This is a genomic window from Dokdonia sp. Asnod1-B02, assembly GCF_045063955.1.
Classification (GTDB): Bacteria; Bacteroidota; Bacteroidia; order Flavobacteriales; family Flavobacteriaceae; genus Dokdonia.
On the sequence record NZ_JBEFNW010000002.1, the window covers coordinates 1,090,515 to 1,321,200 of the forward strand.

The window sequence follows — 230,686 nt, forward strand, 5'->3', positions numbered from 1 at the left end:
GCCTAAAATCATTGCGTCAAGTTGCCCGCCTTTTATGACACTCTCTATAAGTATGCCGCATATTTTGTCGTTATCTGTCAATATGTCGTTAGGCCATTTAACACGAACATTTTTTATGAGAAGTTTAGATAAAACATCTTTAACGGCGAGAGAAGCTGCCATAAGAGCATAAAATTGCTCGTTGATGGTAATTCGCTTTACTTTTCTAAAAACGCTGAATGTTAGGTTTTTACCGCTTTCAGTTTGCCACTGAGTACCCATCTGTCCACGTCCGGCAGTTTGTTCTAGAGCCCAAACTACGATGTCTTCCTCTGCGTTTTCTTCTTTTGAAATACGTTTGAGGTAATCGTTTGTTGAGTCAATGGTATGAAGTTTGTCTATGCGCATATGTAAAACACCCAGTCTAAACTTGTGTTAAGACCGCAGAGTAATGTAAATTTGTAATAACTTTGTGTAAATTAAAGAATTTAATGGTAAATAAGGAAAAGAATACAGATCAATTAATTGCTAAGATTGTCGAGGGAATTGAAGATGTGAAGGGACAGAATATTGATATACTGGATCTTAGAGATATAGAAAATACGGTTTGTGATTATTTTATCATATGTGATGGAACATCAAACACTCAAGTGGGAGCTATCGTAAGTTCTATCCAAAAGACTGCTAGTAAAGCTCTGCAAGAAAAAGCATGGCATATCGAGGGTATGGAAAATCAAGAATGGGTACTTATGGACTACGTAAATGTAGTGGTGCACGTTTTTCAAAAGCACATACGTGAATTCTATGATATAGAAAGTCTTTGGGGTGATGCAAAGATTACTACGATCCCATCAGATTATTAAAAAAAAAGATTAAATGGCTAAAGAAGAAAAGAATGCAGGCGGTACTCCGCCTAATAAACCTAAGTTTAGTTCTTACTGGATATACGGTTTAATTGTTATAATATTTATTGCAATCAGTATGCTTACTGGTAGTTCTGGGTTAGGTGAAGCACAGAAAACTTCTCTTTACCAATTTGAAGAATACCTAGAGGCTGGTGATGTTGCTCGTGTAGAGATCGTAAATAAAAACTCTGTAAAGGTTTATCTTACTAAAGAAGCCGAAGCAAAAGAAGTCCACAATAAAGGACGAGCTACAGGTTTTTTAAAACCATCTGCCGGTGCTCCAGATTATCGTTTTGAGATAGGAGATTTACAGAATTTTGAAAATGATATCAACACAACGATTGATGAAAACAACCTAGACACTAGAGTTTCTTATGAGACGGAAGGTGATATGTGGGGGCTTGTTGCTAGTTTTCTTCCTTTCATACTTATCATAGGACTTTGGATTTTTATCATGAGACGTATGTCTTCTGGTGGAGGAGGAGGTCCTGGAGGTCAGATTTTTAACATAGGTAAGTCAAAGGCTAAATTATTTGACGAGAAAACCGATGTTAAGACTACATTTAAAGACGTAGCAGGACTTGAAGGAGCAAAAGAAGAAATACAAGAGATTGTAGATTTCTTGAAGAACCCAGAGAAGTATACAAGTTTAGGAGGTAAGATTCCTAAAGGAGCGTTACTAGTAGGGCAACCAGGTACTGGTAAAACATTACTAGCAAAGGCAGTTGCTGGGGAAGCAAAGGTTCCTTTCTTCTCATTATCAGGATCAGACTTTGTGGAGATGTTTGTAGGTGTGGGTGCCTCACGTGTACGTGATTTGTTCAAACAAGCAAAAGAAAAATCTCCAGCTATAATATTTATAGATGAGATTGATGCAATAGGTCGTGCTCGTGGAAAAAATAACTTTTCTGGAGGTAATGATGAGCGTGAGAATACACTTAACCAACTTCTAACAGAGATGGATGGTTTTGGCACTAATACAAACGTAATTGTGCTTGCTGCTACAAACAGAGCAGACGTTCTTGATAAGGCTTTAATGCGTGCTGGTCGTTTTGATCGCCAGATTTATGTGGATCTTCCAGATGTACGTGAGCGTAAAGAGATTTTTGAAGTTCACCTTCGTCCTTTAAAAAAGGTAGATGATGAGCTTGATGTGGATTTCCTTGCAAAGCAAACTCCAGGTTTCTCTGGAGCAGATATTGCAAACATGTGTAACGAAGCTGCACTTATTGCTGCTCGTAAAGGAAGTAAAGCAGTAGGTAAACAAGATTTCTTAGATGCGGTAGATCGTATTGTAGGAGGACTTGAGAAGAAAAATAAAATTATCACACCAGATGAGAAGCGTGCAATTGCTTTTCATGAAGCTGGACACGCTACAGTGAGCTGGATGCTTGAGCATGCTGCGCCACTTGTAAAAGTGACTATTGTTCCTCGTGGGCAATCTTTAGGAGCTGCATGGTATTTACCAGAAGAGAGGCTCATCGTACGTCCGGAACAAATGCTAGACGAAATGTGTGCTGCCTTAGGAGGTAGAGCAGCAGAAAAGGTAATCTTTAACAAGATATCTACTGGGGCTTTAAGTGATCTTGAGAAAGTAACTAAGCAGGCTAGAATGATGGTCACTGTTTATGGATTAAATGATAAAGTAGGTAACCTTACTTATTATGATTCTACAGGCCAATCAGATAGTAGCTTTACAAAGCCTTATAGTGAGCAGACAGCAGAAATAATTGATAAAGAAATCTCTAATATTATAGAGGGGCAATATCAAAGAGCTATCGATTTACTTACTAAAGAGAAAGAAAAGCTTACCCAACTAGCAGAATATCTTCTTGATAAAGAAGTGATTTTTAAAGATAACCTAGAGGAAATCTTTGGGAAACGTGCTTTTGGAAATGTCGAAATCGAAGAAGCTTCTGAAGATTCTGAAACAAAGCCACTAGTCTAGTTTTAGACTAAGCTATTAAGGGATAGACCCTCAAAAAATCTTGATTGTACCTAAGGTTCAGTCAAGATTTTTTATATTTGAAAAATACACCAAGCGTTGAGCAAATCTATTGATGAGTCTTTTTAGAAAAATCTTTGGAAATACATCTAAGTCAGATAGCCCCCATAGCGATAAAGAAGGTGAAGTGCGCAGTAAATACATGCCGGATATTAATACTCCAGCAGACGAGCGTTTCACAAAAAACTTTATCATAAATGGAGGGCGATTTTTGTATGCTCTTAATCAAGATGAGATTCATGAGAATTTTGATAACATCTTATTAGAAAACGATTGGTACGAAGAGCATGTGTTTTGTACAGATGATAACCTCAAAGAGATCTTTAAAGGTTATAATCTTACATTTGGAACAAATGGAGAAGCTCCTTTCTTTTTGACTACCTGTGAGAGCCTCGTAGCAAATGATGGATCTTTATTAGTGTGTTCTAAGCAACTAAAAGAATTAAAGCTAAACGATTTGCCTGAGAATATTATTGTTTTTGGGACTACAAGTCAAATAGTAAACACAATAGGAGAGGGATTAAGACTCATAAAAAATAGAAATTCTGGAAGTATACCCACTAACATTACTACTATTAAGAATTTTGAGTCAAAAGAAGATGATAAGGATTTTATGACCTATGGAAGTAGTACCAAGAATCTTTACCTGTTATTGCTAGAAGACCTTTAATATGCGTGAAATAATAATTAGAGGGCTGTCTGGATTGCTCTATGTGACCTTGTTGTTGCTTGCTATTTTTTCATTAGAAACTACTTATCTAATAGTGTTTCTAGGTCTAGGAGTGGTAGTCTTATATGAGTTTCTTAAACTCATTGAGATAAAATCATTGCTTTCTTATGTTTTACTACTTGTTTGTGTAACTGTTTTATGTTATCTAAAGTTAGATAGAAGTTTTACTCTCATATTTTTAGCGCTCACAATTACAGTAAACCTTTATCTCATTAAAAATCTTATTAGGCCTTCGGAGCGATATATTACAGTTGCTCAAAAGTATGCTTATACCATATTTTATATCATAGGAGGTGTAGTGTTCACTATACTTCTGCCATCATACAAAGGAGAATATACCTCTTTACTTGTAGCAAGCGTATTTGCTCTTATATGGATTAATGATACCTTTGCATTTATAGTAGGTAAAAGTATAGGTAAGCACAAGCTGCTAGAACGTATCTCTCCTAACAAGACTGTCGAAGGTTTTGTGGGTGGATTAGTATTCTGTTGTTTGGCTAGTTTGTTATTTTACTTTTTTACAGATCTTCTTAGTCTTCAGCTTTGGTTAACGATAGCGATTGTTACTTCTGTTTTTGGAACTTTGGGAGATCTTATTCAATCACAGCTCAAGCGTCAAGCTGGAGTAAAAGACAGTGGGCGCATCATGCCAGGACACGGTGGATTATATGATCGACTAGATAGTATCATATTTGCAGCACCATTTTTATACTTATTTTTAATTGTACTTGACTATGTTCCATAAAGAAGGATATAAAATTATAGTAATATCACTCGTTATCTTTACGGGACTTATATTGGTTGCTAATAGATTTTTAGATAAAAACTGGTTGTTTTATTTAATAGCTATCGTATTAGGTGTGCTATTATATCTAGTGCTCCAGTTTTTTAGAAATCCTGAGCGCACTGCTCCTCATGATGCAAATGTACTTACATCACCAGTAGATGGTAAAGTAGTTGTAATTGAAGAGGTGTATGAGGCAGAGTATTTTAAAGATAAGCGTCTTCAAGTTTCTGTGTTTATGTCGCCACTTAATGTGCACGTAACACGTTATCCAGGAGGAGGACGTATTGCTTACAGTAAGTATCATCCGGGTAAATACTTGGTAGCTTGGCACCCTAAATCAAGTACTGAGAACGAGCGTACAACTGTTGTTGTGACTACAGATAAGTTTGGAGATGTATTATATCGTCAGATTGCTGGTGCCCTTGCTAAGCGTATTATCAATTATGCAGAAGAAGGCCAGATGGTAGTACAAGGAGATGATAGCGGTTTTATACGTTTTGGTTCTCGTGTAGATTTATATCTACCTATAGGAACAAAGCTCGATGTAAAGCTTAATGATGTTGTAAAAGGAGCGCAATCGATAATAGCATCAATATAATGGATAAGAAGGTACTTCAAGAAAAATTTGAAGAAGCCCTCCGTAAGGTCAGTAATGCTAAGCAGGAATTTCCGCCTGACGTATTACTGCAGTTTTACGCGCTTTACAAACAGGCTACTCAAAAGAATACATTTAGTCACAACGAAGGAGAGCACGAGCTTGTAAGTGCCTTTAAGATTAATGCATTACTACAAGTTAAATCAATGACTGCGCGAGAGGCAAAAGAAGCGTATATCGAAGCTGCAGATAAATATTTGTAAAAACAATTTATTAGATTATATAAAATAGCAAAGGCGCAGATATCATCTGCGCCTTTGTTGTTATAATAGGTATTTGAAAGTCTATGTCAAACTAGCAAGACGTTTTTCTAAAGCCTCAATTTTTGCTTCGGCATCTGCCATCTTTTGCTTTTCGATCTCAACCACCTTTTCTGGTGCGTTGCTTACAAAGCGTTCGTTTGATAGTTTTTTAGAAACAGATATAAGGAAGCCTTTCGTGTATTTGAGTTCTTCCTCAACTTTTGCAACTTCGGCCTCTACATCAATAGCGCCTGCAAGTGGTATGAAGTACTCATTAGATTTTACTCTAAAGGATAATGCTCCGTCTAGTGGCGCTTTTGCAAAAGCGATCTCACTCACATTACCTAACTTCGAGATGATGCCATCATAGTCTGATGATGCTTTCTCATTGCTTAAAAGATGTAATTCTATTTGATCTTTAAAAGCTATGTTCTTACTTTTTCTTATCGTTCTTATTCCTGAAACAACTTGTGTAGCATAGTCAAAATCTGCAATGATTTGCTCGTTTACTTCGCCTCCCTCTGGCCATTTATTAATAATTAGCGCTTCTTCTGGAGTACGTGTGGCGATTGTCTGCCAGATCTCTTCAGATGCAAAAGGAATAAATGGGTGAAGGATACGTAGGTTGTTTTCAAATGCTGCAATTACCGCATCATAAGTTTTACGATCAATAGGCTGCTGGTATGCTGGCTTTATAATTTCTAGTAACCAACCACAGAAGTCATTCCATACAAGTTTGTAACTAGCCATCAAAGCGTCAGAAATTCTATATTTTGAGAAGTGATCTTCTATCTCAATAAGAGTCTGGTTAAAACGGTTAGTGTACCACTCTAGACCTTGTGCACTGTGTGCAGGTTGTGGTATGGTCTCATCAATCTCCCAACCTTGTATAAGGCTAAAGGCACTTAAGTTTTTCTTGATGAATCCTTTTCCTTGTTTAAGTAGATCTTCATCAAACATAAGGTCGTTACCAGCGGCACTACTCAATAATAGTCCTACACGTACACCATCTGCTCCGTACTCTTTTATGAGCTCTAGCGCATCTGGTGAGTTACCTAATGATTTAGACATCTTACGACGCTGCTTGTCTCTTACAAGTCCTGTGAGGTATACATTTTGGAAAGGTCTTTTATCTGTATACTCATATCCAGCTATGATCATACGCGCTACCCAGAAAAATAAAATATCTGGACCCGTTACAAGATCATTAGTAGGGTAGTAGTAGTTAAACTCTTCATTGTCTGGATTGCGCACTCCGTCAAAAACACTCATAGGCCATAACCAAGAGCTGAACCAAGTGTCCATAGCATCTTCGTCTTGACGTAAGTCTGTTGCAGTGAGGGAATCGTTTCCGGTGCGCTTTCGCGAAAGCGTAACAGCCTCCTCCATACTTTCTGCTACCACAAAATCCTCTTTGCCATCTCCATAGAAATAAGCAGGAATTTGCTGTCCCCACCATAATTGGCGAGAGATATTCCAGTCACGTATGTTCTCCATCCAGTGACGGTAGGTGTTTTCAAATTTCTTAGGAAATAACTTTACCTCGCCAGTTTCAAGCACAGCTTTTATGGCAGGTTTTACAAGCTCTTCCATTTTAAGGAACCACTGGTCAGATAGTCTAGGCTCAATTACGGCCTTTGTACGCTCAGATGTTCCCACTTTATTAATGTGGTTCTCTGTTTTTACTAGAGCGCCTATTTCTTCAAGTTCTTTTTTGATATTCTTACGACATTCAAAACGATCTTGACCTTCATAATGAAGTCCAAAACTATTAAGAGAAGCGTCATCATTAAATATGTCTATTACTTCTAGCTTATGTTTATCGCCCAGTATTTTGTCATTCTCGTCGTGTGCAGGAGTAACCTTTAGGCATCCTGTTCCAAACTCAAGATCTACATACTCATCTTCTATAATAGGAATCACACGGCCGCTTATAGGTACAATCGCTTTCTTTCCTTTAAGATGCGTAAAGCGTTCATCTGTAGGGTTGATGCATATAGCCGTATCGCCAAAAATAGTTTCTGGACGTGTAGTGGCAATCGTTAACGTTTCATCAGAGCCTTCTAGTTTGTAGTTAAGGTAGTATAGAAGTCCTTGACGTTCTTCGTGTATTACTTCCTCGTCAGAAAGTGTAGTTTTTGCTTCTGGATCCCAGTTTACCATGCGGTAACCGCGATATATAAGTCCTTTATTATAAAGATCTACAAAAGTTTTTATAACAGACTCAGACATTGCTGGGTCCATTGTAAATGCGGTGCGTTCCCAGTCACATGAAGCTCCTAGCTTTTTGAGCTGATCGAGGATTACACCACCATACTCTTCTTTCCACTCCCATGCATGCGCAAGAAACTCCTCACGAGTAAGATCAGATTTTTTTATCCCTTGTTCTTTAAGACGTGCAACTACCTTTGCCTCTGTAGCAATAGAAGCGTGATCTGTTCCAGGTACCCAGCAAGCATTTTTTCCTAACAATCGAGCGCGACGTACTAAAACATCTTGAATCGTATTGTTAAGCATATGTCCCATGTGTAAGACTCCAGTAACGTTAGGAGGCGGTATCACAATGGTATACGGTTCTCTATCGTCTGGTGTAGAATGGAAGTAATTATGTTCCATCCAGTAGCTGTACCACTTGTCTTCTACTTGGGTAGAATCATATTTTGATGCTATACTCATAGTTTGGTCTGATTATTGTCTTAAAGTAAGCAAAAGTAGGGATAACAGTAGGATTATTGTGTAGACAAAGTGCTATTTTTGGCACACATATACAGTAGCGCACCATGTTAATGTTAATATCATTCTTGGCAGGTGTTTAATTTGTAGTTACATTTGGAATCCCTCAAATATTGAAAATTATGAAAAAGGTACTATTTTTATTTGTCGCTATGCTTCTAGTAGTAAGCGTTCAAGCACAAGAGAAAAAAGCTGTAATCACTTTTGATTCAGAAGTTGTAGATTATGGTGAAGTAGATTATGGTGCAGACGGTGTACGTAAGTTTACTTTTACAAATACTGGAAACGACGTACTTATTGTTGCTCGTGTATACTCTACATGTGGATGTACAATACCTAAGAAACCAGAAAATCCTATTCAACCAGGAGAAAAAGGAGAAATAGAGGTAAAGTATGACACTAAGCGTCCGGGACCAATTAGAAAGACAATAACAGTTTATTCTAATGCTTCAGAAGTGCCACAAAGTCTTAAAATAAAAGGACTGGTAAAGCCAGAAGCTGGTCAATAATTAGGTCACATAAATCGTATTAAAGACTGCCGTAATGGCGGTCTTTTTTTATGCGCTTTCGCGAAAGCAAAATACCCTTGCACACGCTTTAAAAACACCAATAAATTCCGCATTTTTGTATAAAGAAAAATACATTATGCCAGCAATATCAAAGAAGGGGCTAGCAATGCCTCAATCACCTATACGTAAACTCGTACCATTTGCCGATGCGGCCAAAGCTCGAGGAATAAAAATTCACCAACTTAACATTGGTCAGCCAGATATCAAAACGCCACAAGTAGCGCTTGATGCGGTAAAAAATAATGATCTTGAGGTGCTTGCTTATAGTCATAGTGCAGGATTTCAATCTTATAGAGATAAACTTGCTTCTTATTACAGTAATCACGGTATTGATGTGACCTCAGAAGAGATAATCATTTCTACAGGAGGTTCTGAAGCATTATTGTTTGCAATGGGAAGTGTAACAGATCCAGGTGATGAAATTATCATTCCAGAGCCTTTCTATGCAAACTACAACGGATTTGCAACTGCAAGTGGCGTGACGGTAGTTCCTGTTATATCTACATTAGAAGAAGGATTTGCATTGCCTCCTATTTCAGATTTTGAAAAACTGATATCAGACAAGACAAAGGCAATCGTTATTTGTAATCCTGGGAATCCAACAGGGTATTTATATTCTCAAGAAGAAATACGCCAACTAGCAGAGCTAGTTAAAAAGCATGATCTATTTCTTATTGCAGACGAGGTGTATCGTGAGTTTGCTTATGATGGTCACCAGCATCACTCAGTGATGAAAGAGCGAGATATAGATAATCATGCAATCATGATAGATTCTGTGTCAAAGCGTTTTTCTATGTGTGGAGCTCGTATAGGGTGTATCGTAAGTCGCAACAAAGAACTTATGAGTACGGCTATGAAGTTTGCACAAGCACGTTTGAGTCCTCCTACATTTGCACAAATAGCATCTGAGGCAGCATTAGATACTCCGCAAAGTTATTTTGACGATGTGATTGAAGAGTATGTGTCTCGTAGAGATATTCTTGTAGCGGGACTAGAAGCTATACCGGGAGTAAAAGTAGCAAAGCCTAAAGGAGCATTTTACTGTATTGCAGAGCTTCCAATAAAAAATGCAGATGCTTTTGCCCAGTGGTTACTAGAGTCTTTTGACTTGGATGGAAGAACAATAATGGTAGCTCCAGCAGCTGGATTTTACAGTAGTGAAAACGTAGGTCTTAACCAAGTACGTATCGCTTATGTGCTAGAAGAAAACCACTTAAAAGATGCTGTGGCTATTTTAAAAGTTGCTCTAGAGCAATATCAAGATTAATAATGGAGGTACTAGAAAACGTATCACTTAAGAAGTATAATACCTTTGGTATAGATGTAAACGCTCGCTATTTTGCGAGCGTTTCTTCTATTGATGTCTTAAAAGAATTGCTTGTAGATGAGACATATCCTAATCCTTTTATAATAGGGGGAGGGAGTAATATGCTTCTCACTAAAGATGTCGATAGGCTAGTGATTCATTGTGACCTTAAGAGTATTGAAGTAGTAAATGATACATTTACTGAAGATGAGATCTTGCTTAAGGTAGCTGGAGGAGAAAACTGGCACGAGTTTGTATTGTACTGTGTAAATAACGACCTAGGAGGTGTTGAAAATCTATCTTTTATCCCAGGTAATGTGGGAACATCACCTATTCAAAATATAGGTGCTTATGGAGTAGAATTAAAAGATACTTTTTACTCATGTGAGGCAGTGCATAGAGCTACACAACAAGAGCGTGTTTTTACACTTGAAGATTGTGCTTTTGGATATAGAGATTCTGTGTTTAAAAATGAGCTCAAAGATCAATATGTAATTACGTCGGTGACTTTTAAACTCACAAAGAAGAATCATAAAATTAATACAGAGTACGGCGCTATTTATGACACGCTTAAAGCGAAAGAAATAACAAACCCAACCTTAGTAGATATCTCAAACGCGGTTATAGAGATACGCCAGTCTAAGTTGCCAGATCCTAAAAAGATAGGAAATAGCGGATCATTTTTTAAAAACCCAGTAATCTCTCAAGCTCAGTTTACTGAACTCAGAAAAGAGCATGCCGAAATACCTTTTTATCCGATAGGTAATGAGCAAATTAAAGTTCCAGCAGGATGGCTTATTGAACAAGCAGGTTTTAAAGGAAAAAGATTTGGAGATGCGGGTGTGCATGACAAGCAAGCGCTTGTGTTAGTTAATCATGGGAATGCAACAGGAGCAGAAGTCTGGGGAGTTGCTATGAAAATTCAAGCAGCCGTAAATGAAATGTTTGGAATAAAGATTGTTCCAGAGGTGAATGTGATTTAAGGTCAAAAGAATTAGATAACAATATAATTTTTCGAATAAAGAAAGAGTAGCCCGTTAGCTGCTCTTTTTCTATTTCTATCTTTTTGTGATTTGTACCTTTTTCGCGAAAGCGTAAAAAAAGCTCCACTCGCATAGGGCTCTCTCAACTAAACTTGACTTAAGTTAATTCTAATTAATAGGTATCATTACCTCGTCAATCACGTGGACGATACCGTTAGATCCTTTTAAATCTGTAGCAGTGATTGTTGCAATATTCCCTGAGCTGTCTGTGAGTATTACATTGCCATCTTTAATAGAGGTTGTGAGAATATTGCCAGCAACGGTTGTCATTTTAAAGGTGCCGTCTCCTATCTTTATTTGGTCAACAATGTTATTTGCGGTCAAATAAGCTGGTATTACGTGATAGGTAAGCGTAGTGGATAGTATAGCTTTATTTTCTGGTTGTAAGAGGAATTGTAGTTTTCCTTGTTCAAGTTTGTCAAATGCTTCATTGGTAGGTGCAAATATGGTATATGGACCTTTTTCTTTAAGGGTGGAAACAAGATTTGCAGCTTTTATTGTTGCAGTAAATGTTGTGTGATTTTCAGAATGTAAGATGATGTCTACTATGTCCGATTGTGCATAACTGCTCAATGAAAAGAATGAAATTACTGCAATTAAAATTATATTTTTGAGTTTCATAATAATACGTTGTTTACAGAGTTTATAGTAAAATCTTTTCCTTTCTTAATTATACGCACTAACTTGAAGTGCGGGATGGAATTGTATTCTTAAGATTTTGTTAATTCAAGAAAAACTTACTTTTTGAAGACATTTGTCGAAAAACATATTGTAGAACTCCTAAAGGCTGGAGATGAGCGTGCTATAGGGTTATTATATGACAACTATGCAGATGCTCTGTATGGTGTTGCGATTAAAGTGACCCATGATGAGGAGCTTGCCCAAGACGTATTGCAAGAATCATTTGTCAAAATTTGGAAAAACGCACATAAGTATGACGCAGATAAAGCGCGTCTGTTTACCTGGCTTTTTAGAGTAGTTCAAAACACGGCTATAGACAAGGTGCGTAGTCGTAAAAGAAAAATGAATAAAGAAGTCCAAACAAACGATTCAAACGTATATCATTTACAGTCTACCTCGCTGGCAATAGAGCATATGGATATTCAAGAACATGCAAATGGACTTGAAGATAAATACAGAGTTGTAATTGATGCATTGTTTTTTCAAGGAATGACCCAGCAAGAGGCAAGTGAAGAGCTGAACATACCGTTAGGTACTGTGAAGTCTAGGTTAAAAATAGGCCTACGAGAACTGCGTAAACTGTTTGGAGTATTATTTTTTATGATCAGTATGTTATGAGTGATAGAGTTTCACAATTTTTAGAGAGCGATTTATTAGAGCGTTACCTTATGGGAACTACTTCGCCTATAGAGTCTCAGGAAGCTGAGCATTATATAGCTAAGTATCCAGAGGTGGAGCAGACTTATATAGAATTACAAGAAAACCTTGAGAATTATGCGGCATCCTATGCTGTAAAAGTTCCTGAGGAGTTGCGTGCTACAATCGTAAATGTAGCAAGGAATAAGCCTAAGCGTGCTTTGCCTATCCTTGCCATTACTGCATGTATGATTGCTGCATTTTTTGGGCTAGTTGCTATTATGATCTATAAGCAAAATCAAGAGTTGCTAGATGATAGAAGGTTTACATCAAACCTGCTTGAAAACTTAAATGATGATATCGTTTCAAACAGAGAGATGTTACAATCTGTAGAGGAGCAATTTATGATTCTTAATAATACCTCAACTCAGAAATATATTTTACAAGGTAATGTACGTGCACAGCGACTAGAGGCTGTTGCTTACGTTAACGAGCTAGAGCAGCGCTCATACATACACGTAAATACCTTGCCTGAGCTTCCAGATGAGCAAGTATACCAGATGTGGGCATCTGTAGATGGAACACTAGTTCCTTTAGATATTCTCAAGGTTACAAAAGATAACCTTGTAGAGATTCCTTATGAGGAACGTATGGCGAGTATTAATATTACGATAGAACCTAAGGGTGGGAGTAAAGAAGCAACACAAGCAAATGAAGTTGCTACTATAAGTTTTGAGAATAACTAAGCACTTTCCTTCCTTTAAAAAACTTTTACTTCAGAATGCCTTTCTGTATCTTTGTGCAAAATAATTGTCATGGAGTTACTATTAATAACACTAGCCCTTCTTGCACTATCTGTAGCAGGTATTGCAATCAAAATTTGGGCAAAAAAAGATGGTAAATTTGCAGGTACCTGCGCTAGTCAAAGTCCTTTTCTTAATAAGAGTGGTGAGGCTTGCGGTATGTGCGGTAAAATGCCCGAAGAAATGGGTGACTGTTCTGTAGAGAAATAAGACCTCTATCTGTTGGAACAAATTTTCACACTACTTTTTTATATATTTATAGGAGTCACGTTTATTAACGTGACTTTTTATGTTTTCTATTGGTTATTCGCTTTCGCGAAAATTTCTAATACCAATACAAGTTCGCTTCCTCCAGTTTCGGTAATAGTTTGTGCCAAAAACGAGTCGGCAAATCTTCAAAAAAATATCCCAAAAATACTATCTCAAGACTATCCAGAATTTGAAGTTATTTTAATTAATGATGCATCTTCTGATGATACAGAAGATATTATGGAAGCATTTAAACTGGCCAATGTAAATGTACAGCAGGTAAATGTGGTGAATAATGAGACTTTCTGGGGTAATAAAAAATATGCACTTACGCTTGGGATAAAACGAGCACAGTATAAGCACATGTTATTTACAGATGCAGATTGTGTTCCAGCATCAGATCACTGGCTGCGGCACATGGCTTCTTCCTTTAGTGAAGAAAAGGAAATTGTGTTAGGTTATGGAGCTTATGAGAAAATTAAAGGATCTTGGATTAATAAGCTTATAAGGTTTGAAACTTTGATGACTGCTTTGCAATATTTTAGTTGGGCAAAAGCAGGTAGGCCTTACATGGGCGTAGGTCGTAACCTAGCGTATACTTCAGATGTTTTTTATGAGCAAAAAGGATTTATCAACCATATTAAAATTCAAAGTGGTGATGATGATCTATTTGTAAACGAGGCAAGCACACGTAAGAATACAGCGATACAGTTTTCTCCAGAATCATTTACAATTTCTACGCCTAAGAAAACTTTTGCAAGTTGGATAACTCAAAAGCGCAGGCATATAAGCACTGCAGTACACTATAAATTTCTTGAGAAATCATTGCTAGCGCTATTTTATATAAGTCAGTGTTTGTTCTTGGTAGGAGCAATTGCCCTTCTTATAACTCAGTTTAATTGGCAATGGGTAGCGCTCATTATTGGTGTGCGTTATTTATGTGCATGGATTACTGTAGGTTGTAGCGCTGCGCGTTTGCAAGAAAAAGATTTGACTTATTTATACCCTATTTACGAGATTACGTTGGTATGTGTGCAAATGAGTATCTTTATCAGTAACCTTATCACAAAACCCACACGGTGGAAGTAACCCCCGAAAAAATTATTCTAGAAATATCCCGAGCAAAAGAAGGAAAGCAAAGTGCTTTCAATTTTTTGCTTAATTCCTTTTGGAGTGAAGTATATGGATTCCAACTCAAGCGAACTAAAAACGCTTATGACGCAGAGGATATTACCATCCAGACGTTTTCCAAAGCTTTCTCAAAAATGGATACTTATAAAGAAGAGTATAGGTTTGCCACATGGTTAATTACTATATCAAAAAATATACACATTGATATAATTCGGAAGAAGGAGTCTTCTATACGATCTCATATTTCTGATCGTGATGACGAGCGAGTAAAGAAAGTTGCAGACTTAAATCCATCTCCAGAAGATGTACTCATAAAGGAGCAGAATTTATCTGAATTACTAGCTTATATTAAAACCTTAAAGCCTCATTATCAAGAAATCATTAATTTGCGTTACTTTCAAGAAATGAGCTATAAAGAAATGGCAGAGTATCTTGAAGAGCCTATGAGTAATGTAAAAGTCAAGCTTCTACGTGCTCGTAGATTACTCGCAGATGTAATTAAAAAGGAAGATAATTGAAAGCTATACCCTTTAAAAAGTTAGGGCCAGGATTATTATTTGCTGGTGCAGCTATTGGGGTTTCTCATCTTGTACAAAGCACCAGAGCAGGCGCCGATTTTGGCTTTGGTCTATTGTGGGCTTTGATTCTTGTCAATATTATAAAATATCCCTTCTTTCAGTTTGGGCCTAGGTATGCCTCGGCAACTGGGAATAGTTTGTTAGTTGGGTATATGAAGTTAGGCAAACCTGTTTTGTGGGTTTATTTCTTTTTGACGCTAGCTACTATGTTTACAATTCAGACAGCAGTAACCATTGTAACTGCAGGAATAGCTGTTCAGCTTTTTGGAATAACTAATGACGTAGCGATATGGAGTGTCGCAATTACAATACTGTGTGCTGCAATACTAGCAATAGGAAAGTATAGGATTCTCGATAAACTAATGAAGGTGATTATTATCACACTCACTATAAGTACGCTGGTGGCTGTCTTTTTTGCTTTTCGCGAAAGCGTAACTAATCAAGGAATGGGAACTCCGGCAAACTTGCTCCAAATTATACCAACCGAAGGAGCAGCTGTGGCATTTCTAATTGCCTTTATGGGGTGGATGCCAGCGCCACTTGATATTTCTATATGGCATTCATTATGGACACTAGAAAAGAGAGATACGGGTAAGGATGCAATGCGCAATTCAATTTTTGACTTTAATATAGGTTATGCTGGTGCGGTAGTGCTGGGTATTTGCTTTATGACTTTAGGAGCGTTAGTCATGTTTGGCACTGGAGAGACTTTTTCTCCAAGGGGAGGTGTTTTTGCAGGCCAACTTATCAATATGTATACAGCAAGTCTGGGAGACTGGGCAACCTTGCTTATTGGTGTGGCTGCATTTACAACAATGTTTAGCACCACACTTACTACATTAGATGCGTCTCCTAGAGCGCTAGAAGCTACCACCTCATTATTGGGTTTTGGTTTTAAAAAACGAGGGTACTTGTTTTATTTAATCGTCTTAATTCTTGGAACCTGTGGCATATTATTTTTATTAATAAGCGAGATGGGAGCTCTTGTGAAAGTGGCGACCATATTATCTTTTCTTACGGCTCCGTTTTATGCCATTTGCAACTATTTATCATTTAAGGACGAAAGTATTCCTGAAGAAGCGAGGCTCTCTAAAGGCATGGATTTGCTTAGTATTGTGAGTATAATTGCTTTGTTAGGCTTCAGCATCTGGTATGTTATTACATTGTTTTAATATGCTGAGGCTTTTTTAACCTTTAAAATGACGTTGCAACTTTCATTTTAAATTGTATCTAAGTTATATCTTTGCCTCTTATGCAATTTGACTTACTTACAACAGATCCTGCATCTCAAGCGAGAGCAGGAAAACTTACAACAGATCACGGTGTCATTGAGACGCCTATTTTTATGCCCGTAGGTACGGTAGCATCTGTAAAGGGTGTACACCAGCGCGAGCTTAGAGAAGATATTAATCCAGATATTATATTAGGTAATACTTATCATTTGTACTTACGTCCTAAGATGGACATTATGCAGAAGGCAGGTGGATTACATAAGTTTATGAACTGGGATCGACCTATTCTTACAGATAGTGGTGGGTATCAAGTATATTCATTGTCTAATAGGCGTAAGATTAAGGAGGAAGGAGTGCGTTTTAAGTCTCACGTAGATGGGTCTATGCACTTATTTACACCAGAAAATGTGATGGAAATTCAGCGCCAGATAGGTGCAGATATTATGATGGCATTTGATGAGTGTACGCCATATCCATGTGATTACCGATATGCAAAGAGGTCTATGCATATGACGCATAGATGGCTAGATCGTTGTATTAATCATTTTAATAAAATTCCAGCATTATACGGTCATGAGCAAGCATTATTTCCTATTGTACAAGGAAGTACGTATAAGGACTTAAGAGCTCAATCTGCCGAATATATTGCAAATGCAGGTGCTTTTGGAAATGCTATAGGTGGACTCTCTGTAGGAGAGCCAGCAGAAGAAATGTATGGGATGACAGAGGTTGTAACTGCTATCTTACCTAAGGATAAACCTAGATATTTAATGGGAGTAGGTACTCCTATAAATATTTTAGAGAATATTGCGTTAGGTGTAGATATGTTTGACTGTGTGATGCCTACAAGAAATGCTCGTAACGGAATGTTATTTACTGCCTACGGTAGTATAAACATTAAAAACCTGAAATGGGAGGATGATTTTTCTCCTATAGATGAAATGGGACTTACTTGGGTAGATACAGAATATAGTAAAGCCTATCTTCGTCACCTGTTTAAATGTCATGAGTTATTAGGAATGCAAATCGCAACCATTCACAATTTAGGATTTTACATGTGGCTAGTGCGTGAAGCTCGCAAGCATATTATTGCAGGAGACTTTGTGACTTGGAAAGAAATGATGGTAAAACAAATGGATAATCGTTTATAATTGAAGATTTTAGATTGGTATATAGTAAAGCGATACATCGGGACATTTGTCACGATGCTTGTGCTGTTTATACCTATAGGTATCATTGTAAACCTTGCAGAGAAGATTGATAAAATCTTGGCAAACGAAGTTCCTTTTGGTGAGGTGGCTTTATATTATCTCAATTTTACAATATACTTTGCAAATCTTCTTTTTCCTTTATTTCTGTTTTTGTCGGTCATTTGGTTTACCTCAAAACTAGCAAACAATACGGAGGTTATTGCCTTCTTGAGTAGTGGAGTATCCTTTTATAGATTCTTAAGACCATATATAATAGGGGCGACCATAGTTTGTGCAGGTGCTTTTTTCTTAGGGACTTATCTTGCTCCTCGTGCAAATAAAGGCTACAACGAATTCATTTTTGAATATCTAAAGAAGAATAAAAAAGATCGAGATACACAAAACGTTTATCGACAGATTGATACAGGAGATTATATCTATGTAAGCAGTTTTACACCACGTACTAAGACTGGGCGTAATTTTACTTGGGAGCATTTTGAAGGCAATAAGATGACTTACAAAATGAGTGCTACACGTATTAGATATAATGAAGAGGATACCACATACACCTTAAATAGTTTTAAGAAGAGAACGATTACAGAGAACGGTGATATACTTGAAAGTAAAGCAAAATTAGATACGGTATTCAATTTTGATATGGATGATCTCACGCCTGTAGAATATATTGCAGAAACCTTGAGTACTCCAGAATTAAGAGAATTTATAGCTAAAGAAAAATCAAGAGGATCTTCTTACATAAGTCGTTATGAAGTGACCTTGCAAAAGCGCTATAGTTTACCCGTCGCAGCATACATTCTCACAATTATAGCAGTAGCTGTAAGCGCTATGAAGCGTCGTGGAGGGATGGGTATCAACCTTGCCTTTGGAATTGTGCTTGCTTTTGTTTTTATATTCTTTGATAAAGTTTTTGGAACACTTGCAGAACAATCAGATTTTCCACCGTTAATTGCTGTGTGGACACCTAACATACTTTTTGCTATACTAGCAGTATATCTTCTACGCAATGCAAAACGATAAGCTTAAGGCATACCTTCATTTTCACCTCATAGTATTTATTTGGGGATTTACAGCAGTACTTGGAGCACTTATAACTATAGATGCTGTTCCACTAGTATGGTTTAGAATGGGGCTTGCAAGTATATTTATATTTGCTTTTATAAAGTTTCGTGGAGTATCTCTCGCTGTACCACGTAAAACACTAATAGGTTTTGCAATTGCAGGGCTAGTCATTGCGGTGCACTGGCTTACTTTCTTTGGAGCTATTAAGGAATCTAATGTTTCTATTACCCTTGCAATGATGAGTACAGGAGCATTCTTTACAGCTTTACTCGAACCCATATTTTATAAGCGTAAAGTAATCTGGTATGAGTTACTTTTTGGAGCTATCGTTGTAGGTGCACTATATGTTATTTTTGAAGTAGAGACAGCATATCAGACTGGTATATTGCTAGCTTTGCTATCTGCATTTTTATCGGCAGTATTTACGTTGATAAATGGGAAGTTTATAGAAAATCATCATCCTACAAAAATATCTTTTTACGAGTTACTCATCGGGAGTCTGTGTGTGACAGTCTATCTTGTGGTTGCAAGGCCAGATACATTCTTTTCTGCACAGTTTTTTGCTCTACCTACTATGGATTGGGTTTATATAGGGGTACTTTCCTCTGTATGTACAGCATATGCCTTTATAGCGGCTGTAGCGGTAATGAAACATTTAAGTCCGTATACAATCATGCTTACCATTAATCTTGAACCAGTATATGGAATATTACTAGCCTTTCTAGTGCTAGGAGATGCAGAACAAATGAGTACAGAATTTTACTATGGCGCGCTTGTAATACTCGCTGTAGTTATTGCTAATGGAGTGCTTAAGAATAGTAAAAAATTCAAGGCTGTTAAAGAGGCTTGAGTCTCTTAAGAAAACCATTATATTTGTAGACTATACCTAACCGAAAGTAAAGCGCCTTTGCGCGTCTTAAAACCTTGAGAATGGAATATTTAGATTTCGAATTACCCATCAAAGAGCTTGAAGAGCAACTGGAAAAATGTGCCTTAATAGGCCAAGAGAGTGATGTAGACGTTACCCAGACTTGTAAGCAAATAGAAAAAAAACTAGCCGCAGCCAAAAAGGATATTTATAAAAATCTTACCGCTTGGCAGCGTGTTCAATTATCAAGACACCCTAATCGTCCTTATACATTAGATTACATAAACGCTATCTGTGGTGATACCTTTTTAGAGCTTCATGGAGATCGTAACGTAAAAGATGATAAAGCAATGATAGGTGGTCTAGGAAAGATAGGTGATCAGTCATTTATGTTCATTGGCCAGCAGAAGGGATATAATACAAAAACAAGACAGTACCGTAACTTCGGTATGGCAAACCCAGAAGGATATCGTAAGGCGTTACGCCTTATGAAAAGTGCTGAAAAGTTTGGAGTACCTGTAGTTTCTATTGTAGATACACCAGGAGCATACCCAGGTCTAGAAGCAGAAGAGCGTGGACAAGGAGAAGCTATCGCTCGTAATATTCTTGAGATGACACGTCTTAAAGTGCCTATTATCGTAATAATTATAGGTGAAGGAGCAAGTGGTGGAGCCTTAGGAATAGGAGTTGGTAATAAAGTATTGATGCTTGAGAATACTTGGTACTCTGTAATATCACCAGAGTCATGTTCTTCAATTTTATGGAGAAGCTGGGAGTATAAAGAACAAGCAGCAGAGGCTTTAAAACTTACTGCTACAGATATGAAAAAACAAAAGCTTATTGATGAGATTGTAAAGGAACCATTAGGTGGAGCACATGCAAATCGTCCAGAGGCTTTTCTTACTGTAAAAGAATCAATATTAAAAGCTTTTGACGAATTTAAGAACTTATCACCAACAGAACTGGTGGAACAAAGGATGAATAAATATTCAGAAATGGGAGTCTTCAAAGGCTAACAAGACCTTTTTCACTTGATGCCATAATCCGCGCTTTTCCAGTGCGGATTTTTTTACCCTTATTAACAATATTTTCTAGTTATTAACAGTTCAATTGTTAATGACCTGTGAGTACTACGCTTTCGCGAAAGCGTATCTCGCATAACTATTTATTTACTTTCGTAGCTATGGAACAAACTAAGCCGAAGCCAGCATATAACACTTCTAAAGGTCAAGTAATTAGCCTTGAAAAAGGGAAAATACCACCGCAAGCAATTGATCTTGAGGTTGTTGTGCTTGGTGCGCTTATGATTGACAAGAAAGGTGTAGATGAAGTAATTGACATCCTATCACCAGAGGTTTTTTATAAAGATCAGCATAGACATATTTTTGAGGCGATAAGAGTGCTCTTTGAAGAAGGGCAACCAGTCGACTTATTAACTGTTTCTGAACAACTTAAGAAGATGGGTAAGCTGGATGTAGCTGGAGGTGATTATTACCTTATCCAACTCACTCAAAAAGTAGCTTCTTCTGCCCACATAGAGTATCACGCTCGTATCATCTTACAGAAGTTTATACAGCGTTCACTCATTAAAATTTCTAATGAAATTATTGAAGAGGCGTATGATGAAACTACAGATGTATTTGATCTTCTAGATACTGCAGAAACAAAACTGTATGAGGTAACTCAAGGAAACGTAAAACGTAGTTCTGAGAGTGCTCAGAACCTTGTAATACAAGCAAAAAAGCGAATTGAAGAGATAGCAAATCAAGAGGGATTATCAGGTATTCCTACTGGTTTTCATAAGGTAGATGAGCTTACCTCTGGATGGCAACCATCAGATTTAATTATCGTTGCAGCTCGTCCAGGTATGGGTAAAACAGCGATGACACTTACGATGGCTCGTAACATGGCGGTAGATCAAAATATACCGGTAGCATTCTTCTCACTGGAGATGTCTTCTGTACAGTTGATTACTCGTTTGATTTCGTCAGAAACGGGATTATCTTCAGAAAAACTAAGAACAGGAAAGTTAGAGAAGCACGAATGGGAGCAGCTCAATGTGAAAGTAAAAAGCTTAGAGAAAGCTCCTTTATTTATTGATGATACACCATCGCTTTCTATTTTTGACTTACGTGCAAAGGCAAGACGTCTCGCATCACAGTTTGGGATTAAAATAATAATGATTGATTACCTGCAGTTAATGACGGGTGGTTCTTCTCAAAAGGGTGGAGGTAACCGAGAGCAAGAAATCTCGATGATTTCTCGTAACCTTAAAGCACTTGCAAAGGAACTCTCTATACCGGTAATTGCACTGTCACAGCTATCACGTGCGGTGGAGACGCGTGGAGGTAGTAAAAGGCCTTTACTTTCTGACCTTCGTGAATCTGGAGCGATCGAGCAGGATGCAGATATTGTATCTTTTATCTACCGTCCAGAATACTATAAAATTGAAGAGTGGGATGATGATGAACGCAGCCCAACAGAAGGACAAGGAGAGTTTATTGTAGCAAAGCACCGTAACGGTGGTCTTGATAACATACGTCTTAAGTTCGTTGGTCACTTAGGTAAGTTTGACAACCTTGATGACTTTTCTACGCCATACGAGTTTGCAAGTAGTATGAATGCTGCCGCAAATGATGATACTTTTAATCCTAATGCACTACCTAGTGCAGATGATGCCTTTGGAGGCCCACCACCAGGACTCCCAAGTGAGAATGAGGATGATGATGTTCCTTTTTAATTTCAGATGATTAGTCTCAAAATATCTTTGATTCTTTGAACAATCTTTTCAATAATCAAAGATATTTTTGAATGTAATAAACGATGTATGTTATTTGATAAAGAAAATAATAAATTTCCTTATTCATCAAGTCGCAAAAGAGCAAAAGAAAATGCTGAATTATATGAAAAAGAATTGAAGCATAAAATGGAATCAAGTAGGATTACTTTGAAAAGTATTTATTTACTTTTTCTATTTGTTTTTATTTTGGGATTTATAATCTGGGGTGTAGATAATTTTAACGTCAATTATTTTTTGAAAAATTCTGAACGAACAAAAGCTAAGGTATTAGATGTAGTTCAACATCGTGATATAAATGCTTCAGGATGGGGCTCAGCAGCCTATGACTATTACAATTTAAAACTAAAATATGTTGTAAACACAGATACACTATCTGCAATTGTCAAATTCGAAACATATCAAAATTCTACTTATTTAAATGAGATACCAAAAATCGGCGATTCATTATATATACTATATGTAGTAAAGGAACCTTATAAAGTTCGTTTAGAAAATTGATATTTTATGATCCCGTCAGGATATTTTGTGGCACCTTTCTTGTCATAACAATTCCGTAATTTCAACGTTATAAAATTGACAATGAAGAAACTACTTATTTTATCCTTTTTGATATTGAATTTCGCTTTCGCGAAAGCGTCATATATCCTTATTCCTATGGATATAGAGACTCAAAGGGAGCATCTTAAAGCATATGGAATCACGTACTGGTCACTTGATAAAAACCAAAAAGTAAAGTGGTTACTTAACTATAGAGGCGGCTCTTTCTTGCTGCCAGATACCGAAGAGGTACGTCGCGAGTGCACCATACGTGGTGTCTCTTATGAAGTATTATCAGACTCACAAACGGAACAAATTCTTACAGAGATTGCGAGTCCTTCTCAAAATATGGAAGCTGTCGTGCTAGAAAAAGCGCCTAAAATTGCCGTGTACACACCAGATAGTAAAGTGCCTTGGGATGATGCCGTGACAATGGTGCTTACCTATGCAGAGATTCCTTATACTACTATTTACGATACAGAAGTACTAAGTGATCAGCTTATTTTATATGATTGGTTACACTTACATCACGAAGATTTTACGGGGCAGTTTGGAAAATTTTATGGCTCTTACCGAGCCTCGCCTTGGTATATAGAAGAGAAAAAAGCAGCCGAAGCACTTGCTACCAAACTAGGTTATGATAAAGTCTCAAAGGAAAAAGGCGATGTAGCTCTTAAAATACGAGACTATGTTGTGGGTGGAGGCTTTATGTTTGCCATGTGTAGTGCAACAGATAGCTTCGATATTGCCCTCTCTGCCGAGGGAGTAGATATTTGCGAGCCAATGTTTGATGGAGATCCTAGCGAACCAGGATATACTTCAAAAATAGACTTCCAGAAAACATTTGCTTTTAAAAACTATACCCTAGAGCGTTCTCCTACTACGTACGAGTTTTCGTCTATTGATATGACGCGCAAGCGTAAGATTCCTTTTCAAACAGATTATTTTACCTTAAAAGATTATAGTGCAAAATGGGATCCTATTCCTACGATGCTTTGTCAAAATCATACTGCACTTGTAAAAGGCTTTATGGGACAGACTACCAGTTATGATCCAGAGACTATCAAGTCTAATGTGTTAGTAATGGGTGAAAACCTTACTAATGGTGAAGCAAGATATATTCATGGGATTAAAGGGAAAGGATTCTTTACTTTTTATGGAGGTCACGATCCAGAAGATTACCAGCACAGAGTAGGTGATCCTAAGACAGAGTTAGAGCTGCATCCTAACTCGCCTGGTTATCGTTTGATTTTAAATAACGTACTGTTTCCAGCAGCACGCAAGAAAAAACAAAAAACCTAATAACATTGAGTAGAGTATTTATCATACTATTTGCAATAGCCTTAGTGTCTGTCTCTGATGCTCCAGAGCGACTTGCTTGGCATAGCGAGCGAGTGCTGCAATGGTCAGATTTTAAAGGAACACCAGATTCTTTAGAACGATGGGCTGCTAGTTCTAGCACAGGTCTTAGTCAGGGATATGCTTCTAACAGCGATGGTTATATAGACAAAGAAAGTCTTACAGTCACGGCTCATTTCTATCCGGAGTATTCATGGGTGCGACATCAAGAAAAGAGTAAGCATCTTCTGGCTCATGAGCAAACACATTTTAATATTACAGAAGTGTATGCACGTAAGCTTGAAGATAAAGTAGCCGCGTTTAAGTTTACATCAAATAGTCTTGAAGAAATAAAAATGCTTTATAAAGAATTAGAGGAAGAGCGTATCGCTACTCAGCAATTATTTGATAAAGAGACAAACCACTCGATTGACCATATGAAAGAAGTACAGTGGGAGCTTAAAGTTGCAAGATGGTTAAGAGGAGATTTTGAAGAATAGAAAACTAAATACACATTCTAACACATAAAAAAACTGGATTCTCATTCTTGAGAATCCAGTTTTCTGTTTCTTAGCCTAAAGCCTAAAGCCTAAAGTTTATGCTTAGTTGTAGAAAGGTACTTCTACACGAGCATTACCCCACGCCATGTGAAGGTGAGCTCCTTGATCTACAGGTGTGAATTCCATTCCAAAATACTCAATAGACTCATCTGCTTGTGTTACTGGAACCGTGATACGAGCTACATCATTTGCTTCTTTGTAAAAGTAAGATCCCCATACATTCAGATCAGAGCTTAAAATGATGGTCCACTCAGCACCATTAGGCATTGCATACATTGTGTACGTTCCTGCTTTTACTGGCGTCGTTCCTAGTTTCATATCCTTGTAAAGAGTAATCTCTGCTGCTTCATTTGCACCTAGTCTCCATACTTTACCGTCTGGAGCAAGTTTAGAAAGCTCACGCTCTTTAAGTTGAGGGCGGCTATATGTTACTTTTACTAGCTTATTTGATTCCTTGTAATTAGATGGAAAAGCCGCTTGATCCATTGGGCTTTTATCTACATTAAAATCTTGTGCAGTTACAGAGGGTGCAGCAACAAATGCTAGTGCCACCATAGCAGTCATAAAAAACTTTTTCATAATAGTAATTGTGTTTAAGAGTTAATTAGTCTTGAAATAGCTCTCAAGGCTCCTTCAAAGTTATGCTGTAAGTCTCACAAAAGTGCTAAAACTTTCAAAATGTTTTAGAAGTACGCTTTCGCGAAAGCGTATACCTTCATATTAATACGTTTAATAGATTTATAGTTATAATATGTAACTGTAATTGATGTAATTGTTTTATTAAAGGAAGTATAATTGCATATTTGGCTTATCAATAACAATAAATATATAAAATCATGTGTGGAATTGTATGTGCCTTTGATCTCAAGGAGAAAGCCGAAGATTTACGTCCTCAATTATTAGAAATGTCAAAAAAAATCCGCCACAGAGGACCGGATTGGAATGGGGTTTTTAATAATGATAAAGCCATCATGACACACGAACGTCTGTCTATAGTAGATCCAGCTTCTGGAAAGCAACCGTTATTTTCAAAAGATAAGAGTCTAGTACTTGCGGCAAATGGAGAGATATATAACCATAAGGAATTACGTGAGACATTAACTGGAGATTACGAGTTTCAAACAGCATCAGATTGTGAGATCATACTCGCACTTTATAAAGAGCACGGTCACGACTTTTGTGATAAGCTCAACGGGATTTTTGGCTTTGCGTTATATGACGTAGCCAAAGATGAATATTTTGTAGCCCGTGATCACATGGGAATTATTCCACTCTATATGGGATGGGATCAGCACGGGACTTTTTATGTAGCTTCTGAGTTAAAGGCACTAGAAGGTGTTTGTTCTAAGATAGAATTATTTCCTCCAGGACATTATTACTCTAGTGTAACAGGAGAGCTTACACGCTGGTACTCTCGTGACTGGATGGAATATGATAACGTAAAAGATAACGAGTCAAGTATAGAAGAGTTACACGATGCACTTGCGGCATCTATAAAACGCCAACTTATGAGTGATGTGCCTTATGGGGTATTGCTTTCTGGAGGTCTAGACTCATCAATCACGAGTGCAGTTGCAAAGCTATATGCAGAAAAGCGTATAGAATCTGGTGATGAGCAAGCTGCATGGTGGCCACAACTACACTCTTTTAGTATAGGACTCAAGGGTTCTCCAGATCTAGCAGCTGCTCAGGTGGTAGCAGATCATATAGGGACAGTACATCACCCTATTGAGTTTACGATACAAGAAGGGCTAGATGCTATACGTGATGTAATCTATCATCTAGAAACATATGATATCACCACGATAAGAGCGAGTACGCCTATGTACTTAATGGCTCGCGTGATTAAATCTATGGGAGTAAAAATGGTACTCTCAGGAGAAGGAGCAGATGAGATTTTTGGAGGATATCTATACTTCCATAAAGCACCAAATGCAAAAGAGTTTCATGAGGAGACTGTGCGTAAACTAGATAAGTTACACATGTATGACTGTCTACGTGCAAATAAATCACTTGCAGCCTGGGGAATAGAAGGACGTGTTCCTTTCTTAGATAAAGAATTTATGGATGTCGCTATGCGTCTTAACCCTCAAGATAAAATGATTACTAAGGAGCGTAAGATGGAAAAGTGGATCTTGCGTAAAGCCTTTGAAAAGTATTTACCAGAGAGTGTAGCCTGGAGACAGAAAGAGCAGTTCTCAGACGGTGTAGGTTATTCATGGATTGATAGTCTTAAGGAAGTAGTAGATGAAGCTGTGAGTGCTACCCAAATGGAGAACGCTCATCATAGATTCCCTATCCATACGCCTCAAAACAAAGAAGAGTTTTACTACCGTACTATTTTTGAAGAGCACTTCCCAAGTGATGCTGCAGCGCGCTGTGTGCCGTCTGTGCCAAGTGTAGCTTGTAGTACACCCACAGCACTAGAATGGGATGAAGCTTTTAAAAACATGAATGATCCATCAGGTAGAGCGGTAGCTTTTGTACATGATGATGCTTATTAAGAATATGTAAATTGTTAAATAGAAAAACCGCTTTATCTTAAAGGATAAAGCGGTTTTTTAATGTGTGAAATTGAAAGGCTTTTATTTAATCAATACTCACTTTATTAATAGTAAATTTCATATCTCCTAGAGGACCTGTAATTTCATTAATTCTAGAGTTGGTGTAGTATAAATCATTTTTGTAAATACTAAAGGTATCTGCCCAGCGCACTTGGTCACCTTCAATAAGTGTAGAAATCTCTTTAGTGTTAGTATCCATTTTCATCACCTTGTTATTTTCTAAGTCGGCGAAGTAAAGGTTATTAGCATCATCAAGTATCATCCCGTCTGGTGCGCTCGTTTTTTTAACTAAAGAGACGCTATTTTCTATCTCTTTTTCTGTGCCATTAATAAGAGTAGCTGTTGGGATTGCATATAAGCTGTAACCACTCAGTGCGTGGTAATACAAAATGTCATTATTTACATCTAATGCAATACCATCAGAATGTACTGTGTTCTCCCAAGTACTGCCATCAGGAAAAGTAAGTTGGCTTACTTCAGCTAGTGTTGAGGTGTGCTCATTTAAAACTCTTTTAGATTCTCCAGACTCAAGGTCTAAAATTACAAGTCCTGCATGTCCAGAGTCTGTAAAGTAAGCCTTATTGTTTTTTGCATCTATACGCACATCGTTTATGTATGAGTCTTTATGGATGCTACTTTCTGTAATAGTGTAGGTGCGTTTCAATGAGTTTGTAGTTAAGTCAAATACAAAGATTTTTGGGTTGTCAATCACACCACTAAACAATGGATTACGAGTATCCACTACATATAAATCATTATTGAAAGCGACTACAGATTGTACCGCTACAAAAAGCGAATCATTAACTTCTTTTCCATCTTCCCATGTATTCCACTGTTCGTTAGGGAATGCAGCCGACTCATTATTTTCTAATACTTCAACTACAGAGTTTTCAACACCTTTTCTCCATCTTGGGAAATTAGCAAATATTCTTCCCTCATTACTTACCGTGACACCTGTAACTTGTTGTCCCGTAAAAGAAGCTACTTTAGTGATTACTGGGCTTTCTTGAGTTTTTTGTACTTCTTTTGTTTCTGTAGTGTTCTTGCAGCTTATTATAGAAAATATAACTAGCAGCGATAGTATTGTTTTATTCATGATATGAGTTTTATAATGTATGGTACTTCTTTAACCTTGCAAAGATAGTACGGCTATTTACGCCTAGCGAATAGAAAGTGTTAGGCTTATTATAAAATTCAAGAAACCTTGTTGAGATTATGTAGTAACGTATTCCTTTAAATCAGAAGTTAAGATATCTGTGAGTTCGCGCTCATTATCAGGATTTGTCTCTGTAAAAATAAATCCAAATACAGGATAGCTATGTATATCTAGTGGTCTTACTAATACTGGTTTTTCAAACTTTGTAGCTATCTTTTTGTAGTCAAAACTTTTGATGCTTTCGGCAGGGATACCCGTGCTATTATCGAGTATAATAATGCTAAAGACTTTATCTTCCTTGCTTTTAAATATCTGGTCCCAGTTAGGTTTTTTGCTTTCGCGAAAGCATACATAAGAATTAAAATCTACAGTAACACCAAGTGAGTCACCCGTAGTACAAAATCCACCAAAACGCAACGGATTAACCTCAATAGGGGTAATTTTTCCAGAAGCATCGATGCGTATCTCTGCATGCGCAGGAAAATTCTTGAGTTGTAATTCTTGTCCTAATGCGTTTAGAAATTCATGTATGGCAGCACTATGTGTGATGATAATCTCTTTTGAGGTACAATAAACGCGATCGCTAGTATCCTTTCCAGAAGAAAATAGGTGGTGTAAAATGTTTAAGATTACAACCTCACCATTTGCATTGTGATAGTAATCTATAGCAAATTCTTCTCCTTGAATAAATTCTTCAATAATGAAATACGTGGTGTCCAGTACATTTTTAGGAAAGATGCTTTTGAGCTTCTCTGGGTGCAATTCCTTCTTTGCCTGTTCCCAATCATGTTGATCTTGAATAATATGAACTCCTATACTGAAAAAGCCAACACTAGGTTTTATAACAAAGGGAAATTTTAAGGTAGCCGAATCTAGAAGATGGACATCTGTTAAAGAAAGCTTTTGAAAATAAAAATCTGGAAACAAGCTTTTAGTAAGCTCTCTAAACTGGACTTTGTCCTTTAAAATATTTATTTGGCGAGCAAGCTGGCTATCTCCTAGGTGCTCTTCTATCCATACTAGCGCATTTTCTGAGTTAGAGTACAGCGTCGTGTCTGGATTATCGTTATAGATCGTTATAGCATCCTGCTCATCAATCCAGTTAAGTGTGTCATCTTGTATGATAGACATAGCAACTGGAGTTGCAATAATGGGGTAGTTATTTTCCTTTATAGTTGCAATAAGAAAATCTGAAGCAAATGGCTTATCTATTAAAAACATAATGATGGTTATTGTGAGGTACTCTAATTAAACTTTAAGCCGTAGCGGTTCCAAAATAAGCGCTTATCCCGCTCAAGATACTTTGTACAGCATATGCGGCTAAGATGAGTCCCATTATTTTACTAATAACTGTAATCCCATAGTTGCCTATGCGCTCTTGAAGTTTATTTGCTCCAAGTAAAATCAAGCAAGTAAGTCCTATAACAAATAGCACGAGCGCTGTAGCTATAAACTGCTCTTGTATGGAATAAATGTGATTATCTGTCATCAAAACCACTGCCATAATTGCTCCAGGTGAAGCAATAGATGGTATAGCAATAGGGAAAATGGTCACATGTTTATAATCTGTGATTTTACTCTTTTCTTCTTCTGGTTTGCCATCGCCAAAAATCATAGTTAGCGCAAATAGAAATAGTATTACACCTCCAGAGATCTGGAAGGCATTTAAGGAAACAGACATGCCCTCAAGAATGAGTTGCCCTATCACAATAAAAAATAAGAGTATTAAAAATGCTATCACAGAAGCTCTAATAGCAATTTTCTTTTTGTGACGTAAATCAAATTCTTTTGTAGCCTCTAGATATACAGGGATAGATCCTATAGGGTCGATCACTGCAAAAATGAAGAAAATGGAAGTGATGATTTCAGACATTTGTCGCTTTTTATAATGAATTGTAAATGTAGCATTTTCTCATTCTTCATATTCTCAAATTGGAAAACAGCTTGTAAATAATATAGTGCAGCTGTAATAGCACGTGCCCTCTTTGTAAACGTAGTACTTGTAATTTAATTTATCCCGATTTTTTGCTAAGATGCAGATATTCAGACTAAAGCATTATATTTAAGGCTTATGGCTATAAAAACATCCACAGACGCAGCTTCCTATATTTCTATAAAAAATTGGTCTGAAGATGATAGGCCACGGGAAAAACTAATGATTAAAGGAAGATCTGTGTTATCTGATGCAGAGTTAATCGCTATTTTGATAAGTTCTGGTTCTAGAGAAGAAAGCGCAGTCGCACTAAGTAAACGCATTCTCTCACAGGCCGAGAATAATCTTTCGGAGCTGGGTAAATTTTCGGTAAAAGATTTAATGAAATTTAAGGGAATAGGAGAGGCAAAGGCAGTTACTATTGCTGCTGCTCTAGAACTAGGGAGAAGGAGAAGTGGTGGAGAGACGCTTTCGCGAAAGCGTATATCTTCCTCAAAAGATGCTTATCAGATTTTGCAACCAATAATAGGAGAGCTAGGGCATGAGGAATTCTGGGTGCTTTTTTTAAATAATTCAAACAAGGTACTACGCAAAGAGCAAGTGAGTAAAGGCGGACTCACGGGAACACTAGTTGATGTAAGGTTAGTGATGAAAACAGCTATTGAGCTCAGTGCTGTAGGAATGATTTTAGGACATAATCACCCTTCTGGAACATTGAAACCATCACAGGCAGATAAGCTACTTACTGCCAAACTAAAGACGGCTGCACAGAGTCTAGATATCCAAGTCTTAGACCATATTATTGTGACCGAAAAGCAGTATTTTAGCTTTGCCGATGACGGCATTCTATAATCACTGCCCGCCTCATGTTACTCGTTTATACGCATAAAATTACACCTCGTGTTTCATATACATTCAAGCATATATGTACACGTATTCTTGGGGTGCCAGTGCAATTTACTAGTAAGCTAGAAGCTTTTATTGCTCACGAGGGACCTAAACTTTCATATACCAATAAAAAATTAGGTAACGAACTTCACATAAGAAGTACAGACTTGCTCTTTGATCAAGGAGTGCTCTCTATGGATGTAAGTGTGCAAGATTGGGATGGAGTTCCGTGCTTTTTCCAAATAAGAGAAGCCACTACAGAGATTCCTTATGATATTTTTGCAGCAACATTTTACTTGTTAAGTAGGTATGAAGAGTATTTACCACACGTAAAAGATGAGTTAGGACGCTTTCCTGCCTCAGAGAGTCTGGCGGGAATACATGGTTTTTTACAGCAGCCAGTCATTGATATCTGGATACATCGTTTTGCAGCGGTACTAGTAAATAGTTTTCCGGCAATTGAGTTAAAGGACAGCAGCTACCATACACACATGATGGTTACCGTGCCTCAAGCTTTCAAGTATAGAAAGCTAGGTGTGTTGCGCATGCTGGGAGGTTATATGCGAGATATAAGTAAATTACGCTTGCGCGAAATTTTAAAACGAACCCAGGTGTTAGTGGGCGCTCGTAAAGATCCTTATGACACCTTTGGGTGGCTTACAAATGTTCAGAAAAATGAGAAGTGTCTCTTTCAGGTGTTTTTTCAAGTAGGAGATTATGGTAAGGATGGGAAGAATATAAAGCATTCTAAACGCAGTTTTCAAAGCACCATAAAAATGGTGGGAGACTATTGCAAAGTAGGTTTGCTGGTTTCACCACAGGCAGCACGTGACAAGATTTCTTTAGGTTTAGAACGTAAACGTCTAGAAGAAATAGAGCACAGACCATTGCGCAGTATACATATCTCAAATTTTAAATTGAATTTGCCTCACGTATATCGTGATGCTTTAGATCAAGAGATTCAAGAAGATTTCACCATGGGCTATGATGGAATTATAGGCTTTAGAGCAGGTACATCGCAATCATTCTTGTATTACGATCTCGATTATGAGATACAGACGCCATTAGTGATAAATCCAGTATGTATGCAGTCTGACGCCATCATAAATTATAAAAATCACACCATAGATTTTGTACTTCTCAAAGAATTACAAGATCGCCTTAAAAACATAGGAGGAGTATTTAGAATCTCTTTTTCTAATGATTCCTTTGATGATATTTACAGTAAAAAACTCTTTAGACACTTACTAGCAGATGGCTAACATTACAGATATATTTTTTGACCTAGATCACACATTGTGGGACTTTGACCGTAATAGTGGTTTGGCTTTCGCCAAAATTTTTGAACTCAACAATCTTTCTATTAATTACGACGAGTTCTTAGAAGTTTATAGTCCTATAAATTTCCAGCAATGGAAATGGTATCGAGAAGAGCGCATTACTAAAGCACAGCTACGCTATGGAAGGTTTAAAAAGACTTTTGATAAAATGGGTATCTCTGTAACAGATGATATTATTGATAGACTCTCTGATGATTACATCAATCACTTACCAGAGAATAATTTTCTATTTGATGGTACCATAGAGCTACTAGATTATCTAGCGCCTAATTATAAGATGCACATTATTACAAATGGCTTTCAGGAGGTGCAAACTACTAAAATGGAAAAGTCTGGACTAGCACCTTATTTTGAAACTATGACCACTAGCGAGTCTGCCAATGTAAAAAAGCCAAATCCTAAAATTTTTCATGTAGCTATGGAAAAAGCAGGAGCAACCGCCAGTACTAGTATTATGATAGGTGATACTTATGAAGCAGATATTGTAGGTGCTATAAATGTAGGGATGGACGCTATCTGCTTTAATTACCACAAACTAGCATTACCGCAAGGAATAAAAGAAGTCAAGAGTATCATGCAGCTTAGAGATCATTTATAGCAATAATAAATGCGTAACTATCGTTTTAGTCATTCAAGGCATAATACGTATCATATATGGGTTATTATAGACGGATAAATTTTGTTATTGTAGTAGTGCTTCAGCTATTAGTAGTTGCTTCTTGTGTAAGCGATATAGATCTTGATCGTATTGATGAGGTTGTTCTTACTCCAAGAATTGATGCGGATCTTGTTTTCTTTACTCTTAGTGCTTCAGATTTTGAAACTGCAAATACAAATACTGCTCAATTAGTTGTGCGAGATACAACTAGACTCGAGTTTCTTGATGATAATGTGGTTCAAGAAAATTTAAAAGAAATAGAGCTCACGTATCGTTCTGATAATACATTTGATAGTGCTCTTATAAATAGATCTTTGTTTTTAGATGACGCTGGAGTTATTCAATATGAAGTGAGCTTTCCTATAAACGCATCACAAAATGGGGAGGTAGCTACTACAAGATATCAAGTGATACTTTCTGAAGAGGATATAGAGGCTATTAGGAATTCCATACAGCTAGTAAATGAAGTGACATTATTCACAAATGGAATTGTAAGTGAAGGAGTTTTAACCCTGCAGAGTAAAGCAGTCTATTCATTAGAACTTTCAGACCTTTAATATGCGCGTACTAGCTATTATAATCTCTCTAGTATCACTAAGTACTTTATCTGCACAAAACAGACCACTTCTGTATAATGTGCAAGAGTTACCTCAGTCACTACTAAGTAATCCTGCTAGTGTTATTAATTTTGATAAGCATATAGGCATACCACTTTTATCAGGATTTTCTGTTGAGGGAGGCTCATCTGGAGTAAGTGCTTATGACCTCTTTAGGTCAGATCGTGATATTAATACCTCTATCGATATTGCCATCGCTGAGCTTGATAATAAGGATTATTTTAGCTTAAATCAGCAGCTAGAGATTTTATCTTTTGGTTGGAGATCCAGAAAGTCTGAGATTTATTACTCTGGAGGTTTGTATCATGAGATAGATGCTCTTATCTATTTCCCTAAAGACATCGCAGTGCTAGCCTATAGAGGTAATGCAGACTATATTGATAGAGCGTTTGACTTTTCTGATCTTTCGTTTACAGCAGAGTCACTCTCTGTTTATCACTTTGGATTACAGAAAGAAGTAAATGACTCTTGGCAATTAGGAATAAGAGCTAAAGTTTACATGAGCGTAGCAAATGTAAATAGCATAGATAATACGGGAACCTTTGTCACTAGAAGTACGCCTGAAGGGCCCAATTTTTATAGTCATCAACTTCGTAATGCAAGACTAGGAGTTAACACGTCTGGAATTGGATCATTATTTGATGATGAGGAGTCTACTGATGTTGGTGAAATTGCTAGTAATGCTTTCCTAAGTGATAATGTTGGATTTGGCATAGATCTAGGATTTACACATTTTCTTAATGATCAATGGCTGCTTACAGGAAGTCTTATAGATATAGGTTTTATTAATCATAAGGGAGATGTTAGAAATTTTAGTGCGACAGGAAATTACGACACGAGTGGTATTGAGCTAGAATTTCCAGGCGCTATCCAAGGAGTCGAGACAACTTTATACTGGCAGGAGCTAGAAGATGAGTTTGAGGATGCAGTTATCCTTGAAGATAGCCTGTCTAATCCTTATACAAGTTGGCGTCCCTTAAAAATAAACGGCTCTGTACAGTATTCCTTTGGGGAGGATAGGGGAGAGGCTTGTAATTGTACATCAAAATTAAAAAGGAGTTACAACAATAGAGTAGGTGCTCATTTATATAGCATAAAAAGGCCTAAAGGTTTTCAAACAGCATTAACGGGTTACTATGAAAAACAGTGGGGTAATAAGTTGCTATCGCGAGTTACATATACTTATGACAAACGTTCGAGTAAAAACATAGGACTTTTAATGAGTGCAAAAATTGATAAATTTAATCTTTATCTTGCTGCAGATAATTTATTAGAATATACAAATCTAGCAAAAGCTAGAGCCGCGAGTTTGCAGCTTGGAATGCAGCTAGTCTTCAATAACAAATAATCCCAAAATGAAATTATTACTTAGCTTATTATTTACTGTGTTTATAGGGTCTTCATTAATATCTCAATCTGTTAATGATTACAAATACGTCATTGTACCAGAGAAATTTGATTTCTTAAAAGAAAAAGATGAATATCAATTGAATAGCTTAACTACATTTCTTTTCAATAAGTACGGGTTTGAAGCTTACGTGGAAAAGGCAAGTAATCTTCCGCTAGATTACAAACGTAACGGTTGTAATACGCTTCGTGCAGATATTGTAGAATCTTCAGGAATGCTTAGAACCAAATTGCAAGTGAAATTATTAGATTGTAATGATGCCGTAGTCTTTATTTCAGAAGAAGGTTCTAGCAAGCTCAAAGAGTATAAGAAAAGTTATCATGAAGCGTTGAGAAGAGCTTTTGAATCTATTGAAGAGCTTAATTATGCGTATCAAGAAAATAACAGTGTGGTGGTTCAAGAAAAACCTACTATCACAGAAAAAGTTGAGAAACCTACAGTAGATAATACTCCTAAGGTAGAGAACATAGTTAAGTCTACTGCTTCTAGTCAAGAGCAAGTAGGTAATGAGTCACTTGCCGAAAAAGCTGTGTTAGCGGTACAATCTTATGTTAGTACAGATGGCGCTTATGAGGCACTAACTGCTGGTTCATCTATTCAGTTTTTTGAAAATTCTCAAAAAATAGGTGAGGTGACTAATGTAAATGTAGATGCTCCTTTTCAAGTAAAAACAACGCAATTTAGTGGAAAGGGGTATTTAAAGGAAGGACGCCTTATTATAGAGCGAGTAATAAAAGGAATTGCAGATCCTATTGAAATGATCTTCATAAAAAAGTAGGACAATTTTAATATCCATATTTAGAACCCCATTTTTCTTTTAAGCTTTCGCGTAAAGCTTTTTCGCGGGCATTATTAGTAGGTTCATAAAATCTGGTGCCACTTATTTCGGGTGGCATAAATTCTTGCTTTACAAAACTACCTGGGAAGTCGTGTGAATACTTATAATCATCACCATACCCTATTTCTTTCATTAACTTGGTAGGAGCATTCCTTAACGGGAGTGGTACAGAGAGATCTCCTGTTTGTTTTACTAGCTGCTGCGCTTTTCCAATTGCAAGGTATGAGGCGTTACTTTTTGGTGAGGTGGCAAGGTAAGTCACGCACTGACTGAGTATAATGCGTGCTTCTGGATACCCGATTGTAGTTACTGCTTGAAAACAATTATTAGCAATTACCAATGCCGTAGGGTTTGCATTCCCAATATCTTCAGAAGCTGCAATAATAAGACGGCGAGCAATAAATTTTACATCTTCTCCACCTTCTATCATACGGGCAAGCCAATAAACTGCCGCATTAGGATCACTTCCTCGTATTGATTTTATAAAAGCAGAAATTATGTCGTAATGCTGCTCTCCAGTCTTGTCATAACGTACAATATTCTGTTGTACTTTAGATTGGACCATATCATTAGTAACAATTACCTTCTTTTGGGGCTCTGTAGTTACTATAAGTTCAAATATATTGAGCAGTTTACGAGCATCTCCACCACTTAAGAATAGTAGTGCTTCCGTTTCTTTAAGTGTGATATCTTTCTTCTTGAGAATGCTATCTTCTGTAATTGCTCTATTAAGTAGTAATTCTAAATCCTTCTTGTCAAAAGGTTTTAGAATATACACTTGACAACGGGATAGCAGTGCGGGAATAACCTCAAAACTTGGATTTTCTGTAGTAGCACCTATTAGGGTAACCCAACCACGCTCTACTGCGCCTAATAGAGAATCTTGTTGAGATTTTGAAAATCTATGAATCTCGTCTATAAAAAGAATAGGATTTTTTTGAGTAAAAAGTCCTCCACTTTGTTTTGCCTTGTCAATAACGTCGCGTATATCTTTTACGCCACTGTTTATAGCGCTCAATGTGTAGAAAGGTCTGTTAGACTCTTCAGAGATAATAGTAGCGAGGGTTGTCTTTCCTATGCCTGGAGGCCCCCATAAAATAAGCGACGGAATAATACCTGCTTTTAGCGCCTGCTGTAATGATCCGTTAGGACCTACAAGGTGTTGCTGGCTGAGGTAATCTTCTAATTTTTTAGGGCGTAACCTTTCTGCAAGAGGAGTATTCATGTTACAAAAATAGCTATTTTGACGAGGTCTTTCGTGACAATATTACATCTACTTCATCTGTGGTCGTTAATTTGTAGTTAAAGAGATAATCACATTATTATGCACAAAGAAGCAGATTATTTTAAGTTTTATAACGGGGTAGTAGTGTATCCATTGTTATTTGTACTCGTAATGTGGATTATATTTTGGGTTGAAATAAAGTTCGGCTTAGACTTCACAAGATGGGGTGTTAAACCGCGTACTGTATCGGGAATAAGAGGTGTGATTTTCTCACCATTTATTCATTCTGGAATTAAACACTTATGGCACAACACCGTGCCATTACTTGTACTTAGTGCCGCCTTGTTTTATTTTTATAGGAAAATATCTTGGCGTGTTTTGGCGCTTCTAATACTCTTAAGCGGTGCAGGTACTTGGATGATTGGAAGAGTTTCCTATCACATAGGTATGAGCGGTGTTATATATGCGCTAGTTTCTTTTCTCTTTTTTAAAGGGATTCTAGCAAAGCATTTTCGGCTTATTGCACTTTCCTTAATAGTTGTCTTTCTATACGGTAGTCTCATATGGGGAACGCTACCCACTAGTGAGACTATATCTTGGGAAGGACATTTATCTGGATTTATAGCTGGAGGATTGGTTGCGTTATGCTTTCGCGAAAGCGTACCAAAACCAGTCACATACAACTGGGAGCAACCAGATTACGTGTCAGATGAAGATCCATTCATGCAGCAGTTTGATGAAAACGGAAACTTTTTTGAGTTACCTCCAGAAATTGACCAAGATGAGGAAACAGAAACTATTGTGATAAGTTATGAGTATAAAGAGCCTAAATCACCTGAAAAAGGTGACTTATGAGCGTTGTCTAACTATTTCATAAAGAAAAGCACCACAAGCTACCGAAACATTTAATGAAGCAATAGAGCCCTTAAGAGGAAGTTTTGCTTGTTTGTCTACAATTTTGAGAACGCCAGGGGATACTCCACTGTCTTCACGCCCCATTACTATAGCCGTAGGTGGCGTAAAGTCTGTTTCAAATAAAGTAGTCTCAGTTTTTTCAGTCGCAGCCACTACTTGTACACCAGATCCTTGTAGGTAATAAATAGCATCTTTGATGTGGTCAACCTTTGCAATAGGAATATTAAATGCAGCTCCTGCCGAAGTTTTTATAGCAACACCATTTACAGGTGCGCCACCTTTTTTAGGGATAATGATACCATGCACACCTGTACACTCTGCAGTACGTATGATGGCACCAAAATTTCTTACATCAGATAATTGATCTAATAATATAAATAGGGGAGCAGCTTCAGTTTCTACAACAGCATTTACAAGTTCTTCAAAATCATAAAATGAGATTGCGCTCACTACGGCAATTGCTCCTTGGTGATTTTGTTGCGTTAGTTTGTTAAGTTTTTCAATAGGTACATGAGAAGTCTGTACACCATTTTTTTTGATGAGTGTATTGAGTTCACTCAACAAAGGATTATGAAGTCCTTTTTGAAGGAAAACTTTATCTATTTCTTTACCAGCTTGTATAGCTTCTATGATGGCACGAGTACCAAAGATTTGTAGGTCTTTTTGCATAGCGCAAAGATAGTTAAAAGGTAATCTATTATAGAATAATTAGATAATGTCTAATGATAACAAAAAAAGGGAGACCATAAATGGCCTCCCTTTGTAATATAAGTTATTGCTTTATGTTATAGAGCAGTAAAATTAGTGTACGAAATTGTTCCACTAACTTCGTCAGTAATCTTTTCAAAAGATCCTAATGCAATATACTGTCCTTGTGCAACTCCAGCAGGAAGGGTTCCTACAAATGCATTGAGAGATCCGTCTGGTAATGTAGAAAGTACTTGATAATCTATTGCCTCATCTGCTGGTGCTCCAAAGATTACAGTATAAAAAACATATACACCATCTTCTCTACCTACAGTTTGAAATAAATCACTTTCGAATCGAGTCCCGCTTTCTGAGCTTTCTAATATTGTAGTGAAAGCTTCATCTATAACGAAAAAGTCAAGATCTGCTCCTTCAGGATTAGTCCAATCAAAGATGCTGTTTAATCCTCCTGCAACTCCTAAGGTATCAGAAAAGATCCCAATATCTGTTGAGTTAGGAGCAATAACGTAAGTTGTGTCTGCTTCTAAATCATCTAAAAGGATTGCTGTTGCAGATAACGTACCTGCGTTTTCTGCTACTAAGCCATCAGGAATAAATCCATCGTCAGACGGCATTGTTAATGATCCAGTTCCAGTTGTAGTTCCAGCAGGAACAACTGCTGTACCAGTACTTACATCGCCATTGTCAAAAGTGACTTTTACCGTAACAGTGGCATCAGAGCTAAATGAATTTCCAATTGTAACAGCAAAAGGTGTTAGGTTACCTTCTCCAACGTTTGGTTGAAGCGCAGTTACCATAGCATCTACTGAAACAATATTTTTTGTAAGAGGATCACCTTCTCCAGCAGAAACGGCTTCATCATCTTCACAGCTTATTACTCCAAGTGCAAGTACTGCAGCAAAAGCAAATTTTCCGAAATATTTAATATAATTAAGTTTCATCCTTTTTATTTTTAGTTTTTCTGAGCTTCAAAAGCAAGATTCCCGAATGTGAATAATGCGCCAGTACCTGTTTGAGGTACTATAGTGCGTACGTTAAATAGGATAGTACCTGTACAAGAAAAGTAGAATCCAGAATCTGCCTGAATTTCAGTATCCTCAAAGCCTCCACAGCAATATTCTAATGTAGAAAATGCACGTTGTTGAGCAATACTACCAATTCCTGTAGCTGGATCAACAACTATAGTAATTTCAAATGGATCATCACCAGCATTAAGAGGGTTAGACTGGTAAGGATTTATTAATACCACTGTATTTGGATCAGTTCCAGCAATAACTTCAAACTCAGTGTTATTACACTGACCTCCAAGATCACAATTTGTAAAAGTGTATGTTCCCAATGCCTCTTCTGTGTTGAAAGGACAAGAGATGAATGACGTAAATTGATATGACTGTAATTGTCCTGGTTCTGCTTGTAAATCAGGGTTAATTAAAGAGAAATCTGTTACGCTTCCATCAGTCGATGTGCTAGTCGCTTGGAAGTCAAAACGATCTCCAGCTCCAAAATCTGCAACCTCAAGTCCTAAAGCACCAGATAAATCTTCTAAATTAATAGAGAAGTTAGCTGGGAACGTATCAGTAGTGTACACTGTTACATAATCTGATAATACTCCTCCTGTAGAACGAGCAACTTGTAGTTCATAAGACGCTACATTAGGTACTGGTGCCTTTAGTACACCAGTAATTGCAGTGTTATCTAGGTCTGTAACATCTAGAATAAGGTTGTCAAATTCTATCGTTATATAGGAGCCATCAATCGTAGCGGGTAATGGGTATTTTTCATTATCCTCACAGCTGAAAACACCAACTGCAATAAAGGCAATGAGAAATGATTTAATAATATTTTTCATCTTTTCTAGTTTTGAAATTAGTTAATAAATCCAGCTGGATTTTTGTCCCAGAATACCTGACGTGAAATATCAGCCTGTTGCGTATTAGGATTGTTGTTTATACTTGTATCTGGATAAAATGCGCTTCTATAAAAATCTCCTGGGTTAGGGTTTAAAGAAGGTTGCATATTGTTAGGGAAGCCAGTACGACGGTAAGCGTTATAAATCTCAAGACCATTACCAAATGACGCAATGTGTTGCTCTTTCATTATCACATTAAGCTTATCATCATTTCCAAGTGCAGCATTGTAAGCTTCATTCACAAAATTTACGTAATTATCTATTTGTGCTTGAGTAGCTAAGAATTCTCCTAATAGAACTTCTTCATTAGCCGCAGTGTCAGAATCATCAGCAACTACAACTGTAGCTGGGTTTAACCCTCCGAATGAAGTTACTTTGTCCATTGAGAATCTGATGGCATCTTCAAGACTTGCTTGAGCATCACCTATTCCTAATTCTAGAGCAATTTCAGCCTTAATAAATGCAATGTGCGTACTTAAGAGAATTGGTTCAATTCCAGCTCCTAATAATCCATCTGTACCATCATTTTGAATTCCGGCAGCATCGCCTACATCAAACGCTCCTCCAGCAGGGTAAATTCCCCAAACGGTTCTTTTGGTATTGTCAGGTGGAATACCACTTGCATCTCCATGATCACGTCCCCAATAACCTCTTGCAGGCACAGCAGTACAAAATGGTACTGATACATCGACATCTTCATAAATAGAAGTTACACTAGAATAGTGCCCTGGAGCTGCTTGCACAGAACACCCTAAGGTGAATATATCTTCATTTTGGGCATTAGTATCTTGACGATAGAAGTAATAAAATAATCTTGGATCATCAAAACCTTTTTCTTGCGTCATTTCCCACATTAAGTAATTAGCTAAATATCCAGAGGCATCGTTTTCATAGTTACCATTATAACCAGGATGACGAGTATTCGGATTTAACCTATTTGCTCCATAGTTAAATTGAAAATCTTCAGAAGCATCATCAATTAAATTATTAGCATTTAGAAGTGCAGTAATTCTTCCTGTAACATCAATTCCTAAATCACTTGCGCCTGCTTTAGCATTGTTAAGCGCACGAAGTTCTAAGGAGTTTGCTGCGGTAATCCATTTCGCTCTAGATGTAGAAGAATTGGCAAGGCCATAATAGAAATCTTCTAATGGCTCAATTCCTGTACCACTTGCTAGTAGAGCTCTACCTTGATTTAATTCTTCAAAGGCAGCCAAATAAACAGATACTTGATCAGTGAAGCTTGGGCTTTGATTATCAGCTCCTTGAAGGGCTTCCTCTAAAGGTACATCTCCAAAGAAGTCAACTAAAGTGAAAAGAACTTGCGCTTTTAAAATTTTAGAAACACCTAATTGGTATGAGAAATTAGTTTCTGCTTCTGGAAAGTTTTCAAGTGTTTGCACATCTTGAAGAATTCCTGCATAAGCATTAGACCAGATTCCATTAAATGTTCCTGGCGAATATGCTCCTGCGTATACACTAGATCCAGTCATTGAAAACTGTCTAGTTACTGATGAAGCAAATGATCCATAACCTCCAGTTGTTGAAGCAAATCCTGCAAAATTTAATTGAATGTTATTAAATAGAAATTGCGGGTCAAGTTGGTCCTGTCCTACTTGAGTAGGACTCTCTAGTAAGTCTAACTCTGTGGTCTCACACGAGTTAGTAGCAAATATCATTGATAATGCTAATATAGAATATATTATTTTTTTCATTTTCTTTTTGTTAGAATGTTGCATTAAGACTAAAACCAAATCTCTTAGAAGTAGGCCCAGTTAAGTAATCAAATCCTTGACCATTCCCTACACCTGTACTTGATACATCTGGATCAAAATTAAGACCATCAGGAAAGTTTATTGCTTTGAACCATAAGTTTTGACCGATGAAGTTAACTCTAAGGCTACCTAATGGTGTGCGCTCTAAAAGTTTTTCTGGGAAAGAGTATCCTAGTGACACTTCTCTTAAACGTATAGAAGTTGCATCATAAATGGCTTGTTCATCAATGAAGAATCCAGAATTTACAAATCCTACGTCTGTGGCAGCGATTTGAATATTATTTGGAGCTCCGTCTTGTGTTACACCTGGTAAGATGTATGTTTGAGTTCTGTCAAAATTTGTATCTTCTGTTAATCCACGTGCTAATAGAGCTGCAGCTGTTGTAGAATACATATCTCCACCATGTTGATATTCAAGTTGTGCTTGTAATGAGAAGCCTTTGTAAGAGAACTCATTAATTACTGTAGATCTCCAATCTGCATTAGGATCTCCAATAACTGAAAGGTTATTATCTACAAGATAGTTACCATCACTTCCTACAACTAAATTATTGTTAGCATCTCTCGTGATTGAGCTACCTACAATTACACCAAAAGCTTGACCTGAAATAGCAGCATTACCTAAATTAGTAAATCCAGCAAATACTGTGATACTTCCATCTTCACCTCCGTTATCTTCAACAATATTTTCATTTACAGACCATTGTCCATTGATGTCCCAGTTGAAATCTCCTTCTTCTTCTCCGCGTATTGCTTTAATACCGAAACCTACTTCAATACCTTTGTTAGTGATTTCTCCAATGTTATCTGAAGTAACAGTATATCCTGTAGCAGGATCTAAAAGTCTATTCTGGATAATCAAGTCATTTGATACTTTATCATAAACTGATAAATCTAGCGATAATCTGTTTTTAAATAAGCGTGCCTCAATCCCTGCTTCAATTTCTTGAATAAGTTCAGGCTTCAAATCTGGATTTCCTAATGTGTTAGACACTGTAAGAACGTTTACAGCTCCTCCATCTTGATTTTGGAAAACATTTGTTCCACTTCCTAAGCCAATTGATGTAGCATAAGGATTTGGGAAACCTGCAGAGGATCCATAACCTACTCTTAATTTAATATAGTTTACTACATCATTACCTTTAAGTGACTCAAATGCAGTTGTTGGAATGAAAGAGAAACTAGCAGATGGATAGAAAATAGCTCTGTTTTCCTTTGGTAGAGAAGAGAACCAATCATTTCTTCCTTGTAAGTTTAAATATGCATAGTTGTCATATCCAAGGGTTACGTTACCATAAAGTCCAATTATATTTTGTTCTCCAAAACCTGTAAATCCATTTGATTCTTCAAAGTTGTTGTGAGTCAATAAGCCATAAACAAACTGTTGATTACTAGATACTCCTTGAAGACTTGTAACTTCTCTTCTAGGGTTAAGACCTATGTTACCATCAATATTTAATTTATCTGAAATTGCTTTGTCAAAGTTTAAACTTAACGTGTGATCCCAAGTTTCATTTATTCTACTTGAAGTTGTTAAAACACCACCTTGGATTTGCACCCCTCCTTTATTTGCTCCATACTGTTGTTCTTGTGAGTATGTATCGTAAGCTACACGGTAACTTACATTGAACCAATCACTAATGTCGTAAGATGCAGATATATTAGTAAAGAAACGATTAACACGTTCATCATTTTGAATGTTGTTCAATGTCCAAAAAGGATTGTCAATATCATTTCCAGCTCTATAATATACACTTGAGTTATCAACTGGGTTCTGAAATGGAAGTCCTATTAAGTCAACACTTCTTGGCGTATAAAGAACGTTTGCAAAGAGTGATGCGGTTCCTGCTGCAGGGTTACTACCTGTAGCAACTGCCGTTGGAGGAGTTGTTCTATCAGTTCTGGTAAAGTTAAATGAACTAGATATATTCAAACCATTAGCTAGTTTAGTAGATCCACCTGCACTAAAGTTAATACGTTGGTATGTACTCGTTTTTACAAAACCTTCCTCATCAGTACGTCCAAAACTTACATTGTAAGATCCTTTGTCAGTAGAGGAGTTTACTCCAATAGAAGTAGTTGTAACACCACCTGTTGTGAAAAATTGTTCAACACTGTCGTAAGGGCGATATGCGTAGTCAGCTCCTTGGAATTCTGGAAAGACATCTGCAAGAGCCGCTCTGTCGTAAGGGTGAGGTACATTACCGTTTTCATCTACACCATTAGATCCTCTAGAGTCAAAATTAGGACCCCAGTTACTAAAGGCTTGAGAGTAACCTTGGTAAAATCCATTACCATATGTGTCTTGATAATCTGGTAGGTTTGCAATCTCAGTCACAAAATAGGATTGATCTACAGAAACTTCAAACTTCTTCTGAAGTGCACCTGCAGTAGATCCAGATTTAGTTGTAATAAGTACAACACCATTACGTCCAGCTTGTCCATAAAGAGTGGTTGCACTTAATCCTTTAAGTACCGATATCTCTGATATGTTATTTGGATCAATATCCAAGAAACGAGATGAGGCAGAGTTACCACCAGAGTTAAACCCTTGATCAGAATTTGTATCTGTGTTAAAAGGGATACCGTCAACTACAAAAAGTGGTTGGTTACTTCCATTAATAGAAGAGTATCCACGAATAATAATGTTTGTACCAGATCCTGCTAGTCCAGACGTCTGTTGAATGTTTACCCCAGGAGCTTTTCCTTGAAGTACACGAGCAACATCTGTTGAAGGTCTAGATCCAATTGCTTCAGATTGAATAGTTGTAACCGCATATCCAACGGCCTTCTTTTCTCTCTTAATACCTTGTGCAGTTACAATCACCTCTTCAAGTGCATTGTCAGTTGCAAGTCCTACGTTAATTGTAGTTTTATTTCCAACTGTTACTTCTTTTGTAGTAAAGCCCACAAAACTAAAAACAAGTACATCAGTTGCACTTGCTTGAATTGAGTAATTACCATCAAAATCTGTTTGGGTTCCGTTAGATGTTCCTTTAACAATGACATTTGCACCAGGCAAAGGACCATTTTCTTCGGTAACAGTTCCGGAAACTGTTGTTTGTGCAAGGGAAACTTGCACTACAAACGCTAGTAATAGCGTTAAAATTCCACTAAACTTTGTTTTCATTTTTATAAATTATTTGAATTAGCCGTGGCTAAAATAACATTTTATATATAAAAATTAATATTTCTTTAACGAAATTTAGCTTGTAAATCACTGTAATACCGCTTTTTATTAACGAATTGGCGGGATATTAGTATTTAATTGTCACGTATACAGGGCTTTATGTACTTATATTGATTTGTTAATAAAAATGAAAAAATGTTGAATATTCACCACGCTTTTAACATATTTGAAATCTCTTATTTTTCAATGAGAATTGATGTTTTACTGGTTAAATGCCAAACAAAAAAAAGGCCACTCATGATTTGAGTGGCCTTCTTAGATATTAATTAGGAAAATTTAGTTAACGTCCCAAAATAGTTTACTGATTATTAAATCACCATTCGATAAGTTAGCTGCTGCAGCATCTCTGTTTGCTCCATTTAGAGTTTGTAATACCTGTGGGTATCTTAGTCTAAATGGTAAGTCAGATACTGAAGGGTCAACAGGGCCAGCCTCAAAAACATAGCTTTCAACTCTGTTTTCTGGAGCAAGTCCATCAATCTGTTCTTGAGCTAATGCAACAGTTTCGTCTACTTGAACTAGAATATCAGGAAAACCTGTTCTTCTATATTCAGTGTAAGCTTGATGTCCTTGCATATATAAAGCAATATATTTTTGATTTAATACGTTGGCTTGATTAGCCGCTGGTAAGTTACCTACAAAAGTAGCGATGTCTGCCGCAGGAACTCCCCATTTTTCCATACTTGCTGTAACTCCATTCTCATAGTTTGCTTGTGCGAAACCATTTCTTTCAGAAATTAAGAACTGTACCTCTGCATATTCCATTAGTATCTCGCGATAATCTGGTTTAATTACATTACTACTTGGATATGAATATGTAGTTCTATCTAGAAAGTTAGTATTTCTGAATGCATATGGTACTCCTAAATAGTCGTCATAGTCCATAGTTACTGCAGCAGTCCCAGATTTTACATCTTCAATGTCAACAGAAATTGGCACGGCCATTTGAAATAATCTTGGATCTTGATCAAAGTTTCCTCTTTCACCTTTAAGTAGTTCAACAAAAGGAGCGGCTACCGCAAAGTCAGTTCTCGTAAGAAATGCTCCCCATAATGGAGATGCATTTGCATCTGCAGTGTCATAAGCTTGTGAAGCATTATCATCATTTGATGTCATTACTCCGCTAGCAATTGCTGCGTCAAAAGCTGTTTGGTATGCACCAGCGTCAACACCTTTGATAGTCGTAGCAACTCTTAAGATAAGTGAGTTCGCAAACTTTTTCCATTTTGTCGCATCTCCATTGAAAATGTTATCACCGTTAGTGAATACAAGTTCATCTTCATTGATCATATCTGCAGATTCTCTAAGCTCTTTAAGGATATCTGTGTAGATATCTTGTTGAGCAGCAAACACCGGTGTAAAGTTACCAGCATCTAATTGTGCAGCTTGGAAAGTTTCATTATCAGATCCATAAGAGTAATAAGGTACATCTCCAAAGAAATTTGTCAACTCATAAAACATATAAGATAACATGATGCGTGAAGCAGCAATTTGATTGTCATTATTTCCTGATGCTGCTGCATCTCCTCTAGTTTCTTCATTTGTATTTAGATCCAATATTGCTTTGAAATCTGTCATCGTCAAGTACGTGTTGTTGTAAATTGACTCAGCAGTAGTTTCTCGATAAAGAAATCTATCTTCATCGGCATAAGCAGTTTGTCCCCAATATTGCATCCATGGCAACGTAAGACGACCTTCATTAAATCCACTTCTTGAAAAATCAGTAAATTGTTTCGTTGCGCTTGAAAATATATTAGCGGTAGGAACAACCTCTGGTTGGTTCGGATTGATATTCAGTTCAACTAAGTCATCGGTGCATGATGTAAATGCGCCAGCGATGACTAGCATCATAATTATAAAAAATTTAGTTTTCATTTTCTTAAAATTTTAATTGTACGTTAAACCCGTAGCTCTTTGTTGATGGAAGCGATCCTCCTTCAGAGCCTTGAATATTTCCACTTCCTGAAGTAGCTACTTCTGGATCAAAGTTGTCATTATCTAGACCCCAAACACCTAAGTTTCTACCAAAAGCTGAAAGCATAACATCAGATACTCCAAGGTTTTTAATCCATTCTGAAGGTAATCTATAGCTTAGAGACACTTCTCTTAATTTAATATAATCTGCATCAAATACGTTAGCTGCGTCTGGTCCAAAAAAGTAATCAGTACCTTCTTGTTGAGCAGAAATTACTTGTGTATTTGCTGCTGTGTCAGTAACTGTGTAATCTCCATTTGCGTCATACGTAACCGTTCCTGTTACTCCTTCCAATACAGTACCTACTTCACGTTTATTATCTGTAGCAGTCTGTTCAAGAATACCAGAATAGTTACCCCAGATGTTTGTTAATGATCTGTACTTTCCACCTTCTTGAATATCTACTAAAAATCCTAAACTTAAATTTTTATAGCGGAAAGTATTTCTGATACCTAAATTAAAATCAGGTAAAATAGTTCCTAAATTCTCTTGGTCCTGAGTCTCTGCAAAACTTCCATTTGAGTTTACTACTTTATTTCCTTGATCATCAAAAACAAAGTTTGTTCCTCTAATAATTCCATAAGGTTCACCTACAACGGCATTTAATGTAACCGAGTTGAATGGAAAACTTGCTATCTGTAAAGATTCTACGCCATCTATTAGCTCAAGTAACTCATTGTTGTTCTTTGAGAAGTTAAAAGTTGTATCCCAAGAAAAATTTTCTGTTTGGATAACTGTCGCATTAACTAAAGCCTCTATACCACGGTTTCTTAATGTTCCGCCATTTGTAAATGTAGAAGAGAAACCAGTAGAAGGATCAACCTGAACAGGTGTAATTAGGTTAGAAGTTTCTTCATTATAATAAGTAAGGTCAAAACTAATACGATTTTGTAAAAATGCCATCTCTAAACCAAACTCATAAGTATTTTTGAATTCTGGTTCAAGATTTGGATTTTGACTTGTATTAGAAGTGCTAAAAGGTACATCACCTAAAAATGGAATTGATGCACTAAATATAGTTGCTAGAGAATAAGGGTCAGTATCACTTGCTACTTCGGCATATCCACCACGTATTTTACCAAATGAAAGCCACTCTGCCTCTATAAGATTAGAAAACACAAGACTACCATTTACACTTGGGTAAAAGAATGAAGCATTATCTGCTGGTAGAGTAGAGGACCAGTCATTTCTTCCTGTAAACGTTAAATATGCAAAGTTGTCATAACCTACTGACACAGATCCAAAAACACTATTGACGCGCTTTCTTGAGTCAAATTCAGTTGCTTGTGCTGGATCTGCTGAATTACTAATTGTGTAAAGTCCTGGAACTACGAGTCCTCCTGAAGTTGCTGCTGAAAGTCTGTGGAATTCGGCATCTCTTCTGTTTGTACCTAAAAATGTATTAAGGCTCACTTTATTATCAAAGAATTTTTTATCGTAGTGAACACGCGCTTCGTAGTTTATTTCTTCAAAGTCACGATCAGATTCTGCATAACCTGCAACTCCCTGAGATCCTACAGCAACTCTTTCATTGATTCTAAAATCATAAGTATCTGCATAAACTTTACCTACAACATAAAAGTCATCCGTAAAATTATACGTAGCTCCTAAGTTACCGTACCAACGAGTTCTTTTATCCTTTGCAGTATTTTCATACAAGGTCCAGTACGGGTTGTCTGAGTATCTTGGATTTCCGTTTGTAGCAGAAATTCTATTCCAAGGTCTTTGTGATCCATCAGCTAGTTTGTAATCTCTTAGACGACTATAATCAAGAGAAGTCTGTCCAAATTGATATAATTGCTGTACTACACCAGCACCGGTATAACCAGAAGCAGGTCTGTTAAATCCTTCAGTAACAGTAAGGTTTACAATTGCTTCCACTTTTAACTTATCAGATATCTGGCTAGTAGCGTTAAAGTTAATTGAATTCTTTCTTAAGTTTGAATTCGGTACAATACCATCAGTTCTAGTGTTGTTAGCACTCAAACGCATTGTTGATTTATCTGTTCCTTGTGAGAATGATACTCCATTGTTGTAAGAAACGCCAGTATCCCAAAATGAATCAATGTTATTTTTAGGAGCTGACCAAGCACGAGTTTGAAGAAAATCATCTGCAAATTCAGGGTCAAAAGCATCCCAGTGTAGTACTTGTTGTCCTTCAAATCTAGGTCCCCATGATTCATCAGTACCATAATCAACTACATCATATGTAGTTCCGTTTATAGTCGCTTGATTGAACCCAGCTTGACCAATGGTACTAGCATCTCCAGCACCGCCTCCGTAGAGTTTTTGAATTTTAGGGAGAATGTTTACAGTTTCAAATGTAATACCTGAGTTAACTGTAACTTCAGCTCTTCCTTTTTTTCCAGATTTAGTAGTAATGAGTATTACACCATTACTTGCTCTAGATCCGTAAAGTGCAGCTGCAGGTCCACCCTTAAGAACGTTCATAGTTGCGATGTCATCCGGATTAATATCAAAACCAGCATCACCGTAATCTCTTCCACCTCCACCAGATTGTGTGGATGAAGAGTTGTAGTTACTGTTGTCTAATGGAATCCCATCTACAACAATAAGAGGTCTGTTTTCACCTGTAATAGATGATGCACCACGAATTACAATACGTGTAGACCCCCCTAAGTTACCAGTGGCATTAGAGATTTGAACTCCGGCTACTTTACCCGAAATCGAGTTAAGTGCATTTGGATTCCTAGTCTCAGCAATTTCTTCACCAGAAACTTCTTGAGTTGAGTAACCTAGGGATTTCTTTTCTCTAGAAATACCTAATGCAGTAATCACAACCTCGTCAAGAGCATCTCCAGCAGCTAGTGTTACATTAATAGTAGAAGAAGTACCTACTAATATAGTTTGATCTGTAAAACCTACATAAGTAAAAACAAGAGATTGTCCTTGCTCTGCTTCTATTGAGTAATTACCATCAAAATCTGTTTGTGTACCTGTGTTTGTTCCTTTCAAAAGAACATTTGCTCCCGGAAGAGGTACGCCGGTGTCGTCTTTCACCGTTCCAGTTACTGTTAATTGTGCAAACGAAACTTGCACTACAAACGCTAGTAATAGCGTTAAAATTCCACTAAACTTTGTTTTCATTTTTATAAATTATTTGAATTAGCCATTCCAAATAAAGTCATAAAGAAATCTAATTAATACTCTTTTAACGAAATTGGGAATGTATTAACAATAATCATAAAATTCACCATTTTGTTTAACATATGGATTTCTTAACAAACTGTTAATGAGTATTTATAACTCTTAAAATTTAACAATTAATTCTCCGAATATAAGTTTTGTTTAACATATTGGAAATATAAATTTCTGTGAAATTTTAGAGAATTAGTGAGTGTTTTTAGTGGTGAGATTAACTATTGGTATTGATTATTAAAGCTAAGTGATTGCTCTTGTTATGTAGGACGTAATTAGTTAAGGAGATTTCAAAGATGTTCCTATGGGTTGTCTTTTGCGATTCTTGTTTTAACGCTTACGCGAAAGCGAATTTGTTAAAGTTAATACTTGAGTATAGAGCAAAAAAAAGCTCGAAACAATTAAGTTTCGAGCTTTTAAATTTATGTTCTTGATTAAATGGAATTAATAGCCATCGTTTTGAACCATACTAGGGTTGTTGTCTAACTCCACCTGTGGAATAGGTAGAATTACTTTATTAGCTCCAGGAGCAGAAACAGCTCCTCCATCTGAACGAAGGTTTTGATTATTTCTTAGAAGATCCATTCTTCTGTGTCCTTCAAAAGCAAGCTCTTTACGTCTCTCTGTTAATATCTCGTCTAAAGTTACAGATGTAAGTGCGTCTAGACCTGCTCTCTCACGAAGTGCATTGATGTCATTCAAAGGAGTATCTCCAATTGTAGAACCATTTATAAGGTTTGCTTCAGCACGTATTAAATACATTTCTGTCACCCTTAATACATTAGGGTCAGAATCCTGCGTAGGTCCATTAGGATACTTAGTAGTAAAGATAGCGCCAGCGTTGTTACCTGCATCAGTTGCAGAAATTGTTAAACTGCTAAAACGTAAATCTCCAGTCTCTTCGCTATATGCGTCAATTAGATCTTGTGCAAAAGGTAAATCACCACGACCATTGTTTGATGATGGGTTATAGAAAACATCGTATCCATTTCCAACAGCAGCATCATCAGACAAGTTTCTTACCTGAAAAATATGTTCAGATGAGCTTGCATTAAAAAATGAATAGTCTGTTGCTAATGCAACACCAGGTGCACTAATTGCATTGTTTGCAAAAGTTGCTGCATTTTCCCAGTTCTCACGATATAAATATAAACGAGCTAGAAGTGCGTTTGCAGCGGCTGCAGTAGCTCTTCCAGGATTTGTATCAGGTAAGTCTGGAATTGCAAGTAGTAATTCATTCTCAATGAAAGTATGAACATCATTTACAGAAGCTCTTTCTTTTCTAAACTCCTCAATATTACCAGCAAAGAATTCAGTTACAATAGGAATTCCAGCTGACGACCCATTACCAACTTGGAAAGGCTGAGCAAATAGATTCACAAGATCAAAGTGAGATATAGCTCTAACGAAACGAGCCTCAGCAATCCATTGGTCTTTTAAGAAAGCGTCAAAATCCTCTAGTTCGCTAATTGTTCCGTCGATATCTTCTGATGTTAAAGGAGGTAAATTAGTAAGGATATTATTTGCCGCTCTTATATTCTGAAAAGCGTCTTGCCAAATAGCACTAACATTTGTGTTTGTTGATAAAGCCGAAAAATCTCTGATATCTTGTAATGTTGGGAAACTTCCAACAAAATTTGCATTATCAGCAGTGTAATCGGCAATGATTTGAGGAACACCGTTAGTGTCAGAATCTTGAAGTACACTGTACATTCCAGCTGCAGTACCACTTATTCTAGGGAAATCATTGAATAGCGTTCCAATAGGAAGTGCATCTTCAGGCTGTATTTCCTCAAGTCTGTCATCACAACTATATAGTGATGAAACTACTAGGGCAGCACCAAATAATTTTGTTATTATATTTTTCATATGAGTTTTATTTTAAAATTGAATAGATGCTCCAAAAAGGAATGATCTTGATTGCGGAGCAGTAAAGAATGTTTCACCTTGTGATAAAGGGTTTGAGCTATCATTAACCTCTGGATCTATTCCTGAAAGATCATCTCCTTTTATAGTAAATAGGTTTGTAGCAGTTGCATACAATCTAATGTTACTAAATAAGTTGATTTTCTCTAAAGCAGATGCTGGTAGTGTATACCCTAAAGTAACGTTTTTAAGTCTCAAATAAGAGGCATCTTTTAATTGTTGTGTAGATCTTTGGTTAAAAAGATTAAATGTACTACTTAGTGGGCTTGGTAAGAAAGCATTGTCACCAGGTTGTCTCCAGATGTTTGCATTTTGACTTCTTACGTTACCAATTCCTCCGATAGCATCATTTCCGTCAATGAATCTAAGACCATCAATTAATACGTCATTTCCAACACTAAAGTTGAATAATGTATTAAGGTCAAAGTTTTTGTACTTAAATGTGTTAGTAAGTCCCCCAGAAAAATCAGGAAGCGCACTACCAGTTATAACTCTGTCAGAAGCAGTTGGATCATTTGTTATATTTCCATCTGCATCTAGCCATTCAGCATCTCCAGTTTCAGAATTGATACCTGAAAATCTAATTAAATAGAAGTTACTAAGTGACTCTCCTACAATTGCTCTCTGTGCTCCAGTTTCTATGAAAGCTCTACCTTCATCGTCAATAGAAGCATCTGCATTTAAGTTTAAAAGCTCATTGTCGATTGTTGTAATATTTAAGCTAGTTCTCCATTCGAAATCATTAGTTTGAATGTTTGTAGAGCTTAGTTCTATTTCAAACCCTGAGTTTCTTAATGCTCCTGCATTTATGTTTAAAGTACCTGCACCAGTTTGAGTTGGTAATGTCTGAGAAAGTAATAAACGATCAGTTTCTTTGTTAAAGTACGTTGCATTTAAGCTAAGTCTGTTGTTAAAGAAGCTTGATCTTATTCCAATGTCAAGTGTTTTACTTTCTTCCCATGTAAGGTTAGGTGCATCTGCTGAAGATAATTCAATAGCTGGTCCTCCATTATATTGTCCTGCGGTAGCAAGTCCTAAAGAAGGGAAGTTCCCTAAACGGTCGTTACCAGCAGTACCAATACTACCTCTTAAAGCAAAATAGCTAACTACGTCAGAATTTTCAAGAAATTTTTCCTTTGATAAAATCCATCCAGCAGAAGCAGACCAGAATGTAGCCGATCTTTCATTTGCTCCAAATCTAGATGATGCATCACGTCTTATAGAACCTTCAAGAATATACTTACTTGCGTAATCATAATTTACTCGTCCTAAAAGTCCGAATAATCTACTTCCGCTTCTTGTTGCTGTAGTAACAGTTTGAGTTGTCGCACCACCTACATTTGTGATATCATCAGTAAGGAAACCTTGACCATCAAGAACAACAATTGCTCTTTCTCTTTCTTCGTATTCCATAAGAGCTAATGCTCCAAAAGAATGATTTTCACCAAATGTAGTTTCGTAATTAGCAGATTGGTTTACTCTCCATAGTCTTTCATCTACATTAATTAAAGTAGCAGAGTTACCAAACGGAGATAGGATAGAGTTTCTCTGTCTTTCTTGAAGACTAGTCATGTCTACACCAAATTCTGAGCGAACAGAAAGTCCTTTTGCAATATCAGCCTTTAGGTATGTGTTTCCTACAGTTCTTGTAGTTTCAATTTTATCAGAATCTTGAGCTTCTACGGCAACAATATTTGAAATAAATGTTGGAGAAGGTACAAAGTTACCATCCGCATCTCTCGCTAAAAATGTTGGGTTCTGTAAGAAGGCAGATGTAAGTGGAGCATTAACACTGTTTTCTTGACCTATAACGTTAAGTTCAGTGTCAGTTATACCAATATTAATGCCAGCTTCTAACCAGTCATTTGCTTGAGTAGATAAGTTAACTCTAGCTCCAATACGTTCTTGACTGTTACCTAAAGCAAAACTTTCAGCATCTTGGTAAGTTGTTCCGATGAAGTAAGATGTTTTTTCAGTTCCTCCGCGCACCGATAAATCAGTGTTAAAAGTTACACCTGTACGAGTGATTTCTTCAAGGTAATCAGTTCCTCCGCTACCTATTGCTCCAAGTCCAAGTTCTTCTGGAGTTACAGTTTCGCCAGCTTGGATTGTTGCTACTTCAGATTTGAATTCTCTATATTCATCCGCTTCAAGCACGTCAAATGCATCAATAAAGTTACTCGTTTGAGTGTATGTATTTAATGTTACTGTCGCTTTTTTGTTGCGTGATCCTTTTTTAGTTGTTATTAAAACAACCCCATTCGCACCTCTACTACCATAAACCACAGTTGCACCAGCATCTTTAAGAACAGTAATGCTTTCTATGTCGTTAGGGTTTATGAAAGAAAGTGGGTTTTGTCCTTGGTTTGCGCCATTAGATAATGTGTTGTCACTATCAGTTAATGGTACACCGTCAAGTACAAAAAGTGGAGAACTACCAGCGTTAATGGAGTTAAGTCCACGTACTCTAATAGAAGGGCTTGATCCAATAAGTCCAGAAGAGTTCACTACTTGAACACCTGCAGCTTGACCTTGTAACAATTGGTCTGGAGTGTTCACAACGATGTCCTCAAGTGCTTCTTCGTTGATTACAGCAACGTTTTGAATTACTTTTTCTTTTGATTGTGTTCCATAACCCACAATTACAACCTCATCAAGAGCATTGTCAATTTCTAAAGTGAAGTTAATAGTACTTTGTGATCCAACAGGAGATTCTTGGTTCTTAAATCCTACGTAGCTTATTTGCAGTACGTCAGATGGGCTAACCTCGATAGAGTATTTACCATCAAAATCGGTTTGAGTTCCCACTGTAGAACCTTTAATGATTACTGTTGCTCCAGGGAGCGGACCATTTGCTTCGCTAACTGTCCCTGTGACAGTCTTTTGCTGAGCAAACAGAGTAGTAGTGCATAATAGCACAAGCGCGTAAAACGCTTTGAGTGTAACTGTTTTCATATAAAAATTTGTTTATTTATAGCAAAAATCTGCAATATGGTTATTTGATTCATAGCTATGAGTGTTAAAAAAATTAAGATAATTTAACTTTAACTTTTCATTAACTTTTTTTTATGAGAACCTTCTGTGTAATTTAACTTTTTAGGTTTTGATTAGAATTATCTATTGCATAAATGTCAATCAATTTTCCTTCTTTTTTTTAGAAACTCACTTCCAAAATTACGTGAAGTTTAGTGTCTGAAAACCTAAACTCTTGATTATCAAATAGACCGTTTGCAATGTTTAATTTTAGTATTCCTGCTTTGGTCTGAATGCCAGTGCCTAAGCCAAAACTATAGAGTTTTCGCTTTGTCTTCTCAATACGATTTTCGAGGTACCCAAGGTCTAAAATTGAGTTGATGTAGATGCCTTCGTTTAGTTTGTATCTGTACTCTGTATTTAGGGTGTTGTACAGGTTTGCTAGAAGGCTATTTTCTTCAAATCCTCTAAGAGTTAAAATTCCGCCAAAACGATAAAGTTCGTTTGTTAAGAAATTGTTAGAAATTAAATATTGTGTGGTATTTTTTGCAAATATGGAATGGTTATCACTTAAGGTAAATTCATTTTCTAGTATAGCAGTAAGAGATATTTGTTTGTCTAAGTTTTCTGTGATTTCTCTATTTCCAAAAGCAGCTCTAAAGTGTAGACGTCTTTTTGTTGGAAAAAATAAATCAGTAGATAAATTTTGGTGTGTAAAGGATGTTGTTAATCTTTTAGAGGTGAAGTCTTCAAGATTTACAAGTTGAGTAATGGTATTGTCATTAAGATTTTCTGATTGTTCAGATTCGTATCCTAATGTAAAGTGGTTTTTTTGATTTAGTTGATAGACTAAATCTAGGGACTGTTGTGTTGTTGAAAATGTGCTGTCTTTTCTAAAAAGGTTGAGGGATGCTTCAATTCCTAGTGGACTTTTGAAAAGGTAGGGTAGTTTGGTCTTTAAACGGAGTTGCGATTGATCGCCGCCATCTGCTTTGTAATTTAAAATGAATGTTTCTCCATAATTAAAGTTGTTTGTAAGGAGTAGGTCGAGATACCCATTTAAGCTAAAAGAGTTGTCTTCCTCATTTGCAAAACCTAGAAAGCCATCAAATTTATTGACATTTTTACGTTCTAAATAAAGGTAAACTATTGTGCTGTCCAGATTAAAAAGTACTTGCGGGGTTTTAGTTTGATTTACAAAAGGAAGATACGAGAGTTCCTTGCTCTGTTTATTCAGTTTCTCACGGTTAAATATTTCGCCTTCCTTTAATTTGACGCTATGTTTGAGAAAGCTTTTCGGGACATTAGTGTATCCTTCAATTTCGATTCTATCAATTGTTCTTCTGTTTTCAAAAGAATAGTTGAGTGTTCCTTCAAGATTGTGTTGTGTTGTTTTGGTGATGTTGGCTATTTGAAATGTAGCAAAAGGATTTCCGTTGTTTGATGCTATGGAGCTTATTTTTTTTAAGTACGCTTTCGCGAAAGCGGTCTCTATAGTTATGCTGTCATTTTTAATTCTATATCCTGTCTTTGTTATATAACTCTCGAGGTCTTTGTTTTTTTTGATTTTTAAAGTTATGTATGGGTAGGGTTTGTCTAGAAGGAATGTGGCAATATATAAGGTGTCGTTTTTTGTAGTTAACTTATAAGTGCTGTCTAGGTGCCCTAAATTTTGTAATTGCGTGTTTAGGTTTTGGAGTTCATCTAGTGCAGACTGTTTATCTTTAAATGTAGTCTTGTAATTTGTGTTATCCAGAATAGCAGATTCTGATGGAAGATTACTTTGTATTTCTAATTGTATTCTTGCATCATTTTTTTGTGCAGACATATGTTGTCTGACCAAGCAAATAATTAAAAATAGATAGAGTAGTTTCAAGTGATATTTTTAGTGTTATTTTTAAACGAATTTAGGATTACGAAAGTATGTTAGTTTTTTGGTATTCAGAACTTTTTCTAAATTTTAATGAAAGTGGGTTTGATGGTTAGTAAATTATTCTTACTTTTGCAAACCCTAAATTTGGGTAGATTAAGAAAATTAACAATTAGGTAGAAAGAAATTATGCCAACAATTTCACAATTAGTACGTAAAGGAAGAACCAAGATTACCAAGAAGAGTAAATCTGCTGCCCTTGAATCGTGCCCACAACGACGTGGCGTATGTACTCGTGTTTACACGACTACACCTAAAAAACCAAACTCGGCTATGCGTAAAGTTGCGCGTGTTCGTTTAACAAATGGTAAAGAGGTGAATGCATACATCGGTGGTGAAGGACACAATTTACAAGAGCACTCGATAGTATTGGTAAGAGGTGGAAGGGTAAAAGATTTGCCAGGAGTTAGATATCACATTGTACGTGGAGCCTTAGACACCGCTGGTGTTGCAGGAAGAACGCAATCGAGATCTAAGTACGGTGCAAAACGCCCTAAGAAGTAAATCAACAACACTTTAAGAAGAAGTAATGAGAAAAAAACAGGCCAAGAAGAGACCGATTCTTCCAGATCCGAAATTTAACGATCAGTTAGTTACTCGTTTCGTTAACATGATGATGTGGAGCGGTAAGAAGTCTACTGCATTCAAAGTTTTTTATGATGCAATTGATATCGTAGAAGAAAAAAACACAAATGAAGAGAAAACTGCTCTTGAATTGTGGAAAGATGCTTTATCTAATGTGATGCCACACGTAGAAGTACGTAGTCGTCGTGTAGGAGGGGCAACATATCAGATCCCAAACCAAATCCGCCCAGATCGTAAGATCTCTACGGCTATGAAGTGGTTAATTAGTTTTTCTCGTAAGAGAAATGAGAAATCAATGGCTGCAAAACTTGCGGCAGAGATTCTTGCTGCTGCAAAGGAGGAAGGTGCTGCTGTAAAGAAGCGTGTTGATACACACAAGATGGCAGAAGCAAACAAAGCATTCTCACACTTTAGATTCTAAGAAATGGCTAGAGACTTAAAATTTACTAGAAATATAGGTATTGCAGCTCACATTGATGCTGGAAAAACTACGACTACAGAGCGTATCCTTTATTATACAGGTGTAAGTCACAAGATTGGTGAAGTGCATGATGGTGCTGCAACAATGGACTGGATGGAGCAAGAGCAGGAGCGTGGTATTACAATTACCTCTGCAGCTACTACTTGTACTTGGAAGTTTCCAATGGAGAACGCGCAAACGCTTCCTGACACTAAGGATTACCACTTTAATATTATTGATACTCCTGGTCACGTTGATTTTACTGTAGAGGTGAATCGTTCTTTACGTGTACTTGATGGTTTAGTATTCTTGTTTAGTGCTGTTGATGGTGTTGAGCCACAATCAGAAACTAACTGGAGACTTGCAGATAATTACAAAGTGCCGCGTATTGGTTTTGTAAATAAAATGGACCGTCAAGGTTCAAACTTCTTAGAGGTTTGTACTCAGGTTAAGGAAATGTTAGGTTCAAATGCTGTGCCTATCGTTCTTAACATAGGTGACGAAGAGGATTTTAAAGGAATTGTCGATCTTGTTAAGAACCGTGCTATTGTATGGCATGAAGAAGGAATGGGAGCAACATTTGATGTTGTTGATATTCCAGAAAACTTAAAAGAAGAAGCAAGAATGCTTCGTGGTAAACTTATTGAAGAAGTTGCTGCGTATGATGAAAACTTGCTAGAAAAATATATGGAAGATGAGGATTCAATTACAGAAGATGAAGTGCACGCTGCGCTTCGTGCTGCTGTAATGGATATGTCTATCATTCCTATGATCTGTGGATCTGCATTTAAGAATAAAGGAGTTCAATTCCTTCTTGATGCTGTTTGTCGTTACTTGCCTTCTCCTATGGATAAGGAAGGTATCGTAGGTGTAAACCCAGATACAGAAAAAGAAGAATTACGTAAGCCGGATGTAAAGGAGCCTTTTGCTGCACTTGCATTTAAAATTGCAACAGATCCTTTTGTAGGGCGTCTTGCATTTTTTAGAGCGTACTCAGGTCGTTTAGATGCTGGATCTTATGTTTTAAACAATCGTTCTGGTAAAAAAGAGCGTATCTCACGTATCTATCAAATGCACGCTAACAAGCAAAATGCAATTGATTATATAGAAGCTGGAGATATTGGAGCAGCTGTAGGTTTTAAGTCTATTAAGACTGGAGATACACTTTCTGATGAGAAGCACCCTATTGTTTTAGAATCTATGGACTTCCCGGATCCGGTAATCGGTATCGCGGTTGAGCCTAAGACTAAGGCAGATGTAGATAAGTTAGGAATGGGCTTAGCAAAACTTGCTGAAGAAGATCCTACGTTTACAGTGCGTTCAGACGAGGCTTCAGGTCAAACTATTATATCAGGAATGGGTGAGCTTCACTTAGATGTAATTGTAGACCGTTTAAGAAGAGAATTTAAAGTAGAGGTTAACCAAGGTCAACCACAAGTTGAGTATAAGGAGGCAATTACAAGAGCTGCAGAACACAGAGAAACTTACAAAAAGCAATCTGGTGGACGTGGTAAATTTGCTGACATCGTATTTACAATTGAGCCTGCAGACGAAGGTGTTGTAGGATTACAATTTGAATCAGTAATTAAGGGTGGTAACGTTCCTAAGGAATTTATCCCATCTATTGAGAAAGGATTCAAAATGGCAATGGTAAACGGACCTCTTGCTGGTTACGAAGTTGATGCAATCAAAGTAACATTGAGAGATGGATCTTACCACGATGTGGATTCTGATCAACTTTCTTTTGAGCTTGCTGCTAAACTTGGATTTAAAAACTCTGCAAAAGCTGCCAAAGCTGTTATAATGGAGCCTATCATGAAACTTGAGGTAATTACGCCAGAAGAGAACATGGGTGATATTGTAGGGGATTTGAACCGTCGTCGTGGTCAAATGTCAAGTATGGGTGACCGTGCTGGTGCAAAGACTATTAAGGCAACAGTGCCACTTTCTGAGATGTTTGGTTATGTAACTACGTTACGTACACTATCATCTGGACGTGCAACTTCTACTATGGAATTTTCTCACTACGAGGAAACTCCTGCGAATATTGCAGCAGAAGTTATTGCAGCATCTAAAGGTACAAACGATTAATTACTAAGGAAATGAGTCAAAAAATTAGAATTAAACTAAAATCTTACGATCACAACTTAGTAGATAAAAGTGCTGAGAAGATTGTTAAGACTGTGAAGACAACAGGAGCTGTAGTAACAGGACCTATTCCTCTTCCAACACATAAGAAAATCTTTACTGTATTACGTTCTCCACACGTAAACAAGAAATCTCGTGAGCAGTTTGAGCTTAGCTCTTACAAGCGTTTACTAGATATCTATTCTTCTTCTTCAAAGACTATTGATGCTTTGATGAAATTAGAGTTACCATCTGGAGTAGAGGTAGAGATTAAGGTGTGATAGGTATTTACGCTTTCGCGAAAGCGTATTAATTACCACACTAATTTGTCCTGAGCTGCGTGCGAGGGAAAAACGGAAACACACATTCAAGGTCGAACGTGTTCGGCCTTGTTTTTTTTAGAATAGATTTTTTTAATAACAAATATTTATAATTATGTCTGGGTTAATCGGAAAGAAAGTAGGTATGACTAGCATCTTTGACGAGAATGGAAAAAACATTCCATGTACCGTTATCGAAGCAGGTCCCTGCGTTATCACCCAAGTCAGAACCACAGAAGCTGACGGGTATGAAGCCCTTCAACTTGGTTTCGATGACGCTAAGAAGGCAAACAAAGCTGCTGCTGGCCACGCCAAAAAAGCAGGAACTGTTGCTAAGCGTAAAGTTGTCGAGTTCCAAGGATTTGAAGGAGAGTTTAAATTAGGAGATGCAATCACTGTAGATCATTTTGCTGAAGGAGAATTTGTCGATGTATCGGGAACTTCAAAAGGTAAAGGTTTTCAAGGAGTTGTAAAGCGTCACGGTTTCCGTGGTGTTGGACAAGCTACTCACGGTCAACATAACCGTCTTAGAGCGCCAGGTTCAATTGGGGCAGCATCTTACCCTGCACGTGTATTCAAAGGAATGCGTATGGCAGGTCGTATGGGTGGTGACAAAATCAAAGTTCAAAATCTTAAAGTATTGAAAGTAGTTGCTGAAAAGAACCTACTTGTAGTGAAGGGATGTGTTCCTGGTCACAAAAATGCTTATGTAATCATTCAGAAGTAATGAAGATAGCAGTTGTAGATATCAAAGGAAAAGAAACAGGGAGAAAGGCAGACCTTTCTGATGCTGTTTTTGGAATTGAACCAAACAAGCATGCTGTGTATTTAGATGTTAAGCAATTTCTTGCAAACCAACGTCAAGGAACGCACAAGTCTAAGGAAAGAGCAGAGATTGCGGGTTCTACTCGTAAGATCAAGAAGCAAAAAGGAACTGGTACAGCCCGTGCGGGTAGTATCAAGTCTGGTGTTTTTAGAGGAGGAGGACGTATGTTCGGACCAAGACCTAGAAATTACTCTTTCAAATTAAACAAAGGATTGAAGAGACTTGCACGTCGTTCGGCACTTACAATTAAGGCTAACGATAACGCAATCACTGTAATAGAAGATTTTAATCTAGACGCTCCAAAAACGAAAGATTTTGTGAATGTTTTGAAAGCCTTAGGGTTAGAGAATAAAAAGTCACTTATAGTGTTGGGAGAGTCAAATAATAACGTATATTTGTCGTCGCGCAATTTAAAGACCGCTAAAGTCGTAAAAAGCTCAGAATTAAGCACTTACGGAATAATGAATGCAAACAACGTTGTGTTCTTAGAAGGGTCTTTAGAAGGTGTTGAAGCAAATTTAGCAAAATAAGACACGATGAGTATTTTAATAAAGCCTGTTATTACAGAAAAAGCAACAAAAGATAGCGAGGAAATGAATCGTTTTACTTTTGAAGTGAGTATGAGAACAAATAAGGTTGAAATTAAGAAAGCGGTAGAAGCTGCTTATGGTGTTTCAGTTGAAAAAGTTCGCACAATGAATGTCCGCCCGGATCGCAAGTCTCGTCATACGAAGTCTGGTGTTCTTACTGGTAAAACAAATGCTATTAAAAAGGCAATTGTACAGCTGGCGGAAGGTGATACAATAGATTTTTATAACAACATTTAAGACAACAAAATGTCAGTAAGAAAATTAAAACCTATCACTCCAGGGCAGCGATTTAGAGTTGTAAATGGTTTCGACCAGATTACAACTGATAAGCCGGAAAAAAGCCTATTGGCTCCGAAAAAACGCTCAGGAGGTAGAAATAATACGGGTAAGATGACCATACGCCAAGTTGGTGGAGGTCACAAAAAACGTTACCGTATTATCGATTTTAAACGTAACAAAGAAGGAGTTCCTGCAACTGTTGCGTCAATCCAATATGATCCAAATAGAACGGCGTTTATCGCTCTTCTTGATTATCAAGATGGTGAGAAGCGTTATATTATCGCTCAGAATGGTTTGCAAGTTGGTCAGAACTTAGTTTCTGGTGCAAGTGTAGCTCCTGAGATTGGTAATGCTATGCCGCTTTCGGCGATTCCTTTGGGAACTATAATATCTTGTATTGAGTTACGTCCAGGTCAAGGTGCTGTTATGGCGCGTTCGGCTGGTTCATTTGCTCAGTTAATGGCTCGTGATGGTAAGTTTGCTACGGTAAAACTTCCTTCTGGAGAGACAAGATTAATCTTATCAACGTGTATGGCAACAATAGGTGCTGTATCTAATAGTGATCACCAGTTACTTGTATCTGGTAAAGCTGGTAGAAGTCGTTGGTTAGGTCGTCGTCCACGTGTACGTCCAGTAGTTATGAACCCTGTCGATCACCCAATGGGAGGTGGAGAAGGTAAATCTTCTGGAGGTCATCCTAGAAACCGTAATGGTGTGCCTGCTAAGGGTTACAGAACGCGTTCTAAGACGAAGTCGAGTAATAAGTATATTGTAGAACGTAGAAAGAAATAATAAGATATGGCACGTTCATTAAAAAAAGGACCTTACGTTCACTATAAGTTAGAAAAGAAAGTTACTGCAAACGTAGAAGGCGATAAAAAGACTGTCATTAAGACTTGGTCTAGAGCTTCTATGATTACTCCGGATTTTGTGGGGCAAACTATTGCGGTACATAATGGTCGCCAGTTCGTACCAGTATATGTTACTGAGAACATGGTAGGGCATAAGCTAGGAGAATTTTCACCTACGCGCTCTTACAGAGGGCACGGAGCTGATAAGAAAAATAAAGGTAAAAGATAACAGGAGATGGGAGTTCGTAAAAAAGAAGCGGCTAATCGTCGCAAAGAGGCTAATAAGTCTATCGCTTTCGCGAAATTGAATAACTGCCCTACCTCTCCACGTAAAATGCGTCTTGTAGCAGATATGGTACGAGGTACGCAAGTGGAGAGAGCACTTCAGTTGTTGAAATTTAGTAATAAAGAAGCATCACGTAAAGTTGAGAAACTTGTTCTTTCTGCAGTTGCAAACTGGGAAGCTAAGAATGAAGATGCTAGTATCGAAGATGCTAATCTTTTTATTAAAGAGATCAAAGTTGATTCTGGAACAATGTTGAAAAGACTACGTCCAGCACCACAAGGTCGCGCGCACAGAATTAGAAAACGTTCTAATCACGTAACAGTGATTCTTGGAGCAAAAGATAACACACAAAGCAATTAATTAGATGGGACAGAAGACAAATCCAATCGGAAATCGCCTTGGAATAATCAGAGGATGGGAATCTAACTGGTACGGAGGTAATGACTACGGTGATAAACTTGCCGAAGACGATAAGATTAGACGTTATATTCACGCTCGTTTAAGCAAAGCTAGTGTGTCTAGAGTTATAATTGAGCGTACGCTTAAACTTGTAACCGTTACTATTACTACAGCAAGACCTGGTATTATTATCGGGAAAGGTGGTCAGGAAGTAGACAAGTTGAAAGAAGAGCTTAAGAAACTCACAGGTAAAGAAGTGCAAATTAATATCCACGAGATTAAACGTCCAGAGCTTGATGCATTTCTGGTAGGTCAAAGTGTTGCTCGTCAGATTGAAGGAAGAATTTCTTTCCGTCGTGCAATTAAGATGGCTATCGCAGCAGCGATGCGTATGAATGCTGAGGGTATTAAAATCCAGATTTCTGGACGTTTGAATGGTGCCGAAATGGCGCGTTCAGAGTCTTATAAAGATGGGCGTATTCCTTTATCTACTTTTAGAGCCGACATAGATTATGCTTTGGTTGAAGCTCACACTACTTATGGTAGATTGGGTATCAAAGTATGGATCATGAAAGGTGAAGTATATGGCAAGAGAGAGCTTTCTCCTTTAGTAGGACTGCAAAATAGCAAGTCTGGAAAAGGTGGTGGAGGTCGTAAGGACAACCGTGGACCACGTCGTAGAAAGTAATTTTTAAAAAGACAGTAAAAAATGTTACAGCCTAGAAAAACAAAATTCCGCAAGCAGCAGAAGGGTCGTATGAAAGGACTAGCTAATAGAGGGCATTTGCTTTCTAATGGTCAGTTCGGTATAAAATCACTCGATTCATCTTTTGTAACTGCGAGACAAATAGAAGCAGCTCGTATAGCAGCAACACGTTACATGAAAAGAGAGGGAACTCTTTGGATTAAGATCTTCCCAGATAAGCCTATTACTAAGAAGCCTTTAGAGGTACGTATGGGTAAAGGTAAAGGTGCTGTAGAATATTGGGCAGCAGTTGTAAAACCAGGACGCATTATGTTCGAATTAGGAGGGGTTCCAGAACCAGTAGCAAAAGAGGCTTTGCGTCTTGCAGCTCAAAAACTTCCAGTAAGAACTAAGTATGTCGTAGCTAGAGATTTTTCAGCTGAATAAATTATAGTACTATGAAACAATCAGAGGTAAAAGGATTATCTGTAGCAGAATTGCAAGAAGAGCTTGGAAAAGCAAAAAGATCTTACATGGATCTTAAGATGGCGCACGCTATCTCTCCACTTGACAATCCTATTCAACTGCGTTCTATGAGACGTACAGTCGCTAGAATTGCAACTGAATTAACTAAAAGAGAACAATAACGCTGCTTAAGATGGAAAAAAGAAATTTAAGAAAAGAGCGTGTCGGTGTAGTAACTAGTAACAAGATGCAAAAGTCTATCGTTGTTGCTGAAGTGAAAAAAGTAAAGCACCCTATGTATGGTAAATTCGTTTTAAAGACGAAGAAGTATGTAGCACACGACGAAACAAACGACTGCAACGAAGGAGATACAGTTAGGATCATGGAAACACGTCCTATGAGTAAATCAAAGACTTGGAGACTAGTAGAAATCATTGAAAGAGCGAAGTAATGTTACAGCAAGAATCAAGATTAAAAGTAGCAGATAATACTGGAGCAAAAGAAGTTTTGACTATCCGTGTATTAGGAGGTACTAAAAGAAGATATGCTTCTGTAGGAGATAAGATTGTAGTATCTGTAAAAGATGCTACACCTAACGGTCAAATTAAAAAAGGTGCCGTATCTACAGCAGTAGTTGTACGTACTAAGAAAGAAGTACGTCGTCCAGATGGATCATATATCCGTTTTGATGATAATGCTTGTGTTCTTTTAAATGCTCAAGGTGAGATGCGCGGTACTCGTGTATTTGGACCAGTAGCAAGAGAGCTTCGTGACAAACAGTTTATGAAGATTGTATCATTAGCACCAGAGGTGCTTTAATACAGACAATAAGATGACAAAGCTTAAAATAAAAACGGGAGATACAGTTAAGGTTATTGCTGGAGATCATAAAGGATCTGAAGGTAAAGTCGTAAAAGTATTTATCGAGAAGAACAAAGCAATCGTTGAGGGTGTTAACATGGTGAAGAAGCACGAAAAGCCTAGCGCCGCAAATCCTCAAGGTGGAATTAAAGAAAAAGAAGCGCCACTTCAAATTTCTAACTTATCTTTGATGGATAAGGATGGTAAGACTACGAGAGTAGGTTACCGTATGGAAGGAGATAAGAAGGTACGCTTTGCAAAGTCTAACAACGAAATATTATAGTGATGGGATACGTACCAAGACTAAAACAAGAGTTTAAAGACCGCGTAACGCCAGCCCTTCAAGAAGAGTTTGGTTACAAAAATATTATGCAGGTACCTCGTCTTAATAAGATTGTAGTATCTCGTGGTGTTGGAGCTGCGGTTGCAGATAAGAAGCTTGTAGAAAATGCTGTTGAGGAGCTTACGCTTATCACAGGACAGAGAGCTATCTCGACAATGTCTAAGAAGGATGTTGCGACATTTAAATTACGTAAAGGAATGCCTATTGGTGCCAAAGTTACTTTACGTGGAGAACGCATGTATGAGTTTTTAGATAGACTTGTTACATCTGCACTTCCACGTGTACGTGACTTTAACGGAATCAATGCTACAGGTTTTGATGGTCGTGGTAACTACAGTATGGGAGTTACAGAACAGATTATCTTTCCTGAAATCAATATTGATAGAATCAAGAAAATAGATGGTATGAACATCACTTTTCAAACTTCTGCTCAAACTGATAAGGAAGCAAAATCATTACTTGCAGAACTAGGTTTACCTTTTAAAAAGAATTAAGATATGGCTAAAGAATCAATGAAAGCCCGTGAGGTAAAGCGTGCTAAAACAGTTGCAAAATATGCTGAGAAACGTAAGGCTTTAAAAGAAGCTGGAGATTACGAAGGATTGCAAAAGTTACCTAAGAACGCTTCACCTATACGTCAGCACAATCGTTGCAAACTTACAGGTCGTCCTAAGGGTTATATGCGTCAGTTCGGATTATCACGTGTGATGTTCCGTCAAATGGCAAACCAGGGATTAATACCAGGAGTTAAGAAAGCGAGCTGGTAATACAAAGAGTATAAATTGGTAGAAGGTTCTTTTTATGCTTTCGCGAAAGCGAGACTAGAGAAAACCACTACCGTAACTATAATTAAATGAATACAGATACTATTGCAGATTTCCTGACACGTGTGCGTAACGCATCGGCAGCAAATCACAGAGTGGTCGAGATTCCAGCATCAAACCTTAAGAAGGCGATGACTAAAATCTTATTTGACCAAGGGTACATTCTTAGCTACAAGTTTGAAGAAGGTAAGGCGCAGGATACTATCAAGATTGCCTTGAAGTATGATCGCATTACTAAAGAAGCTGTTATTAAGGATATACAAAGAATAAGTAAGCCTGGTTTACGTAAATATTCTTCATCAACAGAGATACCTCGTATATTGAATGGACTGGGAATTGCTATTGTTTCAACTTCTAAAGGAGTTATGACAGGTAAGCAAGCGGCTCAACACAATGTTGGAGGAGAGGTACTTTGTTACGTTTACTAATCAGATAAAAAGACAACAAGATGTCAAGAATAGGTAGAAGCCCAATTACAGTTCCAGATGGTGTTACGGTAAACGTAGCAGACGGTGTTGTAACGGTAAAAGGAAAATTAGGCGAGCTTACGCAAGAGTATTCTGGTATAGATATTAAAATCGAAGACGGAACTATTACTCTTGAGCGTGACTCAGATAAGAAGGATGTTCGTGCAAAGCACGGACTATACAGGTCTTTGATTGCAAACATGATTGAAGGTGTATCTAACGGTTTTGAAAAGAAATTAGAACTTGTAGGTGTAGGTTATAGAGCAAGTAACCAAGGTAATAAGCTTGATCTTGCAGTAGGATTTTCTCACAATATAGTTTTGGATATCGCTCCAGAAGTAAAAGTGGAAACAGTTTCTGATAAAGGAAAAAATCCTATTATAAAATTAACTTCACATGATAAACAACTTGTAGGACAGGTAGCTGCAAAAATACGTGGTTTCCGTAGACCAGAACCTTACAAAGGTAAAGGTATCAAGTTTGTAGGAGAGATAATTAGAAGAAAAGCAGGTAAATCTGCATAATACATAGAGAAATGGCATTATCAAAAAGTGAAAAAAGAAATAGAATTCATCTTAGAATTCGTAAGACTATTTCTGGATCTGCGGAGAGACCAAGACTCTGTGTATTTAGAAGTAATAAAGAGATTTATGCTCAGTTAGTAGATGACCTTACAGGGAAAACTATTATGGCAGCATCGTCGCGTGATAAAGATATCGCAGCTGCAAAATCAAGTAAGACTGAAACTGCAAAGCTTGTAGGTAAGGCAATCGCTGAAAAAGCTACAAAATCTGGAGTAGAGGCTGTAGTATTTGACAGAGGTGGTTACTTATATCACGGAAGAATTAAACAACTAGCAGAGGGCGCAAGAGAAGGCGGTCTTAAATTCTAAGAAGTATGTATCAAGATTATAAAAACGTAGAGTTAGTAAAACCATCTGGGTTAGATCTTAAAGATCGTTTAGTTGGTGTACAGCGTGTTACTAAGGTAACTAAAGGAGGTAGAGCTTTTGGATTTTCTGCTATTGTTGTAGTAGGTGATGAGAATGGAGTAGTAGGTCACGGTTTAGGAAAGTCTAAAGAAGTAGCTTCTGCAATTGCAAAGGCTATGGAAGATGCTAAGAAAAACTTAGTTCGTATTCCATTAAATAAAGCAACTATACCTCACGAACAGAAAGGTAAATTTGGAGGAGCTCGTGTACTTTTATTACCTGCAGCAGCGGGTACTGGAGTTATCGCGGGTGGTGCAATACGTGCAGTACTTGAATCAGTTGGTATACATGATGTATTGTCAAAGAATCAAGGATCTTCAAACCCACATAACGTAGTAAAGGCAACTTTTGATGCTTTACTTAAGTTAAGAAGTGCTGAGACTGTTGCAAAGCAACGTGGTATCACACTAGATAAAGTGTTTAAAGGATAAATCAAGGACAATGGCAAAAATCAAAGTAACAAAGGTTAAGAGTGCAATAAACCGCACTCAAAACCAAAAGAGAATCTTAGAATCTCTTGGATTGAGAAAAATAGGCCAGGTAAAGGTGCATGATAATACACCTAACATCCTTGGTATGGTAAGTAAAGTTAGTCACTTAGTTTCTGTAGAGGAAGCTTAATATAAATAACAGATGGAGTTAAATAACTTAAGGCCTGCAAAAGGAGCTGTTAAGAAAAACGATAGCCGTAAAGGTCGTGGTCAGGCAACTGGTCAAGGTGGTACGGCTGGTCGTGGACACAAAGGACAGAAGTCTCGTTCAGGATACAGTAAGAAAATTGGTTTTGAAGGAGGGCAAATGCCACTTCAACGTCGTGTTCCTAAATTTGGATTTACAAATATCAACAGAAAAGAGTATGCGGGTGTAAACCTTGATACGCTACAAGAGTATGTTGATGCTGGACGCCTGACGGAAGAAGTATCTATAGAATCTCTTATGGAAGCTGGATTAGTTGGTAAAAACGATCTAGTGAAAATATTAGGTAGAGGAGAGCTTAAAGCGAAAATTAAAGTATCTGCACATAAATTTACTGCAACTGCAAAGGCTGCTGTTGAAGCTGCTGGCGGTGAAGCTGTAACGTTATAATCGATATAAGAGGATGAAATTTATAGATACAATAAAGAATATCTGGAAGATTGATGAGCTAAGGAATAGAATACTCCTTACGCTCACACTTCTCCTCGTATATCGTTTTGGTGCTCAAGTAGTACTACCTGGTATAGATGCTTCTCAATTAGGGGGCTTGCAGGATAGTACTGATCAAGGTTTGTTAGGTCTTCTAGCAGCATTTACAGGTGGTGCATTTTCTAATGCATCTGTTTTTGCGTTGGGGATTATGCCATATATATCTGCTTCTATTGTGGTGCAGTTAATGGGTATAGCAATACCTTATCTGCAGAAGCTACAAAAAGAAGGTGAAAGTGGACGTCGCAAAATCAACCAAATAACTAGATGGTTAACTATTGCAATTTGTTTATTACAGGCGCCAGGATATCTTGCTGCGTTACCTGCATTAGGAGTTCCTTCTAGCGCTTTTGTAATGGGTTTAACACCTACATTCTATATATCATCTGTATTTATTTTAGTTACAGGTTGTGTTTTTGCTATGTGGTTAGGTGAAAAAATCACAGATAAAGGTATTGGTAATGGTATTTCACTCTTAATTATGGTGGGTATTATTGCAACGATGCCTATATCATTTGTACAAGAATGGGTAGCCCGTGTTACTGAGTCTAACGGTGGTTTGATCATGATACTCATAGAGTTAGTGATTTGGTTTGTTATTATCCTATTGTGTATTTTACTTGTAATGGCAGTACGTCAAGTTCCGGTTTCATATGCACGAAGAACAGCGACTGGAGCCTACGAAAAAAATGTTTTTGGTAGTAGACAATTTTTACCACTAAAACTTAACGCTTCTGGGGTAATGCCTATTATCTTTGCACAAGCGATAATGTTTGTACCTGGGTTGATAGGTGGAGCAAGTTTCTTGGCAGATACAACTGCTGGAACTTGGTTACAAACCAACTTCGGAAATAACATTTTTGGATTTTGGTATAACCTTGTGTTTGCACTATTGATTATTGTATTTACATATTTCTATACAGCAATCACTGTACCTACTAATAAAATGGCAGATGATTTAAAACGTAGTGGTGGCTTTATAGCTGGTATACGTCCAGGGTCTGAAACTGCTGAATATTTAGATAGAATAATGTCTCAGATTACCCTTCCGGGTTCTGTGTTTCTTGCTCTAATCGCTATATTTCCTGCAGTAGCAGTTAATGTTTTAGGTATGCAACAAGGATGGGCATTGTTTTATGGAGGTACATCACTATTAATTATGGTTGGTGTAGCTATAGATACTATGCAACAAGTAAATTCTTATCTTTTGAATAAGCACTACGACGGTCTTATGAAATCAGGTAAAAACAGAAAAGCAGTAGCATAATGGCAAAGCAAGCAGCAATAGAACAAGATGGATCTATAATCGAAGCATTGTCTAACGCAATGTTTAGAGTAGAGTTAGAAAACGGTCACGTTGTGACAGCGCATATCTCAGGTAAGATGCGTATGCACTATATAAAATTATTACCTGGAGATAAAGTAAAATTAGAAATGAGTCCTTACGATTTATCAAAGGCTCGTATAACTTACCGCTATTAAGCGGAAAAAAGCTGGATATGAAAGTAAGAGCATCCATTAAAAAAAGAAGCGCCGATTGCAAGATCGTTCGTCGCAAAGGAAGATTATACGTAATCAACAAAAAGAATCCTAGGTTTAAACAAAGACAAGGTTAATAGTTATGGCTAGAATTGCAGGGATAGATATCCCAAAACAAAAGAGAGGTGTAATTGCATTAACGTACATCTTTGGAATCGGAAAGAGCAGAGCAGAAGAAATTCTTGCAGCTGCTAATGTATCAGAAGATAAAAAAGTATCTGATTGGGATGACGACGAAATAGGTCGCATACGTGATGCTGTTGGTACATTTACAATAGAAGGAGAACTTCGTTCAGAAGTTTCTTTGAACATTAAACGTTTGATGGACATCGGTTGTTACCGTGGTATTCGTCATCGTGTGGGTCTTCCTTTAAGAGGACAACGTACAAAGAATAATTCTCGTACTAGAAAAGGAAAGCGTAAAACAGTTGCAAACAAGAAGAAAGCAACTAAATAATAAGGCATAATGGCAAAGCAAACTGCAAAAAAACGTAAGGTTGTTATAGAATCAGTTGGGGAAGCTCATATTACTGCTTCTTTTAATAACATCATAGTTTCGTTAACAAACAAGAAAGGAGATGTTATCTCTTGGTCATCTGCCGGTAAAATGGGTTTCAGAGGTTCTAAAAAGAATACTCCGTATGCTGCTCAAACTGCTGCAGAAGATTGTTCTAAGGTTGCTCACGAGGCTGGCCTTCGTAAAGTAAAAGTGTATGTTAAAGGCCCAGGTAACGGACGTGAGTCTGCTATACGTGCTGTACACAACAGTGGAATTGAAGTGACTGAGATTATTGATATCACTCCAATGCCGCACAACGGTTGTCGTCCTCCTAAGAGACGTCGCGTTTAATAATAAATTATAATTAATATCTCGAGGGAGAACGATTAGCAAAGGATTGACCTTAATTTCTAATCACCCTCAACAAATACATTTAAAATGGCAAGATATACTGGTCCCAAAACAAAGATCGCTCGTAAATTTGGCGAAGCAATCTTCGGAGAAGACAAATCTTTTGAAAAAAGAAATTACCCTCCAGGGCAACACGGAAACAACAGACGTAGAGGAAAGAAATCTGAATACGCTGTACAATTAGCTGAAAAGCAAAAGGCAAAGTATACTTACGGTATCCTTGAGCGTCAGTTTAGAAACATGTACGACAGAGCAAATCGTGCTCCAGGAATTACAGGTGAAGTTTTACTTCAACTTTGTGAGTGTCGTCTTGATAATGTTGTACACAGAATGGGAATGTCTCCTTCTAGAAGTGGTGCACGTCAATTAGTAGGACACCGTCACATTACTGTAAACGGAAGCATCGTAAACATTCCTTCATTTCAGGTTAAGCCTGGTGATGTTGTTGCGGTACGTGAGAAGTCTAAATCTTTAGAAGTAATCTCTAACTCTCTTCAAAATTCAAGTAACGTCTACGAGTGGATTTCTTGGAACAACGATAAGAAGGAAGGTACTTTTGTGGCAATACCACAACGTCTTCAGATTCCTGAAAACATCAATACCCAGTTCATCGTCGAGCTGTACTCTAAGTAATAACCACTAAAGCTAGAAAACCGATATGGCAATATTAAATTTCCAGAAGCCCGATAAAGTCATTATGATTGACTCTACTGATTTTGAAGGTAAATTTGAGTTTAGACCTTTAGAACCAGGTTACGGTTTAACCGTAGGAAACGCTTTACGTCGTGTATTGTTATCTTCATTAGAAGGTTTTGCAATTACATCTGTACGTATAGAAGGTGTAGATCACGAGTTTTCTACATTGGCTGGAGTAGTTGAGGATGTTACAGAAATCATCCTTAATCTTAAGCAAGTACGTTTTAAAAGACAAATAGAAGAGATAGATAACGAAACTGTAACAATTTCATTATCTGGAGTAGATCAATTAACAGCTGGTGATTTCCAAAAATTTATTTCTGGTTTCCAAGTGCTTAATCCTGATATGGTGATAGCAAACATGGACAAGAAAGTAAATCTTAATATGGAAATTACTATCGAAAAGGGACGTGGATATGTACCTGCTGAAGAGAACAAGAAGTCTAATGCACCTCTTGGGACTATCTTTACAGACTCTATTTATACTCCTATCCGTAATGTAAAATATAGTATAGAGAACTATCGTGTTGAGCAGAAAACTGATTATGAAAAATTAGTTTTTGAAATCATCACTGATGGATCTATTCATCCTAAAGAAGCTCTTACTGAAGCTGCTAAGACACTTATCCACCACTTTATGTTATTCTCAGATGAGCGTATCACGTTAGAGGCAGATGAGATAGCTCAGACTGAAACTTATGATGAAGAATCTCTACACATGCGTCAGTTGCTTAAAACTAAGCTTATCGATATGGATCTTTCCGTTCGTGCGCTTAACTGTTTAAAAGCTGCAGAAGTAGAAACATTAGGGGATCTTGTTTCTTATAACAAAAATGACTTGATGAAATTTAGAAACTTTGGTAAAAAGTCACTTACTGAGCTTGAAGAGCTTGTAAATGTAAAAGGCCTTAGTTTTGGAATGGATCTAGCTAAGTATAAATTAGATAAAGACTAGTTAGCTATAGCAGAAATGCATTAGCGCTTTCGCGAAAGCGGGAAAATACATATTACAATGAGACACGGAAAGAAATTTAATCACTTAGGGAGAAAGACTGCACATAGAAAGTCTATGCTTGCAAACATGGCTTGCTCTTTAATTGAACATAAAAGAATAAACACGACAGTGGCAAAGGCAAAAGCTTTAAAGCAGTTTGTTGAGCCAATGATCACAAAGTCAAAAGAAGATACTACTCATAATCGTCGTATCGTTTTTGCAAAGCTTCGCCAAAAAGATGCAGTAACTGAATTATTCAGAGATGTAGCGGCAAAGATTGGTGATCGTCCAGGAGGTTATACTCGTATTATCAAGATGGGTAACCGTCTTGGGGATAATGCTGATATGGCAATGATAGAACTTGTTGATTACAACGAGATTTACAGCCCAGGTAAACCAGCAAAAAAGAAGAATACTCGTCGTGGAAGTAAAAAAGCTGAAGCTGTAGCGCCTGCTGCAACTGAAGAAAAAGCTTCTAACGAAGAAGAATAGGGTTTAATTATTCTGTTAATTAACTAAGAGGCTCACTGTAAAGTGAGCCTCTTTTTTTATTTTAGTTTTCAACTAATGTCTAAATTTTAATAATCTACTATATATGAGAGTATTACTTATATTATTGTTGTCCCTATTACTATCGAGTAATGTGAATGCTCAATTGGACATTGAATCCTTGGACGGTAGAAAAACTAGGGATGCAGAGCTAGCAATTCAAGCGCTTTCTTCTCAATGGGGGACATCTTCAAGTATTTCTGCACCATTGGAGTTAGGTCCAGAAGCCTTCGTTTTTGAAAATTGGGAATCTAAGGGGGAGTTTAATCTTCTAAATGGGACTAAATTCAATGTTCAAAATGTTAATTTTGATGTTGCTACAAATCAATTTCAATCAAGAATTTCAGATCTCAATTATTTTACGTTTGACAGTGAAAAGTTGAGCAAAGTAGACATTGCAGGTAGAATATTTATAAAAAAGTTTAGTATAGCGAATAATGGTTATAGGTTTTATGAGCTTCTAGTGCAAACAGATATTTTTTCTATTTATAAAGACTTTAGTATTAAGCTTGAACCTGGTAGAGTACGTTCAGGTGTAACGGATTCGGAAGTTAGGCAAAGTTTGAAGACCACTTATTATATGGAAAGAGAGAATAGTAAAGTGAATTTTAGACCATCCTTAAAAGGCTTGACAAAAATCTTTGACGACAAAAAGGATGAGATTAAACAATTTGTCAAATCTCAAGAAATTAAAGTTCGCACAGATGAAGATATAAAGAGAATAGCACTTCATTATATTCAAATAACGAAGTAGTTCTCATTCAAAATTATTCATATGGTTATCATTTTTTGATAACCTTTTTTTTAATGTATTTTTGCGGTAATATAAAACCTAAATAAGGGAGTCGATGAAATATCAATCTAGAAGACCAGCCATAATATTACTTGCAGACGGAACAATCTTTCACGGTAAATCTGTAGGAGACAAAGAAGCAACTTCTTTTGGTGAAGTTTGTTTTAATACAGGAATGACAGGCTATCAAGAAATTTTTACTGATCCATCATATTTCGGTCAGTTAATGGTTACTACAAATGCTCATATAGGTAATTATGGAGCAACAGATGTTGAGACTGAGTCTGACACTGTTAAAATTTCTGGATTAATTTGTAGAAATTTTAGCTACACATACTCAAGAAAAGATGCAGAAGAGTCTCTGGCATCTTTCTTGAATGACAGTAAGCTTTTCGCCATTTCAGATGTCGATACTCGAGCACTTGTTGCACACATACGTGATAATGGTGCTATGAATGCTGTTATTTCAACTTCTGTAGATGATATTGAAGGTTTGAAAAAACAGTTGTCTGAGGTTCCTGATATGAACGGACTAGAATTAGCCTCAAAAGTATCAACCACTGAAGCTTACTATTTTGGAGAAGAAAATGCCGAGGTTAAGGTTGCGGCATTAGATATTGGTATCAAACGTAACATTTTAAGAAACCTTGCAAAGAGAGGTGCGTACGTGAAAGTTTTCCCATATAACACTACTTATAAGGAAATGAAAGAATGGAATCCAGACGGATATTTTTTATCTAATGGACCTGGAGATCCTGAGCCACTTGAAAATGCAATACAAGTTGCAAAAGATATCATTAGTGCAAACGATCCATTATTTGGAATATGTTTAGGGCATCAAGTGATAGCACTCGCAAATGGTATTTCTACTTATAAAATGCACAATGGACACCGTGGGATCAATCATCCTATAATGAACTTGGTTACTGGTAAAGGAGAAATTACTTCTCAAAACCATGGCTTTGCTATAAATAGAGAAGAAACAGAATCTAATAACGATGTGGAAATAACGCACGTTCATCTTAATGACAACACTGTTGCAGGAATTAAGCTTAAGGATAAGAATTGCTTTTCAGTTCAATATCACCCAGAAGCTAGTCCTGGACCTAATGACGCAACATATTTGTTCGATCAATTCATAGATAATATTAAAAGTGTCACAGCTTAAAAATTTAATCCCCATCTTATTAATTAAGATGGGGATTTTTTTTATTTAAAAATTTATGCTTTCGCGAAAACGTTATCGCTACAAAAGAACATTGACTTCACAAAATCATCATCAAAATCGTATTTTTACGTAACTAATAAAACAACTATAACATGAGTATAATCATAGAAGTTCACGCAAGACAAATTTTTGATTCACGAGGAAACCCAACTGTTGAAGTTGATGTGTTTACTGAATTAGGTGTAATGGGAAGGGCAGCTGTTCCTTCTGGAGCATCTACAGGTGAGCACGAGGCAGTAGAGTTGCGTGATGGTGGTAATGCTTTTATGGGAAAAGGTGTATCGAAAGCAGTTGAAAATGTAAATACGCTAATTGCTCCAGAATTACTTGGAGTATCTGTTTTCGAGCAAAACGCTATTGATCAGCTTATGATAGATCTTGATGGCACTCCAAACAAATCAAAACTTGGAGCAAATGCAATCCTAGGTGTTTCTCTTGCTTGTGCAAAAGCAGCAGCTGCCGAATTAAATATGCCGCTATATAGATATATAGGTGGAGTAAGTGCAAATACACTTCCAGTGCCTATGATGAATATTATTAATGGAGGATCACATAGTGATGCGCCTATAGCATTCCAAGAATTTATGGTTATGCCAGTTAAAGCTAAGAGCTTTAGTCATGCATTACAAATGGGAACTGAGATTTTTCATAACCTTAAAAAAGTGTTACATGACCGTAACCTGAGTACAGCTGTAGGCGATGAAGGAGGATTTGCTCCAGCATTAGATGGTACAGAAGATGCGCTTGATAGTGTAAAAATAGCTGTAGAAAAAGCTGGTTACTCTTGGGGTGACGAGATTATGATAGCTCTAGATTGTGCCGCTGCAGAATTTTATGTAGATGGGAAATACAACTATGCAAAATTTGAGGGTGAAACCGGAAAAATACGTACTAGTGAAGAACAAGCAGATTACTTGGCTGAGCTAGCAGATAAATATCCAATTATATCTATAGAGGATGGAATGGATGAGAATGACTGGGAAGGTTGGAAATATCTTACTGATAAGATTGGTGATAAAGTACAACTTGTAGGTGATGATTTATTTGTAACTAATGTAGAGCGTTTATCAAGAGGGATAAATGAAGGGATTGCAAACTCTATCCTTATTAAGGTGAATCAAATAGGTACTCTTACAGAAACTATTGCAGCTGTAAATATGGCACATAATGCAGGCTATACCTCTGTAATGTCTCACCGATCTGGAGAAACTGAAGATAATACGATTGCAGATCTAGCTGTAGCACTTAACTGTGGTCAGATTAAAACAGGTTCTGCCTCACGTTCTGATCGTATGGCAAAGTACAATCAACTTATTCGTATAGAAGAGATGCTTGCTGATACAGCATACTTCCCGGCAATGAATGCTTTTAAGATAAAGTAATAACTATAAGAGTTATATTATTTAAAAAATGCCTTCTCCATGAGAGGGCATTTTTATTTCTACAATATTCGACTAATAACGGATTTTGAGGTTTATGTGCTTAGTGAAATGTAATTTTTCTTTTAAAATTAAAACTAGTAACACTCTTTATTGTTTGAAGTATTAGTTATTGCTACTGTAATTCAGTGTTTTATGTAAAAATAGACAAGTAAGTAAAATCTTACTTCGATACTGTTGTAAAGACGTTCAAATACATTAATTTTATATTTCCAAATTATGATCTTTAGAAGTTGTGTAGGTTTTGCTTTCGCGAAAGCGAATTTTAAATCTATATAGTTCTTTAAATTTTTACCTGGCTCATTCGTTGCATCGTTAGTGAATAAACAAGCAAGTATGACTTTAAGTTGGGTAAGAGCGGGCAGTTACGCTTCGATGTTGTACACTCGCTCTTTTTTTAAATGGATTTTGAAGAGATTCAAAATCTAGATTTAAGTTGGGTAAAGGACATGTGCTACGGTACATGTCCTTTTTTATTATTCTACAAGCAGCATATATGCCTTTATGTAAAAAGCCTGTATATAAGCTTCTTCTATATTTGGAAAATTCTCTCTTATCTTATCTAGTAAGAATTTAATTAATTTTTAACCTTCTATGAAGCCTATATGTTAAAAAATGAGACTTCTTTTTTGTAATTTAGCCTAACTTCAAACAATAGAATAAAATAAGAAAAATATAACGATAGATGGCAGATAAAGCAACCCTAACGATAGATGGAAAAAGTTACGAGTTCCCAATAATTACAGGAACCGAGAAGGAGCAGGCAATTGATATAAAGACGCTCAGAGGAGCTACTGGAGGAATCACGACGATAGATCCAGGTTATAAAAATACAGGGTCTTGTGAGAGCGCTATTACTTTTCTAGATGGGGAAAAAGGAATTCTTAGATACCGCGGTTATTCAATAGAAGAGCTTGCAGAGAAAGCAGATTTTCTTGAAACAGCTTATTTATTGATTTTTGGAGAGCTTCCTACAAAACAACAACTAGATAAATTTCACGCAGATATCAAATCTGAATCTCACGTAGATGAAGATATGAAGAAAATCTTAGATGGTTTTCCTAAGTCTGCACACCCAATGGGTGTTTTAAGTGCGCTTACCTCTGCACTTATAGCATTTAATCCTTCTACTGTAAATGTAGATTCTGAAGAAGATATGTATGCTGCTATTGTAAAACTTCTAGCGAAGTTTCCAGTACTAGCTGCATGGGCAATGCGCAAGAAAAAGAGTCAACCTCTTGATTATGGAGATAATTCTCTTGGTTATGTAGAGAACTTCCATAAGATGATGTTTGCAAAGCCTAATGAGGAGTATAAGGTGGACAAAGCTGTTATTGAGGCTATAGATAAGTTACTAATCTTACATGCAGATCATGAGCAAAACTGTTCTACATCTACAGTACGTATAGTGGGATCATCACATGCTGGTTTATTTGCATCTATTTCTGCAGGAATCTCTGCATTATGGGGACCACTACACGGTGGAGCAAACCAAGCTGTAATTGAAATGCTAGAAGCTATCAAAGAAGATGGTGGTGATACTAAGAAATATATGGCTAAAGCTAAGGATAAGGAAGATCCTTTCCGTTTAATGGGATTTGGGCATAGAGTTTATAAAAACTTTGACCCTAGAGCAAAGATTATTAAAGTAGCTGCAGATGATGTTCTTACTCAATTAGGAATAGAAGATCCTGTATTAGATATAGCTAAGGGACTTGAAAAAGAAGCTCTTGAAGATCCATATTTTGTAGATCGTAAATTATATCCAAACGTAGATTTCTACTCAGGAATTATATATCGTGCACTTGATATCCCAGTAGAGATGTTTACTGTAATGTTTGCAGTAGGTCGTCTTCCAGGATGGATTGCTCAATGGAGAGAGATGAGATTAGGTAAAGAGCCTATCGGACGTCCACGTCAGGTATATACTGGTGAAAACTTAAGATCTTTTAAAGAAGTTTCAGAGAGATAAGAACTCAGTAATAAAATATAAAAGAGCAAACATTTCGTTTGCTCTTTTTTTATGCTCGAAAAGTAAGTATGTGACTGTTTAATAATTTGTAAATTCACTTTCGTGAAAGATACCAATTATCCATTACCAGTTATTGTAGAGCAAGCAGAACTTATACTTGCAGGTTTAAAGACTACAATGTCTTTATCTCATAATACAACAATACAATTATGGCAAACCTTTGGACCATTAAAAAAGTCAATTCATAACAAGTCTAATGGTGGAAGTTATAGCGTGCAGTGCTATGTAGATGATTTTATGTCTATTCCTTTTACACCAGAAACCAAGTTTGTAAAATGGGCGGCAGTAGCGGTATTTAACGAAGATGATATTCCAAAAGAGTTAGAAGTGTTGAAAATCCCAAAAGGTAAATGGGCTGTTTTTTCTTATAAAGGCACCACAAGTGATTTTGGAAAATTTGCTCACTATGTGTATCAAGAGTGGCTTCCGCAGTCTGGGTATCAATTAGATCATAGACCACATTATGAGTACATGGGTTCGGATTATTTAGGGCCTAATCACCCAGATGCTCAAGAAGAAGTCTGGATTCCAATCGTATAGTTTTACTCACATTCAATTACTATATTTTTTATGTTACTTAATCGTTGTTGTTGGGATTTCAAGAGTGGAATTTGTAATTTCACGCTATGCTTAAACTCAATGTAAAAAACGAAACGTCACGTCTTAAAGCCGTGGTTTTAGGAACTGCAGAAAGTAATGGCCCTACGCCATCACTTGAAGATGCTTATGATCCTAAGTCGGCGCTTCATATTAAGGAAGGTACATATCCTCTTGAAAAAGACATGGTTCCAGAGATGGAAACAGTAGCGACTATATTCAAGAAGTATGATGTAGAGGTATATAGACCTAAACTTATAAAAGATATGAATCAGATCTTTACGAGGGATATAGGATTTGTGATTGATGATAAGTTTTTCAAGGCTAATATTCTCCCTGATAGGGAAGAAGAAATAGATGCTATAGAACATGTTATAAAGCAAGTGGCGCCAACACATGTGTTTAGATTACCAGAAGAAGCACACATTGAAGGCGGGGATGTGATGCTTGCAGATGATCATATCTTTATCGGGACTTACAGAGGGGCAGACTATCCAAATTATATCATTGCACGTACAAACATGCTTGCCGTAGGGATGATTCAGGAGTTATTCCCAAATAAAAAAGTGATGTCATTTGATCTTAGAAAATCAAATACAGATCCATACAGTAACGCACTTCACTTAGATTGCTGTTTCCAGCCGGTAGGTTATGGTAAAGCTATTTTACATAAAAATGGATTCCTTCAAGAGAAAGAGTATAACTGGTTATTGAACCATTATGGGAGGGAAAATGTATTTGAAATCTCGTCTCAAGAGATGTTTAATATGAATTCTAATATATTCAGTATATCGCCAGAAGTAGTAATTTCTGAACGTAATTTTACTCGTCTAAATACTTGGTTAAGAGATCAAAATATTACTGTTGAAGAAGTTGCCTATGCAGAGATTGCAAAGCAAGAAGGATTACTCAGATGTAGTACACTGCCGCTTATAAGAGAGTAGTTATTTTATTAACATATTTCATTATTTTTCACAGGATGTAAAAAGTGATGTAATAAGATCTATATCTACGTCTTTACCTACCTCATAAAAAAAATCTAATTGCCATTTTTTGGTTTTTAGAGCTTGTTTGTTATTTGGGGTGTCCCATGCTGGATAAACTCTAAAAGCTCTTTTGCCTTCTTTGCTTTGAGTTGAGATGATTCCTTTTTTGATAAGGACTGATCTAGGAAAGACAAATTGACCTAACTTGTTTTCTGTCTTTACATTTACTACATAAAAATCAATAAGATCACTTTCGTGAAAAGGTGAAATCTCTCCACTTTTTAATCGCTTCCAGAACGTTACAAATTGGCCTGCCTTCTTAGGCGTTACTTTCGCATCTCTACATATAATATCAAAGCCTGATAGCCTAAATGTACAGGCACCGTAGGATTTGCTTTCGAGCTCGTCATGATAATCCGAAATATAAAGCGAGCATTTGTCGTAAATGCTCGCTTTAATTTGTTTCAGGTTAGAGGTCATGATTTGTTAATTCACAGTGACCTTCGCAGCAAGCTCTTTTGCTCTTTCGGTAACTTTTTTAATATCACCATTTAGTTCGTCATATGTTACCACAACTCCCATACGTCTATAGGGGCGAGAGGTAGGTTTTCCAAAAAGCCTAAAGTCACATTTAGAAGCTGCTGCAATATCTTCGATGCCAGTAAAGGAAGGATTATCAGAATCCTTAGTAGCAAGAATCACGGCGCTAGCACCTACACGTTCTTGAGTAATTTCTTTTATAGGTAGTCCTAAAACAGCTCTTAAGTGTAGCTCAAACTCATTGTAGTTTTGAGTATTTGCCAGGGTTACCATGCCCGTATCATGTGGTCTAGGTGAGAGCTCAGAAAAGTAAACACCATCATTTCCTACAAAGAATTCTACACCCCATAAACCAGCTCCTCCTAAAGCAGCAGTAACTTTAGCTGCCATTTCTTGAGCGGTTTTAAGATGAGCATCTTCCATAGTTGCTGGTTGCCAGCTTTCTTGGTAGTCGCCTCGTTCTTGACGGTGACCTACAGGAGGGCAGAACAGCGTCTCACCATCTCTTTGTGTAACAGTGAGAAGTGTAATCTCATAATTAAAATTTACAAAAGACTCCACAATCACCTCGGCGACATCTCCTCTTGATCCAGCTTGAGAGTATTCCCAAGCTCGTTGAATATCATCTGGTGTTTTGATAGTGGATTGCCCTTTTCCGCTCGAAGACATTAAGGGTTTTACCACGCAAGGAATTCCTACTTCCTTGACTGCTTTTTGTAATGTTGCTGCAGATGTTGCATAGCGATAATTTGCAGTTTTCAAGCCAAGATCTTTAGCCGCTAAGTCACGTATGGATTTGCGATTCATTGTGAAGTTGGCAGCCTTTGCACTTGGAATTACGGTATACCCTTGCTTTTCATAATCATAAAAGCGCTCTGTGCGAATTGCCTCAATTTCTGGAACAATAAAATCTGGCTTATGCTTTTCGACTAGTCTATCTAGAGCGTCGCCATCAAGCATATTTATCACCTCACGACCATCTGCTACTTGCATTGCAGGAGCGTTATCATAACTATCTACCGCAATTACAGTTTGACCAAGACGTTGTGCTGCAATTACAAATTCCTTTCCCAGTTCTCCTGAGCCTAGTAATACTATCTTTTTATTCATAATGTTTTGCTTTCGCACTTCGGCAAGCTCTGTGTAAACTTCACTTGCATGAAAGCGGTATTATTTACTTTCTTCAATCCAAGCATTAATTTTTTCTTCAAGTAGTGCAAGTGGGATACATCCCGTCTCAAGTACTTCTTTGTGAAACTCTCTGATATCAAATTTATCACCTAACTCTTGGGTTGCTTTTGTGCGCAACTCTCTAATTTTAAGTTGGCCAATTTTATAAGAAAGCGCTTGTCCCGGATTTGCCATATAGCGCTCAATTTCTGATGTGATACCTGCTTCACTTTCTGCTTCATTATCTAAACAGTAAGCAATCGCCTTTTCACGGCTCCATCCTTTAGTGTGGATTCCAGTATCTACTACAAGTCTAACTGCGCGGTGCATCTCAGCTCCTAGTGTTCCAAAGTATTGATAAGGATCTGTATAGAGTCCCAACTCCTTACCAAGCGACTCTGTATATAATGCCCAGCCTTCACCATATGCGCTATACCATAATGTTTTTCTAAACTGTGGTAGTGTCTCGCTTTCTTGTGTTAGAGAAACTTGGAAGTGGTGTCCAGGGACAGCCTCATGTAAAAATAATGACTCATCTGAGTATACATTATACTTGCTAGCATCTGGTATAGGTGTGTAAAAAATACCTGGTCGAGTTCCATCTAGCGATCCAGGATTATACTCTGCACTTGCAGAGTTCTCTCTAAATGCTTCTGTCTGTCTCACTTCAAAAGACGTTTTAGGTTGTACGCTAAAAAGTAAATCTACTTGAGGCTTTATAGTCTCATGCATTGCATTAAAATTTGCAATAATTTCTTCTGGAGTACTGTACGGCATTAGTTTTTTGTTAGTACGTACATCATCAAAAAATGCTTTTAAATCTCCTTTAAAGCCAACTTGCTCTTTTACTTTTTCCATCTCAGTACGTATGCGAGTAACCTCGCTCAGTCCGAGTTGGTGTATCTCGTCTGCACTCATTGTTGTGGTAGTGTAAAGTTTGATAGCGTAGTCATAATAATCGCTACCTGCAGGTAGGTCACTATAGCCAGAGCTATCACGACCAGCAGCTAGGTACTCATTTTGTAAAAAGTCACGCATCTTTGCATAGGCAGGGATTACTTTACCTTCTATCATCGCAATGTAATCTGTGCGTAAAGTGTTTTTATCTTCTTCAGTTATTCCTTCTGGAAAGTTTGCTACGGGCTTGTAAAACAAGTGATTTTCTACAGTTGCTTCTGTCATAGCATCCATTTGTGGGATAATTTTTTTAATAAGGGACTTAGGAAGTACGTAGCCTTCTTTCATTCCTTGACGCATATTTTGCTCTGAGCTGTTGAGCCATACTAGGTACTCATCTACTCGTTGCTGCCAGTTGCGGTAATCTTCCACAGTGTTAAATGGTTGCGCACTCGCTCCACTCGCAAGTTGGCCAAACATAAGATGTGGAGACCACATCTGGTCTATAGGGGTAAGGTCTTTTTTAAACTCCATACCTTCTAGATTGATGGCAATATCCCAAAGTAACACCTCTTTGCTCATCTTCTCTGTGTCTGTAAGGTCACTGTCGTTAAACTGCTGGATAGAGTCGCGGTACGAGCTATAATAAATCTTTACTGCATCCTTATGAGATTGAGATAATGCGTCCGGAAATTTGTCATTATATCTATTATCTCCAGACATTGTCGCATTAAGCGGGTTAAGCTTTAGGCCGTCTTCATAATAGTTATCTAGCACATTGTTAAAAGCTAGTGATGTGTCTGCTGTACTAGCTGTTTCTGTTGTTGCATCGTTTTTACAGGCTATTAGGCTTAAGGCCATTATTCCTGCGAGTAGTGTTTTTTTCATAAGGAAGATTATAGATGTGCAGCTATAGTTTTCTGCAGTTTACGTTGTTTTAAGGTGTTTGTTGCGCTTTCGCGAAAGCGGTATTCTCACACTCACTATTACGTTACTAAGATACTTATTCACAAGTAAATTATATGGTCGCTTGGGTGCCTTATTACACAGAAGAATATTAAGACTTATTGTGGAATTAGAGATATTAAAAAACCCGCTAAGAGATTAGCGGGTTTTGTTTTGTTATGCTTTCGCGAAAGCGTAATTAATAAGAACTATGAAACAGCAGCTTTAATCTGTTTCATTGCATCCTTTATGTTTTCTACACTAGCTGCATAAGATATACGTATGCAATCTGGATTTCCAAATGCTTCACCAGTAACCGTCGCAACATTTGCCGCTTCAAGTAAGTAGAGTGAAAAATCTGAAGCATTTTCGATTTTTGTTCCACCTAATGTTTTTCCGAAGTAGTAAGAGATATTTGGGAATACATAAAATGCACCTTCTGGCTCGTTACATTTAAAACCTTCAATATTATTTAGTAAGTCTAGTATCAAAGTTCGACGACTTTTAAACTCGTCTATCATGTATTGTACTTTGCTTACTGGAGCTTCTAGAGCCGTTATTACAGCACGTTGAGCGATACAGTTTGTACCACTAGTAATCTGTCCTTGCATTTTATTACAAGCGCGAGCTATATATTCTGGTCCGCCTATGTAACCTACACGCCATCCCGTCATTGCAAAAGCTTTTGACACACCGTTTACAGTAACTGTACGATCGTACATGTCTGGAAACTGAGCCATACTAGCGTGCTCACCTACATAGTTGATGTGCTCATATATCTCATCGCTTACAACGATGATGTTTGGATACTTAACAAGAACGTCTGCTAGGCCACGTAATTCTTCTTTACTGTAAATAGATCCAGAAGGGTTGCAAGGAGAGCTATACCAAAGCATCTTAGTCTTAGGAGTAATAGCTGCCTCAAGCTGCTCAGGAGTCATTTTGAAATTAGTATCTATAGAAGTTGGTACTTCAACAGGCACACCTTCTGCAATTTTCACAATATCTGAGTAGCTTACCCAGTAAGGGCATGGTAGTATTACCTCGTCACCTGGATCAAGACATACTAATGCAATATTAGCAAGTGATTGTTTTGCTCCAGTAGAAACTACAATTTGCGGTAGTTTATAATCGAGCTTGTTGTCTCTTTTAAATTTTGTTATGATTGCCTCTTTTAACTCTACATAACCATCTACAGGAGTGTATGAGTTATAGTTGTCATTTATCGCCTGTATTGCGGCATCCTTTATAAAGTCTGGAGTATTGAAATCTGGTTCTCCTAGGCTTAAACCTATGATATCTTTTCCTTCTGCTCTTAATTCTCTTGCTTTGGCAGCCATTGCTAGTGTTGCAGAGGTAGCCATTTCTGTTACACGGGTAGATAGTTTATTCATACTAGGAGATTATATATTATGTTGATATAAGTTTTGTACTGCAAGTTAACAAAAAGTGCCAAATCCTTAAGAGATTTGGCACTTGATATTTTCTGAAAAATTACGCTTGTTTTATGCAGTAATCGCAGGTTTCATTCCCATGTTTTTTAGGTGATTGAAGTGAGCAACGAGTGCCTTTCTTGTTGTTTCATACTCATGATAAGGAAGGTTAAACTCATTTGCTGTTTCTCTTACAATCTTACTAATCTTTGTATAATGTACGTGACTAATGTGAGGGAAAATGTGGTGTTCTACCTGGTGGTTTAAACCTCCAGAAAACCAGTTCATGATTTTATTTTTCGTAGAAAAATTTACTGTCGTAAATAATTGGTGTATCGCCCACGTATTTTTCATGGTTCCAGTCTCATCAGGTAATGGCATATGTGCATCTTCAACCATGTGTGCAAGTTGGAAAATCACACTTAAAATTACTCCAGCTACGTAGTGCATAATAAAGAATCCTATTAGAATTTTCCACCATGCAAGATCCATCACAATCATCGGGATCACAATCCACATACCTAGATAAATAGATTTAGTGATAAGAAGTGTGCTCCATTGTCTCGCAGGGCTTTGTAGTTTTCCATAAGATAGTTTGCGCTTCATGTAGCGTTTCATTTGGAAAAAATCTGTAGTAAGTGCCCAGTTAAAAGTAAGAAGTCCATATAAAAACACAGAGTAGTACTGCTGGAATTTATGAGCCCAGTGCCATTTTCCATGTTTTGAAAAACGTAATACACGTCCAGCTTCCATATCTTCATCGTGACCGTGTATATTAGTATAAGTGTGGTGAAGTACATTGTGTTGTACTTGCCAGTTATACACATTACCAGCTAGTATATAGATACTACTGCCCATTAATTTGTTGACCCATTTTTTACTAGAAAATGAACCGTGATTTCCATCATGCATAACATTCATACCTATTCCAGCCATTCCTACACCCATTACAACAGTAAGAAGTAACTGCAGCCACGTAGGCATATCAAGAGTTAAGAATAAAAAATAAGGAACTAAGTATATAGCAAACATGATAATCGCCTTGAGGTACAATTTCCAGTTACCAGTGCGTTTTATATCATTTTCTTTAAAATAAGAATTTACACGTTTATTCAGCGTTCTGAAGAATTTTGCTGAGTCCGTGCGCGAAAATTTAATTGTATTTTCCATAATGTTGTAATTACTCTAACATAGCGCACTTTAATTCAAGATATTGCACTGTGTATAGCGTTTTTCTCTCGCTTTCGCGAAAAAGTATTTCTTTTATAATAGCCTTGTAAAAGTAATACTTAATCCCGCTCACAGCTATGAACCTGCGTTAAAATAATAGGGAGTAAAATGGTACTTTTACAGTCCTAATATACTACTAATGGATATCATATTAAAATACTTTCCTGATCTCACCGAAACTCAAATCGAGCAATTCTCAAAATTGAAGGATTTATACCACGACTGGAATCTTAAAATCAATGTTGTGAGCCGTAAGGATATTGATGAAATATACTTACGTCATGTACTACACTCACTGGGCATTGCAAAGGTACAGCGATTTAACCCTGGAAGTAAAATTCTTGACGTGGGTACTGGAGGAGGATTTCCAGGAGTACCACTAGCGATACTACACCCAGAGGTGAATTTTCACCTAGTAGATAGCATTGGTAAAAAAATCAAAGTAGTAAACGAGGTTGTAGAAGGACTTGGTATTACAAATGTAAAGACAACAAACGATCGCGTTGAGACCGTAAAGGATCAATATGACTTTGTAGTTTCTCGCGCAGTAGCTCAAATGGAAACATTTGTACACTGGGTAAAAGGTAGAGTTGCAAAAAAATCTAATCACGAACTCAAGAATGGAATTCTCTACTTAAAAGGTGGCGATCTTACAGAAGAGCTTCAAAAATATACGACGACCACTATTTATGAGCTTCCTTCATTTTTTGAAGAAGAGTTTTTTGAAACTAAAAAGGTAGTACACTTACCTATGAAGTTTAAAGGGTAACACTGTTATAATCATAGTTTTGATTCCAAAGTTTATAGTAAGAATGCTTATTATAAATTTTGGAATTTTTCATTTTAAAACTTTTTTAAATGCACGAGGCAACCTTTTGTAAATAGCCTGCGTCTTTATAGATAGAAACCCATCAATCAAGTATGAAAGTCATACAGTTTAATAACGAGAAACAGCTTATTAAAAAAGCTATAAAAGGCAATAGAGATGCTCAACGAGCGCTCTATGAGCAGCACGCGCCTAAGATGCTAAGTGTGTGTCGTTATTATATAAAGGATGTACATCAGGCAGAGGAGGCCATGTGTAATGGTTTTCTTAAAGTATTTACAAAGCTGGATAGTTTTAAAAATGCAGGGAGCTTTGAGGGATGGATACGCAGGATTATGGTAAGGGAAAGCATTTCTTACTTACGTGCGATAAAGACGTTGTACTTCACAGAAGATGGTGAGATTGAGAGCAACGATGCTATAAATAATATCCAGACAGATCTCGAGGTGGCACACATCCAGAGTTTAATAGATGATCTGCCAGAGGGATACCGTGTAGTTTTTATAATGTATGCTATAGAGGGATACAAACACAAGGAGATAGCGACTACACTAGGAATAAGTGAGAGCACCTCAAAAAGTCAGTTGTTTAAGGCAAGGAAGCAATTGCAAGCAAAACTTGAAGAAGAATTAATTAATAATGGGACCAATGAAGTTAGAAGATAATTTTAAAGAAAAGTTGGAAGGTCGCCGTATAGCACCTACCGCATCTGCTTGGGATCGTATAGAGGGCAAACTTGAGACGGAGCAGGGAAAAAAGAAGAATGGCATAGTGTTCTGGCTTGCTATTGCGGCTAGTTTTATTGCAGGTGTTTTTCTTACAGCTGTCATTTTTGGAGGTGATACTGATGGAATAGAAAATCAAATAGTACAAACGCCAGAAACTATTAATAATACCATCGATAAAGAAGATGCAAGTAATATTAATTTAAGGAACACTGAGGACATACAGGTGGTGGAGGTTGTAGAAAAAGATGGTGCAGCAGAGGTGGAGAAGGATGAAGTTACGCTTTCGCGAAAGCGTGATGCGAAGCAAAAAACTAATACTGCTGCTACCAAAACATACCGCAATAATTATAAGCCAACAGCCACAGTTGCTTCAACTAAAAACTATGCCGTAGCTAAGGTAGATAAGGAAAATGACGGAATGGTAAGTGATAAGTCACTTAATAAGACAAATGGGTTTCAAGAAAAAACTGGCGTAACAGTTGTTGATGCAAGTGACTATTCTGTAACGGATGATGAGGTGGATATGCTACTTAAAAATGCACAAACTGAAATAAAGCGACAGAAAATCTATGAAGCACAAACTCCAGTGGTAAATGCAAACGAATTACTGCTAGATGTAGAGGCAGAGGTTGATCCAGACTCTTTTAAAGATAGAATGTTCCGCACGCTCAAAAAAGAATTTAATAGAGCTGTAGAAGCAGTTGCAAATAAAGATAATTAAGAAAATTCATCAATAACGCGCCATCATCGAGCGCACAAAACACAAACAATTATGAAGTCAATTTTTAAAATTGCCCTAGCGGCAACAGTGATCATCTTTGCCCAAAATGTACAAGCACAAGAGGTTGAGGAAGTCAAGAAAGAAGTCTCTGGGGATATCGTGAGCCAAGTGTCGGCTCTAGAAAAAAGAAAAGAGCAATTAACAGAAAACTGGAAACAAACACTTAAAAGACGTATTGAATATATAAATGCGCAACAAGAGAAGCTAGATCTAAGCGCTGCTGAAGTAGAGGAGGGAAAAAAAGAAGCAGCAGAAGAAATAGCACTTAATATAGAAAATGAGTTAGCAATTATTGATAATCAAATAGAATTAGTGAAGCGTACTGGACACATGAATCCCTATTATGGAACTTCGGTTGAGATAGGATTAGGAGGTGTTGACCGAGATGGTAATAGAATATTAGGAGTTGCTGTAAATAGAAATAAACCTGGAGTAACAAATTATGACAGACGCACCTATGGAGAAACCGTTTTTGCATTGGGTCTTAATAATGCGATAAGTGATGATGCAGATATAGGTGATGACTTTTCTATAGGTAAATCTACGTTTGTGGAGTTGGGGTACGCTTGGAAAACGAGAGTTTTTAAAAATTCTGGAGCACTACAGTTTAAGTACGGACTCTCTTTACAGAGCAATTTCTTATCTATTAAGGACAACAGAACTTTAGAAAGCCTAGAAGGAGGAAATACTTTTCAAGAATTTCCATTTGATCTTAAAAAGGCAAAAATCAGAGTGACAAATCTTGTGGTGCCCTTGCATTTTGAATTTGGAGGATGGAAGAAAGAACAGAAGGAAGATTATGTGCGTTACAGAACGGGTGGCAAATTTAGAATGGGAATAGGTGGATATGCAGGGGTGCGCTTAGGAACTCAGCAAAAATTAAAATACAAAGAAAACGGAGACCGTATAAAAACGAAGTCACGTCAAGACTACGACGGTGATAACCTAGTTTACGGACTGTCAAGTTACATAAGAGTAACTGGAGACCTTAGCTTGTATGCTAAGTACGATTTGAGTTCGGCGTTTAAAACGGTAGAGCTAGGAGAGGTAAATAATATTTCTCTTGGATTGCGATTAGACTTATAGGTTCGTTGTTACGCTTTCGCGAAAGCGTGATTAAAAAAGAATAGCTCAGATATTTAAATGTCTGGGCTATTTCTATTTGAGAGTGATTCAATTTTTTATCAACGATGAGGTATGTTATATTGAAAACTGTTGTAATTTAAAGTACTTTTGCAAGCTGCCATTGGCACTTCTTAATTAACACGCTGTACTGCCTTGATATCCAAAGAAACCATAGATAAAGTTTTTGAAACTGCTCGTGTAGAGGAGGTGATAGGCGATTTTGTAGTTCTTAAAAAGTCGGGGTCAAACTTTAAAGGGCTCTCTCCATTTTCTGACGAGCGCACGCCAAGTTTTATGGTGAGTCCTGTTAAGCAAATTTGGAAAGATTTTTCTACAGGTAAAGGAGGCTCTGCTGTTTCATTCTTAATGGAGCATGAGCATTTTAGCTATCCAGAAGCCATAAAGTACCTTGCCAAAAAGTACAACATTGAGATAGAGGAGACAGAGCGTACAGATGAGCAAAAGGAGGCTGCAAATGAGCGTGAGAGTATGTATCTCGTGAGTGAGTATGCTCGTGATTACTTTCATAAAACAATGCTCAACTCTGAGCAAGGAAAGGCAATAGGTCTTTCATATTTTAAGGAAAGAGGTTTTACGGCAGCAACTATTGAAAAATTTGAGTTAGGTTATAATCCTGATCAATGGGATGCTTTTACAAGTGAGGCCATACGTCAAGGATACAAACTAGATTACTTAGAAAAAACCGGACTATCCATTGTAAAGGAGGAGAAACAATTTGACCGATTTAAAGGTCGAGTAATGTTTCCTATACACTCTATGAGTGGTCGTGTGCTTGGTTTTGGAGGTAGAATACTAGATAGTAGTAAGAAAGCTGCAAAGTATCTTAACTCTCCAGAAAGTGATATCTATCACAAGAGTAAAGTGCTTTATGGTATCTATTATGCAAAGCAATCTATAGCAAAGGAAGATAACTGTTACCTAGTAGAAGGCTATACGGATGTAATCCAGATGGTACAGTCTGGGATAGAGAATGTAGTTTCTTCTTCTGGAACAGCGCTTACTCCAGAGCAAATACGATTAGTAAATCGTTTGACAAAAAATATTACGGTTCTCTTTGACGGTGATGCCGCAGGACAGCGAGCTGCGCTAAGAGGAATCGATTTGATTCTTGAGCAGGGAATGAACGTAAAGGTGTGTTCTTTTCCAGAGGGTGAGGACCCAGATTCTTTTTCGCGAAAGCATAGTAAAGAAGAAATCGTCGCGTTCTTTGATGAAAATGCAAAAGACTTTATACAGTACAAAGCAAATCTTCTTGTAAAAGAGGCAGCTGGTGATCCTATTAAAAAGGCAGATACTGTACGCGATATGGTGGAGAGTATTTCAAAAATACCTGATGCTATAAAGCAAGAAATATATGTGCAAGAGTGTGCACGTATCATGGAGGTTTCTGAAACAGTTCTTTATAATACGCTTGCTCAAATACTTAAAAAAGATAAAAAGGAAACTGTAAAACAAGATCGAGGTAATCAATCACCACCACCAGAATTTATGTCTGTGGTGCCAGATGAGATGCCTAATGCTGTTGAGAAAGTTAATGTGCTTTATGAACTTGAGCGCAAACTTATAGAGTCATTGCTTTTATATGGTCAAGTAGAGGAGGATTTTGAAGATCTTGTTCTTAAAGAAAATGAGGATGGTAGTCTTGAGCTAGAGCCTATCATTCATAAGGCGAGAGTTTTTGAGAAGATTTATCTTGATCTTCAAGATGATGAGGTGGAATTTACAAATGACCTCTTCAAGGTGCTCTATGGTAAAATAGTGGCACAAATGCATTTGGATAATAATTTTCAGGTTCAGAACTTTATCAACGAGCTAGCTCCAGAGGAAGCTAGTGAGATATCTAATATTATTCTCAATGATGAGAAGTATGAGCTTCACCGCTGGGATACACGAGAGGTTTATGTGCGTAAGAAAGATACTTCTGTCGGGCAGTTTGTTACGGAAACAGTATTGAGCCTCAGAAAATATCTTATTACAGAAAAGATAAAAGAGTTGATGAATCAAACCAAGGATAGTACAGACAATAAAGAAATCATAAAAGATATTCTTGATTATCAATCTCTCAATACATTGCTAGGTAATAAACTAGGGCGAGTACTATCTGTCTAAACGTGACTGCTCTGTAATAATCTTGCGTGCTTTATAAGCTCTGCAACGTTTTGTGCTTCTAGTTTTTTAAGGAGTCTCATTTTATAAGTACTTACTGTCTTCTCGTTAATGTCTAGCTCTGCTGCAATTTCCTTATTGCGCTTTCCATTAGATAATAAGTTTAATACTTCTATCTCTCTACTAGAGAGTTTTTTATACTTAAATGCTAGTCCTTGTGTTGCGTTACCATCACTTACGAGTCTCTGACTTAAAGCTTCATTAAGGTAGATTCCTCCTCGCTGTACTTGGTTTATGGCATTAAGCACGCGCTGTATAGAAGCGGTCTTTGCTACATAACCAGAAGCACCATATTTTATAGCGCTTAAAGCGTACATCTCTTCTGGATGGCAACTTAATACTAGTATCTTGATGTGAGGAAATTCTCTTTTTATAGCCTTTAGTGCAGTAATGCTATTGAGGTTGGGAATGTCTATCTCGAGAATGAGGATGTCAATCTCTGTTGTAGTCAGGGTGTTAAGTAGGTCATTACCATCGTTAACATGTCCTATAACTTCATAGTTCCCTTCCGCGAGAAGTATGGAAGTAATTCCTTTACGCGTTATTGGGTGGTGGTCTGCTATTAAAACTTTGTTCATTAGTTATTTTGTTTAACAAGTAATGAAACAAGTGATTGAGGGGTAGTACTTGTTTGTTTGCACTGCAAAGTACGCTCAATTGTTTATAGTTTAAACCTTTTTGATGATTTATTCGTTCAAATACCTACTTTTTTAGGTTAACGGGGATATTGCAGACCGGTATAGGGTTCATTTTGTGCAAATTGGCAGTGTTTAATTTCTTATAAAGATCAAAAACTCGTCGTTGTTCTGTAGTAAAAGCTTCAACAGTTTTGTTATTATCATCACTTTTAAGTAGCTCATCTTGATGCATTGCCCATTCAAGTTGGTCATAAGTTGCGCCGATTTGATCTTCATCCGTACGATCATCTCCCCATAAGCCATCGGTTGGAGCTGCGTTCTGTATGCTTTCTGGAACGCCAACTGCTGCTGCAAGTTCAAAAACTTCAGATTTCATAAGGTCTGCAATAGGGCTGAGGTCAACGCCGCCATCACCATACTTTGTGTAAAATCCTACGCCAAAGTCTTCTACTTTATTACCTGTACCAGCAACGAGGTATTTATGAAGACCCGCAAAGTAATATAAGGTACTCATGCGAAGTCTAGCTCTTGTGTTTGCTAGGCTTAGGTTGAGCTGCTCGCTGTCTTCTGCAGCTGGGACTGCGCTTTTCAATTGTTCAAAGGTTTCTGTAAGATTCACCTCTAAGCTCGAGACATTTGCAAAACGCTTTTTGAGCTGGTTGATATGCTCCTTAGCACGAGTCACCTGGCGCTCATCTTGATGTATAGGCATTTCTACACAGAGAACACGTAGTCCAGTTTTTGCACAAAGTGTTGAGGTAAGTGCACTATCAATACCGCCACTTATACCTATTACAAAGCCAGTCATTCGGGCGTTTGTTGCATATTCTTTAAGCCAGTTTACAATGTGGTCTACTACTTTATCGGTTTGCATAGGTTGCTCTGTTTTGAAGTGCTTTAAATTGGTACTTTTGTATCCTTAAATGTATGAAATATACACTTTAAGAAAAGGACTCGTTTTTCTTGAATATAAAGATACAAACTCTATGAATAAAATACTTATAATTCTGTCATTGCTGGTATGCCTTACTAGTTGTACAGAAGACACAAAGACTCCACCAGAAATCAAAGCAATGTCTGTAGATATGAAGGTGAGAAGATTTGATCAACTGTTTGCAGCTGCTTCAAAGGAAGATTTAGCGCCACTAAAAGCAGAGTTTCCGTATTTGTTTTCAAAAAAAATTCCTGACGAGTACTGGGCACAACGTTTTACAGATACGATACAGCTAGAAATTAACGAGGAGATTGCAAAAGTCTTTCCGGATTTTGAGAGTGAAAAAGCTTCTATAGAAAATCTTTTTCGTCATATTAAGTATTACTTCCCAGAAACTACAGTTCCTAAGGTTGTAACCTTAACTACAGAGGTAGATTATAGAAATAAAGTGGTACTAGCAGATAGCCTCTTGTTAATAGGATTAGATACGTACTTAGGTGCAGACCATCATTTTTATGTAGGTATTCCAAAATTTCAAAGCAAGAATTTTAGAAAAGAGCAGATGCCAGTAGATATAGCAGCTGCATTTGCAAAAACTAAAGCTAATAGATTACGTCAAAAGGATTTCCTTTCTGAGATCATACATGAAGGTAAAAAGTTATACCTCATGCAGCTATTGCTTAGTGAGACACCTGCACATGAAATATTAGGTTATACACCTGAGGAGTTATTGTTTGCACAAGAGAATGAAAAAAATATGTGGGAGTTCTTTGTAAAAAACGAACTGTTATATAGTACAGATAGAAAGCTTTTAAGTCGTTTTATAAATCCAGCGCCTTTCTCAAAATTCTATCTTTCCTTTGACAATGAGACACCTGGTCGAGTGGGGAGATATATAGGTCATGAGATTGTAAAATCATATATGGATAACAACGATGTGTCGCTTAAAGTCTTATTGAATCAAGATGCAACTATTATCTTTGCAAACGCAAAATACAAACCCTAAGGAATGGCTAAGAAAGAAAAATCTGAAATTAAAATAGCAATCGAACTTGATGAGAATCGTGTTCCAGAAAGTATGGCTTGGACCGCACGTGATGGTGGAGTAGCAAACGAGGAAGCAAAAGCAATGCTTCTTTCTTTATGGGATCCTAATCAAAAGGAGACTGTGCGTATTGATTTATGGACAAAAGATATGCCTGTAGATGAGATGCAGCAATTTTTCCATCAAGTACTTGTGGGTATGACAGAGTCTTTTCGTCGTGCTACAAATGATGAGAAAATGGCAGATACTATGAAAGATTTTGCAGATTATTTTGCAGAACACCTTGACCTTGAAGATAAAAAGTAAGCTTCACAAACTATTGTTTGTGTACAACGCAAACTCTGGCGCAATAAACGCCCTTTTAGACGCAGCTCATAAAGTGGTGCGTCCACAAACCTATCAATGTGCACTCTGTGAGATTACTCACGGAGTGTTTAAGGAAAAGGAGGAATGGTTACGCTTTCGCGAAAGCGTACATACTCCATTAGAATTTCTTCACAAGGATGAGTTTTTAAAAGCTTATAAATCTAAGTGGTTGCCTAAGTATGAATTTCCCTTGGTGCTAGCGGTTACAGAAGCTGGTCTGGAAGTTGTAATAAGTGCAGATGCATTTGCTGGTATTGCATCTTCTCAAGAACTTATAGAGCAAGTCAATAAAATTATAGAATCCTATTAGTTGACCTAGTTATTAGTAGCCCGGCTTTAGGTTTTCATTGAGGTCTTCTATGTAGCCTAAAATTTCATCTTGACCATCACCATGAGATGCGCTACTCACAAAGTATTTAGGAAATTCCCACCATACACCATCAAGCATAATTTTCTTGTAGACTTCTATATTACGTTCTAGTGCTTGTGGACGTAGCTTATCTGCTTTGGTAAAAATGATAGAGAATGGAATCTCTTTTTCGCCTAAATATTCCATAAACTCCATGTCTATTTTTTGAGGCTCGTGACGACAATCTACAAGCACAAAGGCAGAGATCATTTGCTCGCGTTGCTCAAAGTAATCTGTAATGAATTTTTGGAAGTATTTTTTATCTTTCTTAGATACACGAGCATATCCGTAACCAGGTAAATCTACGAGGTGCCAGTTTTCGTTAATCAAGAAGTGATTAATAAGCTGTGTCTTACCAGGTCTCCCAGATGTTTTTGCCAGACTCTTACGGTTAGTAAGCATATTAATAAGCGAAGACTTTCCTACATTAGAGCGGCCTATAAAGGCGTATTCTGGGATGCGAGTGTTAGGACACTTTGTGACTTCGGAGTTACTTACTACAAAAGAGGCAGACTTGATTTTCATATCGCAAAAATAGTAATGTAATCGTTTAATAAAGAATATGAAGCACATTATATGCTCAAAGCACTAATAAAGACCTAGCGCTTTTAGTAAATTTATGCAATAGCTGTATGTAGATACCGAATTGAGGCTTTTTAAAACCCTCTTTGTTTAAGCCACTTCAACAAGATGTCGTTAAACTCTGTTGGTTTTTCCATCATAGCTGCATGACCACATTCCTCTATCCAAAACAGATCTGAGTCTGGAAGTAGTTTATTAAAATCTTCTGCAACCTCCGGTGGTGTAACACCATCTTGACGTCCCCAGATAATACAAGTAGGTGTATTCATGTCTGGAAGGTCTTGTGCCATGTTATGACGTATTGCGCTTTTTGCTATAGCAAGCGTCTTAAGTAATTTGTTGCGATCGTTTACTGTATCATATACTTCGTCTACTATTTCCTTAGTAGCGCACTCTGGATTATAAAATACCCCTTGTGCTTTCTTTTTGATGTATTCATAATCTCCACGCTTAGGGTAGCTTTCTCCCATTGCACTTTCATAAAGTCCAGAGCTGCCTGTGATTACAAGAGCCTTTACTTTTTCTGGAGACATTTTTGTGTGATACAGTCCCACATGACCACCCATAGAATTACCTAGAAGAATTACTTCTTCATAGCCTTTCATTTCAATAAACTCATCAAGATACTTTGCAAACGATTTTACCCCAGTTTTGATAAGAGGCATCGTGTATACTGGAAGTTCAGGAATTACCACTTTATACCCATTGTCCGAGAAATGAGAAGTCACTGCATCAAAATTACTCAAGCCTCCCATTAAACCATGTAGAATGATAATTGGTGTCCCTTCGCCTTTTTCTAGATAAGTAAATTTCCCTTCGGTAATTAAGTCGTGTTTCATAAAAGTGGTTAGTAATCGGTACAAGCAAATATAGTTATTTCGGTTTTGATTAGTTGCTCTTTTTTTACAATGGTCTTAATGCATGATACTGAGCATTTTTAAGGTTATAACAAGTTGTTTTGGTGCGCTTTCGCGAAAGCAAAAAAAGAAAATTAAGCTCAAAATAGAAAAAAATTAAAAAATTCTAGCCATCAACATATTGTTAACAAGTGGAGGAAGGTGGTACAACTTATCAACAAAGTGGTAGAATGTGGTAAAAAGTGGTAATATTTGCGCTATATTTGAGTTAATACATAAAAACTAACCTATCTCGAGTGATTAACCTCATTGGAACATACGAATGTAAAATAGACGCTAAGGGCCGACTCATGTTGCCTCAAGCGTTTAAAAAGCAGCTGGCTCCTATCCTTCAGGATGGTTTTGTGCTTAAGCGCGCTGTGTTTCAAAAATGTCTTGAGTTATATCCTATTGCAGAGTGGAACACGCTAAGTGCAAAGGTGAATAAGCTTAATCGTTTTAATAAGAAGAATGATGAGTTTATACGTCGTTTCAATGCAGGTGTTAAGCCAGTAGAAGTTGATGGAACAGGAAGAGTTTTAGTATCGAAAGATTTAGGAAATTTTGCAAAACTTGAGAAGTCGATTGTGGTAAATGCTGCTTTCAATATTCTGGAGATTTGGGATAAGGATTTATACGAAAAAGCCATTGATGAGGCAGCAGTAGATTTTGCAGATCTTGCTGAGGAAGTGATGGGAGATAGCGATATACCAGATGGATTATCATAACCCAGTATTATTAAAAGAGACCGTAGATGGTCTCAATATCAAGCCAGATGGCGTCTATGTAGATGTCACCTTTGGTGGTGGTGGTCATTCTCGTGAGATTTTGAGTAGGCTAGGTCCTGAGGGGAAACTTTATGGTTTTGATCAAGATGTAGATGCTCAAGAGAATATTATTGAGGATGAGCGATTCACGCTTATTCCAGAAAACTTTAGATACATCAAGCGATTTATGCGTTTTCATGGTGTAAAAAAAGTAGATGGAATTCTTGGTGATTTTGGGGTGAGTTCGCATCAATTTGATGTTGCAGAGCGTGGTTTTTCTACTCGTTTTGAGAGTGATCTCGATATGAGAATGAATCAAAAAGACGTTTTATCTGCTTATAACGTGATCAATGATTATGAGGAGGAAGATTTAAGGCAGGTGTTCTGGCAGTACGGAGAACTTCGTAATGCGCCTAAGCTTGCTAGCACTATTGTGCAAGAGCGCAATAGTCAGTTTATAAAAACAAGTGAGCATCTCAAAAAAGTGTTAGCTCCGTTTTTGCCTAAGCATAGAGAGCATAAAATTCTTGCTCAGATTTATCAGGCAATTCGCATTGAAGTAAATCAAGAGATTGAAGTGCTTAAGGAGTTTTTAATGCAAACAGAGCAACTGCTTGATGCGGGTGGGAGAATAAGCTTGATAAGCTATCACTCGCTTGAAGATCGTCTCGTGAAGAGGTATATAAGAAGTGGGATGTTTGAAGGTGAGCCGGTGAAAGATATGTATGGAAATTTTGAAGTTCCTTTTAAGAAAGTAGGGAAGCTCATTATTCCAGATAATAAAGAGGTAAAATTAAACAACAGAGCACGTAGTGCAAAGTTGAGAATCGCTGAAAAACTTTAAGGGACACAGTGAGCAAGTTTAATAATATACTCAAGGGTAAATTTCTAGTAGACGAGGATGCCTTTAAAAACTGGAGGATGATCATCTTTATTTCTGTACTAGCATTAATCATGATTGCTAGTTCGCACAGAGCAGATGAGAAGGTCTATGAGATTGCAAGGTTAAAAGAAGAAGTAGCCGAGCTGAGAAGTGAAGCGGTAGACAGTCGAGTAAATCTCTGGAAGTTAAAAACAAATAGTAGTGTGGCAAGAGCGCTAGAAGCAAGAGGAATTAAACCTTCTAATGTGCCGCCAAAAAAGATAAAAGTAACAACAAAAGAAACAGATTAATAACGTGGCAACCACAGAGAAGCACATATTAAACCGTCTTTATTTCGTCGCTGGATGTATGTTCCTCCTAGCGATTATAATCGCATACAAGCTTATCGCGATTCAGGTGTTTCAGGGTGCTAAGTATCGTGAGCTTGCTACTACCAGCACAGAGAAGATGGTAACCATCCCAGCTACTCGTGGTAATCTTTATGCAGAAGATGGGAGTCTTCTTGCAACTTCTCAAATCAAGTACGATATACGATGGGACGCAGTAGCGCCATCTAAGGAAAATTTTAACGAGAATATAGTTGGTCTTTCTAAGGGTCTTTCTGGTGTTTTAGGGAAGCCTCAATCTTATTATGAGAATAGACTACGTAAAGCACGTAATACAAAAAACCGCTACTTATTTATTGCTAGAAAACTGGGCTACGCAGAGTATGTGAAGATTAAGTCTCTACCATTATTTAATAAAGGCCAATTTAGAGGTGGAATAATTATCGAGGAGCATACAGAGCGTGAGCATCCACTAGAGAAAATGGCAGAGCGTACCGTAGGGTATGAACGTCAAGATGATAGTGGCTACTACACACGCGTAGGTCTTGAGGGAGCATATGGATATTACTTACGCGGTAAGGAAGGACGTCGTCTTAAGCAAAAGATTGCAAAAGGTGAATGGAAGCCTCTTGGTGTAGGTAATGTAATCGAGCCACGAGATGGTTATGATGTAATCTCAACCATAGATGTAAATATTCAAGATGTAGCGCACAATGCATTATTAGCAAGTCTGCAAAAATATCAAGCAGACCACGGATGCGTGGTCGTTATGGAGACAAAAACTGGAGAGATTAAAGCAATCTCAAATCTAGGTAGAACTCCTGAAGGTAAATACTATGAGCGTCTTAACTATGCAGTGGGCGAGGCGCATGAGCCGGGTTCTACATTTAAGTTGATGTCTATGGTAGCGGCACTTGAGGATAAAGTAATAGACTCAAGTACAGTTTTTGACACAGAAAATGGACGTGTAAAATTTTATGATCGCACCGCGATAGATTCTAAGCGTGGAGGTTATGGTAAGATAACAGCGGCAAAGGCTTTTGAGCTGAGTAGTAATACGGCTTTCGCCAAAATGATAAACGATAACTACGCGTCAGAGCCAGAAAAGTTTGTAAAACGACTTTTTAATATGGGCCTTAACGATCAATTAGGACTTGAAATTAAAGGAGAAGGAAAGCCGAACTTTCCTTACCCAGGCGATAAAAACTGGTATGGAACCACACTTCCATGGATGGCTTTTGGTTACGGAATAGAGTTAACGCCATTACAGACACTCACTTTCTATAATGCGATAGCAAATAATGGGGAGATGGTAAAGCCTCGATTTATTAAAGAGGTAAAGGAATGGGATCAAACCATTGAGACTTTTGATAAAGAAGTAATCAATTCTCGTATCGCTTCTCAAGCTACTATCAACGTAGTAAAGGAGATGATGAAGAAAACTGTTGAGCGTGGGACAGCGAGAAATATTTATAGTGAAGAGTTTTCAATGGCTGGAAAGACGGGTACTTGCCAGACGGAGTATTGGATAGAAGCAGGGAGGTATATTTCATCATTTGCGGGTTATTTTCCAGCAGATGAGCCTAAGTATTCTTGTATTGTAGTGGTAAACAAACCTAAAAAGTCTCTCGGATTTTACGGAAATATTGTTGCTGCACCTGTATTTAAAGAGATTGCCCAAAAGATTTATACTGACACTCCAGTAATTGATGAGGTGAAGTTGCCTACAGGTAATTCAAAGGTTATTGAGGGAGATTATCAGAAGTACTATGCAAATGTGAATAAAGCACATAGCAAGATGCCTAATGTAAAAGGAATGCCTGGGATGGATGCAATTGCATTGTTAGAAAACCTGGGGTTAAAAGTGAATTTTCGCGGAAGCGGGAAAGTAAAAAGTCAGTCTATAAAAGCTGGTGATAAATTAGAGAAGAATAAAACGATCACGCTACAATTATCTTGATACTACTTAAAGACATATTATATAAAGTAACGCTAGAAACTGTGGTGGGTAACACTGCCGTGGCAATTACTAATGTTCATTTTGACTCGCGCAAAGTGTCACTTAATGACGTGTTTGTTGCAGTGCGTGGTACGCAAAGTGATGGTCATGATTACATAGCAAAAGCTGTAAATCAAGGTGCACTAGCGATTATTTGTGAGGAACTTCCGGAGCAAATCGTAAACGGAATAACATACGTTAAGGTTGCAGATACTTCTAGTGCGCTGGCTACAATAGCTTCTAATTTTTATGGAAATCCTTCGGCTAACTTAAAGCTTATAGGTATTACGGGAACTAATGGTAAGACGACTATCGCTAGTTTATTATACCAACTGTTTCAAAAAGCAGGTTATAAAACAGGATTGCTTTCTACGGTGAAGATTTTAGTAGATAAGACCGAGTATAAAGCGACGCATACTACTCCAGATAGTTTGACAATAAACAAATATCTGGCAGAAATGTCTGAGGCAGGCGTAGAGTATTGTTTTATGGAGGTGAGTTCACATGGGATTCATCAAAAGCGAACAGAAGGCTTGCGTTTTGAGGGAGGAATTTTTACAAACCTATCTCACGATCACCTTGATTACCATGACACCTTTGCAGAATATAGGGACGTAAAAAAGAAATTTTTTGACGAGTTACCTAAAACTGCTTTTGCACTTGTAAACACAGATGACAAGAACGGAGCTGTGATGGTGCAAAATACTAAGGCAAAGAAAGTAACCTACGCCTTAAAGTCATATGCAGATTATAAAGCGCAGATTTTAGAAAACCAATTGTCTGGATTATTACTTAAAATTCAAGATCAAGAAGTTTGGGTAAAGCTTATAGGGTCATTTAATGCCTATAATTTACTAGCCATTTTTGCAACTGCGGAGCTTTTGGGGCTTGATCAAATAGAGGCGCTTAAACTCCTAAGTGAGTTAGAAAGCGTGTCAGGTCGATTTCAGTATTTTATTTCTGAAGGGAATGTGACGGCAATTGTAGATTATGCACACACCCCAGATGCACTTAAAAATGTGCTAGAGACTATAAATGATATCCGTACTAAAAATGAGGAGCTCATTACGGTGGTAGGAGCTGGTGGAGATAGAGATACTAAAAAGCGTCCTAAAATGGGGCATATTGCAAGTGCGCTGAGTACAAAGACGATTATCACAAGTGATAATCCGCGTTCAGAAAAACCAGAAGCAATTATCGAGCAAGTAGAAGCAGGTGTTGAGCCTATTAACTACAAGAAGATTTTATCTATCACAGATAGAAAGCAAGCTATAAAAACAGCTTGCCAACTAGCAAATCCAGGAGATATAATTCTAATCGCAGGTAAAGGTCATGAGACTTACCAAGAGATAATGGGAGAGCGATTTGATTTTGACGATTATAAAATAGTACAAGAAACCCTTAAACAACTTAATAAGTAATGCTGTATCATATTTTTCAATGGTTAGACGAAGCTTATAACTTGCCTGGAGCAGGGTTGTTTCAGTTCAGTACGTTTCGTGCTGCGCTTGCTGTATTAATATCGTTAGGACTTTCTACTATTTATGGAGAGCGCATTATTAAGCTCTTGCAGCGCAAGCAAATGGGAGAGCAAATACGCGATTTAGGTCTGGAAGGTCAGGCAGAGAAAGCAGGTACTCCTACTATGGGAGGTCTTATTATTATAGGTGCTACGCTCATCCCTGTATTGCTATTGGGTGACTTGCAAAACATATATATCCTCCTTCTTATCGTTACAACAGTATGGATGGGCATCATAGGCTTCTTAGATGATTATAAGAAGAAAATGCAAAAAAATAAGGACGGACTTGCTGGTAAGTATAAGGTAATAGGTCAGGTAGGATTAGGAATTATCGTGGGAGCAACGATGTTTTTTCATAGTGATATCACCATCCGTGAAGAAATCAAGCAAACTGCTGGTACAGAAAAAGTAGAAATTACTACTGTAAGAGGAGATGCGAAATTTGATGAAGCGCATAAAAGTTTAAAAACTACCATACCATTTGTCAAGGATAACGAGCTCAATTACGAAACAATCCTCACAAGTATAAACGAAGATTGGAAAGGATATGCGTGGATCATATTTATACCTATTGTGATTTTTATAATAACGGCGGTTTCTAATGGTGCAAACCTCACTGATGGTATTGACGGCCTGGCAGCAGGAACAAGTGCGATTATTGTACTTACTCTTGGGATTTTTGCATTTATATCTGGTAACATCATTTTTAGTGATTACCTCAATGTGATGTACATCCCAGGTACTGGTGAGATGCTCATATTTATTGCTGCCTTTGTAGGAGCGCTTATTGGGTTCTTGTGGTACAATGCTTATCCAGCACAAGTTTTTATGGGAGACACAGGTAGTCTTACTATAGGAGGAATTATTGCTGTGCTTGCTATTGCAACTAGAAAAGAATGGCTCATCCCAATACTATGCGGAATTTTCTTAATGGAGAATCTTTCGGTCGTGTTACAGGTGGGATATTTTAAATACACAAAGAAGAAATTTGGTGAAGGTAGGCGCATCTTTTTGATGTCTCCATTACATCACCATTATCAAAAGAAAGGTATCCACGAGAGTAAAATTGTATCCAGATTTTGGATTGTAGGGATTTTACTGGCTGTGCTTTCTATTATAACATTAAAAATTAGATAATACGCTTTCGCGAAAGCATAAAAAATGAAGAAACGCTTAGTCATATTAGGAGCCGGAGAATCTGGCGTAGGTACTGCCATTTTAGGTAAGGCCAAAGGGTATGATGTATTCTTATCTGATTTTGGAAAAATTAAGGATAACTACAAAGAGATACTCATTGCCGAAGATTTTGCTTGGGAAGAAGACGGACATACGGAAGAGCTTATTCTTAACGCAGATGTAGTGATGAAGAGTCCTGGAATACCAGATAAAGCACCTATCGTGCAAAGGCTACTAGAAAAAGGCGTTGCTGTCATCTCTGAGATAGAATTTGCTTCTCAATATACAGACGCTACAATTGTGGGTATTACAGGGAGTAATGGTAAGACTACAACAACAATGCTTACTGGATTTATTCTAGAGCAAGCAGGAATCAATCTAGGAGTTGCCGGAAACATAGGTGACAGCTATGCAAAGATGGTGGCGCAGAAGGAGATTGATACGTATGTGCTAGAAATAAGCAGTTTTCAGCTAGATGGAATCGCAGATTTTGCACCACATATTGCAGTGGTATTAAATGTGACGCCAGATCATCTAGACCGATACGATTATAAGTTTGAAAATTACATTGCTTCAAAATTTAGAATAGCAATGAACCAAAAAGAAACAGATTATCTCATCTACGATGCAGATGACCCTGTGAGTGTAGACTGGCTCAAAAAATATCCAGTCAAATCAAAATTATTGCCTTTTTCACTTGATAAAGAATTTGAAAATGGCGCATTTATAAAAGATAATAACCTAACAGTACAACTCGATAATAACACCTTTACCATGGCTACAAATAACCTCGCTTTAAAAGGGCAACACAATAAGAAAAATGCAATGGCTGCCTCTACTGTAGCAAATCTATTAAATATCCGTAAGGCTACTATACGTGAGAGTCTAGAAGGTTTTCAAGGAGTTGAGCATAGATTAGAGCAGGTGCTTAAGATTAATAATGTACAATACATTAATGATAGTAAAGCTACTAATGTAAACGCAACATTTTATGCTTTGGATAGTATGAGCGAGCCTACTGTTTGGATTGTAGGTGGAGTAGATAAGGGTAATGATTACCGTGATTTATATCCACTTGTGAACGAGAATGTAAAAGCTATTATCTGTTTAGGTGTTGATAATGCAAAATTGATGAGTCATTTCGGTAACATGGTAGATATTATTGTAGAGACACCATCCATGACGGAGGCTGTGAAAATAGCTTATAAAGTTTCTGAGCGTGGAGATAACGTATTGCTTTCTCCTGCTTGTGCAAGTTTTGACTTATTTGATAATTATGAAGATCGCGGCCGCCAGTTTAAGGAGGCTGTACGTAATCTTTAATTCTGTTTTGAAAGCTGATTGTACTTCATTCCCCCGTGTAAGGAAATCAGCTTATCAGAATTTATAAGCTTAAGAAACCGAATAATAAATAATTACTAAGCGTTGAGTACCACATTTAAAAACATATTTGCAGGATTACAAGGTGACAAGACTATATGGGCTATTGTTGCCCTTCTTGCGTTGTTTTCATTTTTACCTGTATATAGCGCGGCAAGTAACCTCGCATATATTAAAGGTGATGGAAACACTGTAGGATTTCTCATCAAACATGGTATGCACTTAGTACTAGGTTTTGTAATGTTATATGGGGTTCATAAAATACCGCATCATTACTTTAAGGGGCTTTCCTTTATAGCGCTTCCTGTAGTAGTTATTTTACTTATCGTGACGCTGGCTCAAGGAACTACCATGGGTGGAGCAAATGCAAGTCGATGGATTAAAATTCCTATTCTGGGTGTTGGTTTTCAGACTTCCACATTTGCAGGTGTTGTCTTAATGGTTTATGTAGCGAGGTACCTAGCAAAAATTAAAGATACGGTGGTTACTTTTAAAGAAACTATTGTGCCGTTATGGTTGCCAGTGGCTGCTGTTCTTGCACTAATACTTCCAGCAAACTTTTCTACTACTGCGATTATTGCAGCAATGGTGGTTGCTCTAGTATTTCTGGGAGGCTATCCATTAAAATATTTAGGTATTGTTATTGCAACTGGCGTTGTTGCGCTTTTATTCTTTGTGTTATTAGCAAAAGCTTTTCCAGGTGTATTCCCTAACCGTGTAGATACGTGGATAAGCCGTGTAGAAAATTTTGCAAATAACGAAGTAGACGCAGATGCAGATTACCAAATCGAAAAAGCAAAAATTGCCATAGCCTCAGGCGGAGTAATTGGTCTAGGTCCAGGTAAAAGTGTTCAGAAAAACTTCTTGCCACAATCATCCTCAGATTTTATATATGCAATAATTGTAGAGGAGTTTGGTCTTGCGGGAGCAGGATTCTTACTGTTTTTATACATGTTGCTTTTATTTAGAATTACTGTAGTTGCTCATAAAGCGGAGACCGTTTTTGCAAAGCTAGTTGTAGTAGGTGTAGGATTACCTATTGTTTTTCAGGCTTTAATTAATATGGCAGTTGCTGTAGAGTTATTTCCTGTTACTGGTCAAACATTACCACTGGTGAGTAGTGGTGGTACTTCTATATGGATGACCTGTCTGGCTGTAGGTATTGTACTTAGTGTAAGTGCAAAACGAGCGCCAGTTGTACCAAAAGAAGAGAGTGAGTTAAACCCTTTAGACATACTTAGTGAAGCCATATAGAGTCATATTATCTGGAGGAGGAACAGGAGGTCATATCTATCCTGCTATTGCTATTGCAAAGGAAATCCAGCGCCGTCATCCCGACGCGCAATTTCTATTTGTAGGAGCGAGTGATCGCATGGAAATGGAAAAAGTGCCACAAGCAGGTTTTGAAATAGAAGGGCTGTGGATAGCTGGAATACAGCGCAAGCTCACAGTAGATAATCTTATGTTTCCGTTTAAGCTCATTAGTAGCTTGATGAAATCTCGTAAGATCATAAAGAAATTTAAGCCAGACGTCGTAATAGGTACTGGCGGCTTTGCAAGTGGGCCATTGCTTAAGATGGCAACAATTGCAGGGATACCGGCAGTGATTCAAGAGCAAAACAGCTATGCGGGTATTACAAATAAACTGTTAGGCAAGTCTGTAGAGAAAGTATGTGTGGCATATGATGATATGCAGCGCTTTTTCCCATCAGAGCATATAGTGAAGACAGGAAACCCCGTTCGTGCAGATTTATTAGATATAGAAAGTAAACGTAGTACCGCTTTCGCGAAATATGATTTGTCTCACAGTTCAAAGGTGGTATTAATTATAGGAGGAAGTCTAGGTGCAAGAGCTATAAATGAATTGATAGAGAAGCAACTCCCATTTTTTAAACGAAAAGGAGTACAGGTTTTATGGCAAACTGGTAAACTGTATTATGATAAGTACAAACATCATCAAGCAGATGGTGTTCAGGTTATGGCATACATCGACCAGATGGATATGGCTTATGCAGCAGCAGATATTATTATCTCTAGAGCAGGAGCGGGATCTGTATCAGAATTATGTATTGTAGGAAAGGCGACCATTTTTATCCCTTCTCCAAACGTTGCCGAGGATCACCAGACTAAAAATGCGCAAGCTATCGAGAAGACGGGTGCTGCAATTTTAATAGCAGAAAAAGACCTTGATAAAAAATTTAAGCTTGTTTTTAAGGGGCTACTCAACGATGAAAAAGTTTGCTTTGAGCTAGGAAGAAAGATAAAAACACTTGCATTACCAAATGCCACAGCAGACATTGTGGATGAGGTAGAGCAATTATTGAAATAATAATTTGAAAACATAATAGCTATAGTTTTTAAACTATGGTGTGTAGCATAGATAAATGAAACCTTTAAAAGACATACAGAACATTTACTTCATCGGTATCGGTGGGATAGGTATGAGCGCACTGGCTTTGTACTTCCATAAGGAGGGCAAGAATGTGGCGGGTTATGATAAAACGCCTTCAGATGTTACTGCAGCTTTGCAAGACTCTGGTATTAAGGTTCATTTTGAAGATAAAAAAGAGGGGATTGATAATTCTTTTAGTAGTAAGGAAGATACCCTAGTGGTGTTTACTCCTGCCATTCCTAAAATGATGGGAGAGCTAGTATATTTTCGCGAAAGCGGATTTATGCTTAAAAAGCGTGCAGAAGTGCTTGGTATGATTGCAAATCAAACCTTCTCGCTTGCTGTTGCAGGAACGCATGGTAAAACGACAACTTCTAGTATTTTGGGTCATCTACTTGCGGCATCCGGAGCTCCGGTAACTGCATTTATAGGTGGTATCACAAATAATTATAATGGTAATTTAATCCAAAAAGGAAGTGACGTTGTGGTAGTGGAGGCAGATGAGTTTGATCGCTCATTCCTACAGCTTAGACCAGATATTCTCTGTGTGACTTCTATGGATGCAGATCATCTTGATATTTATGAAGATGAGGCAGACCTTATCGCTACGTTTCAAGAATTTGGGGCACTAGCTCCAGAGGATAAGCGTTTTGTAAAAAACGGACTTCCACTTGCAGGAAATACGGTTGGTATTGAAGAGGATGCAGATTATACTGCGCAGCGAGTACGCATAGAGAATGGCGCTTATATCTTTGACTTGCATTACCCAGGTGGCGTTTTAGAGAGTTTACAATTTAGCCTGCCAGGAAGACATAATCTTTTTAATGCTGTAGCTGCATTAGGGATGGCGTTGTCGTATGGCAGTCCTAAAGAAAAATTAGTAGAAGCACTAGCGAGTTATTCAGGTGTTAATCGCCGATTTACGTACCGTATTCAAAAAGAAGATATGGTGTTGATAGATGATTATGCGCATCACCCTACAGAAATTTCTGCGGTGCATCAAAGTGTAAGAGAGATGTATCCAGAGGAGAGTGTGCTAGCTATTTTTCAGCCACACTTATTTAGTAGAACAAAAGATTTCATGAGCGATTTTGCAGTAGCGCTTTCTCATTTTGATGAAGTAGCACTGCTGGATATTTACCCAGCAAGAGAAGAGCCTATTGCTGGTATTACTAGCGAGGTGTTGCTTAGCGAAATGACGCTTTCGCGAAAGCAAATCATACAGAAAAATGAGCTTGCTGATTTAGTGAAAGGTACAAATCACAAAATTGTTGTGATGATGGGGGCTGGAGATATAGGTGTAGAGATTTTAAAAGTAACGAAAGAATTGCGTGGTGAAGGTTAACTGGTTTTACATAAAGATGTCGATTTTACTGCTGTTGACGGTGTTTTTGTTTGCGTTTGCCATTCAAAGAAATGAGGCGCGCACAGTTGCTGAAGTCAGTGTTTCATTTAAGGATGAAAGTGCTCCTTTTGTGACGCGTGAGACCGTTAATAAATTGTTGATAGTAAGTAACGAAAAGCTTGCAGGAAAGGTAAAAGAAAATATAGCTTTGAGTGAGATGGAAAAGCGCGTGAAGGCGCATCCAATTATCAAGAATGCAGATGTTTACGTAACGATGGGTGGTGATATAGGTGTTGCAATAGAGCAACGTAAGCCTATAGCACGACTTAGCGGTGCTATTTCTTTTTATATAGATGAGAGTGGTGAGGTGATGCCATTGTCACAAAATCACTCCGCGCACGTACCCCTTGTGACCGGAGCAACTGAGAAAGAATTAAGCGAAGTATACAAGCTTGTAAATTTTATAAGGAAGGATGAGTTTCTTGCAAAGCACATCATAGGTATATCTCGAAGTAAGAATGCAGAGTATACGTTAAAGGCCAGAAAACTAGGGTTCACTATATCACTAGGCAAGGTAGAAGCGTTAGAAGAGAGATTTAGTAACTATAAGGCTTTTTATCAAAAAGCGCTTAAAGATAAAAGTTTAGATAAGTATAAAACTATAGAGCTCAAGTATGACGGGCAAGTAGTTTGTGAGAAAAAATAAAACGGGGATTGAGTAAGCTTTCGCTTATTCCGATAGCTATCGGGAGGGAGTAAACTCTCAAAATTAAAGGTATGGAAAATCAAAATATCGCAGTAGGGCTGGACATAGGGACCACGAAGATCGTGGCGATGATAGGGCGGTACAATGAGTACAATAAGGTGGAGATTCTCGGTATAGGGAAGTCTAAAAGTCTTGGTGTACACCGTGGTGTGGTAAATAATATCACCCAGACCATACAATCTGTGCAGCAAGCTGTGCAGGAAGCAGAAGATGTATCAGGAATTAAAATTCAAGATGTAGTCGTAGGTATTGCTGGACAACATATACGCTCATTACAGCATAGTGATTATATAACTCGTAACAACTCTGAAGAGGTAATTGATGCAGCAGATATTGATGCATTGTGTAACCAAGTACATAAACTGGTAATGCTTCCAGGAGAAGAGATTATTCATGTATTACCACAAGAGTATAAAGTAGACGGGCAAAGCGAGATTAAAGAACCTATTGGGATGTACGGTGGTCGTGTAGAAGCAAATTTTCACGTGGTTGTAGGTCAAGTTGCATCCATAAGAAATATAGGTCGTTGTGTGAAAAGCGCAGGGTTAAACCTAGATCGCATCACACTAGAACCTCTAGCATCTGCAAATGCAGTGTTGAGCCAAGAGGAAAAGGAAGCTGGAGTAGCACTTATTGATATAGGGGGTGGTACAACAGATCTTGCCATTTTTAAAGATGGTATTATTAGACATACAGCTGTAATCCCTTTTGGAGGGAATATTATTACAGAAGATATAAAAGAAGGTTGTTCAATTATTGAGAAGCAGGCAGAGCTTCTTAAAATTAAATTTGGTTCTGCATGGCCAGGAGAGAATAAAGACAATGAGATTGTTTCTATCCCTGGATTACGTGGTCGTGAGCCTAAGGAGATAACGCTAAAGAATTTATCTAAAATCATTCACGCGAGAGTTGTGGAGATTGTTGAGCAAGTGTATCTGGAAATTAAAAATTACGGACACGAGGAGCAAAAGAAAAAGCTCATCGCAGGTATTGTACTAACTGGAGGAGGTAGCCAACTCAAGCACTTAAAACAGCTAGTAGAATATATCACAGGTATGGATACTCGTATAGGATATCCTAATGAGCATCTTGCAGGAGATAGTGATGCAGAGACTACGAGTCCGCTGTATGCTACTGCTGTGGGATTAGTAATGAATAGCCTTGAGCACGGTTTATATAACAGTCAGTTAGAACCAGAAGAAGAAATCATTGCAAAGGAAGAAGAGGTGTTTACAGAAACCATTAATGAAATACCAGAAACAGATATCGAGGCAAGGCCTAAGAAGCCACAAGCGCCTAAAAGAAGCATATTTGATAGATGGGCAGATAAGTTTAAGGATTTTCTAGACAACGCAGAGTAATCTATTAAATCAGTAAAGAGTAAGTAGGAAATAATAAGATAGCTACGCAAGTAGTAATTGATTGTATAAGAATAAGGGGCAAAAACAAATCATATGAGTACGACACAATTTGATAATATCACATTTGATCTACCTAAAAACCAAAGTCACGTAATTAAAGTGATAGGTGTAGGTGGTGGAGGTAGTAACGCTATTAACCATATGTTCCAGCAGGGAATAAATGGAGTAGATTTTATAATCTGCAATACAGATGCGCAAGCACTTGAGAATAGCACGGTACCTAATAAAATACAACTCGGAGTAGGGCTTACAGAAGGTCTTGGGGCTGGAGCAAACCCAGATGTGGGTGAGCAGGCAGCTATAGAGAGTGAGATGGATATTAAGCAAATGCTTGGTACCAATACAAAGATGATATTTATTACTGCCGGAATGGGTGGAGGTACAGGAACTGGTGCTGCACCAGTTATTGCCAAAATGGCTCGTGAGCTTGATATCCTAGTCGTAGGGATTGTCACGATACCATTCCAGTTTGAAGGTAAAATGCGTAACGAGCAAGCTCAAAAAGGAGTAGATAGACTTCGTGCCCAGGTAGATTCACTTATTGTTATTAATAATAACAAGCTCCGTGAGGTTTACGGTAATCTTGGTTTTAAAGCAGGATTTAGTAAGGCAGATGAGGTTCTTGCAACCGCTTCACGTGGTATCGCAGAGGTAATTACACATCACTATACACAAAACATTGATTTACGTGATGCAAAGACAGTGTTAAGTAAATCTGGTACAGCTATCATGGGTAGTGCTACAGCTAGTGGTACAAGTCGTGCAAACGAGGCGATATCAAAAGCACTTGACTCTCCATTACTTAATGATAATAAAATTACTGGAGCTAAGAATGTATTGTTACTTATAGTTTCTGGTGGTGATGAAATCACGATAGACGAGATAGGAGAGATTAACGATCACATTCAAGCAGAGGCAGGTCACAGCGCAAATATCATTATGGGTGTAGGTGAAGATGACTCTCTAGGTGATGCTATTTCTGTAACTATTATAGCAACGGGATTTAATGCAGAGCAGCAGAATGAGATTGTAAACGTAGAGACTAAGAAGATCATTCATACACTAGAAGAGGAGCAGAGAGCACAGCAAGATTTAATGCCAGATGCTACTGTAGAGATTCCACCTTCGGCACCAGTAGCTCCACAAGCACCGGTTGCTCCTAAGAAAATAGTGCATACACTTGATCTTGATGAAATAGAGGAAAAGAAGCCTACCGCTTTCGCGAAAGCGCCCGTAAAAGAAATTACAAGGCAACAAGCTGTTCCAGAACAGGCTCCTAAAGCTGAGCCAGTACAGCCTCCTGCGCAGCAATATAGTATGGATATAGTTCCTACTACAGATGTAATTAAGAATATTACTGTTGTGTATGATGAGATACTTCTAGAGAATGAAGCAGATTTTGAAATCATAGATACTACAGTGCGTCATGAAGCGACTAGAGTAGAGCATAAAGAGCCAGAAAATAATGGAATGTTGTTTTTTGATATGCCATTAACGACAGAAGCTCCTGTGGAGGAAGATGAGAAGCCTATCATGTTTGATCTTGATGACACTACAGCATCTATTGAGGTGAAGGAACCTATAGAAATTGTACCTGTAACTGAGCATACTAATGACGGAGAGACTAGATATAGTCTTGAGGATTACATGGAGCTTGAAGAGACACTTTCTAATGCATCTAGTGATGATGATGAAAGCGACATTGAAGAAGAAACAATTGTTTTTGAAACAAAAACTGTTGCTCCTCAACAAAAGCGTGAAGATGAAAATGCAGAGATAGACCCTATGAATAGTCCTATCTCACAGATTCTTATAGACAGAGCTTCTGAGCGTAAGCGCAAGATGAAAGAATTCAATTATAAATTTCGCACAAACCAGTCTCGTATTGAGGAGATAGAAAAGCAACCTGCGTACAAGCGTATGGGGATTGATCTAGAAGAAACACCAGCAAAGGATGGAAGTTTATCTAGAACATCACTTTCTACAGATGATAATGATGAAATTCAATTGAGAAGTAATAACTCATTTTTACATGATAATGTAGATTAAGCAGGTACTGCTTAGAGTTTTTAGCGACCCGGTTATCTTCCCCAAGATAGACGGGTTTCTTTTTTATAAGCTACTTAGGTGTGTATTTAATTTCACCATTTCTCGTATCTTCGTGACTTCATTAAAATATTTATAATCAATAAAATTATCTCTTAAACTCCAAAACGTTATTAGGAGTGTTGAGTACAAAATATATACTATTATGAGCCTATCTACACAAGTGATGACTGCAATGAAAGAAGCTATGAAAGCTAAAGATCAAAATGCATTAACATCGCTACGTGCCATAAAATCTGCAATCTTACTTGCGCAGACAGAGACAGGAGCAAAAGAAGAGATTACCGAAGAGCAAGAGCTTAAGTTATTACAAAAACTTGTAAAGCAGCGTAAGGATAGTGCAGCTATCTTTGCAGAGCAGGGACGTAATGATCTTGCAGATCCAGAAATAGCACAGGCAGAAGTAATCTCTCAATTCTTACCAGAACAAATGAGTGAGGCAGATGTTACTAAAGTAGTAGATGAGATAATTGCCGCAACTGGAGCCCAAGGAATGAAAGATATGGGTAAGGTAATGGGGCAGGTAAATGCTAGACTTACTGGAAAAGCAGATGGTAAAACCATCAGTACAATTGTGAAGGCTCGTCTTTCATAATAGTCTTGTAGTCAGTTAATTTTCTTTAAAATTCTCATATAATAGCCTTTAATACGTGAAAGCAGTCTTTTTGTCGAATTGACAACGTAGTTGTATCATTTAAAAAAAAGGTTTACTAATATTGTGTTCCCCAGCGAGACTCAAGCAGTCTTTAAATAAACCCCCTAAATAGTTTTAACGTTTAACTTTTATACCAATAGGTTATGAAGGGATTTATGAGGTGCGCCTTTATTTTAGTGATTATTTTTAGTACAATCCATAGTGCTAATGCTCAGCAAGGGAAGCTTGCGAGAGCAAATAAAAAGTTTAATCAGTTAGCATATATAGATGCTATCGAGATTTATAAAGACCTCGTAGCAGAGGGTTTTAAATCATATCAAGTTTTTAATAAGATAGCAGAGGCTTACTATTATAATGGTAAGTATTCTCAAGCTCAGGAATGGTATGGAAAACTCACAGAAAGCTATGCAGACTCTGTAAGTGATGAGCACTACTTTAGATATGCACAAACACTACGTGCTATTAAAGAATATGATAAGTCTGATGAGATGATGCAAATCTTTGCAGATCGAAGCGGAAATGACTTCAGAGCAAAACTATTCAAAGAAAATCCAGATTACACAAAGGTAGAAGGCTATCGAGAAAGTTATTATACGGTTAATATGATACGAGAGATGAACTCTCGATACTCAGATTTTGGCCCGTCATATTATAAGAACCAAGTGATTTTTGCTTCGGCAAGAGATACTGGTTCCATTACAAGACGTATACATAAGTGGAACAATCAGCCATTTCTGGATTTATATAAATCTACTATGAAAGAAGACGGGAGCATGTCTCCGCCTTCACGTTTTCACCGCAAGGTAAATACTATCTTTCATGAGAGTACTCCCACATTTACAAAGGATGGAAAGACAATGTATTTTACAAGAAATAATTTTACAGATGGAGATTTTGCAAAATCGTCAGATGGGATTAATAAATTGAAGATCTATAAATCTACGCTAGTAGATAATGAAAAGGCAAGTTGGTCTGAAGCGGTTGAAGTTTCATTTAATGAAGAGGAATATGCTACTGCACATCCTGCGTTAAGTGCAGATGGAAAAACTTTATACTTCTCATCAGATAGGCCTGGAAGTGTGGGGTTGTCAGATATTTGGAAAGTAGCTATTAACGGCGATGGAAGCTTTGGTGAGCCTGAAAATCTTGGCAAGCCTATAAATACAGAAGGAAGAGATGCCTTTCCATTTATGAGTAGTACAGGAAATCTTTACTACGCCTCAGATGGATACCCAGGGCTGGGAGGACTTGATATTTTTGTGACTAACCCATCTTCAGAAGAGATTACGGTTGCAAGTTTGGGTGAACCCATTAATAGCTCTGCAGATGATTTTGCGTACATAGTGAATGATACTTTAAAAACTGGTTTCTTCTCTTCAAGTCGTAACCAAGGAATGGGAAGTGATGACATTTATAGATTCAAGCAAAAGGAAAAGCCAGAGCCACGTTGTGACGTAGATGTCTTAGGATTTATCACAGATGCAGTTACAAAGCAACCTATAACAGATGCAAAAGTACAGCTCATGAATGCTGATAATGAAGTGGTAAAAGAGGTAGACGTAAATGCACGCGGCCTGTATAGATTTAGTCTCGTATGCTCAGAGAATTATGTGATCCGTGCGACTTCAAAATTATATTATGCAAAAGAGGTGATTGTGATCACACCAGCAGAGCCAGAAACATTGCAGAAGGATATAGAGCTTGAGTTGAGACTTACAGAAGTAGGAGTGGGTGATGACCTTGCAAAGCTTCTTAATCTTAATCCTATTTATTTTGATTATAATAAATCTGACATAAGACCAGATGCGGCGTTAGAGCTTACAAAAGTGATATCGGCAATGAAGCAGGTGCCAGATATGGTAATAAGCGTAAGATCACATACAGATAGTAGAGGTAAGGATGACTATAACCTGTCACTTTCAGATAGAAGAGCAAAGTCTACAGTAGCATATATTATCTCTAGAGGTATCAATGCTAGTAGAATTTCTGGTCAAGGTTATGGTGAGACAGAGCTCGTAAATAACTGTGATAACAACTCAGACTGTACAGAGGAGCAACATCAATTAAATCGTCGTTCAGAATTTATTGTGATTACTCAGTAAAGATTTACATTTGCGCTTTCGCGAAAGCAAAATGAGTAGGCTCAGTAGTTCAACTGGATAGAATATCAGATTTCGGCTCTGACGGTTGGAGGTTCGAATCCTCTCTGGGTCACGAATAAATAGAAAAGGAGAAAAATAATTTGAGCTTGCTCAGAAATTATTTTTCTCCTTTTCTATTTTCAAAGCGGAGCTTTGTAGGATCACCGAAGCGCAGCAGAGGTAATCCTCTCGTGAAAGTTTCCATTAGAGATACATCTTCCTTAAGAAAGTTTGAACTCTCTGCCTTAGAGGTCACGAATGAGTACAAAATTCCCATAATAAATTAAGTGTGCCTGAATTTGCAATTGGGGCTTTTCTATTTTCAAAGCGGAGCTTTGTAGGATCACCGAAGCGCAGCGGAGGTAATCCTTTCGTGAAAGTTTCCATTACAAATATATCTTTCTTTAAAAAGTTTGATCTCTGTCCTTTCCAGCTCACGAATGAGTACAAAGTTCCCATAGCAAATTAAGTGTGCATGAATTTGCAATTGGGGCTCTTCTATTTTCAAAGCGGAGCTTTGTAGGATCAGCGAAGCGCAGCGGAGGTAATCCTTTCGTGAAAGTTTCCATTACAAATATATCTTCCTTTAAAAAGTTTGATCTCTGTCCCTTCCTGCTCACGAATAAATACAAAAGTTCCATAGCAAATTAAGTGTGCCTGAATTTGCAATTGGGGCTTTTCTATTTTCAAAGCGGAGCTTTGTAGGATCAGCGAAGCGCAGCAGAGGTAATCCTTTCGTGAAAGTTTCAATTACAGATGTATATTCCATAAACTAGTAGGAGTGTGAGATTAATTACAACCACAAGTAAATTATTATAGGCTTTAACAGTTCAATAGTTGCATATGGTAAATCATAATCCTACATTGGTAGTCTAATCTATGATGACACAACCAGACGCATTAATTAATAAGTTTCTCCAGAAAGATCCTGCATCTTTTGAGAAAATTTATGAACTCTATAGCGAGAGCTTATTTGGAGTTATAAATAGTGTTGTACATAACCAAGAGGTGGCAGAAGAGTTATTACAAGACACCTTTGTTAAAATCTGGAATAATTCAGATAAGTACAACCCTTCTAAAGGAAGATTTTTTACGTGGATGCTCAATATAGCTCGTAATGGGGCTATAGACAAAACACGTTCTAAAGATTTCAAAAATCAAAAGAAAAACCATACTGCCGAATATTTCGTAGATATTCTCGAGGCGAAAGGAAGTTTTAATACTTCGGTAGATGCTATAGGTATCAAGAAGTATGTAGACGTTCTAGAACCGCTTTGTAAAAAGATAATTCACTTCTTGTTTTTTCAAGGATACACTCAAAAGGAAACTGCCGAAGAGCTAGACATTCCTTTAGGTACCGTAAAAACACGAAATAGAATTTGTATTAAAAAACTAAGAGATATAGTAGGCGTAGTATGAAAAATTCACAAACATATATAGATTCAGGGGTTCTCGAGCTCTTTGTATATGGAACACTTCCTGAGGAGGAAATGGTGGAGATTGCTCGTGAAGTATCTCAAGATACAGCATTACTACAAGAGGTAGTAGAGATCGAAAACCATTTAATGCATCTTGCTAAGGCAGCCGCTCCTGGTGAGCCTAAGGATGTTAGTGTTCTAAGAAAGTACATAAACGATAATGAAACTAAAGTAATCCCGCTTTCGCGAAAGCAAACTCCTATCGTTGCATTTATGGGATGGGCCGCTGCAATATTACTTCTTGCGGGTATAGGTTACTTATATACTGAAAATAACAAGCTTGAAGATCGTATCGTTGATACGGAGAGAGAATTGTTACTTCAAGAAGGTAAAACACAAGTTGCAGAAACAAACCTCGATCAAACCAGAGGATTACTTAATGTAATACGTAAACAAGATTTAATAGCAGTGCCACTAGGAGCGCAAGCTATTGCACCAGAAGCTTATGCATCTGTGTATTGGGATAAGAAAAGTGGTAAAGCATATATAGATGTAAAAGGATTACCAGAACCTCCTAAAGGGAAGGTTTACCAAGTGTGGTCTCTTACCTTAGAACCTCTTACGCCTACGAGTATTGGAGTTCTTGATCAGTATGACGCTAGCGGAAATCAAATCTTTGAGCTAAGTAACCCTAATGAGTCTGAAGCCTTTGGTATTACGTTAGAACCAGAAGGAGGAAGTGCTTCTCCTACACTAGAGCAACTATATACATTAGGAGTGGTTGCATCATCTTAAGATGCTTAAGAGACTTCTAATTATATTTAATATACATAAGTTTAATATCAATTTAAAAACTCCTTGCTAGTTCTATAGCAAGGAGTTTTTTATTATCCACCAATTCATTTGCAAATACATAAGCTCACTAATGAATATCTATTTATATAATCTGCTTACATTCTATGCAGATTACATCAATTGTCTAATGGATTATGTTGCTTCTTAATTAACGTCAAAAAGGCACTAAATTGCATGATTTAAACAAGCAGGATGATGACTGCTTTTGTGTGTAGGTTATATACTATTATGTGTGATTTGCGCTTAAGGAGAGGTGATAAAGCTAACTTGACTTATAAGTCATAAAAAAAGCGTCTTACTCAAAAGAGTAAGACGCTCATACAAACAAAATCAAAAACTATCCAACCATTAATAGTTTTCTAATAACCTTACTATATCTACGTAAAACATTGTGAAGCGGTTTCATAGATTGATAAAATTATAAATTTTGTATTTCTTTATAGGTAACAGGTCCTAGTTCGAAGCTTGTTTCTAGTAATTCTTCTTTGATAGGCGCTAGCTCATTTTTCATATCAAGAGCTTTATATATTTGTGCTGTGTGAAACTGCGCCATAGGCTCATGCGTTTTACCAATTACATGTTCTTGAGTTATGCTTAAGGCTTTTTCATAATCTCCATTTCCATAATAAGCATGTGCTAGTAGGTCATAAGACATAGGAGTGGGTCTATTGTTTACTTCCTTTTGAGCTAGGGTTATAGCCTGCTGTGATGTCTCAGGCTTGCTTGCATATATTTCAACTAGGTAGGCTCCATACATATCTCCGTAACTTGGATTTGAAACTCGGGATAAAAAGTTGTTTAACGCTTCTCTGGCGCTATCTTCATCACCAGTGCTTTCATAAATTTCTGACTTGAGAAGTTTATAATCTGGGCTTTTACTATCTCTTTCTATAGTTTCAATTATGCGTAAAGCTTCAGTAGGATTGTTTTCATAGGAGTATGCAATCCAGGCAATTCCTTTTTTTGCGTAAGCATTACTAGGATCAATTGCTAGTGCTTTGAGATAATGATTGTAAGCATCATTAATTCTTCCAGCATGACCGTAATAGTCTGCGAGATTTGTGTAAACCCACACTTGTAATCCCTTTTGCTTACTACTCTCTGCAATAGCTTTTGCAGCTTCCATGTGCTGGATCGTTTTGTCAAGATTTCCTTTGTAGTCTTCCAGTTTCCCAAGTCTAATCAAGTAGTTGTAGTCTGAGAAGTCTGTTTCTTTTGTTAGGATTTTTTCGGCATTTTCATAATCACCTAGTTCCATTGCTACATCAAAGGCAACTAGATTAATTGCTTTAATTTCTCCACCAGCAATCACGCGAGCACTATCAACGAGTGCTTTTGCTTCTTTAAAACGGTGCTGAGTGATGTAGTTTTGTGCTAATGCTAGCAGTTTACCGTCCTTGCCTATGTTTGTTACTAGCGCAGATCTTGTGAGGTTTTTTTCTGCATCTTTGAGTTGCTCTATAGATGCATTAAGTTGAAAAATCTTCGTCTGCATTCCTGCACTTTTAGATAGTTCAATGAGTTGGATGCTATCTTTTTTTATTCGTTCATTCCAGAAGCTTAATTCTTTTTCTGCTTTTGCAATCTCTTTCGAATTACTTGTTTGCAGGTATTCTTCATAATCTGCTTTATTGAGGATTTTTTCATCCTCATTTGAGCAAGAGATAAAAAGGGCGGTTGTGAGTAATAATAAGGTTATATATTTCATAAGATCAATTGGTTTTATGTAAAAAGGGTCTGAAAAATTCAGACCCTTTTTTAAGCTAATTAAAAATAATCAAATTTTTATTGTGGCCCTACTAGGTAAGGAAATGAAGTAGATCCTGTCGCACCTGTCCCAGCGCTTACGTTATCTGTAACTAAAATTGGTAAATCAGGTGTTCCATCATTGTCAAGATCTTGTCCATTGTATTTATCTCCATTATTTCCTCCGAAAAGTAAAATTAAAGATACATCTACAACATCATCACTAAGCGTACGACCTGTAAGAACATTTGTTCCATCAAAATACGTAGTAGGTGCATCTGGTGCTACCTGTAATACATCTTGAGCTAATATCGTTGTAAGCGTTGGAGCGTCTAGACCTAAAATGTTTGTTTCATATTCAACTCCGAATGCACCGTGTAATGCTACAGCTTTGTCAAGGAAGGCTTGTTGAAATCCTGCAACCATCTCAGAAGGGATTGTTGTGTTGAAGCTATTTTTAGCTGCGCTATCTCCTCCTAATACAGTATTAATTGCTGCACGTCCCATTTGATCTTGTTGAGCAAATGTTCCAGAAAAGTCAACTTCTGTAGGCGTTGGTACTGGATCAATTGTGATAGGTGTGTTATCGTCGTCGTCGCTACATGATACAACTCCTGCTAGAAGAACTGCTGCAAATAGATATTTTATATTTTGTAATTTCATGATATATGTCTTTTAACTATTATTGTTTTGTTTTTGCTTCAACCCAAGTATTCCAGATTTCAACACCTGTTCCAGCTGGATGCGCAGAAGTACCACCTAATAATGTGTTAGGAACTTCAACCACTACAGAAAGTACATTTGTTCCTTCAAAAGGATCAGAAGCATTTTCAGCAGTTTGAAAACCGCCATTTGGTCCAGTCGTTCCTGTAAAGTCTCCTGCAGGGTTTCCTACAACAGCATTAAAAGTTGTAAAATCAAAGAAAAAAGGATCTGCTCTTAATCCAGCAAATATTTTAATTCCATCAGTTGTAGTCATTGTGATTGCATCAGCTCCAGTAGAGATATCTACAGATCCTATAAGAGCACTTTCGTCAATTGTACTGTTAAGTCCAGTTGAAGAAATTTCATAAGGTCCAAAGAAATACATTTTTCCGTCTCTTGGAATTGCTTGTATTACTCTATCCTCTACTAGATCACCGTCGTTGTCTATGTTGAACTCAACAAGAACGTTCTCGTCAAACTCAGCCTCTCCAGCTAGTGAACTTTGTACGTTTGCTGCAAATACGGTGTTACTTGAATTCTCAGCACTTTCAAATGCGAAGTAGTCAGTAATGTCTGCGGTTGTTCCGCCTACTGCAGGAGCATCTAAGTGATCGGCTGCGATAAGTGCACCTACTCCAAGTAAGACAGCACCTGCGATTAGAATTTTTGGTAATTTTTTCATTGTTGTATATTGTTTATTTGGGAACACTTACGCAGTTAAGAATCGCAAGGTTTCTATTAAGACGTTAAATTCTTGTTAAGAGAAAAATATCTAAAACCAAAACACAAGGTTGTTATTACATATATTAGCGTCCGTAAATAAGTAATAATATAAAAGAAACTATATATAAGATTATGAATACCATATTAGGAATAGGAAGCAGGATAGACCATAACATGCTAGGTAAAGGAGTAATTACAAATGTCACTTCAGAGCTGTACTGGGTTACTTTTATTGACGGAGGACTCGAGACTATAACACTAGATGATAATTTTGAAGTTATAGAAGCAATAGAAGGTGAAGTGGATAGTGTGAGTATGTATGAGGTAGAAAAAACCTTTAGAGATTTACTCAAGAGATATAGCGACATATCTGAGGTGGTGCCTATAGCAGATAAGTGGAGAGGAGGAACAATGACACTATCTCCAGAGGATAGTAACTTGTCATCAAAGGATATTTCGATAGAAAGCTTTTTCCATAAAATTGTGATGGTGCGCGACCGTGTGCGCGTGATGGAGCAAAAGATTAATGCTAGTAAAACACTTGATGATCAAGATAAAATTGATCTCCAGCAGTACATTACTCGTATTTATGGTAGCCTTACTACCTTTAATGTGTTGTTCAAGAATTCGTCTCAAAACTTTAAAGGCGCTTCTTCTAAGAAGTAACTGCTGAGGTAATTTGATACAGCAGACTATTTATAATATAAGTACGCTTTCGCGAAAGCAAAAAATAAATACATCCCGATAATTATATAAGATACGTCTCTAAGATGTCTACAATATTTAATTTTTAGGAACAGCGTATTTTTAGTTTGTTTACATTTATACATCACTTTCAAAACTAAAAATAATAACATCAATGGAATCATATCAACCACAAATAGTACCAGTAAGTGCATTGTCTGATGAGCGCCGAGTGGCATTTTATCGCAAGACATACACCTATGTAGCACTTGCAGTATTATTATTCATCATCACCGAATACTTGTTTTTTCAATCACCAGTTATTGTGAATTTTGCTTTATCTCTTACAGGTGGCTGGAGCTGGCTATTATTGTTAGGTGCATTTATGTTTATTACAAACTATGCAGAAGGGCTAGCACTTAAGTCCAGAGATAAAAACCAGCACTATTTGGCTTTAGGGATTTATGTAGTTGCAGAGGCTTTTATTTTTATTCCGCTACTTCTCATGGCATTCTCTATGATAGATGGAGTAGAGATTTTACAAAAAGCTGCCGTGATGACCATTGCATTATTTGCAGGATTATCTGCAGTTGTGATCCTTACTAAAAAAGACTTTTCTTTCTTACGATCTATACTTGCCATCGGTTTCTTTCTAGCAATAGGCCTTATGGTTGCAGGACTTCTCTTTGGATTTGACCTCGGCTTATGGTTTAGTGTTGCTATGGTGGGACTTGCGGCTGGATCTATATTATATACTACTTCAAGTATGGTGCATAAATATGATGAGGAGCAATACGTGGCTGCGGCTTTAGGTTTATTTGCATCTCTGATGTTATTATTCTGGTATATTTTGAGAATTTTCATGTCAAGAGATTAAGGTCTCTCAATTACTAAATTTTAATGCGTACTTTCCTAGATAATAGGAGGTGCGCATTTTTTTATGCAGTCATGTGGGAATTTACAATTCAATCTAATAAACTGAGGTCATTTGTATAGTTATAAAAGTAAGGTTAAGGCAATTTGGTTAAAAATTAAAGCCAAACCTTTTAGAGCAATAAGATATGTACTGGTCGGCATGATCGGATTGTTTGCAGTATTCTTATTGAGTATTTACATAGGTGTATTTGGAAAAATACCAACAGCCGACTATCTCAAGAAGCTTAAAAACCCAGTTACTTCTACATTATACGATGCTAGAGGCGAGTCTATTGGTTTTTACTTTTTGCAAAACAGGTCAAATGTAGATTTAGCACAACTTCCAGAAGCGCTTAAAAATGCCCTAGTTGCCACCGAAGATGCTCGTTTTTATGAGCATGGAGGTATAGATTATAAAAGCTATGGTCGTGTATTTATAAAATCTATTATTTTAGGTCAGAATGCAGGCGGAGGTAGTACGGTAACACAGCAGGTCTCAAAGAACATATTTGGACGAAAAAAGCAGTTTTTTCTCAGTACTCTTGTAAATAAATTTAGAGAACTCTTTATTGCTAGAAGGCTAGAGTCTGTGTATAGTAAAGATGAAATTTTATTACTGTATTTTAATACAGTGTCTTTTGGGGAAAATATATACGGGATAGAAAAAGCATCTTTACGTTTTTTTAATAAACCTCCAGAGCAATTAACCATTACAGAGAGTGCTACGCTTGTAGGATTACTCAAAGCACCTAGCTATTATAGTCCGCGCAATCATCCAGAACGTGCAGAACGCAGGCGTAATACGGTTTTAAATCAAATGGTAAAGTATGGTTTCCTTAGCGATGAGGAGAAAATAGAAGCTCAAGTACCTCTAGCAATCAATTATCAAGCAAGTAAAAAGCAGTCCTCATTTTCCACCTATTATAAAAACTTTGTGGAAGCCGAGTTTAATACGTGGGCGCAACAGCACCCAGCTCCAGATGGTCATATTTATAATCTACACACGGATGGATTAAAGATTACTACGACGCTCAATAGTTCGATACAGAAAAGCTCAGAAAAGGCGCTACAAAAACAAGTAGAACGATTACAAGTATTAATGGATAAATACTGGGCAGCTACCACTACAGAAGGAGGGAAGGAAGCTCTTTTAGATAAAATAGTCCAAGAGCAAACAGCTGTAAAAAGAATGAAAGCAAAGAATGCTACAGCAGGCTCTATCACTGAGTTTTCTATGAAAGTTAAGGAGCGTGACTTCTGGAATATAGGTAAAGGATATGAACCAAGGCTTCAGTCTTTACGTGACTCCATAGCTACAAGTCTTAATAGATTACACGCAGCAATGTTTACTGTAAATAGTAGATCTGGTGCCATTTTAGGATATGTGGGAGGGATAGATTATGGTTTTAGTCAGACAGATAACGTGGTGACTAAAAAACAAGTAGGTTCGACTTTTAAACCAATTACTTATCTAGCTGCTTTAGAGAGAGGACAAGATCCATGTAATTATTATAATAACACCTTAATGACTTATAAGCAATATGAAGACTGGAGGCCTAAAAATGCTAGTGGTCGTTATGGGGGAAGTTATAGTATGCACGGAGCGCTTGCAAATTCTGTAAATACAGTATCTGTACAATTACAGCTTAATGTAGGTGTAGATAAAGTAATAGAACAAGCAAGAAAAATGGGTATCACTACCACTCTACCAGAAGTACCAAGTATCGTGCTTGGTACTGCAGAGCTTACCTTATTTGAAATGGTTACTGCTTATGCAAGTATTGCAAATGGTGGGGCAAGTATACAGCCTTATGCAATACAGCGCATAGAAGATGAGGATGGTAATGAATTATACAAACATACTTCTACTGGTGGAAAGCGTATAGCAAGTGTTCAGCATGTAAAGGAATTACAGAAAATGATGGAAGAGGTAATTACAGAAGGAAGCGCCTCAGGAATGAAAAATTATGAAATAGGTTATAATCTCATAGGTAAAACCGGTACTACCCAAAATAATGGGGACGGCTGGTTTATAGGTGCTTCACCAGAAATTGTAGTAGGAGCGTGGGTAGGGACAAGAGATAAGAGAGTGCACTTTGAAAAAACCTATCACGGCTCTGGTGCAAATACGGCAATGCCTATGGTAGCATCTGTATTTAAAGGACTGAGCTCTTGGAAATCACCCATGCTCACAAATTTTGAATACGATTTTGACTATTTTCCATGTCCTTCGTTTTTAGAAATGGATGCGACAGAAGCAAAAACATTTGCACAATTAGATACGACGTACTTATATAATCTTAGAAGAAAGGATACGCTCATAATTGATGAGGTATTTCCTGTCATTCAAGATACAGCAAAGGTTCAAGTAGTTGATATTATTGTTAATTAGCGAGCTGCAATATCTTTAAGTTCTTTGATCGTTTCCGTAGGATTGGATGATTTAAAAATAAAGCTTCCAGCTACAAGTACATCTGCTCCAGCTTGAACCAACTGCGCAGCATTTTTATCACTTACACCGCCGTCAATTTCTATGAGCGTAGGAGCATTTTTCTTTGTGATTAGAGCCTTAAGAGCAGCAACCTTATCATAAGTGTTTTCTATAAACTGTTGTCCTCCAAATCCTGGATTTACACTCATCATACAAACTAAGTCTATGTCTTGTATAACATCTTCAAGATGGCTTACAGGCGTGTGTGGGTTAAGAGCTACACCAGCTTTCATCCCAGCAGCTTTAATTACTTGTAGTGTTCTGTGTAGGTGAGTACATGCTTCGTAGTGCACGGTGAGTATGTTTGCTCCTAGATCTGCAAAGGTTTGTACGTAACGATCTGGTTCTACAATCATCAAGTGCACGTCTATAGTTTTTTTAGCGTGCTTTGCAATATCACGTAGTACGGGCATTCCAAAAGAAATGTTAGGTACAAAAACACCATCCATAATATCAATATGAAACCAGTCTGCTTCACTAGCATTTATCATCTCAATATCACGTTGAAGGTTTGCAAAATCTGCAGCAAGTATGGATGGGGCAATGAGCGTGGTTGACATATAATAGATGTTTTATGTAAAGATATGATTCTCTTCTAAGGTATGAAGATGGAGAATCAAGTTTTGTAACCCAGAATATATAAAATGAAAAATCCCCGGTAATCAGCCGGGGATTCATTCATCAATCAAAAAACGAACAGTTATGATAAACTGTTGTTGTCATTATTAAGTCGCCAGTGGCGTTAATTACATTTTTGTATTACAAAGATACCAAATCTTTTCACTGTAAAAAAACCAAGAGCATTGGCTATTGGTTTTAACACATTATCGGTGAAAATGATAAGCTTATCCTAAATAAGTCTTAAGAATCTTGCTACGTGAAGTATGTTTTAATCTACGGATCGCTTTTTCCTTAATCTGTCTCACTCGCTCACGAGTAAGATCAAAAGTTTCTCCTATTTCCTCAAGCGTCATAGGCTGTTGATCTCCTAAGCCAAAATAAAGTCTAACCACATCTGCCTCACGTGGAGTAAGTGTTTCAAGAGCACGTTCTATTTCTGTCTTAAGGGATTCATGTAGTAGTTCGCGATCAGGGTTTGGTGATTCACCAGAGTTTAAGACATCATACAAGTTTGAGTCTTCTCCTTCTACTAGAGGCGCATCCATACTTATGTGACGTCCAGAGTTCTTTAGAGATTCCTTTACATCATTAATAGACATGTCTAGCTCTTTGGCAATTTCCTCAGGGCTAGGTGGGCGTTCGTTTGCTTGTTCTAGAAAAGCAAAGGTTTTATTAATTTTATTAATAGACCCAATCTTATTGAGAGGTAAACGTACAATACGTGATTGCTCTGCTAGTGCTTGTAAGATAGACTGGCGTATCCACCATACTGCATATGATATAAATTTAAAACCACGCGTTTCATCAAAGCGCTGTGCAGCTTTTATAAGCCCTAAGTTACCTTCATTAATAAGATCTGGAAGGGTAAGTCCTTGGTTTTGGTATTGTTTTGACACAGAAACTACAAAACGTAAATTTGCTTTAGTAAGCTTCTCTAGAGCACGATGATCACCAGCTTTTATACGCTGTGCTAGTTCCACCTCTTCATCTGCCGTGATAAGGTCAACTTTACCGATTTCTTGTAAGTACTTGTCTAAGGATGCGGTCTCACGATTGGTGACCTGCTTAGTAATTTTAAGCTGTCTCATAGGGTTGTAATGAACTAGGGTTTGTCTATTATAACTGTTATACGCAGCAAAGTTGCAAAATGTTACAAAAAACTTAAAGTTTTTTTTAAATGATTTTTAAGTTATAGCTTATGCAACTTGTTAAATTGACATAATTATCTATTAATTAATCATTTGCGATTTTTTAGTAATCCTTACATAGCGTGATTTATGAGGTGCTAGCTATTATTTCTGAGAATGTGTTGTCATTAAGCGTTACGTGTGAATAGTTACGCTTTCGCGAAAGCGTATTTAATACTCTTAAAACAATCGCATATAGTTTGTTATTATTCCATTTGAAAGTTTTTAAACTACTGCGCTATTAAATACCTTTGTTATCTATGATAAGCTTACCTCTATTTATTTCTGGTGCCGAAATTGCCTTCATTATTTTTATAGTGATTATGGTTTTTGGTGCAGACAAAGTTCCAGAAATCGCTCGCGGTTTAGGGAAGGGCATGCGCCAACTTAAAGACGCTACAAATGATATCAAGTCAGAAATCACAAAAACTGCCGAAAGAAATGATATCGACTTAGACCTTACTAAGGATATTAAAAAGGAGATTGATAAGGCTAAGGAGGATATTAATGATATTACTGGTCCTATCAAGAGATCTCTATAATGCTAGACCAATCTCAGCATTGAGATCATAATGTATATTCCTTAATAGCTTAAGAATAAAATTTATAAAACACGGCTTACCGTAAGACCATCTCTTATAGGTAGTAATACCGTTTCTACTCGAGGATCTTCATTGAGAAGTATGTTATAATCTAATAACACCTTTGTATCCACATCTTTTTTCTTAAGTGGTTCAACCACTTTACCACTCCATAGTACATTATCAGACAGGATAATTCCGCCAGGATTCATCTTATCTATTATTGTGTGAAAATAATTAATGTAGTTGCGCTTATCTGCATCTATAAACACCAGGTCAAAAGTAGTGTCAATGGTTGGTATGATATCTAGTGCTTGACCTAGATGCTGTATAATTTGTGATCCGTAAGGCGAAGCGTCAAAATGCTTACGCTGGAAATCTTGCATCTCTTCCTTAATATCAATGGTGTGAAGTGTTCCGTTATCTTGAAGTCCTTCTGCCAGACATAGCGCACTATAACCTGCAAAAGTCCCTATCTCTAAGATGCTCTTAGGATTTACTAATTTTGAAATCATGCTAAGCACACGACCTTGGTAAGCTCCAGAAAGCATACGTGGTTGTAGTATTTTTTGATACGTTTCCTTTGTGAGTGCTTTGAGATGTGCTGGCTCTTGAGCCGAGTGTGCTACAACGTAGTCGTCTAGATTTTCTGGTAAAAAGTGCATAGAATATTTACTTCTGTAATAGAGGTGTGTAATGGGTATGTGGTAACGGCTGTAAATGTAATAATCTTATCGATCACGGTCGTACTCACTCTTTAAAGGATTATAAACATAGCGTTCAAAACGCTGCTCCTTTATTCCTTTAAAATACGTTTTCTAAAGGCTTCTTTACGTTTCTCATCATCACCATAAAGCCATCTCACAACATTATCATCCCAGATAGCATCATATTCTGCCGAGTTGACGATCTTGCGTTCGAGAGCAAGGTCAAGTATTTTACCAGGATAACTACTTTGGTTGGCACTTTCCATTTCTCCCAGTGGGTAAGGATCGTCAAGGCCCATCACAACTTGCTTGGCTCCTTGATTTTCAATAACCATCTGCAAGCTGTTAGTGTCATGCACTAAGGTGTCAAAAAAGATGTTAGGGTGTCCCACAGATTTACGAGGGTGCGTTTTTCCTTCAAAAAGATCTGGCCTTCCATCAAAACCTTGAATTCTACGACCTAAATTTATTTGTGCTAGTTGGCCTCCATGAGCAAAGCATACTCTCATGCCTGGATATTTATCTGGATAACCATTAAGCGTTAGAAAGTGGTAAGCATCTGCGCATTGAGCAAGCATCCATATAAGATGAAAACGCCAACTTGTATTTTGTAATTTTATGAATTTCTCGCCGTCATACGGGTGAATTTCTACGGCAAGATTATATTTACTCGCAAGTTCAAAAATAGGTTCATTTTCCTCGTCAAAAATACAACGCCACGTCCCAATGGTATCCATGTAGTGCGTAGGAAGGCATAATAAATCCATGCCTAGCACTTCTACACATCGCTCTATCTCCCATAGTGCGCCTCTCACAAAACCTGGATGCACTACAAACCCTGTGGTAAACTTATCTGGGTGATCTTGCTGTACTCTTGCATTAAAGTCGTTTTGAAACTTCAATGCTTTCTTCATTTCCTCTAGACGCAGTCCGTTTCCATAAAGTTGCGAGAGGTTAAGTACCACCGCGTGATCTACCTTGTTGCGCTCCATCCATTCAAGCTTTTCATGAAGGAAAAAACTAGAATCTGTAACGGGTCTGCTCCAGTCTTTTTGAAGCATAAATTTACGATCCTTGTCTACCCAAAAAATCCCTTTGTCTTTCATAAACTGAGGAATCTCCTCTGGATAGGGAAGTAGGTGAGAGTGGCCGTTTATACGAAGTTTCTTTTTGGTCATTGTAAATGCTCACAGGTGTGAGTACTATTAGTTAGTTCTTAAATGTACAAATTATAGATTGGCTTAATAATAAATACTTTTTTATTACAGCGATTTAGTGCGTCCTCCATCTACAGGGACATTTATTCCATTAATAAATGAAGCGGCTTCACTAGCAAGAAAAACAATAGCATTTGCTACCTCTTCTGGCTTTGCAAAACGTTTTGCTGGTGAAGCGTTTGCCATAGTTTGCGATACCTCTTCTATAGATTTTCCGGTCTTTTTTGCCTTGTTTTCTATAATCTCAGAGAGTCTGCCAGTAGCGGTTGCGCCAGGAAGTACGTTGTTTACGGTGATGCCGTATTGCCCTAGCTCATTTGCCATTGTTTTACTCCAGTTTGCCACGGCACCACGTATCGTATTACTCACGCCTAGACCATCTAGCGGTTGCTTTACAGAGGTAGAAATCACGTTAATGATACGTCCATATCCTTCGGCTTTCATCCCTGGAAGTACGGTTTGTGTTAATAGATGATTGGTTTGTAGGTGTTGTGTAAACGCTTTCGCGAAAGCGGTAACATCTGCATCCACAATAGGTCCACCTGGAGGGCCACCCGTGTTATTGATTAATATGTGATACACATTGCCCGTTGCCGAAACAGCAGCTGCCACCTCCTGCGGACTTGTAAAATCTGCCACCACATAGCTGTGCTTTTGTAAGCCGTTATTAGGTAACTGAGCGATAACTTTTTTGAGCTTTTCTTCTGTACGAGCAGCAAGGGTTACGTTTGCACCTTCTTCTGCTAGACCCATTGCGGTTGCTAGTCCGATCCCTGCTGTAGAGCCACAGACGAGGGCGTTTTTATTAGTTAGGTTTAGTTTCATAGTATGTGATTGCGAGCGTAGCGAAGTAATCTGTCCGAGTGAGCTCTGATTTTATTTTCTAATTATATTTTATACAAACATTCTTTGCCTCAGTAAAAAATCGGAGTGCTTCAAAGCCGCCTTCACGGCCTACGCCGCTAGCTTTCACTCCGCCAAAGGGTGTGCGCAAATCTCGATTCATCCACGTATTCACCCAGACAATACCAACTTCAAGTGCATTGCTTAAACGCATTGTTCTGTCAAGTTGCTGAGTCCAAACTGTTGCAGAGAGTCCGTATTTTGTTCCGTTTGCTAGTGCAAGGGCTTTTTCTTCGGTGTCAAAGGGCATTATTGTCACCACAGGTCCAAAAATCTCTTCTTGGTTAAGTTTGCAGTCATTACTGTCCACCTCAATAACCGTAGGTTCTAAGTAATAGCCATTCTCATATCCTGCAACGGTTACTCGCTTACCACCACAAAGGACAGTGCCTCCGTAAGTCTGTGCATTGTGAATATAATCTTCTACTTTCTCAAGATGTGATTTTGAAACGAGTGCTCCTAGGTTTGTGCTTTTTTGTGATGGATGTCCCACGACTAACTCCTCGACTTTTGAAATGAAATCATTTTTAAATTGGGCATAAATAGATCGCTCTACAAAAATGCGACTTCCACAGAGACAGATTTGCCCTTGATTTGCAAAGGAGCTTCTCACGGTTGTGGCAAGCATATCTTCATAATTACAATCGGCAAAAATGAGGTTGGGGTTTTTACCACCTAGTTCAAGTGATAATTTTTTAAACATAGGTGCACACGTCTTTGCGAGATGCGCTCCCGTTTTTGTACCTCCCGTAAAACTTATCGCCTTGATATCTTTATGTTCTAAAATAGCTTGTCCTGTTGTGTGTCCCAGTCCGTGTACAATATTGAGAACACCAGGAGGAAGTCCGGCCTCCGTACAAATCTCACCTAGCAGGTAGGCCGTCATAGGAGTGACTTCACTAGGTTTTGCAATCACACAATTACCAGCGGCTATAGCAGGAGCGATTTTCCAGGTAAAGAGATACAGCGGTAAATTCCACGGACTTATGCATCCCACCACGCCTATGGGTTTACGCAGGGTAAAATTCATTGCGTTCATTCCCACACTCTCGTGACTCTCTGCCGAAAACTGAGTGATCGCATTTGCAAAAAACCGAAAGTTACTCGCCGCCCTAGGAATATCTACAGCCATTGCTAGTGAAACCGGTTTCCCATTATCGCGACTCTCGGCTTGAGCGAGTTCTTCAAGTTTAGCTTCAATGCCACTTGCAATGTTCATCAAGATGCGACTGCGCTCATCAAGTGTGGTGCTGGACCACTGCGGGAATGCCGCTTTCGCGAAAGCGGTAGCTTCCTCAATATCTTGCGCACTACTATTAGGAATCTGCCCATATACCTCGCCAGAAGCTGGCTCATAATTATCTAACCAATCATTTAATGCTGGGTTTTTATAGTCGCCGTTTATGTAGTTTTTGATGTTCATTATCTTTTTTATCAGTTGGATCTCTACATTTTTCTCCTGTCAGTTCGAGCGCATTCGAGTTTCCCTGTCAGTTCGAGCGCAGTCGAGAACTAATTCTGGTTCTGGCTCTGAATTTCTCCTGTCAGTCCGAGCGCAGTCGAGTTTTCTTTGTCAGTTCGAGCGCAGTCGAGAACTAACTGTCAGGATTATATTTAAAATGACTCGCATTCCTACATTCTGCTAAAGCCTGAATCATATCGTAATCTTCAGATGCGAGAGCCAATTTCTTCTTTGAACTCCATTTCTTGAGTTTCTTTTCAAAGGCAATAGCCTGCTCTATATCATTAAACACTTCGTCCCAAATCAATGTAACTGGGCGACGCTTGTATGTGAAGCTACTCTTATTTCGTCCTTGTTGATGTTCTTCATAACGTCTTGCTATATCATTTGTAACACCTGTATAAATCAGGTTGTCATTGCATTTGAGCATATAGACGTAATAGGTTTTCATTAGGTTAGGTTCATTGAGTTCTCGACTGCGCTCGAACGGACATCTTCTCGACTGCTTTTGAAATGACGTCATTTCGGCTTTTTCTTGAAAAGACATCTTCTCGATTGTTCTTTTAAAGAAGTCTTCTCGACTGCGCTCGAAGGGACATTGCTTCTATTTTTCAATCGGCTTATAAGCCATCACCTTAATCTCGACCACTAGATGTGGGTGTGGTAACTGGTGTACGGCTACGGTGGTTCTTGCAGGGCCAGTTTCTTTATTAAAAAACTCTCCGTAGGCTTCGTTGTAACCGCCAAAATCATTCATATTTACAAGAAACGATGTGACATCTACCACATCTTCCATCGTGGCATTTGCGGTTGCGAGTGTTTTCTTGATGTTTTCTAGTACGGCTCTGGTTTGCTCTTTGATATCAAGGTGCATCGTACCCATCTCGTCTATCACGTGTACGCCAGCAAAAGTATTATCTGCTTTTCGGCTGCTGGTGCCCGAGACAAATAGAAAGTCTCCAGCTCTTTTAATATGAGGATAAGCTCCTCTAGGTGTCACTTTCTTTTCATTAAAAGGATCGCCTTGTAAACGTAGGTCTAAATCTTTATCACTCATAAGTATATGATTTTGTTATATGTTTCCGGCTATGGCATCGTCGTGCAAGATGTCTTCTGTAGCCTGTTGTACTTTTTTTAATTTCGCTTTAAGCGAAAGAGAATCAGGTAGCAATCCGTCTTCCAGTAGGTTTAAAATAGCCTTGTTTTGTGCTCTACCGCGGGTCATTGCCTCTTTGTATCCTATCGCCTCGTTGAAAGTTACTAAACTATATTTTGAGTAATACTCCGTAGGAAATTCTTTCTCAAATTGTGTCTCTAGCTTTCTCTTTTCTTGAAACATAGGGTGAGCCGTGTGTTCTTTCATCTCGTGAAAGTTATCTACGGCAAGGTCTGCAATGGCATCTGTATCTGGTTTTCTGGTTTTTTCAAATTCTTTGAAAACCTTCTCCCATCCTTGATCGCCAAATGCATCTAGCGTCTCGTCAAAAACTACCACATCTTCAAAACTAGCATTCATCCCTTGCCCATAAAATGGAACAATGGCGTGTGCCGCATCTCCTAGTATACACGTTTTTCCAAAGGCGCTCCACGGGTGGCATTTTATAGTACCTAGCGGCCCTACAGGATTTTCTTCATACTCTTTTACCAGTTCTGGCATCATAGGGATAGCGTCTGGAAACTGTCTTGTAAAGTATTCTGTAATTGCAGCTGGGCTATCTAGCGATGCAAAACTATCTGGTGCATCTTCATAATCTATAAATAGCGTGACAGTAAAACTCCCATCTAGGTTAGGTAAAGCAATGATCATATCACGACCACGTGGCCAGATGTGTAAGGCATTTTTTTCGGTACGGTAACCGCCATTTTCGGCAGGAGGAAAGGTGAGTTCCTTATAACCGTGACCTAAGTAATCTTGCGAGAAGCTGAATAAAAAGTCACGACTCATATACATACTCTTACGCACTGCAGATCCTGCACCATCTGCTCCTAGAATAATATCTGCAGTGATGGTTTGCTCTTCTTTTGTGTGATAATCTGTAAAGGTTGCCGTAGCTTTTTTAAGATCTACGTTTGTGCACGCCTGGTTAAAGTGAACTTGTAAGGTGTCATACTCATCTGCGGCATTGAGTAGCATAATGTTGAGGTCTGTACGTGAGATAGAATTTATGTATTCATCTGTACGTCCAGAATATGGGCTAAAAAGGGTGTTGCCTTCTTTGTCGTGCAACATCCTTCCATTCATAGGGATGCACAAATCCTTTACTCGATCCTCAAGACCTACAAGGCGTATTCCCTTTAAACCTCTATCTGATAAGGCGAGATTTATACTTCTACCAGCATCTTGATGTACGGCTCTTAGGTCTGGGCGCTTTTCCATCAAGGTGATTTTATAACCACGTTGCGCCATACGTAATGCTAGAAGCGAACCGCAAAGGCCTGCGCCTATAATGAGTATGTGTTCTTGTTTTGCCATATTATATTGTGAGTACTAGCGTGATCTCTCCGTTAGTACTGTTTGAATGTTATTTATTTCTCAAGCACTCCATTTCGTCTGCGACGGCTTTGTCGTTTGGAGTTCCATTTTCGCGTAAGCTAGATACTACAGCAGCGTGATTTTTATCGTTTCTGTTTTGTGACATCTTTTTTACAGCTTCAACACTCGTAATTTCAATCTCAAATGCCACGACGCCGTTTATTTGTCGCAATGTCTTTTCAGAAAGCGCATCCATATCGATAGGTTTTTTTTGCGGTGCTTCATACTTATCCATCAATGCTTTGATGGATTTATAAGCACCCTCCTTATCTAGTAAACGCACAATACCTCTCACTTGTACGGCCGTATAGTTCCAAGTGGATACTTCTTCAAAGTCGTACCAACTAGCCGAAATATAACTGTGAGGTCCATTAAAAATACAGAGCGCCTCTGCGCCATTTTTGAGGTGAGCAACTTGCTCATTCATTTTTGAGATGTGTGCGTGTATGATTTCGGTGCCGTCTGGGCGTTTTGATAATTCTAAAGGGATGTGTGTCGCACACGATTTTCCATCAAGATTTGTGACAAGGATCCCAAAAGCATTCTCTTTTAAGAAACTGCGTATCTCTTCTGGGTTTTCATTTTTATAAATCTCAGGGATATACATTACAGTATCTTTTTGAGTCGTTCTACCATTTCAAATACGTCTTGATAACTATTGTAAAGCGGTGCTGGAGCGACGCGTATTACATCTGGCTCACGCCAGTCTGAGATGACTCCTGCTTCGGTTAGTTTTTTGTGTAAACTCTTATCGGCATTTTTTACTTGAATACTTAGTTGGCACCCACGTTGCGCTGGATCGCTAGGTGTGATAATAGCGATATGCTCATTGTTGAGTTCGTTTACTAAGAACTCCAGGTAACCAGTGAGTTTTTCAGATTTTGCACGTATGTTGCTCATACCAGCTTCCTCAAAAATATCTAAGCTCGCTTTTACAGCTGCCATACTGAGGATAGGAGGATTTGATAATTGCCAGCCTTCGGCAGTTGGAATTGGGTCAAAGCCTTTGCGCATATTAAAGCGTGTGTCCTTATTTTGTCCCCACCAGCCCGTAAAGCGCTGTATGTTTTTATCTGTATGGTGGCGCTCGTGTACAAAGCATCCACCTAGACTTCCTGGGCCGCTGTTGAGGTATTTATATGTACACCACACGGCAAAATCTGCACCGCTCTCGTGTAAGTCTGGCATAATATTACCCACGCCGTGTGCAAGGTCAAAGCCTACTTTGCTGCCGTTGTTGTGACATAAATCAGTGATTTTTTTAATAGGGTAGCACTGTCCAGAATAATAGTTTGTGTTACCAATTAAAAGAAGCGCAACGCCGTCGCCGTGTTCTTTTACAAGTGCTTCTAGGTCTTCATAACGGCATAATTCTTCTCCTTCTCGAGGTTGCCATAGTATAAGGCTCGTCTCTGGATCGTATCCACGCTGGCGTATCTGACTTTCTACCGCATACTTATCTGATGGAAAAGCGTCGCTTTCTATAATGATTTTATGACGTGATGGCGTAGGATTATAAAACGAAACCATCATCAAGTGAAGGTTTGTCGTGAGCGTATTCATTATCACTACCTCACTAGGTTTTGCACCTACGATGTGTGCCATAGGTTTTGCGAGTTCCTCGTGATAAGACATCCACGGAGTTTCTTCTTTAAAATGCCCTTCAACACCCAGATTTGCCCAGTCATTGAGTTCTTGCTCGATGTATTGTGCGACAGATTTTGGCTGGCAGCCTAGACTGTTTCCGCAGAGGTAGATAAGTTCGTTATCCTCTTTGTCTACTGGTATGTAGAAGCGGTCACGGTACTCTTTAAGTGGATCTTTTTCATCTTGCGCTTTCGCGAAAGCGAGATTGTTTTCATACTTCATATAGCCTGTTTTCTTGAAGAACTATTGCTTGTCTAAAAATAATGATTTTAAGGGAGAAATGTTCATTACAACAGTAGGAAGCGCTTTCAAAAACTACGATAGTTAGGTGAGTGTAATTAAGTTTTTTCGCCGAAAGAGAGTTGTGAGTTATTTTTAAAAAAAATACATATTATGCACTTACGAGATGTTAGTCTTAGTGCTATTTGTGGCAATGCATATCGCGGTTACGCTTTCGCGAAAGCGTAATTAAATCCAACCTATACGCAACATATGTTAACCTCAAACAGACTCTCACAATGGATGGTTTTAAATCTAGTTGTATTCTTTATCTTTGCACGCTATGACAAAACAGGCCTTAGATTCATTACAAGCACAAATAGACCTTGGTGAGATGCTTCCGCTTATGGAAGAATTTTACACCATACAAGGAGAGGGATTCCATAAAGGAACGGCTGCCTACTTTATACGAGTGGGCGGATGTGACGTGGGTTGCCACTGGTGTGATGTTAAGGAAAGCTGGGATGCTGCGATTCATCCTCCTACAAACGCAAATACCATTGCCGAAAATGCAGCAAAGTATTCTGATACTATAGTTGTAACAGGTGGTGAGCCGCTTATGTGGGATATGAACCCGCTTACTCAAAAGTTAAAGTCACTAGGTCTTACGACTCATATTGAGACTTCTGGTGCTTACGAGCTTTCTGGTGATTGGGATTGGATCTGTCTTTCTCCTAAAAAGCTAATGCTACCTAAAACGTCTGTTTTAGAAAAAGCAAATGAGCTAAAGGTGATTATCTTTAATAAATCTGACTTTGATTTTGCAGAGAAACACGCAGAGCAAGTAGGGGAGGACTGTATTCTATACTTGCAACCAGAATGGTCTGTGCGTGATAAAATAGTGCCGCTCATTGTAGATTACGTGATGAAAAACCCGAAGTGGAAGGTGAGCTTACAAACACATAAGTATTTAAATATTCCTTAAGAAACTACACGAGATCGCTGATTTTTAGTAAGAAGTACTTAGTTACTTGTTTTAATGCCTTATTTCTGGACGATAAACTTCTTATTTTTCATATCTATAGTGATGATCTCACCTAGCCAATTAACTCCCATAATACCCTCATAAATAAGACCTTCTACAAATGATACCTTAATATCGTTTACAGAAGTATTTTTGGCAATGTTGCTCAATGAATCTAATGTGGCATAGTAAAAAGTATTTCCGCTTTCGGGTTTAAATGAGCTATTTTTGTACTCACTTTTTAAATTGTCCGCTACTAGCCCGAGTGTATCTATATATCTAGAGTTAAATCGATATACATTAAAACCAGCACCACTGTCAATATTTACTAGTAATGAAAGTTTATCATTTATTAAGACATGTGTTGCGATACCTATAGTAATATCTTTATCATTATGAATGAGTAAAGGCATTTCAAAATCTTGATTATCTACTCGTACCTGTAATGATGTTGAAGATTCTATAGTTAATCTTTTGTTTTTAAAGTCTATAGTGATCTGATTAAGTAAAAAGGGAGTGAGGGATATAAGTCCATCTAGAGGAAACTCAAAATCATAAATTGCAAACTTTTCATTATCAAGTACTAAACCACCCAGATTAAGAGATTCTCCTATGTGAATATCAGAAACTATTTCTTCGCCTGTTGCACGATGACCAGTATGGAAGTGTTGAGTTTTTTTAAGATCAGTGATTTTATCTGCAAATTTTTTTGTGAGTAAATTCATTCCTGCTCCAGTATCAAAAATAAAATTCCCATTAATTCCGTTTATTGTTGCAGTGATGATAATATGACCGCCAGCTGTTTGTGTAAATGGTATATGAATAGGCTTCTCGGGTAATTGTTGAGAATAAGCTACTGAAGTAAATATTATAATAAGGAGTAGAAGCGTGTTTTTCATAATTATAGATCTGATTACATTACAATGACGATAAAAATTTTAATTTATTACATTAAGGTTTGACTTGTTTTTTTTAATTCTCCATTATAAGCTTCTTAGGTTTTTATTATTATGATAAATGAATTGTAAATAGCTATGTCCGTTTTCGCGAAAGCGTAATTATAAAATTTTCTAAGAACCTCGGACATATTAGATATAAAAAAAACCCGCTACTTAAAAGTAACGGGTTTTTTTGTAAAAATATTAGGTTTAAGCTTCAAGCTCTTCCTCTTCTTTTTCTTCCTTTAATCCTTTCTTCTGTACTGTGTCAAACATTACAGGAGTTGCGATAAATAGTGAAGAATATGTACCTACGATTACACCTACAATAAGTGCAAACATTAATCCTCTAATAGATGGAGCTCCTAAGAAGAAGATCGCTAGAAGTACGATTAACGTAGTTACAGAGGTATTAAGCGTACGGCTTAATGTACTGTTAAGTGCTTGGTTAATTAATTTACCAAATCCTCTAGTAGATCCGTGTTCTTTAATATACTCACGTATACGGTCAAAAACTACCACGGTATCATTCAGAGAGTAACCAATTACGGTAAGAATTGCCGCAATAAAGTTCTGATCTACCTCCATGTCAAATGGCATGATGTTTTTCAAGACTGCAAATACTCCTAACACTAATAATACATCATGGAAAACTGCAGCTACAGCTCCAAGAGAGAATTGCCATCTACGGAAACGTAATAAGATGTATAAGAATACTACGATTAATGATCCGATAACTGCAAAAAGTGCACCTTTCTTAATATCATCTGCAATCGTAGGTCCTACCATATAGTACTCCATTTTTCCTACTTGCTTATCATCTGTAGACTTTGCAAATGCTGCATACGTCATTCCAGTAGGTAAGTAAGGAGTAAGTGAAGTAAATAATTGTTGCTCAACCTGAGCGTCAATATCTGTACCTGTCTCATCGATACGGTACTTTGTAGTAATCTTTAATTGATTATCTGCTCCAAAAGTTTTTACATCTGCACTTCCAAAATCTGCAACAAGTGCATCTTCTACTTCTTGTGCATTCATAGGTTGATCAAAACGTACAGTATATGTACGACCTCCTACAAAGTCAATACCAGTATCAAGGCCGCCAGTAAGTAAAGCAGCAAGACCACCTACGATAAGTACACCAGAGATAGCATAAGCAATTTTACGTTTTTCTAAGAAGTCGATATTGTTATTTACAAAAAGACCTTTAGTCATAGAAGTAGCAAACTCAAGTGATTTTCCATTCTTACCATATCCATCAATGAATAAACGAGTAATGAAAATTGCACAGAATAATGAAGTTGCAATACCTATCATAAGTGTAGTTGCAAATCCTTGTACTGGTCCTGTTCCAAATAAGAAAAGGATAAGTGCCGTTAAGAATGTAGTGATGTTTGCATCAAGAATAGATGAAAGTGCGTTGTTGAAACCATCTTTAATCGCATCTTTTTGAGATTTTCCTTTACGTAGCTCTTCTTTGATACGCTCAAAGATAAGTACGTTTGCATCCACAGACATACCTATAGTAAGTACGATACCTGCAATACCAGGAAGTGTAAGTACAGCTCCAAGACCTGCAAGTACTCCAAAGATGAAAAGGATGTTTACTACAAGAGCAATATCTGCAAATCCACCAGCTTTACCATAGTAAAATACCATCCATACTAATACTAGTGCTAGTGCGATAAGGAATGATAAGATTCCAGAATCAATAGCTTCTTTACCTAATGATGGTCCAATTTCTTCTGCTTGAATAATCTTTGCAGATGCAGGAAGTCTACCTGCGTTTAATACTGTTGCAAGATCCTGTGCTCCTGCTACTGTAAAGTTTCCAGAGATTTCTGTCGCACCACCTTTAATCTCTTGACGAGCTGATGCTGCAGAGTATACATTTCCATCTAGTGCAATTGCAATAGCGTTTCCTTTTTGTGCAACTTCGCGAGTCATTTTTGCCCACTGGTTTACACCTTGTCCTTCAAAATCAAGACCTACAGCAGGTTGTTGAGTTTGTGTAAATTGCTGGCGTGAGTCGTTTACAACATCACCGTCCATGTATGGAGCACCTTGTCTGTTAGACTCAAGTGCATAAAGTGCTACGATATCTGCTCCTTCTTCTTCAGGAACTCCCCAAGCAAACTTTGCATAACGTAAAGTCGCTGGACGCTGCTTTATAACCGATGGGTTTCTTAAGTAAGAGTTGATAGTTGCTGTATCTTTTACAGCAGCAAATCCTATAGTTGGAGTTGCGCTATTTTGAACCGCTAGTTGGTTAGGGCTAAATATTTTGAAAAGTGGTCCAAAATCTTGTTCTGCCTCTTCCTCATCTGCATCTTTAAGTAAATCAGATACATTATCATCAAGAGTACTGTCTTGAGCTACTGCAGCTTCTTGCTTCTCTTCATTACTAGCAACAAGTCCACGTAGTGTTTCATTTGCTCCTATTAAGTAGTTGAGTGCATCTCCAGCATAGTGAGTTTGGTAAAACTCCAATTGTGCTGTCTTTTCAAGAAGACCTCTTACACGGTCAATATCTTTTGCTCCTGGAAGCTCAACAAGAATACGTCCATTATCTCCTAGAGACTGGATGTTAGGTTGTGTTACTCCAAATTTGTCAATACGATTACGTAACGTTTCAAAAGCAGAACCTATTGTTTCTTTGATTTCTGTTTCAAGAACACTAGCAACTTCTGCGTTGCTCATTCCTGTATCTACTTTTTCATTAAGAATTACGTTTGCAAAGATATCTGGAGACGCTAGTTGTCCTCCTTGCGCTTCAAATGCAGATACGAAATCTTCGAAGTATGTGTTCTGGCTATCTTTTTGTGCCTCATCTGTAGCATCTAATGCAGCTATAAAAGCTGGATCTGTACTATTATTAGAAAGACCACCTAAGATATCACGGATAGAGATCTGAAGGATTACGTTAATACCTCCTTTAAGATCCAGTCCTTTGTTAAGTTCTTTTTCCTTAGCATCATTATAAGTGATACCAGCAAAAATAGGATTTGCTCCTATACTATCTAAGTATGCGCGCTCTACCACATCCTGCATGTCTGCATCTTCTGGTGCTTGAGAGATCGCGTAAGCCTTAGCTTCGTCTTCTGTTTTGTTTGTGAAATACGTAAATGATAGTTGGTATAAACATACCAGACCAAAAATTATCGCAAAAAATCTAATGAGTCCTTTGTTTTGCATTTTAGTGTGTTTGTATCAATATAATAAACAGCACATCGGTGTGTGATTATCATGTTGAAATTAATGTAAAGTGATTGGTATTGTAATCTGTGGGATTGCTTTTGTGATAAAAGCAATTAGCTAGAGCAAGTCTTGCATTAGCTAATGTTGTTATGCCTTATGCAAAGGGGCCGGCCCTTGTTTCAGGTATGTTGTAGAAAGAGTTAGTGAAAGCAACATCACTTCTCTTGTGATTGTTGTAAGCAGTTTGTGTTTGAGTTTTAACTACGTGCTCACTTAGTTTGTGAAGGCTAGCATATACTTTTACGGTAGAAGAACGTGTAGACTCAGATTTTGACTCAACAAGAACTCCAGCAGCACCTTCCATGTCTGTGCTGTCTTGTATTTTATAAACGTCAAGCTCATAATGACCGAGCTCGTTTTCTTCTGGTATATCTGAGTTATCTTTCTCAAGGTTATAAACAGTATGTGATGAGGTAGGTGATAATTTGTTCTTTATATCCGTAACATCAATAGTACTGTAGTATGATACTTTTAAAGATCCATTATCAAGTTGCTCTACTTTAATATTATCAACTTCAAGCGAGCTCAGCTTGTCTTTTACTAATGTGATGGCATGTTCAGATTGAGAAAGGTTTGCCTCAGTGTCAGAAAATGTAATAATTATTTCCTGATTAGGCGCAGTGCGTTGCTCCATGCTTATACTTACGATAGCAAGGGCAATTATAAAAGCACTTATGAACCACTTATTTCTCACACACTTAATTATAAAACATCATCTATTGCAGTTTTGCGTCTAGATTTCTGTTTTCATCAAACACGCAAATATAGGATTCTCAGAGGTAGTACCCAATAATTTTTGTGTCATTATAATGATATGTTAAGTTGCATGATAAACGTATAAGGAGGAAGGTTTGATGTGTGTATTTACGCTTTCGCGAAAGCGTAAATAATACTTATCAAGCTGAGTTAATTATTATTTGTAATAAATTTTGTGATTTCTAATTGCGGAATGACATTAGTAGAAATTACTTGTGTAAGGCTTTGTGCACTTTCTACCGTGTAATTGCCACTTATCTCGGTTAGACCACCAGTAATCGCTTCGATTGCCATAGGTGCAGCATGTACTTGATTATCTATCACAATGGCAATTGCAAACCTATCTGTAGCAGCTCGTCTAGTGAGGTCTTCCCAGTCTCTAGCAGCTTTAGGGTTCATAGCAATATTTATGGTTGGTTTTCCTATTTGAGAAAATGTTTGCCTTGCATTCTCTACAAAATTACCGTGCATTGCTGGTTTTCCAGATGGATTGAGTACAAGTGCGTATAGTGTTATGTTATCACTAGTATCTGGTATACCCCAAACAAATTTCACATTGAGATTTTCTTTTTCTAATAATGATTGTACTTTTTCTGCGTGTAATGTACGGTTTACAAGTGCTGTATCTTTTATATTGCTTATTCCTATAAATGGTGTGATATTAGGTGGTGAAGCCATAAATACTTCATTAAAATGTTTGATACTCCGGTCTCTTTCAGGGTTAAGCTCTGCTGTATATGGGTCTATAATAGTAGGCATTATTTGTTTTATTGATGCGGTCTCGTAAAATGCCAGGGAGCCAGGTGTCTCGAGTAGGGTTCTTATATAGTCTTCGGTTGTGTTTGTCTTTAAGGTTATACGTGCTTGGTGGTTACTTTCGGTATCAATTATAACATCAACACTAGACGGATCTAGTCTATTTTTTATGGTTTCTAGATGTTGTGTTGTAAGCTCTTGCGATTGTGAGGTGATGTAAATCTCAAAGTTATTTTTAGGTTTTATACTTATACAAGAAGATAAGTTTAGGAGTAGGCACAAAAGGAATAGTTGTGTTTTCATATAAAAATGTATTATCCGAAGATATATAATATTGAGATGATTACGCTTTCGCGAAAGCGTAAAAAAAAAGCCTGCTACATTGAAGTAACAGGCTTTTTAAAGAGTTATAGAGGTTATATTATAGCTCTAATAGACCATTTGTTGCTTTAACACCTTCAGCACTTTCTGCTAGATGCGCTTTTTCTGCATCACTAAGGTTGATTTCAACTATTTTTTCAATTCCGTTTCTTCCTAATACTACAGGTACTCCGATACAAAGATCAGAAAGACCGTATTCTCCATCAAGGAGTACAGAACAAGGGAAAATTTTCTTTTGATCACAAGCAATTGCTTGTACAAGTCCAGATACTGCAGCTCCTGGTGCATACCAAGCAGAAGTTCCTAGAAGTTTAGTAAGCGTTGCTCCACCTACTTTAGTATCTTCTTTTACTTGTGTAAGTCTGTCTTCAGAAATAAATTCTGATACAGGTACACTGTTGCGAGTTGCAAGACGTGTAAGAGGTACCATTCCTTTATCTGAGTGCCCACCTATTACCATTCCATCTACATCTGAGATAGGAGCTTCAAGAGCTTCGGCAAGACGGTACTTAAAACGAGCGCTGTCTAGTGCTCCACCCATACCGATAATGCGGTTTTTAGGAAGTCCAGTTACTTTATGTGCTAGGTAAGTCATTGTATCCATAGGATTAGAAACAACGATAAGAATAACATTAGGTGATTCTTTTACAAGGCTAGCGGCAACTGTTTTTACAATACCTGCATTGATCCCGATAAGTTCTTCACGAGTCATTCCTGGCTTACGAGGAATTCCAGAAGTAATTACTGCGATATCACTACCAGCAGTTTTTGAATAATCACCAGTAGTACCTGTGATTTTTGTATCAAACCCGTTTAACGAAGCAGTTTGCATTAAGTCCATTGCTTTACCTTCGGCAAAACCTTCTTTAATATCTACTAAGACAACTTCACTTGCAAAATCTTTGATTGCAATGTATTCTGCACAACTGGCTCCTACGGCTCCAGCACCGACTACAGTAACTTTCATATGGATGTAATTTTAAGGATTTATAGTATGATTTTAATAGCTTTTTACGCTTTTGCGAAAATACAATAACTCTCTCGTTTATCGTGAGCTCTGACGCTAAATGTATGTTAACCAACAAAAAAAATCCCCGCTTCTCATAGAGAAACGGGGATGAACAAGCGGGGAAATTCACAATCCAAATGAATCAAATAATAATCGCTCGTTTTTCACTCTTAAACTATTTTAAATACCCAACTTATAATAGTGTAAATGTGACAGTTGTTATGCTGCATTACAAAAATAAGGGGCTGGATTGTATTGAATAAATGATCACTAGCGCTGCCCGATAATTTTAAGTTTTAAGCAATTCATCGAAGATAAGTGCTTGTTAACGGCTTTTAAATAGAATTTTATGTTGTCCAAGCAATAGATTTGCGGGCTATGCAGTTAGGTGGAGTTTGACTGTGATATGACAAAAAAAATCCTTGCTATAAAATAGCAAGGATTTATAGGTTGCTAATCTCTATCCAATTAAACCCCTACATCTAATCTTAAGAAATTAGCAGAAATATGTTATAAATAATCTAAAAATATCCCTTTCGAGAGTAAATATAGACATAGCTTTTAATTCACTAGGAAACTCAAAAACGAATATAATGCGAATAGTAATATGTGCGCTTTATCGATAATTAAGTGTTTTTTGTCTGTTTAATTGCCGAGTTTTAAAATCTTGAGTATTGTTGGGTACTTGGATAGTTGGCTGTAAAATCGAGTGTAATACGATGCACAGGTCTTTAGATTCAGAGAGGTGTTAATTACTTCAAAAAAAAATGGTCCTGAGAAATTATCTCAGGACCATTGTAATAAAATATAAGAGTTTTGTTAAACGTCTATGTTTGCATAAATAGCGTTCTTTTCTATAAACTCACGGCGAGGTGGTACCTCGTCACCCATAAGCATAGAGAATATTCTATCTGCTTCTGTACCATTATCTATGGCAACTTGACGTAATGTGCGGAACTCAGGATTCATTGTTGTATCCCATAATTGTTCTGCATTCATCTCTCCAAGACCTTTGTAACGTTGTATAGATACTCCTTGAGTTCCCATAGAATCTGCGATGGCATCACGCTCTTTATCATTCCAAGCGTATTGCTTTTTCTGACCTTTCTTTACTAAGTATAGTGGAGGAGTGGCAATGTATACATAACCATTTTCTACAAGCTCCTTCATGTAGCGGAAGAAGAAAGTAAGTATCAGGGTAGAAATGTGACTACCATCTACATCGGCATCACACATGATGACTACTTTGTGATAACGTAGTTTAGATAAGTTAAGCGCTTTACTATCTTCTTCAGTACCTATAGTTACACCTAATGCTGTAAAAATGTTTTTGATTTCTTCGTTTTCAAAAACTTTGTGAACCATAGCTTTCTCTACGTTCAAGATTTTACCACGTAATGGTAAGATAGCTTGAAACTCACGATCACGTCCTTGTTTTGCAGTACCACCTGCAGAGTCTCCCTCGACAAGGAATACTTCGCAAAGCGTAGGATCTGTTTCAGAGCAGTCAGATAGTTTCCCAGGGAGACCACCTATACTCATTACCGTTTTACGTTGTACCATCTCACGTGCTTTCTTTGCAGCGTGACGTGCTTGTGCAGCTAGAATTACTTTCTGAACGATGATTTTGGCATCATTCGGATTTTCTTCCATGTAGATCTCAATCATTTCGGCAACGGCCTGAGATACTGCAGAGGTAACCTCGCGGTTACCTAATTTTGTTTTAGTTTGCCCCTCAAATTGTGGCTCACTTACTTTTACAGAAATAATAGCAGTAAGTCCCTCACGGAAATCATCACCAGCAATATCAAACTTAAGTTTGTCTAGCATACCAGATGCATCAGCAAACTTTTTAAGCGATCCTGTAAGACCACGACGGAAACCAGCAAGGTGTGTTCCTCCTTCGTGTGTATTAATGTTATTTACATAAGAGTGTAAGTTCTCTGCGTAGCTGTCATTATAAATCATGGCTACTTCAACAGGGATACCATTTTTCTCACCTTCCATTGAGATAACCTCACCTATAATAGGAGTACGGTTACCGTCTAGAAAGCGTACAAATTCAGAAAGTCCTTCTTTACTATGGAAAGTCTCTGTTTCATGCTCTCCTTTCTCATTCTTAACTCGCTTATCAGTAAGCGTAATCGTAATTCCTTTATTAAGGTATGCTAACTCACGTAAACGAGATGCTAGTGTATCATAACTATATTCTGTAGTTTGCTGGAAAATACTGTCATCTGGTAAGAATGTAACTTCTGTACCAGTAAAGTCTGTATCACCTATAACTTTTACAGGGTACATAGCTTTACCACGCTCATATTCTTGCTCCCAGATTTTACCTTCCTTGTAAACGGTAGCTCTTAAGTGGTTAGATAATGCGTTTACACAAGATACCCCAACACCGTGAAGACCTCCAGAAACTTTATATGAATCTTTATCAAATTTCCCTCCGGCACCTATTTTGGTCATTACAACCTGAAGGGCAGAGACACCTTCTTTTTTATGAAGCCCTACTGGGATTCCACGACCATTATCTCTAGTCGTGATAGAGTTATTTTCATTTATAGTTACATCTATGGCGTCACAATAGCCACCCATAGCCTCATCAATAGAGTTATCTACAACCTCATATACTAAGTGGTGTAATCCTCTTACACCCACATCACCGATGTACATCGATGGACGCATACGTACGTGCTCCATTCCCTCAAGGGCCTGAATACTGTCTGCCGAGTACTCTTTCTTCTTAGCGTCGTCGCTCATATTTTAATAGTTAAATTGTCTAAAAACAAATATAAAGAAAGGGACTCCAGAATAGGCTCTAAAACCTCTCTAAACCCTTGAAGTTATTAACATATTGTGGAAAAAAGAGATGCCTTTTTTCGATGCGTATTTTAAGATGTTTTTTACGCTTTCGCGAAAGCATAAAAGCAAAATCAAAACTGAGTTTGATAATGCCGTAATGATTCCTTTTGAAGTTCTTATTTCTTGTTGTCGAGGTTAAATTATCTAACAATCACTTCTGTGTTGATTTTAATAACTTTTTCGAGAGTAAAACATCTTGTAAATTCTCCTTTATAATTTTGTGTGCATTTCTTTTTGATAACACCATTGAAGTTTGGGAGAGTATCATTGAGCTTACCTCTTGTTATGCGGTTTATAAAGTTAGGTTTGAAATTCGGTATGTTTTTATTTATTTGATAATGCGTTGTATTGAGTTTTTTTCTTTTCTTTCTTTTTTCATCAATAGGCTGAAGAGTTAGATTTGCTATAGAATCTTTGATAGTACTTTCAACAGTTAAGGCAAAGTTTTTATTAATTGAATTGGGGCCTGGTTGATATTCATGAATCATGGACTTAGATATCGTAAATTGAAAACCTTCTGCAAGTTCATAGCTCTCTAATTGAGCACTAAGGTGTTTACGGCTATCAGAAAAAGTAAGATTAAAATAATAAGTACTATCATTCTTAACGTGAACACTTGCCTGGTAACTATTATCCATGCTTTTGTGGAATTGAATCCATTTCCAACGCACGGGATTTTTGTCAAAGGAGACATAATCGTATACTATTGCATGGTCAAATGTGTATGTTTTTTGCCCGAATACAAGAAAAGGAATAAATAAGAATAAATATTTCATTACACCAGCCCCTTAACCTCCTCAAAATCTAGTCCACCATAATTACCGCTACTCATAAGTAATACCGCTTTGTTTTTTAGCTCTTGTTCAAAAAGAAACTTTTTAAAGTCGGTTGGATCTGTGTAGATGATGAGATCATCGCGTTCAAAGGCAGTTGCTATTTGTTGCGTTGTAATAGGCTCTAGTTTTTTGATTTCGACAGCGTGTGGAGAGTAGAATACCACAGCAACATCTGCGCTGTCTAGCGCGCCTTTATATTCGCTTAGAAATTCTGGATTAAGACTGCTGTAGGTGTGCAGTTCTAGACAAGCTATAAGTGTGCGGTCTGGATACTGCTCTTTTACAGCCGTAGTTGTAGCACTTACTTTTGATGGGCTATGTGCAAAATCTTTGTAGATGACAGTGTTATTAGTTTCTGCAATTTTTTCTAGGCGCTTGCTAGCTCCTGAGAACGTAGCGATGGCTTCATAAAAGTCTTCTTCTACCACGCCCATGTGCTGGCAAATCCACTTTGCACCTGCAAGGTTGTTGAGGTTGTGTTTCCCAAAAACTTCAATAGGCATTGGCCCATCTGGGGTTTCTAGCAAAGTCTCTCCATCTTCAATGCTGTATGCTGGAGTTTCGTATGGATATTTTTTAATGTGTGCAGTGGCATTTTCTACCACTTTTACGACATTTTCATCTTCTGTGTTGTAAATCATTGCACCACCATTGGTCATAGAATTCACAAAAATCTGAAACTGCTCCACATAGTTATCAAACGTAGGGAATACGTTAATATGATCCCATGCAATACCGCTTAGTAGGGCAATGTTGGGCTTATATAAATGAAATTTAGGTCTGCGGTCTATTGGGCTACTTAAGTATTCATCACCTTCTAGTACCATAAAATCTGCATCATCTGTCATGCGCACCATGGTGTCAAAGCCTTCTAGTTGCGCGCCTACCATATAATCTACTTCTTTCTCCCAATAATGCATGACATGCAAGATCATAGAAGTAATAGTGGTCTTACCGTGAGAACCGCCTATAACAACACGGGTTTTATTTTTGGCGCGTTCATATAAGTACTCGGGATATGAATATATGTTTAGTCCTAGCTCTTGTGCTTTTAAAAGCTCAGGGTTATCTTCCTTTGCGTGCATGCCTAATATGACAGCGTCAAGATCTACTGTAATTTTTTCTGGAAACCATCCAAATGCTTCAGGTAGCAATCCATACTTTTCAAGTCGGGATTTTGACGGGTTAAAGATAGTGTCATCACTACCTGTAACCGTTTCTCCTTTATGATGTAATGCGAGTGCTAGATTGTGCATTGCTGCACCACCTATAGCGATAAAATGGATATTCATATAATCTTATTCTTTGAAGTAAAAATAAGATTATACTCTCAAACTACCATAACAGAAGTCAGGTAATTAGTCATGGGTGTTTTGAGGTTTTTACGCTTTCGCGAAAGCGTACTTCAACGCTTCATAACCATTGCCACGACTGTAATTAAGGCGCTTTTTTTAATAGCAAGTCTCTATAATTATTTAAAAAATTGACAATCAGTAGTGTAGTCTGCGAGGTGACATAACGGCATTCTCCCTAAAAGGCACTATTTTTGTCTTACCGACACCATACCAGAAAACCGCCAACACAATTATGAGTTTTTTCAAAAAAATATTTAGCAAAGAAAAAAAAGAAACCCTTGATAAAGGTTTAGAGAAAACAAAGACGAGCTTCTTTGATAAGATGAGTAAGGCAGTTGCTGGAAAATCTAAGGTAGATGATGATGTTTTAGATAATCTTGAAGAAGTACTTGTAACGAGTGATGTGGGTGTAAAAACTACGCTTAAAGTAATTACTCGTATCGAGGAGCGTGTGTCACGTGATAAGTATGTAGGTACAGATGAGCTTAACCAGATCTTACGTGAGGAAATCGCTGGCTTACTAAGCGAGACTAACGTAGGAAACGCAACAGAATTTGAAATCCCTAAAGGTGCCAAGCCACACGTGATTATGGTGGTAGGTGTAAACGGAGTAGGAAAAACTACAACGATAGGTAAACTTGCATATCAATTTAAAAAGCAAGGACTCAAAGTAGTTTTAGGAGCTGCAGATACGTTTAGAGCAGCTGCTATAGATCAATTACAAGTGTGGGCAGATAGAGTAGATGTTCCTATTGTAAAACAACAAATGGGTAGTGATCCAGCCTCTGTAGCGTTTGACGCGCTAGAGAGTGGTGTAAATCAAAACGCAGATGTGATTATTATTGATACTGCAGGGAGATTACATAATAAGGTAAACCTTATGAACGAGCTTACTAAGGTGAAGCGCGTGATGCAAAAAGTAGTAGGAGATGCTCCTCACGATGTACTTCTTGTACTTGACGGATCTACTGGTCAAAACGCCTTTGAACAAGCAAAACAATTTACGGCAGCTACGGAAGTTACTTCGCTTGCTGTGACAAAACTAGATGGTACTGCCAAAGGTGGTGTGGTTATAGGCATTTCTGATCAGTTTCAAATCCCCGTAAAATACATTGGAGTAGGAGAAGGTATCGAAGATTTGCAAGTGTTCAACAAAGTTGAGTTTGTAGATAGTTTCTTTAAATAAGCCATTACTTTTTATGAAACTCGTTCCTAGGTGGCTTCCAGAACTTACGTTGCGCACTTTACGAGTTGTTGTCATTGGTTTTATGCTACTTAATGTGTGGAGCGTGTATACGGCACATGCTACAGTAAGAAGCGAACTTGTACCTAAGTATCTAGCTCAGTACTCTGCTTTTCCTCATTATATTTTTATTGTTTTTTATAGTCTCATCATATTTTATATATGGAGAATTCTTAAGGGAGCACTAGCTTCAGAAAATTGGTGGGTGCCAGTAATTGCAGTGATTACATTTGAATCTACTAAGTTTTTTATCTACGGTTTCTTGATGTGGGTTAATCCTTTTGGATAAACCTTTTTGTATTTTTAGAGGACTATAAAAATGCACTATGAAATACCTTTATACTCTCGCGCTCGCAACGGCGCTTTTTTCTTGTAAAAACGATGCTCCTACAACCACAATAGATACAACTCCTAGATACGTGTGGGAAGCTTATAATGACTCTCTAGATATTGCAAAAACGCAAGCCCTTGAAAATAGCAGAATGCATCTCAAGCTTGTAAATGCTAAGGGACTCGATAAAAATGATATTTGGAAAGATCTTAATGGGGAGATAAATACGCTTTCGCGAAAGCGTATCTCAGAAATCTCTCCGCTTATTATAGAGCAGGATATTCCAACCATCCAGAAGCACATCAAAAATGGCGATTACTCATACGAAGAACTTACGCTATTTTATTTAAACCGTATTGCTCGTTTTGAAAGTGATAACGACTTGGCGCTTAACGGAGTCATCTCACTCAATAAAGAAGCGGTACAAGAAGCAAGAGCACTGGATAATAAAGATAAATCTACCATAGATGAATATTCTGTGTATGGAATGCCTATACTTTTAAAAGATAATATAGGAGCAGCTGGTATGATTACGACTGCAGGTTCTGTAGCGCTTGCAGATAATAACGCAGGAGATGCATTTATTACAAAAAGGCTTAAGGAGGAAAATGCCATTATACTTGGTAAGGCCAACTTGAGTGAGTGGGCATACTTTTTATGTACAGGTTGTCCTGTAGGTTATAGTGCCGTGGGTGGGCAAACTATTAACCCATACGGTCGTTTGCAATTTGAGTCGGGAGGTTCAAGTTCTGGATCAGGGGTGAGTGTAGCAGCAAATTATGCAGTAGCCGCCATAGGATCAGAAACGAGTGGATCTATATTATCACCTTCTAGCCAAAATAATCTGGTCGGGCTTAAACCTACCATCGGTCTTTTAAGCCGCAGTGGGATTGTGCCAATTTCTAGTCACTTAGATACTCCAGGACCTATGACGAAGAATGTAGTTGATAACGCAATCCTATTACAAGCACTCACAGGTAAGGACACTGCAGATGCTTATAGCTATACATCTTCTGGTAATTATGTACAAGCTGTTAAAGAAGGAAATCTTGAAGGAAAATATCTTGGTGTGATAAAAGGATACTTGCAAGACAGTACTTATGCGGCTGCCATTGATAAATTAAAGCAAACCAAAGCTACACTCGTTGAGGTGGATATGGAGCGAGTTAATATGCCTGGTTTTCTGTCTATCTTAAATATAGATATGAAAATTGATCTACCTGCTTACTATGATGCTGAGGTAGCCTCATCTGTAAAAAATAGAAATATAGAGGAGCTTATCACATTTAACAATCAAGATAGCTTAACACGTATTCCCTACGGTCAACAGCTTTTTAAAGGTATCGTTGCAGATAGCACAACCGCTGTAGAGCTTAAAGCAATTAAAGAAAACCTTATGGAGGTTACTCAAGCATACTTCCAAGACGCATTGAGTAAGCACCCAGAAGCTGGTGGTCAACTAGACGCCATACTTTCCATAAATAATTATGATGCTGGCTATGCCGCAGCAGCACACTATCCAGCACTCACAATACCTATGGGCTTCACCGCACAAGGCGAGCCTAAGGGAATTACCATCATCACTCCATCTAAGCAGGAAGAAGTGATTTACAATATTGCAGTAGGTGTAGAGAGTACACTTAAAGCTAGAACGTTACCAGAAGGATATCAGGAATAAAAATAATCTAGATGACTAGAAGCTAGTTAGTTTTAGAAAATATAATACATATTAGAATGAGAAAAAAGTCAGCAGTAAGATGCTGACTTTTCTCGTTTTAGATAGCTTTCTTATTACTATGTTATTTGGCTTATCTTTGCACTCCCTTAAAAGGAATGCTATGCGTACAAAATCATTAAAAAAGAATAAAATAAACGTAGTAACTCTAGGTTGCTCAAAAAACGTTTATGACAGTGAGGTCTTAATGGGCCAGCTTAAAGCAAATGAGATGGATGTTGCTCACGAGGAAGAAGGTAATATCGTCGTGATTAATACTTGCGGTTTTATAGACAACGCAAAAGAGGAGTCTGTAAACACTATTCTTGAGTATGTAAAGCAAAAGGAAGAAGGAGAAGTAGATAAAGTTTTTGTAACAGGATGTTTATCTGAGCGTTATAAGCCGGATCTTCAAAAGGAAATTCCAGATGTAGATCAGTATTTTGGAACAACAGAATTACCGGGATTACTTAAAGCACTTGGGGCAGATTATAAGCATGAACTTATAGGGGAGCGTATAACAACTACTCCAAAAAACTATGCATACTTAAAAATAGCCGAAGGTTGTGATCGTCCTTGTTCTTTCTGTGCGATTCCTTTAATGAGAGGTAAGCATAAATCAAAATCAATAGAGCACTTAGTGATTGAAGCAAAAAAACTTGCTGCAAACGGCGTGACAGAGTTGATTCTTATTGCGCAAGATCTTACATATTACGGTCTTGATTTATACAAAAAACGTAACCTTGCAGAGCTTCTTGAAAACCTTGTTCAAGTAGAAGGAATCGAGTGGATTCGTTTGCACTATGCATTTCCTTCTGGATTCCCAGTTGATGTACTTGATGTGATGAACCGCGAGCCTAAGGTGTGTAATTATATCGATATACCACTGCAGCATATTGCAGATCATATTTTGAAGTCTATGCGTCGTGGTACTACGATGGAGAAGACAAATGCGTTGTTAGACCGCTTTCGCGAAAGCGTACCAGGAATGACTATAAGAACTACGCTTATTGTTGGGTACCCTGGAGAAACAGAAGAAGATTTCCAACTTATGAAGCAATGGGTGAAAGATCAGCGTTTTGAGCGTTTGGGTTGTTTTACATATTCTCATGAGGAAAATACACACGCATTTAACCTAGAAGACGATGTGCCTGAAGATGTAAAAATGGATCGTGCCAATCAGATTATGGAGATCCAATCACAAATCTCTTGGGAGCTTAATCAGCAAAAGATAGGGAAGGAGTTCAAGATTGTTGTAGATCGTAAAGAAGGAAACTACTTTATAGGTCGTACAGAATTTGATTCTCCAGATGTGGATAATGAAGTACTTGTAGACGCAACAAAATTCTACTTAAAAACAGGAGATTACGCGATGGTAACTATCACAGAGGCCGAAGATTTTGACCTTTATGCTGAACCACTTGTAGCTTTAGAGCGACCACAAGCTTTACACGCAAAGCGCGCTACTAAAAAGTAAGAAGTAGTAACATGATTTATATAAAGCCTTTCAGAACAAATGTTTTGAAAGGCTTTTTTGTGTGTAAGAGTTTCTGCGCAACGCTTACATTTGTAGCATTTATAAACACATTCCCTATGCGTATTACTGGTTTAGTATTTTTTGTTTTAATCTTCTTCACTTCTTGTAAAAAGTCTAATCAAACGGAGGTTGCACCAGTCATAGAACAGTCAGCTGTAGAAATGGCTACTGTCAATGCCTCACTCACTACTATAGAACTTCCTTCTACAGGAAAGTCTCATTTACCTAGACTCAAGTCGAGTGGCGGTAAATTACATATGACTTGGGTGGAGCAAGAAGACAAGATGGCGATTGTAAAATATGCTAGTTACGATAGTGCCAAGTGGAGCCAACCTAGAACCATTACATCTGGAGATAACTGGTTTGTAAACTGGGCAGATTTTCCGGCACTGGGTGTAAATGGTGATTACGTGCTCACTAATATCTTAGAAAAATCTGCAGAGGGTACGTATGATTATAATATCAAATTGCAATTATCTAAAGGTGATCAAATAATAAAAGACGATTTTCTGCTCAATACAGATGATGTAGATGCAGAGCATGGCTTTGTATCAATCCAAGCGTATGATGGAGGTTTTTATGCTAGCTGGCTAGACGGAAGAAATACTAAAAACGAAGACAAGGCTAAGAATCAAATGACCCTGCGCAACGCCTACATAGATTTGGCGGGAAATATAACTCAAGATACGGAGATAGATAACCGAGTTTGTGACTGCTGTAATACAGCTATCGCAATTACAAATAATGGTCCTATTACCGTTTATAGAGATCGCACAGAAACTAAACCTGAGGTACGAGATATGGCAATCGTACGTTGGGTAGATGGATCATGGACAAAACCTATGGTTATAGGAAATGACAATTGGGAGCTAAATGGTTGCCCCGTAAACGGACCTGCAATCGCGACTCAAGAAGAAAATGTGGTGGTGAGTTGGTTTACTGCAGAGGGTGAAACTCCTAGAGTTCTTACAGCATTTTCAAACGATAATGGAGCCTCTTTTGGAGGTGCAATACGTGTAGATAACGGAAGCGCAATAGGTAGAGTAGATGCAGATTTTATGAGTGATGGTAGCGCTCTCATCTCGTGGTTAGAGCCAATGGGTGAAAACGTTGTACTACAAGTAGCACGAGTATATGTAGATGGCACACACGACGCACCAGTGACAGTAACCAACACCTCTGCCGAACGACAAAGCGGCTTCCCACAACTAGAGGTTGTAGGCGATGCAGTATATGTCGCCTGGACAGATCTTGATGGTGAAAAGAGTGAGGTCAAGATGGTGAGGTTTGAGATGAAATAGCCTAGTTTTTCCAATAACGTAACCTACCCACAACAGTGTCCCTCTTCCAAGAGGGAGTCAGGGAGATGTCCGCAAGAGTAACAAAAAAAATGCCCTGAAACAGGGCATTTTTTTGTTTTAGTAAGCGTTGTATTTACAAACTGTACTTTCCATTATTAGTCAAGAAAATAGCATTGGCAAAAAATAACTTCCCATTGTGCCAGAAAGCTCTAAAAAGTGGATCATCTACCATGTAGATTACACTTCCACGCCCCATGCGTTCTTCTCCAAAAATAAGAGACTTGCTAAGTTTTGCTTTGGCATTATCACCCGCAAATCCTGCAACGTTGGTTACTTCTTCTGGAATGTAAGACACGTTAAAACCTTTGTCAAGATATGAATAAGAGTTGCTTCCTAGTTTTAAAGAGTAGTAGGTGTCATCGTACCCAAAAGCCATAGGATGTGTAGGGTCTACTTTGGTTTTAAAGATAGAACCTGTTATAAAGTTTGTCGTGCTTGCGTTCTCGCGTTCTGCATATGGAATGAGATTATCATCGCTCGAAGTATCGTCGTCATCACTTGAATTGCTGTTGCGTTTTAAGTTAAACCCAGATTTTCCAGCAAAACTTCCTACGGCATTTGCTATCGCGATTACTTTTCCGCCACCGCGCACAAAATCTTTCACTTTATCTAGCGTACTATCATTAAGTACACTTCCGTACCAGCCGCTAGGCATTACAAGTACGTCAAATTCTTCAAGGTCAACGCGACCTAAATTACCAGTATCAATCGAGGTAGCAGGATATCCTAGTGTTTGCTCAAAGAAATACCAAGTGGCTCCATAACTTAATGATGAGGTTCCTTCTCCTTTTAATAATGCAATTTTCGGCGGATTGATAAGCTTCATAGATGATGATCCAAAGTCAGGACCAGAGGTCGAAAATGAAGTATTAGTTGCGTTAAGGATTCTGTTATGCTTTCGCGAAAGCGTATTTACAACCTCATTAAAATCTGTACGTCCTTTGTTATCACTTTTTGTAATTACTAGCGATCCTCGTTCATAAGAGATACCATTATTTGCAAAAGGCTTTTCTGTAAAACGGACTTTAATTCCTTCTTTTAATAAAGCTGCAAGTAGCTTTGCATCTTCAAGGCTATTCCACTTTGCGATATAACCTGCTGCGTTTGCGTTCAGGTTTGAGTTGTTTGTGGTAAAAGGATCTGCCGCATTTGCAGTAACGAGTGATGTGCTTGCTACAGCATTAAGCCCGTAAGCGTGTGGTAAACTCCAGGCAGTAATGTCATAGGTAAGTGGTGTGCTCAGTTTTGCATCTGGCTCAAGAAGCGCTTTTACCATTTTACCTTTTGGCTGATTAGTGCTCACGACCATAGCCATATCATAACTCATGCTTCCTTGACCGTTTGAGGTGTAAGAAAATCCTGAGGCTTTCCCGTTTGATGAGAAGCCATATTTGATCTCGTGCCTGTCTAGCAGTGTCGCAAGTTCTTTAAGATTGTCTAGATTTCCAGAAAGTACGTAGCTTTTATATTTAAGGCCGCTTGTGTTGAAGTAGTCTTTAAATTGGGTGTTAAGCTTACCAGCATTTGCAGAGGATATTTCTATAGTAGAAAGTCCTGTGGTTTTGTGATGTGCCACACGGTCAACAAGTGTAAGTTCAAAACCTTGATCTGTATCTATTCCTAATCCTGCACGACCGTGACCGGCTTGCTCGTAGGTCATCCCTATCGCACCCATAAACATAGGGTATGTATCTCCGTATGATGGATAAAGTAAGTCAAAACTCTCTCCGGTAAAAAATAGCCAACCTTCTTTATCAAAATAGCGAGCGTGGTTTTTTCCTATTTCTACTTGGAATTCTTGTTGCCAGTCTGTGATAATCTCATTAAAAGGCTCTGCTGCTGGAGCAAAGTAATAAGGGCTATTAATGCCTTGCTCGTGGAAATCTACATGCACGTGTGGCATCCACTTATTATATACTTTTAATCGTTGCTGCGATTCTACTTGAGAAGCCCAAGCCCAATCGCGGTTTAGGTCAAAAAGGTAGTGATTAGGTCTTCCTCCTGGCCACGGCTCATCGTGCTCTGCAGCTACTTGAGCTGGATCATATGGTGTAGATGCCACTTGGTTAAACCAGTTTGCATAACGGTCACGTCCATCTGGATTTACACAAGGATCTATAATAACCACAGTGTTTTCTAGCCAGTCTTTTTTTGTTGTCACAAGTTCATACAATGTAGCCATAGATGCCTCCGTAGAAGAAGCTTCGTTACCATGCACGTTATATGAAAGCCAGACTATTGCCTTATCTGCCGTGCCAGAATTACCAGAGGCAATACCTGTTTGTTCAAGATTTGCTTTACGTATGTTTTCTAGATTGTTGTGATTTGTAGTTGTTGTAATTACTGCATACGTAAGCGGTCTGCGCTCATTTGTTTTACCATATGTTTGGTACGTTACTAGGTCACTATTTTCTGCAACATGCTCAAAGTAACGCACTACATCTGCATGACGTGAGAACTGCGTTCCAATCTCGTAGCCCAGAAATTCTGAGGGAGATTGTACTTGTGCGGTAAGTAATGTTGTGAGAAATAAGGCGACAAAAAAGCTGTAGATTCTGAGCATTTGGTTGGTTTTAGCAAAAGCTAAAGCTATAAAAAGAGCTCGCCGCAAATCAGCGTTTTAACGTTTTTTTGGGAAAAGTCGCTATTTAACGGATTTATCTTTACTATCTAAACCATAATTTATGCCAACTGACTGTCTGCCGTACCGTGAAACTGGGTATTTTTCTAATCTTATCACAAACTATTTAGATCAAGAAGAAGCACTTAAGCCCTTTTATCACAGATTTCCTACAGCAGATAATCTTATCAAACAGGCAGCAGAGAAGGGACAATTTTTTAGTCCGCTTTCGCGAAAGCGTTTATACGATTCCCTTATCGCGCAATATAAAAATACAAATACCTCTGCCGAGACGCAGCTCAACCTAGAGCATCTTGCTAGCGAAAACACGTTTACCATCACCACAGGGCACCAGCTCAATTTATTTACGGGGCCGCTCTACTTTTTATATAAAATTATCTCTGTTATTAATCTCTGCAAGGAGCTTAAAGAGAAAGATCCAGACCGCAATTATGTGCCTATTTACTGGATGGCGACAGAGGATCACGATTTTGACGAGATTAACTACTTTAATTTTCAAGGTAAAAAAGTACAATGGAATCGTGAGGACGGTGGCGCCGTAGGCGAACTCTCAACCGATGGGCTGGCTGAGGTACTAGCATTGTTTAAAACGCAGCTGGGGACTTCTAGAAATGCGGAGTACCTCTCAAAACTTTTTAGTGATGCCTACCTAAATCACGATAACCTGGCAGATGCAACGCGCTATCTAGGTAACGAGCTTTTTGGTGAGTACGGCCTTGTCATTGTAGATGGTAACGACGCGGGACTTAAAGAGCTATTTGCTCCTTATGTACAACGAGAATTGCTAGAGGGCGTGTCACACGCAAAGGTGACACAGCAAACCGAGCAACTCACTGCGCTAGGGTATCCAGAGCAAGTGCATCCTCGTGAGATTAACTTGTTTTACATAAAAGAAGGTATACGTGAGCGTATTATCAAAGTGGATGATGTGTATGTGGTAAATGATACAGATATCCGCTTTCGCGAAAATGAGATACTCAACGAGCTTGCTAACCATCCAGAACGGTTCTCGCCTAACGCTTTGCTGAGACCACTTTTTCAAGAAGTGATTTTACCGAATCTTTGTTACATAGGTGGAGGCGGAGAGCTGGCGTACTGGTTCCAACTTAAAACATATTTTGAAGAAGTGGGAGTTCCATTTCCAGCATTATTACTTCGTAACTCGGCATTAATACGTACCGAAAAGCAACGTACAAAGGCAGAAAATCTAGGCGTGTCATTGCCAAATTTATTTCTAAAACAAAACGAACTCATTAACCGAAAGGTACGTGCCATCTCAAATATAGAGATAGACTTCTCTGCACAACGCAGCTTCTTAAAAGAGCAGTTTAAAGCAATGCACTTACTAGCCGAAGAGACAGATGCTAGTTTTATAGGAGCCGTAAAAGCACAAGAAGTAAAACAACTCAAAGGTTTAGAAAACTTAGAGAGTAGATTGCTACGTGCACAAAAGCGTAAACTAAGTGATCACGTACAACGGCTAGTAGATTTACAAAACGAAGTTTTCCCAATGCAAAGCCTGCAAGAAAGAAATACCAACTTCTCACAGTTTTATCTAGAATTTGGCGAGCAACTCATCCCTGAGTTAGTAAATGCGCTGGAGCCACTAGGAGGCGAGTTTACAGTGGTTACTTTGTAGGGGGTTGTATCTAATGGAAGGGTGAATCTAATTAAACATTAGATTGCCTTCGCTATCCCTTTTTCCTACCATAGCCATTCCACAAGCACATCCTTGCCTTCTCGTACATTCAGAATAGGGAATTGTTTTGTTTTCGAGTGCTTCTGTTATAGATATGTATGTTCCAGTTAGTTCTTTACTTTCGTCACAATCTTTACATCCTATAATACCAAAGTGATAGTGTAAAGAATTGCGTCTGTTTTGTAATTCTATATTAACTTTTGTAAGATTATATAATGCCAGAATTTCATTAGCTTTTCTGTGCTCAATTCTTCTTCGAAAATCAAGCATAGCTGAATAAATCTTTAAATTTCTTTCGTAAAAGCCTAGAACATCATTTGATTGAATTTTATTTTCGTTAAGTAGGTTGTTGAAAATAAACCAAAGGTAGTTGTCAATACTCTCGGTATTAGTTTTCTTCCAAGTTTCATAGTAATCAATGATATTTTGCTCTTCCATCCCAAACTGAGAAAAAAAATTCATATATTTTTCAATAAGCCATTCAAGGTTTCTTTTATTCATATCTATAAATTCAACTGCCTTATTCCCTCATAAGCTACAATTCCCACGGCATTTGCGAGATTTAAACTTCTGATATGTTCGCTAAATAATGGGATTTTATAAAGTTGGTCCGGGTGTTTTTCGGTGATTTCTTTTGGGAGTCCTTTAGATTCTTTTCCAAAGACGAGAAATAGGTCTTCTTCAAAAGGAATGTCATAATGTGACTTTGTGCCGTGACTTGAGAGAAAGGCCATTTTCGCGAAAGCGTTCTTTTTAAAAAAGTCTTCTGTATTATCATAATACTGTACGTCTAGATGCTGCCAGTAATCAAGACCTGCGCGTTTAAGGCGGGTGTCGTCTATCTCAAAACCAAAGGGTTTTACAAGGTGCAACTTGCAGCCAGAACCGAGGGCAAGCCTACCTATGTTACCTGTGTTGTTTGGGATTTCTGGATTGATGAGTACAATATTGAGCATAATGGCTTGCTTGATGGGATGTATGGTGTATAAATGGTGTGTGAGATACTAATGTTATCACAAAAACTAAAGCTTGTCACGGGCTATAACTCCCGTCTACAGTATCTTTACCCAAAAATAGCATTTTGAGAGTAAACTACTTCCCCCAGAAAATTATATATACCGTTGTAATCCTTCTTTTTTCTTTAGGAAATACGCAGACTGCACAAGCGCAGGATTTTGAAAAAATCAAAGAGTTTTTTACATTTTACCCAAACCACAAGGCAGTTGAGCAAGATTCTACGCTATATGCATCTAAGTTTATAGCAGCACCCGTTGTGAGTTATAGCCCAGAGACAAATTTTGCCTTTGGAACGGGAGCAAAGTATCTGTTTAAATTTAATGGTAGTGGAGAGGAGACGCGTGTGTCTAATATGCCTATAACGCTGCAGTACACACTTAATAGTCAGTTTTTTATTTATTCAGGATTTGAGATTTTTACGAATCAAGAGAAGTGGGTGATAGAAGGTAATATCCTTTTTCAAAATTATCCAAGACTGTTTTATGGTTTTGGCACAAACGCACCAGAAAGTGCAGAGGAGGAGTATAATTATTACCAGTTGCTCGTAGAGCCTATCTTTTTAAAACAGGCTTTTACACGTTACCTTTTTGTGGGTGCTGGTGTGCGATTTAATCACATTTACTCAGTCGACATAGAAGAGGGCGGACTAATAGATCAAACCAGACCTACTGGTTATGATGGTTCTACATCACTAGGTGTTGAGGTTGCATCACTTTATGACAGTAGAAATAATGTGCTAAACTCAAATAATGGGTGGTACTTAGAAGCTACAAGAGGACAATATTTTGAAGGGCTAGGAGGTACACATAATTTTAACCTAACTCGTTTTGACCTTAGACACTATATGAAGCCTTTTGCAAATAAGGAGGATGTAATTGCCGTTAATTTTGTTGGGAGATTCACACGTGGTGATTTACCATTTTCTGAGTTTTCGTTTCTTGGAGGTAGTGAGATTATGCGTGGTTATAGAGAAGGCCGTTACGTAGGTAGAGATTTACTGGCGAGCCAGGTAGAATATAGAAAGACGTTTAAGAACTCTCGTTTTGGCGCTGTATTGTTTGCAGGTGGAGGTGATATCTATAATGATGTGAGCGATTTTCAGTTTAAGAACTTAAAACCTACCTATGGAGGTGGTCTTCGTTTTATGATAGATAAGGAAGAACGTCTTAATCTTCGTTTTGATGTAGGTTTTGGTAGAGGCTCTAGTGAGTTTTACTTAGGGATTGCAGAGGCATTTTAATAGCGAGCGGCTAGTTTAATTTGCATCATTTTATTTTTAGAGATAGGAACAAAATTTCTATATTACTCTGAAAATAACACTGATACGATGCTTAAACCTGTACTCTTTTTTCTTTCCATTTTTTTAGTTTGTAGTTGTGCTCAACAACAAGAACCAGAAGTTGCCATAAACCCAGAATCTTACTGGGGAGAAAACCCTTGGCCAGACATTAGAAAGAAACGTATTAGTCAGCTATTACCGCAAGCGCTCAAAACTGCAGAGGTAGATTGCTGGATGACTATTTGTAGAGAAAATAATAATGACCCCATTGCAAATCACATAGGAGGAGAAAATGCTGGTGGCACCGCCGTGTTTTTATTTTACAACGATGCAACTGGGTTTCATTCTAAGGTATTCTCACCTTCTGGAGAAGCAACTGCGCTAGATGACCTAGATATACACGAGGAGGTCGTGAGTGTAGCGCGAGGAACCTCTGCTATTGAGCAAGCCTCAGATTTTATCAAAACAAAAGATTTTAAACGTATTGCCGTAAACACATCTTCAAAAAATGTGATGGCAGACGGACTTACGCATACACAGTATGAAGAAATTGCTACTGCCTTAGGTGACGAAACCTCAAAACTAGTATCCTCTGAAGAGGTTGTCTATGAGTGGTTATCTATAAAGCTACCAGAAGAAGTTGCCATCTTAAAGAAAGCAGCAAAGCTAACTGCCCAGTGGCAGATTGAAGCCTACGAGCAAGTAGTACCTGGCACATCTACAGATGCAGACATTGCAAAATATTTAAAACAAAGAATGACCGAGTATGGCGTGACAGATGGATGGGCACCTGCTCAAAATCCTAATGTAAATTCTGGGCCAGACCGTGGGCACTCGCACGCTACAGATAAAGTAATTATGCCTGGTGATGTGATACAAATAGATTTTGGTATCAAAGTATATGACAGGTGGGTGACAGATATACAGCGATTTGCATATGTTTTAAAAGAGGGTGAGAGCGAGGCTCCAGATGAGATTATACACTACTGGGAAAGTTCTAAAGCTGGAAATAGGGCAGCACTCGCTGCGATGCAACCTGGCGTAAAAGGAGTAGATGTAGATAGAGCCCAGCGCGTACTTATGGAAAAAGCAGGGTCTGATTATGTGATGTGGAGCACGGGTCACCCCGTAGGCTATGTCGCTCACGATGTAGGACCTAATCTAGGAGGTTCTCAAGCATCACACGTGAGACCAGCCTCAGAAAAAGTGATCAAGGAAGGGATGACCTTTGCCTTTGACGGTTTTCACTCTTGGAAACTAGCAGACGGCGGTGTAAAAACAATGTCTGTAGAGGAGATGGCTGTAGTAAGAGAAAATGGAGCGGAGTATCTTATCGCTCCACAAGAAGAACTTGTTATTATCTCAAATTAATTATCTACGCAAAAAACCAATAATCTTTAACCGCTTCTTTGCCCCAGGCATCGAGTAGTGCTTGTATTTCCTTCTTACCATCTGGAGAAGAAACTACAATCATAATCTGCGCATTTTCTATAGATGGGACATCTGTAAAAGATTGCATACGTACATCATAAATGTCTTTACCTATCTGTTTCTCATTATTTGAAACCCAGTGAAAGGTGTCATTATACGATTGTAAAATTTTAGCCATATCCTTACCATTGCGACCGGCACCCCAGAGTACGAGTGGTCGTGTGTTATCACGATCTATCTCATAGAAGAAACGCATTTTCATATCAAAATAGCGATTGTCCTTATACTCATCCCAAGTACGTGAGATACGGTTAGAGCGATCACGCCAGTGGTGAAGTATGGCATCTATCCCTATAACTTTGAGCCCGTGTTTATACATACGGAAACACAAATCATAATCTTCTGGATAGATAACAGGATCAAAAGCACCTACGGCATCAAAATCATCTTTATGAATCATCCAGCAATGTGACGGGATAACGCACTCTTTATAAATCTGCTGGTAATGTGTGCTTGTTCTTGCCACTTCATTAAGCCAGCGCTCATAGCGTAAAAAACCGTCACCTACCTCGCCTTCATCTACAAAGTGCTCTGTACCTCCAGCGATCACGTGCCCTTTTCCATACTTATGCCACTCATCTACGAGAAGCTGAATTTTATAATCTGGCATTTTATCATCAGAGTCCATCCTGTTGAGCAGGGTTCCGCGTACTTCTCTGTATCCACATTGTAATGTTGGGATGAGCTTATAGCCATTACTGTCAAAAACACGAACGCGTGCATCTTGCTTTGCAAATGCCGCAAGTATCTCTGGAGTCTCATCTGTACTGTGATCATTTACAGCAATAAGTTCCCAGTTTTGATACGTCTGGTTTATAATGGAATTTATGCAATCGTGTAGATATGGAGCCGTGTCTTTTACGGCCATTATGATAGATACGAGGGGTTGATTTACTGCCACGATTTTGGAAGATTTTTTGTGATTTCTATAGAGTCAAAAGTACTACTTTCTCTCGCGCCGTGTTCAGTTACCCATTTTGCGGTTTCTTGTAATCCTTGTGCAAGTGTTGTGGCTGGCTTTGGGCTAAAGATTTCTGTAAATTTTGAGTGGTCTGCATAGGCGTGTACTACTTCCTCGCGCTCTTCAAGATGGTTGATGGTTACCTCTTTTTTCATAGCAAGTCCTACTTCTTTAGCTAGATCATTTACCGTGTTTTCGGTGTCTGCGCCTATGTTAAAGATTTGGTTGTCCGCTTTCGCGAAAGCGTAACTAGCCGCAATATAAGGAGCTACGTCATCTATGTAAGTAAAGGCACGGGTCTGATTTCCATCGCCAAAGATGGTAAGCGGTTCGTCCTTTAAAATCTGATTCATAAATATACCCACCACATTGCGATATTTATCTCCGATGTTTTGTCCAGGCCCATACACATTATGCGGGCGAAAGATAATATAGTCTAGCCCAAACATCTTATGTGCATTATCGAGATCCATCTCTACCGCATATTTTGCAATACCATATGGGTCTTCGGGTTGTGGTTTTTGCGATTCCTTGAGCGGTAATTCTTGAGTTCCATACACAGCAATAGAGCTCGTAAAGATGAACTTCTTTATGTTGTGATTAACCGCTGCATTAATGAGATTGATGCTCCCAATGAGGTTATTCTCGTAGTTAAACTTACGTATAAAATGGCTTAATCCTTCGGCGGCATATGCAGCTAGATGGTATACGTAGTCAAAATTATATTGATTAAATATAGCGTCAATAAGTGAGACATCTGTGATAGAGCCATTGATAAATGTTGCGCCTTCTGGAATGTTGTCTTCAAAACCACCAGAGAGATCATCAAGTATAACGACTTGATGATTTAAATCTAGTAAATGACGAGCAATATGACTTCCTATAAAGCCAGCTCCACCAGTAACTAATGAGGTTATTTGCATGCTGCAAACTTAGAAAAAGGAATTGAGAGGAGTGTTGTTTTGCTTTCGCGAAAGCATAAAAAAAACCACCTTTTACAGTGGTCTTTTATATTTTATCTCTTGCTTGCTCTCGCTTGCTTGAAGTATTTTACTGGAGGAAAGAGCATCCCAAAAGATTCTCCATCTCCTTTACCTAAATGTTTATGGTGCATTTTATGTGCACGTCTGAGCGCTTTACCGTACCATCCATTTGCATTACGAAATAACTTAAATCGCTGGTGTATAAAGATGTCGTGTACGCCAAAATATGCAAGGCCGTAAGCAAAAATACCTAAGCCTATAGGTAGGCCTATCCACACGCCTTCATACTGCCACAATAAGAAACAGCCTATTGAAACTAGGGCATAAAAAATAAAGAAGAGGTCATTTTTTTCCCACCAAGAGTTGTGTTTTTTGTGGTGGTGATCTTGATGAAGTGACCATAAAAAGCCATGCATCACATATTTATGTGTTGCCCAGGCTAGAAATTCCATTACGACGAATGTCATTACAAAAACGAGTATCCAAAGAAATGTTTGCATTAGTATAGGGTAAAATTTAAATGAGGTTTAAACGATATTTCACATAGCTACGAGCCAATAGACTAGCTTTTACATAATCTGGCACTCGTACACGTGTATTTTTAATTTCGGCAGAAGGTACTTTCTTGAGTTTAGTAAGCAGCTTTTTGTAATATCTAAAAGCAGTGTACACTCCAAACTTAGCTTCTATAGGTAGTCTGTTGATTCCCGCAAGACCTTTGGCGAAGTCTTCTTCTATATCTGCAATGATGCTTTGCTTTGAAGCTTCGTCAAGTTCGTGCAGATTTGTATCTGGAAAGTAGGTTCTACTTAGTCCTTCAAAATCTGCTTTGAGATCACGTAAGAAGTTTACTTTTTGAAAAGCAGAGCCTAGACTCATGGCGCTTTCCTTAAGAGATTCATACTGCTCCTTATCTCCTTGTACAAAAACGGTAAGGCACATAAGGCCTACTACATCTGCACTTCCATAGATATACTCTCTGTACTCTGCATCTGTTAAGTAGTCTGACTTTGTAAGGTCAAGACGCATACTTTTCATAAAAGCATCTATGTGCTCTTGTTCTATAGCAAACTTGTGCACCGTCTCTTGAAAAGCATTGAGAATAGGGTTTAAGCTTATCTTGTCTTCTAGCGCATTTTTAAGATCTTGGTCAAAACGCTCAAAAAGAAGCGCTTTATCATAATCATGAAAAGAGTCTACAATCTCATCTGCAAAGCGTACGAAACCATAAATATTGTAAATGTCCTGTCTTATTGACGGCGCAAGCATCTTTGTAGCGCTGGCAAAGGAAGTACTATAAGATTGGGTTACAACCTTTGCACAACTTCTGGAAACGGTGTCAAATAATGATTTCATATTAACTTTTAATTTTTGCTATAAGTTGGGAAGTTAGCTTACCAGATATAAGTGCTGGAGGAACTCCAGGACCAGGAACCGTTAACTGCCCAGTAAAGTACAAATTTTTCACTTTTTTACTTCTTAAATTCGGTCTAAGAAATGCAGTTTGTTTTAAAGTGTTTGCCATTCCGTATGCATTTCCTTTAAAACTGTTGTATTCGCTTATAAAGTCCTTGACGCAAAAAGACTCATTAAATAGTATGTGACTTCTAAAATCTTGATCAGAAAGTCGCTCTAGTCGTTCCATTATAATGTCAAAATATTTATCTCTAAGTGCTTGTGTATCTTCTACTCCTGGTGCTATTGGTATCAAGAAAAATCCATTTTCTTTACCAGCTGGAGCCATAGTATCATCACTTATAGATGGAAAATTTGCGTAGAATAATGGTTCTTTAGGCCAAGCAAGATCATCATAAATAGTTCTTGCGTGTTCATTAAAATCGGTATCAAAAAATAAATTATGATGAGCGACTTTTTCAAATTTCTTATCAAATCCTACATAAAATAGGAGGGAAGATGGTGCAAAAACTCGGCTATCCCAATATTTCTCTGAATACTGACGATCCGAAGGTTCTAGTAAAGTCTCTGTATGGTGATAGTCTGCGCCACTTACTACGATGTCTGCATTAACCGTTTCTCCATTGACAACAATCCCTTTAGTTACTCCGTTTTCTACAATGATTTTTGATGCGCCTGCATCTGTATGCATGGTTACACCTAGACTTCCGGCTAGTGAGATCATTCCTTGAATAACAGAATGCATACCACCTTTAGGGTGCCAAGTGCCCAAGCCAAAATCTGCATAGTTCATAAAGCGATAAAAAGCAGGCGTCTTGTCTGGTTTTGCACCAAGAAAAAGTACTGGAAATTCTAAGATAGAAACAAGCTTCTCATTTTTAAATGCTTTACGCACATCATCACTTATCGTTTTGAAAAATTGTGCAACTCGTACGGCAGTCTCCGGTGTTACTAGTTCAAATGGAGAAAGGCCAGGTTTATTTACTACATCATTAATAGCAATGTCATAATTAACCCCTGCTTCTTTGATGAATTTTTTTAATGCTGGTGAGCTGCCCGGTTCTATGCGTTCAAATTCTATAGCAATTTTATCAAGGGTGTCACCTATGGTCACAATCTCATCTGCAAACCAAACATGATATGCAGGATCCAGTTTTTCTAAGCTGTAATAATCTGATACTTTCTTTCCAAAATCACCAAAGAATTTCTCAAAAATGTCTGGCATCCAGTACCAGCTAGGTCCCATATCAAAGGTAAATCCATCACGTTTGAGCTGTCTTGCTCGTCCTCCTAGCGTACTGTTTTTTTCATAAAGATGAACCTCGTTTCCTGCTTTGGCAAGATAACTTGCTGCAGATAGAGAGGAAAATCCAGAACCTATGATTATAATTTTTTTATGCATATGATGGGGTAGACTGTTTTATAACATTTACAAACTCTCTTATGCTAAGCATAATATGAATATTTGAAGGGATCTTTGTTTCATCTATTTTACTAGTCATTGCGCCTAATACGTATAAATCTAATTTCTGATTTTCAAAAACAGCATTAAAATCTTCAAAGTATTGAGGAATCTCACTTTCTAAGGGATTAACAGTGAAGTAAGATGCAAATGATAGATTAGGATGGTTAACTGATAGATATTTCAAATTTGAAAGCATAATACTTTGTCCTAAGTAAATAACTTTATACCCGTGAGAAACCAATTCGTAATTAAGAAATAATAATCCTAGCTCGTGTATTTCATTTTCAGGCAGGAAAAGCGCAAATGTCTTCTCTTTTAACGGTGGGACACTGATTTGCGTTTTTTCAATATTAATAAGAATTTTATGCTTGATGAGATTGAATATAAAATGCTCGTGCGATGGATTTATGGTGTCCGTTTGCCATAACAATCCTATTTCGTGTAGTAATGGTATAAAGACTTCATAAAATATATCTACAAAGGGCTTCGTCTCATTAAGTGCATTGTATGTTTTATGAAATAAATTTTGATCAAAATTCATCATTGCTATCTTAAATGAATTGATAGCATGATTTTCACTAGACTCATTAGATTCAGAAATTAAGCTTGCAACAAGTGCTGCTATTTCTTTTGTAGAGTGACGGGCAATTTTTGAGATTTTGTATTTATGCTCCGTAAGAAACACAACATTAAGTAATTTCTGTAAATCGCTTAGTGCATATGTTCTAATATTGGTATCCGTACGTTGTGGTTCAAGGAGTCCATATCTTTTTTCCCATATACGTATAGTATGTGCCTTAATGCCACTTAGGCCTTCAAGGTCCTTTATACTAAATTTTGTCTTTACAGCATTTTTCATAAAACTCCTTATTTATATGTAAAAGTATGGAATTAAATTATTTTGTTTAACCTATGAGTATTAAAATTTAAACAAAGTTTATGAAAATGTAGTTACGCTTTCGCGAAAGCGTGATAATTTAAGGTAGGAATTAGTTTTATGAATCTTCTGAAGCCTTATCGCTTAATGGGTTGTGGAATATCTATGGAAGAATTGTAATAAAAAAGAGAGTTAATCATGTGATTAACTCTCTTTGTACCCGGAATGGGACTTGAACCCACACGCAACTAGTGCACACGGCCCTCAACCGTGCCTGTCTACCAATTTCAGCACCCGGGTAGATAAGCGGCATTTTATCAATGCGGCTGCAAATATAAAATGTTCTTGTGAGACTCTAGAGTGAAACTAAAACTATTTTTAAGGGTTGTTGAATTTAAAGCATAAAAAAACCTTCATCTAGTGATGAAGGTTTGTACTCATAAAGTGACCTGGCCGGGGCTCGAACCCGGGACCCTCTCCTTAAAAGGGAGATGCTCTACCAACTGAGCTACCAGGTCGTCATTTTAACGAGGGTGCAAATATAAAGTCTTCTTTCGAAACTCAAAGCATAATCTGAAATTATTTTTTGAATTTTTTTTGCATAAAAAAACCTCCATCAAAAGATGGAGGTTTGCACTTATCAAGTGACCTGGCCGGGGCTCGAACCCGGGACCCTCTCCTTAAAAGGGAGATGCTCTACCAACTGAGCTACCAGGTCATTGCCTCATTGCGGGTGCAAATATACATCTAATTAATTCTTATTTCCAAACCTTTTAAATAAAATTTTCATTCTTTTTTTTAGTTTAATATATACCTTTGTTTTTCAATAAGTTCGCATATGAAATATTTTTTAATGGGGTACATGGGGTCAGGAAAATCAACCATTGGACCACTACTCGCTGAAGCACTTTCTTACAAATTTTTAGATTTTGATACCTATATAGAAGAGGCAGAGGGAAATAGTATCTCAGAAATATTTAAAAATAAAGGTGAAATTTATTTTAGAAAAGCCGAAACAAGACATCTAAAAGCGTTAATTGATGAGAATGATGACGATATAGTAGTCGCTTTAGGTGGTGGAACACCTTGTTATGGAAACAACTTGGAGCTCATTAAAGAAGCAAATGCAAAGACAATGTACCTTAATTGGAATTTTAAAGTACTTGCAAATAGATTATGGGAGGCAAAAGAGGAGCGCCCATTGATTGCGAGCATGCAATCACTAGAAGATCTAGAAGACTATATAAGAAAGCATTTATTTGAGAGAGGGTTTTATTATAACCAGGCGGATGTTGTGATTAAAGTAGAAACCCAATTACCAGAAGAATTAACTGCCGAAATTTTAGAGAAACTACTCTAAAACAGCAGTGTCGTTGCCTTTTCTAAAGCTGACTTTTACAGATTCATTAAGTGATGTACTTAAAGAGATGCCTTTGAAATCTGCTTTTACGGGGTATTTTTTGTGATTTCTATTTACTAGTACAGCTGTCTTAAATCTCTTTAATGGCACATCAAGAAAATGTTTTACGCCATATACGAGCGTAGTTCCAGAATTGAGAACATCGTCTATAAGAATTACAGATTTGTTTTGGTATTCACTTGCAGGAAGACTCGTTTGTACAGTACCTAGCGGATTTTTCTTATCCATAGTCACTTTACAAAGAATTGTCTTGAGAGGAGATATCTCTGCAAGAACCATAGCGAGACGTTCGGCAAATTTGTAACCGTTATCTGCAATGCCTGCTAGAATCACTTCTTCTTCATTTGCATTGCTTTCGTAGATTTGAAAGGCAATGCGCTTTGTTTTATGAGCTATTGCTTGATGATCTAATATTTTCTCCAGTTTAACTTTCATATCTGTGCTAGCTTATGGGTTAAAGATATTCAATTAACCTACTATTCTTCTTCATCGCTTTTAAAAAAATCGTCATTGTTGTAAATCTCATCAATGCTTCTTCTGTCTTTTTTAGTAGGGCGACCCACTCCTTTTTTACGATAATAATCTTTTGAATATTTAAGTAATTCTAGTTTCTCAAGATTTTCCTTAGGAGTTTTGTCGCGCACATACATGCCTACTAGTTTTGCACCTAGCCTGCTTTCAGGTAGGTCAAGGACCTCTAGTACGTAAGTGACTTGGTTTTTACGCACAGAAATGGTGTCAGAAGGATATATGTCTCGAGAAGGTTTAATAGAGGTGTTGTTAATTTTGACTTGACCTTTCTTGCAAGCTGCTGTAGCTATAGATCTAGTCTTAAAGTAGCGCACGCACCATAAATATTTGTCTACTCTCATATAAAAAGGGGTAAAACCGCGTTAATAAAGGTAAAGTAATGTGCAAAAATACATCAAAATTGTATCTTGCAGTCCTTAAATTAAAATTGATGAAATTAAGAAATTACCTAGGTTTAGCGATAGTTTTACTACTATGTGTTGGTTGTCCCTCTGACGATGATGGTATCGTAGCGGTTGCTGCCCTTGATAGAGGAGAGCAAGCGATAGAGGATGATGCAGAAATACGCGAGTATTTAGAGACACACTTTTATAATTATGAAGAGTTTGAAAATCCTACAGCAGATTTTGACTACAAAATACGTTTTGATACTATTGCTTCGATAAATAGTGATAAAACTCCAATAATTGATAGACCCGAGTTAACAAGTATTACTTATAATCGTGTTGACACAGATCAAACGGTTTACATTCTTACAGCAAGACAAGGATCTAGTGAGAAGCCGGCAGCTACTTACACAGATTCTACATTAGTAACATATACAGGTAGAAATTTAAATAGTAGTGTTTTTGATTCCTCGCCTAATCCTGTATGGTTTGATCTCACTGGGACCATAGACGGTTTTCAAAATGGTATTGCTGGTTTTAAAGGAGCTGGTGCTGGACCAGTAGAGAATGGGGATGGCACAACAACCTATGAAGATTACGGAGTGGGTGCTGTTTTTATTCCTAGTGGACTAGCTTATTTTAACCTACCTCCTGGAAGTGTTGAGATTTATAGTCCCCTTGTATTCACATTTTCAATTTTTGATGTAATCATAACAGATCATGATGGTGACGGGATTATATCTATCAATGAAGATTTGGATGGAAATGGTTTTCTTTTTGACGAAGCAGATAATCCAGATGACGATTTTGCGTTTGCATATCAAGATCCAGATGATGACAATGATGGTGTAACCACTAGATTAGAAATCATACTTGATGAGGATGGGAATTTAGTTTCGTTTATCGATACAGATGGAGACGGCATAAGCAATCACCTAGATAGCGATGATGATGGTGATGGTAGAGATACCCTAGATGAAATTGTAATCAATAGTACAACGGGAGTTGTTACATATACAGATACAGATGGAGACGGTACTCCTGATTATCTAGATGCAGATAGCTAGGATGTAAACACGCTTTCGTGAAAGCGTAATAAACATACTTAAAAGGCACATTGTTTGAACAATGTGCCTTTTTTTTGTTTGAACTGATTTTTGATGCTGAATTAAGTGATTTGAGAAGGTTATCAAAGATGTTAAGTGGTTCGATATGTAGATTATAAATTTCTACATCGAGGCTAGAGGTTGAGCATAATACTTGTTTTATGTTCCTCTTAAAAATAGGCACAAGGTATACCAAAAAGAAAATCGGGTACTCTTATAAAGAATACCCGATTTTAAAAGCTATAATTTTTTAAAGCTAGTTCCCTCCATCAAGAGAGTACGATAAACTTAAAATCCATTGCGATGGTCTTGCATCTACTTTAAACCCTACACTATTATCTTCAGCCTGAGCTTCTGTTACAATGGTATTGTCTGTAAATGCTCCTTCATATCTCACATCAATTCCTAGCTTACCAAATGAAAGCCCTGCACCTAGTTGGTAGCCTACAGTAAATGAATTTTCCGGATCTTCAAAATCAATGTCTATGCCGTCAAATTCATCATCTATAATGTACTGAAAAGAAGGTCCAGCCTTCACATTTAAAGGACCTATAACATTGAAACCTACGAGTACTGGAATGTCAATTTTTGACAATTCATAATCAATACTATTTGAGCCTGAAATATTGCTCTGATATTCTGTATTAATTTTAGTGTAAAGCAGTTCTGGTTGTATAAAAATACCAGCAAACACTGCCTTGTAATAAATACCAGCATGAAAGCCAGACTTATTTTCTTTGTCAAAAGTACTTTCGGCAAATTCTGAGGTAAACTCTAGATCGCCTACAGATCCATAATTGAGTCCGCCCTTGATTCCGAAGCCAGCGCTTTGGCTAAATGCAGTCATACCTGATAAGAGTAATACTGCTACAATGATTTTTTTCATAATTGAAGTTTTATTGATTAATAAAGAGACAAATAAAAAGGCAGTATGTTACAATCATACTGCCTATGTCTTTTTATATAAACGGTTGTGTTGTTTGATTATTTTCTAGCAACTACTTTTTCTACAGCCTTTACAATAGCATCAGCATTAAGCCCGTACTTTTCCATAAGTTGTGCTGGCGTTCCACTTTCTCCAAAGGTATCTGCTGTCGCAACATACTCTTGTGGCACAGGGTGAGTAAGAGATAGCTCTCTTGCTACACTTTCTCCTAGACCTCCTAAAAAGTTATGCTCCTCTGCAGTTACCACGCATCCAGTCTTTTTTACAGATTTGATGATTGCCTCTGCATCTAGAGGTTTGATAGTGTGTATATTGATTACATCTGCTGTGATGCCGTTTTCGTTAAGTACTTTGCAAGCCTCAAGCGCTTCCCATACTAGGTGGCCAGTCGCAACAATAGTTACATCATTACCTTCTTGTAATTGTACTGCTTTCCCTATTTCAAATTTTTGATCTTCTGGAGTAAAGTTAGCTACTACTGGACGTCCAAAACGTAAATAAACTGGCCCTACGTGATCTGCAAGAGCTATAGTAGCCGCTTTGGTCTGGTTATAATCACACGTATTTATTACTGTCATCCCTGGTAACATCTTCATGAGTCCGATGTCTTCAAGAATTTGGTGCGTAGCACCATCTTCACCTAAGGTAAGACCTGCGTGAGATGCACAGATTTTTACATTCTTATCAGAATATGCGATAGACTGTCTAATCTGGTCATAAACACGACCCGTAGAGAAGTTTGCAAAAGTTCCTGTAAAAGGAATTTTACCACCTATAGTAAGTCCTGCTGCGATACCCATCATATTTGCTTCGGCAATTCCTATTTGGAAAAAACGTTCAGGATTTTCATCTATAAACGTCTGTATTTTCAGAGAACCTATAAGATCTGCACAAAGAGAAACGACATTAGGATTTGTTCTTCCTAATTCTGTCATTCCAGCTCCAAAACCTGATCTTGTATCCTTACTGCCTGTATTTTCGTATGTTTTCATTGTAATGATTTTTGGTACGCTTTCGCGAAAGCGTAATAAGAAAAAGGTTTAGTAGTCGCCTAAAGTTTCTGGATTCTGTGCTAGAGCACTCGCGAGTTGCTCATCATTAGGAGCTTTACCATGCCACGCGTGTGTGCCCATCATAAAGTCTACACCGTTACCCATGATTGTGTGTAATAATACACAAACTGGTTTTCCGTTTCCAGAAAGATCTTTGGCTTGATTCATTCCTTTTACAATAGCTTCTACATCATTTCCTTGCTCGATATCAAGAACAATCCACCCGAAAGCTTCAAATTTTGCACGAACGCTTCCCATGTTTAATACGTGGTCTGTACTACCATCTATCTGCTGTCCGTTAAGATCTACGGTAGCGATAATATTATCAACCTTTTTTGCCGAAGCATACATAATTGCTTCCCAGTTTTGACCTTCTTGCAATTCACCGTCTCCCATTAAGGTATAGATAGTGTGGTTGTCTTTGTTAAGTTTTTTTGCTTGAGCTGCACCTACCGCAACACTTAATCCTTGACCTAGTGATCCAGAGGCGATACGCACTCCAGGAAGCCCTTCATGTGTAGTAGGGTGTCCTTGTAGTCTAGAGTTGAGTAATCTAAAAGTATTAAGCTCTTCGACTGGGAAATATCCAGAACGAGCTAATACACTATAAAAAACTGGAGAGATATGCCCGTTTGAAAGGAAGAAGAGGTCTTCTCCTATACCGTCCATATCAAAACCTTCTTTACGTTCCATAAGCTCTTGATAGAGAACCGAAATAAATTCGGCACATCCTAATGATCCGCCTGGGTGTCCAGAACTTACTTTGTGTACTTGTCGTACGATATCTCTACGCACTTGGGTTACAAATGCTTCTAGCTTCTCTATGTCTGCCATATTATTGAATTTATTATGTAAAAATAAGCATATAAAAAAGTCCTACCATCGAGATTGCTCAAGATTGTAGGACTTCTTTGATTTTTGCGAAATATTGAATTTAAACTGCGTTATGCAATTACATCCATATTATCAGAAAGTGTACCTATAAACTTTGTGATAGGTCCTTTAACCATCATCGCCATCATGGCGTTAAATTCTCCTTCAAAGTGAAGTTGTACCTCAGTTTTATCTGCTGCTAGTTCTTTAATATCTGCAGTAAGTTGGAAAGGTATTTTATCACTTGCTGCCCCTAGTACTACTTTACTATGAGGGATTCCTTCCTTAAGGTCTAATACTATTTCTGGCATACCTTTAAGTCCAAAAAGGAAACGTGTATCGCTTATCTTTTCAAACTTAGTATTCTCTGGCATCAATTTTTCAAAGTTCTCAATGTTCATTAAGAAATTATAAACTTCTTCTTGTGACTTGTTGAGCGTCTTTACAGGGCTTTCTAAATTCATTTAGGTTTTTTTAATATTATTTTTCCCAGGTTGACGGGCTCTTACGCCAGTTTTCTAGCGTTTCTTGTTGTGCTTCGGTAATAAAATTTGTGTCCCTAGCTTGTAGTAGTAAATGAGAGTAATCACTAAGTGTGTTTAGTGTAACTCCAGCTTCTTCAAAATTCTTAGTAGCGGTATCAAAACCGTAGGTAAAGATGGCAAGCATTCCTTTTACCGTCATGTTAGAATTTTTAAGAGCTTCTACTGCCATAAGGCTACTCTTACCTGTACTAATAAGATCTTCTATCACCACAACAGTGCTGTTAGGTTCTAGATGACCTTCTATCTGGTTTTTACGCCCGTGCTTCTTAGGCTCTGGACGTACATAAGCAAATGGTACGTTGAGATAATCTGCAACAAGCATACCAATACCTATGGCTCCTGTAGCAACACCCACAATAGCATCTGGCTTGCCGTAGATATTTTCTACTTGCTTTGCCATTTCTTGATGAATGTAGTTTCTAATAGGAGGATACGATAGTGTGATGCGGTTATCACAATAAATTGGGGATTTCCAACCAGAAGCCCATGTAAAAGGTTCTTGCGGTTGTAATTTTATTGCATTAATTTGCAAAAGCAATTCGGCAGTTTTTTTTGCCGTTTCTTTGTCTAAAATCATACTGCAAATGTATAAAGTTTTTGTGAATGATATTCCTATTATTCTATCTACAGAAAAGGTAATAGGGAAGAACTATAAAACCATCTCCATAAAGAAGGTCAAGATCAAGAAATTGATCAAGAAATTATATGATGGAGAACAGTTATATATTAACCTCTACCACCCTAAGGAAGAGAAGTTACTCAAGCACCTGCGCAAGAAACTTAAACTTGTAATAGCGGGCGGCGGACTCGTATATAACGATAAAAAAGAAATTCTTTTTATACATCGTAACGGTCGCTGGGACTTACCTAAAGGTAAAATCGAGAAAAAAGAAGATATAGAGGACTGTGCTATTAGAGAAGTAGAGGAGGAGACTGGTGTGACTGGTCTTACTATTAAAAGGCCACTGGAAATTACTTACCACGTTTTTAAACGTAATGGAGAGTTCCGTCTTAAGGAGACCTTCTGGTTTGAAATGCACACAAGCTGCACAGACGAGCTAGTGCCGCAAGCAAAGGAAGGTATTAAGAAAGCCAAGTGGCTCAACTTTGAAAAATCACAGAAAGCGCTTGATAAATCTTACGAAAATATCAAGCTTATCTTTCCTAAAGAATATTTAATTAAGCATCCTAACGATAGGGTAGCGTAGGTGTGCCTTCTCATAACTAGAAGATTTTTTATGAATCCAATCTAGCTGAGCGTACCAGTTATTAGCAAAATCAGGATTTAACGACTTCTTGAGATTAAACTCTATTCTAATTTTAGGGTGGGTCTCAAGAAATTGTTGAGCCTTATCTTCCCATACATATGGAGAGAAGCCTTCCTTCTGTTGTAATATGGTGTCAAAAAAGTTCCAGTTAAAGAAACTATCTGTCGCCTCTGGCTCTAGCGTTTCTAGAATGTAGCGTATTCCTTTCTGGTCTGTAGGCACTATGTAACCACCTCTTGGTATGGTAACTTCTTCTTCAGAAGTTTTTAAACTGGTGTTGTAATGTAAATAATGACCTTCATAAGGGCTATTTCGAGTTTCATAGGTGTCTATATGATATACTTGAGCTACAAATGTCGTGTCCTTTTTAAGCTGATCAAACTTAATGTCATTTGCCTTTAAGATAAGCGCAACATCTCTGTAACCCCTTGGGATTACATATGCTTTTGGTATCGTTACCTCCTTTGTAGGCTTGAAATAATCGTAGTACGTCACTTTTTTAGTAAAAGGTTTATTAACGTCATATTTAAGACGTTCCTTCCCGGTTACTTCACTAGGTTGCATCTTTCCTTCATATCCTAAGAAGTCTAGAGTGGTGGTTTTTGTGGTGTCTAACTCAAATTGTACAGGATAGGTTTCCGCTTTCGCGAAAGCGTTAAAAGCACCTTCACGCATTTCTTTAATCTTCGTGCCGTTTTCGGCAGTGATTTTCAAGATGCTTTTCATCAGCTCGTACGTTCCTTCTACTCTAGGTTTGTAGGGTTTGAGCATATGGGTTTCTACCATAAGCCCTATAGTATTCCATAGCGAGGTGAAACCCGTCGAGTAGCGTGGGTAATCCATAAACTGGCTAAAGCCTTTTTCTGGAGTGCTATTAAAGACGTTCACATAAGGAGTAATCTCCCAGTCTTTTGTCTTAAGGTCTTCCTCTAGCATAGGCTGGAACTCATCATGTACGTAGTCACCTAATGCTCCTCCTAGTTTGTTGTGTTGTGTAAAGAGATGTGTGAGCGTGTATTGATAATCTGCGCCATTGCTTACGTGATTATCTATAAAAACATCTGGCTCAATCATGTGATAAATTTCTGCAAAAGCGGCAGCATTTTTTGTGTCACGCTTTATAAAGTCACGGTTAAGATCATAGTTTTGAGCATTTCCGCGGAAACCATATTCTTTTGGTCCATTCTGATTGGTTCTCGTCCCGCTATTACGGTTAAGAGCGCCACCTACATTATAAATTGCAATCGCACTTACCCATGTATTTTCTGGAGCTTCTATTTTTCCTTGTGCAAGATCTCGCATGAGCATCATAGTAGCATCGATCCCGTCTGACTCGCCAGGGTGAATACCATTATTTATGAGAATACGACGCACATCTTTATCGTCAGAAAACTCACTGTCAAAACTTCGATTAGGATTAAAAGTAACTAGCGTGAGCGGTTCGCCAGCATCTGTCGTGCCTACTTCATAGGTTTTAATAGAGCGATACGCAGTATCAAGATCCTTATAAAAAGCGATGACTTCTTGGTAGGTTGGCGTTTCTGTACCTCCGCTTTTTTCAAAACGCGTAGTGAAGTCTTTATTTTCTGGATTATCTTTTGTGTCACCACAACTTATGATAATGGCGAGTAGTGGGAGTAAAAAAAGTCTTTTCATTTGGTTGTACTTGAAGTGTGAAGATACAAATTGGCTCAAAAATAAAAAGTAAGTTATTTTTGGATGTATAGTGTTTGAGTTACGCTTTCGCGAAAGCGTAAAAAAATTAAAAGAAAGGAGTGTATTGCAAGACTCTGAAGTCTATCGTATTGAATTGTGGATTTTCCCTTTTGAGTTGTTTGTATAGAGCAAGACTGCCCACGGCTCTGTTTGCCGCTCCAGAAGGTGCAGTGAGAGACACCGTTTTAATAGTGCGTCCTTGCCATTGAAACTGATGTACTCGGGGTACTTCGCTGCTTACCACTTTTAACTTTACATCCTTTTCTTTGCAAGCTTTCCTAAAGAAATACTCAGGGCCGTTTTTACTATTTCCTCCTGTGAATAATAGTGTTTCCACTTTAGGCGATTTGCTTAAGCAACCGAAAATATCTCTAAGCGTCACGTTAGTCATACCGATATCTGAAGCGTCTATTTTAATGCGCTCTGAGGAAGCGACAATATCACAAACACCAATATTACGAGATATGAGAAAATCTTTGCGCTCTTGAATGGCTTGCTCTGTAGTTTCAAAAGTAAGATTGAGATTGAAAATCTTATTTAAAATAGGCCATAGTTGCCCATCAATACTGCCGTAGCAAAAGTTTACATCTCCCGTTTTAAGAGTGCCATCTGTAAATCTAGGAGGAGGAAGTGTGCCTACAATGAGTTTTGTGGCGTTCTCAATATTAAACGGTGGATAAGGATGTGTATGTTTAAAAACAGACATTATGATTGTGTCGCAGCAACAAGTCTTTCTACTTCTATAAAAGTGTTTTTGTGTAGTTTTCTATTGGGTGTAGTAAGGTTTAAAAACTCTTCTTGCATCTCGTGTAGAACTTCTAGCGCTTTAGATTGCATCTTACTTTCAATATAAAATTTTGAGAGTTGCACGCGCTCAGGATAATTAGAATATCGCTGATCTATTTTTTTAAGGATAACTTCTGCCTCATCATCTTTCCCAGTTTTTGATAAGGCGAGCCCATATTTAAACTGTGCTTGCGACTTTTCAAAATCTGAGACGGCGCTCATTTTCTCACCTATGGCAATTACTTCATCATACTTTTCTTGCTCAAAAAGAGCAAGTAGTAATTGTGTGTTTGCATAGTAATCGTTTTTCTGACTTCCTTTTAAAACACTATCGTATTGAATCGCTGCCTCTTTAAAGTTGCCTATCGCAAGTAATGCATCGCCTAGCTCCACACGATTAGAATACGTGTCAGAAAATTCTACTTTCTTTTCTAGTTGGCTTATCTTTTTAGTAGGGTTAATAACCGCTGTAAATTCCTTTTGAACGACAGCAACATCCTTTTTATTGAAAATCTGAGCGATTACATATACTAGGCAGCCTATGGCAGGCAATAGGAGGATAGCAAAGTACCAGTAAAAACTATTTTTATTCTTGTAAACGTGGTAAGCACATGCCAGTTGTAGCGCAATAAGAATGTAATACGTCATAGTGATACTTTTTATTTATAAAGATAGTGTAGGCAGATGATTAACAGAATTTTAAAATAGGTTCTTTTTGAAAAATGCTACCTTGAGAATAACTAAAAATATGGATATGGGAAGAGGAGATAAAAAATCAAGAAGAGGAAAAATAAGCCGCGGAACTTTTGGCGCAAAAAGAAGAAAAAAAGGCAGGAAGAAAGCTAAGGATGCTGCGAAAATGCAGAAGGATAAGTAGTTGTTCTAGTATTATAAGATATTTTCCAGAGCGTAAAAAACCCATCATAGATTCCTCTGTGATGGGTTTTTAGTCATTGTAGACAATTACCTTGTAAATACAAATTCGTTTTTATCTTCATTAGACTCCTCTGCGCTGTATGCGTAGCCGTCATAATCAAATCCTTTAAGATCTTTTATGCTGTTTACATCTTTATCGATAATGTAACGCACCATCGAGCCACGTGCTTTTTTTGCGTAAAAAGCAATAATCTTTAGTTTACCATTTTTAAAATCTTTAAAGATAGGCGTGATTACGGGAACCTTAAGTTTTTTAGGCTGTACTGCTTTAAAGTATTCTTGGCTCGCAAGATTAACAAAAAGCTCATCATCTTCTAATTCCTCATTAAGACGATTAGTAAGCGTGTCTCCCCAAAACTCATATAAGTTCTTAGTGTTGTAGTATTCTAGCTTAGTTCCCATCTCAAGACGGTAAGCCTGCATTAAATCTAGTGGGCGTAATATTCCATACATACCACTTAAGATCCTTAGCGTGTCTTGAAGTTTGTCTAATTTTTCTGTTGGGATCGTGTATGCATCAAGACCTGTATACACATCGCCATCAAAAGTATAAACCGCTGGTCGCGCATTACTTTTTGTAAAAGGTGTTGTAAAATCTTGATAACGCTGGTAGTTTAAATCTGCCAGTTTCTCACTAATGTGCATTAAGTCTTGAATCTCTTTCTTTGTAGTATTTGAGAGTTTACTATTAAGCTTTTCTGCCTCTTCAAGAAACTGCGGTTGCGTAGCTCTTGTAGTAGGAAGTTTTGATTCAAAATTGAGTGACTTTGCTGGAGAAACAACGATTTTCATAAGTAATTTTCTTTGACATCAAAGTTAGCAATTATGTGCATTACACACAGTAGTTGCTATTGTTTTTGACTATGGTGGGATTGGGTGAGAATGTGTGTTGTGCTATTGCAGGAATTGATTTTAGTATTCGACTAAATCCTCCCAAGCAATTATAGAAATATACTTTGGTATTATGTCTAGATCGATAAGTTTTTTAAAAAACCCGCCCTCTTTAGGAAGTACGATAATAGCTATATCCTCAATTGTAAAATTATAAGGTGCGATTGACCTCCACTCTCTTTCACAGTAGATTGAGTTGAATTCATCCTCTGTAAAAGTCTTAACAAACGCTACAAAATCTGTTATGCTTTTTTTTGCTTTATCAATATGACTTTCTAAAGCTTCTATTTCTTCTTCAATAGCGATTTTAAAATCAAAGTCTTCCTTGTAGAGGCTAGAATTGTTGTTGTCTGACTCATTAACTTTCTTTTGTATGCCGCCTAGAATTTTATCAATTTCATTGATATCTTTCTTTATGTAAAATGTCTCTGTAGATGAATTAATAGTTGATAATCCAGAAAAAATTGATGATAGTATAGGGGAGTCAATTAAACTGTAAAGTACAGGATTGAAATTATGTTTTATTGCAGATTGTCTATGAAAACCAATTGCAAATTTCCCGTACCGTTTTGAATGAAAATCAAGATGCTGAATAGGAATGTCAGCTAAACAACAAACTGGTGAAGATTTTATGATTTTTTCAACATTATGTTTTTTATCAACCTTTTGTTGTTCTGAATTCCAAAATAACATTTCAGGAACTATTACTCGCACTAACTCTGAATAATTACTTACACGAAGTTGTTTTGATTTGAGAATTTTAATTAGCACGTCAAAACTTAAGTTCATAGGTTTCGGTTCATCTTCTTGTTTACTAAGACTCTCACTCCAAAGAGGACCTCCAGTAAAATGCCACAAAATTTTTGATACTGTTCCAGGATTCATTTAAATACCTATTTCGAGTTCAATAAAAAGCCGTATTTAATTTTTTATTGAATGCTGTTAATTAATAATTACAATCATCAATATACAAGCTTTCACCTCACAACACTCTTTAAACCATATTTTTAAATAACAGATTTGTCAACAGAAAGCATAAAAAAAGCGAGTCACTGTTTTTAAACAATGACTCGCTTTTGATGTAATTATGAGTTTGTAGTATCAGCTTTCGCGAAAGCGTAGTTCAACTATTGCTCCTTACTGTGCGTAGCATAAGATCGCCACTTATCTATACAGCCAGTCATATCTTCTGGTACTGGGGTTTCAAAACGTTTGTATTCTCCGGTAGTAGGATGTACAAAACCTAATGTCTTTGCATGCAGTGCCTGGCGTGGTAAAATCTTAAAGCAGTTATCTACAAACTGTTTATACTTAGTAAAAGTGGTGCCTTTTAAGATAGCATTACCACCATAACGCTCATCGTTAAATAAGGTGTGTCCTATGTGCTTCATGTGCACACGTATCTGGTGCGTACGTCCCGTCTCAAGCTTACAGCTCACGAGTGTTACATAGCCCAAGCGCTCTATTACTTTGTAATGAGTAACCGCTGGTTTTCCTTGATCTTCTTCGTCGCCGTAAAAAACGGTGTTTTGTAACCTGTTCTTTGGGTGACGACCTATATTTCCTTCGATTGTTCCTTCGTCTTCTGTTAAATTACCCCATACGATAGCAACATATTCTCTCTCTGTCGTTTTATTAAAAAACTGCTTAGAGAGGTGGGTCATTGCTTGTTCTGTTTTGGCAACTACCAGTAAACCACTAGTGTCTTTATCTATACGGTGTACAAGCCCTGGTCTATCACTAGAATTGTTAGGCAGGTTATCTACGTGGTGAATAAGTGCGTTGATGAGCGTTCCAGAGTAATTACCGTGACCTGGGTGCACCACCATTCCTGCAGGTTTATTGACTACCATAAGTTGGTCGTCTTCATAAACCACATCGATATCAATATCTTCTGGAGTGAGTAAAAACTCGTGTGGTGGGTGCTCAAACATGGCACGCACAACATCTCCTGCTTTTACTTTATAATTTTGTTTTACAACAATATTATTTACTTGAATGCTACCATTTTTGGCAGCCTTCTGGATTTTATTACGGGTAGCATTTTCTACAAAATTCATTAAGAATTTATCTACACGTAATGGTTCTTGACCTTTACTAGCAGTAAAACTGTAGTGCTCGTAAAGTTCGTCGTCTTGAGGTTCTGGACCTATAAATTGTTCTTCGTTCATTGTTTAGTTTTCGTCTGATGAGTCATCAGAAATAGCGTCGCGGTAGTCACCTTTACCATTACCTAATACTAGGTCGATAACAGAAGTTTTTTCTAGTCTATCTCCAGCTTTCACTCTCTTTCCTTTGTGTCTTATATCTCTTACTTCGTCTTTTCCTATCCAGTCTACATAGGTTACTTTTCCTATCTCAAATCCTAACGCCTTTAATGAAGGTTCTGCCTGGCGGCGTGTTTTACCTACAATAGGAGGGATGGTCATTTTTTGAAACCCAGATGGATTCAATACAAGGTATATCTGTCTGTTTTCTTTTACAAATTTTCCAGCATTAGGCTCTTGATCAATCACAGAATACTTAGGATAGTCAGGATTAAAATTTGCACTGTCTATAATAAAGTAACGCAGATCTGCATTTTCTAGTTCTTGAGAGACTAGATCAAGCGTCATCCCTTTTACATTAGGCACCGCAATGCGCTCATCGTGATTTGTGGTGCTTCCTAACCACCATCTAGTAACAAATACTAATGCGATGATGATGATGATAGCAAGTACAATTTGTTTTACAAATGCTTTGCTGACTAGAAATTTTAAAAGACTCATAGATGGGTTATGGTTAAGGGTGCAAATATATAAAATAGATAGCCTATTTGGTGTAGGTATGATTATACCTATTTTTACATTAACGTTAACGAGACAGATTTAGTTTTGTCTTTTCAAATTTTCACGAAAGTGCAGAAAAAAAATATCGCCGTTTTAATGGGTGGCTACAGTAGCGAGTACCAAATATCGCTTAACAGTGGTGCCACCGTAGTTGCTTCTTTAGATAAAGAAAAATACCAAGTGTATGCCGTGCATATCCTTAAGGAGGGATGGTTTTGTGTGATAGATGGCGAGCGATTTGCAATAGGTAAAGGCGATTTTAGTTTTATTGACGCTTTCGCGAAAAAGGTAACATTCCAAGCTTGTTATAATACCATACACGGAACGCCAGGCGAGGACGGAAAATTACAAGCCTACCTAGAATTACTAGGAATCCCACAGACGAGTTGTGACTTTTATGAAAGCGCAATGACGTTTAATAAGCGCGACACACTAAGCGTGTTGAGTTCATACGGCGTGCCAATGGCGCAATCTGTGTATGTAAATAAAGGGGATGTGATAGACATGCCTTTTAAAAATTCGCTAGCCTTAAAAGTGGGTTATCCATGTTTTGTAAAGCCTAACCGCGCAGGTTCTAGTTATGGCGTGAGTAAAGTATATAAAGAAGGAGATCTAGAGCAGGCTCTAGAGCATGCGTTCTCTGAGGATAGCCAAGTCCTGATAGAATCTTTTTTAAGCGGTACAGAGGTGTCTGTAGGAGTGTATAACTTTGGTGGAGAGACACAAGTATTACCGGCTTGTGAGATTGTGCCAGATGGAGACTTTTTTAGTCTAGAGGCAAAGTATTCTGGAAAATCACAAGAAATTGTGCCCGCACGACTCTCCGAAAAAGAGACAAATGAAGTGCAAGGACTTACAAAAGGGATTTATGATCTCTTGAGTTTAAAAGGAATCTGTCGCATAGATTTTATCTTTCACGAGGGTAAACCGCATTTTGTTGAGGTAAATACTAATCCTGGATTATCAAAGGAAAGTATCATCCCAAGAGAATTTAAAGCAGCAGGATTATCACTTACAGAAGTTTTTGGTGAAGCCATTGAACATTGTATAGAACGAGCGCAAGTATAGAAAGCGTTACTAGTAATTAAAAGAATACCATATTAAGCTATAGATTATGATAAGAAAAGCAGTATTTCCTGGAAGTTTTGACCCTATTACTCTTGGGCATTATGATATTATAGAAAGAGGCTTGACCTTATTTGATGAGGTGATACTTGCTATAGGTGTTAATGCAGATAAGAAATATATGTTCTCATTAGAACAACGTAAGCAGTTTCTTATTGACACGTTTAAAGACGAGCCGCGTATTAAGGTGATGACTTATAAAGGTCTTACTATAGACTTTTGTAAGGAGCAAGAAAGCGAATTCATACTAAGAGGACTGCGTAATCCTGGCGATTTTGAATTTGAAAAAGCAATAGCTCATACAAACAGAAAATTATCTGGTATTGAGACGGTATTCTTACTTACCAGCTCTGGTAAGAGTTATATATCCTCATCTATTGTGCGCGATGTAATCCGTAATGGTGGTGACTGTTCTGGTCTAGTGCCAGATGTGGTAGAACCTTGTGCAAATGAGATTTGGAAAGAAATACAAGAGAAAGAGTAGTATAATTTACTCGGATTATTTCATAAAAAAGCCGCCCATTGGGCGGCTTTACCATTTATATATAGGGTAATCTCAACTTACTTTTTATTCTGTTGTTCTTTGATAGTCTTTTTATCGATATCAAAGTCATTTGTAGTCTGGTTTACATTTCCCGTTGGATTGGTCGGGTTTGTTTGCTCTACTTTTCTTTCAAATTTACGTTCCATAATCTTTTTCATTTTTAAGTTGACATAAAGATAAAAATCACGGTTGTTAATTCGTCTTAAAGGCTTGTTAGTCTTAGGTTAAAGTGTTGATTACCTAATAGTTTCTACAAAGCTAGCAACACTATTTGCTCCATTCTTAGTAATATGCTTTATAAAAGCACTTCCTATAATGGCACCTTTTTGATGGGTAGTTGCTGCTTTAAAAGTCTCTTCATTACTAATCCCAAATCCTACAATTTGCTGGCTCTTTAGATTCATTGCACCGATGCGCTCAAAGTAATCTGAAGTTGTATTACTAAAGCCGCTTGTACCACCCGTAGTACTCGCGCTACTCACCATATAGATAAAACCATCACTTGCTGCATCTAGTTGCTGGATGCGCGCATCACTCGTTTGAGGAGTAATGAGAAATACATTGATAAGTCCGTATTTTTCAAAAATTGCTTTATACTCCGCTTCGTATTCTGCTAGTGGTAAATCTGGCATAATAATACCATCGATACCTATTTCTTGACAACGCTTACAGAATTTCTCAACTCCATATTGTAACATCGGGTTAAAGTAACCCATCACAATAAGCGGAATATGAATGGTCTCACGAATACCGTCTAATTGGCTAAACAGTTTTTCGGTAGTCATTCCGTTATGAAGCGCGGCAGTACTTGACTCTTGAATAGTAGGCCCATCTGCTAGCGGATCTGAAAAAGGTAATCCTATCTCCACCATATCAACACCGCTTTCTTGAAGCTGCGTTAAGATAGAAACAGTATCATCTATCGCTGGATATCCAGCAGTGAAGTATAAGCTTAGGAGCTTTTTATCTTCTTGTAATTTTTGTTTTATTCTATTCATCTGAATAAATATTTTGTCATTCCCGCGTAGGCGGAAATTTATTATTGATGTTTTTTTGCTTTCGCGAAAGCGTGCTTCTATAATTTGAAATAATCGATATAGGTATTCAAATCCTTATCTCCACGTCCCGAAAGGTTGATCACTACGATGTCGTCTTTTTTGAATTTTCTGGTTTCAAAAATAGCAAGCGCATGGCTCGTTTCTATCGCAGGGATAATACCTTCTAGCTTACTAAGTTCTAGTCCAGCTGCCATCGCATCTTCATCTGTAACAGAGATAAACTCCCCACGTCCAGAGCGGAAGAGATTTGCGTGCATAGGTCCTACACCTGGATAATCTAGACCAGCAGAGATAGAGTAAGGCTCTGTAATCTGCCCGTCGTCTGTTTGCATTAATAAGGTCTTACTTCCGTGTATAATTCCCTCACGTCCCAGTGCAGATGTTGCAGCGCTCTCGCCAGTATCTACACCTTTTCCAGCAGCTTCTACAGCAATAATGCCTACTTCTGGTTGATCTAGATAGTGATAGTATAATCCAGCAGCATTACTACCACCACCTACACAAGCCACTACATAGTCAGGATTTTCTTTTCCTTCCTTTTCTAATAATTGTTTCTTAGTCTCCTCAGAAATCACCGACTGGAAACGAGCTACCATATCTGGATATGGGTGTGGCCCTACTACAGAACCTATGATGTAGTGAGTATTTACTGGATTGTTGATCCAGTCGCGTATAGCTTCGTTAGTTGCATCTTTAAGTGTTCTACTTCCAGACATTGCTGGGCGAACGGTTGCTCCTAGCATTTTCATACGTGCTACATTAGGCGCTTGGCGCTCTATATCTACAGCACCCATATATACGATGCATTCTAGACCCATAAGTGCACAAACGGTCGCTGTAGCAACACCATGCTGTCCAGCACCAGTCTCTGCAATGATTCTAGTTTTACCTAGACGCTGCGCCATTAAAATCTGACCTATCGTATTGTTTACTTTATGCGCTCCAGTATGACAAAGATCTTCTCTTTTTAAGTAGACTTTTGTACCATACTTCTCACTAAATCTCTTTGCATAATAAAGCGGCGTAGGGCGACCTACGTAATCTTTTAAGAGTTGTTTGAACTCTTCTTGAAAGGCTGGCTCTTGCATGATTTGTACATACTGTGAGCGCAATTCTTCTACATTAGGATAGAGCATTTCTGGAATAAATGCACCTCCAAAATCTCCGTAATAGCCTCTCTCGTCTGCTTGGTAACTTTTTTCTTTTTCTAGTGTATTCATAGCAATTGTATTATGAGCGAGACGGCGTAAACGCTGCAATCGCTGCTTTAAACTTTTTCAATTTTTCTATATTCTTCATTCCTGGCTCATCTTCAAACTTGCTATTTACATCAAGTGCGATAATAGGCAAATCTGTAGCCAGTATTTTTGTTACTTTTTCTACTTCTTCTAGTCCTATGCCACCGCTTAAAATAATAGGCGTTTGAGACGTGTAATCTTTTAATACACTCCAGTCAAAGGTGTATCCATTTCCTCCTTTTTCTTTTCCCTTGGTGTCAAAAAGAAAGCCATCTATAATTCCTTCATACGGCTTAAGTTTTTCAAAATCAAAGTTGTCTTTTATTCCAAAAACTTTCCAAATCTTCAGGTCTCGACTGCGCTCGACCAGACAACCTTGAAGTTCTTTTATATACGCTCGTGATTCGCTCCCGTGAAGCTGAATTACGTTGAGGTTGTGCTGTGTTATTTTCGCTTTTGCGAAAGTAATATCAGCATCCACAAAAACACCAACGCGGTCAATTCCCTCAGGTAATTCTGGAATCTCTAGGTCGCCAAAATCTCGTTTGCTTTTCTCATAAAATATAAATCCAAGATAGTCTGGCTGCAATGCAGCGACCTCTTGTGTATTATATTTCATACCGCATATTTTAATTTTCATTTTGCGTCTTTCTCTATGAGATTATCTAATATTTCTTTTGCTTGTGGTGTAAGGAACTCTCTAGTGAGGGCAACTTCCTTAGTGCCTTGAGCGAGTATGTAATCTCCCGCAAAATATTTTTTCTTAGTCAATTTTGAAAAAGCAAGCTCTTTCTTTCCGATGCCAAAAAAACCTTTTATGGTAATACTTGATTGATTTATTTGGAGCCATCCCTGACGTTTTAATATTGCATAAACTATGAGATGTAAAATTCCCCAAACAAAAAACCAGTCAAGAACACCATAATCACCTTCTATGATAACGGTTATAAGTCCGAGTATGGTGTAAGCTATACCGGTCCAAAGGTAGTAGCGTAGCTGCTTGTTAGAGTAAGGAACGTTTATCATTAATCTAGCTGTTTTATAAAAGTAGCGGCACTTTCGCCTGGGTTATCTGTTTTCATAAAATTTTCACCTATAAGGAAACCTTGAAAACCGTGTGGCTTTAATTCCTTGATTGCCTCTACAGAACTGATACCACTTTCTGATACTTTTACAAACTCATCTGGAATCTGCTTGATGAGTTCTTTGCTGGTTTCTAAGCTTACCTCAAAGGTCTTAAGGTTTCGGTTATTGATGCCTAGCATATCTACAGAAGGCATAATAGACTTCTGTAATTCTTCTTCATTATGAGATTCACAAAGTATATCGAGACCAAGACTTTTTGCAAAGGTTGAAAACTGCTCTATTTGCTTTCGCGAAAGCGTAGCTGCAATAAGTAATATCGCATCTGCACCGTAGGCTTTGGCTTCAAGAATCTGGTATTCATCTACTATAAACTCCTTACGCAATAGCGGGAAACTAGTTGCAGCTCTAGCGATAATTAAATCATCTAGCGAGCCGCCAAAATATTTCATATCTGTCAAAACCGACATCCCACTTACACCTGCCTGCTCATAACCACGAGCTACATCTTGCACGTTTAAGCTGTTATTTATAACAGACTTGCTTGGTGATCTTCTTTTGTGCTCTGCGATAATGCCAGAGCCATTACGCACTGCGGTAGCAAGCGAAATAATATCTCGTTCAAAAAGCACAGATTGCTCTAGCTGACTCACAGGAATAAGGCTTTTTCTCAAAGCTACTTCCTTGATTTTATCTGCTGTAATTTTATCTAGTATCGTCATTTTAGTTGCTTAAGGCTTGTAGTTTGCTCAGTTTCTGGGCTGCTTTACCAGAAAAGAGACTTTCTTTTGCTTTTTCAAATCCTTGAATAGGTGTTAGTCCCTCTACGGTTGCAATCGCCATTCCTGCATTTGCACACACCACATTATTCTGAGCGTCTGTTCCTTTACCAGAAATTACATCCATAAATATCTTTGCCGAAGACTCAACAGAATCTCCCCCATAAATATCTTTTTGTAGATGTGGGCTTACGCCAAAATCTGCTGGCTCAAGCATCATCTCTGTATGATTAGTAATTGCTTTTGTCGCTCCCGTAAGTGAAATCTCATCATAACCATCTAAGGCGTGTAGTATGGTAAAGTTCTTATTACCTTTTTGATATAAATACCCATACATTCTAGCGAGCTCAAGGTTAAAAACGCCCACTAGTTGGTTGCTTGGGAACGCAGGATTAACCATCGGGCCTAGCATATTGAAAAAGGTTTTTACACCTAGTTCTCTACGTATAGGAGCTACATTTTTCATAGCAGGGTGGAAGAGTGGTGCGTGTAATACACACATCCCCACTTCATCCATAGAGCGCTTTAAAAAGTCCTTGTCATTACTAAATTTTATACCGAGGTGCTCCATCACATTACTACTACCACTCACAGAGCTTACTCCGTAATTACCGTGTTTTGTAACGTTTACTCCAGCACCAGCAGTGATAAAGCTAGAAAGTGTCGAGATGTTGAATGTATCTTTTCCATCACCACCTGTCCCACAAAGGTCTATAGCATTATAAGCAGAGAAGTCTACCGCTAGACATAAGTCTAGCAAGGCATCTCTAAAACCTTCTAGCTCTTCTACGGTAATGCTACGCATCATGTAAACGGTAAGAAAAGAAGCGATCTGACTGTGATTATATTTTCCTTCAGAAATATTTACGAGTACCTCACGACTTTCTGTCTTTGTGAGTTGGTCGTGGTTTATAAGTCTGTTGAGTATGTGTTTCATTGTTTTGGTGTGTTGATATGAACGATAATAGGATTTTCTTTATCCTTCATCACATTTTGTTTTCCTATGCTTGCTAGTTCTTTATTAGTTGCGAGGCGTGAGCTTGCTTGTGCTAGCGCTACATAATTATAAATGCCTTTTGGAGAGCTTGCTACCCATCCTTTTACGATAGGTGATTTTCTTACTTTAAAAGGTTCATTATTGTAGCGTTGTAAAAGACCTATTGCGCTTTTGCGCATATCATCTTTACTAGTTCCTTTTGGGAATATAACGTAGGTGCCGCTTGAAAACAGAACCCAATTAGGTCTTTCTGGACTTACACTTAATTTTGTATTGAAAATCAGTTTTTTATGAGCATCTGTGTTCTCCTCTGGTAGCACCTCTTTTAGTGGCTCAGGAGATGCTTCGATTACCACCACCGGCTCCGTTTGAGTAGCAGGTTGAGCAGATTTCTGCGTGCTATCGCAACCTCCCATTAACAAGAAGCAACTCAATATAAGTAGTAGTGTAATCTTCATAACTAAACGTTTAACTAAGAATCCAGTTTTTAATCATTGTTTTTCCATCTGGAGTAAGTACAGATTCTGGGTGAAACTGTACACCACGCACATCTAGCTCTCTATGACGTAAAGCCATAATCTGACCATTTTCATCTACCGCTGTGATTTCTAAAGCTGGTGGAAAATCTTCTGTAGCCACCACCCAAGAGTGGTAACGACCTACTTCAATCTCATCGTTGAGATCTTTAAAAAGCACAGTGTCAGGTTGGGTAATATTGATTTGAGTAGCTACGCCATGAAAAACAGTATCAAGGTTAATAAGTGATCCTCCAAAAACTTCACCTATAGCTTGCTGTCCAAGGCAAACTCCAAGAATAGGAATGCTACCTGCATATTTCTTTATAACCGCTTTTAATAAACCAGCTTCTTCTGGAATTCCAGGGCCAGGAGAGAGTAGTATTTTGTCATAGTGCTCACACTCTTCAAGTGCAAACTGGTCGTTGCGCTTTACGGTCACGATGCAATCTAATTCTTCTAGGTAGTGTACAAGATTGTACACAAAGGAATCGTAGTTATCTATTACTAATATCTTTTTCATGATCTATATATCTTCTGCGATGTCAAGGGCTTTATTAAGCGCTCCTAATTTGTTATAAACTTCTTGTAATTCTTTAGCTGGATCACTTCCTGATACAACACCAGCGCCTGCTTGCCAGTGTAGTGTGTGATTTTTACTCAAGAAAGAACGTATGATAATCGCGTGATTAAAATTACCGTAAAAATCCATAAAACCTATCGCTCCTCCATAGAAGGTTCTGTTGCGGTTTTCATATTTTTCGAGAAGCTGCATAGCCATGTGCTTTGGTGCTCCACTCAAGGTTCCTGCAGGAAAAGTATCCGCCACTACTTGTAGTGTATTACTGTCCTCATGCATTTGCCCAGTTACTTTACTCACAAGGTGAATCACGTGAGAGAAAAACTGCACCTCACGATAGGTCTCTACCGTAACGTCATGTCCATTTCTTGATAGGTCGTTGCGAGCAAGATCAACCAGCATTACGTGCTCTGAGTTTTCTTTCTCGTCTTTTGCAAGTTCTTTGGCAAGGATGGCGTCTTGCTCATCATTACCTGTTCTTTTAAAGGTCCCGGCAATAGGGTGAATCTCTGCTTTTCTATCTTGAACAATAATTTGAGCCTCGGGTGAAGATCCAAAAATCTTATAATCTCCGTAGTCAAAATAGAATAAATAAGGAGATGGGTTTACACTACGTAGTGCTCTGTATACATTAAACTCATCACCAGTAAACTGCTGAGAGAATCGTTTGCTAGGTACAATCTGGAATACATCACCACGCTGGCAGTGCTTCTTGCATGTGTCTACAAGTGCTTTGTAATCTTCGTCTGTAATATTGCTGGTAAGCTCATTATTACGAGCAAACTTATATTCGGCAAAGTTTTTTGACTTGAGCATTTGCTCTATCTCCTCAATATTACTTTCTCCAGAAGTATTGTGACAGAAGATGTGTGCTTCATTATTAAAATGATTGATGGCAATGATATTTTGATACACTGCATAGTAGATATCTGGAATATTCAAATCTTCCTCTTTTTTGGAGATTTTTAGATCTTCAAAATACTGCACAGAGTCATACGATAAATAACCAAACAAGCCATTATTTATGAATTTATGAGCGGTCTTTGTAGATGAGAACGCTTTCGCGAAAGCGTCTAAAACACCCACAACGTTAGTATCATCTGTAACTGTTATTTCCTCGCTTTTACCATCTGGAAATTGCTGTTTTATTATCCCGTTACCCACTTCTATGGAAGCAATAGGATTGCAACAGATGTATGAGAAACTATTATCATTTGCATGATAATCACTACTCTCGAGCAGCAAACTATTAGGAAAACGGTCACGCAACCTTAAGTATACCGATACTGGAGTAATGGTGTCTGCCAGAAGGCGTTTTGAAGAAGTTTTTAATTTATATGTCATTATTCATTTAAATTATTGTCGGTTTTAAGGCGACTTGAGAGCATAAAAAAAGCCTGTCGTAAGACAGGCTGTATATGTAAAAACATAGGTAGGCGCTTACGACAACGTTTGTTGTGTAATCCACCACCAAGTATGTACTGTATTGTTTTTCATTTGTTCTTCAAAGATAGTAACCACTTTGTTAATATAAAAGCTCAATCTATAAAAATTATATATTGAGCTTTCTGGGGGAATTTAGGAATTGTATTTAAAATGTCAAGTTTACAGCAAGTTCAAAATTATCTGAGATTGCGTTGTCTTTTAAGTTGTCAAAAAATGATGCAGATCCATAACGTACTCCATATTTTGTGCGATCTACATTAAAAGTAGTGGTCGCTGTATTTTCAGTTACAACCATATTTACTGATACAGATTCTGTATGACCTTTAATAGTTAGGTCTCCCACAACATTATATCCCGTAGCACTTTCTGTAACCTCTGTTATAGTGAAAGTTGCCTCGTTGTAATTTGCAGTGTCAAAGAAATCTGGAGAGTTCAAGTGTCCTTCTAGTTTTTCTTTCCCTTCTCCTGCTTTAAGATCTGTAACTGTAATTGTAGTCATGTCTACTACAAAATTTCCACCTACTAGTTTGTCGTCTTCCATTTCTAACGAACCAGAAACAAGATCAATAGTTCCATTGTGTTGGCCTAATACTTTTTTTCCAGTCCAGTTGATACTGCTTTCTTTTACGATAACCTTTTTAAGAATTGGGTTTGTGTTAGCAAATGCACCCGTAGTAACGATAATTGCTAGTAAAGCTGTTGTGATTTTCTTTTTCATTTTTTTTAGTTTTTTGTTTCTGTTCGTAATTTATTGAGCAAGTTATTGAGCTGCTCTATCTCATTATTGTCTAGTTGAGACGTAATTTTTTCTTCGGCATTACTAATCGCCGTGTCAAGTATTTTTAGGAGTGAAAGACCACTATCTGTAATAGTGATTTCTACTTTACGGCGATTAGAAGGGCAAGTAGCTCGTGCTACTAATTCTTTTTTGATAAGCTTATCTACTAGTCTTGTCGTGTTACTAGCCTTAGTAACCATACGCTCATTGAGTGTAGAGAGATTTGCAGGCTTTCCTTTTTGTCCCCTTAATATGCGCAATACATTAAATTGCTGTAATGACAAATCGTGAGGCTTCAATGTACTCGCAAGTACATCATTAGACCATTGTGCTGTATATGATAGGTTTATAGTAAGCTTTTGTGCTATACCTAAAGTTTTTGTTTTAATATGCTCTTCTATTGTCATTACAATATTTGTATGTACAAATGTACGTTTGTAAATGAATTGATAAAAGTCTTTATAAGTTTTTTAACACGTGAAGGTTGAAAGCATTCTAAAATCCTTAACAATCCTCTCATAAAGTGTGTTAATTGAGAAGTGTAAAAGACACAATCACAATAATTTTGAAGGATGAAGCGAATGCTAATTGTCTTATTAATCATCTTAACATCCTGCCAAGAAGGGCAAAAGGATTATAAAGAGGCATTAATAGAAGGCAGTAATATAAAAGCATTGGATTATGATGGCTTAGAATATTATGTGCAAAATCATCCGTCTGAAACTTTAGTGATAAACTTTTGGGCAACATGGTGTGCTCCATGTATCAAGGAGTTGCCGGCTTTTGAGAAATTAGGAAAAGAATACAAAAACAAAGATGTAACTATATTATTAGTGAGTCTTGACTTTCCAGATCAATTAGAAGCACTTAAAACTTTTGTTGAGAAGAAAGATTTACAATCTGAAGTTTTATATCTAGATGATGGAGATGCAAATGCGTGGATACCAAAAGTAAATGATTCGTGGAGTGGTGCGATACCAGCAACACTTATCACGGGATCAAAAAGAAAGAAATTTTATGAGCGCTCTTTTACTTATAAAGAAATAGAGCAAGAATTGAATACCTTAATTAATTAGTAATGAAAACATTTAAAATCTTAACGCTTCTCGCCCTAGTGGTTGTAGTATCTGCATTTGCTGCAAATGCTGTGATTAAGAAAGACAGGAGCGGATACGACATAGGTGACGAAGCAGGAGATTTTTATCTACGTAATGTAGACAATGCGATGATGTCCTTAAGAGACTTTGAAGATGCAAAAGGTTTTGTAGTCGTATTTACATGCAACACTTGTCCATTCTCAATAGCAAATGAAGATAGATTAATTGCTATTGATACCAAATATAAAAAGTTAGGTTATCCAGTAATTGCGATTAATCCAAACGATCCACATGTTAAGCCTGGAGACAGTTTTAAAGCGATGCAGCAACGAGCAAAGAAAAAAGGGTTTACATTTCCTTATTTACTAGATGATGGTCAGGAAGTTTTTCCTAAATATGGAGCAACAAAAACTCCACATGTATATGTGTTGCAACGCGTTCAAGAAAAAAATATTGTTAAGTACATAGGTGCTATAGATAATAGTAGCCGAGATGAAAAAGCTGTTACAGAAAAATATCTAGAGAATGCCCTTGATGAGATTTTGTCAGGGAAAGAGGTTACCCTTAAAGAAACCAAAGCTATAGGTTGTGCGATTAAATCGTAATTTTAAAAATAATAGAGTTATCAAAATGAGCCTTAAAAAGGCTCATTTTTTTTGTATAATCACATCTGTGAGTATTTCGTAAATTTGCACTCAAAATCCCAGAATGATATTACAGCAATTATATACTAAATGTCTAGCTCAAGGAGCTTATTTTATAAGTTCAAATGGAGAAGGAGCTATTATAGATCCTCTGCGCGAGGTACAACCGTATCTTGATCTTGCAGCCGAGAATAAGACGACCATTAAGTATATTTTTCTTACTCATTTTCATGCAGATTTTGTGAGTGGCCAGGTAGATCTTGCAAAGGCTACTGGAGCCACCGTAATCTTAGGTCCTAATGCAAAGGCTGGATATGACTATCACAGCGCAAGAGATGGAGAGGTGTTCATGTTAGGTGATTTATCTATTACCACGATTCACACGCCAGGTCATACCATGGAGTCTACATGTTACCTTCTTAAAGATAAACAAGGAAAAGAAGAAGCTCTTTTTACTGGAGATACGCTTTTTATAGGTGACGTAGGAAGACCAGATCTCGCAGCCAAAACGGACTTAACAACGCAAGATCTTGCAGGTCATTTATATGACTCACTTCACCATAAGATTGCACCATTATCTGACGATATAATTATTTATCCTGCCCATGGAGCAGGATCTGCTTGTGGTAAAAACATGAGTAGTGAGACCAGTGATACGCTAGGTAATCAAAAGCAAAATAATTACGCATTTAAGCTCAATAAAGAGGATTTTATTAAAGAGCTCACAGATGGCTTGACACTTCCGCCGGCTTATTTTCCACATAATGTAGCGATGAATAAGAAGGCAAATACAGATTTTGACACGATTGTCAAGAGAGGAACTACGGCCTTGGATCCTGAACAGTTTGAAACACTGGCAAATGAAAAGGATGTACTCGTGCTCGATACAAGAAGTGTTTCCGCTTTCGCGAAAGCGTCATTACCTCAAGCTTGGTTTGTAGGATTGCAAGGACAGTTTGCACCATGGATAGGAGCACTTATCGCAGATATTCACCAAAAAATAATCTTTATCGCCGAAGAAGGTTCTGAAGAGGAAGTAGTAACCAGACTTGCGAGGGTAGGTTATGATAATAGTTTAGGTTTCTTAGAAGGAGGAGTAGAGGCTTGGGAGCGATCTGGCAGAGCTGTAATTGCTACAGCAGAAGTAACTGCGCAAGAATTTGTAGATGGCATTGCTACTGGCGATATTAAGAATCCGCTAGATGTGCGCAAAGCTGGAGAATATGCAACAAGTCATATAGAGGGACTGCCACATATGGGTCTAGATGAAGTGCACGTTAATGCGCACACGCTTGAAGCAGGTAATACGTATCACATACATTGCGCAGGTGGTTATAGATCTCTTATTTATGCATCTATAGCAAGGTCATATGGCATAAATAATGTAGTGAATGTGCAAGGTGGATATGGTGCCATAAAAAAGGCAGATACTTCTAGCATTAAATTGACATAATTCATCTAATTTTAAACAAATACTAATTGCGATGGCTCATAGAGATATGTACTATTGCACAAATATTAAACAATGACAGATTTAACAATCCCACAATGGGAAGAGAAAATTGCTCAAGATAAAGATGCTGTAATTCTAGACGTACGTACGGAAGAAGAAGTAGAAAACGGCATGATAGAAGGGGCAAAACATATTGATATATATCTAGGTCAAGGATTCCTTGATGAGGTAGAAAAGCTAGATAAGAGTAAAAATTATTATGTGTATTGTCGCTCAGGAGTACGTAGTGTACAAGCGTGTGCTCTTATGGGGCAAAAAGGGTTAAACAACACTTACAACTTGCTAGGTGGTTATAATGCTTGGGATGCAGCGCATTAAGAGTAGCCAGCGTTTGAGATATACGCTCATTGCGATAACGCTTTGTTTCTCTATGTGGAGTTGTAATGAAGCTACTTCTCAAAAAGAAATAAGTGGTGTTGCTACTCAAGAAGTAATCACAGTGATTGATGTTGATACCTTTGAAAAGGAAGCGTTAGTTGCAGGAGTACAACTTGTAGACGTACGCAGAGATAATGAGTGGGAGGGTGGTCACCTTGAAAATGCTAAGCATTTTGAGATGAATAATCCTAACTGGCAATCTCAAATAGAAACGCTAGATAAGAGTAAGCCTGTTTATGTGTATTGTGCTAAAGGAGGTAGAAGTGCCAAGTGCGCGCAACAACTCAAAGAAGCAGGATTTACAACGATCTATGATCTTGAAGGCGGAATTAATAATTGGAATTCTGCAGGAAAACCAATACAGTAGTTACTCGTTTTACATTAAATAAAAAAAGCCCATCCTAATCGATGGGCTTTTTTGTGGGTTGATATTTTCTATTAGCAACTGCTAGTAATTATCTTCTACCTTATCGTCTGTGAGTGTTTTTACAAAGGCAGTTAAAGAAGCAAGTTCCTCATCTGTGAGCTTGAGATTATCAAATGGCAAGGTTTGATGTGGAAGATCAAATCCTAGTCCGCCGCCACCGCCTTGATTGTAAAAATCCATTACTTGCTCTAGTGTAGTGTATACGCCATTGTGCATATATGGAGCTGTAAGTGCTGCATTACGCACTGTGGGGGTCTTAAACATACCTTTATGTTGTTCTGCTTCAAAGCGCCAGTAATAACCTGTGTCATCATCAAGTTCTTTGTTTTCTGCTGTTTCTGGAACGCCTATAACCTCACGCTCAGTCTCTGCAAAAAATGGAGGTACTGTTCCATTCGTTAGAGGCATAAAGTGACATGTTGCACATAAAGCTTTACCCATAAACAAATTCATACCTCGTTGTTCTTCTTTTGTAAATGTATCTTCATCACCTCGCATGTTTCGGTCAAATTTTGAATCAAAACTATTGAGCGTGCTTACGTATGAAGAGATTGCCTTGACAACATCTGTATTGCGTGTAGATACTCCTCCATAAGCTTTTTCAAACATTTCTAGGTAACTAGAGTCTTCTAGAATCCTCTTAGAAAATTTATGCACATTAGTATCAAACTCCTTCTTATTAGTAAATACTGAAGAGACTTGGTCAATGATGGAACCAGAACGACCATCTGCAAAAAAGTTTTGTTGGAATATTGTGTTGAGTAGTGTGGGTGTATTTCTTTGGAGCGCTTCGCCAGTATTACTTTTATTTGTCACGAGGCCGTCTGTATAAGCTTTTTTTGGATCGTGACAAGTTGCACACGCCATCGTACCGCTGGTGGATAGCTTTTCATCAAAAAATAATTTCTTTCCTAAAGTGATTTGTTCATCTGTAGGATTCTTGTTGATACTAGGAGTGAAGAAATTTACATTAAAACTATCGTCATCAAAAAACGTAGGAGCATCAAAGTTAAACGGAGTACTCTGGTTTCCTTCCCACAGTTCGCTAGCTTTGCGGATAGCTACCCAGCTGCGTGTGATAGGAGTAAGGTGGTTGCGTGTAAAAGAATAACGATCAAAGGTATCGTAGTCACTATTCTCATTAATAAAGGCAATGGCTTGATTAATTTGCGAGGTAAATTGCTTGTCTAGTGCTTCGTCCTTAGCTTGAATGATAGATTGAATACTTGCGTGATACGTGTCATGAAGATTTTGAAGGGACACAGCACCTTCATTTATGCCTAGCTGACTTACTGGTGTATCAAAACCTGCAATTGAAAAGCTCAGCACTCTTAGTAATTGCTGATGAGTCGCAGTAAAATATCTAGATGCGTTGAGTTCTCTTTTTTCAATATTCTTTTTGAGATTTTGTAAAAGTCCGTAAGTGACCGTAAGCTCTTTGTCATATTGGCCTTGAGAGGTTTCTCCCTCATAAATGCTTTCTTCTATTTTTTGTAACCCTACAGGATTCATCGTTTTCTCATTATCCTCTTTGTAAATAGGTAATGCTGGTCCATTTACTCGGTGTCCTACTGGAGGGTTGAGGTACGACGCGTAAGGCTCTGCTTTTTTGAAAGCAATACGCAATGTTTTAAAAACTTCTTTGGCTTTTAGATCTGTTACAGGAAGTTGTTTTAGAGTATCTATTCCAGCTATAGCTTTATTTAGTTCGTTTAAATAGATTTCCCTTGATGCCTCCCAGTTTACTTCAGGTGTTGAGGTGTATTTTTCCGTATCACCTTTGCAGCTATAGAGTAGTGCGACTGCAATTACTATGAGTATAAGAAGCTGCTTTATTACTATATTTTTCATGTAAATGTATTCATTGTAAAAGCGCAATCCCAAAAATGAGATTGCGCTTTATTAAAATAATATGGGCTTGTATCTACCTAGGTAAACCTTTTAGCAATACAACTTGTGATGCTTGGTTATCCTCGTAAGCACTGTTAGTGTGACCATCAAGCGCTTTAAAATCTTCACTTCTCCAGTAGTGTGGTTGTATGTTTAATAGGAATGTGTTAGGCTCTCCTATTTTATCAGAGATGTCTATAAGAGCACCAAATTCTCCACTTAAACCAGTACTGTTATCATCTGCTAGATCTTGACGTACTACAAGCTCAAGAACTTGCTGTACGTTTGTACCGCTTAAGTCTGACTGATAAATGTATGCAGCATGACCTCTTGAGAAAGAGTTAGGATCCTCTTGTATGTATACAAAGTTCTCTGTAACACAGATGTTATCTGGGCTTTGTAATGCAGCAAGGTTACCGTCTTGGTTATTTGTATCTGTGTTTCCACTTATGATTTGAGTAAGCTTTCCTTCTAGTGGGTTGTTGTCATCAAGAGCGAGTTTATATACAGTTCCCCAGTCGTTGTAAGTTCCCTGTCCTGGTCCGCGTCCTGTTACTGCAAAGAATACATTTCTTCCATTTGCATCAGATCCTTTTTGGTAATCTACATCTTCTACACGCATAAACTGTGCAGCAAATACGTCATTACATGCAGTTTCCATTTCGTTTTTAGTAAGTGCAGCTCCATTAGGGATTTCTACAAATTCTACATCATATTCTGCCTGAAAATCTAGAGAAGACTCATTGTAAGAAGTATTAGGCATAACATCTTGCACACCTCCCATTCCATTAGATACTTGCTTAAAACGTAGTACGTAGATAGAACCTCCAGTAAAATCTGCATCACCTGCAGTAGAGTAGTACATAGCTACTTGTCCTTCAGAGTTACTTGAATCATCATCACCACCTACAATTACAGTAGCGCCAGAATAAGCATCTTTAGGTAGCGGAGTTGCATTTTCCCAAGAAAATTCTCCTAGTGCATCTAGTCCAAAATCTGCTTGTGGCGTTGGAGTAGTTACCCTAGGGTCGATAGCTTTTACATCATAGTTAATACTTTCTGAAGCAGATAAGAAGATATCTTCATCACCTCCATGTATATCTGCTTCCCACATAGTAGCACTACATTGTCTTGCAAAGTCAGAAACTCCAGAATCTAGTAAGTAATCTCCAGAGATAGGTACTAGATTTTGATCAAAACGGATACGAGCCACTGCATAACTATCTTCACAGTTAGTTACATAAATGTAATCTTCACCATCTACTAAAAATCCAGAACCATCTGCAGATCCTGCAAGTTGAAAATCTCCCCCTATAACATCAGGAGTAGATACTAATGAATATGCTTCTACGTAATTGAATTGCGGTGACATAGCAACTAGTGGTGGCGTTGCAGATTTATCTGAAAATATTGTAGTTCCCATTTCAAAATCATCACCGTCTTCACCGTCTGCTCCATCTTGTCCATCTGCACCATCCTGCCCATCGATTCCGTCTACGCCGTTTATACCGTCCATTCCATCTTCGGCATCGTCACAGCTTGTAAAAAGAACACCTGTTCCTGCTATAAATAGCATTGTTAAAAAAATTGACTTTACTTGTTTCATTTTTTGAGTAATTAGTTGATTATTAGAATGGTTTAAAAGTAGTCTCAGAGTAAAAGAGTAAACGTTACCTAATCGTAGCCTTTTTATTAAAAAAGCGTTTATTTTATGTAAAGCCTTAACTGTTTAATAAAACAAGATTTTACATTTAGTTAAAGCAACCTATTAATAAATCTTATATTTTTTAAAGGAAAATGAGAAGCACGCTTTCGCGAAAGCAAAACCAAAAGTATTGAAAATCAGACCAAAAGGATTTGGGAGCTGTTATTTTGAAAAGGATAAGTACCATATTTTTGTACAGACCATTAACATATTATCTCAAAGACAAATGCTAACTTTATAGTAAAAACTAGCGATGACGACTATACTTCCAAACAGACTAGAACAAGCTTTATCAAAACTATATGCAGCATTTTCTGATGGTAGCTTGCATCCAGGTTGCTGCACAGCTTGTGCAGTAGGAACTATTTGTGCCAATAAAGATATGTGGAAGCACATGACAGATGATCACGGGTCGCTTGTCCTCAGTTATGTAGGAAAGGTTAATGAGGCTTTCGGTAAACGTTTTTATGGGTATTTACCTAGTGAATTACTCCAGATTGAAGGTGTCTTTTTACGAGCTTGCGGTTATGAGTTACCTATAAGCCGCGGCAGTATGAAACCAACAGATCCACAAGGGGATGAGGTGATGTTTAATGGCATGCGTGCCGTTATACATTACTTGTGCGAGCTAGATGGTGTGGAGGATGTAATGGATATCCAACAGCAGTTTCTTTCTGCTACTGCAGAAAAAAGGGCTTTAAGTGATGTTTAATAAGTATACGCCTAGACAAATAGTAATATAAGCGCAAGCACAATTCCTCCTGCTACAAAGAGCATTCCTTTTCTATAAATAGGGCTTGATGGAATAAACATCCAGAATGAGGATATTACAAAGAAGAGTAAGCTTAGTCCAAAAAAGATATTTAAAAAATATAGTGGATCTCCAGATTTGGCTTTATGGAAGTGAGTAAGCTTATCAAGAATGAAAGGCAATTCTTTTTTAGAATATACAACCGCTCCAGTGGTGCTATTATACGTTCCCTCTGCAAAGTAAAGGACACCGCCTTCCTCTTTAGTTACCTTAAGTCTCTTATTATTTATAGCTTTAGCTAGTGATGGAGCAGAGAGGTTAGGGTCAAGCGTTTTTTCAATAACAACCGTATTCTTAAAAGTATCTGAGTCTCTAAAGATTAAAACAATTCCACTTATCGCATAAACTGCCATGATTCCTGCTAGAAAGAAGCCTAGGTATCTGTGAAGAATGCGCATTTTAAGTGAAGTAGATTTTTTACGAGCCATGTATTTTGTTTTAGAAGCGAAAGGTATAAAAAACTAAGGATGGGTAAAAGAAGAAGACTTGTTAAAGATTAAAATACTGTTGCCTATGTGTAATGTACTTATGTAAGACGATCCTAGTTTTAATCTGTTGTAGTATTAATTTTTTCAACATCATTTGCCTTGCGTTCTTCTTCTTTTTCTACAAATTTCTTATGTTCAAGGTGAGCGTAATGATCCTTCTTACGATTATAGATACTTTTTATACCATCAGATTTCCCATAGAGTGTTACTTCATCATGTGGTAACATTTTAAAATTACCTGATGGAGAGCCAAAATAGCCTGTACCTTCTCTTTCTACACCTAAGACCGTAATACCTTCTTCTCGTAAGTCTAATTCTTGTAAGGTGCGATTGCACATCCATCCATCTGTGTCTACGGTCGCTTTTACAATTTTAAAATTGTCCTTAAGATGTAATACAGCTGCATAATCTTGAACCTCTAGGTCTGTATACTTTTTAAGCATCCTATTAATCACTTTAGATAAACCGCGATTAACCCATTTACTACGTATCCCGAACCATAGTAGTAGAATACCGCCCACAATGATTAAAAACCCATAAAATCGAGAAGCATTAGATTCTGGTAATACGAAGGTGAGGATCAATGATGACATCGCCGTAACAATACCTGCATTACCTATGAGCATTAAGTTGTAAATAATCTTACGGCGCACAGGGTGATTCATGATATTTTCTGTTTCCTCCGAACTTATGCCGGCACCAGTATAAGCAGATCGCGATTGAAACTTGGCACTTTCTTCTGAGAGACCAGTGTGTACTAGTGCGATAGTAGAAATTTTAGTAATCAACACAGAGATGGTGATGATAAGAAAAAGAGAAAAAGCTGCAATCATATGTGGTAATTCTAGAAGTTACAAAGCTAGTTATTTATTGTAATCATCATACAAAAACATGAGGTCAAGCAGATACTATTTATGCCAGACTATTAAGGTAAAAGGCAATGACCAGACCTAGAGCAGTTGCAATACCAGTCCAGTATTTATCTTCCTTAAAAGCTTTTGGAAATACTTCAATAGCGAGTGAGGCTACAACTGCACCTCCTGCAAAGCATCGTATGTTATTGAGAATATCTTTAGATACATTTTCTAGAAAGAAGTAACCTATAAGTGCTGCTGCAGAAAGTAGTAAGGCTGTTCCCGTCCATAATATGAGTATTGTCTTTTTTGACCTGCCATCGTCTTTCATTTCTTTTGCTCCACCTGCGGCTTCGGGAAGATTTGATAATAAAATAGATCCTGAGAGTGCTGCCACAGCAAGTGGGTCTGCGCTTATAAGTGCAACACCTAACGCTAGGTTTTCGGGAAGTCCGTCTAGGGTTATGGCTGCTAGAAGACCTGCGCCTCCGCTTTTTGAGCTCCACTTTTCTTTTACGTAAAAATCTAAACCTGTAAATACTAAAGCCCCTATAAAAACAAATAGTATTGGTAACAATACATCACCATCCTTCATAGCTGGTTCTATAAGCTCTAATACTGCAGATACGATGAGTGCTCCTCCAGCAAGTGCAATGAGAAATCCTTCTGTATTTTTCGATAGTTTGCCATACAAACCCCACAATGCGCCAGCAATGAGTGACATAGAAACGACAAATACAACAAGGATAGTAATAAGCATGATGGAAAAGATATTTTGGCTTTAAGCCAACTAAAAATTTTTAAATCTATGTACGCCAGTATGCGATTATGAGGCTGTTTTATTAGTTCGCTTAAAATAATCGATTACGTGAAGGCTCGTAAGTCCGTGAATGAGAATACTAAAGAGAACTACGTAACTTATAATCCCGAATAGCTCGTCATACTCTGTAAAATCGCCGTGTATCAAGGCATAACTAAGATAAAAGAAACTCCCTATGCCGCGTATTCCAAAGAAACTAATAGCCCACTTTTTTGCCCTTGAAAAGTTTGTAGTAAGCATAGCGAGATACCCAAAAATAGGTCGCAACACGAGTACAATAACTAGACTCGCTATGATACCGTCTACATCTGTATATGATAAAATACCTGAAACCAAAGCACCACCAAAAAAGATGGTCCACAGTGCGACTAGTAATTTTTCTGTCTCCTCTGCAAAGTGCAGCATGGAGGTATTTACATTATCATCTGCAGATTTACCGCAGTGATATTGCATAAAAACGCCGGTAGCAAACACACTTAAAAAGCCGTAGGTGCTCAGTATTTCCCCTAGGCCATAGGAGAAGAATGTGAGTGCGACCGCAATAAAACCATTGAGTATATATTTTTGATGTTCTTTACTGTGATAGTGTACTACCCAGCTGTATATAAATCCTATCAAGGCGCCTACTAGTAGACCGCCAATAATTTTAAACAAGAAATAATAACTTATAAAGTGTAACCAGTCTATTTCTTGAAAACTACTAGCCTCGCTCCATAATATAGCTAAGAAAACAAATGGAAATGCAAACCCGTCATTGATTCCAGCCTCTGCGGTAAGCGTGTATCTTAAACCTGTATTTCTTTCTTCTAAATCTTGGCGCTCTTCTAGTTGTAACTCACTAGCGAGCACAGGGTCTGTAGGAGCAAGCACTGCTGCTAGTAGTAAAGAAACGGGGCCATTGAGTCCTAGTAAATAGTGAGCAATGGCAAAGATGGCAATCATGCATAAAGGCATTGTAATCGCTACGAGCGATAACGGTTTTTTCCAGTCACTCCACTTATAACTCGTGCCTATTTTGAGCCCAGCTGTCATAAGACTTATAATCACAATAACTTCACTTACAATCTTACCTGTTTCTAATTCCCATAGCGGATCTGGCCAAGGTAAAGGAGCGCCCGCAAAAAATAATATCATACCTAATAGTAGTAGCGGTATGATATAAGTGATTTTTATTTTTTTTGAATACACAGGAATAAACGCCATAAGCGAGATGGCAAAACCTGTGCATGCTAGCGCAACAAAATAAGGATGGGTTTCTACGATTAACGCCATAAGGCTAGTTGTTTTTATTATTTACTCTAGTTCTTTCCTCAAGAACCGCAGGAGGAGGTATAGGTGCCAGTCTATGTTTTTCAATCTCCTTTTGGTTCATATTTATTTTCATCTGGAGTTCTCTGATTTCAATGGCGAGATACTCTTGATATGCATTTATCACCTCTTCTTTTGTTTTATAAACCTTTCCTTGATGTCCTTCAATTCTCAAAAAATCATGTTCATCTATAGAGATTTTAGAAGCAAAATGTTGCTTTATCTCTTTTAAACTATTGACAAGAAATTGCTTTTCTAGTTGGTCTACGGTGGTATCGCAATCATTACACGGAGCATTCAATACGCGTGTTAAACGATCTTGATCTTCAAAATAATCAAGCACATTATTGAGCTTCTCAGATGGTCGAGGGACGGCTTCTGTAGATATCTTAAATGAAACGCCTGGTTTTTTTGTTTTCTCACGCTGAGAAAAAGCTGTGGTAGCGATACATAGTACTAAGAGTGTAGCTGTTATTTTCATAATAATGCAATAGTTAAGTGAGTGCTTTTAGAATATCAAGTACGCTCAAGAAGCATATAATATGGAAAGAAGATACTACTTTTCTGCTTTATCGTTCGTTTTTTTTAATAATCAGAATGCGTGATAGCCATTGTTTAAGAAGTGGTCAGTGCGTCACGGCAGTTAGTTTTGCTCTATTTCGGTTTCAATTGTGATATCAAAGGTTGCACCTGGTGCAAGCGTTTTATAAGAACCTTTTTTAGTGATGTCGATACTTTCATCTTCACTATCTGGAAGTCCTAACCACGGTTCAATACACACATAATCTGCAGCGGGTTTTGACCATAAAGCAAGGTTTGGGTAATCCTTAAAGCGCACGATGACTCCTTTCTTTTCATCTTTTTTACGCAGTCGTACCCAGTCATAATTAATGTCTGTAAAGATGAGGGCATCTTCATTGAAAAGCGTTTTTGAGAGTGGTAAGAGTCCGCCATTAGTTTTGATAGCTCGTTTTTCAGGAGATAATAACCCACTATCTCCTAGCGTGCGAGACTCAAGATTAAGTGGCTCTGGAAACTCAATGACATAATCAGCTAGTGCAGTATGCTCATCAAGCGGGCAAGCATAAGCAGTGTGACCACCACATGCAAAAGACATAGGCACGGTATCATTATTTGTAACCGTATAGGTAATTAACAATCGATACTCAACAAGGGTAAAGCTTACGCGAAAATGGAACTTATACGGATACTGTCGTAATGTTTCATCAGAACTTGTGAGCGTAAAAGAACAACTAGACGCGTCGTGTTGCTGAAAATCAAGCTGCTCATTATTTCTTATAATTCCATGCTTAGTCATAGCATAGTCTTCTCCATTAAAAACAATCTTGTTCTCTTTTATATTACCAATAGCAGGAAACAAGACCGGCGAACTACTTCCCCAAACTGAAGGATCAATTTGCCAGATGTATTCTTCACCAGTCTCCTTATTAATTAAAGAACGTATTTCTGCGCCTTTTGAAGTAATGGTACAGATGAGGTTTTCGTTTTGGATGGTGTGGAGCATTGTTATGTGTTTAAGACAACTTAAATTTTTTAGTTTTTTACTTTAATCACTATTTTATTGATAATTGGTGTTTTTAAATTTTTTCCAAAGATTTTCACTTTTACTAGTATTTCTTCATTCAATAATCGTGGTTGTATAGCAATCCTAAGGTCTTCTTTAAAAACGTCTTGACTAATTTTATGCTTTAAATCGCCAATGTTTTCTACAATAATGTATTCGGTTTGATTTTCACTTACATTAGGATAATTAAAATGAATCAAATCTATAGATTTATAGTTTTTTTTGAAAAATAAAGAGTCAATGGTATTATCAGGTTTTTCGTGTATTCTTTTAGGTATGTAAATACCTTCTTTTTCAATTTTCAACTCAATTGATGCGTCTTCTAAGTATTCGTCACTATCATTTAATATTTTGAAATTAAATTTATTGGCATTTAATTCAAAATAAAAGTGTTCATCATCTTCTTTATAGGTTTGATTTATGTTTGAGAGGTTTTCTTCTAAAGTCTCAATGCTCCTTTGCTCATATGTATTAGCTCCTAGGCCGGGGTGATTGAATTCAAATAAGGGGGTTAAATTTTTATGGGTATTTTTTAATTCCTCTCGTTTTTTGAGAAGTATATTTTTTATTTTTTTTTCCGCTAATTTTGATGGCAAATTATCACTATTTGTAATTTTCATCTCAATAGTGTAATTATCTATCGTGTCAAAATAGGTGTATACTTTGCTTTTGAATTCATTTATAGATAGCTTTTGTTCAATATAGAAATCAATATCTTTTCTTGTTAATCTAGTCTGGTGTGACCCTTTTCTTATCCAGCTTTCTCCAACCTTCAATTTAAAATAGTCTTTCTTCATCATATACGGTTGGTCGTGGCAATTGAAAATTTTGAAAATACCAAATGTCTTTTCCTCATATTCATGAGGGTAATATATAAAATGAAGTTCTGGCTCGATATTATTACTAACTAGTTGCTGATATGTGGCATCATCAATTAAATCGTCCGTCAAACCAAGAAATTCTCTTTTTCCATCAGGTTTAAGTTTTACGCCAATTATAATATACTTAATATCCTTTGTTTTTGCATTCGCCATAGATATCAAATCCTTCAATAAGCTGTGATAAGTGCTTTTTTCATATTGTATTGATTTGAAATCTAATACAGTATTCTCATTTTCAAATTGAATAATTTCATCAAGGACTTCTGCCATAATCTTAAAAGTTTTATTGTGCTTAATGTAATCTACAAAACCAAATCTAATCCCAAGTACGGTAATCCCTATTCTAAAGCATTAGTTTTCAACTTTTATGCACAATTTAAATCGGCTGAGATCTATGTTTATGTGAATGGAGTAGGTGTTTGAGGAATCACATTTTTCGCGAAAGCGTAAAATTTTAAGATATAATTAGCATTTATACTACAAGACACCTTAACATAAATTCTGATATTATACTGCATTTAATAATTATATGTTAAAAACGCAATAAAACAAACAATTCAATAAAACCTAAGACCTTATGAAAAGACGAAATTTTGTCCAACTCGCTGGTATGGGAGCAGGTGCCTTAATGGTGCCATCGATGATGCTGGGAAACAATATCCCAACAGAAGCACTGCTCGAACCAGGAATGGACGTACTGCTTAAAAAACAAATGGCAGATGTCGCCCTTAATACGGCAAAAGGTTTAGGTGCTTCATATGCAGATGCTAGAATAGGGAGATACCTAAACCAGTTTGTGCGCACACGTGAAGATAAAGTGCAAGGCGTTGTAAATACAGAATCTTTTGGGATAGGGATACGCGTGATTGCAAATGGTACTTGGGGTTTTGCATCTACTAATGATGTAACGCCAGATGGTATCCAGAAGGCAACAGAGCAAGCGGTAGCAATTGCTAAGGCTAACTCAAAATTCCAAACCAACCCAGTAGTGCTAGCCCCAGAAGCTTCTTACGGAGAGGTGAGCTGGAAAACGCCTATTAAAAAAGACTTTAAAGAAGTGCCTGTTTCTGAGAAGGTAGAGCTGTTACTTACGGCAAATGCTGCTGCGCAGTCTAATGGTGCAAACTTTGTAAACTCTGCACTCTTTATGGTAAATGAGCAAAAGTATTTTGCCTCTACCGAAGGGTCATATATTGATCAGGATGTGCACCGTATCTGGCCTACATTTGGCGTGACGGCTGTAGGTGGTGGTAAGTTTAAAACCCGCCAGGCTATGAGTGCTCCTATGGGACTTGGCTATGAATATTTAGATGGTCTTGAGTCAGAAAAACTTGAAGGTCCGCAAGGATTGAAGTTATATAGAAATAGCTACGATATTATAGAAGATGCTGCCATGGCGGCAAAGCAGGCTAAAGAAATGCTTACGGCAAAATCTGTAGATGCTGGTAAATATGATCTTGTACTAGAGCCTAATCACTTAGGTCTTACCATTCACGAGTCTGTAGGTCACCCTACGGAGCTTGATCGTGTACTTGGGTATGAGGCAAACTATGCAGGAACAAGTTTTGCAACCATAGATAAGTGGAAGTCTAAAAACTTTAAATATGGTAGTGACCTTGTAAACATTGTAGCAGATAAGCAACAAGTGGGATCACTAGGAGCTGTAGGCTGGGATGATGAAGGTGTAAAAACGAAGCAATGGGATATCATACGTAATGGTGTGCTGGTAAATTACCAAGCGATACGTGACCAAGTACAAATGATAGATCAGAACGAATCTCATGGATGTTGTTATGCTCAAAGTTGGAACGATGTACAGTTCCAGCGTATGCCTAATATCTCGCTAGAGCCAGGTAAGGAGCCGTATTCTATTAATGATATGATTAAGGATGTAGAAAAAGGAATCTACATTGCAGGTCGTGGATCTTATTCTATAGACCAGCAACGATATAACTTCCAGTTTGGTGGTACCATGTATTACGAGATTAAGGATGGAAAAATAGTTGGGATGCTTAATGATGTAGCATACCAATCTAATACACAAGAGTTCTGGAATTCTTGTGCAAAAATATGTGATCAGAGTGACTACCGTCTCTTTGGATCATTCTTCGACGGGAAAGGGCAGCCTTCACAAGTGAGCGCAGTATCACATGGAAGTGCCACGACACGATTTAATGATATTAATGTGATCAATACGGGTCGTAACGTTTAATCGTCAATTTTTAAAGAAGAAACACAATGGGAATATTTTCAAAAGAAGAGGCAAAAAAAGTGATGGAGAAAGCAATGAGCTTCTCTACTGCAGATGCCTGCGTTATAAATTTAGGCGGTAGCGAGAGTGGTAACATACGTTATGCACGTAACTCTGTTTCTACCTCAGGACACCAGTCTAACCAAAGTCTTGCGGTCACTGCAAGTTTTGGTAAAAAATCAGGTACAGCAACCATAGACGAGTTTGATGATGCGTCACTAGAAAAAGTGGTAAAACGTGCAGAGGAACTAGCAAAGCTTGCTCCAGAAAATCCTGAGTTTATGCAGCCATTAGGGCCGCAAACGTATGACGAGTCAAAAACGTACGTAGAGGCAACGGCAAACATGACTCCAGAGTATAGAGCAGAAGTAGCAGAGAGCAGTATACAACCTGCCAAAGCAAATGATGTAACCGCAGCTGGTTTTCTAGATGGTGGCGCAGGCTTTAGCGCGATGATGAATTCTAACGGACTGTTTGCTTATAATAAGTCAACTAACGTTGAGTTTACAGTAACCATGCGATCTAACGATGGTACCGGTTCTGGATGGGTGACAAGAGATTTTAATGATGTGTCAAAATTTGACGCAGCAGAAGCTTCAAAAGTTGCTATTGATAAGGCAGTAATGTCTCGCGAGGCAAAAGCAATCGAGCCAGGTAAGTACACCGTAATTCTTGAGCCATCTGCTGGATTAGGACTACTAGAAGGCTTAGGGCGTTCTATAAGTGCACGATCTGCAGATGAGGGAAGAAGCTTTATGTCTAAAGAAGGTGGAGGCACTAAGATGGGTGTCAAAATTGTAGACGAGCGTGTAAACCTATGGTCTGACCCTCTTAATGAAGAAGTACCAGCAGGTACTTGGAACGGAGAAGGACAACCGCTTAAAAAGACGAGCTGGATAGAAAACGGAGTGGTAAAAAACCTTGCCTATGACCGTTTCTGGGCACAAGAAAAAGGTGTAGAGCCGGTACCGTTTCCTAGTAATTTTATCATGGGCGGTGGTGATGCATCTCTTGAAGATCTCATCAAGTCTACAAAGAAAGGAATCTTAGTTACGAGATTATGGTACATACGTTCTGTAGATCCTCAAACGCTATTATACACAGGTCTCACCCGCGACGGAACTTTTTACATTGAGAACGGAAAAATCAAGTATCCTGTAAAGAACTTCCGCTTTAATGAGAGTCCTATTATTATGCTTAATAATCTAGAAACTCTTGGCAAGCAAGTACGCGTTGATGGTAGTTTAATCCCGTATATGAAAATACGTGACTTTACATTTACCAGTCTTTCAGATGCTGTATAAAAACGTATAAATTATATTAAACTGGTTATCACGTTAGTGGTAGCCAGTTTTTATTTTAGGTTCGCTTTCGCGAAAATGTGAGTAGAATGAAATAATGTCAATAAATCATGAAATTTAATACTACGATACCTAAAAAGTTATCTCCATTTTATGAAGATGAACTTACAGCTTATGCCAAAGCTTATCGCGCAGGTGACTTACAGCTTGCTTGGAACCATCTAGAACGCGCACATATTATTGGACAACGATACCCATATAATCATACATACGTTCACTGGAAAATGTTGCAATTTGGTGTACGTATAAAAAGTTCTAAAGAAGTGATAGGCCAAATTCCACGTTTAGTAGTAGGCGGTGTAAAATCATTTGTTGGGAAGATACCGGTAGGTAATCCTGGCGGAGCCAATGTTGCTCCATTACAAGCATTTCCTATAGATGTGGAGCTACAAAAGATGTTCAAAAAAGCTGGAGTAAGCGTTTTGTAAAAGATGAATAGTAACTTATAATGAATAACAAATTCTTCTTTACGCGCTTGCAATACGAATCTGGAGACTGGGACGTAGATCAGCGTATGCCATCTAATTTGCTCAACTCACTGGTAGAGTATACCACTCTGGCGGTAGATACTAAGGAAAACATTATCTCACTAGCGAGCGATGAGATTTTTAAATGTCCGTTTTGTTATATCTCAGGACATAAACTAGTGCAATTCACAAAGAAGGAAAAAGAGAATTTTAAAAAATATATAGAAAACGGAGGTTTTGTTTTTGCAGATGACTGTAACCACGATATCGACGGATTATTTGCCAAATCATTTGAACGCCAGATGGAAGAGATTTTTGGTCAAGATGCACTCAAAAAGATTCCTAACAATCACGAGATTTATAACGTTTTCTTTGAGTTTGAAGACGGTCCACCCACCACAAGTCAAGAACTAAACGGCTGGGGAGATGACCTCGTACACGAATACTTAAAAGCCATTGAGGTTAATGGAAGAATAGGAGTTTTGTACAGTAACAAAGATTACGGCTGCGAGTGGGATTATGATTTCAGAAACAAACGTTGGTATAAAATTGATAACACAAAATTTGGAGTGAATATCGTGATGTATGCATTGACGTCGTAAAGCGCGAACACCTCCCTGACTCCCTCTTCAAAGAGGGACACTGTTGCGAAGAAAAGTTGTTTTGCTTCGCAAAAAGCAACTTAAAAAGTTCCCCTCTTCGAAGAGGGGCTAGGGGAGATGTTTTATAGGAGTGGCTAAGAGTAGGAGTACAATATTGAAAAGAACAACCAAACATAGAATTTTCCCACCCTTCAGGGTCGGAGAAGGAAAATTCGGAATGTAGAAGAAATAAAATTCGCCAACATCTCCCTGACTCCCTTTTCAAAGAGGGACACTGTTGCGAAAAGAAGTTGAATTTGCTTCGCAAAAAGCAACTTAAAAAGTTTCCTTCTTCGAAGAGGGGTTAGGGGAGATGTTTTTGCAGGAGAAGCTAAGAGTAAGAGAATGACAAATCGCCAACATCTCCCTGACTCCCTCTTCAAAGAGGGACACTGTTGCGATAAGAAGTTGTTTTTGCTTTGCAAAAAACAACATAAAAGTTCCCCTCTTAGAAGAGGGGCTAGGGGAGATGTTTTACAGGAGAAACTAAGATGAAGAGAATAAAATTTAAAAGATAACCAAACATAGAATTTTCCCACCCTTCAGGGCGGGGAGAGGAAAATTCAGAAAGAGAAAGTAAACAGCCAACATCTCCCTGACTCCCTCTTCAAAGAGGGACACTGTTGCGAAGAAATGTTGTTTTTGCTTTGCAAAAAGCAACATAAAAATTCCCTTCTTCGAAGAGGGGTTAGGGGAGATGTTTTACAGGAGTAGCTAAGACTAAGAGAATGATGTTTTTGCAGGAGTATTAAAAGTAAGAGTACAAAATTGAAAAGAACAACCAAGTCCAGAATTTTCCACCCTTCAGGGTTGGGAAGGAAAATTCGGAAAGAGAAAGTAAACAGCCAACATCTCCCTGACTCCCTCTTCAAAGAGGGACACTGTTGCAAGAAGAAGTTGCTTTTGCTACGCAAACAACAACATAAAAGTTCCCCTCTTCGAAGAGGGGTTAGGGGAGATGTTTTACAGGAGTAGCTAAGAGTAAGAGAATGATGTTTTACAGGGGAAGCTAAGAGTAGGAGAATGATATTTTACAAGAGAAGCTAAGAGGAGAATAATATTGAAAAGAATAACCAAGCCCAGAATTTTCCACCCTTCAGGGTTGGGGAGAGAAAATTTGGAACAGAGATTTAATAAGGTAACACTATGAATAACACACTAACCGAATTACAACAAGAAGTAACCACACTCACTAGAAAGCTTAAGGATCTTAAGAAAGAGATTGCAAAGGTGATTATAGGTCAGGAGGAAACGGTGGAGCAATTGCTTATTACGTTTCTTGCCGGTGGTCATGCCTTGTTAGAAGGAGTTCCGGGGCTTGCAAAAACCTTGATGATTCGAACCTTGTCACAGGCGATAGACTTAGATTTTAAACGTATCCAATTTACCCCAGATTTAATGCCTTCAGATATTATTGGAACAGAGATTCTGGAAGAAGATCAGACGACGGGTAAAAAGTTTTTCGAATTCAAGAAGGGACCTATTTTTGCAAATATCATTCTAGCTGATGAGATTAACCGTACACCGCCAAAAACACAAGCTGCATTACTAGAAGCAATGCAGGAATTTGAGGTGACCTATTCTGGAAAAACCTATAGTCTTGAGCGTCCATTTTTTATTCTTGCCACCCAAAATCCTATTGAGCAATCGGGTACATTTCCATTACCGGAAGCACAGCAGGATCGTTTTTTGTTTTACATCAAAATAGGATATCCAACGGCAGCAGAGGAAACTCATATTTTAAAAAGTACTACGAGTGGTGTTAAGCAGACAGTACATCCTGTACTTACAGGAGCAGATATTTTACGATTACAACAACTCGTAAGAGAGGTGCCTATAAGCGATAATCTCATCGATTTTGTAAGTACGATAGTACGTGCGACCAGACCAGAAACTACCACAAACGACTATGTAAAGCAATGGGTAGGCTGGGGCGCGGGACCAAGAGCAGGACAGGCAATGATTCTTACGGCAAAAGCTAGAGCGCTCTCACAAGGGAGAATGGCAGTAACACTAGAAGATATTAAAAATGTGGCATTGCCAGTATTACGTCATAGAGTGATTGTCAACTTCAAGGCAGAGGCCGAAGGGATCACATCAGACCAAGTAACGACTCACTTACTTAAAGAAATAAACTTAGCTTAATCACCATAATAGCAGCAAAGAATACTATGCCAAAAGACGATTACAAATCGCTACTTAAACCCGATGTAATAAACAGTGTTTCTGGACTGTCTATTATCTCACGGGTGATTGTAGACGGGTATTTGTCTGGACTCAATAAAAGTAGGCGAGTAGGTGCGGGATTAGAATTTAGTCAGTATCGAGGGTATGAGCCTGGGGATGATCTCAGGTTATTAGACTGGAAAATGCTTGCTCGTTCTGGTAGATATTACATCAAGCAGTCAGAGATAGACACTCATATCTCTGTTAGATTTATAGTAGACGCAAGTATGTCTATGCTTCATAAGGAAGGCGATATTTCAAAAATCGAGTATGCAAATATCCTCGTGGCAAGTCTTGCACACCTCGCACAAACGCAAGGAGATGCGGTAGGTTTGCTTACGGTAAACAATCAAGAGTTAGAAGCATTGCAGCCGGCTATTGGGAAGCAGCATTTTAATAGATTCTTGTGCCAATTATTACAATTAAAAAATCAAGGCACTTGGCCTAAGCAGTTGGCAAGTGAGAAGCTCCATAATCGTAGTCATAAGGAAATTATATTTTTTATCACAGATTTGTATGAAAATGATGAGGAAATTATAACAATGGTCAAACAGCTTAAAACAGCCAGAAACGAAGTCGCAGTGTTGCATTTGCTGGGTAAGAGCGAACTAGAATTTGATTACAAGGGACAAGTGATTTTTGAAGATCTTGAAACTGGAGCTAAAGTAAAGGTAAACGCAAAAGATGCAAAAGCTACTTATTTACAAGCGCTAGAGGAATCTATGAAAACTACTAAGGAAGCGTTACTTGCAAGTGGTATAGACTATGAGTTATTCTCATTAGAAGACCATATTGGAGAAGCATTGCACTTATTCTTAAAAAAGCGAAGCGCTATATTTTGATATGACACTACTACAACCATCATATCTCTGGGGACTACTCGCACTCGCGATACCAATTATCATCCACTTGTGGAGTCGCAAGAAGGTGCGCACCATCAAAGTGGGCAGTATACAATTTATCGCGCCTACAAAATCTAAAGAGAGTAATAGTATCCAGCTTAATGAATGGTGGCTGCTCTTATTACGTTGCTTGATCATTAGCACGCTGGTTGTAATTCTTGCAGAACCACATATCACAACAGCTCTCGATAAGGAGGAGGTTGCTTACCTCTTTGAGCCTTCGCTACTTTCTTCAGCAGATGGTCTGGCGAGATTTGAACAAATACCGCTGGAAGGAAGGCGATTATTACAAGAAGATTTTCCACTGTGGGAGACTGGAGATGTAATAACATATAAAGAGTTGGTGCCTAATTATTGGCAGCTCGCTAGAGAAATGGAAGAGTTAGCTGCAGATAGTATTGTGGTTTTTACACACGCTTTCGCGAAAGCGTTACAAGGCAAAAGACCCGCCATAAAAAAGAATATCACTTGGATTACTGTGGAAACTACTAGACAGAATGAACAGTCACTAGTCGCAATTGCTCATAAGGATAGTTTAGAAATCATTAATGTGTTAAGCGAGGCGCAACTACTTAGTATAAATAAAGAGAAAGTAGCGATACGTGATGCAGCATTAAATCTTGCAAAAGACAGCGTCGAGATCAGAACTAATGGTATTTCCAGAACCATTGCTATAAAAGAGTATACTCCTATTGAGATTACAATTATCTATAATAAAAAACATGACGCCGAACGTAGTTATCTAGAGGCTGCCTTGCGTGCGATTAGTCAGTTTACTCAGAGAGAGATTGCAATTACTGCAATATTAGACGGTGAAGAAATAGATACGACGACTATAGATTATTTGATTGACTTGAGTGGTAATACTTTGGTAGATAGCGAGATGCCTACGCTATATTATCGACCGAATGAAATTGCAAATTCGCTTATTGTACCAGTACCTGTAGCAACCACGTCGATACTGACTAAGAAACTAACGCCAAAACTCATAACAGAAGAGCCGCTAGTTACACAATTACTTGCATGGCTCAATCTTGACCAAGAATTAAATACACAAATAGCGGATCTTGATAATCGGGTGATGAGTTTAGAGCAACTACAAACCATTAATATTCCCGCTACTACGATGAAAAAAGAGGTGAAGGCAGATATGTCAAGTATCTTCTGGATACTACTTTTAGTACTCCTTGTAAGCGAGCGCATACTCTCTAGAATACGTAAACAATAATGCAAGAAGGGGTACAACTCATACAAAATTACAAGAAGCGCTGGCAATTATTGCGAGGCTTAGAAGCCGTGCTTTATGGTGTCGGAGCTGGACTTTGTAGTGCATTTATTACTATAAATCTCTTAATAGGTATTGTCGCTTTTATAGTGGTAACTGCAATAGCAGTGCTCGTGATTAAACCTTGGAGAATCAATGTAAGCACAGTGAGTGCTTACATTGATAAACATCTCGATAATGCCGAATATAGTAGTAGTTTATTGTTGGCGGTGCCAGATGGAATGTCTGGGCTTGCACAATTACAGCAACAGAAAATTACCACACTCTTATCACAGCAAATTACCACTGTGAAACCTAAAACGAGGTTGCGATATGCTGCGATTACAGCAAGCGCATTAATACTGGTGGGTGTCATAGTTTTTTATGCATTTGGAAAGAGCATAAATCGTACTAATGGAACTACACCTGAGCAGGAGATAATGACATTTTCTGTGACAGATTCTGTTGCTCCGGCATATAAGCCGCCTGTGCTCATTAATCAGAAGCTTGCCATTCGTTATCCAGCTTACACAAAACTTGGTTCACGTACGTCTAGTTTGATGAATGCAAAGGCAGTTGAGGGGTCACAGCTATATTGGCAATTGGATTTTGACAGTAAGGTAAGCGAGGCTATAGTAGAAGGAATAGGAGTTAATGATAAGATGAGGGGTGATGGTAACGCTTTCGCGAAAGCGTACAAACCCACACAATCTGGCTACTATAATTTTAAATTTACAGACACACTTGGGGTTAGCTACGCATCAGATATTTATGCGATTGAAGTGGTAAAAGACAAAGCGCCATTAGTAGAAATTAAAAACATCCCACAGTTCACTTCATTTGATCACACAGATAATAAGAAGCTCTCATTTACTGCCGAAATAAGTGACGATTATGGAGTGGCAGCAGCGCACATTATCGCCACCGTAAGTAAAGGTGAAGGTGAGTCTGTAAAATTTAGAGAGGAAAAGTTGGCCTTTAATCAACCGGTTCAAGTAGGTGAGAAATCCATGCGATTATCTAAGACTCTTAATTTAGATCAGCTGAAAATGGAGCTGGGAGATGAGTTGTATTTTTATGTTGAGGTAAGTGATCAAAAAACCCCAAGACCTAATATCACCCGTAGCGAGACATTCTTTGCAGTAATAAAAGATACGGTGAGCGATGGTTTTGGAGTAGAGGGAACTCTAGGAGCCGATTTGATGCCCGATTACTTTAGGAGCCAGCGACAGTTGATTATCGATACGGAGAAACTCATAGAAGAACAACCACAACTCACAGAAGAAGAGTTTAAAAAACGAAGTAATGATCTAGGTTTTGATCAGAAAGCATTACGATTAAAGTACGGTCAGTTTATGGGTGATGAGGCAGATTCTGGTATCGCTGTAACTCCAGATATTTCTCACGAAGATTTTGATGCAGATGATCCCACTGCAGGTTTTAGACATGATCACGATAGTGAGAATGAGCATAACCTCGTTCCAGAAGAGCATGATCATGATGAAGGCACAGAAGAGAAAGGTGAAAAATCTATTCTCGAGGGATATGTGCACAATCACGATGACCCTGAAGAATCAACACTTTTTACGGAATCCTTGCGCGGCAAACTCAAACAAGCCATGGCCGAAATGTGGGATGCAGAGCTACACCTTCGTCTTGCAGATCCTAGCGTGTCACTACCTTATCAATTCAGGGCATTGACATTAATACAAGACATTAAAAATAGTGCGCGTATTTATGTGCACCGCATAGGTTTTGATCCGCCGCCTATTAAGGAAGACAAGCGACTTTCTGGAGATCTCAAGGAGATTGAAAATTTTTACAAAACCGAACAAATAGCGGCCACTAATCCCTATGTAAGTATGGAGCAAAGTATTGCGCTTCTTGAAAAGCATATTGCTGATCAAACAGCTTTGACAGCTTCAGATAAGACGATACTTGCTAGGGCTGGTGAGGAGCTAGCAATAATTGCAATACAAGAACCTGCAAGACATCTTAACACCTTGCAAAAACTTAAATGGCTTACAGAGGAAAAGCAACAACCAGCAACTACACTGCGACAAGTACAGCGCGGTTTATTACAAGCATTGCCAGTAAATGATGCAATGCCAATTACTCGTAAGCCATACAGAGGAAAGCTAGAAGATATATTCATAAAAGAACTACAGGCAGGTGATCGATAATATATCTTTTATATATGAAGAGTGGATGTGGCCTGTAATTACTGGTGCTGTAATATTATGGAGTCTTTTTATATGGAAAGAACTTCGCGTTACTAGCAGCAAATATGTGTTTTTAAAGGTAATAGTTGCACTTATTGCAGTAGCTAGTCTTGCATTGATGTTACTGCAGCCAGTAAAAGCTGTACCACGTACTAAGGGCGTAGGAATAATTCTCACAGAAGCCTATAAACAACAACAGGTAGATAGTTTACAGGTTCTCTACAAGGACGTAGAAATTATCAAATATGATGGTGATGGTTTTAATCTCTCGCAACTAGAGGGCATAAGTACTGCTTATGTAGTAGGTAATGGTATTGCCTCTTATGATATTTGGCAATTACAAGATATTGCAACTACCTATTTAACAGGTGAAAGGTTGAGCGGTATTACAAAACTTGCTTATAATAAATCTGCAACGGTAGGAGATTCCCTTTCAATCCGCGGGATATATACATCGCCTATTAAAGGAAATCGCTTGGTGTTAGAAGATGCTGGAGGAAATACTCTTGATTCGGTAATGGTTTCTGGAGGTGATGCATTTGATTTTGAGTTACAAGCCACAACTTCAGTAAGTGGAAGGTATGTGTATAAGCTCATTGAAAAAGATAGTCTGGCTTCAATTATTTCTGAAGATCCATTACCTCTAATTATCAAAGAAAAAGAACGCTTGCGTGTTTTAATTATAAATGGTTTCCCCACGTTTGAAACTAAGTACTTAAAAAATTACCTAGCAGACGAAGGGCACGAAGTGCTAGTACGCAGTCAGCTTACCAAGGAACGGTACAAATTTGAGAATTTCAATAGGAAACAAGGGACTATTTATGGATTTACGAGTGCAAATCTTTCAGCCTTTGATGTGGTGATCATGGATGCTAGTTCTTATAGTGGATTGTCTAGCGGTTCTCGCAGAGCACTTAATAATCAAGTATCGCGTGAAGGTCTCGGTGTATTTATACAGCCAGATGTAGCGGTAGTAGATAATGGTAAACAATTTGGTTTTCGCTTTAAGCGAAATAATAAAAAAGAGGCCTCACTCTCAGCCTGGCCTAAAGTTAAGGTAGCTACACTTCTTTATAGTTTTGATGCCGGAGCACTTGTACAACCTATTATTTCTGAGAAAGAAAATATGTGGGCGGCATATGCACAGCAGGGTGCTGGTAGATGGGGAAGTACGACACTTACAGATACTTATCAGCTAGTGCTTGATGGTAATGAGCCTGCTTACAATTACTTATGGACTTCCATACTGAGCGCGGTAAGTCAGAAAAAGTTACCTGCTGTATATTGGGAGTTTCAAGAAGAGTTAGGGGTAAAGGATGCACCTTTTCGCTTTAAGCTACGCACAGAAATACCAGCTCCAAAGATTCTAAATAATGAGCAAGTTGCAATTCCATTACGACAAGATGTATCGCTGCAAGACCAATGGGAGGGAACGGTCTACCCATCACGCAAAGGCTGGAATGAATTGCGTCTAGCGCAAGATAACACTGCAGTAGCAAGCTATTACATTCCGCTCGAGACTGATTGGACAACGCTAAAAACATCTACTCAAATCGCGCAAAATAAGCGCACATTTACAGCTGTACAAAAAAATACAGATACTTACATGGTATTGAAACCTGTGGAGCGTTTATGGTTATTTATCATATTTATACTCGCAATGGGCTATTTATGGGTAGCACCTAGACTAGAAGGTGTGTGAAGACTAATTGCCTATCTTGAGTCATTGTTTAATCCATATTAATACTTCAATCTATGAGTGTAATGACTATTTCTAGGCTTTTTGTAATTGCTGGCCTCTCTAATGTGCTAGGTGTTCTACTATTATCTAGAGGATTTACAAATCAGGTAATGATGGATACACAGCCAGAAGTAATGGGCTACTTTGGACTTATTGCTATCATTTTATGGGGACTTGCGTATATAGCAGTTGCAAAAAGCTATGCAGCTGCGCCATGGCTCATAGCGGTATTTGCTGTAGAGAAGTTGGCTTACGTGATTGTATATCTACAGTGGTTTACCAGTCATTCAATTGCTACAGTGTACGAACGAGACGCTCTTGCAGGAGTGTTTTATAGCATCTATGGTCTTAATGATTTTCTTTTTATGGTCTTCTTTGGATGGGTATTTATAAGCTTGAATAAAGCTATCATCAAGTAATTGCAAAGATTACAACGTATTTGCTTTACGATTTTGTGTAAATCACAAAAGGCTATCCGTATGGATAGCCTTTGCAAAACAATGAGGTTAAATTAAGTATGGTAACAAATCATTACTCAAAACCAAATTGAAAATTTGGGGGAATTCAATCTAATAAACAATCTATAAAAACATCTTTTCTGCAGGGATAATCATACTTCTTTTTCTGTACTAGATCTTCGAGTAACACTCGCTATGCTAGGTAAGTAAGTCATTCTGCACTGCTAAATTAGCTATACATGATCTTCTCCATCATTTTTAAAATGATGAGCTGTGCGTATTCTATGAAATACATAATTAATCGATAAAATACACAAAATGAATAGCTGTAGCTCTAAAGTTTTGAGCTTGATCATTTTTGATGAGAATAGAAAAGAAAGAAAAAAGAAGGTGTTGAGGTTCGCTTTCGCGAAAATGGGATGGGTTTTAGACTAATTATGATGAATGAAAACCACGATAATCAAACTAAGGTGATGCTTCTTTTATAGAATAAGGGCATAAATGTAATGTTACTTTGATTTTTTAATGTCTCAAAGATTTCAGCTATTGCGAATTTATCTTCTGCTGCATAAGGGTACATAAATAGAAAGTAGTAATGCTCCTCGCTTAAGAGTAATTCATACTTATCTAGAATGCCATTTACTGATGGCGCAAATGTACTTTTAATACGACGATAACTTAAGTTCTTATGCACATTCATTAAATTATCAAGGTATGAATAAGACATAGCTACGCCAGTTACCATGATTGGATTTTATACCGTGAGGCCATACGTTTCATTTTTGCTTTTTATAATATTAACTTAAGCGAGATACTAAAGTTAAAAATAGATTTGGATTGTAATGGACATACGCTTTCTAAGGTGTAACCGCATTTTGAGAATTTTATTGGAAATTAATTTAAGAGGTGTAATAATCACTCCTAAGTTTTGAGATGATTCCCGTACAAAAAAAAGGGTCTCCAGATGGAAACCCTCTACAAACAATCCCGACTTAGAAACCCCTAGCAACTAAGCCGTGACAAGTATACGAGCTTTATATACATATGATGTACGGGAAACCGCATTTGCTCCTTTTTATTTTTTTGATGTTCGATTTTAACACTTAATAATTGTCGGTAAGTATCGTCGTCTAGTGTTTTTTACTTTCACGAAAGCGAATTTTCTAAGTTTAATTAGCTCCAAAAAAAAAGGCACCCAAGTGGGTGCCAAATGCAAATAATCTTGACTTAGAAACCCCTAGCAACTAAGTCTTAGCAAGGATACGTGTTTTTTGAATAGGTATTTTACGGATTTCCTTTATTTGAGCTTTTTTTTCTGTTTTTTTAAATTTTCGCGAAAGCGGATTCATAAAAATCATGAAATAGAATCATAAAAAAAGGGTACCCAAGTGGATACCCTGTACAAACAAATTTAGCCTAGAAACCCCTAGCAACTAAGCTGTGACAAGGATACGTGTTTTTTGCATAGGTGTTTTACGGATTTCCTTTATTTGAACCTTTTTTTTTACTTTTTAACACTTGTGTTTTTGTGGATATTTGATTGTCAGTTATTTGTAAAAAAAAGAGAGGATGTCCAAATGAACATCCTCTACAAACAATCCTTGACTTAAATCCCCCATGATTTTAAGTCGTGATAAGATTACGAGATTTTAATACAACAATGTTACGGGAAACCGCATTATGGTTATATTTATGAATTATTACTTAGATAATACCTAAATCTTTTACCAACGCAACAAGATGAACAGCGTTATTTGCTCTAAACTGAATTTTGAGTTTGCTCATTTTTTTTTCAATAGCACTTAGACTTGATGGAGACTCGTTAAGAGCTACGAGTTCTTTACTTATTTCATCATGAGAGTAGCCATAAGAAAGTAATCGCATGAGGGTGATGTCGTACTCATCTATTTGTAAATCTTCATTGTCAGACATTGCCATAGCAACGCGCGGAGAGACATAACGCTCTCCATTAAAAACGGTTGTGATTGCCTCTTTAAGATCTGAGATTCCTTCTCGTCCTTTGCATACAAAGGCATCTACACCTGTATCATTATATAACTGTCTCACACGCTGGAAGCGATCTTCTACAGAATAAATGATAATATTGAGCTCAGGATGTTCTTTCTTTAAAGTAGCAGCAAGATCATCTCCAGATGCAAATTGCTGCTTGCGGTGATCTGCTACAAATGAAAGATCAGAAATTATGAGGTCATAAGGTTTACCATCCATCGCTGCTTTTTTAATGAGTTTATATGCCTCATCACAATATTGTACTTGCTTTATGTAGGGTACTTGATAGGTAGTGAGAATGTGTTGTACACCTTCATTAATACTTCCTAAATCGTCTGCTATAATTACTTTTTGAAACATTATATGTTGATCTGTGCTTTAAAACCTTGGTTAGACTTACTTTCAAAAGTAATTGTTCCTTTTAAAGCTTCTATACGGGATTCCGCATTGAGCAAACCATTTTTAGAATTTATAGCGCCACCTATACCATTATCCTTATACAGAATATGCAGTTTCTTACCTTTTTTTGAAATCTCAACGAAGGCTATAGATGCTTTACTATGTTTATTAGTATTTGTAATAAGTTCTTGTAAGACCCTATAAATAGTAGTTTTGTGGACTTTTGAAATTTGATTCCAATCTACCTTGTCGATACCTTTTGTGATGATGTTGAGAGATGGAGTTTTGTAACTTAATAATAAATCCCGTAAGGTCGTGTGGAAAGATTCTTCTGTCTCAATAAAACTGTTTTCTCTAGAAATATCTCGAGTTCTACTATAAATATACTCTAGATTATCGAGTAAATGACTTTCATTGTACGCGTTAGTTTGCACTTGTGAGATTAGTTTATACACATCATTTGCAACTTCGTCATGTAATCTCTTTGAGATTTTTGTTTCTGTGATATATACTTGTTCAAGGCGCTTTCTTTTATGACGTAATGAAAGGAAGATGATAATACCTACTGTGACTATTGCAATAAATAGCGCTAAAAACTGGTAGCGTGTTTTATTAACTTTCTCCTGTTCTGCTATGAGCTCGCTTTCCTTTGCTTGAGTCTGGAAAGTGGCGTATTCATATTTTTGAGCTACATATTTATTTTCTTGAAGAGTTTCTACTTTGTCTAAGCTGTCTGAGAGTTTTTTAAATACAACGGCATTTGCCGTTGTGCCTATATCAATTGCCAGTCCAAGGGCTTCTAGTTTATATCTAGGATTATCGAGGCTGTAAGCAATATCTTTTGCGAGAAGAGCATGTTTTCTGGCTAGTGCTTCTTTGCCTTGCTGGTGGTAGTAGTGTGCTAGATGTCTATTTGTAGAAAAACTTCCCGTTATATTATTACCTTTTTCATTAATGGTTAGCGCTTCTAGCATTAGTATCTCACCCTTGAAATCACCTAATTGAGTTACACTATATCCATAGTTGTCATATATGGTTGCCAGCGTGTAATTATATTCTATGCGGTCTGTATCCTTCATAAAGGGACTTAAGACTTGAGCAGCTTCCTCATAGGATGCGCGTTCCATATAAATGGTGGCGATGTTATTTGAAATGGTAATACTATCTTCCTTTTTTGTAGCCATCGCCAGTGCTTGCTGGTAGTTTTCTAGAGCTAGTGGCAGATTGTTAAGACTTCTGTGCAACCTACCCAGTCTATTTCTGAGACGAACGATGGTTTGTGTATCTGTTACAGGAATATTTTTTAAAAGATTAATGGTGGCTTTTTCGCTCTCAAAAATGTCACCATTATTAAAATATCCTAAGGATATAAGCTCAGAGTAATAGTTATTGCGGGCTTTATCGTTATTAGGATTTTCAAGTTGGCGTTTAAAGTAATTAATTCCCTCAGCAATATCCTGAGTGTTTTGTGGATATGCAATAATCCTAAAATAATATTGCGTACTGTCTACTGCCTCTTGCGCCTGTAATGGAACTAGCCAAAAGGTACTCACAGTGAGCACAATCAATAAAATGAGCGATCTGAAAATCGATTTCTGCATCCCTCAAAGATATTATATTTTGTAAGTGGGAAATAACGGGTTTGTAAGTAAAAAATATTGATGTGGATAGTTACGCTTTCGCGAAAGCGTATGCTATAGTCTATCTAACAATGATAGTTTAGTTTAATGTAAAGATTCCGCCTCAGGCTGGTAAGAGGTTTTAGGAGTTATGGAGTTCATTGCGGAGGTGTCGTTTTATATTTTCAAGAAAAATACGACTCAATAGTGTACACTGTGCACAGTAAATAAATAGAAATATCATAAAAGTTCTTGATTAATATTACATAAAGTAACTCCACAGACATAGTTGCATAACCCTTAATGTAAAATTATCTTTAATGATTTGTTAGAGTTAATTAAAGGTTCAATTACGATAGTAATTTGTTAAAATTCAATATAACTTTGCAATAAAAAAATTGAAGAAAGAAAATACTTGGATTAGCTGGAATGAAAATGTAAAACATTCATTTATAAATAGCTATGATATCACTACAGAAGAAGAATTTGCAGATGCCATTAAGAACTCTGACAATGTCAGGTTCTACGGTTCTAAACAATCCTCATCAGATATTGCTGCTGGGACTGACTCACTTATTAATATCAAGAATTATAATCAGATAATTGATGTTGATAAAGCATCTAAAAAAATAACTGTCCAATCTGGAATTGAGCTTAAAGACCTTCTAGAAAAAATAGAGAGTTTAGATTGGTGTATTCCTTGTCTGCCAGACATCAATACTATTACGTTAGGTGGAGCCTTAGCAACTGGAACACATGGTACTAATGGAGGGCTTATCTCGTCATATATGACGAGTTGTAGACTCATCCAAGCAGATGGTACAATCCAGGTGATAAATGAAGATGATATGCTCATGGATGCTGTGAGAGTATCTCTGGGAGTTCTAGGTGCCTTCTCTACAATTACACTGCAATGTGAGGAATCATACACACTACATCTGATTGAAGAACCTGAGAGTGATGCTACATGGACGAAAAACCTAGGTGACTATTTATCTAATCATGATTTCTTAAGAATATTATGGCTTCCTCATACAGGGATGGGTTATGTGATAAAGGGGAAGAAGATTCCAAAAGATCAACATGTCGAAGAAGATCTAGGACCTGCATATTTGAAAAATAGAAGAAAGGCTTCAAAATTTTTATATCAGCTGACTAAGACAGCTCCTTGGACTATATATTTTGCAAATAAAATTCTTTACCAGCGATTTTTTAAAAGTAGAAAAGAACATAAAGGAAGTTTATACCAGGCTACAGTTACAAAATCTAGAGGATCAACGCTTGAACTTGCGGAGTGGACAGTTGATTTTGATAAATTCTCTTCTTTGCTCAAAGAACTATCTGAAACAATAAATAGTTTTAAAAATAAATCATTCATCCACATACCTATGGATGTGCGTTTTGTAGATAGTGATGATAGCTGGTTGAGTAATGCTTACAAGAGAAAAACGGTTACCATGGGTTGCGTTTCAAGAGATGCATCTAGTGCAGATAGTTATGAAGCATTTAAAACGGTAGAAGACATTTTTCTTAAATATGGAGGAAGACCACATTGGGGAAAGCGCTTTGCCGCTAAAGATCCAGAGCTAACTAAACTCTACGCAAAGTGGAATGATTTTAAAGATTTACGTAAGTCTATGGATCCTACGAATAAGTTTTTAAACAAGTATTTAGCTTCTATTTTCTCAGAAAAATTATAATCAATGGTTAAAGGAGTATTATTTGATTTTGATGGAGTGATAGCTTATAGTAAGCATATACATTTTGCCTCTTGGCAGTTTGCTGTAAATGAGGTGCTGGATGCTACTGTAGTAATAACTTCTGGTGATATTAAATCTGGCGCATCAC

Annotated in this window: 227 protein-coding genes and 4 tRNA genes (2 of these 231 only partly in view); 132 read left to right on the top strand and 99 right to left on the bottom strand. The window is 37.7% G+C overall.

The window, feature by feature from the left end; all coding sequences use genetic code 11:
- Positions 1–387, bottom strand: partial view of a biotin--[acetyl-CoA-carboxylase] ligase gene (locus ACJJVU_RS04910; RefSeq protein ID WP_379952727.1) — the 5' portion only. Its footprint begins 345 nt before the window's first position; the window shows 387 of its 732 coding nt (coding positions 1–387); the start codon lies at positions 385–387; its stop codon lies off the left edge, out of view.
- 83 nt (positions 388–470) lie between these two features.
- On the opposite strand from ACJJVU_RS04910, the gene rsfS reads away from it, so the two are divergent.
- From rsfS to ACJJVU_RS04940, 6 genes are all read left to right on the top strand, one after another.
- Positions 471–842, top strand: a complete 372-nt coding sequence (gene rsfS, locus ACJJVU_RS04915; RefSeq protein ID WP_108876919.1) for a ribosome silencing factor — start codon at positions 471–473, stop codon at positions 840–842.
- Between the two features lie 13 nt (positions 843–855).
- Positions 856–2,832, top strand: coding sequence for an ATP-dependent zinc metalloprotease FtsH (gene ftsH / locus ACJJVU_RS04920; RefSeq protein WP_298329034.1), 1,977 nt, complete (start codon positions 856–858; stop codon positions 2,830–2,832).
- 112 nt (positions 2,833–2,944) lie between these two features.
- Positions 2,945–3,559 carry an LUD domain-containing protein gene (locus ACJJVU_RS04925; RefSeq protein ID WP_379952726.1) on the top strand — a complete coding sequence of 205 codons (615 nt, stop codon included), beginning with the start codon at positions 2,945–2,947 and terminating at the stop codon, positions 3,557–3,559.
- Position 3,560: 1 nt separating this feature from the next.
- A complete protein-coding gene (locus tag ACJJVU_RS04930) occupies positions 3,561–4,364 on the top strand; it encodes a phosphatidate cytidylyltransferase (RefSeq protein WP_405222897.1) in 804 nt (267 codons plus the stop codon).
- The gene (locus ACJJVU_RS04935; RefSeq protein WP_339850014.1) at positions 4,354–5,004 is read left to right on the top strand and encodes a phosphatidylserine decarboxylase family protein; all 651 of its coding nucleotides are present in this window, start codon (positions 4,354–4,356) and stop codon (positions 5,002–5,004) included. The genes ACJJVU_RS04930 and ACJJVU_RS04935 overlap by 11 nt, the downstream gene beginning before the upstream one ends.
- Positions 5,004–5,264 (top strand): acyl-CoA-binding protein, encoded by a 261-nt coding sequence (locus tag ACJJVU_RS04940; protein ID WP_298329022.1) that lies wholly within the window; start codon positions 5,004–5,006, stop codon positions 5,262–5,264. Before ACJJVU_RS04935 ends, ACJJVU_RS04940 begins: the two co-directional genes overlap by 1 nt.
- A gap of 81 nt (positions 5,265–5,345) precedes the next feature.
- Here ACJJVU_RS04940 and ACJJVU_RS04945 read toward each other — a convergent pair whose 3' ends face one another.
- A complete protein-coding gene (locus ACJJVU_RS04945) occupies positions 5,346–7,979 on the bottom strand; it encodes a valine--tRNA ligase (RefSeq protein WP_405222901.1) in 2,634 nt (877 codons plus the stop codon).
- A gap of 179 nt (positions 7,980–8,158) precedes the next feature.
- Between ACJJVU_RS04945 and ACJJVU_RS04950 the strand changes: the two genes are divergently transcribed.
- From ACJJVU_RS04950 to murB, 3 genes are all read left to right on the top strand, one after another.
- Entirely contained in the window at positions 8,159–8,545 is a 387-nt protein-coding gene (locus tag ACJJVU_RS04950; protein WP_405222904.1) for a DUF1573 domain-containing protein, read from the top strand.
- A 136-nt stretch (positions 8,546–8,681) separates the two neighbouring features.
- Positions 8,682–9,872 carry a pyridoxal phosphate-dependent aminotransferase gene (locus tag ACJJVU_RS04955; RefSeq protein WP_405227471.1) on the top strand — a complete coding sequence of 397 codons (1,191 nt, stop codon included), beginning with the start codon at positions 8,682–8,684 and terminating at the stop codon, positions 9,870–9,872.
- Positions 9,873–9,874: 2 nt separating this feature from the next.
- Entirely contained in the window at positions 9,875–10,894 is a 1,020-nt protein-coding gene (gene murB, locus ACJJVU_RS04960) for a UDP-N-acetylmuramate dehydrogenase (RefSeq protein WP_405222907.1), read from the top strand.
- Positions 10,895–11,062: 168 nt separating this feature from the next.
- On the opposite strand, the gene ACJJVU_RS04965 is transcribed toward murB, so the two are convergent.
- Complete coding sequence (locus ACJJVU_RS04965) at positions 11,063–11,575, bottom strand: fasciclin domain-containing protein (protein ID WP_405222910.1); 513 nt, start codon at positions 11,573–11,575, stop codon at positions 11,063–11,065.
- Between the two features lie 123 nt (positions 11,576–11,698).
- Here ACJJVU_RS04965 and ACJJVU_RS04970 point away from each other — a divergent pair, with 123 nt between their 5' ends.
- The 14 genes from ACJJVU_RS04970 to ACJJVU_RS05035 all read left to right on the top strand — a co-directional run bounded on the left by ACJJVU_RS04970 (position 11,699) and on the right by ACJJVU_RS05035 (position 24,577).
- The gene (locus ACJJVU_RS04970; RefSeq protein ID WP_298329007.1) at positions 11,699–12,253 is read left to right on the top strand and encodes an RNA polymerase sigma factor; all 555 of its coding nucleotides are present in this window, start codon (positions 11,699–11,701) and stop codon (positions 12,251–12,253) included.
- Positions 12,250–13,017, top strand: coding sequence for an anti-sigma factor domain-containing protein (locus ACJJVU_RS04975; RefSeq protein ID WP_405222914.1), 768 nt, complete (start codon positions 12,250–12,252; stop codon positions 13,015–13,017). The genes ACJJVU_RS04970 and ACJJVU_RS04975 overlap by 4 nt, the downstream gene beginning before the upstream one ends.
- Before the next feature lie 69 nt (positions 13,018–13,086).
- Positions 13,087–13,284 carry a hypothetical protein gene (locus ACJJVU_RS04980; protein WP_013751282.1) on the top strand — a complete coding sequence of 66 codons (198 nt, stop codon included), beginning with the start codon at positions 13,087–13,089 and terminating at the stop codon, positions 13,282–13,284.
- 12 nt (positions 13,285–13,296) lie between these two features.
- Positions 13,297–14,412, top strand: a complete 1,116-nt coding sequence (locus ACJJVU_RS04985; protein WP_405222918.1) for a glycosyltransferase — start codon at positions 13,297–13,299, stop codon at positions 14,410–14,412.
- Positions 14,403–14,972, top strand: coding sequence for an RNA polymerase sigma factor (locus tag ACJJVU_RS04990; RefSeq protein WP_405222921.1), 570 nt, complete (start codon positions 14,403–14,405; stop codon positions 14,970–14,972). The genes ACJJVU_RS04985 and ACJJVU_RS04990 overlap by 10 nt, the downstream gene beginning before the upstream one ends.
- Positions 14,969–16,204 carry an Nramp family divalent metal transporter gene (locus ACJJVU_RS04995; protein WP_405222924.1) on the top strand — a complete coding sequence of 412 codons (1,236 nt, stop codon included), beginning with the start codon at positions 14,969–14,971 and terminating at the stop codon, positions 16,202–16,204. Before ACJJVU_RS04990 ends, ACJJVU_RS04995 begins: the two co-directional genes overlap by 4 nt.
- A gap of 80 nt (positions 16,205–16,284) precedes the next feature.
- Complete coding sequence (gene tgt, locus ACJJVU_RS05000; protein ID WP_108876903.1) at positions 16,285–17,415, top strand: tRNA guanosine(34) transglycosylase Tgt; 1,131 nt, start codon at positions 16,285–16,287, stop codon at positions 17,413–17,415.
- Entirely contained in the window at positions 17,416–18,492 is a 1,077-nt protein-coding gene (locus ACJJVU_RS05005; RefSeq protein WP_298328993.1) for an LptF/LptG family permease, read from the top strand.
- Positions 18,479–19,384: a DMT family transporter gene (locus ACJJVU_RS05010; protein ID WP_339849978.1), complete on the top strand. Its 906-nt coding sequence runs from the start codon at positions 18,479–18,481 to the stop codon at positions 19,382–19,384. The genes ACJJVU_RS05005 and ACJJVU_RS05010 overlap by 14 nt, the downstream gene beginning before the upstream one ends.
- Positions 19,385–19,464: 80 nt before the next feature.
- Positions 19,465–20,418: an acetyl-CoA carboxylase carboxyltransferase subunit alpha gene (locus ACJJVU_RS05015; RefSeq protein ID WP_298328989.1), complete on the top strand. Its 954-nt coding sequence runs from the start codon at positions 19,465–19,467 to the stop codon at positions 20,416–20,418.
- A gap of 167 nt (positions 20,419–20,585) precedes the next feature.
- Positions 20,586–22,142, top strand: coding sequence for a replicative DNA helicase (gene dnaB / locus ACJJVU_RS05020; RefSeq protein ID WP_298328985.1), 1,557 nt, complete (start codon positions 20,586–20,588; stop codon positions 22,140–22,142).
- An 87-nt stretch (positions 22,143–22,229) separates the two neighbouring features.
- The gene (locus ACJJVU_RS05025) at positions 22,230–22,700 is read left to right on the top strand and encodes a hypothetical protein (RefSeq protein ID WP_405222929.1); all 471 of its coding nucleotides are present in this window, start codon (positions 22,230–22,232) and stop codon (positions 22,698–22,700) included.
- Positions 22,701–22,781: 81 nt separating this feature from the next.
- Complete coding sequence (locus tag ACJJVU_RS05030) at positions 22,782–24,041, top strand: asparagine synthetase B (RefSeq protein ID WP_405222932.1); 1,260 nt, start codon at positions 22,782–22,784, stop codon at positions 24,039–24,041.
- A 5-nt stretch (positions 24,042–24,046) separates the two neighbouring features.
- Positions 24,047–24,577 carry a hypothetical protein gene (locus ACJJVU_RS05035; protein WP_405222935.1) on the top strand — a complete coding sequence of 177 codons (531 nt, stop codon included), beginning with the start codon at positions 24,047–24,049 and terminating at the stop codon, positions 24,575–24,577.
- A 102-nt stretch (positions 24,578–24,679) separates the two neighbouring features.
- Here ACJJVU_RS05035 and ACJJVU_RS05040 read toward each other — a convergent pair whose 3' ends face one another.
- Positions 24,680–25,216 (bottom strand): DUF2911 domain-containing protein, encoded by a 537-nt coding sequence (locus ACJJVU_RS05040; protein ID WP_298328976.1) that lies wholly within the window; start codon positions 25,214–25,216, stop codon positions 24,680–24,682.
- A gap of 257 nt (positions 25,217–25,473) precedes the next feature.
- On the opposite strand from ACJJVU_RS05040, the gene asnB reads away from it, so the two are divergent.
- A complete protein-coding gene (gene asnB / locus ACJJVU_RS05045; protein ID WP_298328973.1) occupies positions 25,474–27,141 on the top strand; it encodes an asparagine synthase B in 1,668 nt (555 codons plus the stop codon).
- Between the two features lie 85 nt (positions 27,142–27,226).
- Here asnB and ACJJVU_RS05050 read toward each other — a convergent pair whose 3' ends face one another.
- The 3 genes from ACJJVU_RS05050 to ACJJVU_RS05060 form a co-directional block, all read right to left on the bottom strand.
- The gene (locus ACJJVU_RS05050) at positions 27,227–28,297 is read right to left on the bottom strand and encodes an L-dopachrome tautomerase-related protein (RefSeq protein WP_405222940.1); all 1,071 of its coding nucleotides are present in this window, start codon (positions 28,295–28,297) and stop codon (positions 27,227–27,229) included.
- A gap of 117 nt (positions 28,298–28,414) precedes the next feature.
- Positions 28,415–29,578 (bottom strand): ATP-grasp domain-containing protein, encoded by a 1,164-nt coding sequence (locus ACJJVU_RS05055; RefSeq protein ID WP_405222943.1) that lies wholly within the window; start codon positions 29,576–29,578, stop codon positions 28,415–28,417.
- A 34-nt stretch (positions 29,579–29,612) separates the two neighbouring features.
- On the bottom strand, positions 29,613–30,230 hold the full coding sequence (locus ACJJVU_RS05060; protein ID WP_108876891.1) for a MarC family protein: 618 nt from the start codon (positions 30,228–30,230) through the stop codon (positions 29,613–29,615).
- A 198-nt stretch (positions 30,231–30,428) separates the two neighbouring features.
- Here ACJJVU_RS05060 and radC point away from each other — a divergent pair, with 198 nt between their 5' ends.
- From radC to ACJJVU_RS05090, 6 genes are all read left to right on the top strand, one after another.
- Positions 30,429–31,142, top strand: coding sequence for a DNA repair protein RadC (gene radC, locus ACJJVU_RS05065; RefSeq protein WP_013751299.1), 714 nt, complete (start codon positions 30,429–30,431; stop codon positions 31,140–31,142).
- 14 nt (positions 31,143–31,156) lie between these two features.
- A complete protein-coding gene (locus ACJJVU_RS05070) occupies positions 31,157–32,440 on the top strand; it encodes a polysaccharide deacetylase family protein (RefSeq protein ID WP_405222948.1) in 1,284 nt (427 codons plus the stop codon).
- Positions 32,433–33,116 (top strand): YjjG family noncanonical pyrimidine nucleotidase, encoded by a 684-nt coding sequence (locus tag ACJJVU_RS05075; protein WP_405222950.1) that lies wholly within the window; start codon positions 32,433–32,435, stop codon positions 33,114–33,116. The genes ACJJVU_RS05070 and ACJJVU_RS05075 overlap by 8 nt, the downstream gene beginning before the upstream one ends.
- A gap of 95 nt (positions 33,117–33,211) precedes the next feature.
- On the top strand, positions 33,212–33,733 hold the full coding sequence (locus ACJJVU_RS05080; protein WP_405222953.1) for a hypothetical protein: 522 nt from the start codon (positions 33,212–33,214) through the stop codon (positions 33,731–33,733).
- A 1-nt stretch (position 33,734) separates the two neighbouring features.
- Entirely contained in the window at positions 33,735–35,141 is a 1,407-nt protein-coding gene (locus ACJJVU_RS05085; protein WP_405222956.1) for a DUF5723 family protein, read from the top strand.
- A gap of 7 nt (positions 35,142–35,148) precedes the next feature.
- Positions 35,149–35,979 (top strand): hypothetical protein, encoded by an 831-nt coding sequence (locus ACJJVU_RS05090; protein ID WP_405222959.1) that lies wholly within the window; start codon positions 35,149–35,151, stop codon positions 35,977–35,979.
- A 7-nt stretch (positions 35,980–35,986) separates the two neighbouring features.
- Here ACJJVU_RS05090 and ACJJVU_RS05095 read toward each other — a convergent pair whose 3' ends face one another.
- Positions 35,987–37,264, bottom strand: a complete 1,278-nt coding sequence (locus tag ACJJVU_RS05095; protein ID WP_405222961.1) for a replication-associated recombination protein A — start codon at positions 37,262–37,264, stop codon at positions 35,987–35,989.
- 99 nt (positions 37,265–37,363) lie between these two features.
- Here ACJJVU_RS05095 and ACJJVU_RS05100 point away from each other — a divergent pair, with 99 nt between their 5' ends.
- Entirely contained in the window at positions 37,364–38,119 is a 756-nt protein-coding gene (locus ACJJVU_RS05100) for a rhomboid family intramembrane serine protease (RefSeq protein ID WP_405222963.1), read from the top strand.
- On the opposite strand, the gene rlmB is transcribed toward ACJJVU_RS05100, so the two are convergent.
- From rlmB to ACJJVU_RS05150, 10 genes are all read right to left on the bottom strand, one after another.
- Positions 38,114–38,848 (bottom strand): 23S rRNA (guanosine(2251)-2'-O)-methyltransferase RlmB, encoded by a 735-nt coding sequence (gene rlmB / locus ACJJVU_RS05105; protein WP_405222966.1) that lies wholly within the window; start codon positions 38,846–38,848, stop codon positions 38,114–38,116. The two genes, ACJJVU_RS05100 and rlmB, sit on opposite strands and share 6 nt — an antisense overlap.
- A 116-nt stretch (positions 38,849–38,964) precedes the next feature.
- Positions 38,965–39,828 (bottom strand): hypothetical protein, encoded by an 864-nt coding sequence (locus tag ACJJVU_RS05110; protein WP_405222969.1) that lies wholly within the window; start codon positions 39,826–39,828, stop codon positions 38,965–38,967.
- An 11-nt stretch (positions 39,829–39,839) separates the two neighbouring features.
- A complete protein-coding gene (locus ACJJVU_RS05115; RefSeq protein WP_405222970.1) occupies positions 39,840–40,736 on the bottom strand; it encodes a hypothetical protein in 897 nt (298 codons plus the stop codon).
- A 17-nt stretch (positions 40,737–40,753) separates the two neighbouring features.
- Positions 40,754–42,511, bottom strand: coding sequence for a SusD/RagB family nutrient-binding outer membrane lipoprotein (locus tag ACJJVU_RS05120; protein ID WP_405222973.1), 1,758 nt, complete (start codon positions 42,509–42,511; stop codon positions 40,754–40,756).
- Between the two features lie 10 nt (positions 42,512–42,521).
- Entirely contained in the window at positions 42,522–45,701 is a 3,180-nt protein-coding gene (locus tag ACJJVU_RS05125) for a SusC/RagA family TonB-linked outer membrane protein (RefSeq protein WP_405222976.1), read from the bottom strand.
- Between the two features lie 336 nt (positions 45,702–46,037).
- Positions 46,038–47,636, bottom strand: a complete 1,599-nt coding sequence (locus ACJJVU_RS05130; protein WP_298328911.1) for a SusD/RagB family nutrient-binding outer membrane lipoprotein — start codon at positions 47,634–47,636, stop codon at positions 46,038–46,040.
- Between the two features lie 4 nt (positions 47,637–47,640).
- Positions 47,641–50,844, bottom strand: coding sequence for a SusC/RagA family TonB-linked outer membrane protein (locus ACJJVU_RS05135; RefSeq protein ID WP_298328908.1), 3,204 nt, complete (start codon positions 50,842–50,844; stop codon positions 47,641–47,643).
- Positions 50,845–51,339: 495 nt separating this feature from the next.
- Complete coding sequence (locus ACJJVU_RS05140) at positions 51,340–52,764, bottom strand: RagB/SusD family nutrient uptake outer membrane protein (RefSeq protein WP_405222980.1); 1,425 nt, start codon at positions 52,762–52,764, stop codon at positions 51,340–51,342.
- Between the two features lie 12 nt (positions 52,765–52,776).
- Entirely contained in the window at positions 52,777–55,776 is a 3,000-nt protein-coding gene (locus tag ACJJVU_RS05145) for a SusC/RagA family TonB-linked outer membrane protein (RefSeq protein ID WP_405222983.1), read from the bottom strand.
- A gap of 199 nt (positions 55,777–55,975) precedes the next feature.
- On the bottom strand, positions 55,976–57,622 hold the full coding sequence (locus ACJJVU_RS05150; RefSeq protein ID WP_405222986.1) for a POTRA domain-containing protein: 1,647 nt from the start codon (positions 57,620–57,622) through the stop codon (positions 55,976–55,978).
- A 231-nt stretch (positions 57,623–57,853) separates the two neighbouring features.
- On the opposite strand from ACJJVU_RS05150, the gene rpsL reads away from it, so the two are divergent.
- From rpsL to ACJJVU_RS05340, 38 genes are all read left to right on the top strand, one after another.
- Complete coding sequence (rpsL, locus tag ACJJVU_RS05155; protein WP_013751318.1) at positions 57,854–58,228, top strand: 30S ribosomal protein S12; 375 nt, start codon at positions 57,854–57,856, stop codon at positions 58,226–58,228.
- A gap of 25 nt (positions 58,229–58,253) precedes the next feature.
- A complete protein-coding gene (rpsG, locus tag ACJJVU_RS05160; protein ID WP_013751319.1) occupies positions 58,254–58,730 on the top strand; it encodes a 30S ribosomal protein S7 in 477 nt (158 codons plus the stop codon).
- Between the two features lie 3 nt (positions 58,731–58,733).
- Positions 58,734–60,860, top strand: a complete 2,127-nt coding sequence (gene fusA / locus ACJJVU_RS05165) for an elongation factor G (protein ID WP_298328891.1) — start codon at positions 58,734–58,736, stop codon at positions 60,858–60,860.
- Positions 60,861–60,871: 11 nt separating this feature from the next.
- Entirely contained in the window at positions 60,872–61,177 is a 306-nt protein-coding gene (gene rpsJ / locus ACJJVU_RS05170; protein ID WP_013073266.1) for a 30S ribosomal protein S10, read from the top strand.
- Between the two features lie 154 nt (positions 61,178–61,331).
- The gene (rplC, locus tag ACJJVU_RS05175; RefSeq protein WP_108876872.1) at positions 61,332–61,943 is read left to right on the top strand and encodes a 50S ribosomal protein L3; all 612 of its coding nucleotides are present in this window, start codon (positions 61,332–61,334) and stop codon (positions 61,941–61,943) included.
- A complete protein-coding gene (rplD, locus tag ACJJVU_RS05180) occupies positions 61,943–62,572 on the top strand; it encodes a 50S ribosomal protein L4 (protein ID WP_013751323.1) in 630 nt (209 codons plus the stop codon). Before rplC ends, rplD begins: the two co-directional genes overlap by 1 nt.
- A gap of 6 nt (positions 62,573–62,578) precedes the next feature.
- On the top strand, positions 62,579–62,869 hold the full coding sequence (gene rplW / locus ACJJVU_RS05185; RefSeq protein WP_013751324.1) for a 50S ribosomal protein L23: 291 nt from the start codon (positions 62,579–62,581) through the stop codon (positions 62,867–62,869).
- Positions 62,870–62,878: 9 nt separating this feature from the next.
- On the top strand, positions 62,879–63,703 hold the full coding sequence (gene rplB / locus ACJJVU_RS05190) for a 50S ribosomal protein L2 (RefSeq protein WP_013751325.1): 825 nt from the start codon (positions 62,879–62,881) through the stop codon (positions 63,701–63,703).
- Positions 63,704–63,709: 6 nt separating this feature from the next.
- The gene (rpsS, locus tag ACJJVU_RS05195; RefSeq protein WP_108876871.1) at positions 63,710–63,991 is read left to right on the top strand and encodes a 30S ribosomal protein S19; all 282 of its coding nucleotides are present in this window, start codon (positions 63,710–63,712) and stop codon (positions 63,989–63,991) included.
- A 6-nt stretch (positions 63,992–63,997) separates the two neighbouring features.
- A complete protein-coding gene (gene rplV / locus ACJJVU_RS05200; RefSeq protein WP_013751327.1) occupies positions 63,998–64,408 on the top strand; it encodes a 50S ribosomal protein L22 in 411 nt (136 codons plus the stop codon).
- Positions 64,409–64,412: 4 nt separating this feature from the next.
- Positions 64,413–65,135, top strand: a complete 723-nt coding sequence (gene rpsC, locus ACJJVU_RS05205) for a 30S ribosomal protein S3 (protein ID WP_013751328.1) — start codon at positions 64,413–64,415, stop codon at positions 65,133–65,135.
- A 21-nt stretch (positions 65,136–65,156) separates the two neighbouring features.
- Positions 65,157–65,579, top strand: coding sequence for a 50S ribosomal protein L16 (rplP, locus tag ACJJVU_RS05210; RefSeq protein ID WP_013751329.1), 423 nt, complete (start codon positions 65,157–65,159; stop codon positions 65,577–65,579).
- Positions 65,580–65,590: 11 nt separating this feature from the next.
- Positions 65,591–65,779 carry a 50S ribosomal protein L29 gene (gene rpmC, locus ACJJVU_RS05215; protein WP_013751330.1) on the top strand — a complete coding sequence of 63 codons (189 nt, stop codon included), beginning with the start codon at positions 65,591–65,593 and terminating at the stop codon, positions 65,777–65,779.
- 11 nt (positions 65,780–65,790) lie between these two features.
- Positions 65,791–66,048, top strand: a complete 258-nt coding sequence (gene rpsQ / locus ACJJVU_RS05220; protein ID WP_013751331.1) for a 30S ribosomal protein S17 — start codon at positions 65,791–65,793, stop codon at positions 66,046–66,048.
- On the top strand, positions 66,048–66,416 hold the full coding sequence (gene rplN, locus ACJJVU_RS05225; protein WP_013751332.1) for a 50S ribosomal protein L14: 369 nt from the start codon (positions 66,048–66,050) through the stop codon (positions 66,414–66,416). Before rpsQ ends, rplN begins: the two co-directional genes overlap by 1 nt.
- 13 nt (positions 66,417–66,429) lie before the next feature.
- Entirely contained in the window at positions 66,430–66,741 is a 312-nt protein-coding gene (gene rplX / locus ACJJVU_RS05230) for a 50S ribosomal protein L24 (RefSeq protein ID WP_013751333.1), read from the top strand.
- A gap of 2 nt (positions 66,742–66,743) precedes the next feature.
- Positions 66,744–67,295, top strand: coding sequence for a 50S ribosomal protein L5 (rplE, locus tag ACJJVU_RS05235; RefSeq protein ID WP_013751334.1), 552 nt, complete (start codon positions 66,744–66,746; stop codon positions 67,293–67,295).
- Between the two features lie 3 nt (positions 67,296–67,298).
- Entirely contained in the window at positions 67,299–67,568 is a 270-nt protein-coding gene (rpsN, locus tag ACJJVU_RS05240; protein WP_013751335.1) for a 30S ribosomal protein S14, read from the top strand.
- Positions 67,569–67,654: 86 nt separating this feature from the next.
- Positions 67,655–68,053 carry a 30S ribosomal protein S8 gene (gene rpsH / locus ACJJVU_RS05245; RefSeq protein ID WP_013751336.1) on the top strand — a complete coding sequence of 133 codons (399 nt, stop codon included), beginning with the start codon at positions 67,655–67,657 and terminating at the stop codon, positions 68,051–68,053.
- Between the two features lie 20 nt (positions 68,054–68,073).
- Positions 68,074–68,616 (top strand): 50S ribosomal protein L6, encoded by a 543-nt coding sequence (rplF, locus tag ACJJVU_RS05250; RefSeq protein ID WP_298328852.1) that lies wholly within the window; start codon positions 68,074–68,076, stop codon positions 68,614–68,616.
- Between the two features lie 11 nt (positions 68,617–68,627).
- Positions 68,628–68,984, top strand: a complete 357-nt coding sequence (rplR, locus tag ACJJVU_RS05255; protein ID WP_013751338.1) for a 50S ribosomal protein L18 — start codon at positions 68,628–68,630, stop codon at positions 68,982–68,984.
- A 5-nt stretch (positions 68,985–68,989) separates the two neighbouring features.
- Positions 68,990–69,514 (top strand): 30S ribosomal protein S5, encoded by a 525-nt coding sequence (gene rpsE / locus ACJJVU_RS05260; protein ID WP_013751339.1) that lies wholly within the window; start codon positions 68,990–68,992, stop codon positions 69,512–69,514.
- Between the two features lie 10 nt (positions 69,515–69,524).
- Positions 69,525–69,704, top strand: coding sequence for a 50S ribosomal protein L30 (gene rpmD, locus ACJJVU_RS05265; protein WP_013751340.1), 180 nt, complete (start codon positions 69,525–69,527; stop codon positions 69,702–69,704).
- A gap of 12 nt (positions 69,705–69,716) precedes the next feature.
- Positions 69,717–70,169 (top strand): 50S ribosomal protein L15, encoded by a 453-nt coding sequence (gene rplO, locus ACJJVU_RS05270; protein ID WP_013751341.1) that lies wholly within the window; start codon positions 69,717–69,719, stop codon positions 70,167–70,169.
- A 13-nt stretch (positions 70,170–70,182) separates the two neighbouring features.
- Positions 70,183–71,535 carry a preprotein translocase subunit SecY gene (gene secY, locus ACJJVU_RS05275; protein ID WP_013751342.1) on the top strand — a complete coding sequence of 451 codons (1,353 nt, stop codon included), beginning with the start codon at positions 70,183–70,185 and terminating at the stop codon, positions 71,533–71,535.
- On the top strand, positions 71,535–71,750 hold the full coding sequence (infA, locus tag ACJJVU_RS05280) for a translation initiation factor IF-1 (RefSeq protein ID WP_013751343.1): 216 nt from the start codon (positions 71,535–71,537) through the stop codon (positions 71,748–71,750). The genes secY and infA overlap by 1 nt, the downstream gene beginning before the upstream one ends.
- A 17-nt stretch (positions 71,751–71,767) precedes the next feature.
- Positions 71,768–71,884 carry a type B 50S ribosomal protein L36 gene (gene ykgO, locus ACJJVU_RS05285; RefSeq protein WP_010519235.1) on the top strand — a complete coding sequence of 39 codons (117 nt, stop codon included), beginning with the start codon at positions 71,768–71,770 and terminating at the stop codon, positions 71,882–71,884.
- Positions 71,885–71,889: 5 nt separating this feature from the next.
- A complete protein-coding gene (gene rpsM / locus ACJJVU_RS05290) occupies positions 71,890–72,264 on the top strand; it encodes a 30S ribosomal protein S13 (RefSeq protein ID WP_013751344.1) in 375 nt (124 codons plus the stop codon).
- A gap of 9 nt (positions 72,265–72,273) precedes the next feature.
- Positions 72,274–72,657 (top strand): 30S ribosomal protein S11, encoded by a 384-nt coding sequence (rpsK, locus tag ACJJVU_RS05295; protein ID WP_013751345.1) that lies wholly within the window; start codon positions 72,274–72,276, stop codon positions 72,655–72,657.
- 87 nt (positions 72,658–72,744) lie between these two features.
- Complete coding sequence (gene rpsD / locus ACJJVU_RS05300) at positions 72,745–73,350, top strand: 30S ribosomal protein S4 (protein ID WP_013751346.1); 606 nt, start codon at positions 72,745–72,747, stop codon at positions 73,348–73,350.
- A 25-nt stretch (positions 73,351–73,375) separates the two neighbouring features.
- Positions 73,376–74,368: a DNA-directed RNA polymerase subunit alpha gene (locus ACJJVU_RS05305; protein WP_013751347.1), complete on the top strand. Its 993-nt coding sequence runs from the start codon at positions 73,376–73,378 to the stop codon at positions 74,366–74,368.
- Positions 74,369–74,425: 57 nt separating this feature from the next.
- Complete coding sequence (gene rplQ / locus ACJJVU_RS05310) at positions 74,426–74,899, top strand: 50S ribosomal protein L17 (protein WP_405223007.1); 474 nt, start codon at positions 74,426–74,428, stop codon at positions 74,897–74,899.
- 103 nt (positions 74,900–75,002) lie between these two features.
- On the top strand, positions 75,003–75,710 hold the full coding sequence (locus ACJJVU_RS05315) for a hypothetical protein (RefSeq protein WP_405223010.1): 708 nt from the start codon (positions 75,003–75,005) through the stop codon (positions 75,708–75,710).
- Positions 75,711–75,804: 94 nt separating this feature from the next.
- Complete coding sequence (gene carA / locus ACJJVU_RS05320) at positions 75,805–76,917, top strand: glutamine-hydrolyzing carbamoyl-phosphate synthase small subunit (RefSeq protein ID WP_405223013.1); 1,113 nt, start codon at positions 75,805–75,807, stop codon at positions 76,915–76,917.
- Positions 76,918–77,069: 152 nt separating this feature from the next.
- Positions 77,070–78,359: a phosphopyruvate hydratase gene (gene eno / locus ACJJVU_RS05325; protein WP_013751352.1), complete on the top strand. Its 1,290-nt coding sequence runs from the start codon at positions 77,070–77,072 to the stop codon at positions 78,357–78,359.
- Positions 78,360–79,101: 742 nt separating this feature from the next.
- Entirely contained in the window at positions 79,102–80,388 is a 1,287-nt protein-coding gene (locus ACJJVU_RS05330) for a citrate synthase (RefSeq protein WP_013751353.1), read from the top strand.
- 102 nt (positions 80,389–80,490) lie between these two features.
- Positions 80,491–80,988 carry a GyrI-like domain-containing protein gene (locus ACJJVU_RS05335; protein ID WP_405223017.1) on the top strand — a complete coding sequence of 166 codons (498 nt, stop codon included), beginning with the start codon at positions 80,491–80,493 and terminating at the stop codon, positions 80,986–80,988.
- 86 nt (positions 80,989–81,074) lie between these two features.
- Positions 81,075–81,989 (top strand): dimethylarginine dimethylaminohydrolase family protein, encoded by a 915-nt coding sequence (locus tag ACJJVU_RS05340; RefSeq protein WP_405223020.1) that lies wholly within the window; start codon positions 81,075–81,077, stop codon positions 81,987–81,989.
- 21 nt (positions 81,990–82,010) lie between these two features.
- Here the strand turns inward: ACJJVU_RS05340 and ACJJVU_RS05345 are convergent, their stop codons facing one another.
- From ACJJVU_RS05345 to ACJJVU_RS05365, 5 genes are all read right to left on the bottom strand, one after another.
- Positions 82,011–82,511 carry a MepB family protein gene (locus ACJJVU_RS05345; protein WP_405223022.1) on the bottom strand — a complete coding sequence of 167 codons (501 nt, stop codon included), beginning with the start codon at positions 82,509–82,511 and terminating at the stop codon, positions 82,011–82,013.
- A 6-nt stretch (positions 82,512–82,517) separates the two neighbouring features.
- Positions 82,518–83,681, bottom strand: a complete 1,164-nt coding sequence (purT, locus tag ACJJVU_RS05350) for a formate-dependent phosphoribosylglycinamide formyltransferase (protein ID WP_405223025.1) — start codon at positions 83,679–83,681, stop codon at positions 82,518–82,520.
- A 60-nt stretch (positions 83,682–83,741) separates the two neighbouring features.
- On the bottom strand, positions 83,742–85,526 hold the full coding sequence (locus ACJJVU_RS05355) for a DUF885 domain-containing protein (protein ID WP_405223028.1): 1,785 nt from the start codon (positions 85,524–85,526) through the stop codon (positions 83,742–83,744).
- 266 nt (positions 85,527–85,792) lie between these two features.
- Positions 85,793–86,977, bottom strand: coding sequence for a pyridoxal phosphate-dependent aminotransferase (locus ACJJVU_RS05360; protein WP_405223031.1), 1,185 nt, complete (start codon positions 86,975–86,977; stop codon positions 85,793–85,795).
- A 111-nt stretch (positions 86,978–87,088) separates the two neighbouring features.
- On the bottom strand, positions 87,089–88,186 hold the full coding sequence (locus tag ACJJVU_RS05365) for an acyl-CoA desaturase (protein ID WP_108876857.1): 1,098 nt from the start codon (positions 88,184–88,186) through the stop codon (positions 87,089–87,091).
- A 199-nt stretch (positions 88,187–88,385) separates the two neighbouring features.
- Between ACJJVU_RS05365 and rsmG the strand changes: the two genes are divergently transcribed.
- The 5 genes from rsmG (at position 88,386) to dnaG (ending at position 93,836) form a co-directional block, all read left to right on the top strand.
- Positions 88,386–89,015: a 16S rRNA (guanine(527)-N(7))-methyltransferase RsmG gene (gene rsmG / locus ACJJVU_RS05370; protein WP_405223035.1), complete on the top strand. Its 630-nt coding sequence runs from the start codon at positions 88,386–88,388 to the stop codon at positions 89,013–89,015.
- 152 nt (positions 89,016–89,167) lie between these two features.
- Positions 89,168–89,737 (top strand): RNA polymerase sigma factor, encoded by a 570-nt coding sequence (locus ACJJVU_RS05375; RefSeq protein ID WP_405223038.1) that lies wholly within the window; start codon positions 89,168–89,170, stop codon positions 89,735–89,737.
- Positions 89,721–90,521 (top strand): hypothetical protein, encoded by an 801-nt coding sequence (locus tag ACJJVU_RS05380; protein ID WP_405223041.1) that lies wholly within the window; start codon positions 89,721–89,723, stop codon positions 90,519–90,521. Before ACJJVU_RS05375 ends, ACJJVU_RS05380 begins: the two co-directional genes overlap by 17 nt.
- Before the next feature lie 51 nt (positions 90,522–90,572).
- A complete protein-coding gene (locus ACJJVU_RS05385; protein ID WP_405223044.1) occupies positions 90,573–91,667 on the top strand; it encodes a hypothetical protein in 1,095 nt (364 codons plus the stop codon).
- Between the two features lie 192 nt (positions 91,668–91,859).
- Complete coding sequence (gene dnaG / locus ACJJVU_RS05390) at positions 91,860–93,836, top strand: DNA primase (protein WP_405223047.1); 1,977 nt, start codon at positions 91,860–91,862, stop codon at positions 93,834–93,836.
- Here the strand turns inward: dnaG and ACJJVU_RS05395 are convergent.
- Both ACJJVU_RS05395 and nadE read right to left on the bottom strand, forming a co-directional pair.
- Positions 93,833–94,471, bottom strand: a complete 639-nt coding sequence (locus ACJJVU_RS05395) for a response regulator transcription factor (protein WP_013751366.1) — start codon at positions 94,469–94,471, stop codon at positions 93,833–93,835. The two genes, dnaG and ACJJVU_RS05395, sit on opposite strands and share 4 nt — an antisense overlap.
- A gap of 124 nt (positions 94,472–94,595) precedes the next feature.
- Positions 94,596–95,405, bottom strand: coding sequence for an NAD(+) synthase (nadE, locus tag ACJJVU_RS05400; protein WP_405223050.1), 810 nt, complete (start codon positions 95,403–95,405; stop codon positions 94,596–94,598).
- A gap of 112 nt (positions 95,406–95,517) precedes the next feature.
- On the opposite strand from nadE, the gene gldB reads away from it, so the two are divergent.
- The 3 genes from gldB to ACJJVU_RS05415 are packed head-to-tail and all read left to right on the top strand — an operon-like array spanning position 95,518 to position 97,186.
- Positions 95,518–96,471, top strand: coding sequence for a gliding motility lipoprotein GldB (gldB, locus tag ACJJVU_RS05405; RefSeq protein WP_405223053.1), 954 nt, complete (start codon positions 95,518–95,520; stop codon positions 96,469–96,471).
- 3 nt (positions 96,472–96,474) lie between these two features.
- Positions 96,475–96,816: a gliding motility protein GldC gene (gldC, locus tag ACJJVU_RS05410; protein ID WP_013751369.1), complete on the top strand. Its 342-nt coding sequence runs from the start codon at positions 96,475–96,477 to the stop codon at positions 96,814–96,816.
- Between the two features lie 19 nt (positions 96,817–96,835).
- Positions 96,836–97,186 carry a GTPase gene (locus tag ACJJVU_RS05415; protein ID WP_405223056.1) on the top strand — a complete coding sequence of 117 codons (351 nt, stop codon included), beginning with the start codon at positions 96,836–96,838 and terminating at the stop codon, positions 97,184–97,186.
- A 12-nt stretch (positions 97,187–97,198) separates the two neighbouring features.
- Here the strand turns inward: ACJJVU_RS05415 and yihA are convergent, their stop codons facing one another.
- Positions 97,199–97,810 (bottom strand): ribosome biogenesis GTP-binding protein YihA/YsxC, encoded by a 612-nt coding sequence (yihA, locus tag ACJJVU_RS05420; RefSeq protein ID WP_013751371.1) that lies wholly within the window; start codon positions 97,808–97,810, stop codon positions 97,199–97,201.
- Positions 97,811–97,941: 131 nt separating this feature from the next.
- Positions 97,942–98,706, bottom strand: a complete 765-nt coding sequence (locus tag ACJJVU_RS05425) for an alpha/beta fold hydrolase (protein WP_405223060.1) — start codon at positions 98,704–98,706, stop codon at positions 97,942–97,944.
- Positions 98,707–99,020: 314 nt separating this feature from the next.
- On the opposite strand from ACJJVU_RS05425, the gene mraZ reads away from it, so the two are divergent.
- The 16 genes from mraZ (at position 99,021) to ACJJVU_RS05505 (ending at position 117,715) form a co-directional block, all read left to right on the top strand.
- Positions 99,021–99,491 (top strand): division/cell wall cluster transcriptional repressor MraZ, encoded by a 471-nt coding sequence (mraZ, locus tag ACJJVU_RS05430; protein ID WP_298328768.1) that lies wholly within the window; start codon positions 99,021–99,023, stop codon positions 99,489–99,491.
- A complete protein-coding gene (rsmH, locus tag ACJJVU_RS05435) occupies positions 99,478–100,374 on the top strand; it encodes a 16S rRNA (cytosine(1402)-N(4))-methyltransferase RsmH (RefSeq protein WP_405223063.1) in 897 nt (298 codons plus the stop codon). The genes mraZ and rsmH overlap by 14 nt, the downstream gene beginning before the upstream one ends.
- Positions 100,375–100,382: 8 nt before the next feature.
- Positions 100,383–100,703 (top strand): FtsL-like putative cell division protein, encoded by a 321-nt coding sequence (locus ACJJVU_RS05440; protein WP_013751375.1) that lies wholly within the window; start codon positions 100,383–100,385, stop codon positions 100,701–100,703.
- A 4-nt stretch (positions 100,704–100,707) separates the two neighbouring features.
- Positions 100,708–102,699 carry a penicillin-binding protein gene (locus ACJJVU_RS05445; protein ID WP_298328755.1) on the top strand — a complete coding sequence of 664 codons (1,992 nt, stop codon included), beginning with the start codon at positions 100,708–100,710 and terminating at the stop codon, positions 102,697–102,699.
- Positions 102,696–104,159, top strand: coding sequence for a UDP-N-acetylmuramoyl-L-alanyl-D-glutamate--2,6-diaminopimelate ligase (locus ACJJVU_RS05450; protein ID WP_405223071.1), 1,464 nt, complete (start codon positions 102,696–102,698; stop codon positions 104,157–104,159). Before ACJJVU_RS05445 ends, ACJJVU_RS05450 begins: the two co-directional genes overlap by 4 nt.
- Positions 104,159–105,397: a phospho-N-acetylmuramoyl-pentapeptide-transferase gene (gene mraY, locus ACJJVU_RS05455; RefSeq protein WP_405223074.1), complete on the top strand. Its 1,239-nt coding sequence runs from the start codon at positions 104,159–104,161 to the stop codon at positions 105,395–105,397. Before ACJJVU_RS05450 ends, mraY begins: the two co-directional genes overlap by 1 nt.
- Positions 105,398–105,421: 24 nt before the next feature.
- Positions 105,422–106,759, top strand: coding sequence for a UDP-N-acetylmuramoyl-L-alanine--D-glutamate ligase (murD, locus tag ACJJVU_RS05460; protein ID WP_405223077.1), 1,338 nt, complete (start codon positions 105,422–105,424; stop codon positions 106,757–106,759).
- A 102-nt stretch (positions 106,760–106,861) separates the two neighbouring features.
- Positions 106,862–108,070, top strand: coding sequence for an FtsW/RodA/SpoVE family cell cycle protein (locus ACJJVU_RS05465; RefSeq protein ID WP_405223080.1), 1,209 nt, complete (start codon positions 106,862–106,864; stop codon positions 108,068–108,070).
- Positions 108,057–109,145 carry an undecaprenyldiphospho-muramoylpentapeptide beta-N-acetylglucosaminyltransferase gene (murG, locus tag ACJJVU_RS05470; RefSeq protein ID WP_405223083.1) on the top strand — a complete coding sequence of 363 codons (1,089 nt, stop codon included), beginning with the start codon at positions 108,057–108,059 and terminating at the stop codon, positions 109,143–109,145. The genes ACJJVU_RS05465 and murG overlap by 14 nt, the downstream gene beginning before the upstream one ends.
- 55 nt (positions 109,146–109,200) lie before the next feature.
- Entirely contained in the window at positions 109,201–110,553 is a 1,353-nt protein-coding gene (murC, locus tag ACJJVU_RS05475; protein WP_405223086.1) for a UDP-N-acetylmuramate--L-alanine ligase, read from the top strand.
- A gap of 16 nt (positions 110,554–110,569) precedes the next feature.
- Positions 110,570–111,259 (top strand): cell division protein FtsQ/DivIB, encoded by a 690-nt coding sequence (locus tag ACJJVU_RS05480; RefSeq protein WP_405223089.1) that lies wholly within the window; start codon positions 110,570–110,572, stop codon positions 111,257–111,259.
- A 71-nt stretch (positions 111,260–111,330) separates the two neighbouring features.
- Positions 111,331–112,680, top strand: a complete 1,350-nt coding sequence (gene ftsA / locus ACJJVU_RS05485) for a cell division protein FtsA (protein ID WP_405223091.1) — start codon at positions 111,331–111,333, stop codon at positions 112,678–112,680.
- A gap of 93 nt (positions 112,681–112,773) precedes the next feature.
- A complete protein-coding gene (gene ftsZ / locus ACJJVU_RS05490) occupies positions 112,774–114,789 on the top strand; it encodes a cell division protein FtsZ (protein ID WP_405223094.1) in 2,016 nt (671 codons plus the stop codon).
- A gap of 202 nt (positions 114,790–114,991) precedes the next feature.
- A complete protein-coding gene (locus ACJJVU_RS05495) occupies positions 114,992–115,441 on the top strand; it encodes a GatB/YqeY domain-containing protein (protein WP_108876831.1) in 450 nt (149 codons plus the stop codon).
- Between the two features lie 203 nt (positions 115,442–115,644).
- A complete protein-coding gene (locus ACJJVU_RS05500) occupies positions 115,645–117,603 on the top strand; it encodes an OmpA family protein (RefSeq protein WP_405223097.1) in 1,959 nt (652 codons plus the stop codon).
- 38 nt (positions 117,604–117,641) lie between these two features.
- Positions 117,642–117,715 (top strand) — tRNA-Arg (locus tag ACJJVU_RS05505).
- 45 nt (positions 117,716–117,760) lie between these two features.
- On the opposite strand, the gene ACJJVU_RS05510 is transcribed toward ACJJVU_RS05505, so the two are convergent.
- Positions 117,761–117,919: a hypothetical protein gene (locus ACJJVU_RS05510; protein ID WP_405223100.1), complete on the bottom strand. Its 159-nt coding sequence runs from the start codon at positions 117,917–117,919 to the stop codon at positions 117,761–117,763.
- A 602-nt stretch (positions 117,920–118,521) separates the two neighbouring features.
- On the opposite strand from ACJJVU_RS05510, the gene ACJJVU_RS05515 reads away from it, so the two are divergent.
- Both ACJJVU_RS05515 and ACJJVU_RS05520 read left to right on the top strand, forming a co-directional pair.
- On the top strand, positions 118,522–119,061 hold the full coding sequence (locus tag ACJJVU_RS05515) for an RNA polymerase sigma factor (RefSeq protein ID WP_108876829.1): 540 nt from the start codon (positions 118,522–118,524) through the stop codon (positions 119,059–119,061).
- Positions 119,058–119,855 (top strand): anti-sigma factor domain-containing protein, encoded by a 798-nt coding sequence (locus ACJJVU_RS05520; protein WP_405223104.1) that lies wholly within the window; start codon positions 119,058–119,060, stop codon positions 119,853–119,855. The genes ACJJVU_RS05515 and ACJJVU_RS05520 overlap by 4 nt, the downstream gene beginning before the upstream one ends.
- Positions 119,856–120,333: 478 nt before the next feature.
- On the opposite strand, the gene ACJJVU_RS05525 is transcribed toward ACJJVU_RS05520, so the two are convergent.
- The 3 genes from ACJJVU_RS05525 to ACJJVU_RS05535 all read right to left on the bottom strand — a co-directional run bounded on the left by ACJJVU_RS05525 (position 120,334) and on the right by ACJJVU_RS05535 (position 123,048).
- Complete coding sequence (locus ACJJVU_RS05525) at positions 120,334–121,623, bottom strand: tetratricopeptide repeat protein (protein WP_405223107.1); 1,290 nt, start codon at positions 121,621–121,623, stop codon at positions 120,334–120,336.
- 77 nt (positions 121,624–121,700) lie between these two features.
- A complete protein-coding gene (locus ACJJVU_RS05530; RefSeq protein WP_298328713.1) occupies positions 121,701–122,324 on the bottom strand; it encodes a hypothetical protein in 624 nt (207 codons plus the stop codon).
- Positions 122,325–122,343: 19 nt separating this feature from the next.
- On the bottom strand, positions 122,344–123,048 hold the full coding sequence (locus ACJJVU_RS05535) for a DUF4331 family protein (RefSeq protein ID WP_405223110.1): 705 nt from the start codon (positions 123,046–123,048) through the stop codon (positions 122,344–122,346).
- A gap of 173 nt (positions 123,049–123,221) precedes the next feature.
- On the opposite strand from ACJJVU_RS05535, the gene ACJJVU_RS05540 reads away from it, so the two are divergent.
- The 3 genes from ACJJVU_RS05540 (at position 123,222) to ACJJVU_RS05550 (ending at position 127,080) form a co-directional block, all read left to right on the top strand.
- Positions 123,222–123,755, top strand: a complete 534-nt coding sequence (locus ACJJVU_RS05540) for a hypothetical protein (RefSeq protein WP_405223113.1) — start codon at positions 123,222–123,224, stop codon at positions 123,753–123,755.
- A 193-nt stretch (positions 123,756–123,948) separates the two neighbouring features.
- Positions 123,949–124,650, top strand: coding sequence for a Bax inhibitor-1 family protein (locus ACJJVU_RS05545; RefSeq protein ID WP_405223116.1), 702 nt, complete (start codon positions 123,949–123,951; stop codon positions 124,648–124,650).
- Between the two features lie 198 nt (positions 124,651–124,848).
- The gene (locus ACJJVU_RS05550) at positions 124,849–127,080 is read left to right on the top strand and encodes a transglycosylase domain-containing protein (RefSeq protein WP_405223119.1); all 2,232 of its coding nucleotides are present in this window, start codon (positions 124,849–124,851) and stop codon (positions 127,078–127,080) included.
- Here the strand turns inward: ACJJVU_RS05550 and rpe are convergent.
- Both rpe and ACJJVU_RS05560 read right to left on the bottom strand, forming a co-directional pair.
- On the bottom strand, positions 127,077–127,739 hold the full coding sequence (gene rpe / locus ACJJVU_RS05555; RefSeq protein WP_405223122.1) for a ribulose-phosphate 3-epimerase: 663 nt from the start codon (positions 127,737–127,739) through the stop codon (positions 127,077–127,079). The genes ACJJVU_RS05550 and rpe overlap by 4 nt on opposite strands.
- Before the next feature lie 285 nt (positions 127,740–128,024).
- Positions 128,025–128,888 (bottom strand): RNA polymerase sigma factor RpoD/SigA, encoded by an 864-nt coding sequence (locus ACJJVU_RS05560; protein ID WP_013751400.1) that lies wholly within the window; start codon positions 128,886–128,888, stop codon positions 128,025–128,027.
- 359 nt (positions 128,889–129,247) lie between these two features.
- On the opposite strand from ACJJVU_RS05560, the gene ACJJVU_RS05565 reads away from it, so the two are divergent.
- A complete protein-coding gene (locus ACJJVU_RS05565; RefSeq protein WP_013751401.1) occupies positions 129,248–129,529 on the top strand; it encodes a twin-arginine translocase TatA/TatE family subunit in 282 nt (93 codons plus the stop codon).
- A gap of 62 nt (positions 129,530–129,591) precedes the next feature.
- Here ACJJVU_RS05565 and ACJJVU_RS05570 read toward each other — a convergent pair whose 3' ends face one another.
- The 9 genes from ACJJVU_RS05570 to kynU all read right to left on the bottom strand — a co-directional run bounded on the left by ACJJVU_RS05570 (position 129,592) and on the right by kynU (position 138,259).
- Positions 129,592–130,233, bottom strand: coding sequence for an O-methyltransferase (locus ACJJVU_RS05570; RefSeq protein ID WP_405223126.1), 642 nt, complete (start codon positions 130,231–130,233; stop codon positions 129,592–129,594).
- Positions 130,234–130,364: 131 nt separating this feature from the next.
- Positions 130,365–131,453: an amidohydrolase family protein gene (locus ACJJVU_RS05575; RefSeq protein WP_405223129.1), complete on the bottom strand. Its 1,089-nt coding sequence runs from the start codon at positions 131,451–131,453 to the stop codon at positions 130,365–130,367.
- A gap of 84 nt (positions 131,454–131,537) precedes the next feature.
- Positions 131,538–132,317 (bottom strand): SDR family oxidoreductase, encoded by a 780-nt coding sequence (locus ACJJVU_RS05580; protein ID WP_405223132.1) that lies wholly within the window; start codon positions 132,315–132,317, stop codon positions 131,538–131,540.
- Positions 132,318–132,375: 58 nt separating this feature from the next.
- On the bottom strand, positions 132,376–133,818 hold the full coding sequence (locus tag ACJJVU_RS05585) for an aldehyde dehydrogenase (protein WP_405223135.1): 1,443 nt from the start codon (positions 133,816–133,818) through the stop codon (positions 132,376–132,378).
- A 172-nt stretch (positions 133,819–133,990) separates the two neighbouring features.
- Positions 133,991–134,287 carry a GIY-YIG nuclease family protein gene (locus ACJJVU_RS05590; protein WP_405223137.1) on the bottom strand — a complete coding sequence of 99 codons (297 nt, stop codon included), beginning with the start codon at positions 134,285–134,287 and terminating at the stop codon, positions 133,991–133,993.
- Positions 134,288–134,461: 174 nt separating this feature from the next.
- Positions 134,462–134,914, bottom strand: coding sequence for a RidA family protein (locus ACJJVU_RS05595; protein ID WP_298352069.1), 453 nt, complete (start codon positions 134,912–134,914; stop codon positions 134,462–134,464).
- Between the two features lie 15 nt (positions 134,915–134,929).
- Complete coding sequence (locus ACJJVU_RS05600) at positions 134,930–136,330, bottom strand: FAD-dependent oxidoreductase (RefSeq protein WP_405223141.1); 1,401 nt, start codon at positions 136,328–136,330, stop codon at positions 134,930–134,932.
- Between the two features lie 49 nt (positions 136,331–136,379).
- Positions 136,380–136,997, bottom strand: coding sequence for an FMN-binding negative transcriptional regulator (locus ACJJVU_RS05605; RefSeq protein ID WP_405223143.1), 618 nt, complete (start codon positions 136,995–136,997; stop codon positions 136,380–136,382).
- Positions 136,997–138,259 (bottom strand): kynureninase, encoded by a 1,263-nt coding sequence (gene kynU / locus ACJJVU_RS05610; protein ID WP_405223146.1) that lies wholly within the window; start codon positions 138,257–138,259, stop codon positions 136,997–136,999. The genes ACJJVU_RS05605 and kynU overlap by 1 nt, the downstream gene beginning before the upstream one ends.
- 340 nt (positions 138,260–138,599) lie before the next feature.
- On the opposite strand from kynU, the gene ACJJVU_RS05615 reads away from it, so the two are divergent.
- Positions 138,600–139,241: a 7-carboxy-7-deazaguanine synthase QueE gene (locus ACJJVU_RS05615; protein ID WP_298328661.1), complete on the top strand. Its 642-nt coding sequence runs from the start codon at positions 138,600–138,602 to the stop codon at positions 139,239–139,241.
- Positions 139,242–139,300: 59 nt separating this feature from the next.
- Here ACJJVU_RS05615 and ACJJVU_RS05620 read toward each other — a convergent pair whose 3' ends face one another.
- The 8 genes from ACJJVU_RS05620 to murC (ACJJVU_RS05655) form a co-directional block, all read right to left on the bottom strand.
- Complete coding sequence (locus ACJJVU_RS05620) at positions 139,301–140,179, bottom strand: aspartyl protease family protein (protein WP_405223149.1); 879 nt, start codon at positions 140,177–140,179, stop codon at positions 139,301–139,303.
- A gap of 249 nt (positions 140,180–140,428) precedes the next feature.
- Positions 140,429–143,413 (bottom strand): protein translocase subunit SecDF, encoded by a 2,985-nt coding sequence (gene secDF / locus ACJJVU_RS05625; protein WP_405223152.1) that lies wholly within the window; start codon positions 143,411–143,413, stop codon positions 140,429–140,431.
- Positions 143,414–143,570: 157 nt separating this feature from the next.
- The gene (locus ACJJVU_RS05630; RefSeq protein ID WP_405223154.1) at positions 143,571–144,170 is read right to left on the bottom strand and encodes a hypothetical protein; all 600 of its coding nucleotides are present in this window, start codon (positions 144,168–144,170) and stop codon (positions 143,571–143,573) included.
- A 212-nt stretch (positions 144,171–144,382) separates the two neighbouring features.
- Complete coding sequence (locus ACJJVU_RS05635) at positions 144,383–145,291, bottom strand: SecDF P1 head subdomain-containing protein (protein WP_405223157.1); 909 nt, start codon at positions 145,289–145,291, stop codon at positions 144,383–144,385.
- Positions 145,292–145,409: 118 nt separating this feature from the next.
- Positions 145,410–146,336, bottom strand: a complete 927-nt coding sequence (gene mdh, locus ACJJVU_RS05640) for a malate dehydrogenase (protein WP_405223160.1) — start codon at positions 146,334–146,336, stop codon at positions 145,410–145,412.
- A gap of 861 nt (positions 146,337–147,197) precedes the next feature.
- Positions 147,198–149,141, bottom strand: a complete 1,944-nt coding sequence (gyrB, locus tag ACJJVU_RS05645) for a DNA topoisomerase (ATP-hydrolyzing) subunit B (protein WP_298328644.1) — start codon at positions 149,139–149,141, stop codon at positions 147,198–147,200.
- Between the two features lie 242 nt (positions 149,142–149,383).
- Positions 149,384–150,019 carry a hypothetical protein gene (locus ACJJVU_RS05650; RefSeq protein ID WP_405223164.1) on the bottom strand — a complete coding sequence of 212 codons (636 nt, stop codon included), beginning with the start codon at positions 150,017–150,019 and terminating at the stop codon, positions 149,384–149,386.
- Positions 150,019–151,371, bottom strand: coding sequence for a UDP-N-acetylmuramate--L-alanine ligase (gene murC, locus ACJJVU_RS05655; protein WP_405223167.1), 1,353 nt, complete (start codon positions 151,369–151,371; stop codon positions 150,019–150,021). Before murC (ACJJVU_RS05655) ends, ACJJVU_RS05650 begins: the two co-directional genes overlap by 1 nt.
- Positions 151,372–151,666: 295 nt before the next feature.
- Between murC (ACJJVU_RS05655) and ftsY the strand changes: the two genes are divergently transcribed.
- The 5 genes from ftsY to ACJJVU_RS05680 all read left to right on the top strand — a co-directional run bounded on the left by ftsY (position 151,667) and on the right by ACJJVU_RS05680 (position 157,560).
- Complete coding sequence (ftsY, locus tag ACJJVU_RS05660; RefSeq protein WP_298328633.1) at positions 151,667–152,620, top strand: signal recognition particle-docking protein FtsY; 954 nt, start codon at positions 151,667–151,669, stop codon at positions 152,618–152,620.
- Between the two features lie 13 nt (positions 152,621–152,633).
- Entirely contained in the window at positions 152,634–152,966 is a 333-nt protein-coding gene (locus ACJJVU_RS05665; protein WP_405223171.1) for a hypothetical protein, read from the top strand.
- Between the two features lie 37 nt (positions 152,967–153,003).
- Positions 153,004–154,686, top strand: a complete 1,683-nt coding sequence (locus ACJJVU_RS05670) for an amidase family protein (protein WP_405223174.1) — start codon at positions 153,004–153,006, stop codon at positions 154,684–154,686.
- A gap of 160 nt (positions 154,687–154,846) precedes the next feature.
- Complete coding sequence (rimO, locus tag ACJJVU_RS05675; protein ID WP_405223177.1) at positions 154,847–156,199, top strand: 30S ribosomal protein S12 methylthiotransferase RimO; 1,353 nt, start codon at positions 154,847–154,849, stop codon at positions 156,197–156,199.
- A gap of 116 nt (positions 156,200–156,315) precedes the next feature.
- Positions 156,316–157,560 (top strand): hypothetical protein, encoded by a 1,245-nt coding sequence (locus ACJJVU_RS05680; RefSeq protein ID WP_405223180.1) that lies wholly within the window; start codon positions 156,316–156,318, stop codon positions 157,558–157,560.
- A 133-nt stretch (positions 157,561–157,693) separates the two neighbouring features.
- Here the strand turns inward: ACJJVU_RS05680 and ACJJVU_RS05685 are convergent, their stop codons facing one another.
- Positions 157,694–160,183 (bottom strand): M14 family metallopeptidase, encoded by a 2,490-nt coding sequence (locus ACJJVU_RS05685; RefSeq protein WP_405223183.1) that lies wholly within the window; start codon positions 160,181–160,183, stop codon positions 157,694–157,696.
- Positions 160,184–160,304: 121 nt separating this feature from the next.
- Between ACJJVU_RS05685 and bshC the strand changes: the two genes are divergently transcribed.
- Entirely contained in the window at positions 160,305–161,900 is a 1,596-nt protein-coding gene (bshC, locus tag ACJJVU_RS05690) for a bacillithiol biosynthesis cysteine-adding enzyme BshC (RefSeq protein ID WP_405223185.1), read from the top strand.
- A 27-nt stretch (positions 161,901–161,927) separates the two neighbouring features.
- On the opposite strand, the gene ACJJVU_RS05695 is transcribed toward bshC, so the two are convergent.
- On the bottom strand, positions 161,928–162,461 hold the full coding sequence (locus tag ACJJVU_RS05695) for a hypothetical protein (RefSeq protein ID WP_396597164.1): 534 nt from the start codon (positions 162,459–162,461) through the stop codon (positions 161,928–161,930).
- 2 nt (positions 162,462–162,463) lie between these two features.
- Positions 162,464–162,919 carry a tRNA (cytidine(34)-2'-O)-methyltransferase gene (locus ACJJVU_RS05700; protein WP_035336066.1) on the bottom strand — a complete coding sequence of 152 codons (456 nt, stop codon included), beginning with the start codon at positions 162,917–162,919 and terminating at the stop codon, positions 162,464–162,466.
- 122 nt (positions 162,920–163,041) lie between these two features.
- On the opposite strand from ACJJVU_RS05700, the gene ACJJVU_RS05705 reads away from it, so the two are divergent.
- Both ACJJVU_RS05705 and ACJJVU_RS05710 read left to right on the top strand, forming a co-directional pair.
- Positions 163,042–164,217 carry a BamA/TamA family outer membrane protein gene (locus ACJJVU_RS05705; protein WP_405223189.1) on the top strand — a complete coding sequence of 392 codons (1,176 nt, stop codon included), beginning with the start codon at positions 163,042–163,044 and terminating at the stop codon, positions 164,215–164,217.
- A gap of 87 nt (positions 164,218–164,304) precedes the next feature.
- The gene (locus ACJJVU_RS05710) at positions 164,305–165,627 is read left to right on the top strand and encodes a M24 family metallopeptidase (RefSeq protein WP_405223192.1); all 1,323 of its coding nucleotides are present in this window, start codon (positions 164,305–164,307) and stop codon (positions 165,625–165,627) included.
- A gap of 4 nt (positions 165,628–165,631) precedes the next feature.
- Here ACJJVU_RS05710 and ACJJVU_RS05715 read toward each other — a convergent pair whose 3' ends face one another.
- The 9 genes from ACJJVU_RS05715 to ACJJVU_RS05755 form a co-directional block, all read right to left on the bottom strand.
- Complete coding sequence (locus ACJJVU_RS05715) at positions 165,632–166,648, bottom strand: glycosyltransferase family 2 protein (RefSeq protein WP_405223195.1); 1,017 nt, start codon at positions 166,646–166,648, stop codon at positions 165,632–165,634.
- Positions 166,639–167,631 carry an NAD-dependent epimerase/dehydratase family protein gene (locus ACJJVU_RS05720; protein ID WP_405223198.1) on the bottom strand — a complete coding sequence of 331 codons (993 nt, stop codon included), beginning with the start codon at positions 167,629–167,631 and terminating at the stop codon, positions 166,639–166,641. The genes ACJJVU_RS05715 and ACJJVU_RS05720 overlap by 10 nt, the downstream gene beginning before the upstream one ends.
- A 92-nt stretch (positions 167,632–167,723) precedes the next feature.
- Entirely contained in the window at positions 167,724–168,191 is a 468-nt protein-coding gene (locus ACJJVU_RS05725) for a sterol desaturase family protein (RefSeq protein WP_013751435.1), read from the bottom strand.
- Between the two features lie 16 nt (positions 168,192–168,207).
- On the bottom strand, positions 168,208–169,047 hold the full coding sequence (locus tag ACJJVU_RS05730; protein WP_298328592.1) for a phytoene/squalene synthase family protein: 840 nt from the start codon (positions 169,045–169,047) through the stop codon (positions 168,208–168,210).
- Position 169,048: 1 nt separating this feature from the next.
- Positions 169,049–170,509 (bottom strand): phytoene desaturase family protein, encoded by a 1,461-nt coding sequence (locus ACJJVU_RS05735; protein ID WP_405223202.1) that lies wholly within the window; start codon positions 170,507–170,509, stop codon positions 169,049–169,051.
- On the bottom strand, positions 170,502–171,431 hold the full coding sequence (locus tag ACJJVU_RS05740) for a MerR family transcriptional regulator (protein ID WP_298328588.1): 930 nt from the start codon (positions 171,429–171,431) through the stop codon (positions 170,502–170,504). Before ACJJVU_RS05740 ends, ACJJVU_RS05735 begins: the two co-directional genes overlap by 8 nt.
- 235 nt (positions 171,432–171,666) lie before the next feature.
- Positions 171,667–171,749 (bottom strand) — tRNA-Leu (locus ACJJVU_RS05745).
- Between the two features lie 145 nt (positions 171,750–171,894).
- Positions 171,895–171,967: transfer RNA gene (locus ACJJVU_RS05750), tRNA-Lys, on the bottom strand.
- Positions 171,968–172,094: 127 nt separating this feature from the next.
- Positions 172,095–172,167: transfer RNA gene (locus tag ACJJVU_RS05755), tRNA-Lys, on the bottom strand.
- A gap of 120 nt (positions 172,168–172,287) precedes the next feature.
- Between ACJJVU_RS05755 and ACJJVU_RS05760 the strand changes: the two genes are divergently transcribed.
- Positions 172,288–172,809 carry a shikimate kinase gene (locus tag ACJJVU_RS05760; protein WP_405223205.1) on the top strand — a complete coding sequence of 174 codons (522 nt, stop codon included), beginning with the start codon at positions 172,288–172,290 and terminating at the stop codon, positions 172,807–172,809.
- On the opposite strand, the gene ACJJVU_RS05765 is transcribed toward ACJJVU_RS05760, so the two are convergent.
- Together ACJJVU_RS05765 and ACJJVU_RS05770 are read right to left on the bottom strand one after the other, a co-directional pair.
- Positions 172,801–173,304 carry a phosphoribosyltransferase family protein gene (locus ACJJVU_RS05765; protein ID WP_405223208.1) on the bottom strand — a complete coding sequence of 168 codons (504 nt, stop codon included), beginning with the start codon at positions 173,302–173,304 and terminating at the stop codon, positions 172,801–172,803. The two genes, ACJJVU_RS05760 and ACJJVU_RS05765, sit on opposite strands and share 9 nt — an antisense overlap.
- A gap of 41 nt (positions 173,305–173,345) precedes the next feature.
- Entirely contained in the window at positions 173,346–173,741 is a 396-nt protein-coding gene (locus ACJJVU_RS05770; protein ID WP_298328582.1) for an RNA-binding S4 domain-containing protein, read from the bottom strand.
- Positions 173,742–173,830: 89 nt separating this feature from the next.
- Here ACJJVU_RS05770 and ACJJVU_RS05775 point away from each other — a divergent pair, with 89 nt between their 5' ends.
- Positions 173,831–174,853 (top strand): FKBP-type peptidyl-prolyl cis-trans isomerase, encoded by a 1,023-nt coding sequence (locus ACJJVU_RS05775; RefSeq protein ID WP_405223211.1) that lies wholly within the window; start codon positions 173,831–173,833, stop codon positions 174,851–174,853.
- 295 nt (positions 174,854–175,148) lie between these two features.
- Here the strand turns inward: ACJJVU_RS05775 and ACJJVU_RS05780 are convergent, their stop codons facing one another.
- The 5 genes from ACJJVU_RS05780 to pyrE form a co-directional block, all read right to left on the bottom strand.
- Entirely contained in the window at positions 175,149–175,778 is a 630-nt protein-coding gene (locus tag ACJJVU_RS05780) for an outer membrane beta-barrel protein (RefSeq protein ID WP_298328578.1), read from the bottom strand.
- A gap of 98 nt (positions 175,779–175,876) precedes the next feature.
- The gene (locus ACJJVU_RS05785; protein WP_405223214.1) at positions 175,877–176,830 is read right to left on the bottom strand and encodes a transketolase family protein; all 954 of its coding nucleotides are present in this window, start codon (positions 176,828–176,830) and stop codon (positions 175,877–175,879) included.
- A gap of 48 nt (positions 176,831–176,878) precedes the next feature.
- Positions 176,879–177,724 carry a transketolase gene (locus ACJJVU_RS05790; RefSeq protein WP_013751445.1) on the bottom strand — a complete coding sequence of 282 codons (846 nt, stop codon included), beginning with the start codon at positions 177,722–177,724 and terminating at the stop codon, positions 176,879–176,881.
- A gap of 110 nt (positions 177,725–177,834) precedes the next feature.
- Positions 177,835–178,227, bottom strand: coding sequence for an orotate phosphoribosyltransferase (locus ACJJVU_RS05795; protein WP_013751446.1), 393 nt, complete (start codon positions 178,225–178,227; stop codon positions 177,835–177,837).
- A 16-nt stretch (positions 178,228–178,243) separates the two neighbouring features.
- Complete coding sequence (pyrE, locus tag ACJJVU_RS05800) at positions 178,244–178,885, bottom strand: orotate phosphoribosyltransferase (RefSeq protein WP_405223218.1); 642 nt, start codon at positions 178,883–178,885, stop codon at positions 178,244–178,246.
- Positions 178,886–178,892: 7 nt separating this feature from the next.
- On the opposite strand from pyrE, the gene ACJJVU_RS05805 reads away from it, so the two are divergent.
- A complete protein-coding gene (locus ACJJVU_RS05805) occupies positions 178,893–179,516 on the top strand; it encodes an NUDIX hydrolase (RefSeq protein ID WP_405223221.1) in 624 nt (207 codons plus the stop codon).
- Here the strand turns inward: ACJJVU_RS05805 and ACJJVU_RS05810 are convergent.
- The 3 genes from ACJJVU_RS05810 to ACJJVU_RS05820 all read right to left on the bottom strand — a co-directional run bounded on the left by ACJJVU_RS05810 (position 179,484) and on the right by ACJJVU_RS05820 (position 182,726).
- The gene (locus ACJJVU_RS05810; protein ID WP_405223224.1) at positions 179,484–181,232 is read right to left on the bottom strand and encodes a M14 family metallopeptidase; all 1,749 of its coding nucleotides are present in this window, start codon (positions 181,230–181,232) and stop codon (positions 179,484–179,486) included. The two genes, ACJJVU_RS05805 and ACJJVU_RS05810, sit on opposite strands and share 33 nt — an antisense overlap.
- A gap of 106 nt (positions 181,233–181,338) precedes the next feature.
- The gene (locus tag ACJJVU_RS05815) at positions 181,339–181,998 is read right to left on the bottom strand and encodes a uracil-DNA glycosylase family protein (RefSeq protein WP_405223227.1); all 660 of its coding nucleotides are present in this window, start codon (positions 181,996–181,998) and stop codon (positions 181,339–181,341) included.
- Positions 181,998–182,726 carry a hypothetical protein gene (locus ACJJVU_RS05820; RefSeq protein ID WP_405223230.1) on the bottom strand — a complete coding sequence of 243 codons (729 nt, stop codon included), beginning with the start codon at positions 182,724–182,726 and terminating at the stop codon, positions 181,998–182,000. Before ACJJVU_RS05820 ends, ACJJVU_RS05815 begins: the two co-directional genes overlap by 1 nt.
- Positions 182,727–182,793: 67 nt before the next feature.
- Here ACJJVU_RS05820 and ACJJVU_RS05825 point away from each other — a divergent pair, with 67 nt between their 5' ends.
- Positions 182,794–182,955 carry a 30S ribosomal protein THX gene (locus tag ACJJVU_RS05825; protein ID WP_405223233.1) on the top strand — a complete coding sequence of 54 codons (162 nt, stop codon included), beginning with the start codon at positions 182,794–182,796 and terminating at the stop codon, positions 182,953–182,955.
- Positions 182,956–183,041: 86 nt separating this feature from the next.
- Here the strand turns inward: ACJJVU_RS05825 and yaaA are convergent, their stop codons facing one another.
- From yaaA to ACJJVU_RS05845, 4 genes are all read right to left on the bottom strand, one after another.
- Positions 183,042–183,806: a peroxide stress protein YaaA gene (yaaA, locus tag ACJJVU_RS05830; protein WP_405223235.1), complete on the bottom strand. Its 765-nt coding sequence runs from the start codon at positions 183,804–183,806 to the stop codon at positions 183,042–183,044.
- Between the two features lie 120 nt (positions 183,807–183,926).
- Positions 183,927–184,790 (bottom strand): abortive infection system antitoxin AbiGi family protein, encoded by an 864-nt coding sequence (locus tag ACJJVU_RS05835; protein ID WP_339847748.1) that lies wholly within the window; start codon positions 184,788–184,790, stop codon positions 183,927–183,929.
- 242 nt (positions 184,791–185,032) lie between these two features.
- Positions 185,033–186,076, bottom strand: coding sequence for an RluA family pseudouridine synthase (locus tag ACJJVU_RS05840; protein WP_405223238.1), 1,044 nt, complete (start codon positions 186,074–186,076; stop codon positions 185,033–185,035).
- A gap of 3 nt (positions 186,077–186,079) precedes the next feature.
- Positions 186,080–186,673 (bottom strand): PASTA domain-containing protein, encoded by a 594-nt coding sequence (locus ACJJVU_RS05845; RefSeq protein ID WP_108876770.1) that lies wholly within the window; start codon positions 186,671–186,673, stop codon positions 186,080–186,082.
- Positions 186,674–186,802: 129 nt separating this feature from the next.
- Here ACJJVU_RS05845 and ACJJVU_RS05850 point away from each other — a divergent pair, with 129 nt between their 5' ends.
- Both ACJJVU_RS05850 and coaD read left to right on the top strand, forming a co-directional pair.
- A complete protein-coding gene (locus tag ACJJVU_RS05850; RefSeq protein WP_405223242.1) occupies positions 186,803–187,801 on the top strand; it encodes a D-alanine--D-alanine ligase in 999 nt (332 codons plus the stop codon).
- 49 nt (positions 187,802–187,850) lie between these two features.
- Positions 187,851–188,342 carry a pantetheine-phosphate adenylyltransferase gene (coaD, locus tag ACJJVU_RS05855; RefSeq protein ID WP_108876769.1) on the top strand — a complete coding sequence of 164 codons (492 nt, stop codon included), beginning with the start codon at positions 187,851–187,853 and terminating at the stop codon, positions 188,340–188,342.
- A 77-nt stretch (positions 188,343–188,419) separates the two neighbouring features.
- On the opposite strand, the gene ACJJVU_RS05860 is transcribed toward coaD, so the two are convergent.
- The 12 genes from ACJJVU_RS05860 to ACJJVU_RS05915 all read right to left on the bottom strand — a co-directional run bounded on the left by ACJJVU_RS05860 (position 188,420) and on the right by ACJJVU_RS05915 (position 197,283).
- On the bottom strand, positions 188,420–188,560 hold the full coding sequence (locus ACJJVU_RS05860; RefSeq protein ID WP_158307006.1) for a hypothetical protein: 141 nt from the start codon (positions 188,558–188,560) through the stop codon (positions 188,420–188,422).
- A gap of 78 nt (positions 188,561–188,638) precedes the next feature.
- Positions 188,639–189,400 (bottom strand): tryptophan synthase subunit alpha, encoded by a 762-nt coding sequence (trpA, locus tag ACJJVU_RS05865; protein ID WP_405223245.1) that lies wholly within the window; start codon positions 189,398–189,400, stop codon positions 188,639–188,641.
- Between the two features lie 77 nt (positions 189,401–189,477).
- Positions 189,478–190,680 carry a tryptophan synthase subunit beta gene (trpB, locus tag ACJJVU_RS05870; protein WP_405223248.1) on the bottom strand — a complete coding sequence of 401 codons (1,203 nt, stop codon included), beginning with the start codon at positions 190,678–190,680 and terminating at the stop codon, positions 189,478–189,480.
- A 10-nt stretch (positions 190,681–190,690) separates the two neighbouring features.
- Complete coding sequence (locus ACJJVU_RS05875) at positions 190,691–191,317, bottom strand: phosphoribosylanthranilate isomerase (protein ID WP_405223251.1); 627 nt, start codon at positions 191,315–191,317, stop codon at positions 190,691–190,693.
- Between the two features lie 17 nt (positions 191,318–191,334).
- Complete coding sequence (locus ACJJVU_RS05880; protein ID WP_405223254.1) at positions 191,335–191,724, bottom strand: hypothetical protein; 390 nt, start codon at positions 191,722–191,724, stop codon at positions 191,335–191,337.
- Entirely contained in the window at positions 191,724–192,503 is a 780-nt protein-coding gene (trpC, locus tag ACJJVU_RS05885; protein ID WP_405223257.1) for an indole-3-glycerol phosphate synthase TrpC, read from the bottom strand. Before trpC ends, ACJJVU_RS05880 begins: the two co-directional genes overlap by 1 nt.
- A 1-nt stretch (position 192,504) precedes the next feature.
- Complete coding sequence (trpD, locus tag ACJJVU_RS05890; RefSeq protein ID WP_405223260.1) at positions 192,505–193,497, bottom strand: anthranilate phosphoribosyltransferase; 993 nt, start codon at positions 193,495–193,497, stop codon at positions 192,505–192,507.
- On the bottom strand, positions 193,494–194,015 hold the full coding sequence (locus tag ACJJVU_RS05895; RefSeq protein WP_405223263.1) for a hypothetical protein: 522 nt from the start codon (positions 194,013–194,015) through the stop codon (positions 193,494–193,496). The genes trpD and ACJJVU_RS05895 overlap by 4 nt, the downstream gene beginning before the upstream one ends.
- Before the next feature lie 10 nt (positions 194,016–194,025).
- Entirely contained in the window at positions 194,026–194,595 is a 570-nt protein-coding gene (locus ACJJVU_RS05900; RefSeq protein WP_405223266.1) for an anthranilate synthase component II, read from the bottom strand.
- A gap of 3 nt (positions 194,596–194,598) precedes the next feature.
- Positions 194,599–195,996 carry an anthranilate synthase component I family protein gene (locus ACJJVU_RS05905; protein ID WP_298328521.1) on the bottom strand — a complete coding sequence of 466 codons (1,398 nt, stop codon included), beginning with the start codon at positions 195,994–195,996 and terminating at the stop codon, positions 194,599–194,601.
- 247 nt (positions 195,997–196,243) lie between these two features.
- On the bottom strand, positions 196,244–196,816 hold the full coding sequence (locus tag ACJJVU_RS05910) for a YceI family protein (RefSeq protein WP_339847718.1): 573 nt from the start codon (positions 196,814–196,816) through the stop codon (positions 196,244–196,246).
- A 5-nt stretch (positions 196,817–196,821) separates the two neighbouring features.
- Positions 196,822–197,283 (bottom strand): MarR family winged helix-turn-helix transcriptional regulator, encoded by a 462-nt coding sequence (locus ACJJVU_RS05915; protein ID WP_405223270.1) that lies wholly within the window; start codon positions 197,281–197,283, stop codon positions 196,822–196,824.
- Between the two features lie 165 nt (positions 197,284–197,448).
- Between ACJJVU_RS05915 and ACJJVU_RS05920 the strand changes: the two genes are divergently transcribed.
- The 5 genes from ACJJVU_RS05920 (at position 197,449) to ACJJVU_RS05940 (ending at position 200,875) form a co-directional block, all read left to right on the top strand.
- Positions 197,449–197,952: a TlpA family protein disulfide reductase gene (locus ACJJVU_RS05920; RefSeq protein WP_405223273.1), complete on the top strand. Its 504-nt coding sequence runs from the start codon at positions 197,449–197,451 to the stop codon at positions 197,950–197,952.
- Positions 197,953–197,954: 2 nt separating this feature from the next.
- Positions 197,955–198,578 (top strand): thioredoxin family protein, encoded by a 624-nt coding sequence (locus ACJJVU_RS05925; protein WP_339847709.1) that lies wholly within the window; start codon positions 197,955–197,957, stop codon positions 198,576–198,578.
- Positions 198,579–198,681: 103 nt separating this feature from the next.
- Positions 198,682–200,070 (top strand): rhodanese-like domain-containing protein, encoded by a 1,389-nt coding sequence (locus ACJJVU_RS05930; RefSeq protein WP_405223276.1) that lies wholly within the window; start codon positions 198,682–198,684, stop codon positions 200,068–200,070.
- 72 nt (positions 200,071–200,142) lie between these two features.
- Complete coding sequence (locus ACJJVU_RS05935) at positions 200,143–200,448, top strand: rhodanese-like domain-containing protein (protein WP_013751473.1); 306 nt, start codon at positions 200,143–200,145, stop codon at positions 200,446–200,448.
- Positions 200,435–200,875, top strand: coding sequence for a rhodanese-like domain-containing protein (locus tag ACJJVU_RS05940; RefSeq protein WP_405223279.1), 441 nt, complete (start codon positions 200,435–200,437; stop codon positions 200,873–200,875). The genes ACJJVU_RS05935 and ACJJVU_RS05940 overlap by 14 nt, the downstream gene beginning before the upstream one ends.
- 81 nt (positions 200,876–200,956) lie before the next feature.
- Here ACJJVU_RS05940 and ACJJVU_RS05945 read toward each other — a convergent pair whose 3' ends face one another.
- Positions 200,957–202,786, bottom strand: a complete 1,830-nt coding sequence (locus ACJJVU_RS05945) for a cytochrome-c peroxidase (protein WP_405223282.1) — start codon at positions 202,784–202,786, stop codon at positions 200,957–200,959.
- Positions 202,787–202,859: 73 nt separating this feature from the next.
- Positions 202,860–204,431: a hypothetical protein gene (locus ACJJVU_RS05950; protein ID WP_405223285.1), complete on the bottom strand. Its 1,572-nt coding sequence runs from the start codon at positions 204,429–204,431 to the stop codon at positions 202,860–202,862.
- Between the two features lie 352 nt (positions 204,432–204,783).
- On the opposite strand from ACJJVU_RS05950, the gene ACJJVU_RS05955 reads away from it, so the two are divergent.
- On the top strand, positions 204,784–205,242 hold the full coding sequence (locus ACJJVU_RS05955; protein WP_405223288.1) for a Na(+)-translocating NADH-quinone reductase subunit F: 459 nt from the start codon (positions 204,784–204,786) through the stop codon (positions 205,240–205,242).
- 11 nt (positions 205,243–205,253) lie between these two features.
- Here ACJJVU_RS05955 and ACJJVU_RS05960 read toward each other — a convergent pair whose 3' ends face one another.
- From ACJJVU_RS05960 to ACJJVU_RS05990, 7 genes are all read right to left on the bottom strand, one after another.
- Positions 205,254–205,769 carry a hypothetical protein gene (locus ACJJVU_RS05960; protein ID WP_405223291.1) on the bottom strand — a complete coding sequence of 172 codons (516 nt, stop codon included), beginning with the start codon at positions 205,767–205,769 and terminating at the stop codon, positions 205,254–205,256.
- Between the two features lie 119 nt (positions 205,770–205,888).
- A complete protein-coding gene (locus ACJJVU_RS05965) occupies positions 205,889–206,662 on the bottom strand; it encodes a TrkA C-terminal domain-containing protein (RefSeq protein ID WP_405223294.1) in 774 nt (257 codons plus the stop codon).
- A gap of 79 nt (positions 206,663–206,741) precedes the next feature.
- The gene (locus ACJJVU_RS05970; RefSeq protein WP_405223297.1) at positions 206,742–207,443 is read right to left on the bottom strand and encodes a ZIP family metal transporter; all 702 of its coding nucleotides are present in this window, start codon (positions 207,441–207,443) and stop codon (positions 206,742–206,744) included.
- Between the two features lie 66 nt (positions 207,444–207,509).
- On the bottom strand, positions 207,510–208,775 hold the full coding sequence (locus tag ACJJVU_RS05975; protein WP_405223300.1) for a cation:proton antiporter: 1,266 nt from the start codon (positions 208,773–208,775) through the stop codon (positions 207,510–207,512).
- 4 nt (positions 208,776–208,779) lie between these two features.
- Positions 208,780–209,292, bottom strand: coding sequence for a hypothetical protein (locus ACJJVU_RS05980; RefSeq protein WP_405223303.1), 513 nt, complete (start codon positions 209,290–209,292; stop codon positions 208,780–208,782).
- 162 nt (positions 209,293–209,454) lie between these two features.
- Positions 209,455–210,336 carry an aldose 1-epimerase family protein gene (locus ACJJVU_RS05985; protein WP_405223306.1) on the bottom strand — a complete coding sequence of 294 codons (882 nt, stop codon included), beginning with the start codon at positions 210,334–210,336 and terminating at the stop codon, positions 209,455–209,457.
- Positions 210,337–210,365: 29 nt separating this feature from the next.
- Positions 210,366–211,547, bottom strand: coding sequence for a helix-turn-helix domain-containing protein (locus ACJJVU_RS05990; protein WP_405223309.1), 1,182 nt, complete (start codon positions 211,545–211,547; stop codon positions 210,366–210,368).
- A gap of 307 nt (positions 211,548–211,854) precedes the next feature.
- Between ACJJVU_RS05990 and ACJJVU_RS05995 the strand changes: the two genes are divergently transcribed.
- The 10 genes from ACJJVU_RS05995 (at position 211,855) to ACJJVU_RS06040 (ending at position 224,771) form a co-directional block, all read left to right on the top strand.
- On the top strand, positions 211,855–213,489 hold the full coding sequence (locus ACJJVU_RS05995; RefSeq protein WP_013751485.1) for a TldD/PmbA family protein: 1,635 nt from the start codon (positions 211,855–211,857) through the stop codon (positions 213,487–213,489).
- Between the two features lie 26 nt (positions 213,490–213,515).
- The gene (locus tag ACJJVU_RS06000; protein ID WP_405223313.1) at positions 213,516–214,832 is read left to right on the top strand and encodes a TldD/PmbA family protein; all 1,317 of its coding nucleotides are present in this window, start codon (positions 213,516–213,518) and stop codon (positions 214,830–214,832) included.
- A gap of 107 nt (positions 214,833–214,939) precedes the next feature.
- Positions 214,940–215,317, top strand: a complete 378-nt coding sequence (locus ACJJVU_RS06005) for a DUF3703 domain-containing protein (protein ID WP_405223316.1) — start codon at positions 214,940–214,942, stop codon at positions 215,315–215,317.
- A 20-nt stretch (positions 215,318–215,337) separates the two neighbouring features.
- The gene (locus ACJJVU_RS06010) at positions 215,338–215,958 is read left to right on the top strand and encodes a DUF4159 domain-containing protein (RefSeq protein WP_405223319.1); all 621 of its coding nucleotides are present in this window, start codon (positions 215,338–215,340) and stop codon (positions 215,956–215,958) included.
- A 1,185-nt stretch (positions 215,959–217,143) separates the two neighbouring features.
- Positions 217,144–218,142 (top strand): AAA family ATPase, encoded by a 999-nt coding sequence (locus ACJJVU_RS06015; RefSeq protein ID WP_405223322.1) that lies wholly within the window; start codon positions 217,144–217,146, stop codon positions 218,140–218,142.
- A 26-nt stretch (positions 218,143–218,168) separates the two neighbouring features.
- The gene (locus ACJJVU_RS06020) at positions 218,169–219,065 is read left to right on the top strand and encodes a DUF58 domain-containing protein (protein WP_405223325.1); all 897 of its coding nucleotides are present in this window, start codon (positions 218,169–218,171) and stop codon (positions 219,063–219,065) included.
- 1 nt (position 219,066) lies between these two features.
- A complete protein-coding gene (locus ACJJVU_RS06025) occupies positions 219,067–220,353 on the top strand; it encodes a BatA domain-containing protein (protein ID WP_405223328.1) in 1,287 nt (428 codons plus the stop codon).
- Positions 220,353–222,572 (top strand): tryptophan-rich sensory protein, encoded by a 2,220-nt coding sequence (locus ACJJVU_RS06030; protein ID WP_405223331.1) that lies wholly within the window; start codon positions 220,353–220,355, stop codon positions 222,570–222,572. Before ACJJVU_RS06025 ends, ACJJVU_RS06030 begins: the two co-directional genes overlap by 1 nt.
- Entirely contained in the window at positions 222,562–224,313 is a 1,752-nt protein-coding gene (locus tag ACJJVU_RS06035; protein ID WP_405223334.1) for a hypothetical protein, read from the top strand. The genes ACJJVU_RS06030 and ACJJVU_RS06035 overlap by 11 nt, the downstream gene beginning before the upstream one ends.
- 53 nt (positions 224,314–224,366) lie before the next feature.
- A complete protein-coding gene (locus ACJJVU_RS06040) occupies positions 224,367–224,771 on the top strand; it encodes a hypothetical protein (RefSeq protein WP_405223337.1) in 405 nt (134 codons plus the stop codon).
- A 1,743-nt stretch (positions 224,772–226,514) separates the two neighbouring features.
- Here the strand turns inward: ACJJVU_RS06040 and ACJJVU_RS06045 are convergent.
- Positions 226,515–227,180 carry a response regulator gene (locus ACJJVU_RS06045; protein WP_405223340.1) on the bottom strand — a complete coding sequence of 222 codons (666 nt, stop codon included), beginning with the start codon at positions 227,178–227,180 and terminating at the stop codon, positions 226,515–226,517.
- A complete protein-coding gene (locus ACJJVU_RS06050) occupies positions 227,180–228,820 on the bottom strand; it encodes a hypothetical protein (RefSeq protein ID WP_405223342.1) in 1,641 nt (546 codons plus the stop codon). The genes ACJJVU_RS06045 and ACJJVU_RS06050 overlap by 1 nt, the downstream gene beginning before the upstream one ends.
- A 416-nt stretch (positions 228,821–229,236) precedes the next feature.
- Here ACJJVU_RS06050 and ACJJVU_RS06055 point away from each other — a divergent pair, with 416 nt between their 5' ends.
- Positions 229,237–230,538 (top strand): D-arabinono-1,4-lactone oxidase, encoded by a 1,302-nt coding sequence (locus ACJJVU_RS06055; RefSeq protein WP_405223345.1) that lies wholly within the window; start codon positions 229,237–229,239, stop codon positions 230,536–230,538.
- Between the two features lie 3 nt (positions 230,539–230,541).
- Positions 230,542–230,686, top strand: the 5' portion of a protein-coding gene (locus ACJJVU_RS06060) for an HAD family hydrolase (protein WP_405223348.1). Its footprint extends 515 nt past the window's final position; the window shows 145 of its 660 coding nt (coding positions 1–145); it begins with the start codon at positions 230,542–230,544; the stop codon falls past the right edge of the window.

Bases quoted from the DNA above. Each gene is read 5' to 3' on its own strand.
- rsfS (WP_108876919.1), top strand. From the start codon at position 471: ATGGTAAATAAGGAAAAGAATACAGATCAATTAATTGCTAAGATTGTC.
- ftsH (WP_298329034.1), top strand. From the start codon at position 856: ATGGCTAAAGAAGAAAAGAATGCAGGCGGTACTCCGCCTAATAAACCT.
- ACJJVU_RS04925 (WP_379952726.1), top strand. From the start codon at position 2,945: ATGAGTCTTTTTAGAAAAATCTTTGGAAATACATCTAAGTCAGATAGC.
- ACJJVU_RS04930 (WP_405222897.1), top strand. From the start codon at position 3,561: ATGCGTGAAATAATAATTAGAGGGCTGTCTGGATTGCTCTATGTGACC.
- ACJJVU_RS04935 (WP_339850014.1), top strand. From the start codon at position 4,354: ATGTTCCATAAAGAAGGATATAAAATTATAGTAATATCACTCGTTATC.
- ACJJVU_RS04940 (WP_298329022.1), top strand. From the start codon at position 5,004: ATGGATAAGAAGGTACTTCAAGAAAAATTTGAAGAAGCCCTCCGTAAG.
- ACJJVU_RS04945 (WP_405222901.1), bottom strand. From the start codon at position 7,979: ATGAGTATAGCATCAAAATATGATTCTACCCAAGTAGAAGACAAGTGG.
- ACJJVU_RS04950 (WP_405222904.1), top strand. From the start codon at position 8,159: ATGAAAAAGGTACTATTTTTATTTGTCGCTATGCTTCTAGTAGTAAGC.
- ACJJVU_RS04955 (WP_405227471.1), top strand. From the start codon at position 8,682: ATGCCAGCAATATCAAAGAAGGGGCTAGCAATGCCTCAATCACCTATA.
- murB (WP_405222907.1), top strand. From the start codon at position 9,875: ATGGAGGTACTAGAAAACGTATCACTTAAGAAGTATAATACCTTTGGT.
- ACJJVU_RS04965 (WP_405222910.1), bottom strand. From the start codon at position 11,575: ATGAAACTCAAAAATATAATTTTAATTGCAGTAATTTCATTCTTTTCA.
- ACJJVU_RS04975 (WP_405222914.1), top strand. From the start codon at position 12,250: ATGAGTGATAGAGTTTCACAATTTTTAGAGAGCGATTTATTAGAGCGT.
- ACJJVU_RS04980 (WP_013751282.1), top strand. From the start codon at position 13,087: ATGGAGTTACTATTAATAACACTAGCCCTTCTTGCACTATCTGTAGCA.
- tgt (WP_108876903.1), top strand. From the start codon at position 16,285: ATGCAATTTGACTTACTTACAACAGATCCTGCATCTCAAGCGAGAGCA.
- ACJJVU_RS05010 (WP_339849978.1), top strand. From the start codon at position 18,479: ATGCAAAACGATAAGCTTAAGGCATACCTTCATTTTCACCTCATAGTA.
- ACJJVU_RS05015 (WP_298328989.1), top strand. From the start codon at position 19,465: ATGGAATATTTAGATTTCGAATTACCCATCAAAGAGCTTGAAGAGCAA.
- dnaB (WP_298328985.1), top strand. From the start codon at position 20,586: ATGGAACAAACTAAGCCGAAGCCAGCATATAACACTTCTAAAGGTCAA.
- ACJJVU_RS05025 (WP_405222929.1), top strand. From the start codon at position 22,230: ATGTTATTTGATAAAGAAAATAATAAATTTCCTTATTCATCAAGTCGC.
- ACJJVU_RS05030 (WP_405222932.1), top strand. From the start codon at position 22,782: ATGAAGAAACTACTTATTTTATCCTTTTTGATATTGAATTTCGCTTTC.
- ACJJVU_RS05040 (WP_298328976.1), bottom strand. From the start codon at position 25,216: ATGAAAAAGTTTTTTATGACTGCTATGGTGGCACTAGCATTTGTTGCT.
- asnB (WP_298328973.1), top strand. From the start codon at position 25,474: ATGTGTGGAATTGTATGTGCCTTTGATCTCAAGGAGAAAGCCGAAGAT.
- ACJJVU_RS05050 (WP_405222940.1), bottom strand. From the start codon at position 28,297: ATGAATAAAACAATACTATCGCTGCTAGTTATATTTTCTATAATAAGC.
- ACJJVU_RS05055 (WP_405222943.1), bottom strand. From the start codon at position 29,578: ATGTTTTTAATAGATAAGCCATTTGCTTCAGATTTTCTTATTGCAACT.
- ACJJVU_RS05060 (WP_108876891.1), bottom strand. From the start codon at position 30,230: ATGTCTGAAATCATCACTTCCATTTTCTTCATTTTTGCAGTGATCGAC.
- radC (WP_013751299.1), top strand. From the start codon at position 30,429: ATGGCTATAAAAACATCCACAGACGCAGCTTCCTATATTTCTATAAAA.
- ACJJVU_RS05070 (WP_405222948.1), top strand. From the start codon at position 31,157: ATGTTACTCGTTTATACGCATAAAATTACACCTCGTGTTTCATATACA.
- ACJJVU_RS05075 (WP_405222950.1), top strand. From the start codon at position 32,433: ATGGCTAACATTACAGATATATTTTTTGACCTAGATCACACATTGTGG.
- ACJJVU_RS05085 (WP_405222956.1), top strand. From the start codon at position 33,735: ATGCGCGTACTAGCTATTATAATCTCTCTAGTATCACTAAGTACTTTA.
- ACJJVU_RS05090 (WP_405222959.1), top strand. From the start codon at position 35,149: ATGAAATTATTACTTAGCTTATTATTTACTGTGTTTATAGGGTCTTCA.
- ACJJVU_RS05095 (WP_405222961.1), bottom strand. From the start codon at position 37,264: ATGAATACTCCTCTTGCAGAAAGGTTACGCCCTAAAAAATTAGAAGAT.
- ACJJVU_RS05100 (WP_405222963.1), top strand. From the start codon at position 37,364: ATGCACAAAGAAGCAGATTATTTTAAGTTTTATAACGGGGTAGTAGTG.
- rlmB (WP_405222966.1), bottom strand. From the start codon at position 38,848: ATGCAAAAAGACCTACAAATCTTTGGTACTCGTGCCATCATAGAAGCT.
- ACJJVU_RS05110 (WP_405222969.1), bottom strand. From the start codon at position 39,828: ATGAAACTTAATTATATTAAATATTTCGGAAAATTTGCTTTTGCTGCA.
- ACJJVU_RS05115 (WP_405222970.1), bottom strand. From the start codon at position 40,736: ATGAAAAATATTATTAAATCATTTCTCATTGCCTTTATTGCAGTTGGT.
- ACJJVU_RS05120 (WP_405222973.1), bottom strand. From the start codon at position 42,511: ATGAAAAAAATAATATATTCTATATTAGCATTATCAATGATATTTGCT.
- ACJJVU_RS05125 (WP_405222976.1), bottom strand. From the start codon at position 45,701: ATGAAAACAAAGTTTAGTGGAATTTTAACGCTATTACTAGCGTTTGTA.
- ACJJVU_RS05130 (WP_298328911.1), bottom strand. From the start codon at position 47,636: ATGAAAACTAAATTTTTTATAATTATGATGCTAGTCATCGCTGGCGCA.
- ACJJVU_RS05135 (WP_298328908.1), bottom strand. From the start codon at position 50,844: ATGAAAACAAAGTTTAGTGGAATTTTAACGCTATTACTAGCGTTTGTA.
- ACJJVU_RS05140 (WP_405222980.1), bottom strand. From the start codon at position 52,764: ATGAAAAATATAATAACAAAATTATTTGGTGCTGCCCTAGTAGTTTCA.
- ACJJVU_RS05145 (WP_405222983.1), bottom strand. From the start codon at position 55,776: ATGAAAACAGTTACACTCAAAGCGTTTTACGCGCTTGTGCTATTATGC.
- ACJJVU_RS05150 (WP_405222986.1), bottom strand. From the start codon at position 57,622: ATGTCTGCACAAAAAAATGATGCAAGAATACAATTAGAAATACAAAGT.
- rpsL (WP_013751318.1), top strand. From the start codon at position 57,854: ATGCCAACAATTTCACAATTAGTACGTAAAGGAAGAACCAAGATTACC.
- rpsG (WP_013751319.1), top strand. From the start codon at position 58,254: ATGAGAAAAAAACAGGCCAAGAAGAGACCGATTCTTCCAGATCCGAAA.
- fusA (WP_298328891.1), top strand. From the start codon at position 58,734: ATGGCTAGAGACTTAAAATTTACTAGAAATATAGGTATTGCAGCTCAC.
- rpsJ (WP_013073266.1), top strand. From the start codon at position 60,872: ATGAGTCAAAAAATTAGAATTAAACTAAAATCTTACGATCACAACTTA.
- rplC (WP_108876872.1), top strand. From the start codon at position 61,332: ATGTCTGGGTTAATCGGAAAGAAAGTAGGTATGACTAGCATCTTTGAC.
- rplD (WP_013751323.1), top strand. From the start codon at position 61,943: ATGAAGATAGCAGTTGTAGATATCAAAGGAAAAGAAACAGGGAGAAAG.
- rplW (WP_013751324.1), top strand. From the start codon at position 62,579: ATGAGTATTTTAATAAAGCCTGTTATTACAGAAAAAGCAACAAAAGAT.
- rplB (WP_013751325.1), top strand. From the start codon at position 62,879: ATGTCAGTAAGAAAATTAAAACCTATCACTCCAGGGCAGCGATTTAGA.
- rpsS (WP_108876871.1), top strand. From the start codon at position 63,710: ATGGCACGTTCATTAAAAAAAGGACCTTACGTTCACTATAAGTTAGAA.
- rplV (WP_013751327.1), top strand. From the start codon at position 63,998: ATGGGAGTTCGTAAAAAAGAAGCGGCTAATCGTCGCAAAGAGGCTAAT.
- rpsC (WP_013751328.1), top strand. From the start codon at position 64,413: ATGGGACAGAAGACAAATCCAATCGGAAATCGCCTTGGAATAATCAGA.
- rplP (WP_013751329.1), top strand. From the start codon at position 65,157: ATGTTACAGCCTAGAAAAACAAAATTCCGCAAGCAGCAGAAGGGTCGT.
- rpmC (WP_013751330.1), top strand. From the start codon at position 65,591: ATGAAACAATCAGAGGTAAAAGGATTATCTGTAGCAGAATTGCAAGAA.
- rpsQ (WP_013751331.1), top strand. From the start codon at position 65,791: ATGGAAAAAAGAAATTTAAGAAAAGAGCGTGTCGGTGTAGTAACTAGT.
- rplN (WP_013751332.1), top strand. From the start codon at position 66,048: ATGTTACAGCAAGAATCAAGATTAAAAGTAGCAGATAATACTGGAGCA.
- rplX (WP_013751333.1), top strand. From the start codon at position 66,430: ATGACAAAGCTTAAAATAAAAACGGGAGATACAGTTAAGGTTATTGCT.
- rplE (WP_013751334.1), top strand. From the start codon at position 66,744: ATGGGATACGTACCAAGACTAAAACAAGAGTTTAAAGACCGCGTAACG.
- rpsN (WP_013751335.1), top strand. From the start codon at position 67,299: ATGGCTAAAGAATCAATGAAAGCCCGTGAGGTAAAGCGTGCTAAAACA.
- rpsH (WP_013751336.1), top strand. From the start codon at position 67,655: ATGAATACAGATACTATTGCAGATTTCCTGACACGTGTGCGTAACGCA.
- rplF (WP_298328852.1), top strand. From the start codon at position 68,074: ATGTCAAGAATAGGTAGAAGCCCAATTACAGTTCCAGATGGTGTTACG.
- rplR (WP_013751338.1), top strand. From the start codon at position 68,628: ATGGCATTATCAAAAAGTGAAAAAAGAAATAGAATTCATCTTAGAATT.
- rpsE (WP_013751339.1), top strand. From the start codon at position 68,990: ATGTATCAAGATTATAAAAACGTAGAGTTAGTAAAACCATCTGGGTTA.
- rpmD (WP_013751340.1), top strand. From the start codon at position 69,525: ATGGCAAAAATCAAAGTAACAAAGGTTAAGAGTGCAATAAACCGCACT.
- rplO (WP_013751341.1), top strand. From the start codon at position 69,717: ATGGAGTTAAATAACTTAAGGCCTGCAAAAGGAGCTGTTAAGAAAAAC.
- secY (WP_013751342.1), top strand. From the start codon at position 70,183: ATGAAATTTATAGATACAATAAAGAATATCTGGAAGATTGATGAGCTA.
- infA (WP_013751343.1), top strand. From the start codon at position 71,535: ATGGCAAAGCAAGCAGCAATAGAACAAGATGGATCTATAATCGAAGCA.
- ykgO (WP_010519235.1), top strand. From the start codon at position 71,768: ATGAAAGTAAGAGCATCCATTAAAAAAAGAAGCGCCGATTGCAAGATC.
- rpsM (WP_013751344.1), top strand. From the start codon at position 71,890: ATGGCTAGAATTGCAGGGATAGATATCCCAAAACAAAAGAGAGGTGTA.
- rpsK (WP_013751345.1), top strand. From the start codon at position 72,274: ATGGCAAAGCAAACTGCAAAAAAACGTAAGGTTGTTATAGAATCAGTT.
- rpsD (WP_013751346.1), top strand. From the start codon at position 72,745: ATGGCAAGATATACTGGTCCCAAAACAAAGATCGCTCGTAAATTTGGC.
- ACJJVU_RS05305 (WP_013751347.1), top strand. From the start codon at position 73,376: ATGGCAATATTAAATTTCCAGAAGCCCGATAAAGTCATTATGATTGAC.
- rplQ (WP_405223007.1), top strand. From the start codon at position 74,426: ATGAGACACGGAAAGAAATTTAATCACTTAGGGAGAAAGACTGCACAT.
- ACJJVU_RS05315 (WP_405223010.1), top strand. From the start codon at position 75,003: ATGAGAGTATTACTTATATTATTGTTGTCCCTATTACTATCGAGTAAT.
- carA (WP_405223013.1), top strand. From the start codon at position 75,805: ATGAAATATCAATCTAGAAGACCAGCCATAATATTACTTGCAGACGGA.
- eno (WP_013751352.1), top strand. From the start codon at position 77,070: ATGAGTATAATCATAGAAGTTCACGCAAGACAAATTTTTGATTCACGA.
- ACJJVU_RS05330 (WP_013751353.1), top strand. From the start codon at position 79,102: ATGGCAGATAAAGCAACCCTAACGATAGATGGAAAAAGTTACGAGTTC.
- ACJJVU_RS05340 (WP_405223020.1), top strand. From the start codon at position 81,075: ATGCTTAAACTCAATGTAAAAAACGAAACGTCACGTCTTAAAGCCGTG.
- ACJJVU_RS05345 (WP_405223022.1), bottom strand. From the start codon at position 82,511: ATGACCTCTAACCTGAAACAAATTAAAGCGAGCATTTACGACAAATGC.
- purT (WP_405223025.1), bottom strand. From the start codon at position 83,681: ATGAATAAAAAGATAGTATTACTAGGCTCAGGAGAACTGGGAAAGGAA.
- ACJJVU_RS05355 (WP_405223028.1), bottom strand. From the start codon at position 85,526: ATGAAAAAAACACTACTCGCAGGAATAATGGCCTTAAGCCTAATAGCC.
- ACJJVU_RS05360 (WP_405223031.1), bottom strand. From the start codon at position 86,977: ATGAATAAACTATCTACCCGTGTAACAGAAATGGCTACCTCTGCAACA.
- ACJJVU_RS05365 (WP_108876857.1), bottom strand. From the start codon at position 88,186: ATGGAAAATACAATTAAATTTTCGCGCACGGACTCAGCAAAATTCTTC.
- rsmG (WP_405223035.1), top strand. From the start codon at position 88,386: ATGGATATCATATTAAAATACTTTCCTGATCTCACCGAAACTCAAATC.
- ACJJVU_RS05375 (WP_405223038.1), top strand. From the start codon at position 89,168: ATGAAAGTCATACAGTTTAATAACGAGAAACAGCTTATTAAAAAAGCT.
- ACJJVU_RS05380 (WP_405223041.1), top strand. From the start codon at position 89,721: ATGAAGTTAGAAGATAATTTTAAAGAAAAGTTGGAAGGTCGCCGTATA.
- ACJJVU_RS05385 (WP_405223044.1), top strand. From the start codon at position 90,573: ATGAAGTCAATTTTTAAAATTGCCCTAGCGGCAACAGTGATCATCTTT.
- ACJJVU_RS05395 (WP_013751366.1), bottom strand. From the start codon at position 94,471: ATGAACAAAGTTTTAATAGCAGACCACCACCCAATAACGCGTAAAGGA.
- nadE (WP_405223050.1), bottom strand. From the start codon at position 95,405: ATGCAAACCGATAAAGTAGTAGACCACATTGTAAACTGGCTTAAAGAA.
- gldB (WP_405223053.1), top strand. From the start codon at position 95,518: ATGAATAAAATACTTATAATTCTGTCATTGCTGGTATGCCTTACTAGT.
- gldC (WP_013751369.1), top strand. From the start codon at position 96,475: ATGGCTAAGAAAGAAAAATCTGAAATTAAAATAGCAATCGAACTTGAT.
- yihA (WP_013751371.1), bottom strand. From the start codon at position 97,810: ATGAAAATCAAGTCTGCCTCTTTTGTAGTAAGTAACTCCGAAGTCACA.
- ACJJVU_RS05425 (WP_405223060.1), bottom strand. From the start codon at position 98,706: ATGAAACACGACTTAATTACCGAAGGGAAATTTACTTATCTAGAAAAA.
- rsmH (WP_405223063.1), top strand. From the start codon at position 99,478: ATGGATTATCATAACCCAGTATTATTAAAAGAGACCGTAGATGGTCTC.
- mraY (WP_405223074.1), top strand. From the start codon at position 104,159: ATGCTGTATCATATTTTTCAATGGTTAGACGAAGCTTATAACTTGCCT.
- murD (WP_405223077.1), top strand. From the start codon at position 105,422: ATGAAGAAACGCTTAGTCATATTAGGAGCCGGAGAATCTGGCGTAGGT.
- murC (WP_405223086.1), top strand. From the start codon at position 109,201: ATGAAACCTTTAAAAGACATACAGAACATTTACTTCATCGGTATCGGT.
- ACJJVU_RS05480 (WP_405223089.1), top strand. From the start codon at position 110,570: ATGTCGATTTTACTGCTGTTGACGGTGTTTTTGTTTGCGTTTGCCATT.
- ftsA (WP_405223091.1), top strand. From the start codon at position 111,331: ATGGAAAATCAAAATATCGCAGTAGGGCTGGACATAGGGACCACGAAG.
- ftsZ (WP_405223094.1), top strand. From the start codon at position 112,774: ATGAGTACGACACAATTTGATAATATCACATTTGATCTACCTAAAAAC.
- ACJJVU_RS05495 (WP_108876831.1), top strand. From the start codon at position 114,992: ATGAGCCTATCTACACAAGTGATGACTGCAATGAAAGAAGCTATGAAA.
- ACJJVU_RS05500 (WP_405223097.1), top strand. From the start codon at position 115,645: ATGAAGGGATTTATGAGGTGCGCCTTTATTTTAGTGATTATTTTTAGT.
- ACJJVU_RS05510 (WP_405223100.1), bottom strand. From the start codon at position 117,919: ATGGGAATTTTGTACTCATTCGTGACCTCTAAGGCAGAGAGTTCAAAC.
- ACJJVU_RS05515 (WP_108876829.1), top strand. From the start codon at position 118,522: ATGATGACACAACCAGACGCATTAATTAATAAGTTTCTCCAGAAAGAT.
- ACJJVU_RS05520 (WP_405223104.1), top strand. From the start codon at position 119,058: ATGAAAAATTCACAAACATATATAGATTCAGGGGTTCTCGAGCTCTTT.
- ACJJVU_RS05525 (WP_405223107.1), bottom strand. From the start codon at position 121,623: ATGAAATATATAACCTTATTATTACTCACAACCGCCCTTTTTATCTCT.
- ACJJVU_RS05530 (WP_298328713.1), bottom strand. From the start codon at position 122,324: ATGAAATTACAAAATATAAAATATCTATTTGCAGCAGTTCTTCTAGCA.
- ACJJVU_RS05535 (WP_405223110.1), bottom strand. From the start codon at position 123,048: ATGAAAAAATTACCAAAAATTCTAATCGCAGGTGCTGTCTTACTTGGA.
- ACJJVU_RS05540 (WP_405223113.1), top strand. From the start codon at position 123,222: ATGAATACCATATTAGGAATAGGAAGCAGGATAGACCATAACATGCTA.
- ACJJVU_RS05545 (WP_405223116.1), top strand. From the start codon at position 123,949: ATGGAATCATATCAACCACAAATAGTACCAGTAAGTGCATTGTCTGAT.
- ACJJVU_RS05550 (WP_405223119.1), top strand. From the start codon at position 124,849: ATGATCGGATTGTTTGCAGTATTCTTATTGAGTATTTACATAGGTGTA.
- rpe (WP_405223122.1), bottom strand. From the start codon at position 127,739: ATGTCAACCACGCTCATTGCCCCATCCATACTTGCTGCAGATTTTGCA.
- ACJJVU_RS05560 (WP_013751400.1), bottom strand. From the start codon at position 128,888: ATGAGACAGCTTAAAATTACTAAGCAGGTCACCAATCGTGAGACCGCA.
- ACJJVU_RS05565 (WP_013751401.1), top strand. From the start codon at position 129,248: ATGATAAGCTTACCTCTATTTATTTCTGGTGCCGAAATTGCCTTCATT.
- ACJJVU_RS05570 (WP_405223126.1), bottom strand. From the start codon at position 130,233: ATGCACTTTTTACCAGAAAATCTAGACGACTACGTTGTAGCACACTCG.
- ACJJVU_RS05575 (WP_405223129.1), bottom strand. From the start codon at position 131,453: ATGACCAAAAAGAAACTTCGTATAAACGGCCACTCTCACCTACTTCCC.
- ACJJVU_RS05580 (WP_405223132.1), bottom strand. From the start codon at position 132,317: ATGAAACTAAACCTAACTAATAAAAACGCCCTCGTCTGTGGCTCTACA.
- ACJJVU_RS05585 (WP_405223135.1), bottom strand. From the start codon at position 133,818: ATGAACATCAAAAACTACATAAACGGCGACTATAAAAACCCAGCATTA.
- ACJJVU_RS05590 (WP_405223137.1), bottom strand. From the start codon at position 134,287: ATGCTCAAATGCAATGACAACCTGATTTATACAGGTGTTACAAATGAT.
- ACJJVU_RS05595 (WP_298352069.1), bottom strand. From the start codon at position 134,914: ATGAGTGATAAAGATTTAGACCTACGTTTACAAGGCGATCCTTTTAAT.
- ACJJVU_RS05600 (WP_405223141.1), bottom strand. From the start codon at position 136,330: ATGGCAAAACAAGAACACATACTCATTATAGGCGCAGGCCTTTGCGGT.
- ACJJVU_RS05605 (WP_405223143.1), bottom strand. From the start codon at position 136,997: ATGTATATCCCTGAGATTTATAAAAATGAAAACCCAGAAGAGATACGC.
- kynU (WP_405223146.1), bottom strand. From the start codon at position 138,259: ATGAAGTATGAAAACAATCTCGCTTTCGCGAAAGCGCAAGATGAAAAA.
- ACJJVU_RS05615 (WP_298328661.1), top strand. From the start codon at position 138,600: ATGACAAAACAGGCCTTAGATTCATTACAAGCACAAATAGACCTTGGT.
- ACJJVU_RS05620 (WP_405223149.1), bottom strand. From the start codon at position 140,179: ATGAAAAACACGCTTCTACTCCTTATTATAATATTTACTTCAGTAGCT.
- secDF (WP_405223152.1), bottom strand. From the start codon at position 143,413: ATGCAAAACAAAGGACTCATTAGATTTTTTGCGATAATTTTTGGTCTG.
- ACJJVU_RS05635 (WP_405223157.1), bottom strand. From the start codon at position 145,291: ATGAAAACACAACTATTCCTTTTGTGCCTACTCCTAAACTTATCTTCT.
- mdh (WP_405223160.1), bottom strand. From the start codon at position 146,336: ATGAAAGTTACTGTAGTCGGTGCTGGAGCCGTAGGAGCCAGTTGTGCA.
- gyrB (WP_298328644.1), bottom strand. From the start codon at position 149,141: ATGAGCGACGACGCTAAGAAGAAAGAGTACTCGGCAGACAGTATTCAG.
- ACJJVU_RS05650 (WP_405223164.1), bottom strand. From the start codon at position 150,019: ATGAAATATTTATTCTTATTTATTCCTTTTCTTGTATTCGGGCAAAAA.
- murC (WP_405223167.1), bottom strand. From the start codon at position 151,371: ATGAATATCCATTTTATCGCTATAGGTGGTGCAGCAATGCACAATCTA.
- ftsY (WP_298328633.1), top strand. From the start codon at position 151,667: ATGAGTTTTTTCAAAAAAATATTTAGCAAAGAAAAAAAAGAAACCCTT.
- ACJJVU_RS05665 (WP_405223171.1), top strand. From the start codon at position 152,634: ATGAAACTCGTTCCTAGGTGGCTTCCAGAACTTACGTTGCGCACTTTA.
- ACJJVU_RS05670 (WP_405223174.1), top strand. From the start codon at position 153,004: ATGAAATACCTTTATACTCTCGCGCTCGCAACGGCGCTTTTTTCTTGT.
- rimO (WP_405223177.1), top strand. From the start codon at position 154,847: ATGCGTACAAAATCATTAAAAAAGAATAAAATAAACGTAGTAACTCTA.
- ACJJVU_RS05680 (WP_405223180.1), top strand. From the start codon at position 156,316: ATGCGTATTACTGGTTTAGTATTTTTTGTTTTAATCTTCTTCACTTCT.
- ACJJVU_RS05685 (WP_405223183.1), bottom strand. From the start codon at position 160,183: ATGCTCAGAATCTACAGCTTTTTTGTCGCCTTATTTCTCACAACATTA.
- bshC (WP_405223185.1), top strand. From the start codon at position 160,305: ATGCCAACTGACTGTCTGCCGTACCGTGAAACTGGGTATTTTTCTAAT.
- ACJJVU_RS05695 (WP_396597164.1), bottom strand. From the start codon at position 162,461: ATGAATAAAAGAAACCTTGAATGGCTTATTGAAAAATATATGAATTTT.
- ACJJVU_RS05710 (WP_405223192.1), top strand. From the start codon at position 164,305: ATGCTTAAACCTGTACTCTTTTTTCTTTCCATTTTTTTAGTTTGTAGT.
- ACJJVU_RS05720 (WP_405223198.1), bottom strand. From the start codon at position 167,631: ATGCAAATAACCTCATTAGTTACTGGTGGAGCTGGCTTTATAGGAAGT.
- ACJJVU_RS05725 (WP_013751435.1), bottom strand. From the start codon at position 168,191: ATGCAAACATTTCTTTGGATACTCGTTTTTGTAATGACATTCGTCGTA.
- ACJJVU_RS05730 (WP_298328592.1), bottom strand. From the start codon at position 169,047: ATGAAATCATTATTTGACACCGTTTCCAGAAGTTGTGCAAAGGTTGTA.
- ACJJVU_RS05735 (WP_405223202.1), bottom strand. From the start codon at position 170,509: ATGCATAAAAAAATTATAATCATAGGTTCTGGATTTTCCTCTCTATCT.
- ACJJVU_RS05740 (WP_298328588.1), bottom strand. From the start codon at position 171,431: ATGAAAAATGCTGTAAAGACAAAATTTAGTATAAAGGACCTTGAAGGC.
- ACJJVU_RS05760 (WP_405223205.1), top strand. From the start codon at position 172,288: ATGAAATATTTTTTAATGGGGTACATGGGGTCAGGAAAATCAACCATT.
- ACJJVU_RS05765 (WP_405223208.1), bottom strand. From the start codon at position 173,304: ATGAAAGTTAAACTGGAGAAAATATTAGATCATCAAGCAATAGCTCAT.
- ACJJVU_RS05770 (WP_298328582.1), bottom strand. From the start codon at position 173,741: ATGAGAGTAGACAAATATTTATGGTGCGTGCGCTACTTTAAGACTAGA.
- ACJJVU_RS05775 (WP_405223211.1), top strand. From the start codon at position 173,831: ATGAAATTAAGAAATTACCTAGGTTTAGCGATAGTTTTACTACTATGT.
- ACJJVU_RS05780 (WP_298328578.1), bottom strand. From the start codon at position 175,778: ATGAAAAAAATCATTGTAGCAGTATTACTCTTATCAGGTATGACTGCA.
- ACJJVU_RS05785 (WP_405223214.1), bottom strand. From the start codon at position 176,830: ATGAAAACATACGAAAATACAGGCAGTAAGGATACAAGATCAGGTTTT.
- ACJJVU_RS05790 (WP_013751445.1), bottom strand. From the start codon at position 177,724: ATGGCAGACATAGAGAAGCTAGAAGCATTTGTAACCCAAGTGCGTAGA.
- ACJJVU_RS05795 (WP_013751446.1), bottom strand. From the start codon at position 178,227: ATGAATTTAGAAAGCCCTGTAAAGACGCTCAACAAGTCACAAGAAGAA.
- pyrE (WP_405223218.1), bottom strand. From the start codon at position 178,885: ATGATTTTAGACAAAGAAACGGCAAAAAAAACTGCCGAATTGCTTTTG.
- ACJJVU_RS05805 (WP_405223221.1), top strand. From the start codon at position 178,893: ATGTATAAAGTTTTTGTGAATGATATTCCTATTATTCTATCTACAGAA.
- ACJJVU_RS05810 (WP_405223224.1), bottom strand. From the start codon at position 181,232: ATGAAAAGACTTTTTTTACTCCCACTACTCGCCATTATCATAAGTTGT.
- ACJJVU_RS05815 (WP_405223227.1), bottom strand. From the start codon at position 181,998: ATGTCTGTTTTTAAACATACACATCCTTATCCACCGTTTAATATTGAG.
- ACJJVU_RS05820 (WP_405223230.1), bottom strand. From the start codon at position 182,726: ATGACGTATTACATTCTTATTGCGCTACAACTGGCATGTGCTTACCAC.
- yaaA (WP_405223235.1), bottom strand. From the start codon at position 183,806: ATGAAAATCGTTGTTTCTCCAGCAAAGTCACTCAATTTTGAATCAAAA.
- ACJJVU_RS05835 (WP_339847748.1), bottom strand. From the start codon at position 184,790: ATGAATCCTGGAACAGTATCAAAAATTTTGTGGCATTTTACTGGAGGT.
- ACJJVU_RS05840 (WP_405223238.1), bottom strand. From the start codon at position 186,076: ATGAACGAAGAACAATTTATAGGTCCAGAACCTCAAGACGACGAACTT.
- ACJJVU_RS05845 (WP_108876770.1), bottom strand. From the start codon at position 186,673: ATGAGTCTTTTAAAATTTCTAGTCAGCAAAGCATTTGTAAAACAAATT.
- ACJJVU_RS05860 (WP_158307006.1), bottom strand. From the start codon at position 188,560: ATGAAAAAGATTATGGAACGTAAATTTGAAAGAAAAGTAGAGCAAACA.
- trpA (WP_405223245.1), bottom strand. From the start codon at position 189,400: ATGAATAGAATAAAACAAAAATTACAAGAAGATAAAAAGCTCCTAAGC.
- trpB (WP_405223248.1), bottom strand. From the start codon at position 190,680: ATGAATACACTAGAAAAAGAAAAAAGTTACCAAGCAGACGAGAGAGGC.
- ACJJVU_RS05875 (WP_405223251.1), bottom strand. From the start codon at position 191,317: ATGAAATATAATACACAAGAGGTCGCTGCATTGCAGCCAGACTATCTT.
- ACJJVU_RS05880 (WP_405223254.1), bottom strand. From the start codon at position 191,724: ATGATAAACGTTCCTTACTCTAACAAGCAGCTACGCTACTACCTTTGG.
- trpC (WP_405223257.1), bottom strand. From the start codon at position 192,503: ATGACGATACTAGATAAAATTACAGCAGATAAAATCAAGGAAGTAGCT.
- trpD (WP_405223260.1), bottom strand. From the start codon at position 193,497: ATGAAACACATACTCAACAGACTTATAAACCACGACCAACTCACAAAG.
- ACJJVU_RS05895 (WP_405223263.1), bottom strand. From the start codon at position 194,015: ATGAAGATTACACTACTACTTATATTGAGTTGCTTCTTGTTAATGGGA.
- ACJJVU_RS05900 (WP_405223266.1), bottom strand. From the start codon at position 194,595: ATGAAAAAGATATTAGTAATAGATAACTACGATTCCTTTGTGTACAAT.
- ACJJVU_RS05905 (WP_298328521.1), bottom strand. From the start codon at position 195,996: ATGACATATAAATTAAAAACTTCTTCAAAACGCCTTCTGGCAGACACC.
- ACJJVU_RS05910 (WP_339847718.1), bottom strand. From the start codon at position 196,816: ATGAAAAAGAAAATCACAACAGCTTTACTAGCAATTATCGTTACTACG.
- ACJJVU_RS05915 (WP_405223270.1), bottom strand. From the start codon at position 197,283: ATGACAATAGAAGAGCATATTAAAACAAAAACTTTAGGTATAGCACAA.
- ACJJVU_RS05920 (WP_405223273.1), top strand. From the start codon at position 197,449: ATGAAGCGAATGCTAATTGTCTTATTAATCATCTTAACATCCTGCCAA.
- ACJJVU_RS05925 (WP_339847709.1), top strand. From the start codon at position 197,955: ATGAAAACATTTAAAATCTTAACGCTTCTCGCCCTAGTGGTTGTAGTA.
- ACJJVU_RS05930 (WP_405223276.1), top strand. From the start codon at position 198,682: ATGATATTACAGCAATTATATACTAAATGTCTAGCTCAAGGAGCTTAT.
- ACJJVU_RS05935 (WP_013751473.1), top strand. From the start codon at position 200,143: ATGACAGATTTAACAATCCCACAATGGGAAGAGAAAATTGCTCAAGAT.
- ACJJVU_RS05940 (WP_405223279.1), top strand. From the start codon at position 200,435: ATGCAGCGCATTAAGAGTAGCCAGCGTTTGAGATATACGCTCATTGCG.
- ACJJVU_RS05945 (WP_405223282.1), bottom strand. From the start codon at position 202,786: ATGAAAAATATAGTAATAAAGCAGCTTCTTATACTCATAGTAATTGCA.
- ACJJVU_RS05950 (WP_405223285.1), bottom strand. From the start codon at position 204,431: ATGAAACAAGTAAAGTCAATTTTTTTAACAATGCTATTTATAGCAGGA.
- ACJJVU_RS05955 (WP_405223288.1), top strand. From the start codon at position 204,784: ATGACGACTATACTTCCAAACAGACTAGAACAAGCTTTATCAAAACTA.
- ACJJVU_RS05960 (WP_405223291.1), bottom strand. From the start codon at position 205,769: ATGGCTCGTAAAAAATCTACTTCACTTAAAATGCGCATTCTTCACAGA.
- ACJJVU_RS05965 (WP_405223294.1), bottom strand. From the start codon at position 206,662: ATGATTGCAGCTTTTTCTCTTTTTCTTATCATCACCATCTCTGTGTTG.
- ACJJVU_RS05970 (WP_405223297.1), bottom strand. From the start codon at position 207,443: ATGCTTATTACTATCCTTGTTGTATTTGTCGTTTCTATGTCACTCATT.
- ACJJVU_RS05975 (WP_405223300.1), bottom strand. From the start codon at position 208,775: ATGGCGTTAATCGTAGAAACCCATCCTTATTTTGTTGCGCTAGCATGC.
- ACJJVU_RS05980 (WP_405223303.1), bottom strand. From the start codon at position 209,292: ATGAAAATAACAGCTACACTCTTAGTACTATGTATCGCTACCACAGCT.
- ACJJVU_RS05985 (WP_405223306.1), bottom strand. From the start codon at position 210,336: ATGCTCCACACCATCCAAAACGAAAACCTCATCTGTACCATTACTTCA.
- ACJJVU_RS05990 (WP_405223309.1), bottom strand. From the start codon at position 211,547: ATGGCAGAAGTCCTTGATGAAATTATTCAATTTGAAAATGAGAATACT.
- ACJJVU_RS05995 (WP_013751485.1), top strand. From the start codon at position 211,855: ATGAAAAGACGAAATTTTGTCCAACTCGCTGGTATGGGAGCAGGTGCC.
- ACJJVU_RS06000 (WP_405223313.1), top strand. From the start codon at position 213,516: ATGGGAATATTTTCAAAAGAAGAGGCAAAAAAAGTGATGGAGAAAGCA.
- ACJJVU_RS06005 (WP_405223316.1), top strand. From the start codon at position 214,940: ATGAAATTTAATACTACGATACCTAAAAAGTTATCTCCATTTTATGAA.
- ACJJVU_RS06010 (WP_405223319.1), top strand. From the start codon at position 215,338: ATGAATAACAAATTCTTCTTTACGCGCTTGCAATACGAATCTGGAGAC.
- ACJJVU_RS06015 (WP_405223322.1), top strand. From the start codon at position 217,144: ATGAATAACACACTAACCGAATTACAACAAGAAGTAACCACACTCACT.
- ACJJVU_RS06020 (WP_405223325.1), top strand. From the start codon at position 218,169: ATGCCAAAAGACGATTACAAATCGCTACTTAAACCCGATGTAATAAAC.
- ACJJVU_RS06025 (WP_405223328.1), top strand. From the start codon at position 219,067: ATGACACTACTACAACCATCATATCTCTGGGGACTACTCGCACTCGCG.
- ACJJVU_RS06030 (WP_405223331.1), top strand. From the start codon at position 220,353: ATGCAAGAAGGGGTACAACTCATACAAAATTACAAGAAGCGCTGGCAA.
- ACJJVU_RS06040 (WP_405223337.1), top strand. From the start codon at position 224,367: ATGAGTGTAATGACTATTTCTAGGCTTTTTGTAATTGCTGGCCTCTCT.
- ACJJVU_RS06045 (WP_405223340.1), bottom strand. From the start codon at position 227,180: ATGTTTCAAAAAGTAATTATAGCAGACGATTTAGGAAGTATTAATGAA.
- ACJJVU_RS06050 (WP_405223342.1), bottom strand. From the start codon at position 228,820: ATGCAGAAATCGATTTTCAGATCGCTCATTTTATTGATTGTGCTCACT.